The 230,686-nt window shown below is 48.9% G+C and carries 219 protein-coding genes, 4 tRNA genes, 1 other RNA gene, 2 pseudogenes and 1 riboswitch (1 of these 227 running past the window's edge); of the genes and pseudogenes, 109 read left to right on the plus strand and 117 right to left on the minus strand.

Features of this window, described 5'->3' with window-relative positions; translation table 11 throughout:
* Positions 1-295 precede the first annotated feature (295 nt).
* Positions 296-2,926, plus strand: a complete 2,631-nt coding sequence (alaS, locus tag KME12_03090; GenBank protein ID MBW4486758.1) for an alanine--tRNA ligase — start codon at positions 296-298, stop codon at positions 2,924-2,926.
* 117 nt (positions 2,927-3,043) lie between these two features.
* On the opposite strand, the gene KME12_03095 is transcribed toward alaS, so the two are convergent.
* Both KME12_03095 and KME12_03100 read right to left on the minus strand, forming a co-directional pair.
* Complete coding sequence (locus KME12_03095) at positions 3,044-3,751, minus strand: ATP-dependent Zn protease (protein ID MBW4486759.1); 708 nt, start codon at positions 3,749-3,751, stop codon at positions 3,044-3,046.
* A gap of 39 nt (positions 3,752-3,790) precedes the next feature.
* Positions 3,791-4,273 (minus strand): D-alanyl-D-alanine carboxypeptidase family protein, encoded by a 483-nt coding sequence (locus KME12_03100; protein MBW4486760.1) that lies wholly within the window; start codon positions 4,271-4,273, stop codon positions 3,791-3,793.
* Between the two features lie 458 nt (positions 4,274-4,731).
* On the opposite strand from KME12_03100, the gene KME12_03105 reads away from it, so the two are divergent.
* Positions 4,732-5,703 carry an AEC family transporter gene (locus KME12_03105; GenBank protein MBW4486761.1) on the plus strand — a complete coding sequence of 324 codons (972 nt, stop codon included), beginning with the start codon at positions 4,732-4,734 and terminating at the stop codon, positions 5,701-5,703.
* Positions 5,704-5,886: 183 nt separating this feature from the next.
* Here KME12_03105 and KME12_03110 read toward each other — a convergent pair.
* Both KME12_03110 and KME12_03115 read right to left on the minus strand, forming a co-directional pair.
* Positions 5,887-6,090: pseudogene (locus KME12_03110) on the minus strand (hypothetical protein).
* A 134-nt stretch (positions 6,091-6,224) separates the two neighbouring features.
* Entirely contained in the window at positions 6,225-6,770 is a 546-nt protein-coding gene (locus KME12_03115) for a phosphoribosyltransferase (protein MBW4486762.1), read from the minus strand.
* Between the two features lie 155 nt (positions 6,771-6,925).
* Between KME12_03115 and KME12_03120 the strand changes: the two genes are divergently transcribed.
* The 4 genes from KME12_03120 to KME12_03135 all read left to right on the plus strand — a co-directional run bounded on the left by KME12_03120 (position 6,926) and on the right by KME12_03135 (position 10,435).
* On the plus strand, positions 6,926-7,222 hold the full coding sequence (locus tag KME12_03120; protein MBW4486763.1) for a hypothetical protein: 297 nt from the start codon (positions 6,926-6,928) through the stop codon (positions 7,220-7,222).
* Between the two features lie 12 nt (positions 7,223-7,234).
* Positions 7,235-7,489, plus strand: a complete 255-nt coding sequence (locus tag KME12_03125; GenBank protein ID MBW4486764.1) for a DUF4926 domain-containing protein — start codon at positions 7,235-7,237, stop codon at positions 7,487-7,489.
* 42 nt (positions 7,490-7,531) lie between these two features.
* Complete coding sequence (locus KME12_03130) at positions 7,532-8,854, plus strand: hypothetical protein (GenBank protein MBW4486765.1); 1,323 nt, start codon at positions 7,532-7,534, stop codon at positions 8,852-8,854.
* Positions 8,855-8,950: 96 nt separating this feature from the next.
* The gene (locus KME12_03135; protein MBW4486766.1) at positions 8,951-10,435 is read left to right on the plus strand and encodes an MFS transporter; all 1,485 of its coding nucleotides are present in this window, start codon (positions 8,951-8,953) and stop codon (positions 10,433-10,435) included.
* On the opposite strand, the gene KME12_03140 is transcribed toward KME12_03135, so the two are convergent.
* On the minus strand, positions 10,432-13,737 hold the full coding sequence (locus KME12_03140; GenBank protein MBW4486767.1) for a PAS domain S-box protein: 3,306 nt from the start codon (positions 13,735-13,737) through the stop codon (positions 10,432-10,434). The genes KME12_03135 and KME12_03140 overlap by 4 nt on opposite strands.
* Positions 13,738-14,280: 543 nt before the next feature.
* Here KME12_03140 and pstS point away from each other — a divergent pair.
* The 5 genes from pstS to psb27 all read left to right on the plus strand — a co-directional run bounded on the left by pstS (position 14,281) and on the right by psb27 (position 19,098).
* Complete coding sequence (gene pstS / locus KME12_03145) at positions 14,281-15,414, plus strand: phosphate ABC transporter substrate-binding protein PstS (GenBank protein MBW4486768.1); 1,134 nt, start codon at positions 14,281-14,283, stop codon at positions 15,412-15,414.
* A gap of 72 nt (positions 15,415-15,486) precedes the next feature.
* Complete coding sequence (gene pstC, locus KME12_03150) at positions 15,487-16,440, plus strand: phosphate ABC transporter permease subunit PstC (protein MBW4486769.1); 954 nt, start codon at positions 15,487-15,489, stop codon at positions 16,438-16,440.
* 55 nt (positions 16,441-16,495) lie between these two features.
* Positions 16,496-17,386, plus strand: a complete 891-nt coding sequence (gene pstA / locus KME12_03155; GenBank protein ID MBW4486770.1) for a phosphate ABC transporter permease PstA — start codon at positions 16,496-16,498, stop codon at positions 17,384-17,386.
* 282 nt (positions 17,387-17,668) lie between these two features.
* Complete coding sequence (pstB, locus tag KME12_03160; GenBank protein ID MBW4486771.1) at positions 17,669-18,475, plus strand: phosphate ABC transporter ATP-binding protein; 807 nt, start codon at positions 17,669-17,671, stop codon at positions 18,473-18,475.
* 230 nt (positions 18,476-18,705) lie between these two features.
* Positions 18,706-19,098 (plus strand): photosystem II protein Psb27, encoded by a 393-nt coding sequence (gene psb27 / locus KME12_03165; protein MBW4486772.1) that lies wholly within the window; start codon positions 18,706-18,708, stop codon positions 19,096-19,098.
* Positions 19,099-19,310: 212 nt separating this feature from the next.
* Here psb27 and KME12_03170 read toward each other — a convergent pair whose 3' ends face one another.
* Positions 19,311-20,363 carry an adenosine deaminase gene (locus tag KME12_03170; GenBank protein ID MBW4486773.1) on the minus strand — a complete coding sequence of 351 codons (1,053 nt, stop codon included), beginning with the start codon at positions 20,361-20,363 and terminating at the stop codon, positions 19,311-19,313.
* Between the two features lie 290 nt (positions 20,364-20,653).
* Between KME12_03170 and KME12_03175 the strand changes: the two genes are divergently transcribed.
* The 6 genes from KME12_03175 (at position 20,654) to KME12_03200 (ending at position 26,839) form a co-directional block, all read left to right on the plus strand.
* Positions 20,654-21,994 carry an adenylosuccinate synthase gene (locus KME12_03175; protein MBW4486774.1) on the plus strand — a complete coding sequence of 447 codons (1,341 nt, stop codon included), beginning with the start codon at positions 20,654-20,656 and terminating at the stop codon, positions 21,992-21,994.
* Between the two features lie 190 nt (positions 21,995-22,184).
* Positions 22,185-22,802: a 50S ribosomal protein L25/general stress protein Ctc gene (locus KME12_03180; GenBank protein ID MBW4486775.1), complete on the plus strand. Its 618-nt coding sequence runs from the start codon at positions 22,185-22,187 to the stop codon at positions 22,800-22,802.
* A 107-nt stretch (positions 22,803-22,909) separates the two neighbouring features.
* Positions 22,910-24,445 (plus strand): AAA family ATPase, encoded by a 1,536-nt coding sequence (locus tag KME12_03185; GenBank protein MBW4486776.1) that lies wholly within the window; start codon positions 22,910-22,912, stop codon positions 24,443-24,445.
* A gap of 30 nt (positions 24,446-24,475) precedes the next feature.
* Positions 24,476-24,796, plus strand: coding sequence for a hypothetical protein (locus KME12_03190; GenBank protein MBW4486777.1), 321 nt, complete (start codon positions 24,476-24,478; stop codon positions 24,794-24,796).
* 10 nt (positions 24,797-24,806) lie between these two features.
* Complete coding sequence (locus tag KME12_03195) at positions 24,807-25,922, plus strand: AI-2E family transporter (GenBank protein ID MBW4486778.1); 1,116 nt, start codon at positions 24,807-24,809, stop codon at positions 25,920-25,922.
* A 125-nt stretch (positions 25,923-26,047) separates the two neighbouring features.
* Entirely contained in the window at positions 26,048-26,839 is a 792-nt protein-coding gene (locus KME12_03200; GenBank protein ID MBW4486779.1) for a YdcF family protein, read from the plus strand.
* A gap of 18 nt (positions 26,840-26,857) precedes the next feature.
* Here KME12_03200 and KME12_03205 read toward each other — a convergent pair whose 3' ends face one another.
* Entirely contained in the window at positions 26,858-27,880 is a 1,023-nt protein-coding gene (locus KME12_03205; protein MBW4486780.1) for a CHAD domain-containing protein, read from the minus strand.
* Positions 27,881-28,207: 327 nt separating this feature from the next.
* Between KME12_03205 and KME12_03210 the strand changes: the two genes are divergently transcribed.
* Complete coding sequence (locus KME12_03210; GenBank protein MBW4486781.1) at positions 28,208-28,432, plus strand: hypothetical protein; 225 nt, start codon at positions 28,208-28,210, stop codon at positions 28,430-28,432.
* A gap of 223 nt (positions 28,433-28,655) precedes the next feature.
* Here the strand turns inward: KME12_03210 and KME12_03215 are convergent, their stop codons facing one another.
* Both KME12_03215 and KME12_03220 read right to left on the minus strand, forming a co-directional pair.
* Positions 28,656-28,880, minus strand: coding sequence for a ferredoxin-thioredoxin reductase variable chain (locus KME12_03215; GenBank protein ID MBW4486782.1), 225 nt, complete (start codon positions 28,878-28,880; stop codon positions 28,656-28,658).
* Between the two features lie 128 nt (positions 28,881-29,008).
* The gene (locus KME12_03220) at positions 29,009-31,006 is read right to left on the minus strand and encodes a serine/threonine-protein phosphatase (protein ID MBW4486783.1); all 1,998 of its coding nucleotides are present in this window, start codon (positions 31,004-31,006) and stop codon (positions 29,009-29,011) included.
* 316 nt (positions 31,007-31,322) lie between these two features.
* Between KME12_03220 and KME12_03225 the strand changes: the two genes are divergently transcribed.
* Together KME12_03225 and KME12_03230 are read left to right on the plus strand one after the other, a co-directional pair.
* Complete coding sequence (locus KME12_03225; protein MBW4486784.1) at positions 31,323-31,754, plus strand: NfeD family protein; 432 nt, start codon at positions 31,323-31,325, stop codon at positions 31,752-31,754.
* A 122-nt stretch (positions 31,755-31,876) separates the two neighbouring features.
* The gene (locus KME12_03230; GenBank protein ID MBW4486785.1) at positions 31,877-32,878 is read left to right on the plus strand and encodes an SPFH/Band 7/PHB domain protein; all 1,002 of its coding nucleotides are present in this window, start codon (positions 31,877-31,879) and stop codon (positions 32,876-32,878) included.
* A gap of 77 nt (positions 32,879-32,955) precedes the next feature.
* Here KME12_03230 and KME12_03235 read toward each other — a convergent pair whose 3' ends face one another.
* Positions 32,956-33,363 carry a transcriptional repressor gene (locus KME12_03235; GenBank protein ID MBW4486786.1) on the minus strand — a complete coding sequence of 136 codons (408 nt, stop codon included), beginning with the start codon at positions 33,361-33,363 and terminating at the stop codon, positions 32,956-32,958.
* 159 nt (positions 33,364-33,522) lie between these two features.
* On the opposite strand from KME12_03235, the gene purS reads away from it, so the two are divergent.
* From purS to KME12_03255, 4 genes are read left to right on the plus strand one after another with little or no spacing between them, the layout of a single operon-like run.
* Positions 33,523-33,807, plus strand: coding sequence for a phosphoribosylformylglycinamidine synthase subunit PurS (gene purS / locus KME12_03240; protein MBW4486787.1), 285 nt, complete (start codon positions 33,523-33,525; stop codon positions 33,805-33,807).
* Complete coding sequence (gene purQ, locus KME12_03245; GenBank protein ID MBW4486788.1) at positions 33,804-34,502, plus strand: phosphoribosylformylglycinamidine synthase subunit PurQ; 699 nt, start codon at positions 33,804-33,806, stop codon at positions 34,500-34,502. Before purS ends, purQ begins: the two co-directional genes overlap by 4 nt.
* Entirely contained in the window at positions 34,468-34,671 is a 204-nt protein-coding gene (locus tag KME12_03250; GenBank protein ID MBW4486789.1) for a hypothetical protein, read from the plus strand. Before purQ ends, KME12_03250 begins: the two co-directional genes overlap by 35 nt.
* 33 nt (positions 34,672-34,704) lie before the next feature.
* Positions 34,705-35,385, plus strand: coding sequence for a TVP38/TMEM64 family protein (locus KME12_03255; protein ID MBW4486790.1), 681 nt, complete (start codon positions 34,705-34,707; stop codon positions 35,383-35,385).
* Positions 35,386-35,405: 20 nt separating this feature from the next.
* Here KME12_03255 and KME12_03260 read toward each other — a convergent pair whose 3' ends face one another.
* Both KME12_03260 and KME12_03265 read right to left on the minus strand, forming a co-directional pair.
* Complete coding sequence (locus KME12_03260; protein ID MBW4486791.1) at positions 35,406-35,783, minus strand: hypothetical protein; 378 nt, start codon at positions 35,781-35,783, stop codon at positions 35,406-35,408.
* 118 nt (positions 35,784-35,901) lie between these two features.
* On the minus strand, positions 35,902-37,593 hold the full coding sequence (locus tag KME12_03265) for a GH3 auxin-responsive promoter family protein (protein ID MBW4486792.1): 1,692 nt from the start codon (positions 37,591-37,593) through the stop codon (positions 35,902-35,904).
* Between the two features lie 272 nt (positions 37,594-37,865).
* On the opposite strand from KME12_03265, the gene KME12_03270 reads away from it, so the two are divergent.
* From KME12_03270 to KME12_03280, 3 genes are all read left to right on the plus strand, one after another.
* The gene (locus tag KME12_03270; GenBank protein ID MBW4486793.1) at positions 37,866-38,369 is read left to right on the plus strand and encodes a sterol desaturase family protein; all 504 of its coding nucleotides are present in this window, start codon (positions 37,866-37,868) and stop codon (positions 38,367-38,369) included.
* Positions 38,370-38,530: 161 nt separating this feature from the next.
* A complete protein-coding gene (locus KME12_03275; protein ID MBW4486794.1) occupies positions 38,531-38,839 on the plus strand; it encodes a DUF962 domain-containing protein in 309 nt (102 codons plus the stop codon).
* Between the two features lie 127 nt (positions 38,840-38,966).
* A complete protein-coding gene (locus KME12_03280; GenBank protein ID MBW4486795.1) occupies positions 38,967-40,364 on the plus strand; it encodes an amidohydrolase family protein in 1,398 nt (465 codons plus the stop codon).
* Positions 40,365-40,485: 121 nt separating this feature from the next.
* On the opposite strand, the gene KME12_03285 is transcribed toward KME12_03280, so the two are convergent.
* The 3 genes from KME12_03285 to KME12_03295 all read right to left on the minus strand — a co-directional run bounded on the left by KME12_03285 (position 40,486) and on the right by KME12_03295 (position 43,453).
* The gene (locus KME12_03285; GenBank protein ID MBW4486796.1) at positions 40,486-41,436 is read right to left on the minus strand and encodes a GDP-mannose 4,6-dehydratase; all 951 of its coding nucleotides are present in this window, start codon (positions 41,434-41,436) and stop codon (positions 40,486-40,488) included.
* Positions 41,437-41,534: 98 nt separating this feature from the next.
* Entirely contained in the window at positions 41,535-42,440 is a 906-nt protein-coding gene (locus KME12_03290) for a methionine synthase (GenBank protein MBW4486797.1), read from the minus strand.
* Between the two features lie 8 nt (positions 42,441-42,448).
* The gene (locus KME12_03295; protein MBW4486798.1) at positions 42,449-43,453 is read right to left on the minus strand and encodes an alpha-1,3-mannosyltransferase family protein; all 1,005 of its coding nucleotides are present in this window, start codon (positions 43,451-43,453) and stop codon (positions 42,449-42,451) included.
* 377 nt (positions 43,454-43,830) lie between these two features.
* Here KME12_03295 and KME12_03300 point away from each other — a divergent pair, with 377 nt between their 5' ends.
* The 5 genes from KME12_03300 (at position 43,831) to KME12_03320 (ending at position 49,262) form a co-directional block, all read left to right on the plus strand.
* Positions 43,831-44,772, plus strand: a complete 942-nt coding sequence (locus tag KME12_03300) for a hypothetical protein (GenBank protein ID MBW4486799.1) — start codon at positions 43,831-43,833, stop codon at positions 44,770-44,772.
* Positions 44,773-44,849: 77 nt separating this feature from the next.
* Positions 44,850-45,944, plus strand: coding sequence for a glycosyltransferase (locus tag KME12_03305; GenBank protein ID MBW4486800.1), 1,095 nt, complete (start codon positions 44,850-44,852; stop codon positions 45,942-45,944).
* Positions 45,945-46,028: 84 nt separating this feature from the next.
* Positions 46,029-47,087, plus strand: a complete 1,059-nt coding sequence (locus KME12_03310) for a glycosyltransferase (GenBank protein MBW4486801.1) — start codon at positions 46,029-46,031, stop codon at positions 47,085-47,087.
* A gap of 86 nt (positions 47,088-47,173) precedes the next feature.
* On the plus strand, positions 47,174-48,094 hold the full coding sequence (locus KME12_03315) for a beta-1,6-N-acetylglucosaminyltransferase (protein ID MBW4486802.1): 921 nt from the start codon (positions 47,174-47,176) through the stop codon (positions 48,092-48,094).
* Between the two features lie 115 nt (positions 48,095-48,209).
* Positions 48,210-49,262 carry a hypothetical protein gene (locus KME12_03320; protein MBW4486803.1) on the plus strand — a complete coding sequence of 351 codons (1,053 nt, stop codon included), beginning with the start codon at positions 48,210-48,212 and terminating at the stop codon, positions 49,260-49,262.
* Positions 49,263-49,335: 73 nt separating this feature from the next.
* Here KME12_03320 and KME12_03325 read toward each other — a convergent pair whose 3' ends face one another.
* From KME12_03325 to KME12_03340, 4 genes are all read right to left on the minus strand, one after another.
* Positions 49,336-51,354: an ABC transporter ATP-binding protein/permease gene (locus KME12_03325; protein MBW4486804.1), complete on the minus strand. Its 2,019-nt coding sequence runs from the start codon at positions 51,352-51,354 to the stop codon at positions 49,336-49,338.
* 283 nt (positions 51,355-51,637) lie between these two features.
* Positions 51,638-52,384, minus strand: coding sequence for an NUDIX hydrolase (locus KME12_03330; GenBank protein MBW4486805.1), 747 nt, complete (start codon positions 52,382-52,384; stop codon positions 51,638-51,640).
* Positions 52,345-52,974 carry a nicotinate-nucleotide adenylyltransferase gene (locus KME12_03335; protein MBW4486806.1) on the minus strand — a complete coding sequence of 210 codons (630 nt, stop codon included), beginning with the start codon at positions 52,972-52,974 and terminating at the stop codon, positions 52,345-52,347. The genes KME12_03330 and KME12_03335 overlap by 40 nt, the downstream gene beginning before the upstream one ends.
* 56 nt (positions 52,975-53,030) lie before the next feature.
* Positions 53,031-54,374, minus strand: a complete 1,344-nt coding sequence (locus KME12_03340; protein ID MBW4486807.1) for a nicotinate phosphoribosyltransferase — start codon at positions 54,372-54,374, stop codon at positions 53,031-53,033.
* Between the two features lie 478 nt (positions 54,375-54,852).
* On the opposite strand from KME12_03340, the gene KME12_03345 reads away from it, so the two are divergent.
* Entirely contained in the window at positions 54,853-55,002 is a 150-nt protein-coding gene (locus tag KME12_03345) for a hypothetical protein (GenBank protein ID MBW4486808.1), read from the plus strand.
* Positions 55,003-55,283: 281 nt separating this feature from the next.
* Here the strand turns inward: KME12_03345 and KME12_03350 are convergent, their stop codons facing one another.
* A complete protein-coding gene (locus KME12_03350) occupies positions 55,284-55,949 on the minus strand; it encodes a hypothetical protein (GenBank protein MBW4486809.1) in 666 nt (221 codons plus the stop codon).
* Between the two features lie 369 nt (positions 55,950-56,318).
* Positions 56,319-57,023, minus strand: coding sequence for an SEC59/DGK1/VTE5 family protein (locus KME12_03355; GenBank protein ID MBW4486810.1), 705 nt, complete (start codon positions 57,021-57,023; stop codon positions 56,319-56,321).
* Between the two features lie 219 nt (positions 57,024-57,242).
* On the opposite strand from KME12_03355, the gene KME12_03360 reads away from it, so the two are divergent.
* The 5 genes from KME12_03360 to KME12_03380 all read left to right on the plus strand — a co-directional run bounded on the left by KME12_03360 (position 57,243) and on the right by KME12_03380 (position 64,138).
* Entirely contained in the window at positions 57,243-58,169 is a 927-nt protein-coding gene (locus KME12_03360; GenBank protein MBW4486811.1) for a TIGR01777 family oxidoreductase, read from the plus strand.
* Positions 58,170-58,177: 8 nt separating this feature from the next.
* The gene (locus tag KME12_03365; GenBank protein MBW4486812.1) at positions 58,178-58,474 is read left to right on the plus strand and encodes a hypothetical protein; all 297 of its coding nucleotides are present in this window, start codon (positions 58,178-58,180) and stop codon (positions 58,472-58,474) included.
* 220 nt (positions 58,475-58,694) lie between these two features.
* Positions 58,695-61,052 (plus strand): DNA helicase PcrA, encoded by a 2,358-nt coding sequence (gene pcrA, locus KME12_03370; GenBank protein MBW4486813.1) that lies wholly within the window; start codon positions 58,695-58,697, stop codon positions 61,050-61,052.
* A gap of 80 nt (positions 61,053-61,132) precedes the next feature.
* Positions 61,133-63,802 carry a PAS domain-containing protein gene (locus KME12_03375; protein ID MBW4486814.1) on the plus strand — a complete coding sequence of 890 codons (2,670 nt, stop codon included), beginning with the start codon at positions 61,133-61,135 and terminating at the stop codon, positions 63,800-63,802.
* 84 nt (positions 63,803-63,886) lie between these two features.
* A complete protein-coding gene (locus KME12_03380; GenBank protein MBW4486815.1) occupies positions 63,887-64,138 on the plus strand; it encodes a hypothetical protein in 252 nt (83 codons plus the stop codon).
* Positions 64,139-64,250: 112 nt separating this feature from the next.
* Here the strand turns inward: KME12_03380 and KME12_03385 are convergent, their stop codons facing one another.
* Positions 64,251-64,727 carry a hypothetical protein gene (locus KME12_03385; GenBank protein MBW4486816.1) on the minus strand — a complete coding sequence of 159 codons (477 nt, stop codon included), beginning with the start codon at positions 64,725-64,727 and terminating at the stop codon, positions 64,251-64,253.
* 196 nt (positions 64,728-64,923) lie between these two features.
* Positions 64,924-65,526, minus strand: a complete 603-nt coding sequence (locus tag KME12_03390) for a hypothetical protein (GenBank protein MBW4486817.1) — start codon at positions 65,524-65,526, stop codon at positions 64,924-64,926.
* A gap of 350 nt (positions 65,527-65,876) precedes the next feature.
* Here KME12_03390 and KME12_03395 point away from each other — a divergent pair, with 350 nt between their 5' ends.
* The 4 genes from KME12_03395 (at position 65,877) to KME12_03410 (ending at position 69,166) form a co-directional block, all read left to right on the plus strand.
* Complete coding sequence (locus KME12_03395) at positions 65,877-66,512, plus strand: hypothetical protein (GenBank protein ID MBW4486818.1); 636 nt, start codon at positions 65,877-65,879, stop codon at positions 66,510-66,512.
* Between the two features lie 52 nt (positions 66,513-66,564).
* Entirely contained in the window at positions 66,565-67,083 is a 519-nt protein-coding gene (gene folK / locus KME12_03400; GenBank protein MBW4486819.1) for a 2-amino-4-hydroxy-6-hydroxymethyldihydropteridine diphosphokinase, read from the plus strand.
* 12 nt (positions 67,084-67,095) lie between these two features.
* Complete coding sequence (locus KME12_03405; protein MBW4486820.1) at positions 67,096-67,644, plus strand: NUDIX hydrolase; 549 nt, start codon at positions 67,096-67,098, stop codon at positions 67,642-67,644.
* Positions 67,645-67,726: 82 nt separating this feature from the next.
* The gene (locus KME12_03410) at positions 67,727-69,166 is read left to right on the plus strand and encodes a deoxyribodipyrimidine photo-lyase (GenBank protein MBW4486821.1); all 1,440 of its coding nucleotides are present in this window, start codon (positions 67,727-67,729) and stop codon (positions 69,164-69,166) included.
* A 3-nt stretch (positions 69,167-69,169) separates the two neighbouring features.
* On the opposite strand, the gene uvsE is transcribed toward KME12_03410, so the two are convergent.
* Both uvsE and KME12_03420 read right to left on the minus strand, forming a co-directional pair.
* Positions 69,170-70,102: a UV DNA damage repair endonuclease UvsE gene (gene uvsE / locus KME12_03415; GenBank protein ID MBW4486822.1), complete on the minus strand. Its 933-nt coding sequence runs from the start codon at positions 70,100-70,102 to the stop codon at positions 69,170-69,172.
* 51 nt (positions 70,103-70,153) lie between these two features.
* Positions 70,154-70,441, minus strand: coding sequence for a hypothetical protein (locus tag KME12_03420; protein ID MBW4486823.1), 288 nt, complete (start codon positions 70,439-70,441; stop codon positions 70,154-70,156).
* A 263-nt stretch (positions 70,442-70,704) separates the two neighbouring features.
* On the opposite strand from KME12_03420, the gene KME12_03425 reads away from it, so the two are divergent.
* The gene (locus tag KME12_03425) at positions 70,705-71,337 is read left to right on the plus strand and encodes a class I SAM-dependent methyltransferase (protein MBW4486824.1); all 633 of its coding nucleotides are present in this window, start codon (positions 70,705-70,707) and stop codon (positions 71,335-71,337) included.
* Positions 71,338-71,384: 47 nt separating this feature from the next.
* Here KME12_03425 and KME12_03430 read toward each other — a convergent pair whose 3' ends face one another.
* Entirely contained in the window at positions 71,385-71,729 is a 345-nt protein-coding gene (locus tag KME12_03430; protein ID MBW4486825.1) for a hypothetical protein, read from the minus strand.
* A gap of 107 nt (positions 71,730-71,836) precedes the next feature.
* On the opposite strand from KME12_03430, the gene KME12_03435 reads away from it, so the two are divergent.
* Complete coding sequence (locus KME12_03435; GenBank protein ID MBW4486826.1) at positions 71,837-73,099, plus strand: FGGY-family carbohydrate kinase; 1,263 nt, start codon at positions 71,837-71,839, stop codon at positions 73,097-73,099.
* On the opposite strand, the gene KME12_03440 is transcribed toward KME12_03435, so the two are convergent.
* The 14 genes from KME12_03440 to KME12_03505 all read right to left on the minus strand — a co-directional run bounded on the left by KME12_03440 (position 73,087) and on the right by KME12_03505 (position 91,563).
* Complete coding sequence (locus tag KME12_03440) at positions 73,087-73,632, minus strand: GNAT family N-acetyltransferase (protein MBW4486827.1); 546 nt, start codon at positions 73,630-73,632, stop codon at positions 73,087-73,089. The two genes, KME12_03435 and KME12_03440, sit on opposite strands and share 13 nt — an antisense overlap.
* A gap of 240 nt (positions 73,633-73,872) precedes the next feature.
* Positions 73,873-75,963, minus strand: a complete 2,091-nt coding sequence (locus KME12_03445) for an EAL domain-containing protein (protein MBW4486828.1) — start codon at positions 75,961-75,963, stop codon at positions 73,873-73,875.
* Between the two features lie 864 nt (positions 75,964-76,827).
* Positions 76,828-77,244, minus strand: a complete 417-nt coding sequence (locus KME12_03450) for a PIN domain-containing protein (GenBank protein ID MBW4486829.1) — start codon at positions 77,242-77,244, stop codon at positions 76,828-76,830.
* On the minus strand, positions 77,237-77,479 hold the full coding sequence (locus KME12_03455) for a hypothetical protein (GenBank protein MBW4486830.1): 243 nt from the start codon (positions 77,477-77,479) through the stop codon (positions 77,237-77,239). The genes KME12_03450 and KME12_03455 overlap by 8 nt, the downstream gene beginning before the upstream one ends.
* Positions 77,480-77,857: 378 nt before the next feature.
* Positions 77,858-79,225 carry a hypothetical protein gene (locus tag KME12_03460; protein ID MBW4486831.1) on the minus strand — a complete coding sequence of 456 codons (1,368 nt, stop codon included), beginning with the start codon at positions 79,223-79,225 and terminating at the stop codon, positions 77,858-77,860.
* Between the two features lie 233 nt (positions 79,226-79,458).
* Entirely contained in the window at positions 79,459-82,068 is a 2,610-nt protein-coding gene (gene acnB / locus KME12_03465) for a bifunctional aconitate hydratase 2/2-methylisocitrate dehydratase (protein ID MBW4486832.1), read from the minus strand.
* Between the two features lie 438 nt (positions 82,069-82,506).
* Positions 82,507-83,523 (minus strand): tetratricopeptide repeat protein, encoded by a 1,017-nt coding sequence (locus KME12_03470; protein ID MBW4486833.1) that lies wholly within the window; start codon positions 83,521-83,523, stop codon positions 82,507-82,509.
* Positions 83,524-83,714: 191 nt separating this feature from the next.
* Positions 83,715-83,787 (minus strand) — tRNA-Glu (locus KME12_03475).
* Positions 83,788-84,077: 290 nt separating this feature from the next.
* Positions 84,078-84,356 carry an Npun_R1517 family heterocyst differentiation transcriptional regulator gene (locus tag KME12_03480; protein MBW4486834.1) on the minus strand — a complete coding sequence of 93 codons (279 nt, stop codon included), beginning with the start codon at positions 84,354-84,356 and terminating at the stop codon, positions 84,078-84,080.
* Between the two features lie 977 nt (positions 84,357-85,333).
* Entirely contained in the window at positions 85,334-86,509 is a 1,176-nt protein-coding gene (locus KME12_03485; GenBank protein MBW4486835.1) for a histidine kinase, read from the minus strand.
* Positions 86,510-86,625: 116 nt separating this feature from the next.
* Positions 86,626-87,708 (minus strand): universal stress protein, encoded by a 1,083-nt coding sequence (locus KME12_03490; GenBank protein MBW4486836.1) that lies wholly within the window; start codon positions 87,706-87,708, stop codon positions 86,626-86,628.
* A gap of 230 nt (positions 87,709-87,938) precedes the next feature.
* The gene (locus tag KME12_03495) at positions 87,939-88,193 is read right to left on the minus strand and encodes a hypothetical protein (protein MBW4486837.1); all 255 of its coding nucleotides are present in this window, start codon (positions 88,191-88,193) and stop codon (positions 87,939-87,941) included.
* 109 nt (positions 88,194-88,302) lie between these two features.
* Entirely contained in the window at positions 88,303-89,487 is a 1,185-nt protein-coding gene (locus KME12_03500; protein MBW4486838.1) for an amidohydrolase, read from the minus strand.
* Between the two features lie 27 nt (positions 89,488-89,514).
* Complete coding sequence (locus tag KME12_03505; GenBank protein ID MBW4486839.1) at positions 89,515-91,563, minus strand: DUF3352 domain-containing protein; 2,049 nt, start codon at positions 91,561-91,563, stop codon at positions 89,515-89,517.
* 180 nt (positions 91,564-91,743) lie between these two features.
* Between KME12_03505 and KME12_03510 the strand changes: the two genes are divergently transcribed.
* Complete coding sequence (locus KME12_03510) at positions 91,744-92,025, plus strand: hypothetical protein (protein ID MBW4486840.1); 282 nt, start codon at positions 91,744-91,746, stop codon at positions 92,023-92,025.
* A 17-nt stretch (positions 92,026-92,042) separates the two neighbouring features.
* On the opposite strand, the gene KME12_03515 is transcribed toward KME12_03510, so the two are convergent.
* Entirely contained in the window at positions 92,043-92,825 is a 783-nt protein-coding gene (locus KME12_03515) for an RNA polymerase sigma factor SigF (GenBank protein MBW4486841.1), read from the minus strand.
* Between the two features lie 288 nt (positions 92,826-93,113).
* On the opposite strand from KME12_03515, the gene KME12_03520 reads away from it, so the two are divergent.
* Both KME12_03520 and prfB read left to right on the plus strand, forming a co-directional pair.
* On the plus strand, positions 93,114-93,842 hold the full coding sequence (locus KME12_03520) for a Bax inhibitor-1 family protein (GenBank protein MBW4486842.1): 729 nt from the start codon (positions 93,114-93,116) through the stop codon (positions 93,840-93,842).
* A 206-nt stretch (positions 93,843-94,048) separates the two neighbouring features.
* A protein-coding gene (gene prfB, locus KME12_03525) for a peptide chain release factor 2 (GenBank protein MBW4486843.1) occupies positions 94,049-95,171 on the plus strand; the annotation gives its coding sequence in 2 pieces (ribosomal slippage) (positions 94,049-94,120 and positions 94,122-95,171; 1,122 coding nt in all).
* Positions 95,172-95,244: 73 nt separating this feature from the next.
* Here the strand turns inward: prfB and KME12_03530 are convergent.
* The 4 genes from KME12_03530 to KME12_03545 all read right to left on the minus strand — a co-directional run bounded on the left by KME12_03530 (position 95,245) and on the right by KME12_03545 (position 100,320).
* Positions 95,245-95,670, minus strand: a complete 426-nt coding sequence (locus KME12_03530; protein MBW4486844.1) for a hypothetical protein — start codon at positions 95,668-95,670, stop codon at positions 95,245-95,247.
* A 268-nt stretch (positions 95,671-95,938) separates the two neighbouring features.
* Positions 95,939-96,904, minus strand: coding sequence for a glycosyltransferase (locus KME12_03535; GenBank protein ID MBW4486845.1), 966 nt, complete (start codon positions 96,902-96,904; stop codon positions 95,939-95,941).
* A 363-nt stretch (positions 96,905-97,267) separates the two neighbouring features.
* Positions 97,268-98,803, minus strand: coding sequence for a carotenoid oxygenase family protein (locus KME12_03540; protein MBW4486846.1), 1,536 nt, complete (start codon positions 98,801-98,803; stop codon positions 97,268-97,270).
* A gap of 56 nt (positions 98,804-98,859) precedes the next feature.
* Positions 98,860-100,320, minus strand: a complete 1,461-nt coding sequence (locus KME12_03545) for a folate/biopterin family MFS transporter (protein ID MBW4486847.1) — start codon at positions 100,318-100,320, stop codon at positions 98,860-98,862.
* A gap of 158 nt (positions 100,321-100,478) precedes the next feature.
* On the opposite strand from KME12_03545, the gene KME12_03550 reads away from it, so the two are divergent.
* Positions 100,479-101,462 (plus strand): putative 2-dehydropantoate 2-reductase, encoded by a 984-nt coding sequence (locus KME12_03550; protein ID MBW4486848.1) that lies wholly within the window; start codon positions 100,479-100,481, stop codon positions 101,460-101,462.
* On the opposite strand, the gene hisB is transcribed toward KME12_03550, so the two are convergent.
* From hisB to KME12_03565, 3 genes are all read right to left on the minus strand, one after another.
* Positions 101,429-102,106 (minus strand): imidazoleglycerol-phosphate dehydratase HisB, encoded by a 678-nt coding sequence (hisB, locus tag KME12_03555; protein ID MBW4486849.1) that lies wholly within the window; start codon positions 102,104-102,106, stop codon positions 101,429-101,431. The genes KME12_03550 and hisB overlap by 34 nt on opposite strands.
* A 109-nt stretch (positions 102,107-102,215) precedes the next feature.
* Entirely contained in the window at positions 102,216-102,992 is a 777-nt protein-coding gene (gene fabI / locus KME12_03560) for an enoyl-ACP reductase FabI (protein ID MBW4486850.1), read from the minus strand.
* A 56-nt stretch (positions 102,993-103,048) separates the two neighbouring features.
* Positions 103,049-104,272 carry a transposase gene (locus KME12_03565; protein MBW4486851.1) on the minus strand — a complete coding sequence of 408 codons (1,224 nt, stop codon included), beginning with the start codon at positions 104,270-104,272 and terminating at the stop codon, positions 103,049-103,051.
* 39 nt (positions 104,273-104,311) lie between these two features.
* Between KME12_03565 and KME12_03570 the strand changes: the two genes are divergently transcribed.
* The 4 genes from KME12_03570 to KME12_03585 all read left to right on the plus strand — a co-directional run bounded on the left by KME12_03570 (position 104,312) and on the right by KME12_03585 (position 107,985).
* Positions 104,312-104,494 carry a hypothetical protein gene (locus KME12_03570; GenBank protein ID MBW4486852.1) on the plus strand — a complete coding sequence of 61 codons (183 nt, stop codon included), beginning with the start codon at positions 104,312-104,314 and terminating at the stop codon, positions 104,492-104,494.
* 350 nt (positions 104,495-104,844) lie between these two features.
* The gene (gene ntcA / locus KME12_03575; GenBank protein ID MBW4486853.1) at positions 104,845-105,516 is read left to right on the plus strand and encodes a global nitrogen regulator NtcA; all 672 of its coding nucleotides are present in this window, start codon (positions 104,845-104,847) and stop codon (positions 105,514-105,516) included.
* Positions 105,517-105,781: 265 nt separating this feature from the next.
* On the plus strand, positions 105,782-107,461 hold the full coding sequence (locus tag KME12_03580; GenBank protein MBW4486854.1) for a DUF3084 domain-containing protein: 1,680 nt from the start codon (positions 105,782-105,784) through the stop codon (positions 107,459-107,461).
* 80 nt (positions 107,462-107,541) lie between these two features.
* The gene (locus tag KME12_03585; protein ID MBW4486855.1) at positions 107,542-107,985 is read left to right on the plus strand and encodes a pre-16S rRNA-processing nuclease YqgF; all 444 of its coding nucleotides are present in this window, start codon (positions 107,542-107,544) and stop codon (positions 107,983-107,985) included.
* Positions 107,986-107,993: 8 nt separating this feature from the next.
* Here KME12_03585 and KME12_03590 read toward each other — a convergent pair whose 3' ends face one another.
* The 5 genes from KME12_03590 to psbH all read right to left on the minus strand — a co-directional run bounded on the left by KME12_03590 (position 107,994) and on the right by psbH (position 110,135).
* Complete coding sequence (locus KME12_03590) at positions 107,994-108,257, minus strand: DUF3146 family protein (protein ID MBW4486856.1); 264 nt, start codon at positions 108,255-108,257, stop codon at positions 107,994-107,996.
* Positions 108,258-108,266: 9 nt separating this feature from the next.
* A complete protein-coding gene (locus KME12_03595; protein MBW4486857.1) occupies positions 108,267-108,578 on the minus strand; it encodes a hypothetical protein in 312 nt (103 codons plus the stop codon).
* 187 nt (positions 108,579-108,765) lie between these two features.
* Positions 108,766-109,404 (minus strand): aminoacyl-tRNA hydrolase, encoded by a 639-nt coding sequence (gene pth / locus KME12_03600; GenBank protein MBW4486858.1) that lies wholly within the window; start codon positions 109,402-109,404, stop codon positions 108,766-108,768.
* Between the two features lie 52 nt (positions 109,405-109,456).
* Positions 109,457-109,777: a TatA/E family twin arginine-targeting protein translocase gene (locus KME12_03605; protein MBW4486859.1), complete on the minus strand. Its 321-nt coding sequence runs from the start codon at positions 109,775-109,777 to the stop codon at positions 109,457-109,459.
* Between the two features lie 154 nt (positions 109,778-109,931).
* The gene (psbH, locus tag KME12_03610; GenBank protein MBW4486860.1) at positions 109,932-110,135 is read right to left on the minus strand and encodes a photosystem II reaction center protein PsbH; all 204 of its coding nucleotides are present in this window, start codon (positions 110,133-110,135) and stop codon (positions 109,932-109,934) included.
* A 542-nt stretch (positions 110,136-110,677) separates the two neighbouring features.
* Here psbH and KME12_03615 point away from each other — a divergent pair.
* The 4 genes from KME12_03615 (at position 110,678) to KME12_03630 (ending at position 114,231) form a co-directional block, all read left to right on the plus strand.
* Positions 110,678-111,034, plus strand: coding sequence for an AAA family ATPase (locus KME12_03615; GenBank protein ID MBW4486861.1), 357 nt, complete (start codon positions 110,678-110,680; stop codon positions 111,032-111,034).
* A 231-nt stretch (positions 111,035-111,265) separates the two neighbouring features.
* The gene (locus KME12_03620; GenBank protein ID MBW4486862.1) at positions 111,266-112,627 is read left to right on the plus strand and encodes an AAA family ATPase; all 1,362 of its coding nucleotides are present in this window, start codon (positions 111,266-111,268) and stop codon (positions 112,625-112,627) included.
* A 151-nt stretch (positions 112,628-112,778) separates the two neighbouring features.
* Positions 112,779-112,910 (plus strand): photosystem II reaction center protein PsbN, encoded by a 132-nt coding sequence (psbN, locus tag KME12_03625; protein MBW4486863.1) that lies wholly within the window; start codon positions 112,779-112,781, stop codon positions 112,908-112,910.
* A 304-nt stretch (positions 112,911-113,214) separates the two neighbouring features.
* A complete protein-coding gene (locus tag KME12_03630) occupies positions 113,215-114,231 on the plus strand; it encodes a tetratricopeptide repeat protein (GenBank protein ID MBW4486864.1) in 1,017 nt (338 codons plus the stop codon).
* Here KME12_03630 and KME12_03635 read toward each other — a convergent pair.
* From KME12_03635 to KME12_03645, 3 genes are all read right to left on the minus strand, one after another.
* On the minus strand, positions 114,228-115,199 hold the full coding sequence (locus KME12_03635; protein ID MBW4486865.1) for a DUF362 domain-containing protein: 972 nt from the start codon (positions 115,197-115,199) through the stop codon (positions 114,228-114,230). The genes KME12_03630 and KME12_03635 overlap by 4 nt on opposite strands.
* 111 nt (positions 115,200-115,310) lie before the next feature.
* On the minus strand, positions 115,311-115,613 hold the full coding sequence (locus KME12_03640) for a hypothetical protein (GenBank protein MBW4486866.1): 303 nt from the start codon (positions 115,611-115,613) through the stop codon (positions 115,311-115,313).
* 145 nt (positions 115,614-115,758) lie between these two features.
* Entirely contained in the window at positions 115,759-117,165 is a 1,407-nt protein-coding gene (locus tag KME12_03645) for an aspartate ammonia-lyase (GenBank protein MBW4486867.1), read from the minus strand.
* A 222-nt stretch (positions 117,166-117,387) separates the two neighbouring features.
* Here KME12_03645 and KME12_03650 point away from each other — a divergent pair, with 222 nt between their 5' ends.
* From KME12_03650 to KME12_03670, 5 genes are all read left to right on the plus strand, one after another.
* Positions 117,388-118,128 (plus strand): hypothetical protein, encoded by a 741-nt coding sequence (locus tag KME12_03650; protein ID MBW4486868.1) that lies wholly within the window; start codon positions 117,388-117,390, stop codon positions 118,126-118,128.
* A gap of 173 nt (positions 118,129-118,301) precedes the next feature.
* Positions 118,302-119,123 (plus strand): tetratricopeptide repeat protein, encoded by an 822-nt coding sequence (locus KME12_03655; GenBank protein ID MBW4486869.1) that lies wholly within the window; start codon positions 118,302-118,304, stop codon positions 119,121-119,123.
* Between the two features lie 63 nt (positions 119,124-119,186).
* Positions 119,187-119,993 (plus strand): tetratricopeptide repeat protein, encoded by an 807-nt coding sequence (locus tag KME12_03660; GenBank protein ID MBW4486870.1) that lies wholly within the window; start codon positions 119,187-119,189, stop codon positions 119,991-119,993.
* 270 nt (positions 119,994-120,263) lie between these two features.
* Positions 120,264-121,358 carry a tetratricopeptide repeat protein gene (locus KME12_03665; protein MBW4486871.1) on the plus strand — a complete coding sequence of 365 codons (1,095 nt, stop codon included), beginning with the start codon at positions 120,264-120,266 and terminating at the stop codon, positions 121,356-121,358.
* A gap of 628 nt (positions 121,359-121,986) precedes the next feature.
* A complete protein-coding gene (locus KME12_03670) occupies positions 121,987-124,410 on the plus strand; it encodes a sucrose synthase (protein MBW4486872.1) in 2,424 nt (807 codons plus the stop codon).
* Positions 124,411-124,557: 147 nt separating this feature from the next.
* On the opposite strand, the gene KME12_03675 is transcribed toward KME12_03670, so the two are convergent.
* The 3 genes from KME12_03675 to cax all read right to left on the minus strand — a co-directional run bounded on the left by KME12_03675 (position 124,558) and on the right by cax (position 127,249).
* Positions 124,558-125,325, minus strand: coding sequence for a WD40 repeat domain-containing protein (locus tag KME12_03675; GenBank protein ID MBW4486873.1), 768 nt, complete (start codon positions 125,323-125,325; stop codon positions 124,558-124,560).
* Positions 125,258-125,677, minus strand: a complete 420-nt coding sequence (locus KME12_03680) for a hypothetical protein (GenBank protein ID MBW4486874.1) — start codon at positions 125,675-125,677, stop codon at positions 125,258-125,260. The genes KME12_03675 and KME12_03680 overlap by 68 nt, the downstream gene beginning before the upstream one ends.
* A 453-nt stretch (positions 125,678-126,130) precedes the next feature.
* The gene (gene cax, locus KME12_03685) at positions 126,131-127,249 is read right to left on the minus strand and encodes a calcium/proton exchanger (GenBank protein MBW4486875.1); all 1,119 of its coding nucleotides are present in this window, start codon (positions 127,247-127,249) and stop codon (positions 126,131-126,133) included.
* A gap of 598 nt (positions 127,250-127,847) precedes the next feature.
* Between cax and KME12_03690 the strand changes: the two genes are divergently transcribed.
* Positions 127,848-130,580 (plus strand): DUF3536 domain-containing protein, encoded by a 2,733-nt coding sequence (locus tag KME12_03690; GenBank protein ID MBW4486876.1) that lies wholly within the window; start codon positions 127,848-127,850, stop codon positions 130,578-130,580.
* Positions 130,581-130,649: 69 nt separating this feature from the next.
* Here KME12_03690 and KME12_03695 read toward each other — a convergent pair whose 3' ends face one another.
* The 4 genes from KME12_03695 to yidD form a co-directional block, all read right to left on the minus strand.
* A complete protein-coding gene (locus KME12_03695) occupies positions 130,650-131,600 on the minus strand; it encodes an RsmB/NOP family class I SAM-dependent RNA methyltransferase (protein MBW4486877.1) in 951 nt (316 codons plus the stop codon).
* 91 nt (positions 131,601-131,691) lie between these two features.
* A complete protein-coding gene (mnmH, locus tag KME12_03700) occupies positions 131,692-132,750 on the minus strand; it encodes a tRNA 2-selenouridine(34) synthase MnmH (GenBank protein MBW4486878.1) in 1,059 nt (352 codons plus the stop codon).
* Between the two features lie 25 nt (positions 132,751-132,775).
* Positions 132,776-135,079 (minus strand): selenide, water dikinase SelD, encoded by a 2,304-nt coding sequence (selD, locus tag KME12_03705; protein MBW4486879.1) that lies wholly within the window; start codon positions 135,077-135,079, stop codon positions 132,776-132,778.
* Positions 135,063-135,308, minus strand: coding sequence for a membrane protein insertion efficiency factor YidD (gene yidD / locus KME12_03710; protein MBW4486880.1), 246 nt, complete (start codon positions 135,306-135,308; stop codon positions 135,063-135,065). Before yidD ends, selD begins: the two co-directional genes overlap by 17 nt.
* A gap of 164 nt (positions 135,309-135,472) precedes the next feature.
* Here yidD and rpsD point away from each other — a divergent pair, with 164 nt between their 5' ends.
* Positions 135,473-136,081 carry a 30S ribosomal protein S4 gene (gene rpsD / locus KME12_03715; GenBank protein ID MBW4486881.1) on the plus strand — a complete coding sequence of 203 codons (609 nt, stop codon included), beginning with the start codon at positions 135,473-135,475 and terminating at the stop codon, positions 136,079-136,081.
* A 113-nt stretch (positions 136,082-136,194) separates the two neighbouring features.
* Here the strand turns inward: rpsD and moaA are convergent, their stop codons facing one another.
* The 3 genes from moaA to KME12_03730 form a co-directional block, all read right to left on the minus strand.
* Complete coding sequence (gene moaA, locus KME12_03720; protein MBW4486882.1) at positions 136,195-137,184, minus strand: GTP 3',8-cyclase MoaA; 990 nt, start codon at positions 137,182-137,184, stop codon at positions 136,195-136,197.
* Positions 137,185-137,244: 60 nt separating this feature from the next.
* Positions 137,245-138,777 carry an MFS transporter gene (locus KME12_03725; protein ID MBW4486883.1) on the minus strand — a complete coding sequence of 511 codons (1,533 nt, stop codon included), beginning with the start codon at positions 138,775-138,777 and terminating at the stop codon, positions 137,245-137,247.
* 196 nt (positions 138,778-138,973) lie between these two features.
* A complete protein-coding gene (locus KME12_03730) occupies positions 138,974-139,447 on the minus strand; it encodes an STAS domain-containing protein (protein MBW4486884.1) in 474 nt (157 codons plus the stop codon).
* A gap of 261 nt (positions 139,448-139,708) precedes the next feature.
* Between KME12_03730 and cbiD the strand changes: the two genes are divergently transcribed.
* A complete protein-coding gene (cbiD, locus tag KME12_03735; GenBank protein MBW4486885.1) occupies positions 139,709-140,836 on the plus strand; it encodes a cobalt-precorrin-5B (C(1))-methyltransferase CbiD in 1,128 nt (375 codons plus the stop codon).
* A gap of 139 nt (positions 140,837-140,975) precedes the next feature.
* Positions 140,976-142,583, plus strand: a complete 1,608-nt coding sequence (gene guaA, locus KME12_03740; GenBank protein MBW4486886.1) for a glutamine-hydrolyzing GMP synthase — start codon at positions 140,976-140,978, stop codon at positions 142,581-142,583.
* 333 nt (positions 142,584-142,916) lie between these two features.
* On the opposite strand, the gene KME12_03745 is transcribed toward guaA, so the two are convergent.
* On the minus strand, positions 142,917-143,822 hold the full coding sequence (locus KME12_03745; GenBank protein ID MBW4486887.1) for a cation diffusion facilitator family transporter: 906 nt from the start codon (positions 143,820-143,822) through the stop codon (positions 142,917-142,919).
* A 145-nt stretch (positions 143,823-143,967) separates the two neighbouring features.
* On the opposite strand from KME12_03745, the gene KME12_03750 reads away from it, so the two are divergent.
* Complete coding sequence (locus KME12_03750; protein ID MBW4486888.1) at positions 143,968-144,318, plus strand: hypothetical protein; 351 nt, start codon at positions 143,968-143,970, stop codon at positions 144,316-144,318.
* A gap of 58 nt (positions 144,319-144,376) precedes the next feature.
* Entirely contained in the window at positions 144,377-144,784 is a 408-nt protein-coding gene (locus KME12_03755) for a hypothetical protein (protein ID MBW4486889.1), read from the plus strand.
* Positions 144,785-144,895: 111 nt separating this feature from the next.
* Here the strand turns inward: KME12_03755 and KME12_03760 are convergent, their stop codons facing one another.
* Both KME12_03760 and pdxA read right to left on the minus strand, forming a co-directional pair.
* Entirely contained in the window at positions 144,896-145,117 is a 222-nt protein-coding gene (locus KME12_03760; GenBank protein MBW4486890.1) for a DUF4327 family protein, read from the minus strand.
* Positions 145,118-145,572: 455 nt separating this feature from the next.
* Positions 145,573-146,715 (minus strand): 4-hydroxythreonine-4-phosphate dehydrogenase PdxA, encoded by a 1,143-nt coding sequence (gene pdxA / locus KME12_03765; protein ID MBW4486891.1) that lies wholly within the window; start codon positions 146,713-146,715, stop codon positions 145,573-145,575.
* A gap of 102 nt (positions 146,716-146,817) precedes the next feature.
* Here pdxA and KME12_03770 point away from each other — a divergent pair, with 102 nt between their 5' ends.
* Positions 146,818-146,922 (plus strand): PetM family cytochrome b6-f complex subunit 7, encoded by a 105-nt coding sequence (locus tag KME12_03770; GenBank protein ID MBW4486892.1) that lies wholly within the window; start codon positions 146,818-146,820, stop codon positions 146,920-146,922.
* 71 nt (positions 146,923-146,993) lie between these two features.
* On the opposite strand, the gene KME12_03775 is transcribed toward KME12_03770, so the two are convergent.
* Positions 146,994-147,413, minus strand: a complete 420-nt coding sequence (locus KME12_03775; protein MBW4486893.1) for a metalloregulator ArsR/SmtB family transcription factor — start codon at positions 147,411-147,413, stop codon at positions 146,994-146,996.
* Between the two features lie 334 nt (positions 147,414-147,747).
* On the opposite strand from KME12_03775, the gene KME12_03780 reads away from it, so the two are divergent.
* The 5 genes from KME12_03780 (at position 147,748) to KME12_03800 (ending at position 152,278) form a co-directional block, all read left to right on the plus strand.
* Positions 147,748-148,737: an SDR family oxidoreductase gene (locus KME12_03780; protein ID MBW4486894.1), complete on the plus strand. Its 990-nt coding sequence runs from the start codon at positions 147,748-147,750 to the stop codon at positions 148,735-148,737.
* Positions 148,738-149,014: 277 nt separating this feature from the next.
* Positions 149,015-149,932, plus strand: coding sequence for an NAD(+) kinase (locus KME12_03785; GenBank protein MBW4486895.1), 918 nt, complete (start codon positions 149,015-149,017; stop codon positions 149,930-149,932).
* 153 nt (positions 149,933-150,085) lie between these two features.
* Positions 150,086-150,781, plus strand: a complete 696-nt coding sequence (locus KME12_03790; GenBank protein ID MBW4486896.1) for a response regulator transcription factor — start codon at positions 150,086-150,088, stop codon at positions 150,779-150,781.
* Entirely contained in the window at positions 150,762-151,376 is a 615-nt protein-coding gene (locus KME12_03795; GenBank protein MBW4486897.1) for a DUF192 domain-containing protein, read from the plus strand. Before KME12_03790 ends, KME12_03795 begins: the two co-directional genes overlap by 20 nt.
* 710 nt (positions 151,377-152,086) lie before the next feature.
* The gene (locus KME12_03800; protein MBW4486898.1) at positions 152,087-152,278 is read left to right on the plus strand and encodes a DUF2949 domain-containing protein; all 192 of its coding nucleotides are present in this window, start codon (positions 152,087-152,089) and stop codon (positions 152,276-152,278) included.
* Positions 152,279-152,337: 59 nt separating this feature from the next.
* Here the strand turns inward: KME12_03800 and KME12_03805 are convergent, their stop codons facing one another.
* The 4 genes from KME12_03805 to lpdA all read right to left on the minus strand — a co-directional run bounded on the left by KME12_03805 (position 152,338) and on the right by lpdA (position 156,665).
* The gene (locus KME12_03805) at positions 152,338-153,573 is read right to left on the minus strand and encodes a hypothetical protein (GenBank protein MBW4486899.1); all 1,236 of its coding nucleotides are present in this window, start codon (positions 153,571-153,573) and stop codon (positions 152,338-152,340) included.
* 189 nt (positions 153,574-153,762) lie between these two features.
* Complete coding sequence (locus KME12_03810) at positions 153,763-154,014, minus strand: DUF5340 domain-containing protein (GenBank protein MBW4486900.1); 252 nt, start codon at positions 154,012-154,014, stop codon at positions 153,763-153,765.
* Positions 154,015-154,178: 164 nt separating this feature from the next.
* Positions 154,179-155,096, minus strand: coding sequence for an indole-3-glycerol phosphate synthase TrpC (gene trpC, locus KME12_03815; GenBank protein ID MBW4486901.1), 918 nt, complete (start codon positions 155,094-155,096; stop codon positions 154,179-154,181).
* A gap of 135 nt (positions 155,097-155,231) precedes the next feature.
* Positions 155,232-156,665, minus strand: coding sequence for a dihydrolipoyl dehydrogenase (gene lpdA, locus KME12_03820; GenBank protein ID MBW4486902.1), 1,434 nt, complete (start codon positions 156,663-156,665; stop codon positions 155,232-155,234).
* Positions 156,666-157,051: 386 nt separating this feature from the next.
* Between lpdA and KME12_03825 the strand changes: the two genes are divergently transcribed.
* Positions 157,052-157,297, plus strand: coding sequence for a hypothetical protein (locus tag KME12_03825; protein ID MBW4486903.1), 246 nt, complete (start codon positions 157,052-157,054; stop codon positions 157,295-157,297).
* Between the two features lie 30 nt (positions 157,298-157,327).
* Here KME12_03825 and KME12_03830 read toward each other — a convergent pair whose 3' ends face one another.
* Together KME12_03830 and KME12_03835 are read right to left on the minus strand one after the other, a co-directional pair.
* A complete protein-coding gene (locus KME12_03830) occupies positions 157,328-158,131 on the minus strand; it encodes an RNA methyltransferase (protein ID MBW4486904.1) in 804 nt (267 codons plus the stop codon).
* A gap of 229 nt (positions 158,132-158,360) precedes the next feature.
* Positions 158,361-158,444, minus strand: a tRNA-Leu gene (locus KME12_03835).
* 190 nt (positions 158,445-158,634) lie between these two features.
* On the opposite strand from KME12_03835, the gene murA reads away from it, so the two are divergent.
* The 4 genes from murA (at position 158,635) to KME12_03855 (ending at position 161,386) form a co-directional block, all read left to right on the plus strand.
* Positions 158,635-160,029: a UDP-N-acetylglucosamine 1-carboxyvinyltransferase gene (murA, locus tag KME12_03840; protein MBW4486905.1), complete on the plus strand. Its 1,395-nt coding sequence runs from the start codon at positions 158,635-158,637 to the stop codon at positions 160,027-160,029.
* Between the two features lie 185 nt (positions 160,030-160,214).
* Positions 160,215-161,090 (plus strand): M48 family metallopeptidase, encoded by an 876-nt coding sequence (locus KME12_03845; GenBank protein ID MBW4486906.1) that lies wholly within the window; start codon positions 160,215-160,217, stop codon positions 161,088-161,090.
* Positions 161,069-161,150, plus strand: a tRNA-Leu gene (locus KME12_03850). The genes KME12_03845 and KME12_03850 overlap by 22 nt, the downstream gene beginning before the upstream one ends.
* A gap of 23 nt (positions 161,151-161,173) precedes the next feature.
* Entirely contained in the window at positions 161,174-161,386 is a 213-nt protein-coding gene (locus KME12_03855) for a hypothetical protein (GenBank protein MBW4486907.1), read from the plus strand.
* Positions 161,387-161,409: 23 nt separating this feature from the next.
* Here the strand turns inward: KME12_03855 and KME12_03860 are convergent, their stop codons facing one another.
* The 4 genes from KME12_03860 to KME12_03875 form a co-directional block, all read right to left on the minus strand.
* A complete protein-coding gene (locus tag KME12_03860) occupies positions 161,410-162,507 on the minus strand; it encodes a WD40 repeat domain-containing protein (GenBank protein ID MBW4486908.1) in 1,098 nt (365 codons plus the stop codon).
* Positions 162,461-162,931 (minus strand): heavy metal-responsive transcriptional regulator, encoded by a 471-nt coding sequence (locus tag KME12_03865; GenBank protein MBW4486909.1) that lies wholly within the window; start codon positions 162,929-162,931, stop codon positions 162,461-162,463. The genes KME12_03860 and KME12_03865 overlap by 47 nt, the downstream gene beginning before the upstream one ends.
* 57 nt (positions 162,932-162,988) lie before the next feature.
* Entirely contained in the window at positions 162,989-163,282 is a 294-nt protein-coding gene (locus KME12_03870; GenBank protein ID MBW4486910.1) for a hypothetical protein, read from the minus strand.
* A gap of 319 nt (positions 163,283-163,601) precedes the next feature.
* Complete coding sequence (locus KME12_03875; GenBank protein MBW4486911.1) at positions 163,602-163,772, minus strand: hypothetical protein; 171 nt, start codon at positions 163,770-163,772, stop codon at positions 163,602-163,604.
* Between the two features lie 287 nt (positions 163,773-164,059).
* Between KME12_03875 and ald the strand changes: the two genes are divergently transcribed.
* A complete protein-coding gene (ald, locus tag KME12_03880) occupies positions 164,060-165,148 on the plus strand; it encodes an alanine dehydrogenase (GenBank protein ID MBW4486912.1) in 1,089 nt (362 codons plus the stop codon).
* Between the two features lie 78 nt (positions 165,149-165,226).
* Here ald and topA read toward each other — a convergent pair whose 3' ends face one another.
* On the minus strand, positions 165,227-167,992 hold the full coding sequence (topA, locus tag KME12_03885) for a type I DNA topoisomerase (GenBank protein MBW4486913.1): 2,766 nt from the start codon (positions 167,990-167,992) through the stop codon (positions 165,227-165,229).
* A gap of 792 nt (positions 167,993-168,784) precedes the next feature.
* On the opposite strand from topA, the gene KME12_03890 reads away from it, so the two are divergent.
* Both KME12_03890 and cobJ read left to right on the plus strand, forming a co-directional pair.
* The gene (locus tag KME12_03890) at positions 168,785-170,389 is read left to right on the plus strand and encodes an NAD(P)H-quinone oxidoreductase subunit N (GenBank protein MBW4486914.1); all 1,605 of its coding nucleotides are present in this window, start codon (positions 168,785-168,787) and stop codon (positions 170,387-170,389) included.
* A 129-nt stretch (positions 170,390-170,518) separates the two neighbouring features.
* Positions 170,519-172,474 carry a precorrin-3B C(17)-methyltransferase gene (cobJ, locus tag KME12_03895; GenBank protein ID MBW4486915.1) on the plus strand — a complete coding sequence of 652 codons (1,956 nt, stop codon included), beginning with the start codon at positions 170,519-170,521 and terminating at the stop codon, positions 172,472-172,474.
* On the opposite strand, the gene KME12_03900 is transcribed toward cobJ, so the two are convergent.
* Positions 172,458-172,805: a phage holin family protein gene (locus KME12_03900; GenBank protein MBW4486916.1), complete on the minus strand. Its 348-nt coding sequence runs from the start codon at positions 172,803-172,805 to the stop codon at positions 172,458-172,460. The two genes, cobJ and KME12_03900, sit on opposite strands and share 17 nt — an antisense overlap.
* Before the next feature lie 66 nt (positions 172,806-172,871).
* Between KME12_03900 and KME12_03905 the strand changes: the two genes are divergently transcribed.
* Positions 172,872-173,363, plus strand: a complete 492-nt coding sequence (locus KME12_03905) for a pentapeptide repeat-containing protein (protein ID MBW4486917.1) — start codon at positions 172,872-172,874, stop codon at positions 173,361-173,363.
* Positions 173,364-173,370: 7 nt separating this feature from the next.
* Here the strand turns inward: KME12_03905 and KME12_03910 are convergent, their stop codons facing one another.
* Positions 173,371-174,150 (minus strand): FkbM family methyltransferase, encoded by a 780-nt coding sequence (locus KME12_03910; protein MBW4486918.1) that lies wholly within the window; start codon positions 174,148-174,150, stop codon positions 173,371-173,373.
* A 274-nt stretch (positions 174,151-174,424) separates the two neighbouring features.
* Here KME12_03910 and KME12_03915 point away from each other — a divergent pair, with 274 nt between their 5' ends.
* From KME12_03915 to KME12_03930, 4 genes are all read left to right on the plus strand, one after another.
* Complete coding sequence (locus tag KME12_03915) at positions 174,425-175,603, plus strand: 5-(carboxyamino)imidazole ribonucleotide synthase (GenBank protein MBW4486919.1); 1,179 nt, start codon at positions 174,425-174,427, stop codon at positions 175,601-175,603.
* 78 nt (positions 175,604-175,681) lie between these two features.
* Positions 175,682-175,869: non-coding RNA, 6S RNA (gene ssrS / locus KME12_03920), on the plus strand.
* 242 nt (positions 175,870-176,111) lie between these two features.
* Complete coding sequence (locus KME12_03925) at positions 176,112-177,299, plus strand: insulinase family protein (protein ID MBW4486920.1); 1,188 nt, start codon at positions 176,112-176,114, stop codon at positions 177,297-177,299.
* Between the two features lie 220 nt (positions 177,300-177,519).
* A complete protein-coding gene (locus KME12_03930; GenBank protein MBW4486921.1) occupies positions 177,520-178,773 on the plus strand; it encodes an insulinase family protein in 1,254 nt (417 codons plus the stop codon).
* A 54-nt stretch (positions 178,774-178,827) separates the two neighbouring features.
* Here the strand turns inward: KME12_03930 and KME12_03935 are convergent, their stop codons facing one another.
* The 4 genes from KME12_03935 to KME12_03950 form a co-directional block, all read right to left on the minus strand.
* The gene (locus tag KME12_03935; GenBank protein MBW4486922.1) at positions 178,828-179,127 is read right to left on the minus strand and encodes a DUF3148 domain-containing protein; all 300 of its coding nucleotides are present in this window, start codon (positions 179,125-179,127) and stop codon (positions 178,828-178,830) included.
* Positions 179,128-179,165: 38 nt separating this feature from the next.
* On the minus strand, positions 179,166-179,780 hold the full coding sequence (locus KME12_03940) for a hypothetical protein (GenBank protein ID MBW4486923.1): 615 nt from the start codon (positions 179,778-179,780) through the stop codon (positions 179,166-179,168).
* Positions 179,781-181,064 (minus strand): glycoside hydrolase family 10 protein, encoded by a 1,284-nt coding sequence (locus tag KME12_03945; protein MBW4486924.1) that lies wholly within the window; start codon positions 181,062-181,064, stop codon positions 179,781-179,783.
* Between the two features lie 61 nt (positions 181,065-181,125).
* Entirely contained in the window at positions 181,126-182,184 is a 1,059-nt protein-coding gene (locus KME12_03950; GenBank protein MBW4486925.1) for a sirohydrochlorin chelatase, read from the minus strand.
* Between the two features lie 33 nt (positions 182,185-182,217).
* Positions 182,218-182,381: riboswitch (cobalamin riboswitch) on the minus strand.
* Between the two features lie 328 nt (positions 182,382-182,709).
* Here KME12_03950 and KME12_03955 point away from each other — a divergent pair.
* Positions 182,710-183,993 carry a glycosyltransferase family 4 protein gene (locus KME12_03955; protein ID MBW4486926.1) on the plus strand — a complete coding sequence of 428 codons (1,284 nt, stop codon included), beginning with the start codon at positions 182,710-182,712 and terminating at the stop codon, positions 183,991-183,993.
* Here KME12_03955 and KME12_03960 read toward each other — a convergent pair.
* The 5 genes from KME12_03960 to KME12_03980 all read right to left on the minus strand — a co-directional run bounded on the left by KME12_03960 (position 183,954) and on the right by KME12_03980 (position 188,028).
* The gene (locus KME12_03960) at positions 183,954-185,135 is read right to left on the minus strand and encodes a glycosyltransferase family 4 protein (GenBank protein MBW4486927.1); all 1,182 of its coding nucleotides are present in this window, start codon (positions 185,133-185,135) and stop codon (positions 183,954-183,956) included. The genes KME12_03955 and KME12_03960 overlap by 40 nt on opposite strands.
* A 75-nt stretch (positions 185,136-185,210) precedes the next feature.
* The gene (locus KME12_03965) at positions 185,211-185,636 is read right to left on the minus strand and encodes a peptidylprolyl isomerase (GenBank protein ID MBW4486928.1); all 426 of its coding nucleotides are present in this window, start codon (positions 185,634-185,636) and stop codon (positions 185,211-185,213) included.
* Between the two features lie 155 nt (positions 185,637-185,791).
* Entirely contained in the window at positions 185,792-186,265 is a 474-nt protein-coding gene (locus KME12_03970; GenBank protein ID MBW4486929.1) for a TspO/MBR family protein, read from the minus strand.
* Positions 186,266-186,382: 117 nt separating this feature from the next.
* Complete coding sequence (locus KME12_03975) at positions 186,383-186,859, minus strand: tryptophan-rich sensory protein (GenBank protein MBW4486930.1); 477 nt, start codon at positions 186,857-186,859, stop codon at positions 186,383-186,385.
* 179 nt (positions 186,860-187,038) lie between these two features.
* Positions 187,039-188,028, minus strand: coding sequence for a cysteine synthase A (locus tag KME12_03980; protein ID MBW4486931.1), 990 nt, complete (start codon positions 188,026-188,028; stop codon positions 187,039-187,041).
* Positions 188,029-188,174: 146 nt separating this feature from the next.
* Here KME12_03980 and KME12_03985 point away from each other — a divergent pair, with 146 nt between their 5' ends.
* The gene (locus KME12_03985; GenBank protein ID MBW4486932.1) at positions 188,175-188,894 is read left to right on the plus strand and encodes a Uma2 family endonuclease; all 720 of its coding nucleotides are present in this window, start codon (positions 188,175-188,177) and stop codon (positions 188,892-188,894) included.
* 67 nt (positions 188,895-188,961) lie between these two features.
* On the opposite strand, the gene KME12_03990 is transcribed toward KME12_03985, so the two are convergent.
* Both KME12_03990 and KME12_03995 read right to left on the minus strand, forming a co-directional pair.
* Entirely contained in the window at positions 188,962-189,597 is a 636-nt protein-coding gene (locus KME12_03990) for a peroxiredoxin (protein ID MBW4486933.1), read from the minus strand.
* A 102-nt stretch (positions 189,598-189,699) separates the two neighbouring features.
* Positions 189,700-190,653, minus strand: coding sequence for a DMT family transporter (locus KME12_03995; protein MBW4486934.1), 954 nt, complete (start codon positions 190,651-190,653; stop codon positions 189,700-189,702).
* A 208-nt stretch (positions 190,654-190,861) separates the two neighbouring features.
* Between KME12_03995 and KME12_04000 the strand changes: the two genes are divergently transcribed.
* From KME12_04000 to fghA, 5 genes are all read left to right on the plus strand, one after another.
* Positions 190,862-191,185, plus strand: a complete 324-nt coding sequence (locus KME12_04000; protein MBW4486935.1) for a hypothetical protein — start codon at positions 190,862-190,864, stop codon at positions 191,183-191,185.
* A 53-nt stretch (positions 191,186-191,238) separates the two neighbouring features.
* Entirely contained in the window at positions 191,239-191,604 is a 366-nt protein-coding gene (locus KME12_04005) for a cupin domain-containing protein (GenBank protein ID MBW4486936.1), read from the plus strand.
* A gap of 97 nt (positions 191,605-191,701) precedes the next feature.
* A complete protein-coding gene (locus KME12_04010; protein MBW4486937.1) occupies positions 191,702-192,811 on the plus strand; it encodes an S-(hydroxymethyl)glutathione dehydrogenase/class III alcohol dehydrogenase in 1,110 nt (369 codons plus the stop codon).
* 11 nt (positions 192,812-192,822) lie between these two features.
* A complete protein-coding gene (locus tag KME12_04015; GenBank protein MBW4486938.1) occupies positions 192,823-193,359 on the plus strand; it encodes a GrpB family protein in 537 nt (178 codons plus the stop codon).
* Between the two features lie 76 nt (positions 193,360-193,435).
* Positions 193,436-194,272 (plus strand): S-formylglutathione hydrolase, encoded by an 837-nt coding sequence (fghA, locus tag KME12_04020; GenBank protein ID MBW4486939.1) that lies wholly within the window; start codon positions 193,436-193,438, stop codon positions 194,270-194,272.
* A 155-nt stretch (positions 194,273-194,427) separates the two neighbouring features.
* On the opposite strand, the gene KME12_04025 is transcribed toward fghA, so the two are convergent.
* Positions 194,428-194,607, minus strand: a complete 180-nt coding sequence (locus KME12_04025) for a DUF4177 domain-containing protein (GenBank protein MBW4486940.1) — start codon at positions 194,605-194,607, stop codon at positions 194,428-194,430.
* Between the two features lie 159 nt (positions 194,608-194,766).
* Here KME12_04025 and KME12_04030 point away from each other — a divergent pair, with 159 nt between their 5' ends.
* The 6 genes and pseudogenes from KME12_04030 to KME12_04055 all read left to right on the plus strand — a co-directional run bounded on the left by KME12_04030 (position 194,767) and on the right by KME12_04055 (position 198,834).
* Positions 194,767-195,645 (plus strand): ChaN family lipoprotein, encoded by an 879-nt coding sequence (locus tag KME12_04030; protein MBW4486941.1) that lies wholly within the window; start codon positions 194,767-194,769, stop codon positions 195,643-195,645.
* Between the two features lie 239 nt (positions 195,646-195,884).
* Positions 195,885-196,133: a 30S ribosomal protein S16 gene (rpsP, locus tag KME12_04035; GenBank protein ID MBW4486942.1), complete on the plus strand. Its 249-nt coding sequence runs from the start codon at positions 195,885-195,887 to the stop codon at positions 196,131-196,133.
* Entirely contained in the window at positions 196,126-196,536 is a 411-nt protein-coding gene (locus KME12_04040) for a KH domain-containing protein (protein MBW4486943.1), read from the plus strand. The genes rpsP and KME12_04040 overlap by 8 nt, the downstream gene beginning before the upstream one ends.
* A 106-nt stretch (positions 196,537-196,642) precedes the next feature.
* Positions 196,643-196,816 carry a 30S ribosomal protein S21 gene (gene rpsU / locus KME12_04045; protein ID MBW4486944.1) on the plus strand — a complete coding sequence of 58 codons (174 nt, stop codon included), beginning with the start codon at positions 196,643-196,645 and terminating at the stop codon, positions 196,814-196,816.
* 280 nt (positions 196,817-197,096) lie between these two features.
* The gene (locus KME12_04050; GenBank protein MBW4486945.1) at positions 197,097-198,050 is read left to right on the plus strand and encodes a PhoH family protein; all 954 of its coding nucleotides are present in this window, start codon (positions 197,097-197,099) and stop codon (positions 198,048-198,050) included.
* A gap of 52 nt (positions 198,051-198,102) precedes the next feature.
* Positions 198,103-198,834: pseudogene (locus KME12_04055) on the plus strand (hypothetical protein).
* Here KME12_04055 and KME12_04060 read toward each other — a convergent pair.
* On the minus strand, positions 198,822-201,794 hold the full coding sequence (locus KME12_04060; protein ID MBW4486946.1) for a PAS domain S-box protein: 2,973 nt from the start codon (positions 201,792-201,794) through the stop codon (positions 198,822-198,824). The pseudogene KME12_04055 and the gene KME12_04060 sit on opposite strands and share 13 nt — an antisense overlap.
* 293 nt (positions 201,795-202,087) lie before the next feature.
* Positions 202,088-202,528 (minus strand): SRPBCC domain-containing protein, encoded by a 441-nt coding sequence (locus KME12_04065; GenBank protein MBW4486947.1) that lies wholly within the window; start codon positions 202,526-202,528, stop codon positions 202,088-202,090.
* A 140-nt stretch (positions 202,529-202,668) separates the two neighbouring features.
* Between KME12_04065 and KME12_04070 the strand changes: the two genes are divergently transcribed.
* Positions 202,669-204,060, plus strand: coding sequence for an ACT domain-containing protein (locus tag KME12_04070; GenBank protein MBW4486948.1), 1,392 nt, complete (start codon positions 202,669-202,671; stop codon positions 204,058-204,060).
* Positions 204,061-204,073: 13 nt separating this feature from the next.
* Here the strand turns inward: KME12_04070 and KME12_04075 are convergent, their stop codons facing one another.
* Positions 204,074-204,331, minus strand: a complete 258-nt coding sequence (locus KME12_04075) for a type II toxin-antitoxin system ParD family antitoxin (GenBank protein MBW4486949.1) — start codon at positions 204,329-204,331, stop codon at positions 204,074-204,076.
* Between the two features lie 417 nt (positions 204,332-204,748).
* On the opposite strand from KME12_04075, the gene KME12_04080 reads away from it, so the two are divergent.
* Positions 204,749-205,117 carry a cyclic nucleotide-binding domain-containing protein gene (locus KME12_04080; GenBank protein MBW4486950.1) on the plus strand — a complete coding sequence of 123 codons (369 nt, stop codon included), beginning with the start codon at positions 204,749-204,751 and terminating at the stop codon, positions 205,115-205,117.
* A gap of 96 nt (positions 205,118-205,213) precedes the next feature.
* Positions 205,214-205,501 carry a (2Fe-2S) ferredoxin domain-containing protein gene (locus KME12_04085; protein ID MBW4486951.1) on the plus strand — a complete coding sequence of 96 codons (288 nt, stop codon included), beginning with the start codon at positions 205,214-205,216 and terminating at the stop codon, positions 205,499-205,501.
* Between the two features lie 80 nt (positions 205,502-205,581).
* Here KME12_04085 and KME12_04090 read toward each other — a convergent pair whose 3' ends face one another.
* Positions 205,582-206,112 (minus strand): orange carotenoid protein, encoded by a 531-nt coding sequence (locus KME12_04090; GenBank protein ID MBW4486952.1) that lies wholly within the window; start codon positions 206,110-206,112, stop codon positions 205,582-205,584.
* A 222-nt stretch (positions 206,113-206,334) separates the two neighbouring features.
* Here KME12_04090 and KME12_04095 point away from each other — a divergent pair, with 222 nt between their 5' ends.
* A complete protein-coding gene (locus KME12_04095; protein ID MBW4486953.1) occupies positions 206,335-206,703 on the plus strand; it encodes a hypothetical protein in 369 nt (122 codons plus the stop codon).
* Positions 206,704-206,910: 207 nt separating this feature from the next.
* Here KME12_04095 and KME12_04100 read toward each other — a convergent pair whose 3' ends face one another.
* On the minus strand, positions 206,911-207,597 hold the full coding sequence (locus tag KME12_04100; protein ID MBW4486954.1) for an HAD family phosphatase: 687 nt from the start codon (positions 207,595-207,597) through the stop codon (positions 206,911-206,913).
* Between the two features lie 122 nt (positions 207,598-207,719).
* On the opposite strand from KME12_04100, the gene KME12_04105 reads away from it, so the two are divergent.
* On the plus strand, positions 207,720-208,271 hold the full coding sequence (locus KME12_04105) for a GNAT family N-acetyltransferase (protein ID MBW4486955.1): 552 nt from the start codon (positions 207,720-207,722) through the stop codon (positions 208,269-208,271).
* Here the strand turns inward: KME12_04105 and KME12_04110 are convergent.
* The 8 genes from KME12_04110 to KME12_04145 form a co-directional block, all read right to left on the minus strand.
* The gene (locus KME12_04110; GenBank protein MBW4486956.1) at positions 208,268-208,846 is read right to left on the minus strand and encodes a Uma2 family endonuclease; all 579 of its coding nucleotides are present in this window, start codon (positions 208,844-208,846) and stop codon (positions 208,268-208,270) included. The genes KME12_04105 and KME12_04110 overlap by 4 nt on opposite strands.
* Positions 208,847-208,876: 30 nt before the next feature.
* A complete protein-coding gene (locus KME12_04115; protein MBW4486957.1) occupies positions 208,877-209,365 on the minus strand; it encodes an ureidoglycolate lyase in 489 nt (162 codons plus the stop codon).
* Between the two features lie 156 nt (positions 209,366-209,521).
* Entirely contained in the window at positions 209,522-211,303 is a 1,782-nt protein-coding gene (locus KME12_04120; GenBank protein ID MBW4486958.1) for a HAMP domain-containing protein, read from the minus strand.
* Between the two features lie 282 nt (positions 211,304-211,585).
* Complete coding sequence (locus KME12_04125; GenBank protein ID MBW4486959.1) at positions 211,586-212,521, minus strand: ABC transporter ATP-binding protein; 936 nt, start codon at positions 212,519-212,521, stop codon at positions 211,586-211,588.
* A 5-nt stretch (positions 212,522-212,526) separates the two neighbouring features.
* Positions 212,527-213,300: an ABC transporter permease gene (locus KME12_04130; protein ID MBW4486960.1), complete on the minus strand. Its 774-nt coding sequence runs from the start codon at positions 213,298-213,300 to the stop codon at positions 212,527-212,529.
* Positions 213,301-213,962: 662 nt separating this feature from the next.
* Complete coding sequence (locus KME12_04135) at positions 213,963-214,241, minus strand: hypothetical protein (GenBank protein MBW4486961.1); 279 nt, start codon at positions 214,239-214,241, stop codon at positions 213,963-213,965.
* A gap of 159 nt (positions 214,242-214,400) precedes the next feature.
* Positions 214,401-214,631, minus strand: a complete 231-nt coding sequence (locus KME12_04140; GenBank protein MBW4486962.1) for a hypothetical protein — start codon at positions 214,629-214,631, stop codon at positions 214,401-214,403.
* Between the two features lie 415 nt (positions 214,632-215,046).
* A tRNA-Thr gene (locus tag KME12_04145) sits at positions 215,047-215,118 on the minus strand.
* A gap of 127 nt (positions 215,119-215,245) precedes the next feature.
* On the opposite strand from KME12_04145, the gene KME12_04150 reads away from it, so the two are divergent.
* Positions 215,246-215,542 (plus strand): DUF3493 domain-containing protein, encoded by a 297-nt coding sequence (locus KME12_04150; GenBank protein MBW4486963.1) that lies wholly within the window; start codon positions 215,246-215,248, stop codon positions 215,540-215,542.
* Between the two features lie 65 nt (positions 215,543-215,607).
* Here KME12_04150 and KME12_04155 read toward each other — a convergent pair whose 3' ends face one another.
* Positions 215,608-217,305 carry a DUF1565 domain-containing protein gene (locus KME12_04155; protein MBW4486964.1) on the minus strand — a complete coding sequence of 566 codons (1,698 nt, stop codon included), beginning with the start codon at positions 217,303-217,305 and terminating at the stop codon, positions 215,608-215,610.
* 518 nt (positions 217,306-217,823) lie between these two features.
* Here KME12_04155 and KME12_04160 point away from each other — a divergent pair.
* Entirely contained in the window at positions 217,824-218,372 is a 549-nt protein-coding gene (locus KME12_04160) for an alpha/beta hydrolase (GenBank protein ID MBW4486965.1), read from the plus strand.
* Positions 218,373-218,376: 4 nt separating this feature from the next.
* On the opposite strand, the gene KME12_04165 is transcribed toward KME12_04160, so the two are convergent.
* The 8 genes from KME12_04165 to KME12_04200 all read right to left on the minus strand — a co-directional run bounded on the left by KME12_04165 (position 218,377) and on the right by KME12_04200 (position 228,505).
* Positions 218,377-218,610, minus strand: coding sequence for a hypothetical protein (locus tag KME12_04165; protein ID MBW4486966.1), 234 nt, complete (start codon positions 218,608-218,610; stop codon positions 218,377-218,379).
* A 136-nt stretch (positions 218,611-218,746) separates the two neighbouring features.
* Complete coding sequence (locus KME12_04170; GenBank protein ID MBW4486967.1) at positions 218,747-219,460, minus strand: low-complexity tail membrane protein; 714 nt, start codon at positions 219,458-219,460, stop codon at positions 218,747-218,749.
* A 183-nt stretch (positions 219,461-219,643) separates the two neighbouring features.
* Positions 219,644-222,790 carry a translation initiation factor IF-2 gene (gene infB / locus KME12_04175; protein ID MBW4486968.1) on the minus strand — a complete coding sequence of 1,049 codons (3,147 nt, stop codon included), beginning with the start codon at positions 222,788-222,790 and terminating at the stop codon, positions 219,644-219,646.
* 501 nt (positions 222,791-223,291) lie between these two features.
* On the minus strand, positions 223,292-223,582 hold the full coding sequence (locus KME12_04180) for a YlxR family protein (GenBank protein MBW4486969.1): 291 nt from the start codon (positions 223,580-223,582) through the stop codon (positions 223,292-223,294).
* A 57-nt stretch (positions 223,583-223,639) separates the two neighbouring features.
* Positions 223,640-224,968 (minus strand): transcription termination factor NusA, encoded by a 1,329-nt coding sequence (gene nusA / locus KME12_04185; protein ID MBW4486970.1) that lies wholly within the window; start codon positions 224,966-224,968, stop codon positions 223,640-223,642.
* A 108-nt stretch (positions 224,969-225,076) separates the two neighbouring features.
* Positions 225,077-225,538: a ribosome maturation factor RimP gene (rimP, locus tag KME12_04190; protein ID MBW4486971.1), complete on the minus strand. Its 462-nt coding sequence runs from the start codon at positions 225,536-225,538 to the stop codon at positions 225,077-225,079.
* Positions 225,539-225,918: 380 nt separating this feature from the next.
* Positions 225,919-227,388 carry a hypothetical protein gene (locus KME12_04195; GenBank protein ID MBW4486972.1) on the minus strand — a complete coding sequence of 490 codons (1,470 nt, stop codon included), beginning with the start codon at positions 227,386-227,388 and terminating at the stop codon, positions 225,919-225,921.
* Positions 227,389-227,464: 76 nt separating this feature from the next.
* Entirely contained in the window at positions 227,465-228,505 is a 1,041-nt protein-coding gene (locus KME12_04200) for a hypothetical protein (protein MBW4486973.1), read from the minus strand.
* Positions 228,506-228,675: 170 nt separating this feature from the next.
* On the opposite strand from KME12_04200, the gene KME12_04205 reads away from it, so the two are divergent.
* The 3 genes from KME12_04205 to KME12_04215 form a co-directional block, all read left to right on the plus strand.
* Complete coding sequence (locus KME12_04205) at positions 228,676-229,251, plus strand: hypothetical protein (GenBank protein ID MBW4486974.1); 576 nt, start codon at positions 228,676-228,678, stop codon at positions 229,249-229,251.
* Positions 229,252-229,371: 120 nt separating this feature from the next.
* The gene (locus KME12_04210; GenBank protein ID MBW4486975.1) at positions 229,372-230,463 is read left to right on the plus strand and encodes a HAMP domain-containing histidine kinase; all 1,092 of its coding nucleotides are present in this window, start codon (positions 229,372-229,374) and stop codon (positions 230,461-230,463) included.
* Between the two features lie 118 nt (positions 230,464-230,581).
* Positions 230,582-230,686 carry the start of a hypothetical protein gene (locus tag KME12_04215; GenBank protein ID MBW4486976.1) on the plus strand. Its footprint extends 252 nt past the window's final position, so the window shows 105 of its 357 coding nt (coding positions 1-105); it begins with the start codon at positions 230,582-230,584; the stop codon falls past the right edge of the window.

Consider the following 230,686-nt stretch of genomic DNA (forward strand, 5'->3'; position numbering starts at 1 on the left):
CGCCTCTAGGTGTTACTGAGTGTGCTCATGCTGCAACTATTTACACCTAACACTAAGAATGATCCGCAACCAGCAGTTGAATTACTGATTCCCTCAGCTAGGTCGAGGCTTTTTGCTGAAAGGCAACCCGTATATTCCCCAAGGAAAGGGAATGCGCGGGTAGGATTGAGCTTCGACCAGACCCACACTATTTCTCTTCAGAACTTCATGTGGCTAAAGCCCAGAGTTGGTCGAATCATGCGGCATCATAGATGAGAGGTCATTGTTCAGTCTGAATTCGCTTTAAAAAGGTTCCATGGTTACCCCCCTCAGCGGCGCTCAAATTCGGCAAAAGTTTCTTGATTTTTATGCAGCCAGAGGCCATCAGATATTACCGAGTGCCTCCTTGGTTCCCGAAGATCCAACGGTGCTGCTGACGATCGCGGGTATGTTGCCCTTTAAGCCGATTTTTTTGGGACAGCGATCGCCCGAGTTTCCTAGAGCTACGACATCTCAAAAGTGTATCCGCACGAATGATATTGAGAACGTGGGTCGTACCGCCCGACACCACACTTTTTTTGAGATGTTGGGCAACTTTAGCTTTGGAGATTATTTCAAAGAACAAGCGATCGCTTGGGCCTGGGAACTGGCGACTGAGGTATTTGGGCTACCACCAGAGCGCTTAGTGGTAAGTGTTTTTGAAGAAGACGACGAAGCATTTGCCCTGTGGCGGGACAAAATTGGCATTCCGGCGCACCGAATTCAGCGCATGGGCGAGAAGGATAATTTCTGGGTATCTGGCCCCACCGGACCTTGCGGGCCTTGCTCCGAGATTTACTACGACTTCCACCCCGAAAAAGGCGACGACCACATTGACCTCGAAGACGATACTCGGTTTATCGAGTTCTACAACCTGGTGTTCATGCAGTACAACCGGGATGCCGAAGGTAACCTGACGCCGCTGCAAAACAAAAATATTGATACAGGGTTGGGCTTGGAACGGATGGCCCAGATCCTTCAGAAAGTTCCGAATAACTACGAAACGGATTTAATTTTCCCCATCATTCAAACTGCCGCAGACATTGCGGGGATTGATTACAGCCAAGCGGATGAGTCTACCAAAGTTTCGCTGAAGGTGATTGGAGATCACGTCCGGTCAGTGGTGCACATGATTGCCGATGGCATTGCGGCTTCTAATATCGGTCGCGGTTATGTGTTGCGGCGCTTGATTCGTCGGGTCGTACGACATGGCCGATTGATTGGCATCGAAGGTGAATTCACCACACGAGTTGCAGACGCTGCGATCGCCCTGGCTGATTCGGCTTATCCCAACGTGCGGCTGAAGGAAAACAGCATCAAAACCGAGTTGCAGCGCGAAGAAGCCCAATTCCTCAAAACCCTCGATCGCGGTGAAAAGCTGCTGGCAGAAATTTTGGAGCGCGAAACGGTTCAGGTTTCTGGGCCTGATGCCTTTAAGCTCTACGACACCTACGGTTTCCCCGTTGAACTGACTCAAGAGATTGCTGAGGAGAAAAACCTCACGGTTGATCTTGAAGGCTTTGAAGCCGAAATGGAGAAGCAGCGCGATCGCTCTCGTGACGCTCACGAAACTATCGACCTGACTGTCCAAGGCTCTCTAGATACATTGGCGGAGCATGTTCATGCCACTGAGTTTCTTGGGTATGTGGAACGCTCGGCCACAGTTCAAGTTGAAGTGTTACTGGTGAATGGCAAATCGGCTGAAGCGGCTGAAGCGGGCACTGAAGTTCAGATCATCTTAGACAAAACGCCCTTCTACGCTGAGTCTGGTGGTCAGGTGGGCGATCGCGGCTATTTGTCTGGCGATGCAGTGCTGGTGCGTATCCATGACGTGAAAAAAGAATCCGATTTCTTTGTCCACTTTGGGCGAATTGAGCGGGGTACGCTGCAAGTGGGGGCTACTGTCACGGCGCAAATTGACCAAGCTTGTCGGCGACGCGCCCAAGCCAACCACTCCGCCACTCACCTGTTACAAGCCGCGCTGAGGAGATTGGTTGATGACTCGATTTCTCAAGCGGGTTCTCTCGTGGCCTTCGATCGCCTGCGGTTTGACTTCAACTGCCCCCGCCCTCTGACTCCAGAGGAAGTGCAACAGGTAGAGGAGCAAGTCAACCTGTGGGTGGCTGAAGCGCATACGGCGCAAATTGAAGTGCTGCCTATCGCGGAGGCAAAAGCCAAAGGCGCGATCGCGATGTTTGGTGAGAAGTATGGCGATCAAGTTCGGGTACTCGATTTCCCTGGTGTGTCAATGGAGTTGTGTGGCGGCACCCATGTCAGCAACACCGCAGAAATCGGCGTGTTCAAAATTATTTCTGAAACAGGGGTGGCCTCTGGGGTACGGCGGATTGAAGCGGTGGCTGGTCCCTCAGTTCTGGACTACCTGAACGTCCGCGATCGCGTGGTGCGGGATCTGAGCGATCGCTTCAAAGCCAAGCCAGAAGAACTCACTGACCGGATCGCCAATTTGCAAAACGAGCTGAAAAACACCCAAAAGCAATTGGAAACTGCAAAAGCTGAACTAGCTCTAGCCAAATCTGATCAACTATTGGGCCAAGCTGAATCAGTGGGTGACTTCAAGCTCTTGGTAGCGCAACTAGAAGGGGTAGATCCGGAGTCGCTCAAGACTGTGGCAGAGCGCTTAGGCCAGAAATTAGGGGAAGGTGCTGTCGTGCTCGCCTCGGTGCCTGAACCCGACAAAGTGAGTTTGGTGGCTGCTTTCAGTCCTGCTGTGGTTAAATCTGGCTTGCAAGCAGGTAAGTTTATTGGCGCGATCGCTAAGCTCTGTGGCGGTGGTGGCGGTGGCCGACCCAACTTAGCCCAAGCAGGGGGACGAGATGCTAGCAAGCTCCCCGAAGCTCTGGCTGAAGCTCGCAATCAACTGCAATCTAGTTTGGGCAACACGAAATAAAACCTAACCCCCAGCCCCTTCCCCACTTAGCTTGCTTCCCCACAGGGGTGGGAAGGGGAGGCAGCTTCTGCGTACACAGTGGCTAAATGTAGCTGTTAGGGGGCGATCGCTTCATCTTTAAGGATCAATAGCGGTAGGTTCCAAATTTTGGTAATGCTGCTCAATGACTTGGTAGCATTCCGCCACATTCCTTTGTTCTCTCAGCGCCTCTACCAAAGCTGTATAGGCTCCTTGGTGCTCTTGCAGCAGATTGTGGGCTTTGAGGACCGCCCCACGTTCCTTTTCCTGCCCTTCCCGGTTAGGACGACGCAGTTGTGCCCAGATGGTGCGAAACTTTTTCAGGTCATCTGCGCCACCTTCCGCATCGCCGTAGACCCGCGTTTCTGCCACGCCGCCTGCCATCCAAACCGTACAGTAGTGCTCTAGTAGTTGGGCCGAAAGGTTGCCTTGCTGTAACTCTGCTTCCAGTTCCTCACAGTCAAAGGTGACTCCGCCTTGACCTGCTTGGCCTTGGCGGAAAGCCTCCCAAGCACTTAGGGCATAGCCTGTGATCGGAATATTCAGCAGATAAGCTACCAAAAAATGCCCTGCTTCGTGATGAATGACGCGATCGCGATGGGCAGGTGAGCGTCTGGCAAACCAATCGACGACTAGGATGCCTCCTGTGCCTTGCCAAGCCAAGCGATCGACCGTGACCAAACCCATCAAGACGACTACGGCAAGCGCCGGAACCAGCGGTGAGAGATGAATCAGCGGTCCTAAGAGGCTGGTCATCGTCACCGTAAAAATAGAAATAGCAACTAAGTTAAACGTGATTTGACTCATGGGGCTGACCGAATCACCAAGCGAAGGACAACGGAAAAACTACTGGGAGCTATCGGTGCTACTGGGGGCAGCAGGCACTGGATTTCTAGCTTTATAGAAGGTTTCTAAGCTGGTGCGATCGCCCACAAACCGCCAATGCCAAGGTTCATAGCTCACTCCCTGAGAATTGCCTTTGGCAAAAGAAATTTCAAAGTTATAGCGGGCCGCATTATTTTTGAGCCACTGAAAAGCTGTGGTTGATTCAAAGCTAGTACTCAAGTTGGTATCTGGTGCATTGGCATCGCCTATGTCAATGGCATAGCCCGTGTGGTGCTCACTGTATCCGGGTGGAGCGCTAACCTCTGCCCGCTTGGGTGCATCTTGGCCCCGCTCTGCTTTGACATCAAAAAAGACATGCTGCTGATCTGCCAATGAGCGAAACCCTGAAATTGGGACAAGTGTCACGCCATCAGCCGCAGCGGCTGCTACCATCGACTCAAACGCTGCCGCTGCGGCTCTCCTCAGCCTGATATTGCCATCCATCGACAGCGGCTCTAGCTCTGCAACGGGCGCTTCTGGATAAGGTAAGTGTCCCAGCAAGGTCTCGCCATTCGGTCCTACGGTTGGCTCTGCCTGGGGTGGAGCCACTGTACCATTAGAAATTTCTGAGGTGGGTGCAGGACTTTTCTGGGCTTGGGAGAATAACCAAACGCCGCTGAGGAGAGCGATCGCGCTTAGCCCCACTACTCCCAAAAGCCATTGTCGAGGCAGTTTAGGTTGAGGTTGAATCTCTGGGGTTTCCCGCACTGCTTCAGGGATGTCGCCCAGTGAAGCAGGAACTTGCGGTGGTTTTCCAGGCAGATCTGGATTATTCAAATTTCAACTCCTGCCTTGAGGTCGCAGCATAACAACTCAAGCGATCGCAATATTACGATCGCAATATTAAAAATTGTAGACCGGAGCCGATCGATCGACCGTACTCGTCTTCCTTTGATCCCACCATGCCTAGTTTAGGAATTAGCCTCTTAAAACTTTATGTGCCCTTGATTGGCTGGGTACTGCTGGGGCTAATTCTAGGCCAACGCCTTTCCCCTGCGATCGCTGCTATTTTAGGCAAATTTCTCTTTTGGATTGGCGTCCCGATTAGTATCGTGGCATTTTTGCGGCAGGCTAGCTTGAGTGGCCCTATTTGGATTGCTCCCGTTGCCGCCTGGGTTGCAATGCTTTTAGGGGTAGGGCTGGCTTGGTTGTGGTGGCAACAATACCACCCACCACACCCTCCACATCTCAATTGGGCTTCAGGATTAGCAGACAGGGCTTCTAGTGTCAGCCAACCTACCCAAGGCAGCTTTTTATTAGCGGCAATGGTAGGGAATACTGGATATTTAGGCTACCCAGTCATACTGACTTTGGTTGGGTCAAAATATTTTGCTTGGGCACTGTTCTACGATTTACTCGGAACCACCTTAGGCGCTTACGGGCTGGGTGTGCTGATGGGGGCGCACTATGGCATCGGGAGCCAGTCTTCTGGGTGGTTAGCTCAGGCTCTGATCAAAAACCCAGCGCTTTGGAGTTTAGGGCTGGGACTAATGCTACGAACTGTCCCCTTGCCCCTAGCAGCAGAGCAAAGTCTTTATTTAGCTGCTTGGAGTAATGTAGCTTTGTCTTTAATTTTGATTGGAATGCGATTGAGCCAGGTGTCTTCTTGGCGCAGTCTTCGGCTCGCTTCCATTAGTGTTGGCATCAAGATGCTGCTAGTGCCCTTGCTGCTCGGCTTTGGATTGTGGCTGATTGGCATCAAAGGGTCTGCTCAACTGGTGATTGTGCTGCAAATGGCCATGCCACCCGCGTTTGCCACGCTCGTAATTGCCGAGGCTTACGATTTAGATCGAGATTTAGCCGTAACTGCTCTGGCGGTGGGTTCCACAGGTCTTTTGTTTACCTTGCCACTTTGGTTATGGTTTTTCAGCTAGGCTGTTGGCGCTCCAGTTCAGGCGCTGCACTTAGCCTGCCCAACTGACATCCTCACCCGTGCTATTCACGGTGGGCAGAGGCTTAGTAATCGGTACTTCTCGCCGCAGCGAATCTTTTGGTATTTCCGATTGAGACTGCCGCCCTCTAGGAACCTGCTGCTCAGGTTTGCGCTTTTGAACAGCTTGGCGCTCAGGCACAATCACTTTTTGCATCAAATACTCAATGGTTTGCTGCTTAACCCAACCGCGTGTTACCAGAATGTCACCAAAGCGCATTCCCGTTAGCTTTTGGTCATTTAAGGCCACATCAATTTGCCCAGGGGTTAGCAAGCCAGCTTCCATCAAGTATCCACCCAACCGCTTTATATGACTTGCGTGATCTGGCATTGGTTGCCTCTCCGAGCGATCGCTTCTGTTCGGCATTTGTTCGGCCTTGTGATCTCAGTCTATCAAGCTGCTTTGGGTCTACTTCACAGTCCGAAATCCTAATTCCTAAAATTTACGGAACCTACATTTTCAACCTAGATTGACTGAGATTGAGCATTGGTGGGCGGCGCGATCGCCTGAGGTGCTGCTAAATCCGCTGGGTTCATTTGCTCATACTTCTCAAAGGGTTGATGAATCCAAGGATTGTCGGGTAAGTAATCTACGTAATAGTCCGGGGTAATGACAGAACAAGCTTTATACCAAATCGCAGCCGTTCGGACTTCTTCTACGTAAAATCCATATTTGCGATCGAGCCAAGTTAAGGTGCGCTGTAGTGTAATCCCCGAATCTACTAGGTCATCAACCAGCAAAATATGACTGCCTAAGTTAGGTGTAGTCATGGTGAGATCACGGGAAAAAGTAATCGAACCTCTGACTTGATTGTTCAACCCGCCATAAGAGGAAGTAGCCAAAATTGCTAAAGGTTGGTTATAGATGCGTGACAAAATATCACCGACACGCACCCCCCCTTTAGCCAAACAAATAATTTGATTGAACTGCCAATTGGACTGATAAATCTTGGCGGCAAGCGCTTCAATTTTTTGATGGTACTCAGTCCAAGAAACGTGAAGATCCACCATAATCAATTGAGAAGTGAGAATGATGAGAATGATACCTTGCTTGGGGCGATCGCTTTTAACAAAACTTGAACAAGAGATTATCCTTCAAAGTATGAAGCTAATTCTTGAAGAGCCATTTATCAGCTGACTCCTAATCAGAAAATGCAGTTGTTGATATTCGTAAACTGCGTAATTACTGCCTTAATCCAAGACACAATGATGGAAAGCACAAAGCTCGGCTATTTTCCTCGATTCTTGACATGACGGCTGACAATGCTGAAGAATTACGTCAAATTTTGCTTGAAGCCATCAAAACTCATGAGGCTCAATTAGGAAGACAGGATGAGTTTGGACAACGCTACACTCTCGATTTCATAATCGAACGGCAAGCTAGAAGTGCAACTCTACGAAGTGGCTGGATCATTGAAAATGGTTCAGAGGTGCCAAAGTTAACGACCTGCTATCCTCTGTAATTAATGGAGGTAATGAGCACGATGAATAATACAGTCAAGTTGCTAGATGTGGTTGCCCTGACCGTTGACCTTCCCCAGTACAATTTGTGGCGTGGGCAGGTTGGAACAGTTGTTGAAACACTAGCAGATGGTATTGCATTCGAAGTTGAATTTAGCGATCGCAACGGGCGTACCTACGAGTCTTTAGGGTTGCGCCCAGAACAAATGATGGTTCTGCATTTTGAGCCAGTATCACCCGATTCAAAAGCTGAAATGCTTACAGTGTAAACAGTGCACTTTAATTTTTCCCTAGTTCCTCTTCCAGCTTGGATGCAGAAGAAAAAGTTGATTTTGTGGGTTTGCGGGGGCTGTATCGGCTTTGTTAGCTTGCCTGTGCTGTGGATCTTGGGCGGTAATTGGGTCGCTCACCAGCAAGAAAACCAGTCTCAGCAACAATGGCAAGCACTGAACGCTCAGTTTGACCATGCGGGTGCTAACCAGTCAGCCTTACAGCTAGAAGCCTTAAGTGCGGGTTTGGGAATTAACTTGCTGGGCGTCAAAAGCGATCGCCCCCTTCTGTCTCAAGCAGAAACTAAGCAGGCTGAGTCGATTCATCAAGAACTACAAGCATTTTTAGAACGGCAACTAGAAGATAATACTGATGCGATTGAGCCAATCCCTCAGCGCTTGCAGAACTATCTAAAGGTGCATGCAACCCAGCTAGAGGCTATCCGTCAGCAAGGGTTACAAGGTGAAATGCCCCAGTGGGAGTCAGCTACCCCCTATCCTGATGTCACGCAAGTGCGGCCTACCTTTGCTGGCTTCGTCAAACTTCAACGCCTGCTGATTGCGGATGTCTTAGAGAAGCATCGACTGGGGCAAACCGAAGCTGCGATCGCCAGTCTGGAAGCAAGCTGGAAACTGAATCAAGCTTTGCGCGATCGCCCAGAGCTGATGAGCCAAACTGTGGCCCTGATTGTGACCAAAACACAAGCAGGCACCCTCCGCAAAATGGATCGCTTACCCCCCGTCTGGCAGCAGCGCCTGATGGAACACGACTATCGTCAATCTTTTCAGACCGCACTGAACTGGGAAAGCTGGCTCGTGGCTGATGTGATTCGTAAAACTGATTTACAAACTCAGCCAGAATCCCTATCGGGGGTATCAAGATTTTGGTATTCACTCCGCCAACCCTATTTACGCTTGGCAGCTTTGGATGCGGCTAGCAAAATGCGACAAGCTTACCGATCGCTTCCCCAAGAAAACACCTGTCTCTTTGATGCTCCCACTTTCGATATGGACTTAGATACCTCATTAGCTACCTGGAATGGTGAGAGAGGGGTAATCTTGTTTGGGTTTGCTCAACAGTGGCGAACGGCAGGCTTCTTGATGATCGATCTAGAACTAACTCAAAAAGTTCTAAAGACCAAAGCGGCGATCGCCCAGCCCCAGACAGAACCCCAGCCTCAGCTAAAACCTGTCAACTCGACCCACCGACCCTCTGTTGTTTGTCCTCATGCTGGGTGGATCTATCGAAACTTGCCAGACCAAGGGTGGTCTCTCACCTTTAGCCAAACGCTAGAACGACCTGCCCAGGAAGTCAAGGGTCTAGTTCTACCGTTAACTTATCGTGCTAAAGCACAGAAACTCTAAGAGTTTCTGATAGTTTTGATAAACCCTTTGTGAGTGAGCAAAGATCTTGTCTCATTCCATACCAAGGGTTGCTCTTTTTTGCCCTTTCTAACTGCTATGAACGACCCCTTCTCCACTGCGGACGCTGCCAACGTTTCAGAAGACAAGCTGAGTTTAAGTACCAAGCTGGCCTATGGAGCGGGAGATTTGGGGCCTGCAATTACAGCGAATTTGCTGGGCGTATTTTTGTTGTTCTTCTTCACGAGTGTGGCAGGACTAGGGGCAGGGTTAGCCGCCAATATCTTGATGATTGGCAAGGTGTGGGATGCAGTCAACGACCCGGTTGTCGGCACATTGAGCGATCGCACAAAGAGTCGCTGGGGTCGGCGGCATCCTTGGATGATTTTTGGAGCCATACCCTTTGGCATTTTCTTCTTTTTACAATGGCTGGTGCCCCGCTTTAGCGATAACCCTGGAACCAACCAGTGGGGGTTGTTCTGGTATTACGTTGGCATCTCGATTTTGTTCAACACGTTTTACACAGCTGTCAACCTACCGTATACCGCTTTAACGCCAGAACTTACCCAGGACTATAACGAGCGCACCAACCTCAACAGTTTTCGCTTTGCCTTCTCCATTGGTGGCAGCATTCTCTCCTTAGTGTTAGCCCTAGTCGTTTTTAATACAGTCAAGGCTGACTCTGCCCAGCAGTATCTCGTTCTCGCTGGCGTCTGCACCATTTTGTCAGTGCTGCCGATCTATTGGTGTGTTTGGGGCACCAGAAAACGAGTGAGTGTCACCGAACGACAACGCCAAGCGAGTAGTGATGGTACTGACCCTTTACCCTATTTGAAACAGCTACGCATTGTCTTTAGCAATCGCGCGTTTCTTTTTGTAGTTGGTATTTATCTTTGTTCTTGGATCGCTGTGCAAAATACAGTTGCAGTGATTCCTTACTTTGTCGTTAACTGGATGGGTCTATCCCAGAACACCTTCACTCAGGTGGTACTGGTCATTCAAGTGACCGCTTTAATCATGCTGTTTGTCTGGAGCCGAGTGAGTGAGCGGTTGGGTAAAAAAGCGGTTTACTTCATGGGCATGAGCTTGTGGATCATCGCTGAAATTGCTCTATTTTTCCTCCAGCCAGGGCAAGTACTGCTGATGTTTTTTCTGGCCTTTCTAGCGGGATTTGGCGTGTCAACTGCCTATCTGATTCCTTGGTCTATGATGCCCGACGTGATTGAACTAGACGAGCTACAAACTGGACAGCGCCGTGAAGGAATTTTCTATGGCTTTATGGTGCTGCTCCAGAAAGTAGGACTCGCGTTCGGCTTATTTATGGTCGGCAAAGTTTTAGATGGAGCGGGTTTTATTGCGACCACTTCCGGACAGACGCCGCCCCAGCAACCTGAATCTGCTTTATTAGCAATTCGCTACTTAGTGGGGCCGTTACCCATCGTATTTCTGCTTCTGGGGTTAGGCTTGGCATATTTCTATCCCATTACTCGCGAAGTTCATGCTGAAGTTCTTTTAAAGCTTAGAGAGCGCAAAGCGAACCAAGGTAAAAGTCCTCACTCCGATGCTCCTGAGTCAAGCCTTTAGGCATCGATAGAGACGTCAGAGCCGTGCTGAATCGGCAGTGTTAACAAAAAAGTAGTCCATCCCGCCCCACTTTCTACTCGAATATTGCCTTTCAGCCGTTCTGCCAGTCGTTGGACTAGAGCCAAACCCAGACCTGTGCCACCTTGCTTCCAGGGGTCAGCATTCGGCACCCGATAAAATTTTTCAAAGATCCGAGGTAGCTCGGTGGCAGGAATTTCTACTTGATTGCGAAACGCCAAAGTAACGCTGGCTTTGCTTCCGGGCAGTGTGTTTTGGGGTTGGGGTTGGTAGTCAACCTGGAGGATAATCTGGCCTTGGGGTGGGGTGTATTTGCAAGCGTTGTTGAGCAGTTCGGCAATAATTCGGTTTAGGCTAGCTCGATCCGACACTAAGGGTGGAGGCTGTGACAAGAACTCTAAGCGCAAGATTTGTTGGTGCTGTTGCGATCGCGCCCGAAATGGTTCTAAGAGTTCGGGGAGCCAATCCTGCAAATTGAGTGACTCCACCACAAACATGGGATAAGAAGCAGCTTCAAGACGCTGTAAATCCAGAAGATCGTTGATCAGCTCCGCTTCACGGGTACATTCAGTCTGCAAAATCTGTAAGTAGCGCTCTTGTCGCTCTGGACTGGGCGCTATCCGCAGCATGTGAATCGCCATTTTCATGTTGGAGATGGGAGTCCGAAGCTCATGAGACACGGTGCTGAGGAAGTCATCTTTGAGCCGATTCAGCATCTCCAGTTCAGCCACTTGAGTTTGAGCTTTTTGGTAAAGGCGGGCTTGGCGGATGGCGATCGCGCACTGGTTTGCCACTTGTTGCACTAAGCGAATTTCTAGCTCATTAAAGACTGAACGGTTGGAACGAAAAAGCCAGAGATCTCCTAGTACTCCTTGGTCATCCAAGATCGGACAAGCCAGGATGGTAGATGCATGATGGATCTCTCGTACTCTAAAACCTGCATAGATCGAGAATTGTAAATACTGACCTTGTAAAAGCCGCTGGTAAACTTCTGGTCTATCAGCCATCTGAATGGTGTGACCAACCCCGGAAGGGCCAGTGCTGTAATCATGACTGATGGTAGAAGCTGTGTGGTCAAAATTGTAGAGTCCGGTGTCACAGCAGATCGTACCCAAGCCCTGCGCTAACTCCTTGACAGTTGTGCTCAAGATGTAGTCTTCATCTAAACTATCGCGTACCTTATCGGTGATCCGCTTTAGCAGCGCTTCAAAATCTAGGGCTTGCTGTAGTTGCACCGTACGCTCTGCCACTTGCTGCTCTAGATCGGCATTTAAGCGTTGTACTTGCTCGTAAAGTTCCGATTGTTGAATGGCGATCGCCAATTGAGTAACGAGTCTTTGCAATGAATCAATTTCAAACGTTTCCCAATGACGCGGCGCAGAGCATTGGTGAACACACAGCAAGCCCCACAGCTGATCATTAGAAACAATGGGCACTAGCAAATTTGCTCGGATCTGGACTCGCTCTAGCAGTTCCAGATAGCAAGGCAGATAATTTGCTTGGTAAACATCATCAACCGCAGAAATCCGCCCCTGCTGATATTGGCCACTGTACTTTCTATCAAAACAGGGATCTTGGAGTGCGACATTCATCACTGATACACAATCCAATGCCACTGATTCCACGATAAATTGTCCGGATTGCCCAGGAATAATCTGATAAATGGCAGCCCGCTCAACTTGGAGCAGGTTCCGCACCTCAGTCACAGCGGTCTGGAGAATGTCATTCAAGTGCAGCGATCGCCGAATTCGCAAAGCAATATCAGCCAGTAAGCGATCGCGTTCTACCTGTTGCTGGAGCTGTATTTCTGCCCGCTTACGTTCGGTAATATCCTTAAATGTGACAACCGCACCTTTTAAGATCCCTTGCTCACGGATGGGCGTACTTGTGTATTCCACTGGAAACAGCGTGCCATCTTTGCGCCAAAACACATCTTCTAAGCCCTGCCGCACCACCCCATCCGCAAATACAGCGTAGATTGGGCAGTCTGTTTCCAAATGAGGCGTCCCATCTGCCCTGGAGTGATGAATCATGGCATGCATGGGTTTTCCGATCAACGCCTCTGCTTCCCAACCCACCATTCTAGAAGCAGCTGGATTCATGAAAGTCACGTGGCCTTGAATATCTAAGCCGTAAATGCCCTCCCCTGCCGAGTTTAAAATCAACTGGTTTTGATGGCTGAGGCGTTCTAGCAACTCCTGCGATCGCTTTTGCTCGGTAATATCTGCAATCATCGCGATCGTGCCATTGACCTGTCCCTCAACGTTATACAGCGGCCCGACAGAAATGGTCAGATCAATCTGGGTATTATCCTGCCTTTGACGATGCACCTGTAAGCCCGTGAACGTCTTGCCCTGGCGTACATTTTGATAGAGCTGTTCAAATTCGGCTTGTTTACCATCAGGCACAATGGGCAGGGGTTGCCCCACCACAGCTACGTTTTCCCAGCCAAACAAAGCTTCGGCAGCAGCGTTCCATAGCTTCACATTACCCGCCTCATCCAGAGCAACAATGGCCAAGGGAGCAGTTTGGATCAACGCTTGCAAAACCTGATTCGTGTCTTGTAGTACTGCCTCAATGCGTTGATGCTGAGCAATCTCTGTCAAAAGCTGTTGCTCATGATTTTGAATTTCTAAATTTACCTGTTGGCGGTATTGACGAAAAAATCGACTCAGCCTTGGAGCTTCTTGTAGAAGTGGATCTAGATGTTCTTGCGCCCGCTGGTCAAATTCATAGGTGACTTCAGGATGCGTCTCTACCCAAACATGGCACAACTTTATATAAGCGAGAAGTACGCTCATATGGTTATAGTGGTAAGCCCCCAACACTCGACGCATCTCACTTTGGCAAGCTTTGGAAAGATCCAAGTTCAGGAAGACGTAAATTGCCCCGTTGAGAATACTTTCTTCCAGCAATGAGTTGGGTTCAGGCCATGTGATCAAAGGTACAGTTTGAGCCGCCAAACTATCAAGGTAAAATTTGATACTGGTTCCTTTAGGAGGCGGAGACTCTAATAACTTGACCACCTCAGAGGCCGACATTCCTAAGGGTCGCAAGGCGCAACTGTGGCAAATCATGCAGTAAGGAACGGCACAGTAGCGTGACAGATAAGCTGCGAGCTTCTCTTTAAATAAAGGTGGCAAAGGATTGTTAAGATAAGCAAACAAAGTCTGCTGCCAGAGATTCTCTAAAATTTCTGGAGTTGGCTGAGCAGGGGCAAAGAAAGGTGGAAAAAAACCTAGCCGTTCTTCTATTTCTGCTTGGATTTGTTCGCTAGTTCGCATAAGGCTTGCGAGTGGGATGCGGAAGGCAATTTCTGCTTGGTGTCTGTCGTTGATTTAAGCTCAGGCCCATTTCTAAGGTAATGACTTCGAGCTTACCAATCTCTCAACCATGCTCCTCAAGCTGAGTCATGCGACAAAACATTTCTTAAATATTTCTGCCTATTTTGTCGGCACGTAACCTTCATTTGAATTCAATATAGTTGCTTTAAGCCAGGTGCCATTCTTGAGGTTTATTTCAACACACCAGCCTTCAAGTTTAACTGAGAAATTAATTCAGCTTTTGAAGCTACACCACTTCACTAATCAGTTTAATTTGCCCTCGGAAATGAATATTAGCTTTATATTCACCGAAACCCAATAAGCGTCCCAGGCTCCTGAGCTTTGGCTCTGCTAGTCATTCTTAAAAAATAAGATCTGATTTTAGGTTTTGCCCTAAAGTTCTAGGAGTCCTCATGCCCTTGTTAACCTAATCTTTACACTTTAGTTGTATTCTTCTCCTCGTTTGGTAGCAAGCAGTTCAGTAAAATTACTCGGAACCTGACCATGTCGCTTCACTTCAATCTTGCTCGTCGAGCTTTTCTGACCTCCGCGATCGCACTGACGGTCGGTTTGGCTTCTTGCCAACAAACTCCCCCCAGCGGGCCTCAAGGCGGTAGTCCCGCGCCGGGCAATACTGCTGCCAATACCAATGCAGGTGGCGGTCAAACCATTGCTTTAAGCGGTGCCGGCGCTAGCTTCCCTAATCCGTTGTATCTACGCTGGTTCTCTGAGTACAACAAGCAAAACCCCACTGTTGAAATCAGTTACCAATCGGTTGGTAGTGGTGCTGGCGTTAAGCAATTTTTGGCCCAAACCGTAGACTTCGGTGCTTCAGATGCACCTCTACAAGCGGAGGAGCGACAAGGATTCCCCGCTCAGCGCGGCCAAGCTATTCAAATTCCCATGACAGGCGGCTCTGTAGTTTTTGCCTACAATCTAGATGGTGTTGACAACCTCAAGCTATCGCGCGAAACATACTGCGGCATTGTGCAAGGTGAAATCAAAACCTGGAATGACCCCCAGATTACCCAAGCTAATCCCGGAGTGAATCTCCCCAACACCCCCATCACCTTTGTTCACCGCTCTGATGGTAGCGGCACCACCTTTATCTTTACGACTCACCTCAAAGCTGCCTGCCCCAACTGGACCGCAGGTGCTTCTAAAGCGGTAGAATGGCCCGCTGGTTTCGTTGGTGCTAAAGGTAACGAAGGTGTCACCGCTCAAGTGCAGCAAACTCCAGGCGCGATCGGCTATACCGAGTACTCCTACGCCAAAGAGAACAACCTCAAGTCAGCCTCCATCCAAAATAAAGCAGGCGAATTCGTCGCACCTACCCCTGAGTCATCTGCCAGAGCTTTTGCAGGCGTGACGGTTCCGGAAGACTTTGCCCTAGTCATTCCTGATCCAGAAGCCAAAGAGGCTTATCCCATCAATGGTTTGACCTGGTTGTTGGTTTACAGCCAGTACGACGATCCAGCTAAAGCAGATGCGTTGAAAAATATGGTCAAGTGGGCACTCTCTAATGGAGATCAATATGCTCAGGAATTGGGCTATGTGCCATTACCAGATGATTTAGCCAACCGAGTCGTTGCAACTCTTGATACCATTAAGGTTGCCGCAGCGACCCCGGCACAGTAATCGATCTGGGATCTGGTTTTCCGTAGGCGGCTCCCCAGCTCCTACGGAACGTTTTTATTAGTAGAGGAAATCATGACTTTGCTGGCCAGAGATTCTCAAGCACCACTTCGGGCTCGGTCTCCAGTTTCCCGGTACATTGATATTGGCTTTAAGGGGCTTACGGGCTTCTTTGGCATTGCTATCGGTCTAACCCTACTGGCGATCGCTTGGCAGGTAGCGAACCAATCCTGGCCTGCAATTCAGGAATTTGGCTTGAGTTTTTTGACGTCTACTACCTGGAACCCCGTTACTAACCAATACGGAGCCTGGCCAGCTATTTATGGCACTCTGGTCAGCTCTTTTATTGCCCTGCTACTGGCATTACCTGTCGGCGTGGGGGTAGCGCTGTTTCTAAGTGAAGATTTCTTACCCCCCCGTATCCAACAGCCTTTAGTTTTTCTCATTGAGTTACTCGCAGCCATTCCCAGTGTCGTGTACGGATTGTGGGGAATTTTCGTCCTGATTCCCTTTCTCGGCAAGCAGGCACTGTGGCTCCACCAAAATCTCGGTTGGATTCCTTTCTTTAGCACCCCGCCTAGAGGGCCAGGGATGTACATCGCAGGTGTCATTCTGGCGATTATGACTCTGCCAATTATTGCTGCAATTTCTCGCGATGCGTTAGTGTCAGTGCCACCTGAACTCCGGCAAGCTTCCTATGGTTTAGGGGCAACTCGTTGGGAAACGATTTTTAAGGTTATACTGCCGTCTGCTTTTTCCGGAATCGTTGGCGCTACAATGCTAGGCTTGGGACGAGCTTTGGGTGAAACAATGGCTGTCACGATGGTCATCGGCAACGCCAACACTGTCAGCCCATCAATTTTTTCTCCAGCTACTACGATCGCCTCTCTTTTAGCAAATCAGTTTGCCGAGGCATCAGGGTTACAAATTTCTTCGTTGATGTACACGGCCCTAATCTTGTTTGGCTTAACGCTAGTAGTGAATATTCTGGCTGAAGTCTTGGTACGGACGATGCGGCAAAGCTTGTAGTTTTACCGCTCAATTGCAGATTTAGTCGGAATCGGGTCTAGCAAATAGTGCTTATATGGCTAATCTTCCACCTTCCTTATCGTCGGAGCCTTCGTCTCGCAGCTTGATGCGATCACCGACTTCACCCCGGACCTTGTTTTCCACAGCCATGACTGGGTTGGTGTTTTTGGCAGCGGCGATCGCTTTATTACCTTTGATAGCAGTGCTCACCTACGTCATCGTCAACGGTGCGGGTCGCCTGAATCTGGACTTGTTTACCCAATTGCCGCCGCCCCCATTAGTGAAGGGAGGTGGGTTTGGTAATGCCATCGTTGGCACTTTGCTCACCGTCGGCATTGGCGCAGCTATCAGTATTCCAGTCGGGATCTTGGGCGCAATCTTTCTCTCAGAGTTTGCTAGAGATACAACTCTCGCCTCTTGGATTGACTTCTTCAACAATGTGCTCAGCGGCGTGCCTTCGATTGTAGTCGGTGTTTTCGCTTATGGCGTTGTAGTGCTCACTACAGGCACCTTCTCAGCAGTTGCCGGGGGAGTCGCCTTAGCTGTTCTAATGTTGCCTATTATCGTTAGAACCTCAGCAGAGTCACTCGAATCTGTTCCCAATGAAACTCGCCAAGCTGCATTGGGCTTAGGCGCGACCCAATTTCAAACCGTGACCCGTGTCGTTTTACCTGCGGCGATCCCAGCTATCTTGACAGGCGTAATGTTGTCCGTTGCGCGGGCTGCGGGCGAAACCGCTCCTCTCATTTTTACAGCTTTATTTAGCCAGTACTGGGTTCAAGGTGTCATGCAACCGACTCCTACCCTATCCGTACTGATTTTTAATTACGCGATCGCACCTTACAAAAATCAGCAAGAACTTGCTTGGGCTGGATCACTGGTTCTTCTTACCTTAGTGTTAGTGACCAGCATTCTGGCCCGTTGGATCACTCGGCGTAAAAGTTAATTAGGGATTGATTAATTTTACTTAGCCGCGTGAAAAGAAAGATTGAATAGAATGTAAGATAACGGTGCGTACTCATAGATGTTTGATGTTTGCGATCGCCTGCTTTGAGAGTTGGCTGCACCCGGAGATTTGGGTCTCAAGTTTATGACTTAATTGGATAAATATGTTTGATAGCAACGCTTTGCATCTAAAGCAAGGTTGCTGGCTTTAATCTGAACACAAAGCATTCTGAACCATTTCAACAGCTTAAGAGGCGAACTAAATCCATACTTGGGTTGATTTATGCATACTAATACTCCAGTTGCCAGTCAAACTGAAACCGTTTTACACACAGAAAATCTAAATGTGTACTACGGCAATTTCCGGGCCCTCCGCAATATCTCAATGGATATCGCCAAAAACCAAATCACAGCTCTCATTGGTCCCTCTGGCTGCGGTAAAAGTACCTTACTTCGATGCTTCAATCGCCTCAATGACTTGATCAAAGGGTTTAGAGCAGACGGTAGAGTTTATTACCATACTCAAAACCTTTACGCCTCAGAAGTTGACCCCGTAGAAGTAAGACGCCGGATTGGCATGGTGTTTCAAAAGCCCAATCCTTTTCCTAAATCAATCTACGATAACGTCGCCTTTGGTCCTCGCCTCGTGGGTTACAAAGGTGACATGGATGAGCTAGTCGAACAATCGTTGAAGCAAGCAGCCATTTGGGACGAAGTCAAAGACAAACTCAAAGACAGTGGCCTAGCTTTGTCCGGTGGTCAACAACAACGGTTGTGTATTGCCCGCGCGATCGCGGTTCAGCCCGATATCATCTTGATGGATGAACCTGCTTCAGCACTAGACCCCATCTCAACCCTCCGCATTGAAGATTTAATGCAGGAGCTGAAGCAGCAATATACAATCGTGATCGTGACGCACAATATGCAGCAAGCGTCTCGTGCCTCTGACCGGACTGCCTTCTTTAACGTTGAGGAAAACGAAAAAGGCGGACGCAGCGGCTACTTGGTGGAATACGATCGCACTGAAATCATTTTCCAAAGTCCGCAACAGCAGATTACGCAAGAATATGTAAGCGGTCGCTTTGGTTAATCAGAGCTAGCTCCACGCCTGATTGCTGACAAACTTGGGCTGACAAACTTGAATCGTTGCGCTTAATTTCTGCATCCAGCAAAATCTTTTTTGTCTGGATTATTTTTTTGGGAGAATTTCGTATTTGCGCTCGATACTTATCTCTAAGGAAGGTGATCCCCCAGGACCGATACAAGATAGGATTACGTTAATTTTGTTATTCAATCCTGTTCTTTTTCGGTTAACACATTATGAAGCGTTATCTGTCACGTTTGCTAGCTCTAATTTTGGTGGTTACGGTTGGTCTGACAGGATGCAGTGGCGACCAGCTCAGCGGCAACTATCGTCAAGATACCCTTGCTCTCGTTAACAGTTTGAGAGAAACTATTGAGCTGCCCCAAGATGCTCCTAACCGCGTCCCCCTTCAAACAGAAGCTCGGCAAAAAATCAATGACTTTGCCTCCCGGTACCGCCGAGATAGCTCCGTAACCAAGCTCAGCTCTTTCACCACGATGAGAACAGCCTTAAATGCTCTGGCTGGTCACTATAGCTCTTACCCCAACCGTCCCCTACCCCAAAAGCTCAAAGATCGTTTGACGCAGGAGCTGACTCAAGTCGAGACGTCTCTCAACCGAGGCGCTTAATTTCCCAACTTAAAAATATAGCCAGTTGACATCGTAACTTTCGCCGCAGATTAAGATCTCCCCGTTAGTTAACGTCTTACGATCGCATTTTTGGCATTTTTTCATTTCAACAAAATCGCCGTAGACCCGAATCTCTGGATCTACGGCGATCGCTTTATTAAGAGGTTGGTTTAGTTGGTTTAGTTGGTTTAGTTGGTTTATAAGGGGTTGGCTTAATTGGCCACACTACGAACCAACTCGGATGACTTCTCATCTTCCCGCAGCACTTCCGTCAAGATGGAAGCAGGGCGTTGCCTGTGAGGCCAAGCAAACGCATGGTTAAAGGCGGCATCCTGGCAAGCTTGGAGTTCCTTAAAGCCGATGACATCGTAGGTCAATAGGTTCTCGTATTCAAACGGGAGACGGACATTGTGCAACCCTGCATTATCGGTACAGATAGCGATATCTACGCCTGCTTCAAAGCAGCGATCGAACACGACTTTAAGTTGCCGAATGTCTTCTAGAGTGCCAGTTTTGAGGTACGTCGTTGGGCAAACTTCCAGACACTGATTTTGTTGAGCCAGCTCTGGCAAGAGTTCTGGATACCGCAGCGGAATCTGAATGCCGTGACCAATTCGCATCAAGTAAGGCAAGAGTTCTGGATAACTGCCATCTGTGGTTTCGTACACATGCCCAGTCGTATTGAGCCCCAGCGATCGCGCATAGGCGTACAACTCAGTAAACTCATCCAAGCGATCGGCGTAGTAAGCATCACCCCCTGCTAAATCAATGCCGCAAACATAACTAGGCATCTGGGCTGCTAAATCGACAATGGCCCGATTCACCGCATAAGGAAGACGGGAGTGCATGCACAAAATTTGGGTGGTGACGATTGGGTATTCACTCAGCTGACTGGCTTGCCCCACGATCTCCACAATCTGAGCCATCTGGTCAATGCGATCGTTCTGAGATAAGTGATCTGGCGTCCGTAGGTAAGGCGTGTAGCGCAACTCCAGATACGCCAAATTCTCAAAGATATAAGCACCCCGAATCAGGCGATAGATAAAGTAAGGTAATGTTTTCGCGGTCTGGACATTTTCTACCAGCGTATGTAATTCTAGATACTCATCTAGGGTTTTACGAGGCCGAGTGTAGAATTCCTCAAACTCTGGGTACTCTGGAAAGCGTTGAGCTAAATCTGACTGACTGCGATGAAAGTAGCGCCAGAGAACCCGGGGAACAACTGAACCGCCTAAGTGACGGTGTAGCTCAGCATATAAAGCCACGGCAACCTCTTGTTCAATAATTTAAAGTTGACAATCGCCTGCCTGCGTAGGGAGAAAAATAGCAGATTGACCTAGCAAACTATCTGCCATGTTTAGCCCCAGTCAGTGGCTTCTGCTAAATTGTGTGAATCCTTCTTTAACTATAGACAAATCTCTTGGAGACAGGAGGGGTTCACCCGAAGGCCATTAGGCTATTAACAGACTTGATCAACTTCGATTTTGAGGTTGACACTTGTCACGTTGGTTGCCGATAATCGTAATTTGTGTGAAGTCTAGCACTAGAAAAACCCTTGGCTAACGTAGTTGTAATTGGGGCCCAATGGGGCGACGAAGGAAAAGGTAAAATTACCGACCTGCTCAGCAAATCAGCAGATGTTGTTGTACGTTACCAAGGGGGTGTCAATGCTGGGCACACCGTGGTGGTCAAGGACAAAACTTTTAAGCTGCATTTGATCCCTTCTGGCATTCTTTATCCCGACACAGAATGCATTATTGGGTCTGGCACGGTTATTGATCCCAAGATCTTAATTGAAGAATTGAATCAGCTTGAAAAGTTGAATGTTTCAACTAAAAATCTGCTGATCTCGGAAACCGCCCATGTGACCATGCCCTACCATCGCTTGATTGACCAAGCATCGGAAGAGCGGCGCGGCAACCATAAGATTGGCACCACTGGGCGCGGGATTGGTCCCACCTATGCTGATAAATCCGAGCGGACTGGCATTCGGGTGCTCGATTTAATGAATCCGGAGTCTCTACGGAAGCAGCTCAACTGGGCGATCAACTACAAGAATGTCATTCTAGAAAAGCTGTATAACTTAGCACCGCTTGATCCAGAAGCAGTGATTGCCGAGTATCTCGAATACGCTGAGCGGTTGCGGCCTCACGTCGTCGATTGTTCGCTCAAGATTTACGATGCCATTCAGCGCCGTCGTAACATCTTGTTTGAAGGTGCCCAAGGCACACTCTTGGATCTAGATCACGGAACCTACCCTTACGTCACCTCTTCCAATCCGGTTGCGGGTGGAGCTTGTGTGGGTGCTGGTGTTGGCCCCACGATGATCGATCGCGTCATTGGTGTGGCAAAAGCCTATACAACTCGTGTGGGTGAAGGCCCTTTCCCAACGGAACTAGATGGAGAAGTGGGTGAGTTGCTCTGCGATCGCGGGGCTGAATTTGGCACTACCACGGGTCGGAAGCGACGTTGTGGCTGGTTTGATGCCGTGATTGGGCGCTATGCAGTTCGCATCAATGGCCTAGACTGCTTGGCTATTACCAAGCTGGACGTGCTGGATGAATTGGACGAAATTAAAGTTTGCGTCGCTTACGAGATTGAAGGCCAACACTGCCAAGACTTCCCTAGCAGTTCCCGTCGTTTTGCCCACTGCAAACCCATCTACAAAACCCTGCCTGGGTGGAAACAATCTACAGCGGATTGCCGTGCCCTAGATGATTTGCCCAAGCAAGCCTTGGACTATCTGAAGTTCTTAGCTGAGTTGATGGAAGTGCCGATTGCGATCGTGTCTTTGGGAGCTAGCCGCGACCAAACCATCATTGTGGAAGACCCCATCCACGGGCCGAAGCGGGCTTTGCTCTATGCCAACGGTTCACCGATCGCGGCTGAAGTTTAAGCCAACCGCTCTTCGCTACAGCCATTAGAGGCTATTAGAGAGATATGCCTGGGTGGAGAAGGCGATCGCTTCCCACTTGGGCTTCTAAAGCCCAGCGCACCTCAATGTCAAGTATCTCTCTACCCTTAGTGGGGTTTTAATCAATGTGCTCTGTGTTAAACTTAAGGGCCATAGCCGAGCACATTTTTTTATGCTACTGAACCTGGAATGTCAAAAACGGGAACCTGGAACCAAGCCTAGAGCGCTACGACGGGCTGGTAAAGTTCCTGCTGTTTTGTATGGGCATAAAGGGGCAGAGTCAATTTCCTTAACCCTGAGCACCAAAGTAGCAGAAACCTTAGTTGAAAAAGCTACTCTAAACAACACATTGGTGCAACTGAGCATCCCCAGCTTGGGATGGAATGGTAAGACCTTGTTGAGAGAAATCCAGACCCATGCTTGGAAGCCCTCAATTTATCACCTCAGCTTCTTTGCGATCGAGTCTCAGTCCAGCATCCACGTTGAGGTTCCTATCCATCCGATGGGTGATGCACCAGGCGTCAAGCTAGAGCAAGGTTCTCTAGATACGGTTTTGACATCAGTTCAGATTCAATGCCCTCCTGGCAGTATTCCTGACTTTATTGAAGTTGATATTTCCGACCTCCATGTAGGCGATATGGTCCATATCAAAGATCTCAAACTGCCAGAAGGAGCGGCTACTCTAGAAGATCCAGAGCAGGTAGTGATGATCGTCATTGGACCTAGAACTAGCGCCGCTGCATCTGGAGAAGAAGCAGAAGCAACTGCTGGAGATACTTCAGCCACATAAGTTTGAAATGAAATTGCGAACCAAATAGAGCTACAACAGCCAGGTTTAACCCTGGCTTTTTTGTGGGATAGGTTGTTTTGGACTGAATTTACTGGATATTAGAAGGTATGACAGACACTTCTCTTCCTCCCTTTATTCAACAGATGCTGGAGCCAGGATTTTATCCGCATCCTGTCGTAGAGCCGATCCAGCTGATTCAGACTCATGTTTCCTATGTGCTGCTGACGGGTGACTATGCCTATAAAGCCAAAAAACCCGTCAACTTTGGCTTTTTAGACTTCGATACCCTAGAAAAACGCCGCCATTTCTGCGAAGAAGAAATCCGCCTCAATCAACGGGGTGCGGCTGAACTGTATCTAGAGATTCTGCCATTGACCCAAGATGGCGATCGCTACCAACTAGGCGGCTCCGGCGATCCGGTTGAGTACGTGATTAAGATGCGGCAGTTTCCCCAAGAAACGCTATTCACTAATTTGTTCGATCGGGGCGAACTAACGGCTGCGCGTTTGGTGGAGTTAGCCCAAGAACTAGCAAACTTTCACGCTAAGGCAACCAGCAGCGACTATATTCGGAGTTTTGGTGAGGTAGACCAAATCCGAGTGGCGATCGATGAAAACTACGACCAAACCCTGAAGTATGTGGGTGGGCCACAAACTCAGCAGCAACTGGACGAAACCCGAAACTACACCGATCGCTTGTTTGCCGAGCACAAAGCTTTATTCGATCGCCGTATTCGCAACGGTTGGATTCGGGAATGTCACGGTGATGTGCATCTGCGCAATATTTGCTTGTGGCAAGACAAAATTTTGCTGTTTGACTGCATTGAGTTCAACGAGCCGTTCCGCTTTGTTGATGTTATGTTCGATGTGGCTTACATCGTCATGGATCTGGATGCCCGCGATCGCTCAGACTTGAGCAACGTTTTCTTGAACGCCTACGTGGAGCAAACTGGCGATTGGGAAGGACTACAAGTTCTACCTTTCTATCTCAGTCGGCAATCTTATGTCCGCGCTAAAGTAACTTCATTCTTGCTGGACGACCCGACTGTACCTGAAGCTGAGAAGCAAGCTGCCAAAGAGACCGCAGAGCGCTACTACCGCTTGGCGTGGCAATATACCCAACCGCAGCAGGGACAATTGATTTTGATGTCTGGGCTGTCTGGAGCAGGCAAGAGTACTACGGCTCGGCAGTTGGCAGGTGAGATCGGTGGCATTCATATTCGCTCCGATGCGGTGCGGAAACATTTAGGCGGCATTCCACTCCATCAGCGAGGGAGTGCGGATCTTTATACGCCGGAGATGACCCAGAAAACTTATGATCGCCTGCTCAAACTCGGCACGACCTTAGCATCAGCAGGCTTCCCGGTCATTTTGGATGCTAAATACGATCGCCAAGTGTTACGGGCCGAGGCGATCGCTCAGGCTCAAGCCCATCAATTGCCGCTGAAGATTCTCTATTGCACCGCTCCAGAAGATGTATTGCGCGATCGCTTGCAGCAACGCACTAATGACATTGCCGATGCCACAGCGGATTTGCTGGCTCAACAGCAGATGGAGTCATTTACGGCGGATGAGCAAGCTTTTGTGATGACCTTGGACACGACCCAAGATTTGACATCTCAACTTAAACAGACTCTGCAATAACCGTAGAGGCAGGAGAAAAAGGCGGTGGCTATGGCTTCTAGGTTTTCAGGCGGATTTGCAGTCGGGCTGAAGTGGTCTTTATTCTTTCTGCTCTGCTTTTTCATCCTGGGTTACTCCGCTGTCTTTAGTATCCTCCTTGCCTCTATGGGGGGATTTGCAACTAGTTTGATTACAGATTGGTGGAATGCTAAAGGGGAGCCCTCCCCTCCCACCACCTCGGATGCAGTGGAGAATCGAGAGAGTCAGCCTAAGGCGGAACGAATCCTAACCCGCGCTAAAAAATGGCAACGAGTCACGGGCAATCGTCGCAGGCGTCTCCCCAGATTAAAGTGGCCGTTTGGCAAAAGGTAAAATCGACTTTATGACTAACTCCCCCAATAAAGTGCAGCGATGGTTGGCCTTGGGTTTGCCGTTTCCGTTGATTGTGCTCAACGCTTGGGTTGCTCTTCGAGTCTTCGATTATTTTGAGCCACTGGTCACGGTCTTTGGCCTCGCTGTTTTGTTAGCTTTCGTCTTAAACTATCCCGTGCGTTTTTTGCACCAAGGCGGTATGCAGCGCAATCGAGCCGTGGTCTTAACGTTCTTGGTAGCGCTCATCGTTTTGATTGGCGTAGGAGTAACACTCATTCCCATCTTGCTGGAGCAACTCAGCGAAGTGCTCAGAGTTTTGCCCAGTTGGATTGATTCAGGCAGTACGAAACTGGAGCGCTTGAACCAATGGCTAGAAGCTCGCAACTTACCCATCGACTTTAGTCATTTGACGACTCAGTTAACCGATCGCTTCCCCGATGAAGTCCAAGCCCTCGCCGAAGAATTACTCACCTTAGCTTTGGATGCCGTCAACAGTGTTTCTGATGTGCTGCTGACAACTGTGTTGACGTTTTATCTGTTGCTGGACGGCGATCGCCTCTGGAACGGGCTGTTCCGTCGCTTGCCCAGTCGCTTTGGGGTGCCAATTCAGCGATCGCTCCAACAAAACTTTCAAAACTATTTTCTGGGTCAAGTTACTCTCGCAGCCCTTGTCGGTACTGCCATGACCTTGGCTTTTTTAGCCCTGAGGCTGAAGTTTGGCTTGCTGTTTGGCCTCGGCATTGGGGTCATGACCCTGATTCCCTTTGGCGATGTCCTCAGTTTTGTTTTAGTGGGGCTCCTAATTGCATCCCATGATTTTTGGTTAGGCATCAAGACACTTGGGGTCGCTGTAGTGATTGATCAAATCATTGACCAAGCGATCGCGCCCAGACTGTTGGGCAGCTTTACAGGTCTAAGCCCGATCTGGGTCATTGCCGTTTTGGTCATTGGCACGAAAATTGGGGGATTGTTGGGACTCCTGATTGCCGTCCCTATCGCCAGTTCAATCAAAAGTTTGTTGGATCTTAGCCTAAAGTCCGCTCCTGAAGACAACGGTCACGAATTTGAGCCTTCCCAGCTCAATCCCATGCAACTTGCGCCCTCCGAATCTGATCCTTGTCCGTAGAAGTAAAGCGTTTAGTAGGGGAGCTTAAGGCAGTTGCCAGGGTGCTTGAAGGAAAGCTTCGGCCTACGGCTCAACTCAGCACCTATTAGATCTGCTTAGATCTGCAAAACATCTGCGAAATATTCATGTTCATATTTCTATCGAAGCTGCTGCCTTTATTTTTGTATCCGTTAGGACTGACTTGTCTGCTCTTGGTGGTGGCCTTGTTGACATTTTGGAAGCGCCCCCGGATTGCCGCTGGTGCGATCGCCCTTGCCCTCACCATTTTGCTATTGGGAGGGAATGGTTGGGTCGCCAACCAATTGGTGCGATCGCTAGAGTGGCAAAATTTACCCGCAGCAGAGCTACCAACCGCAGATGCGATCGTCGTCTTGGGTGGTGCTACCAAATCTAGCGCCAAGCCTCGACCTGGAGTGGATTTGAGCGAAGCAGGCGATCGCGTCGTTTATGGGGCACAACTGTATCGAGAAGGCAAAGCCCCACTCCTGATTCTCAGTGGCGGGCGGATTAACTGGCGAGGTGGGGGATCTCCAGAATCAGCTGATATGGCGGCTCTGATGCAAAGTTGGGGCGTACCCCAGTCGGCAATTCTGCAAGACCCGCGATCGCTGAACACCTACGAGAATGCCGTTAATGTGAAGCAAATCCTAAAATCCCACCAGCTTAAACGGATTTTGCTCGTCACCTCAGCCATGCATATGCCGCGATCGCGACTGATTTTCCAGCGTCAGGGGATTGAGGCCATCCCAGCTCCAACCGACTTTTTAATCACAGAGCTAGAAATGCAAGAGTTGCAGAGTAGCCCAGAGTCGTTCTTACTCAATCTGCTGCCTGATGCCGATCGGCTACAACAATCTTCTCGCGTCCTGAAGGAGTATTTAGGATTAGTTATTTATCGCCTACGAGGTTGGTTGTAATACACCTGTATCGGTCAACTACGCTCTCCCATTCGCCCCCACAGTCACAACCACTTCTGAAGTGGGGCTGATATGGGATACGACAGGATGCATCACTTGCAGCCGCAGCGTGTTTCGGAAATCAGGATCGAGGTAGCGCCGTTGAATCGGTTGCCAGCTTTGCCACAGTTGCAATTTTCTTTGTTGAATCTGCTCGTTCAAACTGGGTAGCGCTGTAGCCAAGTCTGACTCTAGTTCGGTGCTGAGGAACTCACTCAACACTGAATAATCTTGAATTTGACCCAGCACTTCCTGAATATTTTTGAAGTCTTCGACTTGAGCTGCATAGGCAGGCTCATAAAAGTCAGTAAAGAATTCTGTTTGATAGCGCACTCGCTTAAGTTGCTTGCGCAGATCATGCAGTTGGGCTGCTTGTTTTACCAGTAAAGCTTGAACGGTTTTGGCATCTAACTTGGATGAGTATTGAGTTTGGCCTAGGGTTGCTCCGACTAGCCAACCGGGATGCAGCAGCAGTTGACTAATGAGAGGCAGTAATAAATCGGGGAGAACCTTAAGGATGGGTTCGTTTGCGATCGCCTGATATTGCGGTTGTTTAACCCAATGAGAAAAGGCTTTTTTGAACTTTTGATAATGTCCGCGATGAAGGGTTTTTTCCAGCTCAGAAAAGTGATGCGATCGCTGCTTTTGCAGTTTTTTAAAGATGGCATCTAACTGTTTTTGTTCTGGTTTTTTAAGTGAGGGATAGTAACGATTTTTTAACTCGTCTTGAAGTACATCTAAGTCTCGAACTGCTCCTAGCTTTTTAGCAATTTTACTAATCCGAGGAATATTAGTTGCCTTGGGTAAATCTAAAGCGGGGCCAAACACTTGCAGGGCAGTCCGGAGACGGCGCATGCCAACTCGCATTTGATGTACATTTTCTGGCTCCGAGTCTTGCAGAACGGCTGCTTCAGGCTTTATAGACTTTTTGAAGTGCTGTTGAATTGCCGCATGAGCATATTCTCCTAAGGTTGCCAGTTTTTCTGATGTCTGAATTTGCATAGCTCTTGATCACAACACTAAAGGTATCAGGATGGCAAATCTTGTCGTAGATTTTGTCAAGCTTTTACTACTATTTTGTTGCTTTCAACTGGCTAGTTGTTCATCCCTTAGACAGTTAAGTTTAGGACTGTCTATATAAATTTGCTTAGGTAAAGAGAGCTAGTCAGGACGATCATTTTTCTTCCAAAGCTTATTGTCTGAAGCATAGCTAGTTAAACTATAAAAGCATGGTACTAGCGGTTAGATAAATTTCCACAGTGAAGCCCGCAAAGTTAAAAAAATTATTTATTAAAAGCAAATTGAAACCCTTAGAAATTAGCAGCTGAAATGACTCAACCTCTGCATTGGCTGGTTCCAGCTCCCCCAAAGGCTGCTGAGATTTTCGCGGTTTACCAAGCCACGCATGAATTCTATCGAGAGGCGCAGTATCGAGAAGCATTGGAGGAGTATTACGAATGGTATGAGCAGACTGCTGCTGCTCATCAGCAGGAAGCTGAGAAAATGCGGAAGGATGTGAATATTTTTGGCTGGTTTAGTCGGCGCGATCGCTAACATTACATTCGCTGGGAGAACCAAGAGCTTGGGGGCACCTACCCCCAAACCCCCGCTGAGGGACGGTTACGTCCCCCAAAATCCCTCCAAAAGGTTCGTTAGACAAGGTGGCAAACAAAAACCCCTGATACTTCTAACTAGGAGAAATCAATCAGAGGTGATCAAGCTGATGAATTTTGCACCTGAGGGTGAGTTGAATAGGAGTGGGCTCCTAGGAACAGAATTAAGCTGTCACTTCTACTTCTATTTCTTGCAGGTGAGCACGGAATTTTTTGTCGAATTTGACCTGAATGGGTAAGTTGGCACTGACAGGTCGCCCATGCCACTCTGTTACAACAGCTATCACTTCGCCTTCCTGACCTTTGATATCAAATGCTTGATTGCGATGGTCAGGGTGATGGTACACAATGACGGATTCTTTGACGCGAACGCGATCGCCAACTTTCATAATCCTCGTGTTTCCTCTTCAACAACCCGAACCAATACAGCGCTCAGCCGTAGCTAGCACTTGCAGACAATCTTTTTATCTTCACATAAGAGTGGCATTTATCTGCACACAAGAGTGGGACTTTCCGATCAATTGCTAGGGGAACTGGGGGGTAAAGTTTGATTGAGGGGGTTGGGCAGGCGTTGTCGTAGTTGTTGGAAGCTTTGAGGATTGAGTTGCGACCAAGCAATTAAACCAGCGGTTCCTCCAGCAGCCAACAGGATTAATAAGCTGAGGACGACGAAGCGGTTGCGCTTGCGAGTTACCGTGCCGACTGGAGCACCAGTGACGGGGGCGGGAGTTTCATCTGATTCGCCGTAGAGTAACGCCTTGGAGGCTTCAGACATGTCTGAGGGCCAGCTGCCCGTTACATTGGTCGTTCCTCGTTTGGGATCGAACCAGTTGAGCTGGAAGTCGGAAGAGACTCGACAGTGCATCAACACGACAGAAGTGTTGTCATAGCCGTTGTGTTGGTTGGCTAAATCAACCAAGGCTTGAACTGCGGCAGACAAAGATAATTTACCTTGCAGCACAGGTTCGGCGTAATCAACCCAGGCTCGCTCGATTAAACCGTTGTCACTTAAGCCATCAGAGCAGAGCAAAAGTAACCCATCTTCCTCAACAATGAAACGCTGCACTGTAGGTCGGAGAAAATCGGCATCTCTGGTGCCTAGGGCTTGCGTTAAAGCGCCTGCGTCGGGTCTTTGTAGCGCTTCGCGATAAAGGCTACGGCCTAAGCGCACTTCTCTGGTTGTCACGTCGTCGTCTAGCGTCAAGAGATGGCAGTAGTGGGGGGTGATCCAGTAAGCACGGCTGTCGCCCACATTGGCAATGTATAGTTCATGCGCGTTGTCTGCGGTTGCGCCTGAGGTCAGCCTGATTCGTTGCGGTAATTGCAGGGCCATAACTAAGGTGGTTCCCATACGCTGCCGTGACTCTCGCCCTTGGGTGTCATTTTGGGCTGAAATCAAGTTGTTCACGACGCGAATCGCTGCTTCTAGCTGCTCCATGATTAGCTCTGGGGCCAGCAGTTCTTCTTGCTCTTCTACCTCAGCCAGAAAGGCGCGAATTTGGAGTTTGAGCGATCGCACTGCCAATTGACTAGCCACTTCACCACCTTCATGACCGCCAATGCCATCACAGACGATCGCCAAGTGGGGCACTAATTTTTCTTTAGGGCGGGCTTGTCCTTCCCGCAAGTCAGCCACAGTGGGGAAATAAGCATCTTCATTCAGCGATCGCTGCTTGCCTGTATCCGACTCGCCCAGCAACTTGAGATGTAGAGGCAATTGGGAGGATTGTTCTAGCAATAATTGGTTGAGTTGCGTAGCCACAGTGGTGAGTGAGGCTTCCGCAGTCCGTAATGGGTGTAAAACAGTTTGGAGAGGCTGGGCAACGACCACTTGAGCTTCCGAAGCCCAGGCAAAAAGGAATTCGCCAAATTCCTCTAAAGTGGGAGGCTGCGGCAACTTGCGATTTAGGAGCGATCGCGGCTGACCAGAAGATTCAGGTGCATCGGCATACAACTCTCGTAGTCGCATCCGCCAGCCTTCTACCCGCAGATTTTCTGGAATCATTAAGCTAGAGGCCACTCCTTGCTCGGACAGTGGTTGCCACAGTTGCAGCAATTGCCACAACCAATACACCTGCCGCATGGAAGTTGTTTGCGGCCATACCTCGGCCATGGAGGGGTGTAAGTTGCCTTGGGAGTCGAGCGGGGCGCTGTCTAGTAGCACAATATCCCACTGAGCCATACCTTCTTGGCTAGCAGCAAATCCATACAACTCTGGCACATGCAAACGCTGTGGATAGAGGTGTAGATAGGCGGCTATCTCGTCGGGCCAAACTTGGGGTAAGTGAGGCAGCAGTCCGGGCTGGGTGTCGAGCCAAACTTGCGGCATCACCACATAGTATCGACCTAGGACCAACTCTCCCGGCGATCGCTGAGTTCCACCGCTGCCACTGGCCCAAAGATAACGATAGATGAGCGGCGTTTCACAACTGTCACAGAGCTTCTGGCCTAGCGAATTCTGCGGATTAGCACAGGCTAGGTTGGGGCAAGAAATTTTTAGCTCAGAACTGCTCATGTGTTCGCACACCCTAAAGCTAAGTGGATCAAAGGGCTAGATCTCTAAAGGCTGAGATAGATTGGTTGTGGCGGCACTCAGTTTTCCACCAGCCTACTCCATCCGTTCTAGGAACCTATCCGAAAACCCCATCCAAAGGTTTTTAATCCTCAAATTCTATCGAGTTTTTAGAGAGGCCCTCAGCCTAGGTTGAAGTACAAGACAGCAATCATAGCAGGGTTAGGGACTACCAGGAATTTGCGATCGCAGCAAACCAAGCTGGAATTTAGCTGAGTGTCTGTGAATCTATCTTCATCGCGCGGCGCAGGATATGGTTATGGCTTTCAGTCCTACAGTGCTTTGGTTACTGATAGGAGTTGGGTTTTGTTTAGTAGAGCTATTGCTACCCACTGCCTTTATCTCATCCGTGATGGGCGTGAGTGCGTTGATCGTTGCCCTCATCTCCCTAGTTTTGCCACAACTCAGTTGGCAAATTATTCTCTGGATGATTATTTCTGTGACCCTAGTCGTTTTGGTGCAACGCTGGGTTCCTAAACAGAAGGCATCCGCGCTCATGGATGACGTCGAGGCTGAAACGCTCACCGAAATTTTGCCTGGAAAGATGGGGCGGGTACTCTACGAAGGCAACTCCTGGCAAGGGCGATGTGGCGATGAATCCTTAGCGATCGCACCTCAACAAAAGGTCTATGTGGTCGGTCGTAAAGGCAACACGCTGCTGATCATGCCCGAAAACTTACTGCATCACTAGGCCAGTTGAACGGGCCAGGTCGGACGGGCCAAATTTGTAAGGCCAAATTTGCAAGGTCAAGGTTGGGCGGCAACTCTGCACTCGGTTTATCCGCTGTTTCAAGCTTCAGGAGATTTAAGTCAATGAACCAATTTATATTAATGCTCTTTCTTGCCTTGGGCGGTGTGGGACTTTCCGGGATAAAAACCCTGAGCCAAGGGAATGAAGCGCTAGTTGAAACCCTGGGACGGTACAACGGCAAAAAGCTCAAACCAGGCTTAAACTACGTCGTGCCTGTTTTAGATCGGGTCGTGTTTAAGGAAACGGTTCGCGAAAAAGTTTTAGACATTCCACCCCAGCAGTGCATTACTCGTGACAACGTGTCCATCACCGTAGATGCCGTAGTCTACTGGCGGATTATGGACATGGAAAAGGCTTGGTACAAGGTGGAAAACCTCAGGTCAGCGATGGTGAACATGGTGCTGACCCAGATCCGGGCCGAAATGGGCAAGCTGGAACTCGATGAAACCTTCACGGCGCGATCGCAAATTAGTGAAATTCTGCTCCGAGAGCTAGACATTGCCACCGACCCTTGGGGTGTGAAAGTCACTCGTGTGGAATTGCGCGACATCGTTCCTTCTAAAGCCGTACAAGAATCAATGGAATTGCAAATGTCGGCAGAACGGCGGAAACGGGCCTCTATTCTGACTTCGGAAGGTGAGAGAGAATCAGCCGTCAACTCTGCCAGAGGCAAGGCAGAAGCTCAAGTGTTAGATGCGGAAGCGCGGCAGAAAGCGGTGATTCTTGAAGCTGAAGCGCAACAAAAAAGCACGATCCTCCGCGCCCAAGCAGAGCGGCAGCAGCAAGTCCTCAAAGCGCAAGCCACCGCTGAGGCAATCCAGATCGTCGCCAAAACCCTCAAAACTGACCCAGATGCTCGTGATACTCTGCAATTCCTACTGGCTCAAAACTATCTAGAAATGGGCACGACCATTGGCAGTAGTGGCAGCAGCAAGGTGATGTTTATGGACCCGCGCAGTATTCCTGCCACCTTAGAAGGGATGCGATCGATCGTGGGAGATGGCACTACTCACGCGAACAACCATACCGCCAAGCTCGACTCTAACAATCTAGGACTTTCCTAGCCTTAAACTCGTCTCAAAATTCCTGTGAAGGGCTACCTCTGCGATCGCGCCGCCTATAGCCCTGCCTATACAAGTGGCTAATTAGCAACCTCACTGGTGCTATGAGCCATCTGGCATGGGTCGCAGAGGCCAAAAAACTCTAGGGTATGGTAGTAGATTTTGAACTGATGCGATCGCTGGAGCTGGGTTTCTAGCTCATGAACAGGACATTCATGAATGGGAATTGAGGCTCCACATTGCAGGCAAGTGAGATGGTGCTTATCTTCCTGGAGACAGCTATACAGCGATTCACCACTCGCTAATGTGCGTACTTGTACCACACCCTCTAATTTCAGAGCATCTAAAGAACGATAGACCGTAGCCAGACCCATACTTTGACTGTGGTTCCGCAATTCTACATAGAGATCTTGAGCAGAGACAGCTCGATTAAGGGTTTTCAGTAGGGCTAGAATACGCTCCTGGCTGCGGGTGCGTTGAGCTTTCATATAAAAACGTTCTCAAGCGGGATTTTGGTGAGGACGCAGTGTGTCCTTATCTTCCAACCTAAACGATCCAGACTGCACAAATTGGAAATCGCAGCCTTAGAATTAGGACAGGCTACGGTGTATAAGCCGTCCATTCACTCTTTAAGTTAAGGCGCTGCTGTGACTCGAAAGTATCAGGCTCGAATCTATGTTACCCTCCGCCCCTCCGTATTGGACCCAGCAGGCACCGCAGTGCAGTCAGGGCTGCAACATATGGGCTATGACAATGTGGAGCAAGTGCGAATTGGGAAGTATGTGGAATTGACGCTAACAGCGGCAGATGAAGCAGCGGCTCGACAGCAACTGGATCAAGTTTGCGACCAACTCCTCGCCAATCCTGTGATCGAGAATTATCGGTTTGAACTCACCGAATCAGCCACCCTTAGCTCAGGGGTAAATGCATGAAGTTTGGCATTGTCGTGTTTCCTGGCTCCAATTGCGATCGCGATGTGGCGACTGTGACCGAGGGCTTACTGCAGCAGCCCACTCGCATGGTCTGGCATGAGGAAAGTGATATTTCCGATTTAGATGTCGTGGTCGTTCCTGGCGGTTTCAGCTATGGCGACTACCTGCGCTGTGGAGCGATCGCGCGTTTTTCTCCCGTCATGCAAGCCACCCTTAAGCATGCTGAGCAAGGCAAGCTAGTCCTAGGAATTTGCAATGGTTTTCAGGTATTAACAGAAGCAGGATTACTGCCTGGTGCCTTGGTTCGAAACCGTGACTTGCACTTTATTTGCGATCGCGTCCCGGTCAAGGTGGAGCGCAATGATTTGCCTTGGACCCAGGAGTATCGAGCGGGTGAAGTGATTACCCTGCCAATCGCTCACGGGGAAGGCAGTTATTACGCGGACCCAGACAGCTTGGCGGAGCTAGAAGCCAATGGTCAAGTGCTGTTCCGTTATTGCACGGCGGCGGGAGCCCCTGAGAATGGCAGCAACCCCAATGGCTCACTCAACAACATTGCTGGCATTTGCAATCGTCGGGGCAATGTTTTAGGCATGATGCCTCACCCAGAGCGGGCTGCCGAACCCATTTTGGGCAATATCGACGGCATGAAGCTATTTCATGGCTTGTTGTCTGCGGTTGCTGCGATCGCCTAATTTTCTTAAGCCGCTGGAGCGATCGCTTAGCTTACTCAATCATGTAGCTAGAGCGATCGCTTCTGCTGTATTGGCCATCACCATCAATATTGGCTACGAGCATTGGCAACCACAGCGGGTTCCTATCTGTAGTCAGATGCGATCGCTGCCCAGACTCCCTTACTCTTAGGCTTTTAAAGCACAAAGGTTTCTGGATACGATTATGCGATTGTTGCGGCGTAAAAGATTTTGGCTATTCGTGGCTACGATCGCTGTAATTGCTTTAATTAGTGTGCTCTTTCTCAAGGGCTGGTTTCTCAATCTCAGGAACTGGCTGCGGACCTTAGGACCGTGGGCTATTCCTATGTTTATCACCGTCTATATCCTGATGACCCTAGCTGGGCTACCTAACGCCTTACTCATGCTCGGTTCTGGCACGTTATTTGGCTTTAGCAAAGGAGTGCTCTACGCCTCAATTGCCGACATCCTAGGAGCTACGGCTTGCTATGTCGTGGGCAAAACCATCGCCCGCAAACAAATCAAGAAATGGCTTGCTAAAAATCCCAAGTTTCTCGAACTCGATAAAGCGATCGCCCGTAAGGGATGGAAAATCATCTTACTAACTCGCCTCTCGCCAATTTTGCCTTCCAGCTTGCTGAACTATGGCTTTAGCTGTACCAAGGTCAAATTTAGAGACTACTTCATCTTTACCTGGATTGGGATGCTGCCTGTAGTTTCCTTCTACGTCTATCTTGGCTCTTTCGGCTTCAGGATGTTCGGCAAAAGTGGTACCCCCGAAAACCTGCTGATCCAGTTGGCAGGTTTGCTCGCCACTATAGCGACTGCCCTTTACACCACGCGAGTCGCCAAGCAAGCCCTCAGGCAAGCTGAAGATACTGCCTAGAACGATTGAGAATGGGTTAACTATTCGGGTTGCTGGAGTTCATTGGGCTGTCTCAGCTTGAACCAAGCGAGCAGCATCTCCAGAATGCGGTTAAGGCTACCCGGATGCGCGATCGCCCAGATATTAATCAATAGGCAGGTGCTAGCCAACCAAAACAAAATGTAGGTGGGGGGCATCACAACGCCAATCACCAGCCACGTTAAGACATGCAGCACCATGATGAGGGCGAAGCTACTGGCTAAACTAACAGCTCGCTGAATCTGCACGCTGGGACGACGCAAGAGCACCAGCCCTAGGGTCAGCGAGGTAGACAGTAAGTTAGCTGGCACCAAGAACGCGCAAATGGCGATACAGTGGGTCCGGGAAAATTCAAATAGAGAGTTGAGAGCGTCAAACATGAAGGATGAACCGTTAGAGTCTGGGTGCGATCGATTTGAGCGATCGCTCTAAGGTTATATATAACTAACCATTTCATTCTTTGAGAGTAACCACTCACCTTTTTTAACAACTCAACACTCAACAAACAGCCACATCCTCTGGCAACCTAACTTCTCGCTGAATTTCTAAGCCAGCTAAAAAGCGACGGTCCTCACTAATGTGAGGGAACTTAAGCTGCGAGTCGGGAACTCCTTTTTGCAATTGCCGTTGCCGTACGACCGCAAAACTACCAGGTGCGAGAATGCGCAATCGCGGAGCAGGCACTACATCGGGACGCTTGACTCTGTAAGAGGTATGGATTGCCTGAAGTTTCTCGTCAAATTGTCGTAAAAACTCGACTGGATTCGTCAAGGTTTGCTCTGGCAATAACTCAATATTCACCAGATAGTGAGCTGGAGTTTCAGTTTCAGAAAGTGTGACGCAAAAATCTTCTAGCGGTAAGCCAAATTCTTGCTGCAAAGCCTGCATGACCTGGGTAACATGAAACTCATTAGTTTTTTCACTTGTGGAAGAAAGAAGCCCACCGAGCCGATGCCGAAAGACAATCAGTGGCGTTTGCTCGTAGAAACCAGTGACCTCCACCACGTCGCCAATGTCATACCGATAGAAACCGCTATAGTTAGTCATCAAAATCCGGTAGCGATCGCCCGCTTTCACCTCTGGCCCTAGCAACGTTTTTGGGTGTTCGGCTTCCCATTGGTCTTCGGGAACAAACTCAAAAAAGCCACTCTCGATCGCCAGAATGCTGCCATCCTGGTTGAGTTCGGGGTAGATGCTAAATGTCCCCTCTGCGGAGGCATAAACCGCGCCATAACCAGGGGTGTCACCAAAATATTCGGGGAAGCGCTCAAAATAAAAGTCTGAGGTGCCGCCGCGAGCCGTCGCGACATAAGCAAGATTAGGCCAAACCAGTTGCGGCGTGAGTCGTCCTGCCGATTTGAGCATCTCCCGTAGTTGTGTGGTCCGTTGCGGTTGAGCTGACCACTGGCGTTCTAACTTGACTCGGACGCTGGGTTCTAGTTTTAGCCAAGGTGCGATCGCTCCCGTTTCCAGATCGTGAATCAGATCTTCGGCATACTGTTCTAAATAGTTGCAAATTCGCAGCACCAACATGGGGAAATTTGCCCCGATCCCTCGCAGATCTGGATTATTGAGGGCAAACAACAAGCAAAGATAGTGGCGGGTCGAACTTTCATTGGGCAGCAACGTCTCGTAAGGGTGTGTGAACAACTGCTCATACAAAAACTTGCCCATCCGCAATACACCGACGCTGGCAGGGCCATAGTCAATACCGCTCGGAGTTGTACCGATAAGTTGCACTGAGTTGGTAGCCAGGAGCTTGCCAAATTGCGATCGCCGTTGCCGTAACCCATCGCTCAAGAAACCAATGCTAGTTAAATTGGCCTGCCGCAGAGAATTTTGAAAGCGTTTGGTGACAGGAATCAATTTATGCTTGCCTGTCGAACCGCTGGTGAGGTTGAGATATACCACGGGGTCAGGGGTCAAGACATTTTGCTCACCCTTGGCAATCCGCTCGGTGTAGGATTCGTAGCTGCTGTAAGGCAGAACGGGGATGCGATCGCGAAATTGGTCAATCGTCTTGATGTCTCGCAAACCATAGTCTCGTCCCAACGCTGTGTCTTGATAGGCGAGGAGCAAGTTTCGCAAAAACTGCTCTTGCACCGCCAAAGGGCGACGAGTTTTTTTCACAAAGCTATTTTTAACTTGACGACTCACGGTCGCCAAAATCGGCAACAAAAAACTGGACATTCGTCTCTCCCTCGCACTTCTCAGCACAGGTGCATTGAATTCCGATTAAAGCTGATTTATTCACGGAGTTCAAATCTATACTAGCCAGTTGGCCACACTACCCAGCCAAACCAATCTATGCTGAGGCAACTTGCGATCGCGTCTCCATCTCGTCTCCTCAGCCTTAAGTCATGTTTTAAAGACATCTCTTAAGTAGCCCCAGAGCAGCTAAGAAGGATGCCAAAATAACTTTAAGTTGGTTCTTTGGGGTAATGGGTGAATAAGGAGACTTCATGTTGACATTAGAGCCGATCGCCATCGGGATTGCTTGTTTCGTCATCGCCTTTATTTTGGCTAGCTTGGTTGAATATTGGATGCATCGCTTAATGCACGCTTCCCCGCGAGTCGGAGAACGCCACCGAGATCACCATCGGCGAAACGAAGGACAAGGTGTGGTGTGGGAATTCCGAGACTATGTCAGAGGCACAATTATTGTGCTGGGTTTGATGTTTTTTGTCTCCATTCCTGCCGGAACTGGGTGGCTTTTGGGCGGCTTGGCCTTTGCGGCATTCTCAGCTTATGCCCATCAACTCCAGCACGAAAATCCCACCAAATGCTTCTGGATGAAGATGCCTGTGCATTACGTGCACCATAAATATGGTATGTGGCATCACAACTTTGGCTTAGCTGTAGATTGGTGGGATCACGTCTTTGGCACCTACAAGCCTGTGGAATGGTTAAACGAAGAAGAACTGAACCAACCCGAACGCAACTATCTCCAACTGCGGTGGTGGTAGCGCTAGCTCAGAGACAGCCCAACTGGGTGATTTTTATAGGAAATAGGCGATCGCCCTCGCCGAAGCCAGAACCCTAGTGCTATGTTGCATAAACAATAGTTCACTATTTCTGGCATGAATTTTTAGCGCGTGAGGATGCCACCTTGAGCGAATTTCGACAGTTGTTGCAAGAATCGAAAGCCCACTTTGTCGCCAGTCATCAAAACCCGATTAATCAGGCTTTGCATCATCTGACTAATATCTTGGCGATCGCAGCGGTAATCTTGCTATTTTACGATTGGCGGCTTACTTTAGTTTGCCTCGTGCTGACTCAAGTATTTGCCCTGGGCGGACATGCCGTCTTCGAAAAAAACCACCCTGCTTTCGTTAAGTATCCTGGCATTACCATTCTCAGTTCTATGACTTGGTCGTTTGAGCATTGGTTTGGCCTGCGCCAAATTCTGGCTTACTTACAGCGTAAGACGGCTTAGACGTTACACTTGTCCAAAAACTCGATAACTTCTTTAGCAAAGTTTGTCGGAGACAAAGCTACAACGCTGCTGAGAACTGTTGTCCCTGTTGTCTCCGCTTTATAGGCTATATCACTGAGGAGCGTTCATGTATCAAGGTTTATTGGTGATCGATGCGGATGCCCATAAGCTCGAAAATCCCCTGCTACTGAGGGATTATATAGAGCCACAGTATCGTGATCGCATTGGTTTAGTGATTGATAGCTTGGGTGACCAGCGGGCTAAGTTGATTGACTTTAACCCCGCTACTGGCAAAAACGATTATGTGCGGATGTTTCCTCAGCCTCAAGGCTTGGGCAAAGGTGGCTTCCGCAACCTCCATCCTGAAACAACCCTGGGTGCCATGTTCAACCGGGTTCGGATTGAGCACATGGATCGCGAAGGTGTAGATGTCCAAGTCATCTACGGCACGCTCAACCTAATTTTCTCTAGTATTTTAGATAAAGATTTTGCGATTGCCCTTTGTCGCGCCTACAACACCTACATGGCAGACGACTGCCGTGGCTATGACAACCGCCTCAAGCCTATCGGTGTGCTTCCTCTACAGGATGTGGATGCGGCCATAGTCGAGATGAAGCGCTGCGTCAACGAGCTAGGTATGATCGGTGTGGCTGTGGCCCCCAACATGCCGATTCCGCATCCCAAAGCCCCCGATGCTTTCCCCGAAGTCCGCACTTGCAAGAACATTAGCCATCCCGACTTCCGCCCACTCCTGCAAACCGCAGTAGACCTTGATATTGCCCTCGGCATTCACGGTGGCCCTGGTTCCTACATGGTGGGTGGTATTGCTGACCACATGGAGACTTTTGTGCTCAGCCACATCTTCGTGCAGCGCAATCAGCAGCAGCTAGCAATGGCGCGGATGGTATTTGATGGTGCCTTTGAGCAATTCCCCACACTGCGGGTTGGTTTTCTCGAAGGTGGCTGTGGTTGGATTCCCGACCTCGCCCATGCTTTCCATGAACACTGGGAGAAGCGGATTCGCGATTTCGATCCTAAGAATCCTTACCGTCCTTCGCTAATGGACTTCACCAAGCTGATGATCCAAGAGCGGGGTGTGCAAAACGTTAATCTACTCAATCAGGCAAAAAATCTGTTCGACTTGCTCTGGAGCGCTGAGCACGATCCAGCCAAGATTGATGACGCAAGCTTATATGAGCACTACGACCTGCGTCACCGCGATCCCCTAGACTACTTCAATCGCGGACAAATCTTTGCTTCCTACGAGTCGGATGATCCAGGCCCTTCCTATATGCCTCAAGCGATGGGTGAAGCGGGCAAGCACATTCCCTGCTTCTCTGGCGACTACGGTCACTGGGATGGTGTTCTGAAGGATTGTGTCAAGGATGCAGCGACCGCGACTGAGTACGATCGCGACCACCTCGGTTTGCTGCTGGGTGGCAATGCATTGGCCTTGTATGGCGATCGCCTCCGCAACTCCTTACCCGATTACGTCAAGGCAGACGCAACTGTAGCTGCCCAGTAATCAGTAGTCCGACAACTGGTAATAATTTTGAGTGGTGTAGGCTTTGTCCCACCACTCAAAGTCCTAATCTATATACCACCTACTAATCTAGGATCGTGGATTAAGCGCTAAGCGATATTGCTTAGGCGTATAAAGCCTGAATCCACTGCCATTCTTGGGCTAAACCTTCTGCTAGCGAGACCTTTGGCTCATAGCCGATCAACTTTTGAGCTTTAGAAACATCGGCTGCTGTGTGACGGGCATCTCCCATCGCTGACTCAATATGGTTGCGGCGAATCGGCTGACCCACAATTTTTTCCATTGTTTCCAGCACTTCGGTCAAGACTACACGGCTGCCTCCGCCAATATTGAAGACTTCACCTACAGCCTCAGGGACAGTTGCGGCTGCTAGATTAGCGGCGATCGCATCAGCAACAAAGGTAAAGTCACGAGTTTGCTGACCGTCTCCATAAATCGGAATAGCCTGATCCTCTAAAACTGCCTTAAAAAACTTATGGAACGCCATGTCTGGGCGCTGGCGGGGTCCATAAACCGTGAAGTAACGCAGAGCTGTCACAGGTACCCCAAAATTTTGGTGATATAGCCAGCACAAGCGCTCCGCTGCCAGCTTAGTAATCCCGTAGGGAGAAACGGGCTGCGGACAAATAGACTCATAGGTAGGCAGCGTTTCAGCATTGCCATAAACCGATGAAGTCGAGGCAAACACAAATCGTTTTAACTGCTTGGCCTCCTTCGCCGCCTCCAGCAAAATCTGAGTCGCATTGAGGTTACGTTCGGTATAAGCTAAAAATCCTGAGCCCCAGCTCGCTCTCACCCCAGCTTGAGCCGCTTGATGGTAAATTACATCAGCATTTGCCAGCAACTCTGCCCAATTGGCCGTTTGAATATCACCCTGAATTAATTGAAACTCTGGATGTTCTTTGAAGCCAGCAATATTTCCCCACTTAAGTGCTGGATCGTAGTAATCATTAAATTGATCGATTCCAATCACCCTTTCACCGCGTTTGAGCAGTGTCTCAGCCAGATGAGAACCGATGAACCCTGCAACACCTGTGACAATACTAGTACTCATAAACTTTAACTGTAGGTTTCTAAGAGTTACACGTTACTAATTAATAGCTAGCTAACAGGACTAGCTAACAAATCAATTGATTCTGTTTGGTGCAGGCATCAGAATTGGCTCCGAACTTTGTTGACTAACTTTTGCCAGAATTTCCCCTTGGGTAGGGCTGAGATTGGATCAGCGGGTGCAGGCTCATGCAGATAGCGGTAGTGCTTCCAAGTGTCCCAGTAAGCACCACCTGGCTGAATTCTTACTCCTGCCCAATGCAAATAGCGAAGTGGCAAGTCAACTTTTGCATCGACCAAGATATTTCCTTGCTGCTGAAAGTGTTTGCTTCCAGCCCAGCAGCCAGGTTGCTTCTGCGGGCTTTGAGCTAAATTTAACCGCTGCGGAATATGCTTTAAGACCAGATAATTTAGAACGGTTTGGTCAGAGTTGAGCAAAAAGAAATACTTAGGATGGCTAACACAGGCCCTAAAAGTATCATAAATGTTTTCTTCAGTGAGTAAGCCTTTTTTAGAAGCCCAAAAGCCACTGTTAAATATGTCTTTTAGTTCAGTATCACTAAAGATTTTATCTTCGATGATTTCGGGCATAAAAACTTGCTTGATGCCACCTGTGTATTGGTAGTCATAACAAAGAAAACCATAGTCAGTTAAATACTCTAAAACATGACTGATTTTCTCGAAAACTACAATATCTGTATCAATATAAAGAAATTCCTCAAATGGGCCAAACCAACAAGCAAGTTTACGAAGTAAATTGGGGCGATCGAAGAGTTTATCTCCACAAACTTGCTGCAATTGCTCTGACAAACGTTGCAAGAACGCCATATCGTCATAAACCTGAACCCCATGCGATCGCTGCAATTGCTCGGCTGCAACCTGATATTGATCGTTATAGGGGATCATGACAATGGGTGTATCCGCATCATAGGCTCGAATACTGTTAAGCAAAGCGATCGCCTGATCCAACACGCGATCGTTCGCCAGAATGTAAATTCCACGGCTCATTTAAAACCTCAGCGACTCAATCCCAATTTCTTCAATGCCCGATCCACAAAAGTAGGAGGTTTATCATAAGCTTGGGGCTTATTTGTAAACTGGGGACGTTTCTCAGGCTCGTGCAGATAGCGATAATGCAAGAAAATGTCGCGGTAAGGAAATTCTATATTTTCTCCACTGCACAACCGAGCAAACAGTTTAGAAGACAAACCAATGTAATGCAGATAAGTAAGCTGTGCTTCCTTGTCGTACAAAACCTGATCCCTCAGCTCAAAATGATCAGAAGTAACGGCATTTCCAGTCGCCTGATCTGCTGGCAACTGTAAGGCCAGATTGTGCACGGGTATCTCAGACCGCATCACCATATAGTTCAGCACAGACTGATTAGGAGCAGGCATACAAAGAACCTCAGCTTCACCTGCTTGCAATTGAGTAATCAGCCAGTCGCGTTGTTTTTGGTCTAGCAATCCTCGTTTAGAGGCATACATGCCAGCACAGAAAACTTCTGAGCGAATCCTAGATTCCGGAAAAACTATCTTTAGCTTAGGAGATTGTAAATTGTAGATGTGCCGAGGACTTTTGTATTGGAAATCATAAACAACAAAATTATGAGCATCTAGCGCCCGAAAAATGTTTTGTAAGGAATTCATCACTAGAACATCGGCGTCTAAGTAGATAAATCTTTCAAAAGGAGCGACTGGATCAAACGCCGCATACCGTCGATTCATGCCTAGACGATGAACCCCAGAAATTCCTTGTTCTTGCCAAGTTTTCAGTGCAGTGGGATGAGCTGCCCAAACCTGTTTTGAGAAGTCTTCCCAAGGGGCAAATAAAGTCGGATCTTCTAAAAGCGTGACATTCTCTCTGGCGGCAATTTCTGTACGTACCTTATCTACTCGCTCGTCATAAGCAATGACACAGACGGGTAGTGAGCTACCAACGTTCGCTTCAATGCTGTTGAGGAGAGCTACTAACTGGTCATAGACCACATCATTAGCAAGGGTATAGATACCGTCTACCATTGAACTCTCCATGCGTACAGGCTTGATGGCAACTTAAGGGCACTCATGTATTTTCTTCATGAGTTACAGTCTAAAATCCGTTGATCTTTATAATTGAAGTTTCAACTGCTAACAGGCATGAATCCTCTAAACCCTACTAATAAGGCTCTAAAATTGCAAACCATCTGAGCTGAATAGTTGATATTTTCAAGGTTTCTTCTTAAAAATCTTCATCGACTTTATGTTTTCTTTGCAGGATGTCCTTTAGGCTATTTATTGGGCTTTCAACCCCTAAAACAATGTCAATACCCACTTAAAATCAATGGCAGAAGCAAAGCCTTTGGCAGGCTCTACTACCCCCGGCATATTTGAATTCCACGTAAGTTAAGGAAAGATTAATGGCATCTCTCACTTGCTCATTATCCATACTGGCGGCGCGGACTGATGTTCCCTTCATGATGCACACCATTCCTCATTTAGTGAGGGCTTGCAACTTTCCTTTCACCCAACGTCTTCTAGCCATCGACACTGCTCCGCTCTCCGGTGACAAGATTGGTCGCCCAGGTATTGGCACTCTTGAGGAGGTGCGAAGCAACTGTGACCAGCTCTTGCAGTCAGGTGTGGTTGATAGAGTAGCTGATATCGATTACTCGGAAGCCTACCACAACCGTATCTATGCTAAACACTTCGGTCGCCGGATTCGCCAAACCCACAACTATAAAGGTTATCCCATCTTAGGCACCCTCTTTAAGATCGAGGAAGCCCAGAGTGATTATGTACTTCACTTTGACAGCGATATGTTGCTCCACCAAGCTCCTGGCTATAGCTGGATTGAGGAAGGCATAGCACTGCTGCAAAAACATCCTGAGATCATGGCTGTCCGACCCTTAACTGGACCACCGACGATGGACGGTAGCCTGTATCAACGTGTCCCCTATGATCGTGATCCCGATGGCTTCTATCGCTTCAAATTCTTTAGTAGTCGGGCTTACCTAATCGACGTTAAGCGGTTTGAGCAGCTACTACCATTGCCTATTCTGTGGCGATCGTACAAAAACGAAATTCTCAATCAGTTACCCAACCCTGTTAAAACGACCCTGAACTATCTCACTGGCAAAAACGCTTTAGATTCCTGGGAGATCATGGTTTCCAATCGGATTGAAGATACTGAATACGTACGGGCTGTTATTGACTCTCCGAAAGCTTGGACGGTGCATCCTAAAGACCGTGGCCCCGAGTTTATTGCGGCTCTGCCTAGCCTGATTCAAAAAATTGAGTCAGGTTGGTACCCCCCTGAGCAAGCGGGGCAATATGACCTCCAGTTTCAGGCTTGGCTTTAATAAGTAGTTGCTCAAAAGCACCATCTTTTACCCAGCGCTAGTGATATTCGTACAAATTACCTATTCTGATTACACCCATGACTAGCCAGTTACCCCCGATTTATTTTTATCTTCCTCAAGCCGACTGGCCTGTCGGTAATATGCTCGAGAGTACGAACAGCTATCAAGAGGTTTATAAAAATTGCCGTTCTACGGGAACGTTCAATTGGATCTTACAAACCTACCTTCGCCTTAAAGAGAATGGTTTTCCTTGCGAACTGGTAGGAAGCATGCCTACTGAAGGGATTGTCGTTGCTGGTTTGTCTTCTGTCCCCCCCGATCTACGTCCTAGGCCCAAGCTATTAATTGTGGTGCCGTATGGCGATAAGACTCCCCATCCCTACGCTCAAGTCCATGTAGTTCAGAACCCTCAGGAAATCCTTAAACCTTACCGCTTACTAGGAGACAGGTATCTATTGCCTGGAGAAAAGTATTATATTCCCCACTGGCCACAACCAACTTTAATTCCTCGCAATCCTGATCGAGGCGATCGCTTTGAGACGATTGCTTTCTTTGGCCGGGAAGTCAATATTGTTCCAGAGTTCAAACACCCACAGTGGCACGAGCAGCTAGGTCACTTAGGACTACAATGGCGCCTTATCAGTAACGTAGAGTACTGGAATGATTACAGCGAAGTAGATGCAGTCTTAGCAGTACGTAGTTTTAATAAACAAGGGGATTACTACTGGAAGCCAGCTTCCAAGTTGTATAACGCTTGGCATGCGGGTGTACCAGCGATTCTAGGTTGCGAATCAGCTTACCAAGCAGAGCGGAAGAGCGATTTGGACTATATAGAAGTTGCTTCATTAGATGAGACGCTCTCAGCACTTAAACAACTCAGAGATGATCCAGAATCGCGCCGAGCGATCGTTGCCAATGGAAGAATGCGCGCTGAAGAAACCCAACCTGAAAAGCTGATTGCGCGCTGGCGAACCTTTTTTGCAGATGTAGCAGTTCCAGCTTATGAACGCTGGTGTAATGGCTCAGAATGGAGCCGAGAAACGTTTTTGATGCGACGACAGCTGGCAATTGAGACACAGGATATGCGGAAAAACTTGCAACAAGTTCGTAACTATTTAGGACTGCGTAGCCGTTTCCGCACAGTTATGTCTCGTGTTACTGGTACTCCTTAAGGATTTATGCCAATTTTCAAGCCTTAGTATTATTAGTGTTTATCCATTATTACCTTGCTTGGCCTCCACTTTTTTCCGTACCCTATGCCTGGAAAGCTACCACCAACTTATTTTTATATCCCTGAGGCCGATTGGCCTGCTGAGATGCCTAAGCATGCTAGTACCTATTGGCAATGGCAGTGTTCTCAGGTAGGTAGCCGAGGGATCTATAACTGGACGCTACAAACCTATTTGCAGCTTCGAGATGCAGGCTTTCCGTGTGAACTAGTTGGAACATTGCCCACTGTGGGTATCCTGGTTGCCCACCGAGATTCGCTCCCTGATGAACTGCGACCAGGACCGCAATCGCTAATCGTTTGCATTCAAGGCGATAAAGCTCGCCACCCTTATGCACAGCTACATCTTGCACAAAATTCTCAAGAGGAAATGCTAGTTCGTGGAATCAAACTTTGGCAGAGCTACTACATTCCCTTTTGGCCCCAACCTGGTCTGATTCCTCGTGACTCTAGCGGTGGCGATCGCTTTGAGAATATTGCCTTCTTTGGTCGAGAGCGTGAACTAGCTGCGGAACTAAAAACTTCAATGTGGCAAGAGCAACTGAGTCAATTAGGCTTGCAGTGGCAGATTGTTAGTCGCGATCGCTGGCATGATTACAGCCAGGTTGACGCTATTTTGGCAGTACGAAATTTTGGTAAGCAAAGTGATTACCAATGGAAACCTGCTTCTAAATTAGTCAATGCTTGGCATGCTGGTGTACCTGCTATCTTGAGCCGTGAATCAGCCTACCAAGCCGAGCGCCAAACAGAGTTGGATTACATTGAGGTCAACTCAATGGCCGAAATCTTAGCAGCTCTAAAAAAACTACGGGATCACAAAGAGTTGCGAGCAGCAATGGTCGAGAATGGCAGATTACGGGCAGAAGCGATCAAACCTACTAAACTAGCTGAGAAATGGAGTGATTTCCTCAAGGATGTTGCCGTTCCAGCCTATGAGCGTTGGTGCGGAGACCCTAGTTGGCAACGGCAAACCTTTTTGACTCAGCGCTATTTAGCAGTTGAAACAAAGGATTTGCGGCACCAAGCACGAATTATGCGATCGCGAATCTCAGGCCCAATCAAAACAGTTTTAGGACGCAGCAAATAATATTTTTCTTTAGTACCATTTTTCATACCTAGAGGAAAAGGCGGAGGGTGCTTGAGCCCCTCTAAGAGCATAAACTAAACGACTACATGACAACTTGCTATTTCATCCAAACTCATAAGCATCCAGAACAAATCTATCGGCTTGTTCGAACGATCAAACGGTCTAGTCCAACCGCAAAAATATTAATTGGGCATGACTTCATAAATTGTCAGTTAGATTTTTCACCATTGCGTGACCTACCAAATATTGATCTGCTTAAGATTAATTTTTCCGTAAGGCGGGGTAGATTTTCTCTCCTGCAACCATACCTTAATGCTATCGAATGGCTGCACCAGCATAATCAGGAATTTGATTGGTTGGTCTACCTATCAGGGCAAGACTACCCTACCCAGTCACTACATCAGATGGAACAATTTTTAAGTGACAGTGGCTACGATGGATTTATGCGCTACTGGGACATTAACTCTCCAGAAAGTCCTTGGGGAGCAGAAAAAGGACACAGGCGTTATTGCTATCACTATTATGAGTTACCAGATAAATTAGCTAGATGGTTCTTTGTTCGTAGGTCAAAAATTGAACGACTGTCACCTATCCGATTTTATCCAACCTATGGTTCTCTAATAGGATTACCAGCCCGATCAGTGCCATTTAATGAGAAATTTGTCTGCTATGGTGGCAGACAGTGGCATTCTCTGTCCAGAAAGTGTATTAATTTCCTCAGAAATTTCTTCATACAGGATCGATCTCTCATTAATTACTACCAACGAACGGTTGTTCCCGATGAGTCTTTGATTCAAACAATATTAGTGAATAGTGGTTTATTCCATCTATGTAATGACGATAGACGTTATGTTGATTTCTCAGGCGACCAAGCAGGACATCCTCGAACATTAACTGTTCAGGACTATGAGACGCTTAAAAGCGAAAAGTTCTCCTTTGCTAGAAAGTTTGATCTCAATGAAGATGTAGAAATTTTAGATCTGCTTGATGCCAAAATTTTCGGCTAAGTAAACTCTGATTTTTTATTTAATAGAAGCTACTAAAGTAGAGACCGTTAAAGCCAGAATTAAGATTTATTTAGATGGGTACTTCAACTTAAATTAACAAGTATCAGGCACTCCTATGGTTCAAACATTGCCTCCCATTTACTTCTACATCCCTTGCCAAGATTTCCCACCTGATGGACTTCCAAAAAATATGGCCGAATATTGGCAATGGAAGTTTTCAGTTTCTGAAAAGTACCGAAGTGGCAAATATGATTGGGTTTTGCAGACATTCCTCTACTTACAGGAAGCTGGCTTTCCTTGCCAGCTAATTCAGCACTTACCAGAGGAAGGAATCCTAGTTTCTCATCGGGACTTTTTAGCATTTGATCTACAGCCTCAGCCGAAGGTGCTGATGGTTTGCATCCAGGCAGATCGCCCTAACCATCCCTATGCTCAGCTTCACATCGTTCAAAATTCTCAGGATCCCAAGCAGCAGCAACTCAGCAACTTTTGGGAGAGCTATTACATTCCTTTATGGATACAGCCTTCGTTAAAGCCACGCTGTTCTGAACGCGGCGATCGCATTGAGAATGTGGCTTACTATGGTATCAAATACAACTTGGCAGCGGAACTAAAAGATCCCGCTTGGCAAGAGCAACTACAAGCTCTCGGGCTGAATTGGCAAATAGTCAGACCTGAACAATGGCATGACTATAGCAATGTAGACGTCCTGATTGGCGTACGTAGCTTTGAGTATGACGGACAGTATCTCTGGAAGCCTCCTTCTAAGTTATTGAATGCTTGGCATGCAGGCGTTCCAGCAGTTTTAGGTTGTGAATCTGCATTTAGGGCGCAACGACAAAGTGACCTTGATTATCTCGAAGTTCACTCCCCAAAGGATACGCTTTCAGCACTAAAGCGATTGCAGAATGAGCCAGAACTCCGCCGAGCTATGATCGAGCACGGCAAAACCCGTGCCAAAGATAGCCAACCTGCAAAGATGGTTGAGCGTTGGTGCAACTTCTTGATCAATACGGCAACGCCAGCTTATTACCGCTGGGTGAATGCGAACCCCTGGGGACAGCAAACTTTCCTCAAGCGTCGCTACCTATTGATTAAGACTCAAGGTTTGCAGCGTCGTTTGCGATCGCTCGTCAGCCCTATTTCTGAGAATGGCAACTGGAACTAAGCGTTTTTAAAACCTACAAACTATAAGTTAATTTCGTGAGATTTATGGCTTATAGGCTCCAATATCCAGGAAGTTAAACTGGAGACTTCATCTCGGTTGTATCTTCAAGAGACTCTAAAGTTTGTAGTAGCTTAACTGCCGAGTAGTAGGCTTCTTCCGTAAGTTCGTTGGCTTCTTCTGGGTTTTCCGTCATACCATCAACGATCAGCTTTAAGGAACCAATCATGGAATTCAGCCGACTACGAATTTCATAAGAGGTTTTGGATAAAGCGTCATGCTTGCTGACTTTGAGGGCTTCTTGGGTGTCCTCGGAAAACTGCATTAGACATAGGCGGGCATAATAACCACCTTGTTTTAACAGCTCTTCGTGGGAACCTAGCTCTACAACAGAGCCTTTTTCCATTACCGCGATTTGATGCGCTTTTTGCACCGTGGAGAGTCGGTGAGCAATCACTAAAGTGGTGCGATCGCGGCTCAGTTCGTCTATAGCTTGTTGCACTAAGCGCTCCGACACTGTATCCAAGGCGCTGGTTGCTTCATCCAAGATCAAGATTTCCGGATTACGCAGAAGGGCACGAGCAATGGCAAGGCGCTGACGTTGGCCCCCAGAGAGTAAAACACCGCGATCGCCTAAAGGTGTATCAAAGCCTTGAGGCAACTGGACAATAAACTCGTAAGCATTCGATCGCTTAGCCGCCTCAATTACATCCTCATCGGTGGCATCCTCTTTACCATAGGCAATATTGTTACGGACTGAATCATTGAACAAGAAGGTGTCTTGGCTAACGATCCCCATTGCCCTTCTTAGGGATTGGAGATTAAACTCTCGCAGATCTTGGTTGTCTATAGTGATGCGGCCTTCCGTAGGCTCATAAAACCTAGGCAACAAATCAGCCATCGTTGACTTTCCGGCACCAGAGGCTCCTACCAAAGCCAACGTTGTTCCTCGTGGTACCCAGAGGTCTACATTTTTCAAAACTAAGCTGTTGCGGCTAGGATAAGCGAACGAGACATTTTCAAATCGGATGCCCTGCTCTAGTTTCTTATAGGCCACCGCACCACTTTGCATAAAGGGTTTGTTGTCGCGACGGAGGAAATCAGTGACGCTCTCCACACTAGCCGAGGCATTCGCAAATGCGTTCCGGGCGTTGTTTAACTGACTGATAACGGGAAGGAGCCGAAAGAGGACAAATAAGTAAGTCAGTAATACAGCCGAGACAGCTTCTAGTTGCTGGAAGAAAAAAGTCCGCCCCACAAAGAGGATTGCTAACACTGCCAGCAGTCCAGACATTTCGTTCACGGGTCCGATCGCTGCAGAGTTAGCCTGAGATTGAAACTCAGCCTTCTCTCGGATCAGAATCAAATTCTCAAGTTGCTTATATTCTTTTTCTTCATTGCCAGCAGCCTTAATGAGGCGAATACCAGTTAAGACATCTAGCAAGCGACTAGAGTAAACGCGGGCGATCTCGGTTAAGGTACGACCAAATTCTTTAGAGCGATGAATCCAGTATTGATTAGTTAGATTAACTAGTGAAAGTAAGCCTGTAGCAACCAAGGTCAACTGCCAGGATATTGATAGTAATATGCCAACAAATACCAAGATGGTGGCAACAGTTGAAACGAGTTGAAAGATAATTTGAACTGACCTGGCAGTTCGACTGACTTCATTACCAATTCGATTCGTAATATCACCAATCTTAATTCGAGTGTAAAAGTCTAAATCAACTTCTAGAAGAATTCTCAATCCTTCTTTTCTGAGATCATTGACTAACAGACGAGCTAAATGACCTGCAGACAAGGAGTTAACATATCCAGTTATATTTTTGAGAGCAATGGCAAATAGAATGGCCCCCAGCATTAGCAGTAGTCGATACTGCTCAGGAGCACTATCAAACAGACCCATAATTCTTCGGATGATGGGTGGGCCACTATTCAAAACCACATCTTGACCTAAAAAGCCCAGGACTACAGGCACAATTAGAGTGGTGCTAACACCGTTAAATAAGGCTCCTGAGAAGCCCAATATAATGGTAATGAAATTCCAAAATGGGTATCGGAGAGCGTACTTTATCAGTAACTGGTTGGGAGACATTCAGTGTTTCCTGTTTGTTTCCTGCTAATGGTTTCTAGCTAACAACAAATATTTTTTTATATCTAATATCTGAGATTGTCATTATCTCATTAAAACTTATTTTTGAAGTCGCCATTTCAAGTTCTAGAATTTAAAGCTTCTATTTTCTGTGCCCAACGATGCACTAAATGATGCACTAAATATAGTTGGTTCCGCTATATGTTAGTCAATCTATTTTGGTGATTAGACGCACTCTCAAGGCTGCTTTATGTATTCTTCAAGGCGGTGTAAATATTAAGTGAAGTTAAATGAATACAAGCGGTTTGTCTTTCAACGGAGCAAAGGCATTGGCATCAAAGCGGTAGAGACTTGCGGGGCGTCCTGCTCCTCGCGACACCTTGATACCAGTGTCGTAGAGAAAGCCGAGCTTGAGCAGACGAGAGCGAAAATTGGAATAGTCAGAAAAATTCTCGCCTAGTACAGTTGTATAAAGTTGGTAGAGGTCGTTGAGCGTAAACAGGTCCGGTAGTACCTCGAATGCTATAGGACTATATTCCAGCTTGTTACGAAGTCGTTGATACCCATATTGCAGAATTCGATTGTGGTCAAAGGCTAGTTGGGGTACTTGCTCTAGGGGATACCAGGCAATACCGCTCACACCATTGGCAACCAGTTCTGCTTCTTCGAACCGTACGAGGGCAAAATAGCTAACTGAAAGATAGCGCACGCCATAGCTATCCGGGGCTTCTCTGGGGTCGCGACCCAGTTCACCAAAGGTATAAAGCTGTTCTAGGTAAAGGTTTTTGACACGAATTTTTTCAGCCAAAATCCGATAGGCAGCTTCTTCTAGGGATTCTCCCTGTCGCACCAAGGTTCCGGGCAAACACCACTGACCTAGAAATGGCTCCTCTTGCCGCATGACTAATAAAGCTAGGAGGCGGTTCTGAAGGGTATCGACTGAGAAGATGACGTTGTCTACTCCAACTTTGAAGTCCGCTAATGCTGTTTGGGTTACCGGATCTGCACTCTTTTTGGGGCGGTGTCCTGGCATGCGTACAATTGCTCTTGATGAATATAGGCTTCAACGGTTGGGGATAATGCTTCTGATTGGCCTGCTTCGCGGTAGGCGGTGGAGGAAATGGCAGGGCCAGTTAAGTCAGCGATCGCAACTTTTGCACCCAGCCGCCTTAATTCCGCCAAATCATTATCCTTTAGAGGGTAACCTGGCCGTGGAATAACCAAAAGCTTGACTTGTTGCAGTAAGTCTTCTATTCGATACCAAGTAGGCAATTGAGCCACTAAATCTGCCCCGATCGTGAGGGTGAGATCTGCATCAGGCCATTGCTTACGTGCCTGGTCTACGGTGATCAAGGTCCGAGGGCTGCTAAGTTCTGGCTGCAAACTAATATTGTGCCGTGGCGGTTCAATATCCTGAATCAACAGCCGCAGCATAGCGCTTCGATGCTCTAGAGGCGTTTGATGAGATTTGAAAGGATTATCAGAAGCCCACACCGCGACGTAGTCAAAGTGTTGAGATAACCAGCTTAAGATCGCTTGATGCCCAGCGGTCGGTGGGTCAGCACTAGTGCCAAAGAGAGCAATTTTTAGCATAGGGAGTGACAAGGAAAATGGGTGAGTCATAAAGGAGCATCCAATAGAGGCAGGAGTCTAGAGGTAGGAGTCGCAAATCGTGACTGTTAGGCGTGGCGGGTTTTGTCTGTTAGTTCTAGGAGATGAGCGGAAATTTCCACAGGGGACGGGGATGGGCGATCGAGGCGACGTAGCTCTGCGGGCAAACTAGCCACTGCTGTGGCTGTGCGTTCAGCGATCGCCTCTAAGGATTCGGGTGGCTGTAAGCGCTCCCCTTGCTTAAAGACTGGTTGTAGCAATGGTTGCTCGTGCTGAGAAACTTCTGTAATCAACCCTAAGCGATCGCCCTGGATTTGTCCGTGTTCAAAGCGGCGAAAAATTTGCTTACGCCCTGGATAAGTTAGCTTACCGCTAGCCTCTTTCATGACAGGGAGACCATCCAGTTCGACTAACTTATACACGCCATTGACAGGCTCTCCAGTGACTAATCGGGTGCCTACACCGTAGCCATCGATGCAAGCGCCTGCGGCCCGCAGTTCTGCAATTTTCCACTCGTCTAGATCCCCACTGGCAAAAATGGGCACGCCTGGAAGCCGCGATCGCACTTGCTGAGAGAGCGCCAGCAAATCGCCAGAATCAATTCTTACTCCTTCCAGGGTCATGGTGCCAGCTTTGACTTGCTGAGCGAGTTGATCGGCAGCGGCGATCGTGTTGTAGGTGTCGATTAGCAGAGGAGCCCCCGGGAAGTAGCGGTGAAAGGCGGTAAACGCTTCGATTTCACTTCCTTGGACGGCAGCTAAAGCCATCACTAAAGAGTGAGCCATCGTCCCGGCGGGCTGACGACCGAGCTGGAAAGCTGCCAGCACATTGGAGGTGGCATCTAAGCCAGCAGCTAAAGCGGCTCTTGCGGCCCAGAGTGCGGCCTGGGGGCCAAAAGCGCGACGAGTGCCAAACTCTAGCAACACGGCTTGCTGACCCGCTGCATCTCGGATTCGGGCGGCGCGGGTAGCAATGAGCGTTTGGTAGTTCAGCACATTGAGTAGATAGGTTTCTACAATTTGGGCTTGCCACAAAGGTGCTTCGATTCTTAACAGCGGTTCGTTGGCGAAGACAACAGTCCCTTCTGGAACGGCCCAAACATCTCCGGTAAAGCGAGCCGTTTCTAGCAAGCTCCAGAAGCGATCGGGGGCTTGGCTAAAAATGCCACTGGCTTGTAGAGCTGCAATTTGCGTTGCACTAAATTTGAGTTGTTCTAAGTACTCCAGTGCTTGAGCCAAACCCATCGCCACTAGATAGCCAAAATTCTCTGGTAAGCGTCGCACGGTTAGCTCAAAACTAGCCCGACGCTGCTCAATACCTTCCCCGGTATAGCAGGCGGTCATGGTGAGCTGATAGAGATCGGTCAGCAAACTATAGTCTTCTGGCTGTAGCGTCAGCTCTAAATTGGCCACCCTTCTCTCCTAGACCAGCAAAATTTTCAGGTTTGATTCTTTGCAAGGCAGCAAGTTTGCCCTCAATCCCCTAGGTTGCCTCAACCAAGCAATTCAACCATGTTGCTTCAAATTACCTTTTCACAACTAGCTATCGATTGCCGTGTCAGTTGTTTCAAATTCAAATGGCCTTTTCTGGCAGGTTGGGTTTTGTTGTAACAGGGCCTTTGAATAATTATAGTCAAAATTACCAAAATTAGTGACTTGTCTGAGAGAAAACTAAGAAGTCTTAGGGCGATCGCAAGTCTTAGCTGACTCGGCACATCCTGATTAATTATCAAAGGTAAAGCAGTATCAAGAAGAGTAAATGGTGCTCCAACTAAGCTAAAGAATTATGCGCGTTACGGCTCTTTCTAAAGGAGTTGGCGATAATGAAGATATCAGGTTACATAGCTTGGTTTAGATCGAGTCATTACTCACTAATCTTGAGAGCAACCTTATGAAGTTACGTACAACTTTTAATGATTTAGTTCAGTTTGTTTTTGGCGCGGTTAGCCGGATCTTTAGCCCTACCGACGATGAGTATCCTGCGACTGGTGTCCAGCCTTTTGAAGGAGATGTGAGATCAAGTCGGTCTTATGATCGGTAGCCAATCAGGCGCTTGCCAGGTCTGCCCTGACCCAGAGAACCGAATCTAACCTCAATTATTGCAATCCTAAATTGCATAACTGCTGTTGTAAATTGTCTAAATTAATCTGTGACTTTTACTGGTAAATCTTTCTAGCTCGGTGAAGTACCCTATCTATTCTTCGCCGAGTTTAGTTCTGAGTATTTAGATTTATTAGGTTTAGTTTGTTTTATGAAATTTTGTAGCGATCGCTATGCAAATTAATTAGCTCGCATAAATCACATAAAACCTACATAAAACAATTAATCCGACAAAATTTCTTGAGTACAGTTGCCGCTAGAATCCCACTGCAATTCTGCTAATAGCAGAGCGTTGACCCCGATCACGACTCCAGTCAACAAAAATTGCCAAGCTGCAAAGTAAGGCAGGATGAAAATACCGAGAAAGTGAATGAGCGCTACTAAGATAAAAGCTCGCGATCGCATCCGCCAACCTGTGCCCAAATAACCCACTGCATTTAATCCCAGCCATAGCGGACAAAGCTGAAGCAGCATACTGCCCCAACCCAAAAAAATGCTGAGGTCAGTAATCACTAAACCACCTAGCATCAACCAAGCCCACCAGCGCAGCACCCATTTGAAATGCTCAAATTGGCTCCAAGGTGCTGTTAATCCATGCATGCCCAGGGTGCCTAAAACCGTTACGCCAGACCACAGAACGGCTTGTAAACTCCAGTTAATAGGTAAAAACTGAGCCGTTGCGAAGATAGCGATCGAGATGACTCCCCAGAGAATACAAGCTTGATCGATGCGTGTATAAAAGGTGGAAATAATTGTTTGACCACCTACTTGCCAATGAATTCGCCATAAACCGGGCAAATCCTCGATCGCAAAAGCAGATTCTTTAAAGCGAACTAAAGGAATATCGAAATTAAAAAAATTCAGATTAATTTGACTAACTAAATTCATTGACTTCAATAAGGTGATTGCAAATAAAAACGATGTCGTCCCTTTGATCGGAACGATACAATCATCTCTCCTCATGTATCGCCTTGAATCTATCGGCAGAAGCGGTTTAATGACTCTTAGAGTCTGCCAACAGAAGTACCTGAAGTCGTTAGCTTTTACGTTAGATGAATGACTGTAATCTCTAGACCCAGCTTAATGCTGCGCTAAAGACTAATAGCTTATGTGGGTTGCCAGATTGAAACTGTATCTGTTTTTACGCTCAAATTTGATTGAATCCTGACTTTTCAAAAGCATTAATTTTTTGATACAAATTTAACAAATAATCTAAGGCGTCAATTATTTATAATGAAACCAAATTTAGCTAATTTATTAGCTTGGAAAAAGAATTTTGTGTAATAAGAAACTTAAAGCTCCGCTGGCAATGGGTACGGTTAAGTTATCAATTCCAAACTTAGAGAAAGCTTCTAATCCAGCGGCAACGGTAGCCACTACCAGCGGAATGCACCAAGTTTGCCAAGTATTTCCTTGCACTCCAAACAAAATGGCGCTACTGACCACGTAGCTCACTGCTGCCATCGTCAATGATCCTTCCCAACTCTTTTGCATATCCCAGAGTTTGTAAGGATGGCGACCAAAACGGCGACCAATTAAAGCGGCGAGCCCATCTCCCCAAGTCATTACCAAGATGCCGAGAACTGCGTGCTGAGGCTGCTGGATGGGCCAGAACCAAGCAATCAACACCCCGATGCTGATGGCATAAAAAAAGGTGCCCCAGCTTTTGCGACCCACGCTGTTCATACTGGCCAAGATGGGGACGTAGTAAGAAATAAAGGCGATCGCGCTTGCCAAAATAGAAGCCGTAATTCCCATCCAGGCGGGAATCTGGAGCCACCAAGCCAGCAAAATGACATTGCCCACGCCAATATGGACGACTTTCCGCACGATCTCGGCATCGGTCTGAGTGTAGCGGCCTAGCCACTCTGCTAAGAGCACAACACAACTAAGCCAGACTCCGACAACAGTTAGCTGAACCCAAAAGCTGGGTGGGAAAACAAGGCCGAGTACTTCAGTCAGCAAAGCGAGAACACAGGTAGGGGTTCCTTTTCACTTTATTAGATCTTGGCTCGAATCTCGCTGCCCTAGCTAGGAGTGCGATCGCTAATTGTGCGCTTAACTACAGCTTCAGCTTCAGTTCTGTATACTGAGCTTTAAGTTTCTTTGCTGTTTTTACATCCCAGGTCAGTCTCCTTTAAGCCAGCTTTTTGAAGGCATTTTTAAGTAACGGAAGAGAATATGAAAGTTGCGATTGCAGGTGCCACAGGTTTTGTCGGGAGTCGATTAGTCGAGCGGTTACAGGCGGAAGGCCATCAAGTCGTCATTTTCAGCCGTGGTCGTGAGCGGGCTGAGCGGTTGTTTCCCGGCAGCGTTTTCTCAAATGTAGAGATTGTGCCTTATAACCCCACGACTCCCGGTGCTTGGCAGCAGGCAGTTGCAGGTTGTGATGGGGTGGTGAATTTGGCAGGGGAAGCGATCGCAGACGGCAGATGGATTGAATCTCGTAAGCAAGAGATTTTGAGCAGTCGCCAACTTAGCACCCAAAACATCGTGGCAGCGATCAACCAAGCCAACCCCAAACCTGCTGTGCTAGTCAACGCTTCAGCAGTGGGCTACTACGGCACCAGTGAAACCGCTGCCTTTGACGAAACCAGTGCTGCGGGTCAAGATTTCCTGGCTCAAGTCTGCCAAACCTGGGAAACCGAAGCCCAAAAGGTCAAGGATAGCGGCACCCGCTTGGTAATTGTGCGAATTGGGATTGTTTTAGGTATGGGCGGTGCATTGGCTAAGATGCTGCCTCCGTTCAAGCTGTTTGCAGGCGGGCCGATTGGTAGTGGTCGGCAATGGTTTTCTTGGATCCATCGCGAAGACTTGGTCAGTCTAATTCTGCAAGCGCTGACCCAAAGCGACCTGCAAGGGGTGTATAACGGCACTGCTCCTAACCCAGTCCGCATGGCTGAGTTTTGTCACGTGTTGGGCGAGGTGCTCAATCGTCCTTCCTGGTTGCCAGTCCCTGATTTTGCTTTAGAAGCTTTGCTGGGAGATGGGGCCAAGGTGGTTCTAGAAGGCCAGCAGGTATTGCCAAAGCACGCCCTCGCCGATGGCTTGCAATATCAATACCCTACGGTGAAGCAAGCGCTGTCAGAAATTTTGGCAACTAGCTAAAGCCGCTCATGCCCGCAGAAGATGCTCTTTTGGAGTTTAAGTATCAACTGCTGAGACTCACAGGTTCCGATCGGGCGATCGCGCTCTTACACTCTGTGATTCAGGCAACCATCTCTCAGGCATTAGAGCCAAAATTCACAATAGAGGCAGTTCAAGATATTGCGATCGCCTGTGAACCAATCGATAGTAAAGCGGCAGTAGCTGAGTTGCTGTCAACCTTGGCCCATCCCAATGTAGAGGTGCAAAGCTGGGCAGCTTGGGCTTTAAGTCAAATCGGCGGTGAAACGAGCGAGATGGAAAGTTAGTACAGGCGTTTCAGCAAGCTAAGCCTAGTATGGGGCTTTGGTAGAGGCGGATAGGCGTAATCATAGAGGACGGCGATCGCGCCTTACCAACCCACCCCTATCTTTCAGCAACCTTGTAGTATGTGAGATGGAGCTTGTGTTGGGTTAAAATGCCGCTTGCTCTGAAGCTGCCTAACCCAGTTTAATGAGTGTTCTTGCTCGCGATCGCACCTAGAGTTTTATGACTGCCACCACTGACTTTCTCGGCCATCTCAACCCTTCGCAAAGACAAGCCGTGGAACATTTCTGCGGGCCGCTGTTGGTGGTAGCAGGAGCAGGCTCAGGCAAGACGCGCGCCTTGACTTACCGCATTGCCAATTTGGTACTGACGCACCGAGTCGATCCAGAAAGCATCCTGGCCGTGACGTTTACCAACAAAGCCGCCAAGGAAATGAAGGAGCGGATTGAGCGCTTGTTTGCTGAGCAGCAAGCCCTAGATGAATTTAGCAAGCCCTTTCATTTGCTCGCGCCCTACGAACAAAAGCAACTGCGATCGCGTGTCTACAAAGGCATCACCAAAGAATTATGGATTGGCACCTTCCACGCCCTCTGTTGTCGCATTTTGCGATTTGACATTGATAAGTATCAAGACAGTAATGGACGTCAGTGGACAAAGAATTTTTCGATTTTTGATGAATCGGACGCGCAGAGTTTGGTCAAAGATATTGTCCAAAACAAGTTGAACTTGGATGACAAAAAGTTCGATCCGCGATCGGTGCGCTACGCCATCAGCAACGCCAAAAACGAAGGGCTATCGCCGCAAGAATTAGAGCAACAACAGCCCAACTTTAGAGGCCGCGTCATTGCCAATGTCTATAGCTGCTATCAAGATGCTCTAGCCGCCAACAACGCTCTAGACTTTGATGACTTGATTTTGCTCCCTGTAAAACTGTTTCAGCAGAATGAGCAGGTGTTGGCTTATTGGCACAAGCGGTTTCGTCACATTTTGGTAGATGAGTACCAAGACACCAACCGCACTCAGTACGACTTAGTACGCTTGCTGGTCACTAACGGTGCAGATTCCCGCGACTTTAAGAGCTGGGATTACCGCTCAATTTTTGTCGTGGGCGATGCCGACCAGTCGATCTATTCTTTCCGCAAAGCCGATTTCAAAATTTTGATGGGCTTTCAGGATGATTTTGGCGATCGCCTCCCCGATGACGACACGCGGACAATGGTGAAGCTAGAGGAGAATTACCGCTCCACCGAAAATATTCTCCAAGCTGCGAACGAACTGATTGAGAACAACACGGAGCGGATCGACAAAGTCCTGAAGCCGACTCGCGGTAGTGGCGAAACCATCTTCTGCCACCGCTCTGATGATGAAACCGCTGAAGCCGAGTTTGTGATTCAGCAAATTCGCACCCTAGAACGTCAGAACCCCGAACTTAACTGGGGTTGTTTTGCCATTCTCTACCGCACTAATGCTCAATCTCGCGCCTTTGAGGAATCCTTGGTGCGTTGGGGTGTGCCTTACAAAGTCGTGGGTGGCCTCAAGTTCTACGATCGCAAAGAAATTAAAGATGTGTTGGCCTACCTGAGAGCGATCGCCAATCCCGCAGATACCCTGAGTTTGCTGCGCGTGATCAACACCCCCCGACGGGGAGTAGGCAAAACCACAATCGATTCATTAACCAATGCGGCTCAACAACTTGGGGTCACACTCTGGGACATTTTGAAAGACGAAACTTCAGTCAAAACCCTAGCGGGGCGTTCGGCTAAAGGCGTGCTCAACTTTGCCAACATCATCCAAACCTGGCAAGAAAAAATAGAAACCATCCCCGCCACAGAGATTGTTCAAGGTGTATTAGAAGACTCTAGCTATATTCAGGACTTGCAGAACCAAGGTACAGACGAAGCTTTAGAACGAGTACAGAACGTCCAAGAACTTTACAACGCGGTGCAGCAATTTGAGGAAGACAACGAAGACAAAAGCTTGTCAGGTTTCCTCGCCAGTGCCTCTCTCGCCTCCGACCTTGATGACCTGAAAGAAGACGACGCTCGCGTTTCTCTAATGACGCTGCACTCCTCAAAGGGATTGGAGTTTCCAGTCGTGTTTCTGGTGGGCTTAGAGCAAGGCTTGTTCCCCAACTTCCGATCGCTCGAAGACCCCACGGCTCTAGAAGAAGAACGTCGGCTTTGTTACGTCGGTATTACTCGTGCCCAAGAGCGATTGTTCATTAGCCATGCCCGTGAACGTCGGCTTTATGGTTCGCGGGAACCTGCTAGTCCTTCGTTATTTCTAGCGGAGTTACCCAGAGAGTTACTCACCAGTAACGTTTCTACCGCCATCCCCACCCGGATGACCCAAGGCATTGCGGCGGCTAAACGCCAAGGTGTGGCTGTCGCGTCCTCTCGGCCCGATACTCATGAAAATGACTGGACTGTGGGCGATCGCATTGTCCACAAAGCCTTTGGGGTGGGCCAAGTTACGCATATCTTTGGTAAAGGTGACAAAATTTGTCTCGCCATTAAGTTTCCAGGCTTAGGTCAGAAAATTATTGACCCCAAGGTCACAGCATTGCAGCGGGTAGAATAACCCAATTTTGATGACGCTGCTTCTATCAACTACGGGAAATCTCTATATTAGGAATACCTACGATGTTTTAGAGGATACCCGTGCTTGACCCGTTTCACGCAGACGATGCCGCGAAGACGCGAGAGCAGCTCATTCGTGAATTGATGGAACTGCGTCAACGCTTAGCGGCAATACAAGCACCCCAGAACTTGGCATCCCCTGATCTGCCCTTGCCGCAGGGCTTTTGGGCGCTCACTCCTCACCTTGATGCAGTGTTTTGGGTCAGCCCAGTAGAAAACTTTCAAGTTATCTATGTTAGCCTTGCCTATGAGCAGATTTGGGGGCAAACTTGTGCCAGCTTCTATGACCATCCCTGGTCGATTCTTGATCCAGTCTATGAGAGCGATCGCCCCCTACTGCGTCAGGTCTTAGAGCATGCAGAAAACCACACTTTTGACTTAGAGCATCGCCTGATTCATGCTGATGGTTCCCAGCGGTGGATTCAGCATCAGGGTTTTGCGATCGTGAATGCTTCTGGACAGGTTGTGGCACGAGCAGGTATAGCTCAGGACATCACCGACAAGAAGCACGATCAAGCCTTGCAATTAGCGCAGCGGCAAATTTTAGAACTGATGACGGCGGGAGCGCCGCTCTCAGAGGTGTTAGCAGTTCTGACCCAAAAGGTAGAAGCGCAGTTGCACGAGTCGATTGCTTCTATCTTTCAGTTCGACCCCACCAGCAACCGACTAGGTTCAGTCGTAGCCCCTAGTTTGCCGCCTAGCTACCGCGAAGCCATTCGGGATGGTATTCCAATTGGTTTAGGAATGGGCAGTTGTGGCACCGCAGCCTACGAGCGGCACCCGATCGTTGCGTCAGATATTGCTCAAGATTCCCATTGGGTTTCTTACCGCGATTTTGCCCTCTCTCATGAACTCAGGGCTTGTCTTTCTATGCCCATCTTGGCTAGAGACGGCAGATTGCTAGGAACACTTGGAGTATTTTTTCGCACCTCCCGCACCCCCAGTCCCCAAGAATGGAAGTGGATAGAACTAGCGACACCACTTGCAGGCATTGCGATAGAACGGCAGCAAGCGGAAATCGCTCTCATCGAAAGTGAAGCTCGGCTCAATTTAGCCCTAGATGCGACTCGAATGGGCACCTGGGATTGGCATGCAGCGACTGATCAGGTGAATTGGTCTACCAGATGTGAGCGCTTGTTTGGTCTAGAATCAGGTAGCTTTCCTGGTGCCTACGCTGACTTTGAAGCTTATTTGCATCCTGAGGATCGCGAACTGGTCCGCCAAGCAGTCGAGCGAGCGGTGGCTTTGCGCCAGAATTTTTCTTACCAATACCGCATCTTCTGGCCAGATGGCAGCTTGCATTGGATCGAGGCAAAAGGAGACTTATTGTATGACGCTTCGGGTCAACCAGTCCGCATGATTGGCACTGTGGTAGAAATCACAGAACGAAAGCAGGCGGAAGCGGCCCTACAGCAACTTAATGCTCAACTAGAACTGCAAGTCCAAGAACGCACGGCCACCTTGCAACAAGCTTTGCACTTTGAGGCACTACTCAAGCGAATTACCGATAAAGTCCGCGATAGTTTGGATGAAAGCCAAATTTTGCAGACTGCCGTGCAAGAGCTGGGTCGCGGCTTGGGGACAGATTGTGATACTGGTTTATATAACTCCGACCAGACAATTTCTACGATCGCCTATGAATATGTGATTTCGATTCCCTCAGCTCATGGAGCGATCACAACAATTAGGGATTTTCCAGAACTCTATTCACAACTACTTCGAGGCCAGCATGTCCAGTTTTGCCGCACGGCTTCTCATTGGCCCCGCCCGCTAGAGTATCCTGTGCTGATTCTGGCTTGCCCCATTGTGGATGACCAAGGAGCGATTGGCGATCTATGGTTATTTAAGCCCACCGAGGCACAGTTTGGTGAGCTGGAAATTCGCTTAGTGCAGCAGGTGGCGAATCAGTGTGCGATCGCGATTCGGCAAGCTCGGTTATACCAAACAGCTCAACGCCAAGTTCAAGAGCTGAGAAGATTGGATACGCTCAAAGACGACTTCCTCAGCACAGTTTCTCACGAACTCCGCACCCCTGTCGCTAACATCAGAATGGCGATCGAAATGCTAGAAATTAACCTCGCTCGGGGCGGGGCTGTGGGTATCAGCGCTGATAAAGCAGCTCGATATCTCAAAATTTTGCGGCATGAGTGCGAAAGGGAAGCAGGACTGATTAACAACTTACTAGATTTGCAGCGCCTAACCGCAGAGGCACAGCCTCTCTATCTAGGTGTCATTGAGCTACGGATCTGGCTACCTCAAATCATGCAACCCTTTGAGGAGCGAGCCCAAGCGCAGCAGCAAAGTTTACAGTTAGAGCTGGCTCCTGATTTACCTCCTGTCTTGTCAGATGCTGCTAGTTTGGCGCGAATTTTGTCAGAGTTGCTCAACAACGCTTGCAAGTACACACCTAAGCAAGAGCGAATTAAGGTGAGTGCTACGGCGATCGCTGGAGGAATTGCGATCCAAGTGACCAATACAGGGATCGAAATTCCTGCCAGTGAGTTGCCACGAGTGTTTGACAAATTTTATCGAGTGCCCAGCGCCGATCCTTGGAAACAAGGCGGTACAGGACTAGGGCTAGCTTTGGTGCAAAAATTGGTAGACCATCTAGGCGGCGCGATCGCAGTTGTGAGTGAGGCGGGCCGAACCCAATTTACACTCACCCTTCCTCATCGCCCCCATCTGGTGTAACGAGTGCCAACTCAGTGCGGCAAGGTGCGATCGCCTCGATTACATTGAAAGAAAGATGAATTCAAGCAGAGGCACCTAGATAGGATGGCAAAGCATACACAAGCCCACATGGCCAAGACCTTGGAGAAGAACAGAGCCGAGGCTTGGAAGGATATGACAAAGCGCCAGATGGAATACTATATGGGCGCTAAACTTTTGGAGATTGGGGTGAACCCGAAGTCAGCTATTTACCGCTGGTCTATGGAAGACAAAGGAAGCAGCGAGGAGTGGACCTATAGCGCTTATTGGGGAGACTCGAAGGAGAAGCTGGAGCAGCAGGAAGCTCAGGGTAGTTAAATGGGCTAGGGCTGTGAGTCGAGATAGATCGCGCTATTGCTACTCCACCTCGATTCACAGTTTGTTTGAAAAACTTTGTAGATCCTAAAGCAGCTATTCAATAAAGTTCTTGCTATTTTGCAGCGGATGATGGGCAGTAATATTGCGGCCCTAAAGCATTGATTAATTCTGTACTCACCATATTTGCATCTGTGTAGATAGATGACCGGGAAACAGCTCTAGTCTGTAAGCGACGAATTGTATCTAAAGAAAGCCCTGCTTTGATGCCCTCACAAACACCCTTGGCTTCATTGATCAGAAGCTCAGGTGAACCTGCTGAAAGCTCTAACAAAAGATTACGAATTTTGGCGGGCTTGTTAGTCGTCAGGTTCCTATAGCCTGCAATAAAAGCTGAGTCTAGGTCAGGATTGACAGATATAGCGTCTGGCTTAAAGCCACAAACTGATTCAGATAGATTCACTGCTCTTCCTGCACCGTCCCTCATGAAGCAAAGGTAATCGACTTCTTCAGCAGTGACTTTTGGCAGTACAACTACGAGGACAAGGAAGGCGATCGGTAAACTAGTGATAGCAGAAAGCGTTTTAATCATGGAACTCTCCAGAAACTACTGTCCGAGTTACAAGCTCAATGGCTCTGGTGAATGTCTTATGTAGCTTTTGCAGTGGTCTGAATCATAAACAACTTCGGCTGAGGCAAGTAGGCGAGAAAGTTGCTTCAGCCGAGGTTGAGCGATAAATCAAACTGCGGTTAAATTTCTTAGAAGTCTTGAACTGATCTTAAAAGGCTTAGCGCTTAGTAATTGTCACGCCACCACTGGTGGAGGAATTTAAGCCAGCATAGTCATTCGACAAGTTTGCAATTAGATTGGTGCCATCTAGGTTAATGCTGCCAGAAACTTCAGCATCACGGTAGGCTCCTGTGTAGCGAGAGTTAGATGTGTAGCCAGGAGAATGGTAGTGATAACTACTTCTACCCCGAGCTAGGTCGCCAGTTCCAGTCCATGTCAAGTTTACGTTTAGAGTTTTAGTGGAATCCGTAGAGTAGTCGTACACTGGAATCGTTCCGGTCAGACTCGCTGATTGGAGAGCAGAGCTGCTATTGAAGTTTACGTCAGAGCTAAAGCCAGAGCCTGATGAGTAGCTGTCAGTACAGTAGTTATAGGTGTAATAGGAAACGAAGGCTTGATTTTGCGCCGTAGGCGCTCCTGGCTCAGTACGGCTAACGTTGTTGTACCCCGAAATGGAAACCCCGGTATAACTGCAATTGTCAGATGTGGAAAACGAGGCGGAAGCGCTCTCCCCCTTGACCCGATAGGTATCACTAGCTGCTGCCGCTGGGAGCGCGAGACTAAGTACTGCTACACCTGCTCCGATGATTAATTTCTTCATGATTAAGTAATTTTGGCTTGTAGTTGGGCTTGGGCTGTCTGCTTCATATGCAGGAGAACGATCCTCATGATGAAACAGTAAAGCGAGATACAGATTGACGAAAGCAGATTCCAGATATCCCTCAAAGTTTTTACTGAGAATTGCGCTGAGCGACCTGCCTTAGGAAAGAGGGATGCTCTCCTGGATTTATCTACGCTGTGAGCAGAATGGAGAAAATCAATGAGCTACCTATTAATTATTGTTCTGCTCGCTTGGGGCGCAGTTTACCTGTTTGCTAGGCAGGCGGGTAAGAATGACGCTCCTAAATAACTGAATCGGGTGGTTGATCTAATCGTGGTGTGAGACGAGCAATGCTCAGGAAAGTAGGATTGTGGCTACTTTGGATTGGCTTCATTGCTTATGCTGTCTTCCTTGCTCCTCCGTGGCAACCTGATGTGGGTCGGTTGCAAAACTTGTTAGCAGGGAACTGGACTGACATCAATGCATTGGTGCTAGCAATCTTTAGTCTGATCGGCATGTGGGTAGCGATCTATAGTTGCCTCATGTTTGTTGATGGCCGCATGCAAAGGCTTCCTGCTTGGCCGTTTATTTTAGGTTCGCTAGGGGCAGGTGTGTTGGGCTTGATTCCTTACTTAGCGTCTCGCGAGCCGAACCAACATTTTTCGGGGCCGAAGGATGGCTGGTTGAAGTTTTGGGATTCCCGCCGCACCGCATGGCTGATTAGCCTCAGTACGATCGCCTTTGTGGCTTATGGCATTTTGTTTGGCGATTGGGCGGGCTTTGTGCAGGAGTTTCAAACCAGTCGCTTTATTCATATGATGAGCTTGGCCTGCTGTCTTTTTGGCTTGTTATTTCCGACCTTACTAGGAGATGACATGGCGCGTCGGGGACTGAAGGATGCACGGCTATTCTGGACTGTGGCTTTGATCCCGTTGTTTGGGCCATTAGCTTACCTGTGTTTCCGCCCAGCTCTACCAGAAGCTTGAAAGGATTGGCGATCGCTGTCACTCTAAAGGCATCTGGTTTCGTTGAGTGAAGATGCCACAACCAATCCCTCTTAATCGCTCTCCTGAGGAATCACTTCATTCTGCCGCGATCGCTTTAGGCAGCAATTTAGGAGACTCGCAACAAACTTTAGAGTCGGCATTGGTGGCGCTAGACCAGACACCTGAAATTACTTGGCAAGCGCGATCGCACTGGTACGTCACTGCTCCGGTTGGCCCACCACAACCAGATTTTTTAAATGGCTGTGCCTTGCTCGTTACCACGCTGACACCGCAAGCTTTACTGGCAACTTTATTAGAGATAGAACAGCAGTTTGGCCGAGTCAGGCAGGAACGGTGGGGGCCGCGATCGCTCGATCTCGACTTGTTGTTCTTTGATGATGTAATTTTGGATACCGCTGACCTCACACTGCCCCACCCTCGCATGACTGAACGAGCGTTTGTGTTGGTGCCTCTGGCCGAAATTGCTCCAGATTGGGTGGAGCCAGTTTCTGGGAAAGCGATCGCAGACTTGGTTCAGACGGTAGACTGTTCTGGAGTGTGCCGATTGTGAGTTGGATGTCCTATGGGTTTTGGTTCCGAACCCCCACAACTATTAAAGCAACGCCTCTTTTACCGAGGCCGCAAGTTTAATTTCGAAGTCAACACCTTGCGTCTACCCAACCGGGCGGTGGGAGATTGGGAATGTGTGCGGCATCCCGGTGGAGCGCTGGCTGTCCCTGTCACCCCGGATGGCAAACTCATTTTGTTGCGGCAATATCGCTTTGCTTTAAAGGGTCGGATTCTAGAGTTTCCGGCGGGCACCATTGAGCCTGACGAAGATCCAGCAGAAACCATTCGGCGAGAAATCGAAGAAGAAACTGGTTATCGCGCCCGTAGTTGGCGGAAGCTAGGACAATTTTCTCTAGCTCCGGGCTACTCAGATGAGATTATTTACGCTTTTTTGGCTCAAGATTTAGAAAAGTTAGAAACGCCACCTGCCCAAGATGTCGATGAAGATATTGAACTGGTCTTGATGACTCCTGAGGAGCTGGAGCAAGCCATCTTAGCGGGACAGCCTGTAGATGCGAAGTCGATTTCCAGCTTCTTTTTGGCTCGCCCATTTCTAACCTAAAAATTGTTCAAGCCTGAGCGAAATTTGGCAGAGTTCAGTACAGTAGTACTGAAACAGTTCCTTGCAGTTGTTGTAAGCCCGGATGTCTGATCTAATTTTGTTTTGGCACCGTCGTGATCTGCGAATCACGGACAATATTGGCTTGGCTCAAGCGCGTCAGCAAAGCCCCAAAGTGGTGGGTGTGTTTTGCCTTGACCCTAATATTTTGCAGCGCCATGATGTGGCTCCTGCCAGAGTCACGTATATGATCGGCAGCTTGCAAGCACTGCAACAGAGCTATGCCCAAGCGGGAAGTGAGTTACTGATTGTACAAGCTGATCCTCGTGTGGGCATTCCTGCCTTAGCAACGGCCCTCAATGCCCAGGCAGTGTTTTGGAATTGGGACGTGGAGCCTTACGCCCGCCAACGCGATCGCGCAGTTCTAGAAGCGCTGCACGAAAAAGAGATTAAAGCAGTTAACTTCTGGGATCAACTGCTACATGCGCCGGAAGAGATTCGTTCTGGTTCAGGCAAGCCTTACACGGTCTACACACCTTATTGGAGAAACTGGAATAGTCGCCTCAAAGCCGAACCCGCAGCCACTCTGCAAGGCGTAATGGGTTTAACGTCAGCCGAACAAGCAATAGCGCAACAAGCAGGCGCGATCGCTCTACCTACGGCTAAAGATCTAGGCTTTGTTTGGGAAAACGAACTGGTTTTGTTGCCAGGTGAAAAAGCGGCCCAAGAGCGACTAGACGGATTTTGCGATCGCGCTTTGTCTGGCTATGCTGAGCAGCGCAACTTCCCGGCAGAAGATGGCACCTCTCAACTTAGCGCTGCGTTGAAGTTTGGCGTGCTGGGGGTGCGTCATGTTTGGGCAGCAACGGCAGGAGTGATGGAGCAAGCCCGTAGCGATGAAGCTAGAGATGGGGTACAAACTTGGCGGCAAGAACTAGCATGGCGCGAGTTTTATCAGCATGTCTTGTACTTTTTTCCAGAAGTAGCAGATGGCCCTTACCGTCAACCACTCAAAGATTTTCCTTGGCAAAATAACGACGACTACTTGCAAGCTTGGTGCGAAGGCAGAACAGGCTACCCAATGGTGGATGCAGCCATGCGCCAAATGAACGAAACAGGCTGGATGCACAATCGTTGCCGCATGATTGTGGCTAACTTCTTAGTCAAAGACTTGATCATCAATTGGCAAGAAGGAGAAAAGTACTTCATGCAGAAGCTGTTTGATGGCGACCTTTCCGCTAATAACGGTGGTTGGCAATGGAGCGCCTCTAGTGGCATGGACCCCAAACCGCTCCGAATTTTTAACCCTGCTAGCCAAGCCAAGAAATTTGACCCAGATGCTGCCTACATCCGTCATTGGCTACCAGAACTGAGAAGTATTGATACAGAAGATTTGCTCAGCGGTAAAATTTTGCCACTAGAGCGCGATCGCTGTGGTTATCCTACCCCGATTGTGGATCATAACCAGCAGCAAAAATTATTCAAGCAGCTCTACCAACAACAGCGAGCGGGAGCTGTCGTTTAGCACTTATCGAGATGGACTCCCTACGGGTGCAGGAACCAACCATTCCTCGCGGAGCTTGGCGATCGCTTGCTCTTTTAGTTTGGCTTCCACCTCAATCCAAGGCACCTCACGGTAAGCACTAGGCATGACGGTGATGAAGTCGCTGTGGTGAGGATCGGCAAAAGCATCACAACCATTGGAAATATGCACGAGTTGCCATTCGGGCTTAGGCCATGTGGTACGGGCTGCCAGTACCATCTCCGCAACGCTGGGATGCTCGTAGCTCTCTAATTTTTCGTGGATCACATGATGGTGAGCGTCAAACACCATTGGCACTTCAGCCGCCCGACAGACCGCTAAAATTTCCTCAGCACTGTAAGCGTACTCGTCGTTTTCTAGCGCCAAGCGGCAACGAATTCCATCGGGTAGATTGCGGATCACTTGCACCAACCGCTCTGCCCGATCGCCTTTGCCGCCATGAATTTCCATCATTGCCCAAGGCGATCGCGGCAAACCCAGCAAATCGAAAGTTCGGGCTTGAGTGCGGAGAATTTTAATACTGTTTTCGATCACATCTGGCTTGTCGGAACTGAGTACCACAAACTGATCAGGATGGAGCACCACCCGAATTCCTAGGGCTTGAGCGCGATCGCCCGTCTCCCGCAGCGCCTCCTGAAACTCCAGCAAGATAGCTTCACCAATCGGCTCATCCGCAAAGGGAAACAGAGCTGAGGTGAGCCGATAGAGCCGAATCCCTTGCTCCACACAGAAGTCTAACGCCAAATTAAAGCGGCGTAGATTATCTGCATAGAGTTCTCGCAGCGATCGCTCTTGCTCTGGTAACTCTAGCTGCAACAACCGCTTCCGAGTCATGGCCCGATAGCGCACCTGATTGGACGAGGTAATGCAGACCAATCCCAATTCAGGCAAGGGGACTGTAGTTGGCTGTGGGCTCATCTAGATTTGGCTCTCTATACAGCGTCGAGTCGGGCTTACTCTTCTACATGCTTACTCTTCTACATACATAGGGGGTTCGATCGCGAAGTTGTCGATCCGACCAGACTCATCGATCACGTAACCATCCGTGGTCTTGAGGTCAGTGTTTTCTTCCTGCTTCACCGCAGCGTTTAAATTCTTTACGTTCTGAGCTACATCTACGTTGGAGGGAATTTCTTCATCAGCGGGATTCACAGCAGGGTTTTGGGCCATCTGCACCCCAAACTGATCGCCACCCGCACCTTTGCCAGGTTGAGCGTCTTCAGGATTACCAACGTTATATTCTTGTTCTTGACTCATGGTGACTATTCTCCGTATTTAGCATTGAGGCTAGCTGGGCAGAATTAGGCTCCTATTTCTGAGCCTTCAGTTCTGCTGCCACAAGTCATGCAGCTAGCGCATCCAACGCCTATAAAGCTATCCCAGTTCTCTGGTAGGGTGATTCCTTCGGCGGTAAGGGACTCGGCTTGAGCCTCCTATGCCTTGAGTAAGGTTCCGATCCCCCCACACTTGTAGTCTGCGATCGCGAGAATAAAAGAAACGCTTTGCTCGCTGCTAAACTCATGAATCTTTTTTCCTGGAACCAAAAATCTTGGAATAAAAAGCAACTGTTCGATCACTGGGCTCCCAGTTATGACTGGCTCTTTCCCTCGGTGTTTTACCAAGCCATTCATCAGCGATTGTTGGAATATGTCCAGCTAGGCGATCGCGCTGAAGTCTTAGATTTAGGCTGTGGCACTGGGCGCTTACTGCATCGTTTAACCAAGCAGTTTCCCACCGTGCAAGGCACAGGACTAGATCTGTCGCCAGAAATGCTACGGCAAGCTCAACTGCGACAAGCTCACCACCCTCAGCTCACCTATGTTCAGGGTAATGCCGAACAATTACCTTTCGCTGAGGCACAGTTCAATGCTGTGTTTAATACGCTTAGCTTTTTACACTATCCGCAGCCAGAGCAAGTTTTAGCAGAAGTGAGCCGCGTCTTAAAGCCAGCAGGTTGCTTCTACCTGGTTGATTTGACTTGGCAGCCTTGGTCAGACGCCCAGATTCTCCTGATCTCACCGGGTGACATTCGGCTTTACAGCCGGCAAGCCCGTGAGCACTTGGGACAACAGGCAGGACTAATTTGCCAAGGTCATCACTATTTGCTCGGTCCTGTAATGCTGACGCACTTTACTAAACCCAAAGATGCCTGAATCCCATTCTGTTGTCTGTTAGAAATAGATCGCTACAAATAGTAACGCTAGTCACAGATTAAAGACTCAAACGTGGCTCTCAAAGCCTGGAGATCTGCGATTCTAGCCACAATTAAGTTCTCTTGGCCTGCATCTTCCAATCGATGTTTCCAAAGGTGAATTTTTTCAGAATTATTCATCCAAAAATCGACTACAGTTTGCACCACTTGATCTAAGTCCCAATTACGTTTGGGTGGTACTGTTTCGACGGATTGAATAAAAGAATCCAGGGTACAGCGGTAAGAACCGATGTATTCCACACCAGGTTCTAGTTGCTTCTGAATAATTTCTTGTTGGTGATTGAAGAAATGTAAAATGGGTGAGACACCTAGGACTTCAAATGTGTATGTCATGTGAAACTCCTAAAGAGTTTTTACCGTCCCTTATGAGAAATTAATTGTAATGAGTATAAAACCAAGCGTCTAACGTCAGTGGATAGATTTAATACCTTTTTAACCCAATGAACCTATACCTTGGTCTAGATTTCGGTACCTCAGGAGCACGGGCGATCGCCATTGATGCGGAGGGTACTGTTCAAGCGCAAGTCACTTATGACTATGTGGCAACAGCTTCCAAGGATTGGATCACAAGTTGGCAAACGGCTTTATTTGCCTTAATTGAAAAGATTCCCTTAGACCTACGGCAGGCGATTCGAGCGATCGCGATCGATGGCACCTCTTCCACCGTATTAGTTTGCAATAGCGCCGGACGGCCCATTGGTGAACCTATCCTCTATAACGATGGGCGTGGAGCGGCAGTTCTAGAAATGGTGCAGGCGATCGCTCCTGCCAATCACAGCGTCATCAGTGCTACTTCTAGTCTCGCCAAGCTGTTATGGTGGACTCAGCAACCGCAGTTTACTCAGGTGCGCTATTTTCTGCACCAAGCGGATTGGCTGGGGTTTCTCCTCCACGGCAAACTCGGTATCAGTGACTATCACAACAGCCTGAAGCTCGGTTACGATGCAGAGCAACTATGCTACCCAGCTTGGCTAGAGAGCTTGCCCATGTCACCTCTGCTGCCCCAGGTCGTGGCTCCTGGTACTCCGATTGGCCCCATCAAAGCGGCGATCGCGACTCAGTTTAAGCTGCGATCGGATTGTGTAGTCTGTGCTGGCACTACCGACAGCATTGCCGCTTTTCTCGCCAGCGGAGCCGAAATTCCAGGGGAAGCAGTTACCTCCCTCGGCTCCACGTTAGTCCTCAAGCTTCTCAGCAAAACGCGGGTAGATGACGCCCAGTTTGGGATTTACAGCCATCGTTTAGGCGATTGGTGGTTGGTCGGTGGTGCGTCTAATGCAGGGGGTGTGGTTCTGCAAAAATTCTTTAGTGCTGAAGAACTAGAAACCCTCAGTACAAAAATTTCAGCAGATCAAGAAAGCACGTTACACTACTATCCTTTACAGCAACCTGGAGAACGCTTCCCGATTAACGATCCAGCTCTAGCACCCCAACTAGATCCACGCCCCGAAAATCCTGTGGAATTTCTCCACGGCCTGTTGGAAGGCATGGCCCGAATTGAAGCTCAAGGCTATGACCTCTTGCAGAAGCTAGGTGCTAGCCCCCTCAAGCAGGTTTATACAGCCGGAGGTGGGGCAGCAAATTCAGCTTGGACTCAGATTCGATCGCGCCAATTGGGAATGCCAGTCCTGCGTTCTACTCAAACTGAAGCGGCTTACGGTACTGCTCTTTTAGCCATGCGAGGAGTTAATCAGCCTTTGTAATCGGCCTGTATGAGTGGTAAGTCTAGGGTCATGGTGAAAGAGATGCCACCTGTGCGATTAACTACTTCGCTGCCTGCGATCGCTCGAAATCCCCATCGTTCATATAACCGTAGGGCAGGATTATTGTCTCTAACGCTGAGAGAAATGGCTCGATAAACTGGCTTTGCCGCTTCTAGCAAATGAGCGATTAATTGATTGCCAATGCCTCGATTGCAGTGTTCTGGCAGGACGGCGATCGCTAACTCTGGCACGTCATCAGCAACCCAACCAAATCCTTTTTCTGCCCCTGTCCACAGCCTGATCCAGACAGCTCCGACTTTCTGGCCCACAGTTTGATTGGTAGCGGAAGCGATCGCCACAAATCCTAGATCGCCTTCTCGCCCCCAACCTTCGACATACCGTCTCAACAGAGGATGCTTCTTAGCGGCACCAATGTCCGTTTCACCCTCGTCTCGCAGGTGAGCTGCTTCAAACAACATCTCCCACAAAAACGGCTCATCCGCGATCGTGAGGGGTTGAATCAAGTAGTGCATCTGTGTATCTACGTCATGGATTTCTGCTTGTTTGTCGCAAAATATCGCGTATTTCACGCAAGTAGATTTTGATTTCTCCGAGAGTGCTAACGAACCAAAGCAAAAGGACAAGTTGAGCCAATATCAACAATAGAGGAAACCAGATAATTCCTGCATTCAGCATTAGATATTTACCCGTTCACTTTATTCAAAAGTTGCTCCACAAGGCTGACCAAGCGATCGCCCTACCTACCAGTAAAGCTAATTCTCCATGACTACTGTGGAAATAGCTTCCGTAGGAATAGCTTCTTCGGAGTTGATTTGAAACAGGCAATTGCGGCCTTGGGCCTTAGCGCGATACAGCCCTTGATCAGCAGCCACAATTAACGTCGCGGAAGAAAATTGGTTTTTGGGAATCGTGGTTGCAATGCCAAGACTGAGCGTAATAAACTCAGCGACTTGAGAACTCGCGTGGGGAATTTGTAAAGCTCTGACATTTGCCTGCATCTGCGCTGCAACGATAGCGGCACCCGCAGCATCAGTATTGGCTAGAATCACCGCAAACTCCTCACCCCCGTAACGCGCCACCAAATCAGCGGGACGCTTCACCGCTTGCGCGATCGCCTGAGCCACTTGCCTCAAAGCATCATCGCCTGCCAAGTGCCCGTAGGTGTCGTTGTACAGCTTAAAGCAATCAACATCGCACAAAATCATGGATAAAGGAGATTGCTCTCGCACCAGTCTCTGCCATTCTTGGGCCAAGAACTCATCAAAGCAACGGCGATTAGCCACCTGAGTCAGCCCATCTGAAGAGGCGAGTCGCTGTAGCTCTTGGTTAGCCTGTTGTAGTTGCTGATAAAGCTCTGATTGCTGAATGGCGATCGCAGCTTGGCTCGCTAACTGATTGAACAAATTGATTTCGGCAGGTTGCCAGCTTCTAGGCTCACTACATTGATGAGCAATTAATAATCCCCAGAGCTTCTCCTGCTGCAAGATGGGCACGACTAAATTGGCTCGAATTTGGAGATCTTGCAAGAGCTGCACATGACAAGGAGTGAGTCCCGCCGCATGAATATCTGCGATCGCTTTACTGCGTCCTTTTTGGTAGTCGTAGGCATGATTGGATTGGAAGCAAGTGTCAATGACATGCAGTCCCAGAATGGGCAGCCAGCCCTCTGCCACAGACTCCACTACCACAACTCCACTCCAATCGGAGTCAAACCGATACAGCACCACACGGTCTACTCCAAAGAGTTGCCGAACTTCTGCGGCAGTAGTCTGCAAAATCTCATTTAAGTCCAGCGATTGCCGAATCCGTTGCGTAATAGCGGCTACAATTCGCTCTGATTCCCTTTGTTTGCTATGCAGTTCTGCTTCAGCCAGCTCTGTAGTTGCGCTTTTTAGGACAATGCTGTTAGGGGAGGTCGCGATCGCCCCTAAACTAGGCGTCACAGCCGCAGGCACAGCACTTGGCTTCGCAATCAAATATCCTTGGGCAAAAGTTGCTCCTCGCTCCCGCAGCCAACCCAGTTCCTCTACGCACTCAATGCCCTCAGCCACAGTTTGGATGTTTAACTGCTGCGTAATTTCTAAAATCTTTTCTGTAATTAGAGCTTTGTACGGGTCTTGATGCACATCTCGTACTAAACCCATATCTAACTTGAGAAAGTCCGGGCGCAACTGATGCAACAAATTGAGGCTAGAGTAGCCAGAACCCAAGTCATCCAACGCAATCAAAAATCCTGCATCTCGGTAATACTTTAAAATCGATTTGAGATGGTCTAAATCCTGGGGATGATTAGACTCAATTACTTCAAATACAACCTGCTCATGAGCAATCCCTGCGGCATCAATGGCATGGACGGTGCTGCGTAGGCAAGAAACAGGGTCGTATAAAGCAGTCGGTGAGAAATTAATAAAAATGTGACTAGAAATTTGATGTTGGTTCGCTTGGGCGATCGCGCTTAAACGAGCCAACCGATCCACTTGCGGAAGCAGACCTGCTTCGGTTGCCAGCTCTAAAATGGCCCCTGGCATAATCAAATTATTTTGCTGATCAAACCCGCGTAGCAGCGCTTCGTGAGCATAGATCCGAGAAGTATCTTTGATATGAACAATCGGTTGAAAAAAGCTGGTGAAACGTTTCGCAGCCAGCATCTCTACGAGCCAATCCGACTGAGTAAACTTGATAAAACGCTGGAGCGAGGTAATATCGCTGAAGTCTTGAATTTGGGGTTGAACATTACCCCGAATAAACAACGCTTGAGTTTCTTTCAATTCTATCGGAGTCAGCAAACGACCAATATTTTGAGCTAGCTCTTGGGCTTGCCCTGGCTCGCAAGGAACACTCAAACCTAGAAATAGCCTACCTGCCTCACCAGCCCCACAAGAGACCAAGTTATCAGAACCTTGGGTCTAAAACCCCGTCCTTCTAGGACGGCTTTTGATAGAATTGTGCTAGCTGCCAAGGTGAAACTCCTTTGCCATCGTGAAACGGTTAAGACACACTTTTAGGCATAAAGTAGGGGCACCGAGCGTCGAAAACTCGTTAAACAGGCAGGGAAAGCAACGTCTTCCCACGACAGAGAAAACCAAATACTCAGTTGCCAGGAAACGTAAGGCGGGGCACGCCTTAACGCTAGGCTTTTATCCTAGTACGCTTGGGGAGACAGGCCCCTCTGGAGTAGACCAAGTTAAGCTCGTCAATTCGTGTGCTCACGGTTGGTTGGTTTAAGGATTGCCGCAAGGATGGCTTGCTTTAAGGTTTGTCGAAGATCCAAGAATCCCCGTGCGTTCACGCCGGGGAGTGTCAAAGCAAGCACAGGATTTGGGATTAGAATCGCTTTGGCTCACAACTTGCCTACCGTTAAAACAGCTTTATTAGTAATTCCCATGATGACTTACTAAAGTCCGCAACATGGGGTAATTCCTTTAAAGACTGCTTAACTTAAAGACATCTTTGCGCCTATTTGGTGAGTTACCGCATAGCCGAAACCTAGCCCAGCAGGATGACGAAAGAAGAATAGGGAGGAAGGAGCGATCGCGATCGTCTAGATGTGGCTTATCTCACACCAGAATTAGTAGCCCAATTTGCTGATGTTGCGGTCTTGCCTCAAAGTTTTCCATTCATTACTGCGATCGCCTCACCGGATGACAGCGCTGAAAAGTTGTTTACTAGGATTAGAGTTGAAGAGTGCTTGCTGAGAGGGCGATCGTTCACCCCTTTCGTAGTAGTGCTCGATAACCAGCTTGAACAAAATGAATATCCGCAGTGACAGCATCTACCAAATTCTGCTCTCGCATGACTACAAACGAGATACAGTCGGTGAGACCCCAATCCTTATCTGGACGGCTTTGGTAAAGTTGTAGAGCAGTTGTCAAAAGCTGCGTATTGACAGTTACAACACGCATATTAGTCGTCTTATAGCACTGCTGAATGAATTGAACTGCGGCTGCACGGTTTACAGCACTTAGGGCGTTACCGACTTCAACCAAAATCGCTTCAGTCAACCAAACTTCAGCAGCGGCTCGCATTCTCGGTAGAAACAATTTGGCTTGGTCGTGGTACTGATCCTGCTTATTAAGTAGTGCTTGAATAAATACAGTGTCTAGAAATAAGCGATCGCTACTCATTCTCGTTTTCTATCTTTGCAGTGCCGTATAGATAGTGATCATGCTCTGTAGCCCAATCGCTTGGTGCATCGACAGTCCCAACCAGCGCTTCTAGCGTATCCCAAGCATTATTTTCCGTAGATTCAGAGTTTAAGTTTTGAATTGTAATCAGGTAGCGAGTATTGGGTTGCAAGTTCAAAGGCAACTCTGGTCGTAACACTTGACCATCAAAAACAACTGTTAGGGTTTGCTCCATGAGAAGAACCTTCTAGTGAGTGGGGAGAGCTAATTTCTATTGTAGAAAGCGATCGCCCTCTCAATTAGATATGCGATCGTCTAGATGTGGCTTATCTTACACCCACCTTATTAGCCCAATCTGCTGCTGTTGCGATCTTGTCTTAAGGGTTTCCGCTCATTGCCGCGATCGCTTCACCAGATGACAGCGCTGAGGAGCTGTTTGCCAACGCGGAGAAGGGTTACTATTTCTTGAAACTCAATAGATTTTAGTAATTACGTCAAATCAATGACTTGTATTTAGTTCAGGAGAAATGGTTAGCACTCAACTGTAAGGGTTTACAATTTCAGTCTATGAGCTATTGAGTTGAAGACTAGCTTATGAAGAGAATTAATAGATTCAAAGAACCAAGGGATGGCTCGATCCAACAAGAACTTTTCTAGCTATGAATTTTATCAAATCAATGTCATACTCAAGGTTCTGCGATTCTTTTGAAAAAGGTAAAATTGCTTCGGATTGTTCCCCCGCCTCTGATGATTTTGCATGAACTATTCTACAGCGTATTTCATATATACGTTCAGCAGCTTCATTAATAATATCTACGTTGTCATTATCTATGGAGATTTTCTTAAATGCAGCAGTTTTCTGCTTACTCTGTTTAGAATTAAAAAAATCTAGCCTTTTGGGATCATTCTTAAAGAAGCTTCTCAGTTCATGTTCTGTAAGACAGGCCTCTAAGGTAGCGATTAAAGCTGGACGTTCTGATCCATATCCCTTATTTACAAGAGGCTTGATAGAACTAATTAATCTGCTAATGTTAACATCTTGACTAGAGTAGAACAGTGGATCTTTAAGAGTTCTTTTTATAATTTCATGGGCTGATCGATCAGAAAATATAGGAAAATAAAATTCGAGTACTTGGTAGTAAGCTAAATACTGTAGAAGCGGCATATCTGTTGCCATGCTAGCATACCAGTACAATGCCATGGGATTTGAATCATACTGATATTTTGGAAAAGCTAATGAACAACTTCTTTCAATACTCGGTATTGAGCGTCTCGATTTCCTGCGTCCTCCCTCAATAGCTAGATACATCAGTATATCAACTAAAAGATCAAGCTGAAATAGGAGGGAATTTCCTATTTTCTCTAAAATATTAATGGCTTGTTCATTAGTTTTGATGGTGGCTCCTTCTATTCGAATAGTTATGGGCTTTACAAGACGAATGCCTTCCTTGGAAAGTAAGATGGAAGGGCGTCTCAATGTTTCTAATACGCGAAATGTTTCTGTAGCCCAACCTAAAGAAACTTTGATTCCTGAAAATCTATCTTCATCGGATAGCACTTCAATACGAGAGTCGTCTATATCGGAATCAAAGCTTAGATCTTCGTTAGAAATTTCAGGTTCCTTTTCAAGCTCCTTTTGTAAAGCCACTTGTAACTGTTTGTAAACAGAGCCCCAAGTTAGATATTGAAGATGGTTAAATTCAAGCAATGCCTCAATATATCCATCTTTACATGAACAAAGGGCTTGATACCCACCAACTCCACTAATATCTTCAAATGGGATGGACAGAAATAATTCAGCCATCTGATTATTTCTAATTAAAATTCTTGTCTTTTCTCTGCCAACGGGTAATAGAACTACTAATTCGCTTTTAAAGGTTCTTGCAGCAGTTATAACAACTTTATTCCGCTCTGTTTCAATGTTAGCTGCCTTGCATCGCTTCTCAATCTTTGAAATAGGAGTCTCTAATTCATCTGTCATGAGCAATCTTAGTCCTTCTGCTTAAAATGCAGATCTTCAACTTGTAGAGTGATTTTAACGATAGATATTCGTTAACTGCTACTTAATCAGGGCAACTGAATAATCAGGATTAGCTGGTTGGGAATTAAGCGTTGATTTTTGCAATCGGGTAATAGATTCAAGAACAAGAAGGATGAACAAAACACCGCCAAAACGTAATGATCTGGCGGTTCTATTGTATTCGCTGAAAAAGATTAGCGAGTCGCTGCAGTTGGCATCCCTAAGATGTCTTCGATTCTCGGCATTTCCTCTAGGGGAATCACGCGGCCTTCGTCTTCAAAACCAGCAATTTGGTCGAAGTTGAGGTAGCGGTAGAGATTGTCTGCGAAGGGATTGATTTTGCTCGCCACAATGTCGAGGTATTGCTGCACCGAAGGAATGCGACCGAGGAGAGCACAAACAGCAGCGAGTTCTGCTGAGCCGAGATAGACTTGCGCTCCTTTACCCATGCGGTTGTTGAAGTTACGGGTAGAAGTCGAGAAGACCGTTGTGTTGTCCGCTACACGGGCTTGGTTCCCCATACAGAGCGAGCAACCGGGCACTTCAGTTCTAGCGCCTGCCACGCCGAATGTACTGTAAACGCCTTCTTCTTTTAGTTGGTGCTCATCCATCCGAGTCGGAGGTGCGACCCACAGGCGAGTACTCACCGGAGGCGCACCTTCTAGAACTTTAGCAGCGGCGCGATAGTGACCAATATTGGTCATGCAGGAACCGATGAACACCTCATCAATTTTGTCTCCTGCCACATCCGACAGCAGCTTCACATTGTCGGGGTCGTTGGGTGCCGCAACGATCGGTTCTTTGATTTCGTTGAGGTCAATCTCAATGATGGCAGCGTACTCAGCATCTGCATCCGCTGCCATCAGGGATGGATTGGCCAGCCACTCTTCCATCTTGGCGACCCGCCGCATAATCGTGCGAGCATCTTGGTACCCACGCGCCGCCATGTTCTTCAGCAGTGCTACGTTCGATCGCAAGTACTCAGCCACGGTTTCAGTACTAAGCTTGATCGTGCATCCCGCACAGGAGCGCTCCGCAGTTGCATCCGTGAGTTCAAAGGCTTGCTCCACCTTGAGGTCAGGCAATCCTTCAATTTCCATGATTCGCCCGGAGAAAATGTTCTTCTTGTTCTCCTTGGAAACCGTCAACAATCCTTGTTGAATCGCTACATAAGGAATTGCATTGACCAAGTCACGCAGCGTTACACCTGGTTGCAGTTCACCCTTGAATCGCACCAATATTGACTCAGGCATATCCAGCGGCATCACACCCAAAGCAGCCGCAAACGCCACCAATCCAGAACCAGCGGGGAAGGAAATCCCTAAGGGGAAGCGGGTATGGGAATCGCCACCAGTACCCACGGTGTCAGGCAGCAGCATCCGGTTCAGCCAAGAGTGAATAATGCCATCGCCAGGACGCAACGCTACCCCACCGCGAGAAGAAATAAAGTCGGGTAGGTCGTGGTGAGTTTTGATGTCGGCAGGCTTGGGATAGGCGGCAGTGTGGCAGAAGCTTTGCATTACCAGGTCAGCGCTGAAACCCAAACAAGCCAACTCTTTCAGCTCATCACGAGTCATGGGGCCAGTAGTATCTTGTGAACCAACGCTGGTCATCAAAGGTTCGCAGGACGTACCAGGACGTACCCCAGGTAGACCGCAAGCTTTCCCAACCATCTTTTGGGCCAAGGTATAACCTTTGCCTGTATCGACTGGGGCGTTGGGTCGCACAAAGATAGTGCTAGGTTCGAGTCCTAGTGCCATCCGGGTTTTGTCGGTGAGCGATCGCCCGATAATCAACGGAATGCGGCCCCCTGCCCGGACTTCATCCAAAATTGTGTCGGGTTGCAGCGTGAAGGTAGAAATCACTGCGCCTGCTTCATTGGTGATCTCTCCTTTATAAGGATGGATCGTGATCACCATGCCAGTTTCCATCTGAGTGACATCGCACTGAATCGGCAGGGCTCCAGAGTCTTCAGCCGTATTGAAGAAAATAGGGGCGATCGCACTGCCCAGCACAAATCCACCACTGCGCTTGTTGGGCACAAAGGGAATATCTTGGCCAATGTGCCACAGCACCGAGTTAATGGCAGACTTCCGGGAAGAACCAGTCCCCACTACATCACCGACATAGGCCAGAGGGTAACCTTTTTGCTTCAAGGCCACGATCGCTTCTAGCGATCCAGGCTGCCGCGTTTCTAGCATCGCCAAAGCATGCAATGGGATGTCAGGACGAGTCGCTGCATGAGTTGCCGGAGACAAATCATCCGTGTTGGTTTCTCCGGGCACCTTGAACACCGTCACCTGAATCGCGTCTGGTAGGGTGGGCCGACTGGTGAACCACTCTGCATCCGCCCAAGCTTCCATGACTTGCTTAGCGTAAGCGTTGGTAGCAGCTAATTCTTGGATGTCGTGGAAGGCATCGAAGACGAGCAGGGTCTTGCTTAAAGCGGCTGTAGCTGCCGTTGCCAACTCGGCATTGTCCACCTGCAACAGCTCGATCAAGGAGTGCACATTGTAACCGCCCATCATGGTGCCCAAGAGCTGCACAGCTTCCACAGGCGTAATTACAGGGCTGGTGGCTTCTCCTTTGGCGAGCGCCGTCAAAAACCCCGCTTTGACATAAGCCGCTTGATCCACACCAGGAGGAACGCGGTCGCGCAGCAACTCCAGCAGTATGGCTTCTTCTCCTGCGGGTGGATGCTTGAGTAACTCACACAGCTCTGAAGTTTGTTGTGGGGTCAGAGGTAAAGGCGGAATCCCTAAGGCAGCCCGTTCCGCGACATGTTGGCGATAGGATTCAAGCATTGCAGTAGTCTCCAGGCATCAGCAAGATTTTGAGGATTGGCAAGGTCAAAGAGATTATCGAGAGAGTAACCCAACGCCTAATTCTTAATAGTTGGCAGGGATACGGTCAACAAATCTCAAGTCTCAGTGATAGAGCAGTTGCAACTGACAGCAACCAAACTATTGAGATGGGCAGCATACACTTTCGCTACCGCTTTATCAGCATAGAAGTTTACGCAGCGAAAACAAATGTTGCAATCGATCACAAGCTGCTCTGACTAATACTTGACAGGCGATCGCGGTCATCAGTGCCTAGGGGTTGCAGCAGACTCTACCAACCTCAGATCCAGGTCAAATCCAGGTCAAAGTGCATCGATCAAGCCTTGACCTCTATTCCAACCATAGCAAAGCTTAGTTGCTACTGTAAGGCAACTGAGTTGGGGTTCGCTGACTTATAACTCATAGACCGATATCTAAGCCTTCAATTAAACTCCGCAACCATTCTGTAAGAGTTTGATTACCTAGTTGGTCTGCTAGCCCCCAAGCTTTCGCATAGAACGCCAGAGCGCGGCTTTTTCTGCCTAACTCGACATAGAGAGTGCCAATATTCGCCATCGCATTAATCTCACCCAAGCGATCGCCTTCTTCACGTCGGATCAGCAGTGCTTGATGGTAAAAGCCCAAAGCTTGTTCTAACTTACCAAGTGAGTGATGAACCGCCCCTGTATTTGATAGGGTGACCGCTTGCCCTAAGCGATCGCCCGACTCCTTCTGTAAGAGCAGAATCTGGTTGTAAAAGAGCAAAGCCCGATTGGCTTGGCCCAAGTTGACATAAGTTAGAGCCAAATTATTCATAGTGATGGCAGTGCCAGACGTATCTCCCGCCTGTTGCCTCACCAATAAAACCTGCTGGTAATGCAGCCATGCCTGGGCCAGTTCTCCCAGGTCATTATAAATAGATCCAATATTGTTGAGAGTGGTGGCTTCACCCGTGCGATCGCCCAACTCTCGCTGAATTAAGAGTGCCTGCTGAAAATGTTCTAGAGCCGTTTGTAATTGTCCAAAGGCACTGTAGGCAAAGCCCATATTGTTCAGGGTGGTCGCCTCAGCGGCGCGATCGCCGAGCTGTTGCCGAATCGCTAAAATTTGGTTGTAAAGCAGCAAGGCTCGTTTGGGTTGTCCCAGTTTGGCATAGACCAAAGCAGTATTGCTTAAGGCAGCAGTTTCATTGGCACGATCCTCCAAAACTTGAAAGATCAATCTAGCTTGATTGAAATAGTGCAAAGCTCTTTGGAATTGATTGAGGCGAGAGTAAGCCAAACCCAGATCACTGAGCGAGGCCGCTTCCCTGACCTGATCTTGCAAACCTCTGGCCAATGCTAAGTTGGCTTCAGAAAGGGTTAAAGATTCACGAAACTTGCTGCCCTTATACAGTTCGATCGCCCGGAGTCGGCATTGATCCCATTTCTGTTGCACAAACACAATCCCTCACAATGGCTGTCTTACTTGCGATCGCCTATTACTCTCAGAGTGCCCGATCGCTTGCCAAGAAGAACAGGTTGCGAGGCAGAGTCAGCATAGGATTGGCTATAGCTAACCGCCGTTGAACCATTACTAAAAAGCCGCTCGATACCAAATCTTGGAATCAAACGGCTTTTTAGTTTTTATACCCCCAGGGGAATTCGAATCCCCGTCGCCTCCGTGAAAGGGAGGTGTCCTAGGCCTCTAGACGATGGGGGCCTGTTTTTGTTTGGCCAACCGATTTACCTCGGTTTATCGCCGCGCCTTTATTAACTTAATCAATCTCCCTGAATCTGTCAATCCCTGGTTCGAATTTTTCTTAATTTTTCAACAACTGAGTGGTGAGTCTGCGAGCAGCCAAATACAGTAGCGGGCAGATAGAGCACTCAGCTAGCTGCTTGTAGCAAGCATTTTAGGATGCCTGGAGCAAGGAACTATAAGGGTTATGTATGGATAGAACTAAAGCGGCGACAGATGCAGGGATGCCCAAATTGGAGTGAAATGAGCCACTAGGTCAGCTCGTTAGAGTTGCGTAGACGAATCAGCTGACGACGCAACTCTGGAGAAGCCGCCATTTCGGAAACTTCTTCAGCTTTCACTAACACTTGCAACGGCTCCAGATACTCGTCGGTACCACAGGTGAAGGCATCGATTAGTTGCTCTAGGAGCTGATCGCGATCGCTGAGTGCGCCTTTTTCCTCAATCAAGCGAAACTTGAGGTGAATCTCACATTCGTAAACACTAACCTCAAAAGCAGCAGACTGGCGCTCTAGAGAATCCTGTTTCATTTCAGTAAGCAGCACTTAACCATGCTGTAGGTAAAGGAATGTTTAAAGCTAGACTTTGCAGAGTTTCAGCGATCTTATTGACGATTTTGAGCTTATTAAACTTTCAGCGTATCTTCGACTCAAAACCTAAATCTGCTGTAGTCCTTGCTTACTATCTAAATTTAATATGCCCCTAAAAGCTTAGAATCCGCTAATTAGCTGAACTTAAATCAGCAAACTAATTGGCTTAGAAGATCCTAAAGTTGGCTTCGCGGTTTCTTCATAATGTACTTAATTCTCACCCCCATTAAAGAGAACGAATCCATCCATCACTATCTCCTATTCAACCGGAAGAAGCGACAGCCTATCACGTCTTCACAAGGGATTTGAAGAAGCTTTACCAAAGCTTTATTGCCGCCAAAATGCTACGCATCCTAACGTTTTGGTGGTTACAAAAACAGCTTGAATCTACCCGTATTAATACAATTACGCTTTGTGCGGCTTAGTCCTGACTAGTAGTAAGAAAAAACTCTAGCTACGGAGTTGATTAGCTAGGTTTGATACTTTGCTATACTGAGTCTCAGTAAAAAATCATCGACCAGCTACTACAGTTAAGATCTAAAGCTCGGCCAGCAGTCCTAAGAGAATCAAGCGTTAAGTTCGTCGCGAGTTCATTTCTAACTCTTCGCAAAAAACTAATGCTCAAACCAATTCTTTTCTTAAAGTAAAAATAGTTACAGCCTTTACCCGCTAGCACCGAAATGACTGAACTTTTACTGTACAGATAAGAAAATTCACCTGAAAAAGATTGACAAGTCTTGTTCTGGCCTTTTTAAGAAAGTTAACCTTACCCGCTCAGCTATTTACCTTGATGTCAGGCTTGCCAGTCGTTGAGTTTTAGTTTGCTTATTTAACAATTTGCCACCTCAAAAACACAGATTCAAGGATGGCTTTCTTGTCAATTGCATACACTAATTCAGTAACTTTACTGATGTAATTTAAGGACGATAGACAGGTAGGGTGAAGTGGAAAGAGCTACCTTGGTTCGGCACAGAGTCAACCCAAATCTGGCCATAGTGCGCTCGGACAATGCGCTGGCACAGAGCTAAACCAATGCCGTAGCCTTCTTGAGCTTCATCCCGCTTGAGTCGGAAATGTTCTTCAAAAATTCGTTCTTGGTTTTCCTCTGGAACCCCAGGGCCGTTATCACAAATACTGACTTGCACTTTTTGTGTAGTACGGTGCAAGACTGAAATGGCAATGGTGCCTTGGGCAGGAGCATATTTAATTGCGTTGTCTAAGAGATTGATTAAGACTTGCCTAACTCGCTCCGGGTCTGCATAGACTAGCGGTAGGTCACTGGGAATGTCGTGCGTCATCTGCTGATCTTTGGTCTGAAAGCGATCGCGCAGGTATGCCAAAACTTCTTGGCAAAGCGCCCCTAACTCTAGCTTCTGCGGTTGGATCTGAAAGCCGCCACTGGTACCGCGAGCCGCCTGCAAAATATCCGTGATCATCCGGTCGATCGCGCGTGTTTGCGTTTTAGCGTGCTTGAGTAACTGAGCCGTAACCCCGGGTTTGAGGCGAGTGTTCAACCCTTCTTTGGGACTGTAGCTGAGTTCTAGGGTTTCGATCGCAATTGAGGCGGCTGTTAAAGGATTGCGCAAGTCGTGGGCCAACATCGCAATGATGCGGTCTTTGAACCGTAATTGCTCTTGGAGTTCTTCTTGGTCTTGCTGCAAGCGAAAAATTTCGTCTGTGAGTCGCATCAACTCGGCTGAATAGGCCACCGAATTAATCGTTGCATTGGGACGATCCGGGTTAGAAGTCTCGACTTGCGGCTCTAAAGTTGAAAGGTACTCTTCGACTGAGCGTTGCCAGCGAGGCCACCAGTTCTCTAGTTGAGTAACTAACGTACTGCCTGCAAGCGTTTGCCGTGGCTCTGGATGAATTTTGATCAGAGCGGGGGTTGCTACCAGCTTAAAGTGCTCAGCTAGATAGGGCTGTTCTCCTACATCGACGACTTGCAGATCAAACGAATATTGAGCTTTGAGATTTTTCAGATAACTACGGATATGCCGAATCTGTTCCCCTGAGTTGGGGCGCTTGTCTACAAATAAAAGTAGTTGTAGCGGAGTTTCAGGGTTGATTGGCTTGTCAGGAGATGCTTTCATGCCATCTCTCGTCAGCACCTAGGATAGGCAAAATTAGATTGGGTTTTAGTTCAAACACAGACAATAGAAGCAAGACTAGGTAGAACTGCCACCTTCCCTATATAGACTATCGTGTTCTAGGTCTCCCCGCGCGAAATCTCTGCCGCAGATTCAGAGTTAATCTCAATTTCCGATCGCGCCGTTCGACAAAGCAGAAGGGGACAAGGGGCATGATGCAAGACGTAATCGCCTGTAGCAGTGAGACGAATATTGCGAAAAGCAGGATGGCGATCGCTGCCCAATATAATCACATCTGCCTGCTGCTGTTGAGCAATTTGGCAAATGATTGGCCCTGGCTCTCCGGTCTGAATCAAGCTGGTAATGGTTAAGTTTGCTCCCGCTAGTTTCTCTTGCGCCTTTTGAACAATTTGCTCACTTTGCTCTTTTTGGGCTTGTTGCAGCGATTGGGTCAGTTGCCAGTTGGGGGTGGGTGTGGCGAACGGCCCAAACAAATAGTGGGGGTTTAAGGGAGTTTGGGCACAGAGGATCGTGACTCGTTCAATTCCCGCTGGAATTAACTGGCGCGTGAGGGCGATCGCTTGCTTGGTGGCTTGAGAGCCATTCACGGCTAAGAGGACATGGTGCCACTTTGGTTGTGGTGTTGGTACTTCAGTTAAACCTCGCGCGACTAAGACATGACAAGGCGCATAACGGGCGATCGCCGAAGAAACGCTCCCCAGTAGTAGCTCTCGCGATCCACCCAGGCCACGGTGACCCACAGCAATCAAGCCAGCCTGAATCGTCCGCGCATGGTTCAAGATTTCAGTTGCAGGTCGCCCCTCTCGTGTCTGGTAAGCAATTCTAGGCTCTGGCGGCAATTCGGCTTTGATTTGGGCGAACAAATCATTAGGGTTTAAGTCAGGCCGATGACCATTTTCTAATTCAGGGAGCGGCAAGGGTAAGGCCAGTTCTGTCTCTGCTTCCGGCACTCGGGGTTCAGCCGTTGGTTTTCTAGCTAAGGCAGGCAGTCTTGGGCGCATTCCCGCAGGGCGAGGCTGTACGCTGAGGACTTCTAGCCAGGTTTGCTGCTTTGCCTCAGTCTCGGTATGGGAGAAAAGCTGCATCGCTGGAAGCAAAAGCCGTTGTGCCATGTGGGCACTTGTGGAACCATCCGTAGCTAGTAGTAGTGGCGGCAGCAAAGGAGAAGGAGTAGACGGCATGATTAACGGCTCCAGTCCCAAACAGAACTAACTTGAATTCCCACGTCATGGTTAGCATATCTACACTCTCGAATAAATTGTGTAGACTGTGCATTTTCGAGGCATCGAACCGCTCAATGCCTCAATTCTGCCTCAATCTCAAAATAATATGCAAAAGAGGGCACCCACGGGAGGTACCCCTAAAATTGCGATTAATTTATCTAGAGCGGGCTGTTATAGCCTATCAAGATTTACAAGGATGAGGGGCTGTCAGGGGCGACCTCAGTTCCTGCTAGCTGGATGATTTGCTGTTGATCAGTAATCAGGTCGCTGAGTTCGCGAATGTTGACACCGATGTCTTGGCAAGCTTGGTGTAATTCGCGCTCAAATGTATTTAAGTCATTGCCATATCCACAGAGATGGGCAGCAGTTTCAATTCCTTGCTTAGCATTTGCTTTAGCACAGTCAATCAGATCTGTACCCTTTAAAGGTGTGGATGAAGCCATGAATTTAACTCTTCTGAATTCTGCCTTACTCGCTAATTTACCGGAGCTTTTTCTCTCACTAATCTCTCGCAGGACAGAATATAGAGTTTCGTGTAGCAAGAACTCAGGACTAGCGATGTTCTTTGTGCCAATACTTATAAATTGCATAAGCTAAAGTCACCACTCCTGTCACGATCGCCGATTCATCTACTTCAAACTGAGGATGATGTAACGGGTAGTTGAGTTTGTCGGGATAGCCTACACCCAGGCGGAACATGCTGCCAGGTGCATGTTCTAAATAAAGAGAGAAATCTTCAGAGCCTAGAGAAGGCTCTAGTAAAATCTGTACGCGATCGCTCCCCCAAGCCTCATGAGCAGACGCTTCTAGCAACTGAGTTAGAGCTGGATCGTTCTGGACAGAAGGCACTCCCCGACGATAGTGCAGTTCGTATTTGGCACCGTAGGTTTGGCAAACATTGGCCACAATTTGCTCAATCCATTCAGGTAGATTGGCACGAGTTTCGGGATGGAGCGATCGCACAGTTCCTTGAAGTCTTACTTGGTCAGCGATCACATTAGGAGCCCGTCCACCGTTAATCTGGCCGAAGGTGAGGACGACGGGACGAAGTGGGTTCTGGGTGCGACTAATCGCTTGTTGCAAGTTAGTCACGACTTGAGCCGCAATCCAGACCGCATCGATCGCTTCATGGGGACGGGCACCATGTCCCGACTCGCCCACAATCAGAAGCTCTAAATCATCAGCCGCCGCAGTCAAGGCTCCATAGCGAATGCCGACAGAACCCGCTGGAATGGAAGGAAAGACATGAACAGACAGAATCGCCGTAACCTGGTCCATAACGCCGTCCGCCACCATCCAGCCTGCACCTTGAGCAATTTCTTCTGCTGGCTGAAACAGAAACCGTACTGAGCCTGGTAGAACGCTGGCAAGCTGAGACAGCACCATTGCCGTTCCCAAACCCACGGTGGTATGGACATCGTGACCGCAGGCATGCATGATACCAGGCTGCCGCGAAGCAAATTCCAAACTGGTACGCTCCTGAATGGGCAGAGCATCCATATCTGTCCGAATCGCTAGTAAGCGTGGGTCAACTCCTTGACCTGAGAGTTCACCTACGACCCCGACTTTACCGACTGCCTCTTGTACATGGAGTCCAGAAGAGGAAAGAACTCCAGCAACATAAGCAGCAGTTTGATATTCTTGGCCGCTTAATTCTGGGTGACTGTGCAGATGGCGACGAATTTCGATTAAGCGAGGGGCAAGGGTACGCGCAATATCTTTAATCTGACTAAGCATGACAAAGGGGCATGACAAAGGGCGGTGCTATGGCTTTCTGGTTGGAGCCAGAACGAGAAGACTATCAAACTGCTGTTTTTCTGGTGTAGCAGAGTTGGAAGCACTAATGCTATAAACTGTGCCGAGCCAGCGCTTGACTTCCCTCATTTCTGGGGCATTGCTGTAAGGCTGAAATAGGCCGTAGATAAACGATAGGGAAGCTCCCATGTTCGTATAAAAATAGCCTTGGTTGGGACGGGAAAAAGAGTCAGTCGCGGTTTTGAATGTGCGGTTTTGGTTGAGGGGTAGATAGGGCTCCGGGTTGAGCGCCTTCATAGAGCCAAGGCCAGTCGTTACTACCAACGTATCTTGATCCACCCAACTGTGAGCAAAGAAACTTTGGCGATCGCCTGCTTCTTCCAATTCCCAGCTAGTGACAGGTTGTCCTTCAATGGTACGAGTTGCAATGTTTAAGAAGCCACCGAGTTGCGACTTGACAAACTGGTCAAACTTTTTCAGGGCAGCTTCAGCAGCAGGGCGATCGCTAGTCTGCATCACTAAACCCACACCCAAGTCCAGATTGGGATAAAGACGGCTAAGGGGGCCTTGGTTGCTGGGAAACAGAAATGCTGCATATTCCCCATCCATCCAGGGTAGCCAATCGCGCTCCAAATCTAAACCACTCAGACTCCGGATACTATCCCGAATCACCTTTAAAGCTGGCTCTAGGGTCGGTTCCATTTGAGTAACGTCTACGACCGACTGCCATTGCTGCTTGAGATTACGGCTGCTACTGACTAGAAAAGAAGCTCCAGGCATCCGCGTCAGGATCTGGTCAGCGTTGGGAGTGAGAGCGTCGGCTTTGGTCGGTTGAGGCGTTTTGTAATAAGAACTAATTTGGGTGCGAACTCCCTCTGGCTGTAACCAAACATAGCCATCAACTGTGCTGTAATCTTGGGCCAAACGTTCCAAGCCAACGTTCAACCCTTCCATTGGTACACCTTCCATTGGCACAGGATGGGGTAACTCGGAAGCCGCTTTTAATCTGCTAGGAAGAGAAGTTTGCGGCTGAGGAGAAGCGGGTTCCTCTGTCGGCGGTGTTGCAGGAATGGGGAACTTGGGTTGAGGAAAGCGGGCAATCTCAGCGATGTTGCCATAACCTACCAACAGCGATCGCTGAAACTGCGGATGCTGCATCGTGCGCTGAAACTGCGGATTTCTTGCTAAAGCTGGGCTGTTGCTACTACGGGCATCGATTAATTGTTCGATCGCTGCTGAACTGGTGGCTGTCACCAAGTAACCAGGCAAGACGGCGATCGCTAGACCTGGTCGAGCATTAGGAATAGAAGGAATTGGTAGCGCCCCTCCGGGAACTGGAGGCAGGGGGAGAGTCGGTGTCGGCCCAACCGCTTTGAGTTTAGAAAATGCCTGATGGGTCTTAGATGGAACTTGAGAGCCCGGTTCGCTCGGTTGAACTGGCTCCGCAGGAGGAGCTTCTGGGATGTCTTCTGGTGCCGACTCCGTTTCTGGCTCTGGAATACAAGACGGATCGGCTGCATCGTCACAAAGCGCTGGCTTTTCAGCAGGCCATTCCCACACCGTTATACCTTTATATTGCCGCTCAACCGGGAGTTGACCACGGGACACTTTGAGTTTGTCTAAAAAAGTAGTGAGTCGGCTGGCGTCTTTGATGGGAGCGATCAGGAGGGTACGGTCGGCATTGATAGAGTCTGAATGAGGCCCTGAGCTGTTAGCTGGATTACTCTCTAAGTGAGTGTACGGCATGAGCGCGATCGCCACTCGCTCCCCTAACCAAGGCTGCACATCAGCGGTCAAATCTAGACCTAGGAAAAGCGAAGGCAATCCTGCTAAAAACGGCCCCGCTTCTGCAAACAGCTGAAACTGAGTCAGGGTTGTCCAAGCTTCAGTACTCGTGTTGACGAATAGCACTCCTGCAACATTGGCAGGTAACGTAGCGGTGATAGAGGCAGAAGACTTGGCAAGATCAATATTAGGTGGAGAGCTGGGTTGCGCAATTGCCCGACTGGAACTAATCGCTAGCAGTGCAAGAAAGGATAATGCGACACGCTGTAGCAAAGTTTTCTCCACCTTTTTTGGTTCACAGACTAGTCTATTACAGCTAGATTTAGCAATTCGAATACAACTGGTTCTTCTCAGAGTTTAGGTGGGAATAATGACACCATCAGTCAGGATTTGCAGCCTCAGGATTTGAAGCTAGATACCTGGCACCGACTAATGAGATTGCTGGAGACGATTATGATGTTGAAGAGCGAGCCGAACCGTATGCCTTATCATGGCTGGCTCCTTGAGGTCATCCCCTATGGTGATTCGTTCAAATTCGATGCGTATCACCCCAGTGTGCCGGGTGGTATGAACGAGGGAGAAGCCTACACTAGCTTTGCAGCTGCCTTAGTAGCAGGTCGTCACTTTATCGATCGTGAAGTTGCCATTCAAGCCTTACTAGATGTACTTGGCTGCTTGCTAGAAGATGAAAAAATTAGCTGTGATGAATACTGGAGCTTAACTAGCTTCTACTAATAATCCAGCATTGGCTTTTAAGGATCAGATTGCAGCTCTTGAGGTTGCAAGTAAGCCACCATCTGCTGAATGCCTCTCTGGATGCGTCGGGTCACCGTCATGGGGCTGACCTCAATCCGCTCTGCCACTTCTTTGCGTGACAAGTCACTGAAGTACACTAGCTCGATCGCCGCTCTGGTCTTGTCTTCTAGCTGGCTCAGCGCTCGCTGCAACTGCTGGCGATCTTCTTCGAGCAACTGCAAGGTCTGGTAGTGAGCATCGGGTATCATGTCGCCGAGAGTCACTGTGGAGTCTACTTGTTGCGAAACCGTAGCATCCAAGCTCAGCAAGGAGCGATTCTTCCCTGCGAGTTTGATGTCGCGCCACTCATTGACCGAGACGCCTAGCTCACTGGCGACTTCTGCGTCCTGAGGCTGCCGTCCTAAATCTTTCATCAACGCTTCGCGCACCTTCTGCCCTTCCTTCTGCAAGTCTTGCCAGCGCCGAGGAATCTTTACCGTGTTGCCGCGATCGCGGAGGAAGTGGAGCATCTCACCGCGAATGTAGGGAACGGCGAAAGAGCTGAAGGCACAACCTTGGGAAGGATCGAAGCGCTCAATGGCGCGGATGAGACCGAGATGACCGATTTGTTCCAGGTCTTCGTAAGGTTCTGCACACTGATGGCTGACTTGGTGAGCAATCTTCCGGACCAGTCCTGCGTTGAGGCGGACGAGTTGGTTGCGCCGAGAGACGGAGGGATTCTGGTGGTAGGCGACCAGGAGTTCCATGACTTGAGAGCGGGGAGAAGATTGAGTAGCCATCACACAGAACCTTGCATCAGAGTTGAACTCATTCTCCCTACGGCAGCCAAGCTGAGCTATCGTTGTTTCACGGTACTCCTTTATGGAACCCTTAAAGGTATAGGCGGAAATACGTAAGGGCGACTCAGCAGATTCAAGGAGGTTGCTTTTCTAGTCTGCTGTACAGCCTTTTTATGTCTTTGCAATGCAAATATTTAAGTTTACAAGTTAGTGAAATGCGAGAAAACTAGATCTACGTCACAATGGGCGTAGTTGGACTCTATTGTTGGTGGATAACAAGGAAGTTTTATGAGCAATACTAGTAACTTCCGCAATGCCATTCGTGAGGCCAAGACGCAAGCGTTAATTGGTCCAAATGTCATTGCTAATGCTCTGCCTTACCTAGGGGCGGGGTTGCTCTTGACGGCGTTGGGTACCTACGGGGGCTTACAAGTCTTCAGTGCTAACCCAAGCTTATTCTTCCCCACATTTTGGGGCGCTCTCATCCTGGAGCTTATTCTATTTTTCGTAGCGCGTGGAGTTGCGGAGAAGGGACAAAACGGTGTTGCCTTACCCCTACTAGCAACCTACAGTTTACTATCTGGCTACACCTTGACAGGGCTGGTAGCTGTGGCGTTGGGGACACCTGGCGTAGGTTTACCAGGCATGGGTTTTGCTGCGCTCGGCTGTGGAGTTACCTTCATTGCTGCTCGGCAAATTGGCTCCAACCTGTCTGAACAGGATGGTTTTGCTCTAGCCCAAACGGTTCGTCTTGGCGTTATCGCCTTGCTGGTGGTACTGGTGGGTCAGCTTCTTTGTAGCTTCTTCGGTATCTACACCCCGACTTGGCTCGAAATTGCTATTTCTGGTGTTGGGGTATTGCTGTTTGCTGGGGTGGCGGTTGTAGATTTTTATGTTCTACCCCGTACCTATCGGAATGATCAGTATTTGCCCGCAGCTTTGTCGATGTATCTGACCTACATCAACTTGTTCGTCTTTATCCTGAGACTGCTGATTGCGATCAATAGCCGCGACTGATGCTGCGGCATTTCTGAGTGTGTCAACAAAATTGAACGCTTAATTTTAAGAGCTGGGGTCTTTGGGGCCGCAGCTTTTTATTTAGCAGTTAGAGTGCTGAGGCATCGTAGAGTGAGAAGCAGAGCTAAACGATGAATGCGATCGCCAACTCTCGCTAAGATGAACTATGCAACCTTTTGTGGTTCAGGAGCTAACGGTTACTGTCTATGGATGCACTAGAGATTAAACGCGAAATCGAAACGTTGTCTAAGCGCCTGGGTAAAACCCAGGACTATCTTTGACGTTCCAGCCTTAAATGCCAAGATTCAAGACTTGGAGCAAATTGCGGCCCAACCAGATTTTTGGGATGATCAAACCCAGGCTCAAAAAACTCTGCAAGACTTGAATGATCTCAAGTCTCATATTGAGCAGTTGGAGCAGTGGAAAAATAGCTTAGAAGATACCAGGGCTATCCTGGAGTTGCTAGAGCTAGAAGCAGATGAAGCATTACTGCAAGAGGCCCAGACTAATGTTTCCCAACTGAGCCGCGAACTCGATCAGTGGGAGCTGCAACAGTTGCTCTCTGGCCCCTACGACTCCAAAGGTGCAGTCTTAACGATTAATGCGGGGGCTGGCGGCACCGATGCTCAAGACTGGGCTGAAATGCTGTTAAGGATGTATACCCGTTGGGGTGAAGACCACGGCTATAAAGTCCATTTAGCAGAAATCTCGGAAGGAGATGAAGCTGGAGTTAAGTCAGTCACGCTAGAAGTGGATGGCAAATACGCCTACGGTTACCTCAAAGTCGAGAAGGGCACCCATCGTCTCGTCCGCATTTCTCCCTTTAACGCCAATGACAAGCGGCAAACTAGCTTTGCGGGTGTAGAAGTAATGCCAATGATTGACAGCTCTGTGCATCTAGAGATCCCAGAGAAAGACCTGGAAATTACGACCTCGCGGGCAGGAGGTAAAGGAGGTCAAAACGTCAATAAAGTGGAAACAGCGGTAAGGATTACCCATATTCCGACTGGTATTGCGGTGCGCTGTACACAGGAGCGATCGCAGCTCCAAAACAAAGAAAAAGCGCTGGTGATCTTAAAGGCAAAACTGCTCATCATCGCTCAAGAGCAACGAGCCAAAGAGATTGCAGATATCCGAGGAGATATGGTAGAGGCGGCTTGGGGCAACCAAATTCGCAACTACGTCTTCCACCCCTACCAATTGGTGAAGGATTTACGAACTGGCGTGGAAACTACGGCGATCGCAGATGTGATGAATGGCGAGTTAGACTTCTTCATCCAAGCCTGTCTGCGCCAAGACAACCAAATGGTAGAAAGCCAGACGGCCTAAAAATGTTTAGCCCCTTCTCTCGTAAATAAACGGGAAGGGGCTAGATCTTAATTCTCTTTAACTGACTCCGAGATTAGATGACTCCGGGGCCTCTGCCGCGATCGTCATGCTCCATCGACAGTTGACCTTCCTTGTCTTGATTGGCCTCGGTTAATTCTCCACTACGTTCAGCTTGTAGTTGGGCTTCTTTTTCTCTTAAATCCCCTGGCTCATTCACATACATTTCAGGCTCAACCGCGTAGTTATTAATCAGGCCTTCTTTATCAGTGGTGTAGCCGTCTGTTGTTCTGACACTGCCACCATCAGTTTCATCATCGTTTCTAGCGTGTCTCTGGCTGTCTTCAGTGGGGTGTTGCTTAAATGCGCTGCCTTCTCTTTCTTTACGCGCTGCCGTTTCTGCTGGAATGATACCGCGATCGTAGGTATCTACCTCTGCACGTTCATGGCTATCTGCGGCATTTGTGTTGGCTGTTTTATTAGAGTTAGTTTGATTATTCATGAGTCTATCCTCAATCAAAATAAAAAACGTCAGCTAAACAAGCTCAGCATAGTGTCGTTAGCTACCAAAGAACTATTGATCCAGGGATAGAGAATATATTTTTACTCCATTCGAAAGGTGTAAACCTGTTGATGGATTGCTGATCTTTATCCACCAAATTCCAGAAAACAAGAAGAACTATTCTGCGATCGCTACCTTTGGAAATATTGATCCCACATATCTCCATCTGGGGATAGATTATTCTCCTGTTTCAAGTAGAAAGTGCGAATCAAGAATTGAGTAGAGTCGCTGCTTTGGTGGTTAGTTGAGAATCGAGAACGAGCTTGCGAATGGCTGGGTTTGGCTGGTATCCTTTGCGAGCACTTAGCAGTAGCTGCCAAGCCGCCAGAGAGCTAGTAGCAGGTAGCAACATCTGGAGGGCATTGGTAATTTTTCTTTGTTTAACAGCAACTAACCCCCAATGTAGACGGAGATAGTTGCGAATATCTTGAATGGCTGGAATTGCTGAGCGGTATTTCTCGCTCACTAAGGCATGAATTTTTTCTTTCATAAGGATGTTGGTATTCATGCGAGTTTCCAGAGCAATCTTTTGGTCATAACCACCGGGCCAAACAGTTCGGTAGGTTAAACACTGATTGATAAAAAGGGCATCTCCGTACTGAGCAATTCTGATCCAAGAATCAATGTCATCACAACTGGTTAAGCTGGTATCCCAACCTCCAGACTCTAGAAATGCGTCTCTGCGGAAGGCAACCTGAATCGGAGTACCGAAGGGCACTTGTTCCAGCAGCATGCCGTAATGAATATCTTCTTGCGGGATGTAACAGACTTGTCCGGGTCCCACTTGTCGGGTTCTGCTTAGCTCCGTTCCCTTGTCATCTACTTGGACCGCTTGACAAGAGCAAATAGCAGCTTGTAGACGTAGGGCGATCGCCTTGCTCATTTCTTCAATGCAGTTGGGCGCTAGATAGTCATCGTCATCAACAGGTTTAATCCAAGTCCCTTTAGCAACTTTTACTCCAGTATTCACCGCCCCCGAATGGCCTAAATTGGCGGGATTTCGATGATAAATTACCTGGTTGCCTAAACTCCGCACATACGCTTCAGTGCCATCTGAGGAGCAATTATCTACAACGACAACCTCACAGGGGATCGTTTGGTTCAGGGCTGAGGCGATCGCCCGCTTCAAAAGAGATAGGCGGTTGTAAGTGGTGATCACAATGCTGAATCTCATAGCGGCAACCTGGAGTATTTTAATGAGTTAAGAAGGAACGAATTTGTTACCTAGCGCTAGGTTCGCTGAATCAGCTATGGCCTGTTTCGTTACACCGTCCTAACACAGTTACAACAAAATCCTTGCAGTATTAGCACTGGGGAGGCTGTACTTATAGGGACGCACTTGAGTTAGGGCAAAGTTATGATCAGTGACTATTCATAGCGACTCATAGCGACAAAGGCCTAAGTATCTTCACGGGAGCTTCTGTCCGATCTTCATGCAGTTGCAGAAAAAGAGCTATAGTTAGCGCTAAAATTTCACTGATTCTTTAAATTAGAGCCTAAATTGGGCTTAGGTACTGACAGTACCAACCCGTCCAGCCTAGCGATCGCCCGACCCAAAATATTCAGGGGTGAAGCTACCGTGCAAACCATAGGGTACATGATGCTTTAGCTGTAACCGCGCCACTGGGCCTTGATTGAGGTTGCGGGCATCTAAAATGACAACATCCGAACCCTCTCGCTTCGAGTCATATACCAGGGTCAGTACCCAGCCGTCATCCTCCTCACCTGCCATTTCAGTCTGCGGTAATCCTTGCTCGCTATAACCGGATCGAGGCACAAACACGGGTTCACCCACATAGCCGTGAGGTGCTGCGCTCCACAGTTGGCGATCGCTCGATTCCAAATCTACCTTCAGAATCGCTTGCAAAGGAGCATTGCCCGTGGCTGCATGAGCTGCGCCCAAATAGGCATAGCGGTAAGGACGACCTGCTTTCGATGGATGCACAAACGGAAACTCGCAACAACGACTTTCTAGGAGCTGTCGCTCGACTCGCTTGCCTTCAAGATCTAAATGGAACCGCCACAATTGACCCGGCGCTAAGCTAGCAAAATCGACTTCTCGGAAATCTGAGCCAGGTTTTACCTCTGGGAAGGCTCCGTAGCAAACCGAATCAATATAGATCGAGCCATCTTGCTCAAACGCATTGGCATGGTGAAATACAAATCCCGATTTGGTTTCTAAGATCTGCATCGCCTCTGAAGCACGTCGAGGAATCACCAAAATTCGAGTCGGATGCTCTGGCTGGAACTTGATGCACTCTGCGGCTCCGCGCCACCCCAAGGCAAAGGGTAAGGGATTGAAGTGCACCGGATTTTGAAAGAATATGCAGTAATTTGGTGTAATCGCAAAATCATGAATGAAGGCAAATCCAGGTACTGAGTGAACCGATTGCCGCACCACTTTACCGTCTGGATTCAGTTCGTAGACCGTAATGTTGGTCGATAAGCCTGGTTTAATCGCAAAGTTGACTAAACAGGGATCGCCACCGTCTTGAGCACAGCTGGGGTCAATCCAGGGGTGAGCCGCAAACGCCGACCCCGGAGACAAGACTCCATCTAAGTATTCTTTGCCTAAGGTCTCTAGCGTCTGAGGGTCTAAGCGGTGAGGTTCTGCCGCTTCCCACAAAGCCAGCAACTTGCCGCCCCAATAAATCACCTGTGTGTTGGCAATGTTTTTGAGGTTGAAGTCAAAGGCATTGGCGAGCCAGCCCCCTGGTTTTTGGGTACCAAACACGCCACGGTGCAGGATCTTGCCAGCTTTTTGCTCTTTCTGGAAGCCTTCGGTGCGAACAAAGCGATTGCGGAAATGGGCTTGGCCATCTTTAAAGGCGATCGCGCAAATCATGCCATCGCCATCAAAAGGATGGTGTAATGACTGACCATTGACATCTAGCAACCCTGGGCCATTGCGAAACAAAGTTCCCTGGAGTTCGGGAGGAATTTGGCCCTCCACCTGATCAATGCGATAGTCGTACTCCTTGGGTAAGGAACGATATCCCTTTTGCCAATCTTGGCGAGTGTAACCATCAATCGGGACAGTTGTGGCACGCTCTTGGAGCTGAAAACTCTGCATAGTTCGTAGTCAGCGAAAATTAATTAAACCGAGTTAAAAAGTTGAGAAGCAGAAAATCATCCATCGATGGTTTCTTCAATCGGCTCCCGCATCGCCTGCGGCACCCATTCCGACATCAAATCTGGCAAAAATGGCTGACCTAATTGCCTAGCGATCGCCAAGTCCCGTTCAGTGGCTGGTGCGGCTTGCAAACTTGCGGTGCCTGCTTCTGCCTTCGGATCAGCTCCTGGCAACCAACCTAAAAAGGGGAGTGGCAACAAGGTACTGAGATTAGTGATCAGCACCAGCAACCAGAGAGAACTGAAATTGGTTTCAGTAATCCCCAACCAATGCGTTAACACAGCTCCCAGTTCGTAGGACACTAGCCCTGCTAGATTTGTAATTGACATTAGCAAGGCAAATAAAGTCGCTTCCACCCCCGCAGGACAGAGACGTGCAGCCAAGACCAAGACGGGCATATAGGCAATTTGGCCCATCACCGTCAGAATCAAGCTATCGCCCAAGCTGAACCAATGATCATCAATTCCTAAAGCTCGGTTGGCGTGAGTTACTAGCAGCAGCATACTCATGCCCAACACAGCCGAGAGCAGCGTCGTCCAGCCAAAAAAGGCGCGAAACGGCACTTCTTTAAAAAAGCGCTGGAATAGCCAGATTCCTACCAAAGACGCCAGACTCGTGACCAACCGCACCCGCCCTAAGAACTCTGGCTGAAATCCCAGCTCATTCGTTGTGAAGTAGAAGAAGGCAGAATCAGCGGTTGGTGTGGCCTGCCAAAGGAATAGGAATGCAGTGGGTAGCCAAATTACCTTTTGGGTTACTGCTTGGCGCAGTTGTCCTAGTTGGTGCTTGACCACCGACCAGTTGGGTCTAGCGCTAACTCGGGACTCAGCAATTAGACCAGCTACCGCCGAGACGATCAGGGGAAATGAGGCAGTAATGGCAAAAATGGTGTGGGCATCAAAGCGCTGGAGCAAAGAGCCACTAAAGTAAGCGGTCAAAAGTCCACCTAGCGCTGAAGAGCCCCAACACAACGATTGTAAAGACCCCGCAGTACTCAACGACTCTTCGCGGGCTCGTTCTACCACCAGCGAGTCCACAATCACGTCGCTAACAGCCACGGACAAGGAAGTAAGGGCGATCGCGAGGGTAGCGGCCCAAGCCGTGTGCACCACCGTCGCTAAAGCAATCCAGGAACCAGCTCCTAGCACCCCCGACAAGATTAAGTAGGGGCGACGACGATAGCCAAAAATGGGCAACCCATCAGAAATAAAGCCAAAGACAGGCTTGATCATCCAGGGCAGCGCCGCAATTCCCATCAAAGCTGATACTTGCGCTGGGCCAATCCCTAACTCATCTTTGAGAAAGAAGCTAATGGCTAATCGAGCTAAGCCGACAATCCCTTGCACAAAGTAAACCAACAAAATGGCAATTAACTCTGCACTCGGCTCCTGCCCGAAGAAAACTTTTTCTGTAAAAGATGACTTGATTTTGGACCAACCAGATTCAGAAACAATCATTGATAATTTTTAATAAATATCAATGCCTACCATGATAGCCGTCTGTTCTCTAGCCTGTCTCTAAATCCACCTTGCGACCCATAAAGCTCAAGTCAGCCCTAGGGCCACATCCCCTCACTACAGTATGTTTGAGCAGGAGTAAGCAGGGAGTAGAAGTAATGGGAGCCTCTTTGGGTGCTGCGCCCAACCGTCGCTATGCAATTTTAGGAACAGGAGCGTTAGGGGGCTTTTATGGAGCCCGCCTGCAACAAGTAGGCACAGAAGTCCACTTCTTGCTCAGAAGTGACTATGAACAGATGCAGCAGCAAGGATTAGTCATCGAGTCGCCAGAGGGAAATTTCACGCTCCCTCAGGTCTATGCTTACCGCCGAGTCGAGGAGATGCCTTGTTGTGATGTTGTGGTAGTCGCTCTAAAAAGCACCCACAATCACTTGTTGCCAGCCCTCCTGCCTCCAGTGCTTAAAAAAGATGGCGTTGTCTTAATGCTGCAAAATGGCTTGGGCTTAGAGGCAGAAGTGGCTCAAATTGTGGGGACGGAACGAGTCCTAGGTGGGTTGTGCTTTATTTGTTCTAACAAAGTGGGTCCTGGCCACATTCGCCACTTGGACTACGGGGCCATCACCTTAGGCGAGTATGCAGCGAATTATCAAGCGGGGGGTGTCACAGATCGCATGTCCCAGATTGCTCAGGACTTTACCCAGGCTGGTATCCCGATTCACCTAGCTGAAGATCTACTATTAGCTCGTTGGCGCAAACTGGTTTGGAATATTCCCTTCAACGGCTTATCAGTGGTACTCAACGCCACAACTGATGCCCTGATGGCCGATCGCTACACCTATGCTTTGGTAGAGCAACTGATGCGAGAAGTTGCCCTGGGAGCAAAGGTTCAGAATCGCGCGATCGCCGATGATTTTATTCAAAAAATGCTGGACGACACGGTGAAGATGAAACCTTATCGCACCAGCATGAAAATTGACTACGACGAAGGCAGACCCTTAGAAGTTGAGGCAATTTTTGGCAACCCGCTCCGAGCTGCCCAAGCCGCAGGAGTTCAGCTACCGCAAATTGCCATGCTCTACCAGCAGTTGAAATTTTTGAGCGATCGCAACTACAAAACGCCTTTGGAACTAGGAATAGTGTGAGCCCGACGCGGATCGGTTTCTGTGGCGATCCGCAAAGCCCGGGCAAACGCCTTGAACGTCGCTTCAATAATGTGGTGGGAGTTTATGCCGTCTAGCTGGCGAATGTGTAGCGTCATCTGGCTGTGATTCACCACTGCCACAAAGAACTCTCGCACCAATTGCGTATCATAGGTGCCGACTCGCTCGGTAGGAATTTGTAAGCCATAGCTAATGTGAGGCCGACCGGATAAATCTAGAGCGACTTGGATTAAAGCTTCGTCTAAGGGAGCGAGGAAATTACCAAATCGAACAATCCCTTTGCGATCGCCCAATGCTTTAGCCAAAGCTTGACCGAGGGTAATGCCCACATCTTCGTTGGTGTGGTGGTCATCAATTTCTAAGTCACCCGTCGCTCGCACCTCTAAGTCAATCAGCCCATGCGAAGCAATCTGATGCAGCATGTGGTCAAGAAAAGGAAGACCTGTAGCTGCTACACAGCGACCCTGCCCATCCAAATTAATGGTGACATGCACATCCGTCTCACCCGTTTTGCGGCTGACAGAGGCGACTCGTCCTAACAATGGTGGTTCTAAAGACGCTCCGTTGGCCTGATCAAAGGCTTCGCGATTCTCCTGGGAAGACGTTTCATGAATGCTAGTCTGCATGGGCCTACTCAATACTGGGAAATAAAAACTGGGAAGTAGAAACTGGGAACTGAGGAACTATGAGCCTGCACAAGCAGGCCAAACGGTCGTAGTTACTCAATCACAACCACTACATCCCCATGATCTCATAGCCAGAATCAACATACAGAATTTGCCCTGTCATGCCACTGGACAAATCGCTACACAGGAACGCCGCCGTATTGCCAACTTCCAGTTGAGTCACGGTGCGACGCAGGGGCGCAACTTCTTCGACGTGGTGAATCATATCCAGAATTCCTCCGACCGCAGAAGAAGCTAAAGTTCTAATTGGACCAGCGGAAATGCCATTAACTCGAATATTGTGGGGTCCGAGTTCTGCGGCGAGGTACTTAACGCTCATTTCTAGGCCCGCTTTAGCAATGCCCATAATGTTGTAGTTGGGCACCACCCGCACACCACCCAAGTAAGTCAAAGTAACAATGCTGCCACCTTCTGTCATCAAGGGTTTAGCCGCACCACTAAGCTGAATGAGCGAATAGGTGCTGATATCTAGCGCTGTCTTGAATCCTTGCCGCGAGGTATTGCTGAAGCCGCCGGACAAATCATCTTTATTGGCAAAGGCTAGACAGTGAACCAAGATATCGAGCTTGCCCCACTTCTCTTTCACAGTCTCAAACGTGGACTGAATCTGGGCATCATCTTGCACATTGCAAGGCACAAATAAGCTGGGTTGTAGTGGCTCAACCAGTTCTGCTACTTTTTTTTCCATCTTGCCCCGCTCATCGGGCAAATAGGTAATCCCTAAATTGGCACCCGCTTTATGGAGTTGTTGGGCAATTCCCCAAGCAATGGAGCGATTGTTAGCAATGCCTGTTACTAAGGCATTTTTTCCGGTCAGATTCAGCATGGCAATCTTTTTTCAAGGGCAATTACGAGAATAGTGACATACTCCCGACGCTGATGCTACGCATACAGAGCGGGCTTCTCAGTGACCCCTGGTATCCCATCGGGCGTTTCCTGAGCTTTAAGAACGGAATGACCTACCGCTCTGTGCTTGATATTAATTGCCGCGTTGTGGTCACGGTCTAGCGAACATCCGCAGTTAAGGCAGGAATGCCATCTATCTTGAATAGCTTTGGGAACCTTTTGACCACAACTTGAGCAGTCTTGAGTTGTGCCGTTGGGATTCACAGCAATCGTCATCAGTCCAGCATTTGCAGCTTTGAGTGAGAGAATTTGCAGGAACGTCCCCCATCCGGCATCATAGGTAGACTTAGCCATGCGAGTTCTGGCAATGCCCTTGATATTGAGTGCTTCATACCCAATATGCTTTCCTATGTTGAGCAGCTTTTTCGCTGTCTTGTAGTGAAAGTCTTTACGCTGATTGGCGACTTTTAAGTGAGCCTTAGAGACTCGCTTGATTGCTTTCTTGCAACGATTAGAACTCTTCTTTTTCCTAGATAGACCACGTTGTAACCGCTTCAAACGCTTCTCTGACCTGCGATAGGGTTGGGGAATAACAACCTCTTCTCCCTCGTCTGTGACCAGGAAAGACTTCAGCCCCATATCAATGCCGATGGTGTTATCCAGGGTTGGCAATTCGGGGTTGAGTTCTGGGACAGAGGCATCTTGCAATGACAGCGTTAGGTAGTAGCCATCAGCCTTTTTGGTGATTGCGGCAGTTTTGACTTTGAACCCCGCTGGAATGGGGCGATGCAAAATCACTTTCAACTCGCCAATCTTGGGTAGTTGAATTAAGTTTCCGTTGATATGCTCTGCTTTAACAGGATCAGGAAAGGCGAGGGAGCGGTATCTCCCAACCCCCTTGAAGCGTGGTCTACCACTACGTTTGCCATTACTGTCACCACTCAACCATCGGTCAAACGCCTTCTTGACTCGTGCAATTACGTCTTGCAAGGTATGAGAGGGAAGTTCTTGGTATTGGGGAAACAGCTTTTTGGAGTTCACAAGATCCCGTTTCTGCGAATAGAAATCGGGACGGTCTTTCAACTCTGGTAAGTGACAGATGAGCGGGCAAGCATTAATATCACAGCGATTTTGCTCGTACCAGTTGAACCGCTCTGCTAGGCGATAGTTGTATTGACGGCGGCAAAGTTCAAGCCAGTGATCAATCGTGGCTTGCTGGGCGGCGGTCAATCTTAATCGGTACTGATAGGCGGTTCGCATATTACTATTGTAATGCAGATACAACTAAGGCTGCAATACATGAAAAGCATTTCTGTACGGATTTCTGATATTGAAAAGCAGCATTTAGATGAATATTGTCGTCTTACGGAGCGAACCCAAAGCGATGTTTTAAGGCAGTACATCAGGAGTTTGTCTGTCTCCGGGGTGTTGAACCCTATCGACAGACCCGCAATTCTTCCCGATGCCCACCCTAACGGATAGAGCGCGGGGCTGCTTGCGGATTTATCTCAGCTTCGAGAGGGCTGCATAGTGCTGCATAGTCTTGAGGGCGATTCCGAGCACTCTATCTTTGGGAGGAGTAAGATAAGGTCTAATATAGTACGCTTACAGCCACTATCCGTTCACCCATATTCTCCAAAGCAGAGTCTAAATTCTTAGAACATTGGCGATCGCTCTTAGATTGTGTATCAAATAGAACAAAAAATGAGTCTGGAGTAAGTTTAAGTGTTCTAAAGTCATCAATTGCTTACAGTTGGCTCACCTTCGTAAGGTTCATCTCCAGACGAGCGGCCCATGAAGGTTGGAGAAGGGCATCGCAAAGGTAAAAGGATATGGTAATGACGCAGGATCGGCCATTAGCATCTGTGTTTCGTCAGTTGGGAGGGGGAGCATTTCCTCCCGTAATCGAAACATTTGATCGAGGCAAGACGATTTTCTTCCCTGGTGATCCAGCGGAGCGGGTCTACTTTTTGGTCAAAGGTGCAGTTAAGCTGTCTCGCGTTTATGAAGCGGGCGAAGAAATCACTGTGGCCTTGCTACGGGAAAATAGCGTTTTTGGAGTTCTCTCTCTGATTACGGGCAACCGCTCCGATCGCTTTTATCACGCAGTTGCCTTCACCCCGGCGGAGTTACTCTCGGTGCCTATTGAGCAGGTGGAGAAAGCCCTCAAGGATAACCCAGAGCTATCCATGCTGATGTTGCAAGGGTTGTCCTCGCGCATCTTGCAAACGGAGATGATGATTGAAACGCTGGCCCATCGGGATATGGGATCACGCCTCGTCAGCTTCTTACTCATTCTCTGTCGTGATTTTGGAGTTCCTGGCGCTGAGGGGATCACGATTGATTTGAAGTTGTCACATCAGGCGATCGCTGAGGCCATTGGCTCTACCCGCGTCACGGTCACTCGCCTCCTCGGAGATCTGCGGCAGGAGCAGATGATTTCTATCCATAAGAAAAAAATTACTGTCCATAATCCTGTCGCCCTTAGTCAACAGTTCAGTTGATCTGCTATGGTTAACCTCTGGTGACAACAAGTGCTTACAACGACTTGAATACAGCGTTTTGAGCCATGAATCAGCGCGAAGCAGTAGCAGTGGTTCTAGCGAAAAACTAGGCAGTCGAATTTCCCGCAGTAGGGAGATCACTGTAACTTCTGTGCACTCGGCGCTCTTGTCATGGCCCTGACGTGTGATTGGCACACAAAACTGCCAAGGCATGAGATAGGCTGTATCTGAGTTGGGTGTGGGCTGAATGGCTTCCTGAGGGTAGATGACCAGCGGGTACATCTTAATTGTGGCAATTTTGGTATTAGGAGGTGTGATTGCAACGGTTGGCGATCGCATCGGTACTCGTGTCGGTAAAGCGCGGCTCAGCCTCTTCAATCTGCGGCCCCGGAAGACAGCGGTTCTAGTCACAATTGCGACGGGTGGCATTATTTCTGCCTCGACTCTCGCGATCTTATTTACTGTCAGTGAGCAACTGCGAACCGGGGTTTTTGAGCTAGGCAAGATCCAATCAAGCTTGTCAGAAGCGCGAGGAGATTTAGAACAAACAAGAAACCAAAAAAAACAAGTCGAGCAAGAACTCACCAAAGCTCGCGCAGAGCAAGTTTCGGCTCAGCAACGGCTCGATCGGATCAATTTATTTCTGAAAGCCGCGATCGCTAGACAATCTACCACAGAAGCACAGCTCAACCGTACTCAAACCCAGCTCAGCCGAGTGGAGGTGGAGAGAGCGCGCACAGAAGCACAGCTCGATCAAACCCAGAGCCAGCTTAGTCGAGCTGAAGATGAAAAGTCGCGCATCGAAGCTGTAAAAAACCGTACCGAAGCAGAATTGAGCCGTACGCAAAACCAGCTCAGCTCAGTTTCTCGGCAAGCCACTGGTCTGCGTTCAGAAATTACCAGACTTGATAATGAACGCAAAAAATTAATTGAAGAAACCCGAGACCTAGAAATCCAGCAAGCTGATTTAGAGAAAGCAGTCCAAACTTTACAGCAGTATTACCAGTACTACCAAGCACGCTACGAATCCTTGAGGCAAGGAAATGTGGCGCTCTTCCGGGGGCAAGTGTTATCAGCAGGTGTAGTGCGAATTGTGGGCAGCACAGGAGCCCAGCAAGCGGTAGACCGACTATTGCGAGAAGCTAACCGCAACGCCAGTAAACTAACGCGCCCCGGGATCAACCAAGACAGCGAACAAATCATTCAAATTACTCGCTCGGAAGTGGAGCAACTCGCAGACCAGATTGAAGACGGTCGAGATTACGTCGTCCGCATTTTATCGGCTGGCAACTATGTGCTAGGAGAAAAAAACGTTCAGGTAGTTGCTAGTGTCACCCCAAACCAAGTTGTGTTTCTATCTGGGGATGTCATTGCTGCTGCTTCCGTTGATCCTTCTACGATGAGTGAAGCTGATATTCAAAGGCGGATTGAACTGCTGCTAGCTGCAACAGAATTTCGGGCGCGAGGGGCAGGGGTCTTGGCTGAAGGAGTCCAGGTTGCGGCAGTGGGTACTAGTGTCACCGCCATTCTTAACTTTGCTGAACAGCTAAAACAGTATCGGCAACCGTTAGATTTGAGGGTAGTCACTACCGATGTCACCTATACCGCAGGGCCGCTTCGAGTAGAGTTGTTGGCGATTCAGAATGGTCAAGTTGTGCTGAGCACTAGCCGGGAGATTCCGCAGTCACCCCGTCCCACTCCCAACAATAGTTCACCATCGGCACCTAGCCCTCCAACTCCTGCACCTAGCCCTCCAACTCCTGCACCTAGCCCTCTGGTGCCTGCACCTAGCCCTCCCACTCCTACGTCAGAAAATGGCTTAACTGAAGAGGAAGATGATGCTGATGCCGACACTCAAAATTCAGCCCCAACTCCTACAGGCAATCCTGCTCCTCAACCATCGGATTCTCCTGATCTTCCCTTCTTCGGTCCTGACGATTTTTAAGGATGGCTCGTTAGAATAAAGCAGGTACTGCTGAGATGTCTGACTATTCGCTCATCCTGCTGGAAGATTATTAAAATTTCATGGTCTTGAATCCTGCCCTCAATGCTGATCAGCCAATTATTTTAGGCTTTGATCCGGGCCGTCAGAAATGTGGCTTAGCTGCTATGGGGGTAGACCGCACCTTGCGTTACCACCAGGTGATTGCAGCGGATGAAGTGGTAGCAACCATTGAACAGCTCCAGAAACAATTGCCCATCTCGATTGTGGTCATGGGCGACCAGACAACTGCCAAAGATTGGAAGCAAAAGCTGAGCAGTGATTTGTCGGACCCTTTGAGAGTTGTTTTGGTAGATGAGCGCTACAGCAGCCTAGAAGCCCGCGATCGCTACTGGAAGATGTACCCGCCTAAAGGCCTGTATCGCTTAATTCCTCAAGGAATGCGAACTCCACCGCGATCGCTGGATGATATTGTGGCAATTTTGCTAATTGAGCGTTATTTAGAGCGCTTAGTGGCCTCTGCTTAGACTTGAGTTTAGAGCTGGGCGCGAATCGTGAATGAGTAGTCACCACCCGGTTCTAATTGATAGTCACATTTCTCTAAGAAGCGCCCTAAGGGTTCCTGAATCAAAGCCCGTCCCAAAGAAGGCTGCACTGACAAGTTGCCTTGCCGAAAGCACCATTGAAATTGCCATTCAAATTGATTGGCTTTGACTTCTCCCTCAATCTTGCCCTGTTGCCACGACTGATGCGTGATCCGGACATGAGCAGTGGTTTCAGGTAGACGGTTAGAACTCACAGTCTCTAATTATCTCACTACAGGCTTACTAGCTACCTGGGCCTCCGCTTCCAGCACCCACAATACCAAACCTTTCGCAACCTGGGTAAAGACAACTATATTTCCCTTAGTAACCAAGCGCGTCGCTGCTCTTTGAGCCGCCTCCAGCGAAGCAAAAAACCGGACGTAACTATAAAAGTACCCTTGATAATAAATGGCACTCATTGGCTTGGGCATGTTGGGCAGTTGAATATGGCACCGTTTCACCAACCGTTGATCTAGGATCGCAGGCGATGTAGCAGCGCTCTCAGCCAGAAAAAAGGGATCGGAACTATCCAGCATGAAGGCTTCTCCTGAAATGGTGGCAAACCCCTAGGCCAAATTTGATCTGTCCTGGGTACGAATTACAGTAGCCTCAAGCAATGGCTATTTCCGTTTATTTGTGCCGTCCAGTAAATGCCAATGTACCTGAGTTTGCTTAACTCAGCCAACCGTTAAAGCACAGATTTAGGCTCTCAGGAGACTTGTCTCAAACTTTGGTACTCACCACAGAGCGCCCATTGTAGAGACTCATGGCTTTTTCAAAGCCTTGCTTGAGACTCAGCTCTACAGCGTCTACCGTCATCTCTAGAACCTGAGTGATCACTTGAGCTTCAGTGGGGGCAAATCGGCCTAAGACGTGAGACACAGCATCCTGAGTGGCTATGTTTTCATCCTTAGGACTACCAATGCCAATTCGCAAACGAGGGAAATTTTGGGTGCCTAGGTGAGCGATCGCTGACTTCATGCCGTTCTGCCCACCCGCCGATCCAGACAGGCGCAACCGGATTTTACCTACAGGCAAATCCATATCGTCGTAGATCACCAGCACCGACTCTGGGGGCAACTTATACCAATCCACTACAGCTCGAATCGACTGGCCCGAAAGATTCATGTAAGTCAGAGGTTTGAGCAAGCGAGTTTTATTACCTCGCACCCCTGGCCCCTCACCAAAGACACCTTGGAACTTGCGATTTTCCGACAGTGAAATGTGCCAGGCGCGGGCGAGAGCGTCAATGGCCGCAAAACCAATATTATGGCGGGTTTGCTCGTATTTAGCGCCCGGATTTCCGAGTCCCACAATTAATTGCGGCACCACCAGTTTGGGTGTCGAAGTAGCCTCTGTCATTTGCTTTCAATCACTAATCTTTCGGCACTCAATCTTTCGGCTAGTGGTTCAGCTAGCTAGTCACTTCGTCTGAAGCGGCAGCTGTTACTGCCTCATTTGCTTCTGCCTGGGTCGCTGTCTCGGAAGCGGCTGGCGAGAGCGCAGGCTGAGTTGGAGGTTCTAGTTTGGCCTCCATTGGCTCAGTCACAATCTGCTCTAACCGTTCAGCTTCCCGCTTAAATTCATTCTCGAACTCTTTAGAGGCGTCTTGAAAGCCCCGAATCGCCTTTCCTAAGCTCCGACCGATCTCTGGCAACTTCTTTGGCCCAAAAATCAGCAAAGCCAAAGCCATAATCAGCGCCATCTCCGGTAGGCCGATGCCAAAAATATTCACGCCAGTTCCTCCTAGTCAAATCCCGGACGGCTCAGTTCTTCTCTGGAGCATTGCCCAGAAATTTGGCCTTCCTTTAGTATAAAGCCAACAAAAAACCCGGTCGAAACCGGGAACATCTAGATACTGAACTCTAAGCCCTAGGCACGCAATGGCACTAGCCGCCTAAGCTTCTCCAGTCTACATCGACGTTTTCAATCAACAACGAGGAATTGTAAACCTGCAAGATGATCAGTAAGAAGACAAAAAATAGCAGCATAAAAACGCCCATTAGCGGCGTGGTACCCCAACCGGGCGCGACCTTACCGTATTCAGAATTCAAAGGCTTGAGAACATCTCCCAACCAAGTGCGTTGAGCCATGGGTCACCTGTATGTGGATCTCGACAGAACTTTTTAATGCTTAGTAATTAAGACTTTAGCAGAATCTGGAAGCATAAAAAAACTCGACTATCGTACCAACTCCGAAAACAGAGCTTTAACTAACTTCACATTCTGAAGTGAGAGAATTTTATCGTAGCTCGAAGCCAACGTTTGAGTCGGTTGCAAGCGGCACAGCGATTGGGAGAGGGGAGCCGAGCGGAGTCCAACAGATCTGGGCAAAACAGCAGCGTGTTTGTAATTGCAGGAGAGAATGTCCCCTTCTACTCGCAAGCGATCGCTGATTCGTGCTCTAAAAGGGGTGCACTATCTGAGAAAGCTCAGAACTGGGGGGCGATTGCTTGCGGGAGTATGTCACCTTTGCGAGCGAGTATTTGTACTTGTAGCTTGAAATGCTCTACTTACAAGCATTCAGCTACCTCGTTGCACTAACACTCAAGTTATGCACCTTCCAAAGTGACATGCACCCATCGCTTGCTCTATAGATATTTAACTAACGCAAGTTTCCTAACCAACACAAATCAATGTTCATCAAGAGTTTTAGGCTACTCAACTACAAGTCCTATATAGATTCTGAATTATTAGAATTTGGCCCTGGCCTTAATATAATAATTGGACAAAATAACTCAGGGAAAACAGCGCTTCTAGAAGCTTTAACACTTAGGCTTACAAGTACTCCAAATCGCAGTATAAAAAAACTGCCAAATCGTTTCTCGAAACTTGAGCAACCATCTAATGCTGATATCACTTTAGCTCTGGATAAAAATGAACTACGTGAATTTTTAGAACAAGTACAATCTCCACTGTGCCTGCCTGAACCCGGAGGTGAAAGTTGGAACGCAAACCTAGAGACAGTTAGTAGCTTGATAGGCTCTTTTTAAAAGTGGCTAAATGAGCCAAATTCAATAAGATGGGAATTAACCCTCTCTAGCGACCTTAGAGGCGAAATAGAAGCAGGGAAAATCACACAGAATCTTCTGTTCAATTTTTATTCTCACGCTGACTTACCAAATGTCGATGAAAATGAAAATTACTCGTATATTGAGTTCTTCAATGATAACTATGCTGGACTCTATGTAGGTCCTGTATATATACATCAAACTTCTTGGGAGGTGCCCGACTATAGTGAGTGGGTTGACTATCATATTCTTAAGGGAAGTTATAAATTAGCTATATCATATCAAGTGTTTGAGCTGTTTAGAAATAGAATCTATCGTTTTTACGCTGAGCGATTGAATGTCGGAATTTGCGGTTATACAGGTAGTGCTGATCTCAAGCCAGATGCGTCTAATCTTGCAGAAGTCATTCATTTACTGCCGAATAAAAATCCCTCAAAGTTTTCATTGCTAAATAGATTCCTCTCAGATGTATTCCCACATATAGAATACGTTTCTTCGATTGAGAAAGAAGATTCTAAAGTTGAAATTAGGTTGTGGACGATAGAAGCAGCACGTGAAGGTAGGGAAGATCTAACATTCCCGCTTTCAGATTGTGGAACTGGAATTAGTCAAGTTTTGGCAATTCTCTACGTTGTTATAACATCACAACTGCCAAGAACAATTATTATTGATGAGCCTCAATCCTTTCTACATCCTGGAGCCGCCAAAAAGCTGATCGAGATTCTAAAAGAATTTCCACAGCATCAGTATTTCATTGCCACTCATTCACCAATGCTGATTACAGCCGCTAATCCAGCTCGGATCATCAAGCTTTCTTATGATGGCTGTGAAACAAAAGCATCTATTATCTATCCTGATGAAACCACTGAGCAGCGTTCTATCTTAGCTGAAGTTGGAGTTAGATTATCTGATGTCTTCGGAGCAGATAACATTTTGTGGGTAGAGGGGCCGACTGAGGAGCAGTGTTTTCCCCTGATCCTAGAAAAAGTTGCAAAAAGAATACTTAGAGGAACTGTAATTTTATCTGTTAAAAATACAGGCGACTTAGAAGGGAAAAATTCTCGTCTGATCTTTGATATCTATGACAAGCTGAGCGGCGGCAGCAGTTTATTTCCACCTGCCATCGGCTTTATTCTCGATCGTGAAGGCAAGACTAAGCAGCAAATGGAGGATCTTAAGCGACGAAGCTCTAACGCAATTGAATTCTTGCCCAGACGGATGTATGAGAACTACTTACTTATTTCTAAGGCCATTACTGATGTAATCAATAAAAACGATCCATTACGGGAAAGTTTGCTGGTTGAGCAAGAGGTGCAGGAATGGATTGATCAAAAAAGGCAAGCTGGAGACTATATAAAAAGTGCAAACCCAGAGAACCTATCCGAATCTGAATGGTTTGAGAGAGTAGATGCATCTAAGCTCCTCAAGGATCTCTTCATCACTCTATCTGAAGCAAGGGTTCAATTTTCAAAACCTAAGCACTCTTATGAACTCACGTCTTGGATAGTTAACCACCAACCTGAGCGTTTCTTAGATCTAGCGAAATTCCTTGAAGGAAGGCTGGATAGCGCTTAGCCAGTAGGTTGTTCACCACGTGCTGCGATCGCGAAACAACAACCTTACCCGACTAAAATGATGGGTCATCGCCTGGGCATGTAATGAATTGTTTCTAAATATGTTACGGAATATTATCATAGAGAAACAGTCCTCATAATCGAGCGAACTCATGGAACCCGCAGCCGTTCTTAGCATTTCTGTTTGTGCCGTCGTCATTGCCATTACTGGCCTTTCAATCTATACCTCCTTTGGCCCTCCCTCTAAAGAATTGAGCGATCCCTTTGAAGACCACGAAGATTAGAGTTTGCTAGAGGAGTCAGACGGTGCTGAGTTCTCGATTGCACAAACAATTACCCGAAGCTGGCCTGCTCTTGCAGGCTCATTTTTTTAATTCTCTAAAGTTCGTTTCCTTGGAGTTGCCTCTAGGAACTCCCAAAAATGCGATCGCCCACTCCTGTCCTAGATCTGCCTCATTCAGTAGAAATACCAGTACCTTGATGAGAAGTTAACGATTAAGCCTGAGGATGGTACGGAGTTCTCTTTTTAACTCAAAGCGTTACGCTCTGGTATAAATAGTGCACCGCTAGCCAATGAGCTAGACGCTAATGGGTGATTTTGTGAATGAGCAAGGAACTCTTTCTGCAACAACCAATTGGAGTCAGAGTTCCGAACTAGCTGTAGAGAGTCCTCAACAACTACTCGCAGAAAATTTACTCAGGCAAGGAGTGGAGCAACTCCAGGCCAATCATCTGGAGGCTGCATTACCACTGTGCTACGAAGCTCTCAACTTGTATCAGAGTCTGCAAGACGTTAGAGGGATCGCTCAGGCATTGGGCAGCCTCAGCAGCGTTCACTATGCTCTGGGCGAATATGGCAAAACGATTGAATTTGCTCAGCAACGACTGGCGATCGCACGGCAACTAGACGATCAGCGGGGTGAAGGACAAGCACTCGGGCATTTAGGAAATGCCTATCGCCACGTTAAGGATCACACCAAAGCCATTGAGTACTCGCATCAAAGCTTACTAGTGGCTCAAGAAATTCAAGACCGTCGAGCTGAAGTTGCAGCTCTGAACAATTTAGGATTGGCCTACAAGACCTTAGGGGATTGTATGAAAGCCATTGAGTACCAGCAGCAAAGCTTACAAGTTTCGCGAGAACTTCAAGACGAAAAAATTGAAGGGCAAGTTCTGCGAAATCTAGGTAATGCTTACTACGCTCTGGGCAACTACACCGAAGCAATTGAATACTACGAACAGCGCTTAGCAATTGCCCAGGCCGCTCAAGACCACAAAACCGAGGGTCAGGTTTTAAGAAATTTGGGTAGTGCTTATGCCGCCCTGGAGAATTACGCTAAAGCCGTTGAGTATTTGCAACGACGACTCGCGATCGCTCAGGCAGTCCAAGACTACCGAGGGATTGAGCAATCTCTGGGTAGTTTGGGAGTGGCGTACGAAGCCTTAGGTAACTATGCCAAAGCGGTGGAACATTACGAGCAACGCTTAGCGATCGCGCGGCAACTACACGACCCTCAAGCAGAGCGTCAAGCCCTGGGTAGCCTCAAAATGGCTTGTTATGCCTTGGGGGACTACGCTAAAGCTGTGGAATATTCTATGGTCTAGCGCCCAGCGTAAGCGTTGATGGGTTCCTTAATAAAGCGAATGTAGAGATGCCTAAACGTAGACTTGAGCACGCGGGGCATCGCGAAATCGATCGCCATCATGCGAGTAGGTAGCTGCCAATCTAGGATCTTGAGGTCTTCGGGCCGCAAATGCGGAAACTGCATATCTGCTGGCTCTACGTTTAGCCCTAACCGTTGAGCTGCCGCTGTGATAGGCACTGTGGTGGGGTCAACATTGAGGATTTCGAGCAAGGCGCGATCGAGCGCAAAGACATTGGTGGAGGCTCCAATCACGCCTAGATGCCGAGGCTCACCCCCACTAGGGCCATTACCTTCGTGGCCAATAATGCCATCGACAATGGTGAGATCAGGGGCGATCGCCCGGGCTGTCTCGACTAACATTTCACCAAAGCGCTGGCTGTCTTTGCCCGCTTCCATGTGCCACCAAGCTTTCATTTTGCCAGGGACACAGCCGAATAGATTCTTGACCGCTAAGGTCAAAGTCAGTTGGACGTGGGATTTCACCTTGGGCAGGTTAATCACCACATCCGCATCCATCACTTCTTTAGACAGCAATAAATGATTGAAGTTGGCGCTGACGGTTTCATACCGTTTGCCGCTAAATTCCACAATCGGTAAGTTGAGTTCTTCAATCAAAGGCAAATAGCCATTGGCTACGGCAACGCCTCTAGCGCTACCAAAGGCGGGGCTATCTCCTAGAAATGGCTGTCCCCCTGCGGCCTGAACCATTTCCGCGACACAGTAAACTAGTTCGGCGCGAGTAATACATTCTTTACCAGGACGCGCCCCTGTCAGCAAATTGGGTTTCAACAAGACGCGATCGCCTGGTTTGACGAAGGCACTGATGCCACCTAAAGGTTCTAGTAATCGCTCCACGCTGGCTCGGAGTTCTTGCAGGTCGTAGGAGTCAGCTCGCAATAAACTGACAGAAGGCTGTAATGGCGTCATGGTCAAGCAGAAGGATGGGTAAAGATGATGGGTGAAACAGAGAGAACGGGCTGTTAGATAGCATAGAGGCCAATCTAGATTTCACCCCTAATCGATCGCGATAGTCAATCCCTATCGAGGTCGATTTAGCGCAGTCACCCACTGGGCTTCTGAGAGTACCCCTTCCCCTTCGAGCGAGGTGATCGGTGGCTTCATCTCAATTTTCACCACTTGGCTGGCATTGATGAAGAGAGTTTCGTCTGGCAGTTTGACAACCCACCACCCTTCACTCAGAAACCGCCGAATTTCTTGCCGAATGTCTTGTCGGGTCACTCCCGGCTCAGTCAAATGATGAATATTGAAAGAGTCTGACTGGCCGTTCAAGTAGTGAAAGGTAATGTAAGTCGGAGTTGGCTCGGAGTCCTGGCTATACATAGGCCCTCTTACTAATGTTTGCAATTCAGAAATGATTCATCTTAGGTTGAACCGTTCGGAGATGGGTATTTTCGTACCTTTTCTTTGAGAATTATGGGCATTCTCGGTCACGATTCTCTCAGCAGCTCAACGAAGGCGATCGCCCTTAAGTGGCAGTTTTGGACTTGGGCATCGCGCTCATTTGCTCTAGATCTAGAACTTTAGCCAATTCTTCAGGGTTCATTAAACCTTGCTCCAGCACAATCTGACGCAGGGATTTGCCTGTTTCCAAAGACTCTTTGGCGATCGCGGCGGCGTTGAGATAACCAATGTGAGGATTCAAAGCGGTTACCAAGGCTAAGCTACCTTCAGCGTAGTCAGCACAGCGATCGCGATTGGCTGTAATGCCGTTGATGCACCGCTCGCTCAAGGCTGCTAACGTGTTGCCTAGAATTTCGATGCTTTGAATCAGGTTATAAGCAATCAGCGGCATCATCACATTCAGTTCTAGTTGTCCCGCCTGAGCGGCCAGAGCGATCGCGGTGTCGTAGCCCATGACTTGGAAGCAAACCATTGAGGTCATCTCAGCCATCACTGGGTTGTACTTTCCAGGCATGATCGAAGAACCCGGTTGTACAGGCGGCAGTTGAATTTCCTTGAGGCCAGTTTTGGGGCCAGAGTCCATCAAGCGCAAGTCGTGAGAAATTTTGACGCAATCTTGGGCTAAATTCCGCAACGCCCCCGACACATTCACAAACGGAGCCATGCTCTGCATTGCGGCCATCAAGTGAGGGGCAGGACGTAGAGGTTGGTTGAGTAACTGGGACAAAATTTGAGCGACGCGATCGCAATACTGAGGATGGGTGTTTAGCCCAGTGCCCGCAGCGCTACCGCCCAAACCCAACAGCATCAGATCTTGCGAGGCAGTTTCTAAGCGAGTCAAATGGTCGGTCAAAATTTGCGCCCAAGCTCGAAAGTTTTCCCCCAAGCGCACAGGTACAGCATCTTGTAAGTGAGTCCGACCAGAGCGCACAATATCTTGGAACTCCTCAGCTTTCGTGTCCAGTGCCGCGATCGCCCCAGACAAAGCAGGGTAAAGCGTATGTTCTAGCGCCAGTAGCCCGCCAATCCGAATGGCAGTGGGGATGACATCATTCGTTGATTGACCATAGTTGACATGGTCGTTGGGATTGACCCGCTTGTAATTGCCTTTCTCGTCACCCAAAAGCTCTAAAGCGCGGTTCGCCAAGACTTCATTTATATTCATGTGGTGCGAGGTGCCCGCTCCTGCTTGATACACATCCACCACAAACTGGTCACGCAACTTCCCAGTCAACACTTCATCGGTTGCCTGCACGATCGCTTGAGCAATCTCCTGGGGAATACAGCCTAGCTCACCATTGGCGATCGCTGTTGCTTTTTTAATCAGTACGCAGGCATCCACATAAGTCGGCAAAGGCTTGAGACCACTGATGGGAAAGTTCTCGATCGCCCGTAGCGTTTGAATTCCGTAATAAGTTTCGGCTGGAATTTGTCGTTCTCCCATTGAGTCCCGCTCAATTCGGAAAGACATATTTCCTAGTGCATTCATCATGACTTGCCCATCCTGGTGTAACAGCGACCAAAGCTCAAAATCCGTACAATGCCTGAAACAGTTAAGACATTTGTCTGATTAGTTTATCTGTCTCAGCCTGCACTATAGAAGTACCAAGCTGTATCTAAAACTTCAGGCTCAATAGAGTCTGAGCTGCTGTTGAGTAGGTTGAGTAAAGCACTGCGGAGCCTGAGCACTCAGATGACCAGAACAGCAGGTCCAGTTAACCCTTCCCCCAGTGAACCCGAACTTGCCATGCTTCATCTGACTCAAGTGGCAGCAAGACAGACCGCAGAACTTGCTCAAACACGCAATGCAGTCGAGCAAATGACCCAATCTATCCGAGCAGTAGCCGTAAACGCTCAGCAGACCACTGGGATGGCTGCCTCGACTGAGCTAGAGGAACTAGCAATAGACAAAACGGTACAGCGACTCCTCAGGCTACAAGAAACAGTCGCTCATACAGCCAGAAAAGTGCAGCGACTCGATGAATCTTCCCAACAAATTTCGCAAGTTGTTTCGTCGATTCATCAAATTGCCTTACAAATTCCTTTATTGAAAATGAATGCTACTTTGGCGACCGCACCTCCTCAGGACACGAGCCAAGACCTTGCCCCCATTGCGGCAGAAAAGGGCGATTTGGCAGTTGGATCTGTGCTTCAAGATGTCAAGCTTCAGGATGCCCAGCTTCAGGATGCCCACCGCAGCATCAAACAGATTGTGGAGGCATCTCACCAGGTTGAGCAATTAATTCGAGCCATTGCTAGAGCAACTGTCTCTCAGGCCCAAACTTCTCAGGCTGTTGCCCAGTTAATCCAAGCGATCGCCTCAGCTTCCGAACCTACCTCTGAGGTAGCCCACAGTGCTGCGGCTTTTCTAGCTCAGGCTTCTAGGCAAACTCAATCGCTTCTAGACCCAGTCCATACATCGGATCAGTCCTAAAGCTCTAAGCGGGCTATGGTTTTTGGTGACTACTAGAATGGCCTGGGTAACTTAAGCTTGTAAGCCCCATAACTAAACTTAGCCAAACCCTAGCTAAATCTGACGTTTGGCTTTCGGCTACTAGCACACATTTTTATGATTAAGGCAGGTTCTACCTCATGCTTAGGTGCTACATGAGTCCAGATCAAGACTCTCGTGCCTGGTATAACCACGGGAATACACTTTATGGTTTAGGCCGCTATGAAGGAGCCATCGCCAGATATGACCGGGTGCTAGGGCAACAACCGGATGATTTTGAGACTTGGAGTTATCGCGGGTATGCTTTGTCTAACCTAGGTCGCTACACAGACGCGATCGCCAGTTTCGACCAAGCCATTGCTCTGTACCCCAATTTTGTCCTGGCTTGGCATGGTAAAGGTATTGCTCAAGCTCAGAGCCATCAATATGAAGGCGCGATCGTCAGTTTTGCCAAAGCTTTAGAGCTAGAACCCGAAGACCCCAAAGCTTGGTATAACCACGGCAATGCTTTAGGACGTTTGCGCCGCCATGCAGAAGCTATTCTTAGCTTTGATCGCAGCCTGTATTTCAAGCCTGACTACTACAGGGCTTGGTATCACCGAGGTACGGCCTTAGCAGAACTAACGTTGTATGAAGAAGCAATTGGCAGTTTCGACACCGCCCTCATGATTAAAGCGGATTGTCACTATGCCTGGAATTACCGGGGCATTGCGCTCTCAAAATTAAAACGGTATGACGAAGCGATCGCGAGCTTCGACCAATCACTCGCTGCAAAATCCCATAATCCAGGCGCTTGGTACAGTCTGGCTCGCTGTTATATAGCCCAGCAAAATTGCAATCAAGCTCTGAAATGTTTACACAAGGCAATTGAGCAAAGTCCAAACGTATACCGGACGATGGCTAAGCTAGACGCTTGTTTTAAGCCAATTCGCCAAGTCGCAGACTTTAAAGTTTTAGTGTTGGGAAGAAATAATTAATCCGGAATGGATAATGTTATACAGGAATTGACTCAGTAATGTTTCAATTCCAGTCTCGGTGATATGAGCCAGAGTCAAGGGTCTCAGACTTGGTATAGTCAAGGTCATGTTTTGAGCGAACTCGGACGTTATGAAGGGGCACTCGATCGCTACGATCGCGTGTTAGAACTAAACCCAGACAGCCATCAAGCTTGGTGCGATCGCGGCTATGCTTTGGAGCATTTAGAGCGCTATGAAGAAGCGATCGTCAGCTTTGAAAAAGCAATTTCTCTATCTCCCAAATTCACTCCAGCTTGGCATGGCAAAGGGATTGCCTTAGGCCGACTCAACCGTTATGAAGAAGCGGTGGTTTGCTTTGACCGCATCATCAAGTGGAGTCGCGATGACTACCGAGCTTGGTACAACAAAGGCAACGCCCTCAGCCATCTTTGCCAATATAAAGAAGCGATCGCTGCTTTTGACAAAGTTTTAGAATTTAAGCCTGATAAGTATCAAGCTTGGTACAAACGGGGTGTCGCATTAGCCTATCTAGGTCGCTACTCTGATGCGCTTACCAGTCTCGACAATGCTGTAACAATCAAGCCAAGTTGTCATTACGCTTGGAACTACCGAGGCATTGTTCTGATTAAGCTAGAACGCTGTCCGGAAGCCCTAGTTAGCTTTGAGCGCTCGTTAAATAGCGAGTCTTCCAACCCCAATGCTTGGTACGGCAAAGCTTGTTGCTACGCTTTATTAGACGATGTTGAGTTGACAGTTAACAATCTCTATCGAGCGTTTGATCTGAGTCCTAACTTGCATCGACTGATGGCGAAAACGGAGCCAATTTTTCATGAGATGCAGCACTATGCCGAATTTCAAGCTCTCTTTTAAGCTTCAGCCCTGATCCTCAACACGTTCGATAGCCAGCGCCAACATCTTCAGGAAATTTACTGAACTATTGGCAAAATTATATATTTGTGACAGTTGCAGCATTGACCTAAGGGCAGAGCCACTAACCTCCCTGTTTGCGTATACTGATAAGGATATGAGGCATCATACAAATTTATTTCTGTCAAGATTAATTGTTTTGGCAGAGATTTATTCCATCTGAGCCTAAAGGCTTTGTAGTTTCAAGCTCAGGTCTACAGAACGAGCCCAACTATGCTTGACACAGGTCAACTTCCTCTCAGTGGTGATCCGCTACTTTGGTTTCGCAAGGGTCTGCTCTTGGCTGAAACTAAAGAGTATGAGCAAGCAGTTGTTAGTTTTGATTGCGTTCTTAAGGTTCGGCCAGATTACTTTGAGGTCTGGTATGAGCGTGGTTTAGCCTTAGAAAACCTAGGTGCATATCACGAGGCGATCGCCAGTTACGATAGAGCGTTACAACTGCGACCCCATAAGGATGTAGCTTGTGAAATCTGGCAAAATCGAGGCGATGCCCAGCAATACGGCCTGGGAGACTATGCCGATGCCATTGCCAGCTATGAGAAGGCTTTACAGGTCAAACCAGGACATTACAAAGCTTGGCAAAACCGGGGTAACGCGCTCTTGTATGGGTTCAACCAATACAATGAAGCGATCGCTAGCTATGACAAAGCTTTACATCTAAAACCAGATTATTACTTAGCTTGGCGCAACCGAGGCAACGCTTTAGTAGAACTGGCTCGATACAATGAAGCGATCGCCAGTTACGACAGAGCGCTAGAAATTGAGCCGGCTGATCAAGCTGCTAGTTATGGCCGTAGTTGTGCGGTAGAGCGCTCAGGCTTAGCTTACAAGCAACCTACCACCAATCCAGTTTGGTACGGTCGGGGTTACTCAGAATCAAACCCCTTAGAAGAAAGCGCCATCGAAGCCAACGAGACAGCAGTTTTTACGAACTATCCTGCCGCAACTCGCCCCCAACCACAACCTGTTTTTGTGCTCGAAGATGAGCAGGGAACTAGGGAAATTACCCTAGAGAAGTCTTGCTACTCAATCGGCAGAGACCCCAAAAGTGATATTTGTCTGCATTCCCAGTTCGTTTCTCGCCACCATGCAACCCTGCTAAAAATCCTTCGAGATGACGGCACATACATGTACCAACTGGTGGATGGTGTCCTGGGAGGAAAACGTAGCACTAACGGCATCTTGGTTAATGGTCGCAAGCATCGGGTGTGGGAGCTAGCTCCCGACGATGTAGTCGTCTTTGGCCCTCAAGTGCGAGCTACTTATCTCGCTGCATCCCCTTCTTCAGCGGATGTTGACCTCGACTAACCCATCAAATTTTCAGCTCATTCTCCTGATCTAATCTCTTTACTAGAAATTTATCCGCTTAGTTGGTAGCTTTACGGATCTAGTAGCTAATCCGTGAGATGTTAGATGCAGGCAACTAGAGCCCGAACTTGCCTCACTCATGCCTCTACATATTGGCAGGTCGCCTTTCGCTTCAGAGTAGCTGCCGTACTTGGCGTAGTTACTCAACTACTCCTCAATCGTTCCTCAAATTCGAACTTTAGAGGGAAGATAGTTTATTGGCTCTCAAGCTACAAATCGAGGCGTACTGCCTTGTTTTGAGCCTAGATTCAGGGTTTATCTCTCCAAGCAAAGGCATCCTCCGCCCTAGAAACTCTTAGTTCTAGAGCCTCTTCTAGGTAGCTTCTGGAAAACGCTGCATGTAGTGTTTTATTGCAGATACAAGACTTGAACCTTGATCGGGACTTGGTTTAGTCACACCGTCAGCCTAGTCCTTTAACTGATGGGGCTAGGGTTTGTGGTTGTGAGATCCGCAACCATAAATATTTCTTTGACGACCTCTAGCAACGAAAAAAGCTAGGGCCAGGAAACGTCGCTGAATTTAAATCGATACTAATTGACACTAATCGAGTGAGTAAAGGGAGTTGACATGTCTGAACTGATTCAGGCCGTTATAGACAACAATGAGAAGACTGATTTGCGGCAATTTCTCAGAGACTTACGCCAGCAGGAGCAACGCTACCTATTACGCAATGAGATCTTGAACGCATTTTCGGCTTACTGTAGTAATCACCAAAAACCTGAACAGTTTTGTCATGCTTCCCATTTAGGCAAGCTGATCGATTACACCCAGGAAATTATTCTGGACGAGGAAAGCTTTTGTTTTATTGTTCGTCCTAAGATTGCTAGCCAAGAAATTTTTCGCCTCTCTGAAGATAACCTTACCGTTGATGTGATGACGGTGCAGGAGTTGCTGGATCTGCGGGATCTATTGGTGAATCGCTTTCATCCCAATGAAGGAGATGTCTTAGAGCTAGACTTTCAACCCTTTTACGACTATTCACCCACCATCCGCGACCCTAAAAATATTGGTAAAGGAGTGCAATTCCTGAACCGATATCTATCCAGTAAGTTGTTCCAAGACCCACAGGAATGGTTAGAAGCGCTATTTAAGTTTTTAAGTTTGCACCGCCATAACGGCACACAATTGCTGATTAATGAGCGCATTAGGAGCCAAGGCGAGCTTTCAGACCAGCTGAAGAAAGCCCTGCAATTTGTGAGTGGTCGTCCAACCGATGCAGCTTATGAAACCTTTCGCTTTGACCTTCAAGCAATGGGTTTTGAGCCGGGATGGGGAAACACGGCAGGTCGCGTCAACGAAACCTTAGAACTTTTAGACGAACTGATCGACTCTCCCGATCACCAAACCTTAGAAGCCTTCATCTCGCGAATTCCAATGGTTTTCCGGGTGGTACTGGTGTCTCCTCACGGTTGGTTTGGCCAAGAGGGAGTCTTGGGGCGACCCGATACAGGTGGCCAAGTGGTTTATGTACTTGACCAAGCCAAGAGTATAGAGAAGCAACTGCAAGAAGATTTGTGTCTGGCTGGGTTAGATGTCACAAAGGTGCAGCCCAAGGTTGTCATTCTCAGTCGCTTGATCCCCAATAGTGATGGCACTCGCTGTAATCAGCGCTTAGAAAAAGTGCATGGCACTGATAATGCCTGGATTTTGCGGGTACCTTTCCGGGAATTTAATCCCAAATTGACTCAAAACTGGATTTCTCGCTTTGAGATCTGGCCTTACTTAGAAACTTATGCGATCGATTCTGAGCGAGAACTTTTAGCAGAGTTTCAGGGCCGACCTGACTTGATTGTGGGTAACTATTCAGATGGTAATTTAGTTGCTTTTCTGCTGGCTCGTCGTCTTAAGGTGACTCAATGTAACGTTGCCCACGCTTTAGAGAAATCAAAGTACCTGTTCAGCAATCTTTACTGGCAGGATTCTGAGGAGCAGTATCATTTCTCGCTCCAGTTCACGGCAGACTTGATTGCTATGAACGCGGCGAATTTCGTCATTAGTAGCACTTATCAAGAAATTGTCGGTACGCCTGACAGTATTGGTCAGTATGAGTCTTACAAGTGCTTTACCATGCCAGAGTTGTACCACGTGGTCAATGGTGTAGAGCTATTTAGCCCTAAGTTCAATGTGGTGCCACCAGGCGTCAATGAGGCGGTTTACTTCCCCTATACCCGCACTGATGATCGCTTACCCGACGATCGCGATCGCTTAGAAGATTTACTTTTCACCTTAGAAGACCCAGAACAAGCCTACGGCAAGCTTGATGATCCGAGCAAACAGCCTTTATTTTCAATGGCAAGGCTCGATCGCATCAAGAACTTAACGGGTTTAGCCGAGTGCTTTGGTCGTAGCCCAGAATTGCAGGAGCGCTGCAATCTGATTTTGGTGGCGGGCAAATTGCGGGTAGAGGATACGGCGGATCGCGAAGAAGCGAGTGAAATGGAAAAGCTCTATCGCATCATTGACGAGCACAATCTTCACGGCAAAATTCGTTGGTTAGGCGTACGTTTGCCCAAGACCGACTCCGGTGAGATTTATCGCGTCATTGCAGATCATCAAGGTATCTTTGTACAACCAGCCTTGTTTGAAGCTTTTGGCTTGACGATTCTAGAGGCGATGATTTCTGGTATACCCACGTTTGCCACTCAGTTTGGTGGCCCCTTGGAAATTATTCAGGATCGAGTCAATGGCTTCTACATCAACCCCACGAATTTAGAAGAAATGGCTGGGAAGATTCTGGAGTTTGTTTCTAAGTGCGAGCAAAATCCCAACTACTGGCAGGAGATTTCTAACCGGGGAATTGAGCGGGTTTATAGCACATACACCTGGAGAATCCATACCACGCGCTTATTGTCGCTGGCTAAGATCTATGGCTTCTGGAATTACACTTCTCAGGAAGACCGAGAAGATATGCTCCGCTATTTGGAATCTCTGTTCTATCTACTCTTTAAACCCAGAGCCAAGCAGTTGATGGAACAGCACATGCATCATTAGATAACTAGGGATAACCAGAGATCACTAAATAACTCGCGCTCAGTTTAGATTACTGTCTAACTGAACCTGGGAGCGATCGCCCATCACCTACTTCATGGGGGCGATCGCTTTTTGCTGAGTTTCTGAACTGGGGCTTTAACGGGTTCTTTAGCGATCGCAGCACCACAGCTTCACAGTTCCATCCATATGGCCACTCGCTAAAGAGGCTCCATCAGGACTGAAGCTAACGGTACTCACTGACTTTGAGTGACTGGGTAGCCACTGGCTCCAACCAGATCCTAGAGTGCGGATGAGCTGACCTGTCACTGGGCACCAAAGTCTGACCTTACAATCCGTACCACCGCTAGCTAGGGTTTGACCATCGGGGCTAAAAGCAATCGCTAAAACACCACCGACATGACCAGAGAGAGTAAGGAATGCCTCCCCTTTCGCCAGATTCCACAACCGAATAGTGGCATCCTCACTAGTGCTGGCTAGTACGGCATCGTCTGGGCTTAAAGCCAGAGAAGTGACCTGCTTGGTATGACCCACCAACGTCCGAATCACCTCTCCCGTTTGGATGGCCCAAAGCTTGATGGTTTGGTCGTAACTGCTGCTCGCTAAAACCTGAGCTTGGGGATCAAAGGCGACTCCACTGACGGTATCCGTATGACCCAAAAAGGTTTGCTGCAAAGTTCCGGTTGAGAGATTCCAAAGCTTAACGCTATTGTCATAGCTGCCACTGGCGAGGAGTTGCCTGTGAGCTGCGATCGCGACAGTTTTAACTCCAGCAGCATGACCTTTCAGGGTATGAAACAGAGCCTTAGTTTCGAGATTCCAAACCTTAAGGGCACCGTCCTCAGCACTACTATTCACTAAGACTGGGAAGGTTTCTGTTACTCCTGCGTTTTGCCCATTCTGAGCGGTGGATCGCACCTATCGCAATGGAACTCGTAGACCCAACATGACTGAAACAGCCGAGGAGTTCTTGGGTTTGGAGGTGCCACATTTTGATGGAGTTTGGTTGTCTACCCCAAGCGGAATAACCACAACCTAACGTCTGCCCATCTGGACTAAAAGCAACCGATGATACTAAGGCTGGGTAAACCGAGAAGGTAGACCGTAGTTGAGCTTGCCGCCAAGATGGAACTGAGTGATCGCCAACGAATAGAATTTTGCTTCTGATGGCCTCCAGAACCGCTTGAGGCATTCCTGGCCTCAATTCTGCACCAATCCAAACCTGAGAATCTACTAGACCTGTCTTCTGAGAAATTTGCTTACCAGTCATTCGGGCATGTTACTCCGATGAGTCAAGGGGAGGGGAGACAAAGTTTCAAAAAACTCTCCTGAATAACTCAGTGCTCAGAAGTGGATGGCGTGCTTTACAGAAGGTGATATTTTTAACTCAGCGATCGCCTTTGAGAGCTTTGTCTAGGCTAAGATTCTCACGTTGCAGCCCCTACTATCTAGAGCGCTACTGAATTTTTGCCAGAAAAACATTTTCAGAATGCTTACGTGTATTTCTTGCAAAGAAGAAGTAGTATTTGATACTTTTATTTCCCATCGTAGACAGTTAAAAATACCAAGCCGCTAAGCTACTAGATCGCTATATACCTAGGCCCAGGAGTTTATTTGTGTTAGTCATTGTTCCCCAAAAATCCCAAAAAACAAGAGGCAAAGACATCAGACTGTGTCTTTACCTCCAGAGTTAAAGGGGAAATATCAGTCGTTTTGACTTGAGCTAGACCAAACCCTCTACTACGGGGTGGAAGTAAAAAGCGAAGCCTAGGACTAAGTAAGCAGCTAAAAGCAAAGTCCCCTCTAGCCAATTAGATCGACCATCCGAACTAATCGAGTTGGCAATTAAAACGGCAACGGCAACAGCAACTAGCTCGAAGGGATTAAAGTCTAGATCCATTGGCTGACCCATCAACCATCCCGCTAAGACCAAGATTGGGGCGACAAACAAAGCGATTTGTAGGCTAGAACCGACCGCTACTGAGACTGAAAGATCCATTTTATTTTTCATGGCTACAGTCACAGCAGTGGCATGTTCTGCGGCATTTCCCACAATTGGCAACAAAATGACTCCTGTAAAGAGAGGGGTCAGGCCAAGACGGGCGGTCGCAACTTCTAAGGTATCTACTAATAACTCTGATTCCACGGCAACTAGAAGGGTGGCGGCTAACAGGACCCCAATCCACAAAGGCAGATTTACTTTGTGCTCTGAGACGTCTGGGGCTAAATTGACCTCTGCCAGTTCAGTGGGTTCTAGTTCTGCCAATCCCACATCATAGAGATAAGTGTGGGTTCGCATGGAAAATAAAAGGGTCAGGCCATAAACCACAATTAAAACCACGGCCACAGCAATCGATAACTTCTGAATTGTGATGGGGCTGATCCCGGTTGAGGTCACGTTCACTGCTGTTGGTAACAGGAGTGCAATTACTGCCAGGTTCATGGAGGAGGCATTCACACGAGCTACAATCGGTTGAAATTCCTGCTCTTTATAGCGCAAACCTCCTAGCAGCATAGAGAGCCCCATCACGAGAAGTAAGTTGCCAATGATTGATCCCGTGATGCTGGCTTTAACCACGTCAATCAATCCTGCCCGCAAAGCGACTAAGGCAATAATCAGTTCAGTGGCATTGCCAAAGGTGGCATTGAGTAGCCCGCCCAAGGAAGGCCCCGCCACAACAGCAATTTCCTCGGTCGCAGTTCCCATCCAAGCGGCTAAAGGTAGAATCGCCAAACCAGCAGTAATAAACACTACTAGCGATCCCCACTCTAAAAAATGAGCAGCGATCGAGATGGGAATGAAGATTAGTAGCCCAGTAAAAATTGCGTCTTTGATTGTCATTCAGGTTCAGTTGTATACCCTAGTAAGCCCGGATTAGGGCCGATGAATAAATTCCGAGTTTAGAATACCCCATGCTCTACCGCTTCTTAGGTTCCGACTGTCGTAATTAGGGAAAGGCTTAATTAGGGAGAATGAAGTAACAAAACATTTCTTTTGTTGTTCTAGACGAAACTCTTGTTGCAAATCCTTAACTGAGTCTTAAGTTTGCCTAGCCTTTACGGTTCAATCGAGTTATGTTGCAAGCAAGGCTTCCCTATCTTTTGGCCGTTGTCAGGCTGTTTGACCTCTGATCCCCAAAAACCTAGTTCTTAAGGCTTAGTTTTGCAGCCCTTAGACTGTACTTTTAGTCGGATTGTTTACTCGTTTAATCTTAGATAGAGTGCTATCTAAATCTTTAGTCGGACTTGATGCGATCGCAGCTTACCTATCGTTTTCTCTGCGTCACTTTTCCCAGAAAGCGCTGGCTGAGCCGATTTGACACACATTGCTTACCTTCAACCTTTTCCAGAATTTGTTCCTATCGCTAACTCCTGCCATAACACTGTGATTTGGTGAGTTGTTTCTGTTTCGCTATTTTCTTTATTTGGATATACCTAAGATGACTTCTCATTCCGATGTCTTCACCTCAGAGCATGAGGAAGTTGGGAGCATAGCTCAAGCTGAGTTCTCTACTGGGGCGGAAGCTAACTATTCTGCCTCGCTAACGGCTCAAGCATCTCCTAGTACTGATCCCCTGCAAACTGCATTGGGAGTGTATGTGACCGTTCATGGGCACTTCTATCAGCCACCCAGAGAGAATCCTTACCTAGATGCGATCGAGCGACAACCCAGTGCGGGGCCTTTTCACGACTGGAATGAGCGGATTCATCATGAGTGCTACCGTCCCAATGCCTTTGCCAGAGTGCTGAATGACCAAGGTGAAGTGACGGGGATCGTCAATAACTATGAGTATTTGAGCTTTAATATTGGCCCCACGTTGATGAACTGGATCGAACGCCATGACGTGGAGGTGTATCAACGGATTGTGGAAGCAGACCGTAAGAGTTGCGATCGCCTGAATGGTCACGGTAATGCGATCGCTCAGGTCTATAACCACATCATCATGCCCTTGGCGAATGAGCGAGACAAATACACACAAATTCGGTGGGGCAAAGCAGATTTTCGTTCTCACTTTGGTCGTGATCCCGAAGGCATGTGGCTGGCAGAGGCGGCGGTCGATTACCCCACCCTAGAAGCCTTGATTGCCGAAGGCATTCGCTTTATTGTGCTGGCTCCCTCCCAAGCGCAGCGTTGCCGACCCTTCCCTCGTGAGCATCAACCCCACCCGCAATGGCATGAAGTGGGAGGAGGGCAGATTGATCCCACCCGTCCCTATCGGTGTTTCTTGCCGGGGGGCAATCCCAATTACGATTACATCGACATTTTCTTTTACGATGGCCCGATCTCGCGGGATATGGGCTTTAGCGACGTACTCTACAACTCTAGCCATTTTGTCGGGCGGATTGGTCAAGCGGTGCGTGGGGATCAGCGGCCCGCCCAAATGCTCTCGGTTGCGACCGATGGTGAAACCTTTGGTCACCACAAAGGCGGCACAGAGAAAACTCTCGCTTATGCGTTCTTGAAAGAATTCGCCAATCGGGGTTGGACTGTTACTAACTTTGCCCACTACCTCAGCATCCATCCCCCAACCTGGGAAGTAGAACTCAAGCCTGTGACTGCTTGGAGTTGTGCCCACGGCGTCGATCGCTGGCAGGAAGACTGTGGCTGTGGCGGTGAAGGTGGGTTTTGGCACCAAAAATGGCGACGACCTTTGCGCGATGCCTTGGATTGGCTGCGGGATCAGTTGATTAAAGTCTACGAGGACAGCGGCAAAAAGTTTTTCCGTGATCCCTGGCAAGCCAGAGATGAATACATTCAAGTGATGCGCGATCGCAGTGCCAGCAATATTGAGCGCTTCATGATCCGCCATCGTAGCCGTAAACTAACCGCGACGGATCAAGTGGATGCTCTGCGGTTACTGGAGATGCAGCGTCATGCTCTCTTGATGTACACCAGTTGCGGCTGGTTTTTTGAAGAGTTGTCCCGACCCGAAGGAGTGCAAATTCTCCGCTACGCAGCGCGGGCGTTGGAGTTGGCAGGTGATGTTGCGGGTGTGCAGCTAGAGAAGGGATTTATCAAGCGCTTAGGCACAGCACCCAGCAATATTGAGTATTTCCGGCATGGGTCTGGGGTGTATCGCCATTTGGTGACAACTGCCCAAATTACCTTAGAGCAGGTGGCTGCCCACTATGCCATTAGTTCTCTATTCACCACTTATCCGCCAGAGCACCGAGTTTATTGCTACACCGCTCATCAACTCGACTACCAATTGCAGCGCATGGGATCGCTGACTTTGGCTGTTGGGCAGGTGCAGCTAGTTTCTGAAATCACCTGGGAAAGCACTCACCTGACCTTTGCGGTGCTGCATCTAGGCGGATGGGACTTCCACTGCTGCATTCAGAACTTCTCAGGGCGGCGGGAGTACAGTCGGCAAAAAGATAGCTTGTTTGCGGCGCTGAAACAGGCTAGCGCTGCCCAGACTATTTTGGCGATGAATCGCATTTTTGGGGATCAGTCCTACAACTTACAGAACCTGTTTGCGGAAGAACGCCACCGGATTATGCAGTTGCTGACCCAAGAAACCCTGCTGCGCCTGGATCAGCTTTACACGCAGGTTTACCGAGATAACTACGGCGTGTTGATGGCTTTCCATCGAGATGAGTTGCAGGTGCCGCAAGAATTGCAAGTGGCGGCAGAAATTGCCTTGACGAACCGAGCGATCGCGTCGTTGCAAGCTCTAGAACAGGAAATGAGCGATCCCACCACTGCACCGCCTCCTTGCCTCAGTCACATTGCTGAGTTAGAAGCGATCGCGACTGAAGCGAACCATTTGCACTGCCACTTGAACCTGACCGCAGGCAAAGAAATTCTGGAGCGCTTAATCTTGCGATCGCTTTGGAACCTATTGCACAACTTCACGCCAGAAGCGATCGCAGATGAGGTGAAGCAACTACAACGCCTGCTAAAAACTGGGAAGCAGCTGAAGCTGACGCTCTCAATCGACCGGGCTCAAGAGCTTTATTTCTCATTTTTGCAAAGTCACATTCTGCCTGTCTGTGTCGATTTACTACAGCGACAGGCTCAGGGGCAGAGCGGAGACAAACCCCAGTTCCATCTCAAGGATTCTGCAACCCCTATTAACTTAAATGGCCTACAGCAACTACTCCAACTCGGCCCCGTTCTACTGGTGGATACCAGCAATTGGCTAGCTCAGTTAGCTGCCCTGAGTTAGCTATTACTGGTTAGCAAGCTGAGGGGAAAACTAGGGGGGCAGTCCTTTGGGATTGCCCTCAACGAGTAGTTAAAGATAAAGAAAGTCAGGGCGTTCTAAAAATTCGGTAGGAAGCTCGCTCATTGAGCCTTCTTCCATGTTCTTGAACAGAATTGTAAAGGCTCCTGCCCCTAAGCCTGAATGCGGCCACATGCGATAGCAGGGAATGTCTGTTAAGTGGGATTGAGCCGCAACCAAATGGGGTACGACCAAAGCTTGAAACTGAGGAAATTTAGTTAAAAACCACTCGCTCACCTGCTCATTTTCTTCCGGTGAGTAGGCACAAGTCATATAAGCTAAATAGCCTTGAGGAGCAACCAATTTCGCTGAGTTTGCCAGAATTCGTTTTTGCCGATTGGCATTTTTATTAATCAAAATTGGATGGAAGCAACCTGGAGCTTTACTTCCTTTGGCTAGCAAAGATTGACCTGTACAAGGAGCATCTACCAATACTACTTGAGCAGTATTAGGAATCAGCTCAGCCAGCACTTGTGAGTCTAAGCCAAGGGCGATCGCAGGGCTAATATGACAGCGTTTTAGGTTAGAAAGTAAAGCTCCCTTGCGCTTACCAATCACCTCATTACTAATCAGTAGCCGAGGGCGTAGGGCAGTCCAAGCAAAGACACTTTTGCCTCCCGGTGAGGCACACATATCCAAAATCAGATCAACAGGTTTCTCGATGGTCAATAAAGTAGAGGCAGCAAAAATTGAAGAAAAATCTAGACAATAGAAATTCCCGGCATCATGAAGAGGATGCTTGCCTGGTTTTTCATCTAAGACCAATCGTTCAATAAACTTTGGTTGCCAAAGCGTCGGTGACGCTAATTTAAATGGTGATCTCTCAGGCTGTGCTTGACACCACAAAATTGCTGGATTGAAGGGTTTGGGATTCACCAAAGCGTCGATAAACTTTTCTTGATAAACTTCATCTTTGAATAAGCGTTGGCTAAATTTAACCAACAGATTAGAAGGCTTTTCCATAACACCCTATATAGCCAAATCACTATAGCTAAATCAGTAAGAGATAAGTGCAACTTCGGAGGTAGATTGTAGACTGTAACGTCTGACGTTATTAAGTGGCAGTAATAGTGACAGGCATCGTTTGAGAAGTTATCAACCAATCCTGAGTTTTTGCCATTAACAACGTAGCGCTAGCGGCTGGGGAAGCATCGGCAATGTCTATTGAGTGAATCGGGCCACCTCGCCGTTGCAAATCATGGGTATAGGTTTTGTCGTAATAGTCCAAAACTAAATCAATCGCAGTAGTTAAATCACCTTGATAAATCGCTTCGACGGCTTGTTGAGTCCGCAAGCCACCTAGCTTTTTTCGTAAACGTTCCGTGGCTTCTATGAGTTGGTCTGGTTTGACCGAACCATAGACTTGGCGCAAAATCTCAATTCGTTTAGGTCGCGATCGCAGAATTTGCAATACGGGAGCTTGGAGCATTTGCTGAAAGATTTCGTCTGGAATCCGACAGAGTCCGATCCGCCGACTTTCCGCCTCAATCCACACAGGCTGTTGGTGATTAAATTGGCTCCAAACCAAAGCAATATGGTTTTCAAATTGCTCGGTCGTGGGTTGCGCGGGTAGACCCAAACTGCCGTAGCTACTGCCCCGGTGGTTCGCTAAGTTTTCTAAGTCCAGAACTTGCTCTCCCTGTTCTGCCAGGGCCGCTAAGATTTCTGTCTTGCCAGTGCCTGTCATCCCTCCCAAAATTGCCAAGGTTTTTGGAGTCGCTAAGGTGGAGCGCACCCAATGACGAAAAGCTTTATAGCCACCACGCAGCAGGGTGACCTGAAAACCTGCCGTTTCGAGGAGCCAAGCCATACTGTTGCTCCGCATCCCGCCTCGCCAACAGTGCAACCGCACCTGACGATCAGGGGCTAGGGCTTTGGCTTGAGTCACAAAACCAGCGAGTTTGGGGCCGACGATCGCCAGTCCTAACTCAATCGCTGCTTCTTGCCCCTGCCGTTTGTAGCACGTACCCACCTCGGCCCGTTCGTCATTACTAAACAGCGGGAAACTCTGCGCACCCGGAATGTGCCCCTGAAAAAATTCCCCTGGACTGCGAACATCTAGAATCAGGCCAGGACAATGCAAAAACTCAGCAACATCAACGATTTGGGGCATGAATCAAACCAAACAGCAAGCAACCCTACAGTTCGATCGTAATCGGCTCAGGGGATGAAGGGGAGGGGAGAACGCCGCCAATCGCCCGACTTCGCTGATAACCCAATGACTGGAGAGCGCTAATACAATCGCTAGCTTGTTCTGCTGGCACGGTGGCAAGCAGTCCACCTGAAGTTTGGGGATCAAATAACAAAGCGGCTTCTGGGCGATCGCTAACTTTAGACCAATTTTGTACTTTTAACGCGGCCCGTAAGTTTTGGGGTTGCAGAGAACTGACAATGCCTTGTTCTACAACCGTTCTGGCTCCTGTCAACAACGGGATCGCTTCCAGCTTTAGTTCCACCGCGACTTGGGAGGCTTGAGTCATCTCAGCTAAGTGCCCTAATAGCCCAAACCCTGTGATGTCTGTGCAAGCGCTGGCTTGGTGCTGGATCAGACACTCAGCCGCTGCTTGATTTGACTGCAACATTGACTCGACAGCGGCATCAATCCAACGACCTTTAGCTTGGCGCTGCATGTCTGCTGCAAACAAGGCTCCCGTCCCTAATGCTTTCGTCAGAATCAGAACTTGTCCGGGCTGCATTCCCGTTTTTCGCAAAAGGCGATCGCGCTCAGCCAAACCGTTGCATGATAGGCCAAAAGCCAGTTCTGCCCCTTCTGTGGTGTGGCCGCCAATTAGAGCTGCGCCTGCCTGATGCAAAGCCTTGAGCGCTCCAGATAGCAATTGGTAGAGTGTTTCCTCCACCTTGGCCTCAAAGGCGTAGGGAACTGTCGCGATCGCTAAAGCACTTTGCGGATTGGCTCCCATCGCAAAAATATCGCTGAGGCAATGATTGGCGCTGATTTGACCAAACACAAACGGGTCGTTGATTAAGGAACGGAAATAGTCGATGGTTTGTACCAAAACGCGATCGGCAGGTATTTGCAAGACGGCAGCATCATCTGGAGCATCTAAGCCAATGAGAATATCGGAGCGATCGCTGGGCTGGGGATATTCCTGTTGCACCCGCTGAAGGACTCGCTCTAAAACGCTGCTACCCACTTTGGCCCCACAGCCACCACATCGCATGAGATTCTGGATTTTACTATTAGGTTCTGGCTGTAACTGATCGGCGGCACGAGCTAATACTGGTTGCTGCGTCATCTCTGGCAACCGACTGAAGCGCTCCATAAACCGCCGATCAATTCCATCTTTGAGCTGCCAAAGTATAGAAGACTGCCAACCGAACGATCCCCAGGAGGCGATCGCTGCATTGTGCAGATTCGAGTCAGAATCCTCACTGGTGCCAATCAAGCTGAGATAACGCTTCTGGGGAATGTAGAGCTTGGGCTGCTGGCCTGATAAGGTTCGGCGCAAATTCTCAAACAGGGGCTTGCCTTGACGCACTGCAAACACCCCTGCTTTGGGTCGAGGATGGTTTTTGATGGTGGCGATGTCACCTGCCGCAAATACAAAGGGATGAGAGAGCGATCGCAGATTTTCATCCACTCCAATAAAGCCTTGAGCATCGGTGGCTAAGCCAGATGCTTTTACCCAGTTTGGTGCCGCAGCCTGCGTAACCCAAAAAGTATGGTCACAAGCCACTGTTAACCCCGATTCGCACTTGACTTGATGCGCCTGTACTTCAGTGACCATTTCTCCTAGGTGGAGGTGAATGCCTCGCTGAGTCAGGATTTTGTGGAAGCGATCGCCCACCCAACGGCTATATCCTGGCATCAAGACGGTTCCACGCTGAAATAGATGGAGGGTTAGATTTTCTGTAGCTTGTTGCGATCGCCTCAAAACTTTGTGCAAATGCCGTTGGACTGCTAGCGACAGTTCCACGCCACCCGCACCACCTCCAATAATTCCTATGCAGATTGGCTGGTCGGGCTTTTGAACCACCTGTTCAATCAGCTGATCCCAATGTTCTAGAAAGCGGCGAATCGGTTTGACGGGGATACTCGACTCTACAGCGCTGGCAATGTCTGGAACCGTTGGGGTGCTGCCGATATCAATAGAAACGACATCAAAAGCCACAGGCGGACGATGGGCACAAATCACTCGCTTGTTTGGTAAGTCCAAGCCCACCACGCGATCGAGATACAGTTGCGCTTGGGCAAATTGGGCCAGAGGTCGCAGGTCAATATGGCATTCATCGTGGCTATAAAAACCCGCCACATGTCCAGGGAGCATCCCGGAGTAAGGGGTGTCTGAGGCTTCGGTCAGGAGCGTAATTCGCACTCCAGAGAGGGGTTTCATGCCAAACATGCGCAAGGCGATCGCATGGCTATGCCCACCCCCTACCAGCACCAAGTCTTTGACGATCGGCTCAAAGGCTGGATTCATCATCAGTCTCAGGCTTTACGGGAGGGACAGGATCATAACCACCGGGATGGAAAGGGTGACAGCGAGCAATTCGGCGCAGCGCCAGCCAACTTCCCCGCCTAGGACCAAACCGCTCTACTGCTTCTAAGGCATATTGGGAGCAAGTCGGGTGAAAACGGCAAGCAGGTAGCAACAGCGGCGAAACTAAAATCTGATAACCTCGAATCGATCCAATCACTAAGCGCTTCATATCTTCCATTTTAGGCCGCTTGTCCCTGCCCGTATTCGTTCCCTTCTCGCCCTAGATGGTTGAACAGAGAACAGCTTCAGATTAATTTGCTTTAGCCTCTTTTAAGTTTTTGACACAAGGTTTATACTGTTATCTTTGGGTAAGTTTTAGTTTGAGGAAGCTACATGTCGCGATATAGAGGCGCTCGCCTCAGAGTTGTGCGTCGTTTGGGTGACCTACCTGGCTTGACTCGGAAGTCTCCCAGAAAGGCATATCCACCTGGACAGCACGGTCAAGAACGCAAGAAGAAATCTGAATACGGTGTCCGTCTAGAAGAGAAGCAAAAGCTGCGCTTCAACTACGGTATCACCGAGAGACAGCTGCTTCGCTACGTGCGGAAAGCTCGTCGGGCTGCGGGTTCTACTGGACAAACCCTGTTGCAGTTGCTAGAAATGCGCTTGGACAATACCGTTTTTCGTCTCGGTATGGCTCCTACGATTCCTGCTGCACGTCAGTTGGTCAACCACGGTCACATCACTGTGAATGGTCGTCCCGTAGATATCGCTAGCTACCAGTGCCGTCCCGGCGAAGTCATTGGTGTTAGAGACCGCGATCGCTCTCGTCAGTTGATTGAACAAAATCTACAGTATCCTGGCCTCGCTCACCTGCCTAGCCACTTGGAGTTCGATAAAGGCAAACTCACTGGCAAGGTGAATGGTGTGATTGAGCGGGAATGGATCGCACTCCAAGTCAACGAACTGCTTGTGGTTGAGTACTACTCTCGCCAAGCTTAATCGTTCAGAACTCTTTTCAGCATTCTTGTGTTACCGCGGCATTGAAATATTTGATCAGTAGCTCCCGAACCGTCATTTGGGAGCTTTTGATTTTTTAAGCCTTAGTTTTTGGATTAACCGCCAATTTGAGACATCGTGCGACTATAAGCACCCGACTGAGTTCCAGAGTCACGTTGCTTAAAGTTAACTTCAGGTTTGAGCTGCAAGAGTTTCCTGACTTGGGCGCGTAACTGAGCGGTAGGGACGCCAGAGCGCAAAGCAGTTTTTAAGTCAACTTGCTCATCTTCGTTTAGCAGGCAGGGGCGGAGCCAACCGTCGGCAGAGAGTCGCATGCGATTGCAGCGATCGCAAAAACACTCGGACATTTGGCTAATAAAGCCTAGAGTTCCTTTCGCACCCGGAATACGGAATACATCAGCAGGGCCATTGCCTCGCACTTCGCCTTCTGTCAGACCCCAGCGATCACGAATCTGCTGTCTTAGTTCCTCTGAGGAAATCCACCCGCGATCGCCAAACAGAGAAGCATTACCGATCGGCATAAATTCAATAAACCGGATGTGCCACTCGCGATCGAGACTCAAAGCCGCCAAGTCTAAAATTTCTTGGTCATTCACGCCTGGAATCACCACAACATTCAGCTTCAGCGGATTAAACCCAACTCGATGAGCCGTTTGGATACCGTCCCAAACTTGCTGCCAGCGCGATCGCCCCCGATGACCAATAATCTTGTCGAAGGTTTCTGGCTCTAGAGAATCCAAACTAATATTGATTCGTCGCAAACCCGCATCGTAAAGCTCCTGCGCTAGGTCTGCCAACAAGAAACCATTGGTGGTCATGGACAGATCTTGCGTTTCCGGTAAAGCTGCGATCGCCCTGACAATATCCACCACCCCTGGACGAATCAAAGGTTCGCCTCCGGTCAAGCGAAACCGAGTAAACCCGACTGGCACAAACACTTCATTGATTAAAGTGAGCAACTCAGCATGAGTGAGCAAGTTCTGCTGAAGGGCGTACTCTAGGTCTGTTCCCTCCGGCATGCAGTATAGGCACCGGAAGTTGCAGCGATCGATCAAGCTGATGCGAAGATAATCTACCTGATTCATCTACAACTGTTATCCCCAGACAACCTATTCTGTTGAGTCAGGAACAGGTAATGGATGTCTTTATTGTGCCTGATCTGGGAAGTTCGTGGCTTCTACTGCTAAGGCTTGTGGCTTGAGGAGCAAGGGCGATCGCTTTGGTATTCTCAAGGCGTTACTCAAACTCTGCGCCAGAGCTTGCACCGCTTGGCGAACTGAGCGTGGACGTTGCTCCCGGACAAACAGCAAAGGCAAAATTGCCACTAAGCGAATGACGCTAGAGAGGGCAAACAGTCCCAAGATGCCACCAGAGTTGGTGAACTCAATCAGAAATCCTCCTGCCGTTGTTCCCAAAGCTCCGCTGACTCCTGCTACAGCTCCGGCGATCGCAAAGTAAGTAGCCTGATGCTGGACAGGTGCAACTCCTAGCTGAATATTATTGATGCAAAGGTCGATCGCGGCCCAAGTACCCCCCGCCAAAATATGCAGCAGTGGAAACCAAACAAGGAGTGAAGTTAAATCCGCCCCTGTCCCCAGCCACAGCAAGGGAGTAACCGCGACCAAAATGCCCACTAAAACAAGAATGGGGCGATTCCCAATGCGATCGGCTAACTTACCCCATAGCACCAACATGAGCAAGTTAGCTCCCGCTCCCAGGCTCGTATAAGTAGTCACCCAATTAACATCTAAGGACAGAGTATCCAACAGATAGATGTTAAAAAACGGAGCGCTTAAGTTGACTGAGAAACCCCACAAGGCAAAGTAGAGCAAGAACATCAAGAAGTTTCTGTCTTGCCAAAAGCTTCTACTCTTAGAAGGCTCTGCTGCAACTGCATCCAAATCAGCAGATTTTTCGAGCGATGACTCAGTGTGCTCCTGCTGCTGCGCTTGAGGATTGACATCCACCATCCAGTACTGAAACCCGATGCTAACCAGCCCGACAATCACGCCCAAAAATAGCAACACTCCATATCCTTGGATGCTACCTCCTGGCCAAGCCGTCACCGCCAGTCCCACCAAAGGAACGCTGAGTAAGTTGGTCAAGCTAATGGCACTGTTGCGAATGCCAAAATAGCGACCGCGTAATTGCCGAGGCACTAGAGATGCCACCCAACTGAACCACGAGGCTCCCCCTAAAGCTCCTAAGAAATGGGTCAGCACGACGATCGCCAAAGCCCATTGCACTAAAAGATGCGGGTGAGTTGGCTGAAAGCTCGCAACTCCAATTCCCAGAACCAGAATTAGCCAGAGCAACCTAGCTGGAGCATAAATCCACAAACCATACCGGTGGCGACTTGTGGTGCGGTTAGCTAGATAAGCTCCCAAAGGTTGTAGTAGGTTGGCCAGCAGCGGAATTGAAGCTAGCATCCCTAGTTCTACAGGGCTGGCATTCAGCTCTACTAAGAAGTTACTGAGTAAAACGCCACCCGCCACATTAGAGAAGATGGTCGCAAACACACCATCTAGGGTAGAGGCTCTAAGGCTGTTCCGAATTGCTTGCTTAGAGGGTTTACGGGGGGCCGATATAGGTGCGGGGTCAGCAACCGGATCTACAATCCCAGACACAGGGATAGCTGCCACCTCAACAGTTGTCAAATCGACTGCTTGTCTCAGCATGCGGGAGCTAGAAATCTTAATTGTTAAATATTTTTACTAAGTTAGTGACCTGCACACCATCAGCCTGAGGGTGAGGCTACATAATTCTTCTGAGCATATCTTGAGGACTCAATCCTAGACACCACCCAACCGAAAGATATATTCCTCAACCTATTGCAACCCATTGCAACAATCGTCTGCTGTAATAATCGTCTGCTTAAGCAGTCTGCTGAGTTCGCATTTCAATGTCTGTATTGCCAGCGGCGTAGCTCACGGGTCTAGAGGGCACTACGTGGGTCGCATGTTGAGTCAAATGCTGGGCCGACGTTTGAGCTGCTGCCTGCTTGCGAGCCCAGCTGTGGGTTCGCAAAAATGTTTCAAACTCTTGCTTGCAGAGGTCACTCCAAGACCCTAAAGTCACAGCTCGCTGACGTCCCCTCTCTGTTTCCAAGGCTAGCCGAGTCTTCATACTCATTGAACAAATCGAGAGTGATTTGTTCAAGCTAGTGGCTAGCTTAATTCCTGCTAGCAGGGCGCTCACTCCTTCCTGCTCTACCGCCTCAACATGCAATAAATCCACAATCACTGCGTTCGCTGTCACTTCTAGGGCTTGTTCTAGCTCCTGTTGAAATTTAGAACTCGTAACAGCGTTTAGGCAGCCATTGGGTTGCAGCACAATAGTATGAGGCATTGCCTCCTCTTCTACGCTGATCCCATCGAAGTTAAGAGCATTTGTAGTTGAGTTTATGACGGTTTTCATTGGGGTCTCCAGGAAACGCCACAAGGAAGGCAGCATTGAGGCTGGACGTTGAAACCCCAACTGCGAGAGGCCATACTCCTCCATCTCCAATCTGAACCTAAAATTCTTATAAAGAAACTGTGATCGATCACTCACTTTTCGTGATTTTTGTCACAAAAGTAAATTCACGGAGTTGAACTGAGGATTTTTTACTTGCTAGAACTACGGGCTGGATACACGCTTCCTGTCTTTGCCGCCGCTGCTGCGATCGCTGCTTTACGATGGCTACACCAAGGCCCACAAAGCATTCCTTCCGTTGACTTAGACTTAGTTGAGCCTGCTGAAACAGTCACGATTCCTATTGCTCAGGTGGCAGGACTCACGGCTAGCTCTGCTCTAGCGATCGCCCACAGTGACCCCGGCGATAACCTAGACCTGACTCGCGATACCCCTATTTGGGCTTTAGTGGAGTGGGGCGCTGTAGATCAGCCAGAAGCAGTGGTGATTCAAGGTGGGGAAGGTGTGGGGCGACAGATTAAGGCTGAAAACCAAGAGAATCAGGCGGCGATCTATGCCTATGCTCAGCGGCTTTTGCATACTAACTTGGAGCGGCAGTTAACTCTAGGCGAAAAAATTCGAGTCACCATTATTCTGCCAGAGGGACGAGCTTTAGCAGAGCGCACTTCTAACGCAGCCTTTGGGGTCGTAGAAGGATTATCTCTCCTCGGCACTACAGGTATTTCCCAGCCATTGAGCGCCCCTGGACAACTCGAAGCATTTCGGGAAGCGCTACACACCAAGCAATCTTACTTCGATGGCCTGGTCTTCTGCGTCGGAGAGAACGGCCTAGACTTAGCCACCCAGATGGGTATTGACCCGAATCGCTTGGTTAAAACTGCGAACTGGATCGGTCCCCTGTTGGTCGAAGCAGGTTTAGCAGGAGTACAGGCGGTTCTGTTATTTGGCTACCACGGCAAATTAATCAAGTTGGCGGGCGGCATCTTTCACACTCATCACCATGTTGCCGATGGGCGACTAGAAATCTTGACGGCTCACTGTGCCAACCTAGGGCTACCGAGCCAAACCCTACCCACCGTCTTTGCCAGTTCTACGGCTGAAGCTGCTTTAAACTACTTGAGATCGCTCGATTCCACCTCAGGCACTACTTGGGTGCAACAGGTTTATGGCGCGATCGCCCAACAAATTGATCAACGTTGTCAAGCCTACATCTACACCCACAGCCAGCGTCCAGTCGAAGTTGGCTCTATTTTGTTCGATCGCGATCGCCAGATTTTAGTCCAAAGCGAAATCGGGCAGAAATTATTGTCGCAAGTCTGTTAATCTAGCTTAAATGCGCGTACACTTGATTTACAAAGTAAAGAAATTTTTAGAATCCGTTTTTGGCATCGCTTTCGTGCTTTAGAAAGGCCATAGCAAGGGTTTATCTCCACATCTACCCCACCCGCATCAGGATACGTCCGTGACTCTACAGACTGAACCAGTGATTCAAGCTGAGGACTTAAAGCAGCTGGATCGGCAAATTATTGTCATTTTAGACTTTGGCTCTCAGTACTCAGAGCTGATTGCTCGTCGGATTCGCGAAACTCAGGTTTACTCTGAGGTGATTTCTTATCGCACCACAGCAGAACAGCTACGACAGCTCAACCCCAAAGGCATTATTCTCTCTGGTGGTCCCAGTTCTGTCTATGACCAGGGTGCTCCTCAGTGTGACCCAGAGATTTGGCAGTTAGGCATCCCAGTTTTAGGGGTCTGCTATGGCATGCAGTTGATGGTGCAACAGCTCGGTGGCGAAGTAGAGCGGGCCGATCGTGGTGAATATGGCAAAGCTGCCCTCGTGATTGATGATCCCACCGACTTGCTGACCAATGTGGACGATGGCACAACGATGTGGATGAGTCATGGCGACTCAGTAGCCAAGTTGCCAGATGGCTTTGAGTTGCTGGCACACACAGACAATACGCCCTGTGCCGCGATCGCCCACCATGAAAAGCAGCTATATGGAGTGCAGTTTCACCCAGAAGTGGTGCATTCTCTTGGCGGCATGGCGTTGATTCGCAACTTTGTTTATCACATCTGCCAAGCAGAACCGACTTGGACCACCGCTGCGTTCGTCGAACAGTCGATTCGAGAAATTCGGGCCAAGGTGGGAGATAAACGAGTACTGCTGGCCCTCTCTGGGGGGGTAGATTCCTCGACCTTGGCTTTCTTGATGCACCGAGCTATCGGCGATCAGCTCACCTGTATGTTTATCGACCAAGGTTTCATGCGCAAGTATGAGCCAGAACGATTGGTGAAGCTGTTTGAGGAGCAATTTCACATTAATGTTGCTTACGTCAATGCCCGCGATCGCTTCTTAGCCACCGTGCAGGGAGTGACCGATCCAGAAGAAAAACGCAAGCGGATTGGTCATGAATTTATCAGTGTGTTTGAGGAAGAATCCAAACGCCTAGGCCCCTTCGATTATTTAGCTCAAGGCACTCTCTATCCAGATGTGATTGAGTCAGCGGATACCAATGTTGATCCGAAGACAGGTGAGCGGGTTGCAGTCAAAATCAAGAGCCATCATAACGTGGGTGGCTTGCCCAAGGATCTGCGCTTCAAGCTAGTAGAACCTCTCCGCAAGCTGTTTAAAGATGAAGTTCGCAAGCTAGGCCGCTCAATTGGTTTGCCCGAAGAAATTGTCCAGCGGCATCCCTTTCCTGGCCCTGGCTTAGCGATCCGCATCGTGGGAGAAATCACTGAGGAGCGCTTAGAAATTCTCCGCGACGCCGACTTGATTGTGCGCCAAGAAATTAATCGGCGCGGTGTTTACCATGATTTTTGGCAAGCATTCGCAGTATTATTGCCAGTTCGCAGCGTGGGTGTCATGGGCGACCAAAGAACCTATGCTTACCCTATTGTTCTGCGATTAGTTTCCAGCGAAGATGGCATGACCGCAGATTGGTCTCGTGCTCCTTATGATCTGCTCGAAACAATTTCTAACCGGATTGTGAACGAGGTACCTGGCGTCAATCGGGTAGTTTATGACATCACCTCTAAGCCTCCTGGCACCATCGAGTGGGAATAAAACTGCCCTAGATTTTATGACTTCCCTGATCTCGACATCGAGGTGAATAGATAGCTGATTTTTCTCATTCAGCTTTGTTTTACTTTGTCGATCAATCTTGCTGATCAAGACCAATAAGTAGAGTGCTGCTATTAGAGAAATAAATGGCAGCACTGTAACTCTTATGAATTTTTTGTGGAAAACACGGCTAAATCTGTGGAAAAACCCCTTGATCTGTGGAAAACTATAGTCTTTGTTAACTATTTATTAAAAATTAATTAAAATCTTTTACGAGGATTTTAATCCTGCTACCTCTGCGGTCGTATTTTGTCGCTGATCGCTAAAATGGGTCGCTTAAGACAGATCACTCTCATAGCTAATTTGGTGGGACACATAAGCAGGTGGTTCCACATGAATATTGATTTGGGCAGGGCCGTATCGTTCTTCTAGCCGTGTTTCTACTGCTTCGGTAATTTGGTGGGCAGTTTCAACGTCATCAGCCCCCACAATCAAGTGCATTTCGATGAAAACCTGCCGACCTAATATCCCCCTGGAGGCAATACTGTGGCAGTTGATGACCCCAGGGACTTGCGCTGCGATCGCATGAATAGCTTCAGGAGCGATCGCCATTTCATCCACTAACCAAGGCAAGTTAGACCGTAGAACTGACCAACCACTGGTAAACACCAAAAGCGCGACCGGAAACGACAAAAATAAGTCGAGCAACTGGATATTCCAGATCCAAATGCCAACTAACCCCGCCAGCACACTAATCGTGACCCAAACATCACTCATCGTATGCTGAGCATCTGCAATCAAGATGGGGCTGTTGACTCGTTGACCTACAGCCCGCTCATAAAAGGTGACAAAAATGTTGACCCCTAGCACCAGCAGCAAGATCCACAACTCAGAAGCCGAGATTTTTACAGGTTCGCTGCCCTGAAATAAACGCTCCACTGCTCCTTGAAGAATCTCAAAACAGGCAATGCCCAAAAAAGCCGCAATGCCTAAAGCTCCAACGGCTTCAAATTTTTGATGCCCATAGGGGTGATCGCGATCGGGTTCGGGAGAGGAAAAACGACTGGCTACCAGCCCTAAAATATTGTTAGCGCTATCTGTAACACTGTGCAAAGCATCTGCTAGTAGGCTCAGCGACCCGGTTGACCATCCCACAAACGCTTTTAAGAGCATTACAAATATATTAAGTAGCAGGGTGATAATCAACACCTTACGAACTTGAGAACGATTGTCAAATACCATGATTGAACTCTCCTGATCCTGCATCAGAGTTCTATGGCATCCAGTCTAGAAGAGATATCCGTTCAGATCACTAGTACTGTGTAGACCGCTTCCCCGGTACGATAAACACTCAGATGCTCACATCAGATGCTCCAACGGACTGCTTATGGCTGCGACTCAACTCATCCTTAATTTGATTGAAGGCTCTGTTTCTTTTAGCTTTACAGCTCAAGCAGCTCAGGAGCTAAAAGCTGCGCTCACTGGGCTTTTGGAGAGCTTAAAAGTTGTTGCGGCGGCTACTACTCCCGGTGGTAGACTCAATCCGCAAAAATCAGTAGAGTACCGCTACACAGGGGACGTGTTTCTAGAAGTTTTCTGTAACCCCAACATCTGGCCCACTCCATTTGCTGCCAAAGTGTTGCTTACGGTACGCGACGATCGCATCCGTTTGACTACAGAAGCTGAACTCACTCGCCTGATCGAAGACGTAAATCAGTACCTAGAGCAGGTTGCCTAACTGTGACTTGTAGATAAAATCGAAGCAGCCAATCACCATTAGCATTTAGCCCCTACCGATGGATTCTAATAATTTGACTCAGTTATTGCAAAAAGGACTACGTGTCACCTTGGGGGCCACTGCTTCCTTAATTGAGGTGTTGCAAGATCCTGAGAAGCGCGACCAAAATCTATCTCGCCTGAGATCCGACTTGGGCCAGCTGGCAGAGGAATGGGACACAAAAGGAGCCATGACGGAGCAAGAAGCTCGCAACTTTGTGGATACGCTGTTGGAACAACGCAATCGTCAACAAGCTCAACCACCTTACGACCCGACAACTTCAGCGAGTCCTACGGCAGCGAATACCAACCCAGCTAGTCCGACAGCTCCTCCAGATGTGCAACTTGAGTTGCAGGAATTAACGGCTCAAATTGCAGCAATTCGGACTGAGTTAGAAAAACTACGGAACCCAGATTTGCCTGAATAGTCGTGTGGTAGCGATCGCGTTCTGACGCTAGCTAAATCATCTATTGGAGAGCTATGGCGATCGAGGCGGCTTCAACTAAGGCAGCCCAGCTTGTCATAGACCCGAATCTATCTAATCGTTTTCCCAATTTTCGCAGCTGATTAGATCCCCAATGCGGTCTCTGAGCAAGAAATTGCTGCGCTCCAGTTCACATTCCACCAAGGCCCACTCACGAGCAGGAATGTACTTGCAAAGTGCGTAAATCGGTTGCTGACGACTGACAACGCCTTGCTGCACGAGGTGTCGTGCTTCGTCCTGAATCAAGCTAATAGAATATTGAATGGACTGAATCATATTCACCCTTACTAATTGCAACTACGAAGCTACAAAAAATCTCAAACAAATAATATCGTCAGGAAGTTTGTAGCTCAGATGACTTTGTAATCAGCTATACTGAATGTTTTTTATTTTCAGGCTACTTTCCCTTCGATTATATTAATAAACATTGCAAAAGTCATTAAAAGCTAACTCTTTCTGCATGTTTATTTTCCCAATTAAACTACCTCAGGATAGATTTGCCTTGATGTCAGGCAGTTTTCAGGTTTCGTTTGGCTCAGCTTAGAGTGACCCAATGTTGGCAAAACTTAGCGTAGGCTTAACAGATCTATACTGTTCGCAACTTTCCTCAAGACTTTGAGTGGCGATCGCTGCACTTCTTCCACCGAGGTCTTGCTTAGTTCATTATTAGTTTGGTTATTTAGTCTATTCGTGGGTTTAGTGGGTTAGTTGGTTGCAACCCATAGACTGCTTCAAGTTTGGCTGACGGCTGCCATTCTACGAGTCGCTAATTCGGCTGCTAGTTGTACGGCTGCTTTCATGCTGTTAGGGTTGGCAACTCCTCGACCTGCAATATCAAAAGCGGTGCCGTGATCGGGCGAGGTACGAATAAAGGGCAGGCCAATGGAAGTATTAATGGCTCGATCAAAGGCTAACAGCTTGACGGGGATTAAGCCCTGGTCGTGATACAGCGCCAAATAAGCATCATGAGCCGAGCCTTCTGCACTAGCAGTACCATACCAAGCTTGACCAGGTTTCACCCAAAGCGTATCTGGAGGCACTGGCCCTTCGAGCTGCAACTGTGGCCACCGTTGACGCGCTTGCTCTAGCCACGGAATCAGCCAATCCTGCTCCTCGCTGCCTAACTGCCCTTGCTCACCACTATGAGGATTGAGACCTGCGATCGCAATTCGGGGTGTGGTGAGGCCAAAGTCTTGCTGTAAGCACTCTGCTAATAACTCTAACTTGGTTGTCATCAGCTCTGGCGTTAACACATCAGGCACTTGACGGAGTGGAATATGAGTGGTGGCAAGCAGTGTTCGTAACGTCCAGTTACTATGGGGCGATCGCGCGACAAAGAGCATACCAAAGCGCTGCACTCCCGCTCGCTCGGCCAACAACTCTGTTTGGCCCGGATACTCATGCCCTGCGGCTTTCCAGGCTGACTTAGCAATGGGGCCCGTCACGATGCCATCAAATTCTCCTGCCAACGTCCGAGCGATCGCTGTTTCTAGATAAGCGAAACTTGCCGCACCACTCGCTGCACTTTCTGTGCCCACCGCAATTTTTGACTCAGTGGCTTGATCCAGCGGGACATCCCAGATCGACAGCGCATCGGGATTTGCCAATGGTTCAGCTTCCGCTCCATTGACTCCACTTGCATTTACTCCACTTAAGCGTTGCTGTTGCTCACTCAGTTGTTGATAGACTCGATTTAACGCTGTTTGACTGCCTACGACTGTAATCTCGCAGTTGTGCGTCACGGCTGGGTCGGCTAAAGCTTTCAAAACCACTTCGGGGCCAATTCCTGCGGGATCTCCTAACGTCACAGCTAAGCGAGGACGTGGTTGGGAGGCAAGCAAAGCTGAGGCACTTCGAGTGGATTGAATTCTCATAGAACTGAGTTGCTTGCCAATCTCAGGGCAAGGATTAAGGGGCAAACTGTTCTAAAATACTGACTGCGGGTTTAACCGGGTTTAACAAGGAGCGTTAAAGCAATGAATGGTGAAATTCTCAATGCAGCGGTTCTGTCCTTTACCCTGATCTTGGTCGGGTTGGGCATGGGTTTTCTGCTGCTAAAAATTCAAGGCGGCGAAGAGTAAGGTTAGCCCTCTAAGATAGCTCACTGCTCGTTATCAGACGGGGATGGTCAACAGGGATGGGGAAGCTGCATTTAGTCTTCCGGTTCATCCAAGTGATCAGCCACCTCTCGATATAAGTTCAGCACGTGGCTATCTTTGAGGTAATAGAAAACATTGCGGCCTTGCTTGCGATAGCCCACCAAACGCATGCTACGCAAAGCTCGCAACTGATGAGACACAGCCGACTCGCTCATTTTGACAGCGGCAGCCAGATCACAAACGCACAGTTCTTGCACCGCCAGCGCTGAGACAATTCTCAGGCGGTTCGTATCTCCTAACAAACTAAAAAATTCTGCCATTCGCTGAGCCTTGTCCACACTGAGAATGTCTCGATGTAGTTGCCGCACATTGCTCAGACTGACTGGGTGCTGCTCTTTACAATTGAGATCCTCTGCCACAACAGCGGTGTCCACTGGGGTAGGGCAGGTAGACAGAGACTCAAGATTAGACATAACGGGTAACAAACTCAGTTGTAAGTGGGTCGTTAATACAAAAAGGTTAGACTTCTCGATAGTCTGAAAGTGCAGCCTGCTTGGTGCTTGAGTTTTTGCTTTGCAGCTAGCAGAGCAGTCTTGTTGTCCAGTTTAACGTTAGTGAGTGGTTCCCTTGAGGCGATCGCTTCCTGTCTCTCTCATTTTTGATTGCTACCAATTTACGTCACCCTACACTGCTTAACAGCGCTAAATTAGACCCTGCTGTCGAGATAGCAAGTTGAAATCGCTGTCAAGAAACATACAATTTCTGATAATATCTTATAAAAAGTTAACAAACTATCACTAATCCTTCATGCAGTTATTAGTTGTCGGTGCCACTGGCACTTTGGGAAGGCAAGTAGCTCGTCGTGCCCTCGACGAGGGGCATCAGGTTCGGTGCTTAGTCCGCAGTCTCAGGAAGGCAGCTTTCTTGAAGGAGTGGGGAGCTGAACTTGTACAGGGAGACTTGTGTGAACCGGACAGTCTCATTCCAGCTCTCAAGGATGTTAACGCTGTAATTGACGCTGCTACTAGTCGGCCTACGGATTCTCTCAGCATGAGACAAGTAGATTGGGAAGGCAAAGTGGCTTTAATCCAAGCGGCTAAAGTGTCTGGAGTCGATCGCTTTATCTTCTTCTCAATTTTGAATGCTGATCAGTATCCCGATGTGCCCCTGATGGAAATCAAGCGGTGCACCGAGCTATTTTTAGCTGAATCTGGCTTGAACTACACAATTTTGCAACCGTGTGGTTTCCTGCAAGGCTTAATTGGGCAATACGCCATTCCGATTTTAGAAAAACAAGCGGTTTGGGTCACCGGAGAAGCAACACCCATTGCCTACATGGACACCCAAGATATTGCTAAGTTTGCAATCCGTGCCCTCTCTGTTCCCAAAACTGAAAACAAAACTTTTCCGGTCGTAGGTTCACGGGCTTGGGGCAGTTACGAGATTATTCGGCTTTGTGAGCGCCTTTCGAGTAAGGAAGCCAAAGTGACCCGGATGCCAATGGGCTTATTGCGGTCTTCGCGTCGAATTGCGCGATTCTTTCAGTGGGGCTGGAACTTAGCCGATCGCTTGGCTTTTACTGAAGTCTTAGCCACGGGAAAACCGCTGCAAGCTCCAATGGATGAGATCTACAGCACTTTTGGGCTTGATCCACAAGAAACCACAACGCTAGAAGTTTATTTACAAGACTACTTCGGTCGCATCTTGAAGAAACTCAAGGAATTAGATTACGAGCAAACTCAATCTGCCAAGCAAACTAACAAGAAGACCGCTTTCAAGTCTGGTTTCTTTAAATAAGTTGAATTAGAGGAGTCGTTTGATTGCCTGCGATCGCTGATCTTAGCTACAAAATACTGTACAAACACCTCAGCATAAGCACCTTAGCCCCCTCCTTGCTATAGCTTATAGCTATGACTGTAGGCTAAGTATAGATTGACCGACTGAGGTGACCTATTTCCTAAGATGTCCAACCTGGTACCATTAGAGCTATTGGAAAACTCCAAGGCTAGCACCTTCGTTTCAAAAGCGAAGTTTTTGTTTTGCCTTTAATCGATTTATAAGCTGGATTTTAAGCGTGCCCAAAGTCGGCATTATCTACAACGACATTAAACCGACCGCTTGTCGCATAGCTGAGGAGCTAGAAGACAAGCTCATCGCTAGTGGTTGGCAGGTTTACTCAACTACAGGGATCGGGGGAATTCTTGGCTGCTCCGGACCAGAGGGACCGATCTGTCACACGCCCATTGAGCATCTAATTCCCCCTGGGTTTGATGAAACAATGACTTTTGCGATTGTTTTAGGGGGCGACGGTACGGTGCTCTCTGCTTTTCGCCAAGTGGCTCCTTGCAATATTCCCTTACTGACCGTCAACACAGGTCACATGGGGTTTTTAACGGAAGCCTACTTAAACCAATTGCCGCAAGCGTTAGATTTGGTTCTAGCGGGTCAGTATGAGGTAGAAGAGCGGGCCATGCTCTCGGTCCAGGTCTTGCGAGAAGATAACCTGTTGTGGGAAGCTCTCTGCCTCAACGAGATGGTTATGCATCGAGAGCCGCTGACCAGCATGTGCCATTTTGAGATTGAGATTGGTCGGCACGCTCCTGTCGATATTGCTGCTGATGGCATCATTGTTTCCACGCCCACAGGTTCTACCGCCTATTCTTTGTCAGCGGGTGGTCCTGTGATTACTCCAGGCGTCCCAGTTTTGCAGCTAGTCCCCATTTGTCCGCATTCCCTGGCTTCACGGGCTCTGGTGTTTGCGGACAGTGAACCCGTGACTATTTTTTCTGCTAATCCTAATCGGTTAGTGATGGTGGTAGATGGCAATGCGGGCTGCTATATCTTGCCAGAAGATCGGGTTCGGATGGTGCGATCGCAATACTCTGCTCGTTTCATTCGGCTGCAACCGCCAGAGTTTTTCCACTTGCTTAGAGAAAAGCTGGGCTGGGGACTGCCTCACATTGCCAAGCCCACCTCTGTAGAGTTGCCTTAATAGCAGGTTCTCGAAACTTAGTTTAGAGTTGATACTTTACAGACGTGCTAAAACAAGGAAAGCGCTGGTGAAGTATTAATACTCATTTGGAGCTAGATTGGCACAAAGGCTGAAGCTCTCTGCTGAACTCTATATGCTTTCTCACCAGGTATCATGAGTACCGTTAATTCTGACCGCAGTCCCTGCATTCTGCTAATTGAGCCAGATGAAGCTTTAGCGCAACATGTCATGCTCGACCTTAAGGAGTTTGGCTATGAAGCGGTGGTGGCACATGATGCGAGTAGTGGCTTGCACCAAGCCCATGCTCTACAACCTGCCTTAATTGTGGTCGATCGCCTGTTATCGGGAGAGTCGGGCTTAAAACTGTGCAATTACCTCCGGAGTACAGGTGCCCGTGTCCCTGTGCTCATGTTGATGGCTCGTGATTCTGTAGACGATCGCGTGGCTTGTTTGGAAGCAGGAGCCGATGATTATTTCCTCAAGCCTTACCGTACAGAAGAATTTCTGAAACTAGTACGGCTCTATTTACAGCCCGAAACCCACAGTACCGAACAACTGCGCTTTGGCGAATTAGTTTTAGATTTGGCGACCCGCAGAGCGCTTCGTAATGGGCGGGCGATTGAGCTGACGATGAAGGAATTTGAACTGCTCAAGTATTTAATGGAGCATCCCCGTGAAGTTCTGACCCGTGAACAAATCTTGGAAAATGTCTGGGGCTACGACTTTTTAGGTGAATCCAACGTCATTGAAGTATACATCCGCTATCTTCGGCTCAAGATTGAAGACGAGGGTGAGAAACGCTTGATTCAAACTGTACGAGGCGTCGGCTATGTTCTCCGCGAAGCATAAGACAAACTGGCTAACGTATTCTGTAAAGCCTTGGCCCAAATTGCTGTGCGTTGGCCTCAGTGGGTTTTTGTTAGCCTGTACCTCACCATCCTCTTCGATCGCGCCCTCTAGTCAAGCTCAACGCCCCTTGGATACTCAACCCAGTTCTCCCTCGGTTAAGCCAGTCAAACAAAGCTTGGGTCAGCAATTGCCAATCAGTGCCCAGGTTAAAGTCAAGGGTCAAGTGATCCAGTTAGAGGTGGCTCAGACTCCACAGCAGCAGGCCACAGGTTTGATGTATCGGACGATGCTAGCTGCAAATCGAGGCATGTTATTTGCCTTTAACTCACCGCGTTCGATCGGTTTTTGGATGAAAAACACCTTGATTCCGTTGGATATGGTTTTTTTGCGGAACGGTGAGGTAAAAGCCATCCAGCCTCAGGTACCTCCTTGCAAAGCCGATCCCTGTCCTTCCTATGGTCCTGGCCCAAATACCCTGATCGACCAAGTGATTGAGCTACGGGGAGGTAGAGCGGCTGAGTTAGGGCTAAAAGCAGGCGATCGCATCACCATTCAATTTTTGTCTAAACAGACTCGCTCGAACTCCCAATCTTAGGTTGTAGTTGTTACAAAACTTTGTTTCGCTCAACCTTCGTTTAACTTTCATTAAGTAAAGAGAAATACAGTGTACAAACCCTAACAAATTTGTTATTTTGTCTTTCCTAGCCTGATTAAGGAAGAAAAATACTTGCCTCAAAATTTATCGGTTCTATACGAGTTCTTTACTCTTTACTGAACCCCAATCAAGTATTTTTGAGGTACTCTCCCAGAGGATAGAACCTATTTCCTCAGGTCTGTACCCCCTTCAATCTCGTTTTTAGCGCTCAGCCTTGGTGCTGAAGGTTAAGCAACAGAGATAGAGGAGTTCCTAAGCTTCAGGCTATAGGGTTTAGGTGTGAGAAGAAGCAAGTAAGAGCTGCTAAGGGTCGGTAGCATTCACTGACGCGCTTAGAAGCAAAGGCAACTTCCGTGAATTAGGATTACTTGGGATTTCAGTAATCTGATTTCATCAAGCTGTTGATCAGCTTAGTTAGCTATTCATCACAACTGGGGATAGTTAAATCAGCCTTCCCCGTCGAACTTGGTTTCGAGTAAGCAATTACTTGGAGCTAATTTGTTCATTATTCATGACGTTCATGAAAGTAGGTCTGGCCTCACATTCAACGTAAGAGACAGATAATGGACAGATCAAAGAGTGGCCACCCATTTTCAAAAAATTTGTTTCTGACAATACAAAATCAGATTTAATTCATCAGGCTAGTTAGTATGGCACCCGCAACCTATTCTCGATTTATTCGGTTTTTACAAGAGGATTTATCCATTTCTGCTGCTTCGATCGCGATCGCCCTGCGCCATCGGGAGCAAGACCCAGGACCATTACCTATGATCCTCTGGCAGTATGGCTTAGTTACCTTAGAGCAGCTTAATTGCATTTTCGATTGGTTGGAGACTGTTTAGCCATTGGCATGAGGCACTAGCACTATTACCCGTGGAAGACGGGTGAGCCAAAAAGCTTTTCAGCTCTGCCGTCGAGCCAAGAAAGCAGGCAAGTCTACTTTCAAACTACGGCCAAATTGAGAGGAAGTCGTTGGCTTCGAAATCCTAGGCTCTGACGTTTCAGCTACTTCCGGCTCTTGTGCTGCCCCAATCAACTCTGATAAATCTTCCGCAGAATCTGCTGAGAGCTGTTCTAGCCGTTCTTTTAGGTGTAGCGCCTGACGTTGGCTCTCGGAACACCGATCTTTCCAATGCTGTACCGCAGTCTCGTATTCATTGGCCTGCCGAGCCTGCTTGAGAATTTGTTCTTGCATTTCGGCGGCTTGCTGCTCTAGTTCAAAAACACGGGTTTGATAGCGATCGCGCTCTGTTTCTAGCTCTTGGCCCGCTTGTTGCAGCTTAGCTTGCAGCATGACTTGTTTAGCGACCTGAGTTTCTAGTTCTTCGATCTTGCCGTGAGCTGTAACTAAATCTTGCTGCAATGTAGCGATGGTTGTGTGCTGCTCGGCCAAGAGGGCTTGAGACTGCTGCATTTGGTGCATCAATATTTGATACTCTTCCAAAGCCAAATACGCTTGCTCTAACTGCGTCTCCAATTCGGAAAAAGCGGTCTGACGCTGACTTAAGTTGGCATATAAACTTTCAATTTGCTGTTGCGCTTCAGCTAGTTTTATCTCTAGACTCGCTGCTAAGGTGCGGGCTGCTAGGGCCTGAGTTTCCGTTTCTAAAACATGCTGTTGTTGTTCTGCCAAGGTCTCTTGCAAATCACTGAGCTGCTTCTCTAAACATTTTTGCTGAATCTGCACCTCAGAGCGATCTTTCACGATTTGGGTTCGCAACCGCTCTAGTTCTGCTTGCTGAGTTTCGGCGATCGCCTCAGTCGCTGATAAGAGTTCCTGAAAGCTTTGGTTCTGCTCTTGAGCCTCGGCAATCCGGGTTTCCAGGATTTGCTCTTGCTGCGTCAACTGTAGCTTCAGCTTGGTAATTGCCTGCTGCTGTACGTGAGAAAAATCTTCTGTAGTCGCTAACTGGTCCTCTAAGACTTGTTGATCCCTCATTTGCAACTTGAGGTCGTTCAAAGACGTTAGCGCTTGGTCGAGCGCTTGTTCTAGCAGCGAAATTCGCTCTAAGCGGTTGTGTTCCAGCGATCGCAGTTGCTCCAGCTCAGCCAGTAGGGTTTGACGCTCTTGCTCCCACTGGGGTTGAAGTTCTTCAGGAGTTGACTCATGACCAGCGGCTAAGTCCGGTTCCGACACTCAGGACCTCCCCAGCGTTAATAACTGACTCACAGACTCAGCAAGACAAACTAGCCAATAGAATAACCTTTACAGCAGCAAGGCACCATAGGTCTCTAGAAACAAAGCAGGATTAGTTTTGAGAAACCCTGTTTCACGTCAGCAATAGATTATATTCCCTTTGCGATCGCTGCAGGCTATTCAGGAAGGCTATTCAGATGGAGCTGTTTTTTCGGCTTCCGAATTGTTGAGAGACCAACGGTACTCAATGGGCTGGTTAGCGCGTTGACAGTTTTCCTCTAATCGCTTTTGCTGAGCCAATGCCTTACGTAGAGTGCTGATGAGTTCGTGTACTTGCTCACTTTGAAGTGACCTTTGCTTGACAGCAAACATCGTCTGCCGTTCTAGCAGTTGTAGTAGCAACTCATAGTGAACGTGAGAGGGAAGAGGAATCGGCTCCATTTAGGCTGATCTACCTTAAAGTAATGGGTTTACCCTACCGACCTGATAAGGCAAGTAGGGCTGGAGAATACTGTGAGAACACTCTTCTTGGATTCAGCCCCTAAATCAGAAGCTTTTGTCATCGATTCCAGACCGAAATGATTACTCCTGATTTAGCTGAGGGTTTATAAAGCTGCCTTTGGGGTCGCTGCGGTTGCAGAGGTCGCTAATATCTGTCGCAAAGCCTGCGCTGGATCACTTTGCTTGACTAAAGATTCGCCAATCAGAACTGCCTTTGCCCCCGCTTCAGCAACCAAGCTTAAATCAGCAGGCTGATGCAGTCCTGACTCACTCACCACTAGAATACCTCGCTCCTGAAGTTGCTGGTTGCGAGCTGCGAGGAGGTGACAGGTGGTTTGCAAGTCAACGGAGAAGTTTTCTAAGTTGCGGTTGTTAATGCCAACTAGGGCGACACCTGTTAACGCCAGAACTCGGTCCAGCTCTTCCAAGGTATGCACCTCAATTAAAGCGGTCATGTTCAAGGCATTTGTAATTTTGACAAAGTACTGTAAGTCTTTGTCCGAAAGAATCGAGGCAATGAGTAGCACTGCATCTGCACCGTGGCACCGAGCCAAGTAGATTTGGTACGGGTAGATAATAAAGTCTTTGCAGAGTAGAGGCAGGTCAATTGCAGCCCGGACCTTGGAAAGATTGGCAAAACCGCCTTGAAAAAATTTTTGATCCGTTAAAACTGAGACGCAGGTCGCTCCACCCTCTTTGTAGGCTTGGGCGATCGCCACAGGATCGAAGTCTTCTCGCAATAGCCCTTTACTGGGAGATGCTTTCTTGACCTCCGCAATTACAGCGGGCTGGGTTTGGCTTTGTCGTAGGGCTTCCACAAAGTTGCGAGGAGGCGCGACCGTCCGAACCTGCTTTTGCAGCTCCAGTAAAGGCTGCTTCTCCCGCATTTGATCTACTTCAACTTCTTTATGCCAAACAATTTCTTCCAAAATGTGGCGGGGCGCAGCGTCTGGCACAACAACCTGATAGCGCAATTCTTGGACAGCAATTGCAGGATTCGGTGAACGACGACGAATTTGCATAAGAAATTAATTTAAGAACAACCCAATACGAGAAATATGGAACTGACCTCTCCCCAACCCCTCTCCCACAGGAAAGGGGCTTTGAATCTAGCTCCCCTTCCCTAGCAGGGAAGGGGCTGGGGGTTAGGTCACCGTTTAGTGAGCTGCGACTGCCCGCTTGAAGGCTTCATCCAACACTTCGGAAAGGGTGGGATGAGTATGCACCATGTAAGCGAGATCCTTCACAGAATGACGCTGAGCGATCGCGTTGGCTGCTTCTTGGATGAGGTCAGAAGCATGCAGACCAAAGATATGCACACCTAAGACTTCACCTGTGTCCTCGCGATAAATCACTTTAGCGACACCTTCTGTTTCACCTTCTGCCAGGGCTTTCGAGTTGCCTTTAAAGTAGGTCTTAGAAGTCGCCACTTTAAATCCTTCTGCTTCTCCCAAGGCTTTTGCTGCGGGTTCAGTCATGCCGACAAAGCTAATTTCTGGATGGGTAAAGGCAGCAGCAGGAATACTGCGGTAGTCCACTTGGCGATCGCGACCACAAATATTCTCAACAGCCACAACTCCCTGAGCAGAGGCGGCGTGAGCGAGTTGCATCTTGCCTGTAGCATCGCCAATTGCCCATAAGTGAGCCGCAGGTTGGCCATCCACCAGCACCGCCATCCGATCGTTGACGGGGATGAAGCCACGGCGATCGATTTCTACGCCAACTGCTTCTAGACCTAAATTCTGCGTTGCGGGGATGCGTCCAGTCGCCACTAAGCAAGCATCGACTTCCAGCACTTCTACCACTTCCTTGGTTTTGGCATCCGCCAGCTCGATTACGACTGGCGAACCAGGAATCACTCGTTTCGCCAGCATGCCAACTTTGGTTTCAATGTCGCGGGGAGCAATCAGCACCCGTTGCGCCAACTTGGCGATATCTGGATCAAACCCAGGCATCAGTTGATCCAACGCCTCAATTAGAGTGATTTCCGCGCCCAGAGCTGAGTAAACGTCAGAAAACTCCAAGCCAATGTAGCCGCTGCCAATAATGGCGACCCAAGGCGGCAGAGATTCTAGTCTGACCGCGTCATCGCTGGTAAACACGGTCTTGCCATCCACTTCTACCCCAGGCGGCACCCAAGGCACGGAGCCAGGAGCCAACATTACGTCTTGAGCGGTGACCACTCTTTCGCCCGTGGGAGTTTCAATTGAAACTTTTTGTGGGCCTGCAACTTTGCCCCAACCTTGAATCACATCCACACCCAAGCGCTTCAGGCTGTTGGTGAGGTCGCCTCGAATTTTGCTAACCAAATTGTTAGCGTGGTCGGCGATCGCTTGCCGATCAAAGTCAACTTGGCTGACTTGAATCCCCATTGCCTTGAGGTGATGAGCATTCCGTAGTTCCCGCACCCGCCCCGAAGCTGCCAGAAGAGCTTTAGAGGGGATACAACCACGATTGACACAGGTGCCGCCCATATCAGCCGCTTCGACGATGGCAGTTTTCAAACCACAGCTCACTGCATGCAGTGCCGCTCCATGTCCCCCGACCCCTGCGCCGAGAATAACTAAATCGTAATCAAATCCCTGACTCACTTTGCGCTCCTGGAAAGGCAAACCTTTCTAACATACCTCAATGCCAAAAGCCCAAAAAGCTAAGTGCTTAGTTTTAACTTTTTGTTCTTTCTCAATTGTCTCAATTGTCAACCGGATTTGGTTGATTAGACAACACCTACTCGTAGCAGGACAGCCGCCTCAGCCATAAAGATCGAAATGCTGCGATCGCAACAAAATTGGGCACCCTGATAAGCAGTTAACCCCTAGGAGTCTCGGTCGATTGACCTCCGTCAGACTACAAATGGGACGCTGGATCAGCCATATTGATGTCTTTTCTACGTCTTTCAACGCTTGACCCATGCCGCTTTAAAAGCCAGGATGGCAAGCAGTCTGAGTCCTAGATTCTAAATTTTGGAGTCCAGCTAATGGAGCAGCATCAGAACGATCTTCGTCGCGCCGCCGCCCAAGCTTTTGCTGAATCACTTGATCAGTTGCAAAAAACCTTGCAAGTCGATGGCAGGCCACCTACAACTGCTCAAACTCAGCCAGAAAAGGTGGCTCCTGTACCTAATAGCAACCCTAACTCGACTCCAGTTCGGCCCGCTCTGGCTGATTGGGAAGCCGCAGTTGCTGATATTGAACAATTTATTGAGGCTCGGCAATCGGGCTGAAGCGGCTCGCTGAGATTCGCGCCCACTCGCTTAACTGGAAGGAGCCTCAGGATTGAACCCTCGTTGTCGCTGGGCTTCGTACAGTATTAAGGCAGCGGCGATCGCCACGTTCAAGGATTCAACCCCGGACCTAAGGGGAATCTTGACTTGTTGATCCGCCAAAGTTGCTACTTCCTCAGAGAGTCCTGCGCCTTCATTACCGAGCAAAATTAATGTAGGTTGCCGCAAATCAGCTTCCCAGTAAGTTAGGGCCGCATCTGGCAGAGTGGCCACGACTTGCATGCCCTGAGCTTGGTAATCAGCCACGACCGTTTTCAAATCTGCACTGACAGCCATCGGCAGCCGGAACCATTGCCCCGCAGAGGCCCGCAATACTTTGGGATGGTCAAGATCCACGCTGTCAGCACTGAGCCACAACCCTTCTGCCCCGGCGGCTGCGGCGGCCCGAATCATGGTGCCCAAATTTCCTGGATCTTGAATGGTTTCTAGCACCAGACCCAGGCTGGTAATTTCGCTTAGTTGAATCTGCTCTGGCTGACGCTGGGCTGTCGCAATTACGCCGTCAGGTTCTACAGTAGTTGCGATCGCCTTCAACACTTCAGGGCTCACCAGTTCTAGTCGTTGCGCGGTTTGACTCACTTGCTGCCATAACTGCTCATGATTGGCTTGCCACTCTGGAGTGCAACAGAGGGTTGCCAACGGATAATTCACGGCACAAGCTTCTTCTAGTAAGTGAGTGCCTTCCAGCAAAAACAATTGCTGCTCCCGGCGATCTCTAGCCCGGTGTAACTTACGAAGTTGCTTAACGAGAGAATTTTGCAGACTGGTCAACATAGCCACAGGGTAGAATCTGGGTCCTGAATATCGAGAATATCGAGCCAAATATTTAAATATTCTTACAATTAGCTAGGCAATCATAAGTAGATCTGACCAAAACTCCAGTTACCTGAAGAACTTTTAGGGAAAAATAAAAAAGCAAACCGCTGAATTTCTCATACGGTTTGCTCTTAAACATCATGTAGACTGAGGGAGCCCTTCAGGGCTTGACTCAACTGGCTTTAGATGCGGAACCCGGGACTTGAACCCGGAAGTCTTTGCAGACACTAGAACCTGAATCTAGCGCGTCTACCAATTCCGCCAGTTCCGCTTGTTGTGCAGTTTTAGACTGCGATTTATCAATGTAGTAAAATCCGGAAGGTTTGTCAACTCTTACGGTTGAAGATTTCATAGCCTACAGCCCTTCTTTGAGTTCACTATATTTAGTGCTTGAGAGCAGAGTTCTGGACATCTGAAATCTTTCCGGTAGAATCAAAACCAAATTTGTAAGTTCTAGAAGCATAAATGACTCGGAGGATAAGCCCATAACTCCCTCTTACGGACTGCCAGATACCCATTCTTCACCTGAAGAAGATAAGTCAGTACTTCAGATTTGGGGTAAATCTTCGCTCAAAGGACATGTCACTATTAGCGGTGCCAAGAACTCCGCCCTCGTTGTGATGGCGGGTGCCCTGCTCTGTCCCCAAGACTGCCGTCTTCGTAACGTTCCCTCTCTGGCAGATGTCTCTCGGATGGGGGAGATTTTGGCATCCTTGGGTGTCAAACTGACACGGCAGGGCGATGTTCTCGATATCAATGCGAGCTACATTGGCCAATCAACCGCTCCTTATGAGCTGGTTAGCCAACTGAGAGCTAGCTTCTTTGTCATTGGCCCTGTGTTAGCTCGCTTAGGCGTGGCCCGCGTTCCTTTGCCCGGTGGTTGCGCGATCGGCGCTCGTCCAGTAGACCTCCATGTCCGAGGTCTGCAAGCGATGGGAGCTGATGTCCACATTGAGCACGGCACAGTCAATGCTTACGTCAGAGGCCCTAGCCGCCGCCTCAAGGGAGCCAAAATTTATCTGGATTATCCCAGCGTTGGTGCGACCGAAACGCTGATGATGGCTGCGACCCTAGCGGATGGCGAAACCATCCTAGAGAATGCGGCTCAAGAACCTGAAGTGATCGACTTGGCTAACTTCTGCCGAGCCATGGGAGCCCAGATCCGAGGCGCAGGCACGAAAACCATCGTGATCTCAGGGGTGCCAAGTTTGCACTCAGCCGACTACACCATTATTCCAGATCGCGTTGAGGCGGCTACTTTTCTAGTAGCAGGAGCTATCACACAATCTGAAATTAGCCTCTCTCCGGTTATTCCTGACCATTTGACGGCTGCCATCGCTAAGTTGCGGGCGATCGGTGCTTTGATCGCCCCAGAGTCACCTAACTGTTTGCGGATCAGTCCGGGGCATGGCCTGACCGCTACTGATATTGAGACCTTACCCTATCCAGGTTTTCCTACGGATATGCAAGCTCAATTTATGGCTTTGCTGACCGTCAGTGAGGGCGACAGCATCGTCACAGAAACGGTGTTTGAAAACCGCCTGCGCCATGTGGCTGAGCTAAATCGGATGGGAGCTGATATTCGGGTGAAGGGCAATCACGCCGTGATTCGGGGAGTCCCGACGCTCTCTGGGGCTCCTGTAGTCGCAACCGATTTAAGAGCATCAGCTGCTTTGGTTCTGGCTGCTTTGGCCGCAGAAGGTAAAACCACGATTCAAGAATTGCACCACTTGGATCGGGGCTATGAAAACCTCGACACGAAGCTCCAAAAACTGGGGGTGAAGTTGCAGCGTCTTCAAGGAGACTCGACTACAGAGGCTGAGGTAGCTCCACTGACACCGATCGCGCCCAATTAACTCCTAGCCACAGTTGCAGTGAGTGAGGTTTGATCCATTGCTCTTGGCTTGTCTCCCGCAGGCCAGGGGCAATCTCGCTATACTAGCTATGTGTAAGTGGTTAAGCGATCGCAATGCAACTCGTTGTTTGCTGTGCGATTGGCTTAGACACTTGTCTTGACCTCACGTTTCATGGCTGTCCCAGCATGGCTCTTGCAAAGACTCCTTTAATTGGCTTGAAGGCGGATCAATTTCGTCATCCCCTCGATTTAGAAGCAACCCAATCCCTCAAGCAGTTGCCTGGGCTGGACTTGATGATTCGGAGTTTGCTAGGGCCACTAGCCGAACAAGTTTTTTACCTCGACAATATTGCCTCCAGCATTTTGGTCAGCGAGCAACAACTGCCGCACCTGCATCAACTGCTGATTGAAGCTTGCAAAATTCTTGACTTGGAGTTGCCTCAGCTCTACATTCGGCAACATCCTGTCCCCAATGCTTACACGTTTGCGATTCGAGGTCGGCAGCCCTTTATCGTAGTTCATACCTCTTTGTTAGAACTACTAAACCCCGAAGAAATTCAAGCGGTGATCGCTCACGAGTTAGGGCACTTGAAATGCGACCACGGGGTTTACTTAACCCTAGCCAACATCATGGTGCTGGCGGCAGGACAACTGCCCACTTTGGGGGGAATGATTGCCCAAACCTTGCAGTCCCAAATCTTAGAATGGGTTCGCTGTGCTGAATTCACTTGCGATCGCGCTGCCCTCTTAGTTACGCAAGATCCGAAGGTGGTGGCTTCCCTGCTGATGAAGCTGACTGGGGGATCGCCAACCTTGGCATCTAAGCTGAACCTAGACGCTTTCTTGGCTCAGGCGCGTTCTTACGATGATATCAGTAACAGCGATCTGGGTGAGTTGCTCAAGCAGGCTCAAGTCGCACCCCTCACGCACCCAGTCCCTGTGATTCGAGCGAGAGAAATCGATCGCTGGGCTGGAAGTAAAACTTACCAAACCCTGTTGCAAAACGGAAAAAATGAGTATAATAGTGAAGCTTCATCCAAGGGCGGATGGCGGAATTGGTAGACGCACCACACTCAAAATGTGGCGGCTTCGGTCGTGAGAGTTCGAGTCTCTCCCCGCCCATATCATTTAACTAAGTACCAAATATGGCTCAACGTCTGAAACGATGGGAGTCGCCGCGCCGTGAAGGTCGGAACTCCAAAGGTAAAGGTGGTTCGGCTCGTCAGAGACAACGTAAGAAACAAATGCAGGTTCTGCGGCAAAAGCTCAAAGAGCAAAGTGATACCAAAGACCAAAGCAACCAAAAAAAACGAGGAAGAGAGTTCAATGTCTCTTCCTCGTTTTTTTTATGTGCTTAATCGCGTGAAACGGCTGAGCCCAACTATTTAGCGGGAGCTAAGACTCCATCTCGCCACACTTGAATCAACCGATCAGAACCACCGCTGGCCAGAGTTTGGCCGTCAGGGCTGAAGGCAACCGACTGTACCCAATCTGTATGCCCAGTCAGGGTAGTAATCATTTCTCCTGTCTCCAGATTCCACAGTCTAACCGCGTCTCGACCCGCACTGGCTAAGATTCTGCCGTTAGGGTTCACCTCAACATCAGTGACCCAATTGTTATGTCCCGCTAGAGTTTGTCGCAATTCGCCCGTTTCTGGATTCCAGACTTTAATGGTTGTATCTCGACTAGCGCTGATTAAGGATGAACTGTCGGGTGTAAAGGCTAGAGAGTTAACCACCCCTGTGTGGCCTGGGAGGGTTTGTAGTAGCTGCCCACTGGCCAAATCCCACAGCTTCACCACGCCATTGTCTTCTCCGCTAGCTAGGTATTGCCCAGAAGGACTAATGGCTAGGGAATATACTTCATGGCGCTCATCCTCAAGCGTGTACAAAGGGCGTTGTCTTTGTAAATCCCAGAGTTTAATTCCGTCTAAACCGCCGCTGACTAAGGTTTGACCGTCAGGACTAATAGCGAGTGCCAAAATGTGGCTGGAGTGGTCTAAGAAAATACGAGTCGATTGTTTTGTCTTCAGATTCCAAAGGTTCAAAATATAGTCGGTACCACCGCTAGCTAAGGTTTGACCATCCGGAGTCAGGGCTAGCGATGCCACCATTGTCTGATGGACTCGCAACGTCATTGCCTCTCTGCCGCGCTGGAGATTCCAAACCTTAATTCTGGCGTCGTTGTAGCTACCGCCACTAAATAGCGTCTGACCATCTGGACTAAATAAAAGCACATCAACTGCTCCTTTATGTCCTTCAAGGGTCTGAACTAACTGGGGTTGTCTCCAATCGCCACTAGTGGGGGCATTCGTGACGGTGTTAGCGGCTACTTCACTCGCTACAGGAGGTGCGGGTAGAGCTTGACTGATGCTAACGCCTTGTATAGGGCAGACTACCCCGATGCAAACTGCTCCCCAAAATGCCAACCGCTTATGAAGAAATACACGCAGAGGAAAGCTGGGAGACGGGTGTTTCATAGTTCGATTGAATATTGGGGCAGATTGTTTGATGAATCCGATGGACTGGGGGCTGTTCTTCCCAACCCGAAAGAATTCCTTGTAGTTCATCTTCTAGAGTTTTGAGCGCTTCGATTTGCTGAGCGATCGCAGCCAACTTAGTCTGCAAGCGTTGCTTGACTTCACCACAAGGCAGTTGTCCCTGGTCGTGCACACCCAAAACCTCATGAATTTCACTTAAGCTCAACCCTAAAGCTTGAGCCCGCTTAATAAAAGCCAAGCGATTCAGCACTGAACGGTCAAACAGACGATACCCTACCTCAGAACGTTCCACAGTTGGCGTCAGTAAGCCAATTTCTTCGTAGTAACGAATCGTTTTGACAGGTAACCCACTCTGAGTGGCAACCTCACCGATCTTAAGGAGTTGCTTGATAGTCGGAGCCATGACGGTACAGAGCTTTAGCCCTAAAAAAGACCTATCTAAGAAAAATAAGAAGTAAATTTAGTGGGGTGGGTTTTTCTTGGAAACCGATAACATGGGGAGTTGCGGTCGGGAGGAGCGGGATGGCAAGTAATATTGGGGCACTTGATCGGGTTGTTCTTCCTCTTGGCGGTGCATCAACCACCAACGCAGGGCGATCGCGAGGCCCACGGTTCCCAGACCAAAGCTAAAGAGAGACCAGCGACTATCAAGCCCGCCAATCGCAGCATCTACAGCACCCACCGTAATAATAAAACTTGAGATGGGCTCCTTACGGTAAGCTGCCCTAAAAAACCGAGGCCATACAGCATTCATCACAGTATTTCTCTGGCTCAACGTATCAAGAAGTTTAGAGTTTTAAATGAAGTAAAACAGTTAGAAGTTACGTGATTCAGTTTAGTGGGAGTTCTTATTTCTAATTTAGACGCATCCCACAACTTATGCAGAATTATAGAAAAAACTGTCTAGGTCGATAAGTATTTATACTACCCTTTATCATCTCTTTATCTTAGTCTTCCCAAGCCTTTCCAGCCCTTCCCCATTTGAACTAGCCTCTTTTAATTGCTGCTGAGGTGCCGATTCAGTCAGCATCAGCCGAGGCCAAGGTAAGAGGAAGAACTGGCAAGTCGAGATATTAGCGCAGTCCTAGCCAAGTCAAAACGCCTTGCCCAGTTACATATTCGATGGCAACGGCGATCGCAAAACCAAGCATAGCGGCTCGACCATTTAAGCGTTCTGCATATTCTGTAAAGCCGACTTTAGGTTCAGCCAATTTGGGAGTTGTAGTGGGTTGTAGTTGAGTCATTGCTTCAAAAAAATTGACGACAGTTCTGCTAATTCAGTCCAAGTGTAAAGCAGCGATTGAGAAATCTTACTCAGGAGGTAAGCCTTAAGGTAGAACTTTTGGCTGCTTTTGACACTATTTACAATTCTTTACCTCTTTTATCTATTTTAAGGGGGGCTGTCTTGGCGTCAACTCATCCTTTTGGATCAAGACCGAGTGGCGATCGCTCAAGCTCAGTCCCTACTTTGATTCCCAGCTACTTTTGTGGCCAGATTAAGCTAGAAGCATAGGGCATTCAGAGGTTTCATATGGAAATCGGCGTTCCCAAGGAAACAAAAGACCAAGAGTTTCGAGTGGGGTTGAGTCCAAGTAGTGTTCGCGTCCTGGCAGACAATGGGCATACCCTTTTTGTCGAAACCCAGGCTGGGATGGGAGCAGGCTTTACCGATGCTGACTATGTCCAAGTAGGAGCAAGAATTGTTCCCAGCGCCGAAGCCGCCTGGAATCGGGAGTTGGTGATTAAGGTCAAAGAACCGCTATCGCCGGAATATCAGTTTTTGCAAAAAGGCCAACTACTTTTTACCTACTTGCATTTAGCCGCCGATCGCGAACTGACTGAGCATTTGATCAGCTCTGGTGTGACTGCGATCGCCTATGAAACGGTAGAGACCCCAGATCGGAAATTGCCTTTGCTAACCCCCATGAGCATTATTGCTGGGCGGCTATCTGTACAGTTTGGAGCGCGATTTCTGGAGCGGCAACAAGGCGGACGCGGCGTTTTACTAGGAGGAGTGCCAGGTGTGCGTCCGGGGCAGGTAGTAATCTTGGGTGGAGGGGTGGTAGGAACTGAAGCCGCCCGTATTGCTGTGGGTTTAGGCGCTCAGGTGCAAATTTTAGATGTGAGTGTAGACCGTTTAGCTTATTTAGAAACTTTATTTGGTTCCCGTGTGGAACTGCTCTACAGCAACTCCTTACAAATTGAGACCGTTGTACCAGAAGCCGATTTGTTGATTGGGGCTGTGTTGGTGCCCGGTCGGCGTGCGCCCATTCTCGTGGCTCAGTCTTTGGTTGCCAAAATGCGGCCTGGTTCAGTGATCGTGGATGTGGCAGTGGATCAAGGCGGTTGCATCGAAACCATGCGGCCAACTTCCCATAGCTATCCCACCTACGTCGAGGCAGGAGTGGTTCATTATGGCGTACCGAATATGCCTGGAGCTGTGCCCTGGACCGCCACGCAAGCCCTCAACAACAGCACCTTACCCTACGTGCTGAAGCTGGCCAATTATGGCTTAGCCGCATTGGATTTAGACCCAGTTTTAGCTAAGGGTCTCAACGTGCAAAACCAGCGGCTAGTTCATCCTGCTGTGCAGGAAATGTTTTCTGATTTGGTGCATTGAGAGGGATTGAACTACAGGTGACTGAATCATAGGAGGGCGATCGCGGCACCCCCGTTCCCCTCCTATGATTCAGAAACTTTAACTCTCCAGGGTTGAAGTTTTCTTCTTAGAGCTACTAGTGCCTGATTTTTTCGTGGTAGCCTTGCGAGTTTTGGTTTGGCTGGTGCCCGTTTCGCTTTTAGTTGTCTCGCTCTTAGTTGTCTCTTTCTTAGCTGCTGCCGACTTACTTGCCGACTTGCTTGCCGACTTTTTCGTGCCACTGGCAGCCTTGGTGGACTTGCGCCCCGACTTACTGGTTGACTCCTTGGTACCTAATAGCTCCAGAGCCGCTTCTAACGTGATCGACTCTACCGCTTGGTCTTCGGGCACCGAGACATTGGTCTTGCCGTGCTTGATGTAAGGGCCATAGGGGCCATCGTAAATATTGATCGGCTCCTCATCGGCAGGATGAGCACCGAGCGATCGCAGCGATTCTTTAGATTTGCTACGAGCACCCCGGCGACCTGCTTTTGGCTCAGCCAGCAATTCCAAAGCGCGGTCTAGAGGAATCGTCAGTACATCATCTTCCGCTTTTAAGGAGCGATACTCTTTGCCTTCCTTCCCTTGGTCATGCACTACATAAGGGCCAAATCGTCCCAGCCCAGCTTGAATTCTGCCGCTTGTCTCTGGGTGAGTGCCTAAGGTGCGGGGGAGAGACAACAAGCCCACCGCCATCTCTAGGGTGACATCCTCCATGCCCACCCCTTTAGGTAGTGAAGCCCGCTTCGGCTCCGCATTGGTTTCCCCCAAATCTCCCAACTGGACATAGGGACCAAAGGGACCAATGCGTAGATAAATCGGCTCTCCCGTGTCAGGTTGCAGCCCTAGCTTATCGGGTCCCTCGGTTTTTTGGCGCAGTAGCACCTCAACTTGAGCAGGGTCTAGGTCAGCAGGCGTTAAATCTTGAGGAATTGTAGCTTTAACGATCGCATCATCTTTCTCGGTTTCCAGGTAAGCACCGTAACGACCAATGCGGATTTTAGCCGCCAGATCTTCTAGCTCAATGGTGCGGGCTTCTGTGGGATCAATTTGACTTTCCTGTTCTTTAACTTGCGTTTCTAAACCCGCTTTTCCGAGATAGAACTCCTTGAGGTAAGGCAACCACTTCACCTCACCTGTGGAAATTTCATCCAGGGTTTGCTCCATCCGAGCGGTGAAGCTGGTATCAACCAGATCAGGGAAGTGCTTTTCTAATAACGTGGTGACGGCAAAGGCAGTAAACGTGGGCACTAGGGCATTGCTGACCATCTGAGCATAACCCCGGTCAATAATGGTGCCGATAATGCTGGCGTAGGTGCTAGGCCGACCAATCCCTTCACTTTCCAAGGTTTTCACCAAAGAAGCTTCGGTGTAACGAGCGGGAGGTTGGGTTTCGTGACCGATCGCCTCTAAAGCTTTGCAAGCGGGCTTGTCACCCACCTTGAGCGTGGGCAGAATCACTTCGCGATCCTCGATCGCCGCGTCGGGATCATCCGAACCTTCAACATAAGCCCGGAAGAAACCAGGGAAGTCGATGCGCTTACCACTAGCTCGGAACCCCGCCTCTTCCACCTGAATTTGCACTGTGATGTGCGTCTGACGCGCTTCTGCCATTTGGGTGGCGACGGTGCGCTTCCAAATCAAGTCATACAGTTGAAATTCCGCCCCTTTCAGTCCGGTTTCTTGGGGAGTGCGGAAACTACTTCCGGCGGGACGAATCGCTTCGTGGGCTTCTTGCGCCCCTTTGCTTTTGGTGGAGTATTTTCGGAGTTCGGGGCTGAGATAAGCCTCACCATACATACTTTCTACACAAGCTCGAGCTGCCGCGATCGCCTGCTGCGACAAATTCACTGAGTCCGTCCGCATGTAGGTGATAAAGCCTTGCTCATAGAGGCTTTGGGCCACCCGCATTGTATCCCTGGCCGAGAGGCGGAGTTTGCGGTTCGATTCCTGTTGCAGAGTAGAAGTGGTAAAGGGGGGTGCAGGCTTGCGAGTAACAGGCCGTTCTTCGATATTAGAAACGGTCCAAGGCTTGTTAGTGATTTGCTCTTGCAGTGCTCTGGCTTCAGCTTCATTCAGCAAGAGGACGTTGCGACCCGCCGCAATTTGCCCTGTCGCTTCGTCAAAGTCGCTGCCTGTCGCCAAGCGCTGACCTCGCAGCGTCACCAGTCGGGCTTCAAACGCACTTTTATCTTTTTCTAGGCTGGCTTTGAGATCCCAGTAAGTTCCTTGACGGAAGGCCCGACGCTGCCGCTCCCGTCTCACCAGAAGCCGCACTGCTACAGATTGCACCCGTCCAGCCGACAAACCCCAAGCAATTTTTTTCCACAGCAACGGCGAGAGGGTATAGCCCACCAACCGATCTAAGATCCGCCGCGTTTCCTGCGCCCGAACTAGCTTCTCGTCTACAGTGCGACAATTTTTCAGCGCTTCCTTGATCGCTTCTTGGGTGATCTCATGGAACACCATGCGCTTGATCGGCACCTTGGGCTGCAAGAGCTGAAGTAAATGCCAGCTAATGCTTTCTCCCTCGCGGTCTTCGTCCGTTGCCAGTATCAACTCATCGGCTTCTTTGAGCGCGTCTTTGAGAGCCTTGACTATTTTTTTCTTGTCTTTGGGCACCACATAGAGCGGCTCGAATTCCGATTCGATATTCACTCCCAGCTTTGCCCATTTTTCTTCCTTGACGTTAGCGGGGATTTCGCTCGCCGATTGCGGCAGATCGCGCACATGTCCCATTGACGCTTCCACTCGGTAGCCTGCGGGCAAGTAGTTGCGAATGGTGCGTGCTTTGGTAGGAGATTCGACAATGACCAGGGTTGACATGGGATCGTTTAACTTCAGGCAAAGTGGTAGCGAAGCTAAGTAGTCTTGGACATGCAGGATTTCATCTGGGATGCCAAGCCTAAGTAGCAAGGACTGATGGCGAAAACGGGGAGACTAGCGAAAAGTTAGCTTAACTAGATAGCGATCGCTTCATCCTAAAAGAGGACTCCCTGAAAGCAGCCTCCCTGACAAAGGAGGACTTCAGGAGAGCTGTAAGTGGAGGCGACATTCAACATGTCTTGACTCTACTTATAACCAATATGGGTGGAATCCTCAGTTTTGACAAAAGTTTTTGTGTTTATCTCCCTGAGACGCGAATCGTTGCAGCGGAGCGGGGAAGTTAGCTAAGCCAGGACGCAGATAAGCTAGAAAGCCAAGCTAGTCTTAGATTCGCTCTTCATCCATGAGTTCGACGGAGGGCAAAAATTCCAACTTTCTCGTGAATTGTGAACAAATATTAACAGTTTGACTGCGATCGCTCTAAGCTGATATCGGTTGCTCTAAGAATAAATACTGATTCAAAATAAGAGTAAGCGTTAAGATAGCGCGATAAGATTCTGGTTAAAGATCCTAATTGTTGCGGCCTTGCAGGACACAAGGGGATAAAAAATTGCATCTTCTCCGGTGGGGCAGCACGGGGAAGTAAAACAACGCTCGTGGAGTCCGACGCAATAGCGGGACTAGGAAGCGAGAAGCCTAGAAAGTATCCAGAAGCTCACGCCTGCTCATGGAGCCGCAATGGGTTGGATATAGACTGGGATCTGTCACTGCTGTTTAGTCTGTCGAACCCCTATGGATTTTGCTACTCTTGCAGCCCAGCTTAATGCGGGGACGATCGTACCGGAAAGTATCGTCATTGTGACGCTGCTCTTGGTGCTGATCAGCGACTTGATTGCCGGACGTGCTGCTTCCCGTTGGACTCCTTATTTAGCGATCGCGGGGCTGCTCGGTGCTACAGGTGCTCTTTATTTTCAATGGGAAACCACCAATCCAATTGCTTTCCTGGGTGGTTTTAATGGTGATGCTCTGAGCGTGGTCTTCCGGGGGATCATTGCGCTGTCCGCAGCCGTGACCATCCTGATGTCGATCCGCTACGTCGAGCAATCTGGCACCTCGCTAGCAGAATTTATGACCATTCTGCTCACGGCGACGGTGGGGGGAATGTTCCTCTCCGGTGCAGATGAACTGGTAATGGTTTTTGTTTCTTTGGAAACGCTGAGTATCGCTTCCTATCTGCTCACCGGATACATGAAGCGCGATCCCCGCTCCAATGAGGCGGCCCTGAAATATTTACTGATTGGGGCTTCTAGTTCAGCGATTTTCCTCTATGGCGTGTCGCTGCTCTATGGGCTGTCGGGGGGGGAAACTCGCCTGAGCGCGATCGCAGCTAACGTCGTCACCGATGCCAGCGGACAATCCATTGGTCTGGTGATTGCTCTAGTGTTTGCGATCGCGGGGATCGCCTTCAAAATTGCTGCTGTGCCTTTTCACCAGTGGACTCCCGACGTTTACGAAGGCTCGCCAACTCCAGTGGTGGCCTTTTTGTCAGTCGGCTCTAAGGCCGCTGGTTTTGCCCTGGCGATTCGGCTCTTGGTGACGGCTTTCCCAATGCTGACCCACGAGTGGAGGTTTGTCTTCACCGCCCTCGCCATCCTTAGTATGGTCTTGGGTAACGTTGTGGCGTTGGCGCAAACCAGCATGAAGCGGATGCTCGCCTACTCCTCAATTGGGCAAGCAGGCTTCGTGATGATCGGCTTGGTTTCCGGTACTGAGGCGGGCTACGCCAGTATGGTGTTCTACCTACTGGTTTACCTGTTTATGAACTTGGGAGCCTTCACCTGCGTGATTCTGTTCTCCCTCCGCACTGGAACCGATCAGATCAGCGAATACTCCGGTTTGTACCAGAAAGATCCGCTGCTCACCTTAGGCTTGAGCATTTGTCTGCTGTCCTTGGGAGGCATTCCACCGCTGGCTGGCTTCTTTGGTAAGCTCTACCTATTTTGGGCGGGTTGGCGTTCTGGCGCTTATGGCTTAGTTCTTGTGGGCTTAGTGACGACCGTGATCTCGATTTACTACTACATTCGCGTGGTGCGGATGATGGTGGTGAAAGAACCTCAGGAAATGTCGGATGTCGTCAAGAACTACCCCGCCATTACCTGGAATTTGCCTGGAATGCGGCCTTTACAAGTAGGTTTGGTGTTGTCTCTGGTCGCAACTTCTCTAGCTGGGATTTTGTCCAATCCCCTGTTCACCCTGGCCAATGACTCAGTCACCCATTCTCAAATTTTGCAATCGGCCATTACTAATACTCCTGGCAGCACCCAAGGTGTGACTGGCTACATAAAACCTGTCTTGTCAAGTCAGGTGCCCGTCACAAAAACCAACGCTGGTCTTTAACCTGGCGGAGCGGCGTTAGAGAGCGCTTTGGTTTGTTTCAATCACCGCCTGACTTTGTTGTTGGGCGGTTTTTATTCCCCCTAAATTTTTGCCATTCCCTTCTTGATTTTGACTACGACTAACAACATTTTGAGTTCTTCACTGTTTCAAGACTGTCAACCGTTGGCAGCGATCGCCACAACTCCCGCTGGCCTCAAAAAACTAGCCCCTCTCTGCCAAACCAACAGCATTGCTCTTTGGATTCCAGACTCTTTAGCCGAACTCGCTCAAGCTCAAAACTTGGGCTCTCTCCAGATTTATTCCGGTTCGCTTAAAGAGCAGATTGCTCAGTTGTGGCCGCAGTACCAAGGGTTTGTCTTTTGTCTAGCCACGGGCGCTGTGGTGCGGTTGATTGCGCCTTTGTTGCAGCACAAGTCTACCGATCCAGCGGTGGTGGTGGTGGATGAGTCAGGGCAATTTGTCATCAGTTTATGCAGTGGGCATCAAGGAGGAGCCGATCGCCTGACCCAAGCGATCGCCCTACAACTTAATGCCACCCCAGTCCTAACTGGCGCTGCAAACCGTTTGCAACTACCCGGAATTGATGTTTTAGGTGTGCCTTTTGGTTGGCAAAAAGGAACCGGAGATTGGACGGGTGTAAGTGCCGCGATCGCTCGCCAAGACCCCGTACAAGTGATTCAATCAGCAGGAACAACGCTCTGGCAACAGCACCTACCCTCGGAGCATTCATTTCAATTTCATGAGTCGGAAGAAACTGCTACGGCTCCAGTTCAACCAGCTACTCCGAAAGCTAGGGTTTGGATTAGTCCGTCAGAGCGGCAATTCGTTTCAGAGTCCGACATTCCAGAAGTTCAATGGCATCCCAAAGTTCTGTGGGTCGGGATTGGCTGTGAACGAGGCACCTCTCGCCAACTGATTGAAAGTGCCATTCAGCAAGTTTGCCAAACTCATCACTTAGCGGAAGCCGCGATCGCTGGATTGGCAACCCTAGACCTCAAAGCCGATGAAGTGGGTTTGGTCGAGCTGTGTCGCGATCGCCAGTGGCCGCTGCGTTGCTTTTCCGCCGAGCAACTCAAATCAGTACCAGTCCCGACTCCCTCAGAAGTGGTTGCCGCCGAAGTGGGCACCCCTAGCGTAGCCGAAGCCGCCGCCTTGGTAGGAGCGGGTCTTGTGCTTGCCTTGGCGGAAGAAACTGGGCACCTGCAAGAGATGCCCCTACAGGTGAAAAAACAAATTTTTCGGTCAGAAGGTCAACCGGGAGCGGTGACGATCGCGATCGCCCAAGCTGAGCAAGAATACACAGGCCGCAACGGAAAATTGTGGCTAGTTGGTACTGGACCCGGACAACTGGAACAAATTACTCCTGCGGCCCAAACTGCGATCGCTCAAGCGGATGTAGTGATTGGTTATTCGCTGTACGTGGATCTCGTCCAGCCATTACTACGTCCAGGGCAGATTGTAGAAGCGCTGCCGATCACTCAGGAACGCCAACGGGCACATCGGGCGATCGATTTGGCCAACTGGGGCTTAACCGTCACCGTGATTTCGTCAGGAGATTCTGGCATTTATGGCATGGCAGGCTTAGTGCTAGAGGAGCTACGAGCCCAAGATTGGGACGGTAAAACGCCAGCGGTGCGAGTGTTTCCCGGCATTACTGCTCTCCAAGCCGCTGCCTCGCGGGTGGGTACTCCCTTGATGCATGATTTCTGCGCCATCAGCCTCAGCGATTTGTTAACGCCTTGGCCCGTAATTGAAAAGCGCTTAAATGCTGCGGCCCAAGCAGATTTTGTCACTGCTCTCTATAACCCACGCTCTAAAACCCGCACTGAGCAGATTGCGATCGCCCAACAAATTTTCTTGCAGCACCGTGGTCCCAGCACACCAGTTGCTTTAGTACGCTCAGCCTACCGCCAAGATGAGCAAATTACACTCACAACTCTAGACGAATTGTTGGCAGTCCCGATTGACATGCTGACCACAGTTTTGATTGGCAATACCAGCACTCGCACCTATGCTGACTGGATGATTACGCCCCGTGGCTACCTAGGCTTTACGCCTGAAGCAGAGCCTAATCAATTGCCCTAGCGAACCAGCCCAATACTGTCGTGGCGATCGTCAAGACAATGGAGCCTAACAAGGCGGGGATAAAGCCAGTGATATCAAAACCGGGGGTCAGAGCGGCCACAATCCAAATAGAGAGGGCGTTGACCACAAACAAAAACAACCCCAACGTCAAAATCGTCAACGGCAAGGTGAAGAACAGCAAAATCGGTCGCACGATCGCATTGACCAAGCCTAAAACCACAGCCGCGATCGCCGCCGCCACAAACCCTGACAGCACAAAACCGGGCACAAAATAAGCCGTGACCAGCAGTGCTAAGGCTGTCACTAACCAAGTTAAGAGAAATTGGGGCATAAACTTGCCTGAACGCGACTACTCTACTAACTATAGGTTTGACATCGATTTGACATCGAATTTTTTATGATCTTTCGCTACCTCACTACATTTCTACTAGCGTTTCTGATTTGGAGTTGGCATTTGCCCGCGATCGCCCTGAGCCAATATGCCCCACCTCCGTCGTACAGCAATGCTGAGTTGCGCGGACGAGACTTTTCTGGTCAAAATCTGCAAGTGGCCGAATTTTCCAACACTAATCTCACGACTGCTAACTTTGCTAATGCCAATTTGCAGGGTGCCGTGTTTAGCGCCTCGGTGATGACTGAAACTAATTTACAAAACGCCAATTTGAGCAGCGCCATGATGGATCAAGTCACGTTCAAGCGGGCAAGCCTCAAGGATGCGGTTTTAGCAAATGCAATTTTGTTTCGCTCCACCTTTACGGAAACTGATATTACCGGAGCCGATTTTAGTGATGCCCTGCTGGATCGGGCTCAAGTCAACAAACTGTGTGAACAAGCCAGCGGTATCAACCCAACCACAGGCACCGCCACCCGCGATTCCTTGGGATGCTAGTAATCTACTAAAATTTAAACTTTTTGGAGCGTTTTAACCTCTCGATTTGAGTGGGATGAATAGCCACGGAGTTCGCGGGATAAGGCCCCTCTAAAGAGATCGGGGCATAAGGTTTTCTAGGGCGAACAATCACATAGCCCAGGTTCGACAGAAACTCATAGAGTGTGCGAATACTATAAGGTTTATCTGTAAAGAATCCAGGTAGAGTTTCGAAGTAAATGGTTGGGTAGTAAGTCGTCAAAACTGTTTTACTACCCAGAAGTACGTCGTACTCCATGCCTTCAACATCGAGCTTGATCACATCAATTTTTTGAGGCTGCTCCAGAGTTACCCATTCATCCAGCGGCAAAACTTCCACGGTTGTCCCTTGGTCGTTATGAAATAACCCTCCATTGCCACGATAGGTTTGGTCTTCAAAGTACGAGAGTTGGCATCGTTGTTGCCCCAAACCCAACGGCACAACCTGCACCATATCCTTGAGAGTTGGATTTAAATCTAAATTTGCTTGGAGGCGCGATCGAATGATGGGGCCTGGTTCAAAAGCATAAACTTTGCCTGTTTCAATACAGCTAGCAGCAACTAATGTAATCGCGCCACAGTTAGCACCAATATCGAGAAAAACATCATCTTCTCGTAATACTTGTTGCAAGAACCGAGTGGTGGTGAGATCGTAAACCCCTGCCAACCAAACCGATGCCTCGATCGGATAAGTAGTGTCTACTTGCAACTGAAAATTTCCAGCGTAGTTCTTGACTAAATGGTGCTGGGCTTTTGGTAAGAACCGCACGAATTTTCCGCCACCTCTACCCGTCAATCTGACAAACAACTTAACTAATATTTGGAGTAATTGACTATAGAGAAGTATGAGGATTTGTGGCATTAGAAATCGTTGCGTTGTAGAACCGAGGAAGCCTGTTTGACTGCCCTCAATGGAGTGACGGTCGTTAGACTCTAAGAGTGGCTGGTTTTGGCGTAATATAGCGGATTGCTACCTTAAATTTGGCACGCTCATGGTTTCACCGCCCGCCCCTGAACCTTTATCTTCCAACGTTTTAGAAACAATGTCTGCTTATCAGTCAGGATCTCAGCCAGTGCAGCGAGTCGGGGTTATTGGCGGGGGCCAACTAGCTTGGATGATGGCAGGAGCCGCCAAGAAATTAGGTGTGCAGTTGGTGATTCAAACCCCTCATGCCACTGACCCTGCTGTGGCAATCGCGGCGGATACGGTTCTGGCTGCTGTTGCTGATGCGGCGGCCACCAAGGAGTTAGCGACTCGTTGTGATGTGATTACCTTCGAGAATGAATTCGTTGATTTAGAAGCGTTAGCTCAACTAGAAGCTCAAGGCACTCGTTTTCGACCTCGACTCACAACTTTAGTACCGCTGTTAGATAAGTATCATCAGCGCTCTTACCTCCGTGATTTGGGCTTGCCAACTCCTGAGTTCGTAGCTTTAGAACACCAACTCAACCCCACCGCTTTAGAACAGTTGGGGTTTCCGCTAGTTCTGAAAGCCCGCCGCCACGGGTACGACGGTCAAGGAACGTTTATTATTCAGAATCAAGCAGAGCTAGAAGATATTTGGCAAAAGTTAGACCACTCCCCCGCCCTATTGGAAGCTTTTGTACCTTTCGAGCGCGAACTGGCGGTAATTGCTGCCCGCAGTACCAGTGGTGATGTGGCCGTTTACCCGGTGGTAGAAACTCAGCAAGAGAACCAAGTCTGTCGGCGCGTCCTAGCTCCCGCTGATATTCCTGAGAGCGTGCAAGCAGAGGCAGAGGCGATCGCCCAGACCCTACTCAACAGTTTGCAAGCGGTCGGAGTTTTTGGCATCGAGCTGTTTCTCACCACTGACGGCAAAGTCCTGGTGAATGAAATTGCCCCCCGCACTCATAACTCTGGGCATTTCAGCCTAGATGCCTGCGCTACTTCGCAGTTTGAGCAACATCTGCGAGCGGTCTGTGGTCTTCCTCTTGGTAACCCTGCCTTAAGTAGTGCTGGAGCAGTAATGGTGAACTTGTTGGGGTACGAGCAATCCCACAGTGATTATTTAGAGAAACGTCAGCAAATCGAGAAAATTCCCCAAGCTCGCGTGCATTGGTATGGCAAAACTGAGTCTCGCCCAGGCCGTAAGTTAGGTCATGTGACTGTTTTGTTATCAGCCCAAACCGCCCCCAGAGAGCAGGCTCTGGCGATCGCCCAAGAAGTTGAAGCCATTTGGTATAACCGTCAGAGCTTCTAGGCATCTTTGAATCCTTTGTTCAGCCATTTTTGTTAAAACTTGGTCGTTCTTGTCTAAGACCGCTAAAATAGGGGACAGGTTCTACTGCGGCGTTGGTGACTGCCAATAATGTTTTATGATCTATGCTTCGCTAATACGGGAACTGATTTAAGCGTCTAGTGGCAGTAGACCGGGCATGTACCCGGAAACTTAAAACTAGAGCTAAGGTACCCACCTGGATTTATTCCAGGTCAAAAACTGAGGTAAGACGGCGTTGCGGGGAACCCAACTAAAATATTTGCAAAAATTCCTTTGTCTCCACAGGCAGGGGAATTTTTATTGGTCGGGATAGCGGCAAATTTGTATCAAGCTTTTCGAAACTGGGGGGCATGAAGCGCTACGATAGTCTAATTCGAATTCACTTCGAGTTTGTTTTAGTTAAGCAAGGTTGTCACAGCTTTTGGTCGGTTCAAACTTTCCCGCCAATGTTTTTCAGCTGGACAATGGGTTGACGGTGATTCATCAAGAAATTGCTGCCACGCCTGTTGCCGTCGTAGATGTCTGGGTCCAAGCAGGGGCGATCGCAGAGCCAGAGCCTTGGTCTGGGATGGCGCACTTTCTAGAGCACATGATTTTTAAGGGCACCGATCGCCTTGCTCCCGGTCACTTTGACCACGCAATTGAAAGTCGAGGTGGGGTGAGTAATGCCGCTACGAGCCATGATTATGCTCACTACTTCATTACCACTGCTGCCGAACATTTACCCGATACGCTGCCCCACCTAGCGGAATTGGTGCTGCACGCCGCGATTCCCGATGAGGAGTTTGTTCGCGAACGCGATGTGGTGCTAGAAGAGATTCGCCAAGCGTACGACGACCCCGACTGGATTGGCTTCCAAGCGCTGATGGAAAGCGTATATCAACGCCATCCCTACGGTCGGTCGGTTTTGGGAACTGAAGCACACCTGCTGCAACAGTCGCCAGAAGAGATGCGTCGCTTTCACCGCAACCACTACCAACCCGAAAAAATGACCGTGGCGATCGTGGGGGGTGTAGATACCGCTGCCGCCATAGAACTCGTGAACGAGGCGTTTGGTGAATTTAGCGATCGCACCGAATGCCCAATTGGCGAAATTGAAGCGGAACCACCAATTGTGGGGATACGTCGCCAAGAATTAGGCTTACCTCGCCTAGAGCAAAGCCGCCTGATGATGGCTTGGATTGGCCCCGGCGTAGACCAACTGCAACATGCCTATGGCTTAGATTTATTGTCGGTTTTGTTGGCGGATGGTCGTTCTTCGCGCTTGGTGCGGGAGTTAAGAGAAGAACGCAATTTGGTGCAAGCCATTCAAAGTGGATTTTCGCTGCAACGGGAGTCCAGCTTATTCACGATTAACGTCTGGTTAGAGGAAGAAAATTTAGAGCGAGTAGAAGCGATTATTTGCGATCGCCTCTCCGAACTTTTAACCAAACCTGTTCGTGATCAAGAACTGTCTCGCTGTAAGCGTTTGCTCTGCAACGACTATGCCTTTTCTACCGAAACGCCAGGACAGTTAGCGGGACTCTATGGCTACTACAACACGATCGCCCAAGCTCAGGTTGCCGTTACCTATCCTGGAAGAATTCAAGCCTTTCAGCCAGAGGAACTGCAACATCTCGCCAGCCAATATCTCTCTCCTTACCACTATGCAGCCACCATCCTGCGACCGTTAGACTAGCAGAAGTCATCCGTAACGTTTTGTTGAGATACTAGCTTTTGTCAGGTTAAGCTTTGTCAGCTTATTGGAGATAACGCAGTCAAATTAAACTTGCCAAAGTCCAGTTAAAACCCAGTCAAGTCAGCCCAGTCAGCATAGAAGGATAATTTCGCCCGTGGATCAAAGTGTGACGCCCTTCCTCCAAAATCGCCAAGTTCATCGGGCAGTACTAAAGAACGGCATGGTGGTGTTAGCCGTAGAAAATCCCGCCGCCGACATTATTGCTGCTCGGATCTTTATTCGAGCCGGAAGTATTTGGGAGCGTCCTGAGCAAGCAGGGCTATCTCATCTAGTCGCTTCGGTCTTGACCAAGGGCACCGATCAACTATCTTCCTTAGAAATTGCCGAACGGGTGGAATCGGTCGGTGCGGGCCTAAGTGCCGATGCTGCCAGTGACTACTTCTTGATGAGCTTGAAGACAGTCTCTAGTGACTTCGTGGAAATGTTGGAGTTGGCAGGGCAATTGTTGCGATCGCCCACCTTCCCCGAACCTGAAGTCGAGCTAGAGCGTCGCCTGACGTTGCAAAGCATTCGCTCTCAGCAAGAACAACCTTTTGCCGTGGCGATGGAACAACTGCGGCAGGCGATGTACCAAGACCACCCCTACGCCTTGCCCGCGATTGGCACGACTGCTAGCGTTTCGCAACTCCACCGCAGCGACTTACAGCAGTACCACCAAACCCACTTCCGTCCTGACAACATCGTGATTAGCTTGGTAGGACGCATTCCACCAGAAGCCGCGATCGCTTGTGTCGAAAAAGTTTTCGGAGATTGGCAAGCGCCAGCCGAGCCTATTCCTGCTCTCACTTTACCCCTAGTGCCTGTGGAGCCGCAGCGGTTAGTCACGGCCCAGGAAACGCAGCAATCAATTATCATGTTGGGCTATTTGGCTCCTGCGGCCAAGAGTCAAGCCAGTACGGAGGAAGACGCTCAGGACTATATTGCCTTGAAGCTGCTCAGCACTTATTTAGGCAATGGCCTTTCTAGCCGCCTCTTTGTGGAATTGCGAGAAAAGCGCGGCTTAGCTTACGAAGTTTCGGCCTTTTACCCCACTCGCTTAGGCCAATCGCAGTTTGTCACTTACATGGGGACTGCTCCTGACAATACGGCCACGGCTTTAGAAGGATTGCAGTACGAAGTCCAGCGGCTTTGCGACGCTCCACTCAGCGAACCAGAGTTGCAGACTGCTAAAAATAAATTGTTGGGTCAGTACGCGCTGGGGAAGCAGACCAACTCACAAATTGCTCAGGTTTTAGGGTGGTACGAGACTTTAGGACTGGGCATTGAGTTTGATGCCCAATTCCAACAAGCGATCGCTGCTGTCACTCCAGAGTCAGCGCAGCAAGCTGCTTGCCGTCACTTTGCCCAGCCTTACGTTTCTTTGGTGGGGCCAGCCGCCTCAGTCAATGCGATCGCGGTTCCGGTGCCACTTTAAAACCTAACCCTCAGCCTCTTCCCTAATAAGGGGAGAACGAGTCGAAGGTTGGCCTTATTCTGCGGTGGGGGGTAGAGTTTCCGTGTGCGATCGCTCAAGCACCTCAGTTTCTGGCGCTTCATTGTTAGAAGCAGTTGCATCAGCAGCCTCAATGTACTGACTGTCTAGCAAAAAATTACCGCCTGTAAAGTGGATGCCCCAGTAACCTCCGGGTCGGCGATCCAAGATAGTTCCTTCTTCGCCCAGCTGAATCACACTAGGGGGGCGCAGCATCGGCATGGGATCGGCTGTCTTGACATAGGGTGGCATCAACACCACGCGAACGCGATCGCCGACGGTAAATTCTTTAGACATAACTTATTCCAGTCTTGGTGATTCTCCGATGGGTTAGATTACTCGATCGCCCCGTCCTGAAGCAACTTAGCCAAAGCGACTCCCGTCATCAGCGCCATCAGTAGCCACACTAAGGCTAACCCAACTACTTCGCCTAAAAACAAACCTGTGAAGGCACGCAGCCAGCCTCCGATGACCCAACCGAGTCCTAGCGCGATCGACCAAGCCAAGATGCTGACCAAGATCCAAGCCCGGACAGGCGCAAAACATTGCCGCAACACCAGCCATTGCCCTGCTCCCAGCAATACCCCCATCTTCATGCCATCTACTAGGCCGTAGAACAATCTCAGCAGCGCCGAGTCTGTTTGGGGCACCACCCAGCCCAACGCCCCCAAACGACTGACTCCTAAAAGGCTCCAACAGAGCGTACTGGCTAATATCCACCAGCCTGCTTGAGAACACCAGCGACGCAACACCAACCACTGCACTAACCCCATTACCGTGCCTCCGATCGCGCCTTCTAAACCCCCCAGGGCGGCTCTTTCACCTACTTCAATCCAGTAAAGGCTGAGCAAAAATCCTAAGACATTGCCCCCCATCCATTGCAGCCAAAAGCGATAGGAAAAGCTTTGCAAAGCCTGGGTCAGCGACATGGCAGGCGGTGAGGGCGGCATCTAGTTCGTTACCCTTGGCGGTTGAGCAGGCGCAACAAATAAGGTTTTGAATCCCTGTCTGCGGGTTTGCGGCGATTCTGGCGCAATATAGCTCCACAAACTTTCCCAGTAAAAAAAGGAAACGCCATCGAACCCTTGATCGCGTGTGGCCTGCACTTGCTCCTGAATCTGCTGCATGTTCACGGGTCGCCCCCAAGAGCCTGTCAGAATTCCCACAGCCACTGGAATCCGTTGACGTGCTAACTGCACCGCAGGTTGTTGTAGTTCGGCGACAAAAGTCGGCAAGCTCTGGCGATAGACTTGCAAAACCAGTTCTTCAATCCATCCCCGTTGCACCCAGGTTTGCCAATCTTGCAGATAGGTTTTGTAGGAAAATCCTTGAGGGTTGGGGGATAAGGTGATCAAGCAGTAGGGCCGCACCAACTTCACCGCTCGAAAAATTTGCTCCATCAAAGCGGTGATTTTATCTGCTCGCCAGCGCATCCATTCCGGATCTAAAGGGTTGCTGGGAGGCGGTGTGCCACGATGTTCTTGCTGGTAAAGCTTGACTGTAAAAGCGTCGTAACCAAAATCTACTGGCAGCCCAAAGTGATCGTCGAGTTGGATGCCAGCAACATCATAGTGAGTCGCCACTTCCACAATCAGATCGAGGATGAGTGCTTGCACTTCTGGATGCAGTGGGTTTAGCCAGACTCGACGGATACTAAACTGCTGCCATATTTTCTGCTGAGCCAAGTCTAGCCAAGATGGTGATTGGGTTTGAGTAGTATTGGGTAAAGCTAATTGCTCCCAATCTGAGCGAATGGCTGTGGTGCCATCTTGGCGGCTGGTGAGCCAATTAGGATGTTGCTGCACCAGAGCCGAGCTAGCGGGAGCCATAAAGCCGTATTCGAACCAAGGAATTATTCTCAGACCTTGCTGGTTTCCCTGCTGAACCATCTCCGCTAAAAGGTCTTTGCCTAAACGCAGACTGGTTAGCATGGGGTCTTGCGATCGCCCAATGCTCCGCCTCAGTACAAAGCTGGGATAGAGGGTATGCCCCCGATTCCAGACGACGGGGTAGACCGTATTGAAGTGGAGCTGAGATAGCTGCTTGAAGGCTTGCTGGACTCCCCCAGGCCGAAACAGAACAGCACTTGCGACGTTGGTCAGCCAGACTCCGCGTAGTTCGGTTAATGCTGGGGCCGCTGGTGGTGTGGGTCGCTGCGCTGGCAATACTAAAAGCACAACCACCAACATTAAAGAGAGTAAGCAGACCAGCCCAGTCTGAAACTTCTTGTCCATCCCCTTGCATTAACCAACTTTCTAGAGTCTAGCTGGCGATCGCTCTAGCGGCTCTAGGTCTTTAGGGAACTTGCCAAATTCTCTCGTGATATTGAGCTGGCTCCGCGTAGGGGTCAACGGCAGGATGATCGTGGCCATGCCCATGCCCGTGAGCTTGATCGTGGCTGTGTCCGTGATCATGCCCATGATCGTGATGATGGTGGCCGTGATCGTGGCTATGACCGCCACCATTGCCAACAGCCGCCAGACGAAACTTACACATTTCGCAGTTCATTTGCACTTGGCCCAGTTGGGTTTCAATTTCCCGTTCTCGCAGAATCAAGAAGAGTTGGGGATGTAAGCCCATTTCTGGCAGACAGGTCATAGAGATGTCGGGATACTGGTCTTGTTGCTGGGCGGTGATGTCAAAAATTTTCTTCATCAACAACCCTGTGAACAGGAAGTAAGGCAGGACGATGATGCGTTTGGGGTCGTAGAGACGGGCGCGCCGGAAGCCTTCTTCTAGACGGGGATGGGTGATGCCAATAAAGCAGGTTTCTACGGTGCTATAGCCGCTGCCTTCCCAGAGGATGCGAGCCATTTTGTAAACGTCACCGTTAGCATCGGGATCGCTGGCTCCGCGACCGACAAACAGCAGGACGGTATCTTTGCGTTCGATGCCTTGGGGGTTCCATTGGGGTTGGTCGAGTTCGGCTAGACGCGATCGCCACAAGTCTAAAATTCCAGGAGTGATGCCAAAGTGCCGACCATAGTGGAACTTGACTTGGGGATGACGCTGACGGGCGCGATCGAGTTCATTGGTGACATCGAATTTGTTATGTCGTGCGGCAAAGAGCAAAATTGGCAGGACGGAAAATTCGGTATAGCCTTGCTCGACGCACTGGTCAACGCCTTCTTGAATGGAAGGGGCGGTGAGTTCGAGGAAGCAAGGAACTGCGGGGCGGGAGGTATCTAGGGCTTGGTAGGCTGCGGCAAATTCGAGAAAGCTCCGCCGTCCGTCTTCATCCCGACTGCCATGCCCGATGAGTAACAGGGGGCGCTGCATGGGTAGAGGTGGTAATGGCGCTGTAGGGGCAGCAGCATCGATCGCATTCAACAGGGTTGAATTGGTGGTTAGCATGAGTCAAATCCTCTTTCCCGTGTGACGCAGGAAGTGAGTGAAGTGGTAACAGATAGGCGTTCTGGCTGAGGAGAGCTGATACTCGATCAGGTCCGAAATTTCAGCTCCATTGACAGCTGCGGCACAGCACCGGACTCGCACCGGATTTTCCCTATCTTGCTACTGTTCACGTGTGCTTCGTTATCTTATCCCATCTGTTCTTGGGGCTGTATGCGGGGGAGGGGGTTGGGGGCGATCGCTCTACTATCTTTTGGTAAGGTGTAGTGCGCTCTCACCTTATCAATACGGCAAACCAAAGCCTTGGGGGCGCTTGCCCCCAAACCCCCGCTGAGGGACGGTTGCGTCCCCCAGACCCCCTCCAGACGAAGTTGAGTGTGGGTATTTCGAGTCTTTGGTCGTGTTAGAGATTGGCTATTGGTTCGTAGCTCTTCACCCCTGTCTCCTCTCCCCTCACTTCCTGACTCCTCCTCCTTCATCCTTCCTCCTTCATCCCTCCTCCTTCATCCTTCCTCCTTCATCCTTCCCATGCTGCGATCGCGACTTGCCTACATTTCATTCGATACGGTGCCTGCGCCGAAGGGGGCGGCGGTGCATATTGCGGCTTTTACTCAGGCGTTGGGTGGGGCTTTTGGAGGGGTGGAGTTGGTGACGGTGGCTCCAACTTTGGAGGCTGTGGTGGGGCGGGAGTTATGGCCTCAGGTGCGGCAGTTGGCGTTGCCTGCGGTGGGGGATACTTTAATTCGTCGGGTGCTGGATTTTCGGCTGCGATTGGGGCAATGGTGGCAGGGGCGGCGGTTTGAGGTGGTGCAGGTGCGATCGCCTTTTGAGGGGTTTCCGATCGCGCTGAACAAGGACAAGTTGGGCGATCGCTTAATTTTTGAGGTGAATGGGTTGCCGTCAATTGAGCTGAAGTATCGCTATCCAGCGGTGGCTGAGGATACGGAGCTGATGCAGAAGTTGGTGGCACAGGAGCAAGTTTGCTTGGATGCCGCAGATTTGGTGGTGACGCCGAGTGTGGTGACGCAAGCTTATTTGGTCAGTAGGGGAGTCGCTGCGAGCAAAATTCGCGTGATTCCCAATGGAGTAGATTTGGAGATTTTCCGGTATCAAGCACCTTGCTCAGAGTGCCTTTTAGAGGCCCCCCTAGCCCCCCAAATTTGGGGGGAAATAGATTCAAAGTCCCCCAAATTTGGGGGATTTAGGGGGCAAAGGTTTCAACCCCACCCTTTTCATTTGCTCTACTTCGGGACGCTATCAGCTTGGCAGGGGGTGGGGCTGACGATTGAGGCGTTGGCTTTGTACTGTCGAGATTTTTCGGGTCGGCTGACAATTGTGGGGCAGGGGCGGGGTGATCAGGCGATCGCGCTGCAAAAGTTGGCGGCGAAGTTGGGGGTCGCCGATCGCATGCAAATCATTGCGCCTGTTTCTCAAGGTGAACTTGTGAATTTGATGCACCAAGCGGATGCGATCGCGGCTCCTTTAACGGCAAACGATCGCAATTTGGTTCAGGGCTGTTGTCCCCTGAAGGTGTTGGAAGGGATGGCTTCTGGAACGCCTGTGATCGCCAGCGATCTACCTGTGGTGCGGGAATTTGGGACTGCTGATGAGCATTTTTTGTTAGTTCAGCCGGGTTCAGCGAAAGCTTTTAAGGATGCGATGGTGCGGTTAAAGACAGAGGCAGAATTGGGGGCTAGGTTAGCGATCGCGGCTCGTCAGCGCATTGAAACTCACTACACTTGGCACCAAGCGGGCGCTGCTCTGGTGACTGCCTATGAGGAACTGGGGATTAAGCGATCGCAGATGGTTTGAAGCTTAGTTTTTTCTTGGTCTAAGGAGTAATGGGTGAGGATGAGATCGCGGGCTGCTTGGCCAATGGTTTGTCGCACGATAGGTTCCTGGTCTAACAACTCCAGGGCGATCGCGCCGAGTTGATGTAACTGAAACCGAGGTAGCAAAAAGCCGTTTTTGCCATGTTCAATCACTTCGGTATTGCCGCCTGCGTCACTGGCGATACAGCACAGCCCACAGGCCATGGCTTCGAGCAGTGCGTTGGGCATGCCTTCCCAGAGTGAAGGTTGTAGGTAGAGGTCACAGAGTTGTAAATGCCGAGCGACTGCTTCTGGAGATGGCAAATGGCCTGTGGTGATAATTCGCTGCACGTCTTCTGGGTGCTGCATGGCATAGGTCTGCAACACGGCTTGCTCGGTCGGACGCACTTCACCAATAATTAGTAAGCAAGCAGGACGTTGGCTGCGTACGGTGGTGAGGGCATCGAGGAGAAACTGTTGGCCTTTCTTTTCTCGCAGTTCACCGGAAAACCCTAAAACTATCTCGTCTGGGGCAATTCCTAGGGAAGTTTTGAGGGCAGCGATCGCCTCTTTTGCCAAAATGGCGGGGCGAAATTGTTGCGTGTCTACAACGTTGGGCAGGAGTAGCGTGTCCTCTCGCCTAGACAAGCGCTGAATTTTCTGGTTTAAGTCTTGGCTAACGGCTGTAATTAAGCTGGTTCGCTCTAAAGTCCACTGCAAGCGAGCAAAGTCACCGGGTGGAAATAGGATGCGATCGATGTCATTTCCCCTGGCACTAACCAGGCTGGGTAGTTGCTGACCTTCCGCCCACCATACGGCAAGAAATCCAGACGGGAACAAATAGTGTCCCCAAACCGCATTGTACGGATAAATTTGGTGCAGCCAATCCAACACATTCAGGGTATGCGGCATCGTCATATCCCAAGCGCGGTACAGGCCAATGCGATGCACGCGCAATTTCCCGGCGTCGGTTTCAATCACCTCCGGTAGCAGCACCTCTCCCGGCGGCAAATAGCGGCTCCAGGTCACGACATCGACATCCACACCCAATTGGCAAAGGGTAGAGGTAATGCGACCCGCACTGGTAGCGACTCCCCCTAAGTCAGGCGGAAATCGCTCGGTAATGAAGAGAAGATGCTGCAACGGTAAACGGTCAGTCAGCGGTATTTGAGGATTGAATGAGGCGATCGCGACAATAAATCTAGCTGGGGAATCTAACTAGGGCTCAATTCTGACAGATAGAATTTTGTCGTCTTTACGAATCGCATTCACGACATCTATATCCTCAGTTTTGCCAAACACGGTGTGCTTGCCATCAAGGTGAGCTTGAGGCGAATGGCAAATAAAGAATTGACTGCCGCCTGTATCTTTACCAGCATGAGCCATCGATAGGCTACCCGCCAAGTGCTTGTTGGGGTTGCCAGCCGTTTCACATTTGATTTTGTAACCTGGGCCTCCGGTGCCTGTGCCTTGAGGACAGCCGCCCTGAATCATGAAGTCAGAAATCACGCGGTGGAAGGTTAGACCGTCGTAAAACCCTTTATTGGCAAGATCAGTAAAATTCTTCACCGTGTTAGGCGCATCCTGGTCAAATAGCTCCAGGTTAATCGTGCCCCTGTCAGTTTTCATAATGGCGCGGGTCATGGTCTCTCCTTAATAAGCTGAGATGGCTGATTCTGCCAGCCAATTCATCTCATCCAGCTTAGAACAAAAGTCGCGATCGCTACATTTTGCTTTAGCAACGGTGACTCAAACTCACGCATCTAAAAGCCCCTATGAAACCAAGCTTAGGCTCAAGCTTAGGCAGATTCTGGATTCAGCTTTGCCAGCACCCAGGTCGCATAAGTACCAATCGGACTCCAGATTAAATAAGGGATCAGGAGTGCCGCAGCCGTAACAGAAACGGGCGCAACCACCGCTGCTAGAATCCAACCTAGAACTGCCCCAGTACCGCCAATAAAGGTGCCAATCGTGAGGTTACGCAGCCACAGAGTTAGGGGTTGATAAACAATCGTCACGATCTCTAGCAGGAGATAGAACCCCATTAAAAACCAAGTTTTCGAGCTGCCAGGGTCTCGCTCCCAAACGTTGTAGGCAGACCAAGCGCCACAGACAAAAACCACAGCCCAAATCACCGGAATTGCGGGTTCAAAGGTAAGCCAGCTCGGACGACGTAAGCGCCGAAACCACTTGACATCACGGGGCCGAATCACACTGCCGCCGATCGCTACCAAAAATGTAACGGCTGCAATCACCATCCAAGACTTGATCATGCCTTTACCTTCCCCTGGGCCACACGCTGCGCTTTGCCGAAATGAGTTTTAAGCAAAGATGAGTATGCAGCGATTGTGTCAGGCGATCGCATCCGTTGGAATCGACCAGCGGAAAGATTAGTGCGCTGCCTCAGGGTTGAGCCGCATCATTTCTAAAGTCGCGTACGTACCAATGGGACTCCAAATCAGGTACGGCAAGAGCAACAGCACTGCCCGACCAGAAATCGGCCAGATGGAGCTAGCCAGGAAAACTCCTAAGACAACCCCAATGCCACCTAAGATTACGCCTACTTTGATGTTTCGCAGTCTGAGGGTCAGGGGGATGTATGCCACCGTAATCACTTCCAATAGCAAGTAAAGGCCCATCAAAAGCCACATTTGTAGACTGCCTGGGTTTTGCTCCCAAACAAAATAGGCAGAGGCGGCTCCACAGCTAAAAATGACAGTCCAAATGACAGGAATTAACGGCTCGAAGAACAACCACAATGGCCGCTGCAATTCTGCTGCCCATTTTGTATCGCGGGGTCTGATCCAAGCAGCGCCCAAAGCGACGAGAAAAGTGATGCCACCAATGACCATCCAGGATTGAATCATAATTCTTACTCTCCTAATCCTGAACCGCTTGCTTCACGGATTGAGGCGGCTCAGCTTATGTTCATGGTGGCAAGCGCGTCAAAGACCTAAATCAGTCGTGGGTGAGAACCTGCTCAAAACCAATTTAAGGCAGGAGTTTAGACAGTGGTAGTTAAACAGTGGCAGTTAGATGGTGGCGGTTAGACGGTGGCGATCGCTTCTGGCAGTAGTCCCTTCTCAGCTAACCATTGCTGATTAAACAATCGGGACTGATACCGCGAACCGCTATCACACAGAATGGTCGTAATGATGTGTCCAGGCCCCATTTGTTTCGCCAGAGCCACAGCAGCAGCCACATTAATCCCGCTAGAACCACCCACAAATAAACCTTCTTCTCGCAGCAAGCGATAGACAACCTCTACGCACTCCTGATCATGAATGCGAATGGCATCATCCGCAGGTGCGCCTTCCATGTTGGCCGTGATGCGGCTGTTGCCAATCCCTTCGGTAATGGAACTCCCTTCTGAGCTCGTTTCGCCTGTTTTCACATAACTGTAGAGACCGCTGCCCATTGGATCAGCCAATACTACTCTGATATTGGGGTTCTTTTCTTTGAGAAACATTCCGACCCCAGCGTAAGTACCACCCGTGCCAGTCGAAGTGATCCAAGCATCTACTTTGCCTTCAGTTTGTGCCCAAATCTCTGGCCCAGTGGTTTCGTAGTGCGCCAACCGATTGGCTAAGTTATCAAACTGGTTCGCCCAGATCGCATTCTCCATCTCTTCTGCGATACGACCAGAGAGCCTAACGTAGTTGTTGGGGTCTTTATAGGGCACAGCAGGCACCGGACGTACTTCTGCCCCTAAAGTCCGTAAGGTGTCAATTTTTTCTTGAGATTGAGTATCTGGAATGATGATCAGGCACTTGTAACCCTTGGCGTTGCAGATATGGGCTAAACCAATGCCTGTGTTGCCTGCGGTGCCTTCTACCACGGTGCCACCAGGCTTCAGCAACCCTTTCTTTTCGGCATCTTCAATCATGTAGAGCGCGGCTCGGTCTTTCACAGAGCCACCGGGGTTGAGAAACTCGGCCTTGCCTAGAATTTCGCACCCCGTCTCTTCGCTGAAGCTGTGCAACCGAATTAAGGGGGTGTTGCCGACGCTGCCGACAAATCCATTTTTAATATCCATGCTGAGTTACCTATTGCTTCCCTTTAAAAATTTTGACTTATAGACGTGACAGGATGGTGGTTTTAGTCAAAGGCGATCGCCTAATTTCCAGTCTTCTAATCCCTAGCTATTAAAATAAAATCACCCTGCGATCGCTGCCTCTGTCTATGGCATCTCGTTCTTCTACTGTTCCGTCTACTGAAATTTTTTATCCCAGTTCTGACGGTGAACGCATAGCAGAAGGTCACATTCATCTTGAGGCTCTGTGGGCGACGCTGGAAGTTCTCAAGCAGTACCTTGAGGGTCGTCAAGCAACGGTTTTAGCCAACCAATTCCTCTATTTTGCGCCAGGTCTACTTAGGCTGCGAGTCGCACCCGATGTCATGGTGATTTTTGATGTTGCTCCTGGAGGCAGAGACAACTACAAGATTTGGGAGGAGAGCCAAGTTCCGGCGGTAATTTTTGAAGTCACTTCTCCAGGCACCAAAGAGCAGGATCAAGGATTTAAGAAAACCCTTTACGAACAGTTAGATGTGCAAGAATACTGGCTGTTTGACCCCAGAGGAGAATGGATCGAGGAGCAGTTAAAAGGATTTCGGCTGCATCGAGGGCAGTACGAACCCATTACAGATGGTCGCAGTGAACCCCTAAAATTGCGCCTACAAGTTGAAGAACAACTGATTGCCTTCTACCGAGAAGACACCGGGGAGAAATTGCTGATTCCTGGCGAATTGAGACAAGCGCTTCAGGTCGAACAACAAGCACGCCAACAGGCAGAAGCGCAAGCCGAACAAGAACGCCAACGGGCAGAACAAGCAGAGCTACAGGTGCGGCAGTTGCAGGAGAGATTGCGATCGCTCGGTATCGACCCAGAAACCTTAGAATAACGCCACAGACCAAAAAAATAAGGTGGGCAATGCCCACCCTACAGTCATTCGTTGAACCGCAACCCGCTTATTTGTCAGGTTGGGGAGTCATGCGGAGGTAAGGTCTGATTTCGGTCACGCCTTTAGGAAACTTCTGCTTCGCTTCTTCGGTGGGGATAGAAGGGACAACGACCACATCATCGCCATCTTTCCAGTTCACAGGCGTGGCAACGCTGTAGTTGTCGGTCAGTTGCAGAGAATCAATCACTCGCAGAATTTCTTGGAAGTTGCGGCCTGTGCTGGGGGGATAGGTGATCGTCAAACGGAGCTTTCTTTGAGGATCGATTACGAACACGGTGCGAACGGTGAGCTTGGCATTGGCATTGGGGTGGATCATGCCGTACAGATCAGACACCTTCTTGTCGTCGTCGGCCAAGATGGGGTAGTTAACCGTGGTGTTCTGAATTTCGTTGATGTCGCAGATCCAGCCTTTGTGGGACTCGGCATCATCAACACTCAGTGCGATCACTTTAGCGTTGCGCTTGTCGAATTCGGGCTTGAGTCTAGAAACTTCGCCGAGTTCGGTGGTGCAAACTGGCGTGTAGTCAGCAGGGTGAGAGAAGAGAACAACCCAGCTATCGCCAGCCCAATCGTAAAAGTTGATTTCGCCTTCGCTGGATTGCTGCGTAAAGTTGGGAACTGCGTCACCAAGTTGGAGAACCATAACCGAGATTTCCTGTGGTCTAAGTATGCGAGTCAGATCAAATATTCTAACCCGTGATCATGACACAAAACTCCGGTTTTCCGCTCGGAGTTTAGATCTATTTTATGATTTTACTGCGGATGGGTCCGTCTTGGGTTGTCGGCCTAAGGCGATCGCAAAAGACCCAGACACTACTAAAATCGCCCCTACCATTCCTAAAACAGTTAGCTGCTCTGGGGCAATCAGAGTCGGCCAAAAGACAGCAACTCCTAACATGGTGCCAATGGTAACAACGGGCGTGAGCGCTAGCACAGCACTAACTCTAGAGGCTTCCCAATGATCCAACGCCTCAGCAAAGGCACCATAAGCAATCAAAGTATTTAAAGCGCAAAAGAGCAAGGCGATCCAGTGAAATGTATCCAAACTTAGAAGTTTCTGGGGGGCAGCAGTTGGGGTAAAGAGCAGCGTCGCCCCGCCATAAATCGCCATCATAATTGTGGCGGAGGGCAAAGTTTGTAGCAGTTGCTTCTGGGCTAAAGCGTAGACCGCCCAAGCGATCGCGGCCAACACCAGCAAACCACTCCCACCCAGATATTGAGCCGAGCTGGTCATGAGTGCTTGCAGTTGCTCATGAAAAAACAGAGAAAATCCCAGAGTCAGCAAAACTAAACCTGCCCACTGACGCAAGGTATAGCGCTCCTTAAACACCCACAAAGCCCCTAATCCCATCGAAACGGGCGCTAGCTGAATCAGCACTTGGGCATTAGCAGGTGAAGTTTGAGCCAGTCCTTGCAGAAAAAGTAAGTAGTTGATCGCCAGAAACACAGTGGCGATCGCCAACAGCTTCCACAATCCGGGCGATCGCAGCTTTTCTAAATTGGGTAATTGTTTGCGGCTCGCTAAATACAGCGCCAGCAACCCAAAAGAAACGAGAAAGCGAAACCAAGTAACGGTGTATACATCCAGCACTTGCAACGTCACCATTAACGCCACTGGTAGCACTCCCCAAAGCAATACGGTTAGCAGGGACAACGCTAAACCCAAGCGCCAGCGCCCCGAACTATGGTGCAGTGGCATAAACCCTCAGATAAAAATTAGATAGAAAACAGATGCTTCCAACGGCACAGGACTTCTAGTTTAGCGATTGCTAACTTGAGAATTAGCTAGACAGCCCAATCAACCGATGCGGCAAGAATGGGTCATGTCGCCAAAGCTCTTGAAAAACCACTTGCATTTCATGCGATCGATTAGTAATTAAAACTAATTGGTGGCATCAGTACCTCTTATGTTTGATACTTTCCTAATTAGCGTATTGCGACTTCTGTATTTCCTGATCCAGCTGATTCAGCCGATCCTAGTACCCATCTGTTTTATTACGGCTTGGGGTCTAATTGTCTTAGTGAGTTGGAACACTTGGTCAGCTGTGCGAGATGGGGTCAACAACGCCAAGAAGATGCACCGAATTCCTTGTGCTAACTGCGAATTCTTCACCGGAGACTATCACCTCAAATGCACTGTGCATCCAGACACAGCCCTCTCTGAGGATGCAATCTACTGTCGTGACTACGAACCCACTTCTCAGCCCCTCCCGGTTTCTCATCGGTACTAATTGTTCTCTCTGATACTCTAAGATCGTTGCTGGCGATCGCGTGAGAATTAGGGATGTTAGTACGAAAACTCTACGACTGCGAAGAATTTGTGGCAGGCGACAGTACCCTGCTACGGGAACTCCTACATCCTGACAAACAAGCGATCGATTTACGCTACAGTCTCGCCCACGCGATCGTCCCGGTTGGGGAAACCTCTACGCCTCATGCTCTCACCACCTCGGAGGTCTACTACATGCTCAGCGGTCAAGGTGAGATGCACATTGGCGACGAAACCCAAATAGTGGCACCGGGAGATGCCGTTTATATTCCACCCAACGCTAAGCAATTTATTCGTAACACTGGCAGCGAACAGCTAGTATTCATTTGCATTGTTGATCCTGCGTGGCGCAAGGAAGATGAAACAGTCTATGAGGCGTAAGGATTACAGCACTTAAAGCTCCTACAAACTGCACTAGAAGGTCAAATCAGGGATACTCAGTATTCTGGATCTATGCAGAGAAACTAGGAGCCGTGAGATGGACGTTAAAGCCGCCGTTGCTTTTGAAGCTGGAAAGCCGTTGAGTATTGAAACGGTGCAGCTCGAAGGCCCTCAAGCAGGGGAAGTGCTGGTCGAAATTAAAGCGACAGGTGTCTGTCACACCGATGCCTTTACGCTATCTGGAGCTGACCCAGAAGGCTTATTTCCGGCGATTTTGGGGCACGAAGGAGCGGGTGTGGTCGTAGAAGTGGGGCCAGGAGTGACTTCGGTGAAACCTGGCGATCATGTGATTCCCCTCTACACCGCAGAATGCCGCAATTGCGAGTATTGCCTTAGCTTCAAAACCAACCTCTGCCAAGCGATTCGCGGTACCCAAGGCCGAGGACTAATGCCTAATGGTACTAGCCGTTTCTCGATGGGCGGCAAGATGATCCATCACTACATGGGCACCTCCACCTTCGCCAACTACACGGTTCTACCCGAAATTGCCGTCGCCAAAATTCGGGAAGATGCCCCCTTCGACAAGGTTTGCTATATCGGCTGTGGCGTGACCACCGGAATTGGTGCAGTACTCTACACTGCCAAAGTCGAGCCAGGAGCAAATGTCGTGGTATTTGGCTTGGGTGGTATTGGCCTCAACGTCATCCAGGGTGCCCGCATGGTGGGAGCCAACATGATTGTGGGGGTAGACATCAACCCCACAAAACGCGCCTTAGCTGAAAAACTCGGCATGACCCACTTCGTCAACCCGAAAGAAGTGGAGGGTGACTTGGTAGCGCACTTAGTAGAACTAACCAAAGGGGGCGCGGACTATAGCTTTGAGTGCATTGGCAACGTCAACGTGATGCGGCAAGCCTTGGAGTGTTGCCATAAAGGTTGGGGCGTTAGCGTCATCATTGGCGTAGCAGGTGCAGGCCAGGAAATCAGCACTCGACCCTTTCAACTGGTGACTGGTCGTGTCTGGAAAGGCTCAGCGTTTGGGGGAGCCAGAGGCCGCACCGATGTCCCCAAGATTGTGGATTGGTACATGGACGGCAAAATCAACATTGATGATTTGATTACCAATGTGATGCCAGTGGAGCAAATCAATGAAGCCTTTGACCTGATGCATAAAGGGGACGCAATTCGGACAGTAGTGACGTTTTAGCGGAAAAGCCGATGGATGAGATCGTTATTGTTGAATATGATCCATGTTGGCCAAGCTTATTTGAAGCGGAAAAAGCCAAGCTCCAAAAAGTTTTAGATACTGAGCTAGTTGTTTCAATAGAGCATATTGGAAGTACAGCAGTGCTAGGGCTAGCCGCCAAGCCCATCATCGATCTGATGGTGGTCATTCGTTCTTTAAATGTAGCGAAACAGGCTGTGCCTTTACTTGAGAAACTAGACTACGTTTACTGGCACGATAATCCTGACTCTAATCGCTTGTTTTTTGTAAAAGGGCTACCTCCCTACGATCTACAGCGTACTCATCACATTCATATGGTTGAAGCTGAGAGTAAGTTTTGCGAGCGATCGCTGTTTCGGGACTATCTACGAATCCATTTGGATGAAGCAAAGAGGTATGAGGCTCTGAAGCGCGACTTGGCAGTGCGCTTTCGCAGCGATCGCGAAGGCTACACCAATGGTAAGAGCGAGTACATTCAGACTGTCATGGCTCAGGCACGTCAATGGCAATCTTATGAATGGTCGCAATAGGCCACTCTGAGTTGATTGTCTTTGTCCTAGCGAAGATCCTATTCGCAGTTCCTTAATCAGGCTCATGGTTAGTGAATTGAAACTTATAACTCAATACGTCTGCTTTGACGGCACCGTTGGCTTTTACAGTCACTCGTCTTCCGCTTGCAATAGTGAGATGAAGTTTTCGGTGTATCAGCCGCCGCAAGCCCAGACAGAACCCGTGCCTGTGTTGTACTTCCTTTCTGGGTTAACCTGCACCGAGGAAAACTTCATTACCAAGGCAGGAGCACAACAGTTCGCCGCGAAGTATGGGGTGATACTCGTGGCACCGGATACGAGTCCCCGCAACACAAGCATTCCTGGCGAAGACGACGATTGGGATTTTGGCACTGGAGCAGGGTTCTATGTGGATGCCACAGAGGAGCCGTGGAGCCAGCACTACCGCATGTATAGCTACGTCACCGAAGAACTCCCAGCACTGATCACCGAGCATTTCCCGGTAAAGTCCGATCGCCAAAGCATTTTTGGTCATTCGATGGGCGGTCATGGAGCGCTAGTTTGTGCACTGAGGAATCGCGATCGCTACCTTTCTGTTTCTGCCTTTGCCCCGATTGTGGCTCCGATGCGTTGTGCCTGGGGAGAAAAAGCCTTTAGTAATTATTTGGGTGCCGACCAGGAGCAGTGGCGAGCTTACGATGCCAGTGAACTAGTCCTGACAGCGAAGTGGCAGCGCCCCATTCTAATCGACCAAGGCACCGCAGATAACTTCTTAGAAAATCAACTGAAGCCACAGTTATTTGAGCAAGCCTGTGCCCAAGTGGGACAACCTCTAACATTGCGAATGCAGTCAGGATACGACCACAGCTACTACTTCATCGCCACATTTATGGAAGACCACATTCGCCATCATGCCGAGGCTTTGTGGGCATAAAAAAAATCCCCAGCACAAGGCCAGGGATTAAATTCAGGGTGCATCTACCATTCCTTTCTTCTAGGAGGTGGGGGGTAGCTCCGGAAAAAGTCGAGCAACTTTAGTGAAAATGAAATGTGGAAGTTGCGATCGCTCTACCACTTCACGCCCAGCGGTCAACTATCCTGTTGGGGTCGCTTGAAGAAGGCAACCATATCCTTAGCAGTGTCACTCACCACTGAAACTAACTCCCAGCCTTGCTCACCTAATTCTTTTATGTTTCTCCAGCTACCATTCGCTGCCTGGTAAGACCCGGACGCATTGACATAAACCGTAAGGTATTCAAAACGCTGCATAGTGTTTGGCTCAATCGCAAAGTTTCTAGCTGATTCGGAGACGGCCTCAATGCAGCGGCTCACTTGGAATCTGCTGCAAATGCTATAGCATGCCCTTTCCCCAAGCATTATTCGTTATCGTGAAAAAAGTTCGGTGCGGCGATAGGGAGCTTGGGAAGCATGAGCAACGGTCAACTAATCAAACTCTGGGCCTGGTCACTCGGCATTTTTCTGTGTTTCGCCTCACCTGCTTCGGCGCAAACCGTTTTTAGTCCGATTCAGCAGCGCTTAAGCCCCCAAATTGTCCTCCGACAACTAGCAGCCGCCGATGTGGTTTACCTAGGCGAAACCCACGATAGCCCAGCCGACCATCGAGCGCAACTCAAAATTATTCAAGCGCTGCACCAAAAACAGCCCCAACTGGCGATCGCGCTAGAAATGTTTCAACGCCCCTATCAACTAGCAATTGATCGCTATCTAGCAGGCAAAATCACCGAAGCAGAACTGCGTCAACAAAGCCAATTCGACCAACGCTGGGGTTACGACTGGGAATATTACGCCCCCATTTTGCGCTTCGCCAAAGCCAACCGCTTGCCAGTTCTCGCCCTCAACACCCCCACAGAAGTTACCCGAAAAGTGGCGCGCCAAGGCTTAAACAGTTTGACTGCCAGCGATCGCCAATTCGCCCCACCCGCCTCAGAGATCCGCACTGATAACGCCGCCTATCGCCAACGCATCCAGAAAATTTACGAAGAAATACACCAAGGCCATAGTTCCAGCAACAACTTTGAGCAATTCTTTCAAGCCCAAGTGCTCTGGGACGAAACAATGGCCGATCGCATCGCCCAATTTGCCACCACTCATCCCAACCACCAAATCGTCGTCCTAGCTGGCCAAGGCCACATCATTTACGGAGACGGCATCCCCAGTCGAGTCGCCCGCCGCCTCAAAAACATCCCTAACTTCGTGCAGCGCTTAGTCCTACTCAACCCAGCGCCAGAAGAGTTGAAAAAAGGAAGTAGGGCGATCGCAGACTACATTTGGAAGGATGAGGGATGAGGGAGGGAGGAAGGATGAGGGATGAGGGATGAAGGATGCAAGGGAAGATGAGGATGTATTTTAGGTGAGGGAATATTGAGGCGATCGTATTGCTTGAGTGCAGTAGCGGGTATACCCAGGCGAATGGTATGATGATCAATTCAGTAGTGTCTATTAATGTAGAGTCTAATAGCCGATCGCCCAAAGCCGACAGCTATTAGCTTTAAACTTGTAATTCCCTAGGAGCAAACCCTTCAAGCATGATCAAACTGCGATTGAAGCGATACGGCAAAAAGCGTGAAGTTAGTTACCGGATTGTAGCGATGAACAGCAGCACGCGCCGGGATGGCCGTCCCCTGCAAGAACTGGGTTTTTATAATCCCAGAACTGATGAAGTACGTCTAGAAATTGACGCGATCGTTAAATGGCTCAAAGAAGGAGCCCAGCCTACCGAAACGGTACGCAGCATTCTGAGAAAAGCCAATGTCTTCGAACAGGTCAATGCCTGAGGCATCCGGTCGAGAGGGGTTGGGTCACTCAACTCCGCCTCGTTCTGCTCACCCTAACTATGCTGGGTTGGTGCGCTTTCTAGTTCAACCTTTTCTGGAGTCACCAGAATCCCTCAAAGTAGATTGTGAGATATCCCCTAGCCGACCCAGAATTTGGATTCGGCTAGCTTTTGATAGCTCGGATAAAGGGCGTGTATTTGGTCGCGGTGGGCGCAACATCCAAGCAATCCGAACTGTTTTAGAAGCTTCTGCTCAATCTTCTGGCCAAGCGATCTACTTAGACATTTTTGGGGGTGACTTGGTTGGTAGTCGAAATGAAGAATCAGACTCTGAGTCCAGTTCGAACTCTCCACCACCTCGTTCTACACCACCCAAAGCTGCTCCTAAACGCCGGACTCAGTAAAGTATAAATTAGAAGCATGTGTAGGGCTGCCGCTTTATGCAAAGTGCGGTTGCTCTTAGAACATAGCCCCACTCTGAGATACACAGTAAGGAGGTGAGCACAGCAAGTGGCAGAAGTCCGTCTAGGTGAGAATGAATCTATTGAATCAGCGTTAAGACGCTTCAAGAAAAAGATTCAAAAAGCAGGAATTTTATCCGAAGTTAAACGTCGCGAACGCTACGAGAAGCCGAGTCTTCGTCGTAAGCACAAGGCCGAAGCTTCCCGTAAGCGTCGCCCCTAAGTGCATGAAATGTAACTTAAACCCTGATGTAGATAGCAGATGTACGCTTTTACATAGCTTCTACGTAATTGGTTGGGGTAGCACAATATTGAAGTGAGTAGACGCCTGTTAACCCAGATTGGATTCGGTTCAGGCGTCTTTTTGTTATCCTAAAATGCTTTTTTCCCAGCGCTTTAGGCGTTTAACAAAACAATGAAATGGATTTGATGCAAATCAAAAAAGTTAGTTCACGATTAAGAAAGTTAGTTAAAAAAACTCTGTTGGGAGCACTGTTATTCGCATGGTAGAGGCTGCATCCATTCAGTTACCCACGGCTGAGAGTGCGATCGCCCTGGCTGGCTTACAGGAAGAAAATCTCAAAACTTTGTCTCGGCAAACCGGAGCCACAATTGTTCTACGAGGTCAGGAGTTGTTGATCTCTGGAACTGCCACTCAAGTGGATCTGAGTTGCCAGGTGGTGCGATCGCTAGAAGACCTTTGGAGCAAAGGTAAAGCTATTTCTAGAGCCGATATTCTCACCGCGCGTCAAGCCTTGGACACCGATCGCCAAGATGAGTTCAACGAGATGCAGCATGACGTTCTAGCGCGAACTCGTCGAGGGGAAGATGTTCGAGCTAAAACATTTCGGCAGCGGCAGTATGTTCAGGCAGTCCGCACCCACGACCTCACCTTCTGTATTGGCCCAGCGGGAACGGGTAAAACGTTTTTAGCGGCGGTGTTAGCGGTACAAGCGCTACTTTCTAATCAGTGCGAACGTTTGATTTTGACTCGTCCGGCGGTTGAGGCGGGTGAAAAGTTGGGGTTTTTGCCGGGAGACTTGCAGCAGAAGGTTAACCCTTATTTGCGCCCCCTTTACGATGCTTTGTATGAGTTCATTGACCCGGAAAAGATTCCGAATCTCATGGAGCGGGGTGTGATTGAAGTCGCTCCGATCGCCTATATGCGGGGTCGCACCTTGAGCAATGCCTTTGTGATCCTGGATGAAGCCCAAAACACCACACCTGCTCAAATGAAAATGATTTTGACTCGTCTTGGGTTTAAATCGCGCATGGTAGTGACGGGCGACCTAACCCAGACAGACTTGCCCACCCACCAGACTTCTGGTTTAGCAGTGGCCCAAAAAATCCTGCAACATGTGGAAGGAATTGCCTTCTGCCACTTCTCTCAAGCGGATGTAGTGCGCCACCCTCTAGTTCAGCGAATTGTTGCGGCCTATGAGCAATACGAACAATAGGAATTTTTGCGATCGCACTCTTCTATGGAGTTGCTGTCTCAGCCTCCTGATCATGCTGTGGCAACCGATCGCCCAAGCAGGCCCACTCGCCGATCGCATCGCCGCTTTTCCGCAGTGGCAAGCGCAGCCTCCCGTACAAGTCGCTAAAGGAGATCTAGTCTATCCTGATTGGTTGGCAGGGACTTGGGATATCACCAGCACCTTAGTGGATTTAGCGGCTCCTTTAGCTCCAGAAGTTGTGACTCCAGGCTTTGAAAGTAATCGTCAGTATTTGCAGCAGCCGATTGATTTTCAGGTAAAGTTCAGGCCAGCCTTATCCCAACCAGCGAATTCTATGCTGCCCATACCGCAATCTAAAAAGTCTGCTGAGGTGGTGGCCGATCGCGCCTTTAATGGATTGAATATTGCCAAAGCTTATTTGGGCGATCGCGCAGTGTTGGCAGTCAAAATGGACCCCAATTCTCCCAATCGCCAAATCACTTTGTTACGAGGCGATCGTCAGTTAGTGTCTGTTGTGACGGGTCGAGCCATAGAAGCTCCTGATCCAGATCAATTCATTACTACTGAGGTGTTTCAGCAGCAATTTCGGGGTGCGTCGCAGCTTTACTTCAACCAAGTGGAAACTACCACTGCCTATCGACGATCTACCTCTGCTGACTCCCCCGCGATCGTCGCTGACCAGATCACAGCTGTTTATTTTTCTCCCCAAGATCCGGATTACTTTAAGGCAGGGGGTTTAAGGAACACTCGTCCAGTCGCGCTCTATCGTTATCAATTAGAATTCTTTGCGGCTAGCTCAGTTGCTAAGGTGATGGGCACCTCAACGGTAAAGACAGTGCGACGGTTAGCGCTCTCAACATAGAGATTGCCCTGCAAATGCTTTGCCAACTTCTGCACCAATGCTAAGCCTAAGCCAGTGCCACCTTGCTTCCAGGGGTCAGCGCTAGGAATCCGATAGAACTTGTCGAAAATACGCGGCAGTTCGTGGGCTGGAATTTCGGCTCCCGTGTTGACGACTTGGAATTGCATTTGATCGGCTTTGACTTGCACTCGGAGACAAATGCGATCGCCGGGTGGTGTGTATTTGCAAGCATTATTCAATAGCTCGCCCAGAATCCGTTCTAGACCTAGCATGTCAGAAACGAGAGGTGGTAATTCTGGCTCTATCTCTACTTGCAGAACTTGCTGCCTAGCTCGCGATCGCTCTTCAAACGGCTTGACCAGTTGAGCCACCCAGGAATCAAGATAGATCATGCTCAAGGTCAGAGACTGCGCCCCAATTTCCAAGCGTTGCAAGTCTAGCAAGTCATTGATTAAACTAATTTCTCGTTCACATTCATCCTGCAAAATTTTCAGATAGCGCTCGGACTTGGGGGGCTTGTCACTGGTTGGCACTTCTTGATGCAGCGCCAGCTCCAACATGCGGATGGACATCTTCATGTTCGCAACAGGTGTGCGTAATTCGTGAGAGACGGTACTCAGGAAATCATCTTTGAGTTGGTTTAGTCTCTCTAGGGCTTCGACTTGAGCTTGAGCGGCTTGAAAAAGTCGGGCTTGGCGAATCGCGATCGCACACTGATTGGCAATTTGCTCCACTAAGCGAATCTCTTGCTCGGTAAAAATATACTCTTGCCGATGCCGCAACCAGAGATCGCCGAGCACTCCCTGATCATCCAAGAGCGGGCAAGCTAGCATTGCCGCTTGGTCTTGCCGAGAAGACGCCATCATTGAGCAGAATTGGACACATCTCCCTTGTAACAAAGGCTGATAAATTTCTGGGAAAGATTCTAACCGCAAGCGTCGTCCTTGAAAGGCAAATGTTGAGGTTGTGTACTCATAACAAACGTCTGCAGTCTCTCGCTCTAGGTCATAGAGAGCGGCATTACAGCTATCTGCTTGTAAAACCAATGCCAGTTCTTGAACAGCTGTTTGCAAAATCTGCGCTTCATCCAAGCTATCTCGGACTTTATCAGTAATTCGTTTCAGTACTGCCTCAAAGTTGAGGGCTTGCTGCAACTGTTGCATCCGCTCTTGAACTTGATGTTCCAGATTGGAGTTCAGTTGCTGAACCTGTTGATATAACTGCGACTGCTGAATCGCGATCGCTAACTGAGCCGCTAACTGTTTTAGTAAATCAATTTCTAGAGATTGCCATTCATGGGCTGAAGCACAGTGATGAACCACCAATAAGCCCCAGAGGGTTTCACCTTGCAAAATGGGAATGACTAAATCCGCCCGGATCTGAAACTGCTCCAGTGTTTCAATGCAGTGCGGCTCCAGTGGGGCAGTATAAACATCGGCAATAGAAGATCCTTGACCCGCTTGGTACATTTGCACCAATTCATCTTTTGGCGGGGGTATCACTGCACCTAGGATAGAAACCCACTCAGCCGCTACCGATTCGACCACCACAAGGCCACTGCGATCAGGTTGAAATTGGTAAATCACCACTCGATCGGTTTGGAGCAGCTCTCTCACCTCAGCCACAGTGGTATTGAGGATCTCTTCTAAGTTGAGAGACTGCCGCATGCGTTGAGCGATCGCGCCAATTAATCGCTCTCGCTCCGTTTGCTGCTGCAAAACCAATTCGGTCTGCTTCCGCTCAGTCACATCCATGTTGGTGCCCAGCATCCGGATGACTTTGCCCTCAGCGTCAAAGATTAGCTTGCCAGTTCCAGCAATCCAGTGAATGGAACCATCTGCCCAGACAACCCGAAACTCGTGGGCATAATCTTGTTGCATCTCCAGCGCTTCCTCGGTGGCACCAGCAACCTGCTCGCGATCGCCCGGATGAACCAATTCTAGAAACGATTCGTAGCTTTGGCTAAAGGTGCCTGGAGCTACCCCTAGTAACTGTTCAGTTTTCCTAGACCAGGTCACAACTCCGGTTTGCAGATCCCAATCCCAAATCCCTGCACCCGATGCATCTAGGGCCAAACGCAATTGCTCCTCACTTTGCTGTAGAGCCGCTTCTGCTCGTTGACGCTCGGCTTCGTCGCGCTTTGCTTCGCTGATATCGCGTTCTATTTTCGAGAAGCCCCGCAGTTTTCCCGCTTCATTCCATAAAGGGGTGATCAAAACATGCGCCCAAAATTGCGAACCATCTTTGCGGACTCGCCACCCTTTTTCTTCAAAACGACCTTGGGCGATCGCTGTTTCCAAAACTCGTTTTGGCTTCCCTTGAGCAACATCTTGGGGCAGATAAAAACGGGAGAAGTGCTGACCGAGCATCTCCTCAGCTGCATAACCTTTAATGCGTTCGGCTCCCGGATTCCAGGTCACCACATAGCCTTGAGCATCCAGAAGATAAATGGCGTAGTCTTTGACTCCATCCACTAAAAGCCGATACTGCTCCTCGCTAGAGCGCAAGGCCCGTACACTTTCTTCACTGCGTCTACGCGATCGGTGCAGCACTTCATTGACCCAACTCAAGCCAATTCCAGCCACTAGAAACAGTGCTAATAGAATGAGGTTTCTCAGCTCCAGTCCCTCTATACCCTTAGAGCGTAGCCAGAAGTAATGAATGATTCCGGCGCTCAAGCCAGTCGATAGCAAACCGGGCCGCAGACCACCATACCAGGCGCTGAATAGTACAGCTAAAATAAATGGCAAGAACGGTGACGCATTACTCAGGAGCGGATTGAGCAGTAATCGCACTACGGTCGCAGCGACAACCACTAATATGGCAACGCCATATCGTAACCATCGGAAGTGCCTCACAGCCCATCCGTTTTTATAGTTCATAGTTGGGATGAACCAGATAATCAGAACTGGATAGCTGGCTTAGAGGCCAGAACAAATCAAGGAGGCTCACTAAAATCACAATATAAACGTATGCTTAACGGAGAAAAGACCAACCATAACTGGGTTCAGGAGGAATTTGGCTTTTCCGGCCCAGCCGACCCACTTTATGGGCAAGTCTAGGCCAAAAATTTCTCTGGTGTCTGTTTAATACTGGTAACCCATTTGTTATGAATTCAGTATGCCCACCTAGAGAGAGTAGATGTTGAATGTTGCCAGTATTTTAATGAACCGTCTTATTGTCTTCGGTATTCTACATATTGTTTTAGTTCGCGGGCCATTCGCTTCAAGCCCTGCTGCTCGTCAACCCGGATAAACGGCCAAAATACACGAGCCAACCACCCCGCAAAGGTTTCTCGATGAATATACTTAGTGCGACCCTGATCAATCTCCTGAAGTTCGAACACATGCTCGTTTTGCAGGCCAGGGATAGCCGAGAACCAAGTTAAGCAGACCTCTGGCTGCATCAAAGTGATTAGAGGCTCAAATTCGGTTTCTTCTTCACCAGAAATCCGTCGTAGAGAAAGTAAAACTTCTTGGCCCTGCTTGAAAGGGCGTGACGCATCACAGTCGTACAAAAAAGTATTCCAGTACATCCACTGTTCTTTTTGCACGAGTGCTTGCCACACTTTCTGTTTGGGGGCATCAATTTCGATTTCAGTATAGAGGCTCGGCATAGCTGCAATTCAGACCTGTCAGTGCAACTCGGTACAATTGTGGGTTTGGAATTTCTCTAAGCTGAGACAAACCACAACTATTTTGCCCCTCCTACTCCATCTAACTACGTTTTTGAGCTAGCAGAGGAAACGACAGCATCATGGTGAACTTAACTCCTAATCCTAGTTTTAGCCTAACGATTCGTTTTCAACTGCCTAATCGGGCTGGCATGTTGGCCAGTGTCACTCAGGCGATCGCCTTAGCGGGTGGTAATCTGGGCCACATTGATTTGATTGAACAAACCCGTCAATTTTCTGTGCGCGATATTAGCGTTGATGCGGCCAGCACCGAACATGCCGAAACCATTGTGCAAGTGGTTAAAGACCTACCAGAGATCAAGGTGGTTAACGTTTACGATCGCACCTTCAACCTGCATCGAGGCGGCAAAATCCGGGTGGAGAGCAAAATTTCGCTCAAAAACCAGGGAGACTTGGCGATGGCCTACACCCCCGGCGTCGGTCGGATTTGTCATGCGATCGCCCAAGACCCTGAGCAAGCTTATAACTTGACCATCAAGCAAAACACGATTGCTGTGGTGACGGATGGTAGTGCGGTTTTAGGGTTGGGAAATCTTGGCCCTGCTGCTGCCCTGCCTGTAATGGAAGGCAAGGCGATGCTGTTTAAGGAATTTGCTGGTATTGACGCTTTCCCTATCTGCTTAGCGACTCAAGATACCGATGCGATCGTGGAAACCGTGAAAAATATTGCCCCGGTGTTTGGGGGCATCAATTTAGAAGATATTTCTGCCCCACGCTGCTTTGAAATTGAAGATCGTCTGCGGCGCGAACTGGATATTCCGGTGTTTCATGATGATCAGCATGGCACTGCGATTGTGACTTTGGCGGCCCTCACCAATGCCCTGAAGCTAGTTCATAAACCTCTAGATCAAATAAGGATTGTAATCAACGGCGCAGGGGCAGCAGGTGTGGCGATCGCGCGTCTCTTAGAGAAAGCAGGAGCGACCACGATTCATATGTGTGACTCTAAAGGGTTGTTGTGCCGCGATCGCCTTGACTTAACTGAAGAAAAGCGAGAATTTGCGATTGCTCAGAGTGGTACCTTAGCCGATGCTTTAGTGGGAGCCGATGTCTTTTTAGGGGTGAGTGCGCCAGGTGTGCTGACTCCCGAAATGGTGCGATCGATGGCAAGTGATCCGATTGTGTTTGCGATGGCAAATCCCATTCCAGAAATTCAACCTGAATTAGTAGTTAATGATGTGGCGGTGATGGCAACAGGTCGTAGCGATTATCCCAACCAAATCAATAATGTTTTGGCCTTTCCCGGTATCTTCCGAGGAGCGCTAGATTGTCGAGCCGCCGCCTTAACGACCAGCATGTACCTAGAAGCTGCCGCCGCGATCGCTTCGCTGATCAAACCCTCTGACTTAGACCGAGAACATATTATTCCATCTGTATTTGATGAACGAGTTGCAACCGCAGTCGCAGCAGCGGTGCAAAGGGCGGCACGTCAAGATGGGGTCGCTCAAAGTTAGAGCTAAAGCTTGCCTACCTCTCTTCAAAGCGGAATTTTTGGAGAATTTGGGCGCGCTTTTCTTGCCACCATTCATCAGTCATATGGGCGAGTTCATCACTCTCCAGGGTTTCAGATAACAGAGTTTCCAATTGTTTTTGGTTAACTCGTTGTTGATCTTGTTGGATTAAGTGCTGAATGTACTCGCTACTGGTGTTGTAGCCCCCAAAAGTAACTTGTTCTTGGACAAATTGACGAATTGATTCCGAAAGCAAGATGTTAAGTGTAGCCATCAGCCATTACCTCCATGTGCTTCGCCATCAGAGTTGTGGCAAGAGTTGTTAAAGGATTTACCAATGTTGCTCTATTTTTCCTGATACCTCCTTATCCTTCCTCTCTCTTGAGGTTGTACTTCCTCTACCTTTAGAGGTGTCACGTTACAGCTCAACTTTACTGAAGGTTGTTGCAAATCCCTAGTGCCATTGAACTATAGGAAAATACTGCTGAGTTTGGTGTATGCCTTTTGGCTAAGGCGCGATCGCACGGCAATCAGGAAATATTGTTGAGAATCTCACTTCACTGGCTCCAAGGCAGTAAAATTCTGGCGTTTATTGCTAGCTTCATCTTGCTTGTCTGAACTTAGCCTTCAAAACCCAGTCCTCAAAGCAATTTTTTAGCCACGATTTCTGCCCTATAGGAACTACCGAGTCATGCTAGATCCAGTCGCAACCCTCAGCATCTTTCAAAGACAGCCCCAACCTCAGCACTTCTCAACCGATCAGGTAATTTTTGAAATTGGGCAACCCGCCGAACTCATGTACGGCATTCTTTCAGGGACAGTTGGCTTACTCATCAATAACCGAGTGGTAGAAACTCTAGAACGAGGTGAGGTTTTTGGTGTGGGTGCATTGATCGGGGCCACAACCAGAACCTACACCGCAGTAGCTGAAACCGATTGTGAACTCGCCTTTCTAGATCAAAAAAGGTTTCTCTTCGCGGTTCAAGAAACGCCTATCTTTGCGTTGGAGGTGATGAAAAGCTATTCGGAAAGATTAAGCCGTTTGGTCAAGCTACTTTAGAAATGATTAATGGAACTGGCCTAAACCCATCGGATTGAACAAGCGGACATTTTAGCTAGAAGTCTAGGATGGAAAGGCTGCTTTGAGCGTAGATAATTGTCAAGTTGTCGGCGTGTGCTGGTCTGCCAAAACAAAAGCTGTCGGAAGCAAGGTGCGACCAAAGTTCTAGCTGCATTGCAAACTCAAGCTATTTCTGAGGTGCAAGTGGAGAGTAGTAGTTGCCTGGGTCAATGTGGCAATGGCCCGATGTTGCTCGTCTTGCCAGAGGAAGTTTGGTATTGCCGAGTTCGCCCAGAGGAAGTGGGAGCGATCGCTGAGCGTCACCTCCGACAAGGACAACCTGTTAAAGGGATGCTCTACCGCAAATTTCACCCTTCTACCTAAATGCCAAAATTCTAGCGACAAAATAATAGAGACGTGGCGATCGCACGTCTCTACAAGTTATTACCACATCAGCTTAAGCTCTAGAAACTGGAAGTTTTACCTGTTTCAGATTGAGTAGGAATGGGCTGAACATCGGTGTAACCCATATTCGCGGCAACTTCTCGGAACATCGAAATTTGATGCTCAAAACCCAGGTGTTCGGTTTGAGCGAGTAGGTTGTTGATGCCTTCAGCCGCGTTGTAGTCGCCTGGTAAATCAACCACGGTTTCGCCCATTGCCTGCGCCCAAGCAAACCAAACCATGAGCTGGTTATTTTCTTTCAAAGAGCCATAAGCCCGTGAATATTCTGTGTCTTCACGATTCACAATCTGACGCATAATTGCCAGTTGTTCATCATCAGATAATTCGTAGAAGTCACCCATTAATTTGGGGGCTAAATTTGGCTCAGTAGCAGCTGGAGCAGCGGGGGTAATGGACTCACCCATCTTCTCGTAAACGTAGTAGAAATAAGCTAATTTTTCATCCGTTCCAAGCTTGTCAAATGCTTCAACTGCTTTTCTAGTATCTTCATTTAGAAGTTGGGATCTACCGCTTTCATGATCAGAAGTCATAAACTTTTCTCCTAGAGAATATTAAGTTGCTCCAGGTTAGAGTTATCACAATTTTTGCAATGCGATCGCCCCTCAGGAGGGAGAGTTTCGATCACTCAACTTGATCCGGGGGATCTCTCCACAGGGGGAGGTTGAGAATCTATCCTGGGGGGTTGAGGAAACCAGACTCGGCTTTGTTAAAGTCAGGGCATGAAGTTAAAAAACGAAAGTTAGGAGTTCAGTATGGCTGACGCAACTACCGATTTAACCCCAGGTGAAGGTCAAAATTTTGATGCCATGCAAGCGACAGAAGAGATTGCTGGTGGTGAACAAAAAGCTCCTAAAGTAAACGTAGATGCCGACTACGAAGCGTCTAAAGAGTACAGCGTCAGCGATGTTGATCGCGGTAGCCAGGGCGCAGAAGCCGCCGCCGCCGCCACCGCACCAGAACATGAACTGCATCAGCCAGAAGAAACCAAAGTGGAAGCAGAACCCACTGGCGATCCCGCTGACTTCCGAGCAATGGCTCAAGATTTACGCCCTGACGCAGCCAATGCTGGTGACAGCCACGATTTGATCCAAAAAGCGATCGAAAAAGGCCAGCCTGGTTAATAAGTCAGGCGAGACAAAAGGCTTCTTTTGCAAGAAGGTTATACTTACCCCTTATCTAACTCTAAGCTAACTCTCTATAACTAAACCAAACCCAATATTTGTAGGCTGGAATTTATAAGTGCAATTCCAGCTTTTTTGTGTTTAAAAATAGTAGCTTTTGGCTAAATGAGCCGTTGTTGATTGAGTTAAGCGATCGCTAATAAATCGCTAATTAACTGCTAGTTTTGGTCCATCAACTTTGCCAGGAGATTTTAGTAAGTCCCAGAGTTGTTCATCAGTAAAATCGGGAATGACTAGCATCGCACCTAAATCGTAAAGCACTTGCGGGTTGTGGGTGGACGCAATGCCAACGGTAGGAATTCCTGCTGCTACTGCTGAGCGAATGCCTGACGGGGAATCTTCAAAGGCGATCGCGGTTTCAGGAGCCACACCTAAGCGCCCTAAGGCAATGTTGTAGGGAGCAGGGTCTGGTTTGCCCACACCAATTTCATCCGAGATCACGATTGTCTGGAAGTGAGCGTTTAATTTCAGAGTTTCCAACATAAAGTAGGCATTTTCGGGCGGTGCATTCGTTACGACTGCTAAAGGTAATTGCTGCTGCTGCGCCCAATCGAGAACTTGTGTCAGCCCATCTAAGACAGTAATTTCTTGTGTGGCTAATTCCCGAAACCTTGCTTCTTTTGCATCAGCCAGTTCTTGTCCTGCTGCCTCAGATAAGTGAGGTAAGATTTCTTCGATGATTACGGGGTTGGTCTTGCCGCTAATTCGAGTTTTGTAGAAGGTTTCGTCAATTGTTAACCCGTGCTGGTTAAGATGCTCTTGCCACGCTCGAAAGTGAATGGGGTCTGTGTTAGTAAGGGTGCCATCTAAGTCAAATAAAATTGCTGACAACATAATGCCTTGAGGAGGGTAAGGGACATCGAGCCAAGTAAATCAACCTGCTTACCCTGTAGGATACCGAAACAAAGCTTTACAAGTTCCACTTCTGAAAAAGATCAGCAAAAGCTCAATGACCCATGACAGGACATGAAATTGAAACGGAGCGCTTACATCTGCGCCTACTGACGATCGCCGACTTGGAAGTCCACCATCGGCAAATTACCGCCAACCCTTACGTGATGAAAACACTGCCCTCGTCTCGGCCCCTAACTTGGGAGCGCGGTCAAGCGGTTTTGACCACCTTTATCGAACATTGGCAACATCACGGCTTTGGGCTGTGGGCAATGGTGGAGAAGCAGCAAGGGGAACTGATAGGTCATTGCGGATTGCAGTTTTTGCAGAACACGCCCGAAGTGGAATTGGCTTACGCGATCGCCCACAACTACTGGAACCAAGGACTCACCACCGAAGCCGCTAGAGCCAGCGTACGGTTCGGGTTTGAAACGCTGCAACTCCAACGCATTGTCGCGATCGCCCTAGCCACAAATCTAGCCTCCCAGCGAGTAATGCAGAAAGCAGGACTGAAGTACGAGAAACAAGCCCACTATTACAATCTTGAAGTGGCTTATTACTCCCTCAACCGAGAAGATTACCAACCTGATAATTCGTTCTATCGATTAACTCATTAGTCAAAAATTGGTTTCAGAGTGAGGAGAAAACCTGGTAGCACGTCTTCACCAGAGAGCGTTTCGGGATTGTCCAAGGTTTCTACAGGTTGACCTAAGCGGTAAATTTCTACTTGTTGTCGTTGCGGGTCGAGTAGCCAACCTAAACGTGCGCCGTTGTCTTGATATTCCCGCATCTTGGCTTGCAGCGTTGCCAGGGAATCGGTTTTAGAGCGGAGTTCCACCACAAAATCCGGGCACAGCGGCACAAACCCTTCCTGATCCTCTTCACTCAGAGCTTCCCATCGGTCTGTAAGAACCCAAGCCGCATCAGGAGAGCGATCGCCACCTTTAGGTAACCGAAATCCAGTCGAGGAATCAAAGGCAACGCCCAGCTCATTTTGGTAATTCCACGCTCCTAGTTGGTAGGAAAAATTGAGATTGCGGCGGCCTGTTTTCCCTCCAGCAGGGGGCATGATGATCAGTTCTCCCGTGGCGGTGCGCTCCAACCGCAAATCCCGATTTGCCTGACAAAGCTGAGCAAATTGCTCGTCAGTTAACTCTAGAATCGGGCTGAGGTTTAGCTTTAGCGCACTCATACCTCCAATATACTGCTCAACTTAGGCTGGCTAAGCGATCGCGTACTCCATACCATAAGTCTCTAGCAAGTTACAGGTTTCGTGATCATTAATGTTGGTGTCGCTCAGTTCTAAGTTGTAGAAATCTACAAAATCAGCGTCAAAATAGGGGCCAGCATGCCAGGTGCCCAAGTGGAGTTTGACAAAGCAGTTGCCTGGAATCCGGAAAGCGACAAGTTGATCTAAGTTAGGGTGAGGCATGGACGAAGGTGGCGCTACAGCTAGCAACCATTCCTTCCCTTCGAGTGAACCTAAGCATTGCGTACATTGCACATGCCGAGTGATTGTACGAAACTTTCGGCCCTTGCTATGCAAGCGCATAATGTAGAAGCGAGGAATACCGCGATCGATTACTAGTTGAGCGTCTTCCGAGTCAAACAGCTTCCCATCTTGGCTAGCGGCAATCACCTGGCCGTAGGATTGAAAGTTTTCTGACGTAATCGGCTGTGCGGGTAATGGCTTGGAGATAAATGTTTGCATGGCCGAACCTCGATATCTTTCTGAACTGCGGTGCGATCGCGCGGATTGCTAGGGTTGAGCAACTAGTAATGGTTTTGCAGCACCCTGCTGAGCTTGGAGTTAATTAATCAGTTTTAGACTACCTGGATTTTTGCGGCTAGAAGCTAATTTTAAGTTTTAACTTATGACTGCTGGGTGCGGGCGATCGCTACTAGCGATCGCCTCAGGCGACAAATTGCTGAGCTTGATCGGAAGTGTGATTTCAAAGGTTGTTCCCTGCCCTATTGCCGAGTGACAAGCCAACTGACCGTGATGTTTTTCTTCCACAATTTGGCGGCTGATCGAGAGTCCCAGTCCCGTGCCGACACCACGGGGTTTGGTTGTAAAGAACGCCTCAAAAATTTTGTGCTGGGTTTCAGTGTCGATGCCAGGGCCGTTATCCTGAAAGCGGATGATGACCACATTAGAGTCGGTTTGCTCGGTTGTAATGATTAACTGTTTGGGGCTATTGGCGTCAGCTTGATCTTCCAACGCATCGATCGCATTACTCAGCAGATTCATAAAGACTTGGTAGAGGAGGCCGCTATACCCCTCAATGTTCGGTACATCTCCGTAGTTGCGTGTGACAGTAATTCCCTTCTTGATGCGGCTCCCCAAAATCAACAGCGTACTGTCGAGGCAAGCGTGTAAATCAACCGTATGCGCTTCGGCCTCATCCAAGCGAGAAAAGTTCTTCAGGCTTAAGACAATTTGCCGCACTCGATCCGCTCCCATCTTGATTGATTGCAGCAGCTTAGGCAGATCTTCTTGCAAAAACTCTAGGTCTATCTCCTCAGCCTGAGCTTGCACGGCTGGAGATGGTTGAGGCACCTCACGCTCGTAGGTATCGATCAGAGCTAACAAATCATTGACATAGGTGTTGGCGTGCTCCAGGTTGCCGTAGATAAAGTTAACCGGGTTATTAATTTCGTGGGCCACTCCCGCCACCATGCGGCCCAAACTCGACATTTTTTCGCTTTGGATCAGTTGGGCTGCTTGCATTTGTTGCTGTTGCAAGGCTGCTACCTGCTGTTCCTCTAACAGCATTTTCACTTTTTGCGTGAGCTGATTGAAGGAAGCGGCGAGAATGCCAACTTCATCATCAGTAGTGACGGGCGCTTGAAGGTCGAAATTAGAGGTTTCGACAGTCCGCTGTGCTACCGCTGTCACCCATTTAATGGGTTTAGTAATGGCACGGCTGGTATAGAAGGCCAGCAAACTACCAATCAAACTGGAGAGAAGAATGCTGGCAGCAATAATTTGGATGCGGATGCTTTCCCAAGCAATCAAAGAGGCTTTTGCCTGCCCTGCTTCTTCGTAGGCGTGGTTGATGATGTCAACTAGGTCGTCAGAGATACCATCAAACTCTAAGGCGATCGCACTATTGGTAAAGCTCAAAAGCTCTTTCTGCAAAGCTTGGAGCTGTTCTGGCGAAACATTAGCCCCGGTTGTTGGTCGTACTAATTGACTGGCTCGCTGAAAATACGTTTCTGGTATCCCTTCATAAGTCTTTAATAGTTGTGGAATGCCTTCTTGATGCCCATCCTGTTGATAGTAAGGACTGCTGGCATGCTCTTGAACTCGCTGCCAGAGACGTTCGGTTTCAGCTTCATGAATCAAAAAGTGCTCGTATTCATCTTGTAGTGAAGGTAGATCTTGGGTTAAGGGAATAAGTTGTTGTTGGTGGGTCCGAGCTTGAAGGATACTGGCTTGCAAGCGGTGGAGCAGCCGAACTTCTTCTTCAGCCTGATTGTGGCGCTCTAAAGCTGCATGCTGGAAGCGATCGCCAACCACAAAGCCTATCGTAGTACCGAGTGCAGCGACACCCAATGCGATCGCATAGCCATAGCCAATTTTTTGGCCAATGCCCAGACGAGTGATGACTCTTCTCAACCATCCCTGCTTTGCTGTGGGTAGCATTTGAGGCTGCACTGCCAGTTGTGGCGGTTTAGGTTCAAGCTCAGAGTTCATAGGTCGGGCTCTTGGTCAGAGGTCTGACAAGGATGGGTTTCTGAAACTGAGCTGATAACCGCTGGAGGGTGTGGACTTGGCAAGTTAAAGTTGGGGCTAGCTTAGCTCCTCCCAATTCTACATAGCTTGTTTTTGAGCGTGTTTGATAATTACACGGAAATTTTCTCAACTATTGCCGCAATTTCTAGCTGATTTCTAGGGCTTAAGTGCGATCGCCAAGTTTATAAATCGTTAAGCTTGCATCAGCAAATTGGGCTGTGGCACTTCAGGCAATCTTTGGTTTTGCGTCACTTCTACATAGATATGCTCTAAACGCACGGGCTGACGGGCAATTGAGTCGAGGGGAATGCCATCAAAGTGGGCAAGGATTTCTTTCAGTTCCAAAGCTTGCGGCAACCAGAAAGCGAGATCTCTGCCGTAACGACGCTTGGTAAAACCAAGTTGCTCTGCTCGCGCGATCGCTAACTCCTCTTCTGGCGTTTGTACCAACACAATTTCTTGCGCTGGAATCAATTGCCTTAGCTCGCTTAAGCTGCCTTCAGCCAACAAGCGCCCTTGCTTCAGAATGCCAATGCGCTGACAAAGCCGCTCCGCCTCATCTAGTAGATGCGTGGTCAGTAGTACCGTGATGCCTTGCGCCTGTAACTGCCGAATCAAGTCCCAAATTTCGTAGCGGGCTTCAATATCCAATCCGGTGGTGGGTTCGTCTAGTACCACTAATTTGGGTTGGTGAACTAAGGCGATCGCCATACTTAAGCGCCGCTGCATCCCACCGCTCAAGGTTTCTGCGGGGCTTTTAGCGCGATCGGCCAGCCCCACTGCTGCTAAACAATGCTGCACTCGCTGCGATCGCATTTTGCCTGACAAGCCATAAATCTGAGCGAAAAACCTGAGATTTTCCTCGCAAGTCAAGCTCTTGTACAGCAAACTTTCTTGGGGAGCCACCCCTAACAATGGCTTCGTCGCTTCCGAAACTAGCTGACCACTAATGCGAATCGTGCCGCTGTCGGCTCGGAGCAAGTTGCAGAGAATATTGATCGTTGTGGTCTTGCCAGCACCGTTAGGACCAAGCAAGCCATAGATTTCTCCGGGTCGAATATGCAGGCTAAAGCCTTGTAGCACCTGCCGCTGACCGTATTGTTTGGTGAGCTTGTCGATTTGCAACACTGGCGTTAGAGTCTCCTTTCCATCTGCAACATGCGTTGGTAGGAGAGCCATCCCGCCACCACCATGACTCCCGCACAAATCACCAGCACGCGAAAGTGAGGCGCGATCGCCTCTAAGCCTTTGCCATCCGCTGCTACCCCAAACAACGCCTCATTCATGTGGTAAATCGGATTAAATTGGGCGACATCTAACAATACTTGCGGGAAAAAGCTGATGGGGATAAAGGCACCGCCCAGAATTAGTAGAGGCACCCCAAAGGCAGACACCAAGGCATTTACATCTTCTGTGCGGCGGGCAAACTGAGTTCCAAGGCAGAACCCACCACCAACATAAGTCATGATACTCAGCAGAATAATTAGCCCACCCAACCACAGCGAACCTTGAAACTGCGCTCCCGCAAAAGCTGCCACTAGGTAGACCAACAGAGTTTGCCCCAGGCCGATTAAGCTGTAAGCCAAAAAAATGCCCAAGAAATAAGAGGTGCCACTGAGGGGAGAAATAGCCAAACGCTTGAGGGTTTGTTGTTCTCGTTCGGCAACAACGGTGGCAATGCTTCCGCCTAAACAGCTAAAAAACAAAGCAGCACCGACCAGTGTGAGAGGAGCAGCCGCTTCAAAAGCCTGAGCGTTGGAGAGTTGAGTGCGTTCCGCTAAGATTAAGCCGTTGATCAACAAAATCGAAACTGGAAAGATACTCCAGCAGATTAAGCTACGTTGTCGCCGTACCAGTTCCAGCACAATTCGCTGTGCAATTGCCAGTGTCTCTCGCCAATACTTCATGAATAATTAATTTCCAAGAAATTTCTAGGCTGCTCTCTTCAGTCCAACAGCCTTTGTTCAGTCTGTCGTTTGAAGCCCTGAAGTGAGCCGAAGTTTAGGGACAGAATGCTCCTCACAAGAAGTCAATTAATTCAGAATTTCAACCTAGGCAGAAGTGAATCAGCGATCGCTAGCTCTGTCGCGAGCTCCGTCTCTAGATATATGACTCGACTGTGATGAAAAACACGGAGTCTCTATACAAAAGTTTATATATAGGTAGGGCTGATACGCAATCTATTTAATGGATTCCTACAGATATTCTGACAGACGCAAATTGCCCCATATTGTTCACCCCATAGTGTTCATTAGTGGGGCGGAAGCGAGGGTTATGGCGGCTGCAAGTTTTTTAGCAGGACGAAGCCGCCTAAGCGTCTCCTTGCACCAGAGTTCTCACCAGAGTCCAGATTATCGAACCCACGGCAGAAACAAAGACGAACAGCATTAACAAAGCTAAAACTGAAAATGGAGAAAACAGGGCCACCAGTAACAAGCCCAACACCAAAACCGTCACTATCGAGTTTCTTCGCATGGTCATTACGCCGACTAAGCTACTTTCTTAGCGTAAGCAGCTAGAGCGATCGCAACCTCTAACGTTGGTCACACCTTCTTGTACCGCGACCCACTTAAGCAGCTAATTGGATTGCAACTTCTGGAAGCTGAGGCATTTTGCTTCTCAAGCCCACCCATACGCAGTATTCAGCCCGCATACAAGTGACACAAACGTGGCTTCCCTGCTCTGCCAACTTAACGGCCAAACCAAATGCTCTTTGTCTGTCACTGGTACCGAGCTTTTCGACTAGGCGGTACAGCTCTTTCCCCGAACACATACCGTCCTGAAGTTCGTTGTCGTACCAGAACTTGAAGGGATGTACTAGCTCATGAGAAAGCACTAGAGGAAGCATGATTTACCCCCGAAAACATTAATTTTATTCTTATTTAATATTTACAATTTTGCTGTGCTCCAAGACACAAAAATCGTCAAGTGTGTATTAGTTTTACTTATTTTTACCGATCTCTACACTTATGGCTTGATCCAGCATTCATCAGCTGTAGCAAGGAATTCAAGCTAACTTTGGCACACTGGCTTCCGTAAGTAAGGTTCCAGAACAGGCAATATTTATCACTGGTTCCTCAAGGGCGATCGCGGGAGCTGCCTGCCGTCTAGATGTTCTGTACAGTTCGATAACAACCCTGCGCTGAGCGATCGTTAGCCCTGTCAGCTCCTTACCCCAAAAGCTCTCTAGCTCCGATCTACTAATACCTTCGCTGGAATCATCAGCATCTAGCAACATAATGATCGCTCAACACCCAATTACACACTCACACTAACAAACTTGTCCCTATTGCGAGGCTTTAAGTTTAAGCCTGTAAAAAAAGATCTAGTTCGTAAAAATGTACACTAGACGATGCATCTGTTGAAACTACTACTGCAAGTTTTTTTGCGACATCTCTACACGTACTTAGTCCTACGTTAGTATTCCTCCGCAGGTATCGATCACTACGCCCTCTCTATGACTCTATGCTGAGTTATGGCGATCGCCGCACGAATAAGCTTCCAAATAGCTTAGAGGCGTTGTCCCTAGAGAAACCTTTCATAGTCAATCCATAGTCACAGCTTAGAAAGACCTGCTCCGAGACAGTCAGATGAGTCTCAAAGTAGTTTTGTTTTTACAGTCTTTAGATCTGTATTGTATATAAGGCTTAATAAGCCGATGGCGGGATTTGAACCCGCGACCGCTCGATTACGAATCGAGTGCTCTACCACTGAGCCACATCGGCGCGAACAATTTATCAGTATAGCAGGCTCCGTGCTGACTTGCATACTTCGCTTTCAAGCAGATTAACATGATTTTAATTGTGCCAAGATCAGTTGGTTTAAGCCAGAACCAAAGCCAAAGTTAGAAGAATGAGAGAGCCTACTCCTAAGACACCTACCACTCCAACTAAGAATCCTCAGAAACTGAGTCCAGAGAAATATGCGCGATTAAGAGCTGAACTCAAAACTCCTTATAAGGGGGTCAGGCAGTTTATCTACATCACCTTTGGAGCTTCTGGCGCGATCGGAGCCTTTCTCTTCCTAATGCAACTTCTAGCGGGACGAGAAGTAGAGGCAGCCCTACCCAACTTAGCGGTTCAACTAGTTGTTGTGGCCCTTATGGTTTGGTTGTTCCGCCTAGAGCAACGAACTAGGCGAAAACCTTAAGCGCTCACCCTGAAGGGATTGATTAGAATTGGCGCTTTATACTTGCACTCTCGTTTTGTAATAATTTACGGTTGAGAACCAATAACCACGTAGGGCGAAGTAATAGGCTGCACTCTTCCAGAATTGACTAATGCCTGATAGACAAAAGCTGCCACTTCGGCGCGAGTTGCTTCCCGATTGGGGCTAAGTTGATTGAGAGTCGGGTAGTTGATGACAATATTACGCTGAGTTGCGGCTGTAACAGGGGCGATCGCATAGTTAGGGATTTGGGCTGCATCCGTGTAGTAACGAGTCAGAGCAGTGGTATTCGTGGCACTGTATCCCAGACCATTCGCTAAAGAGACCAAAACTTGCACTCTCGGAATTTGTTGATCTGGTAAAAATACACCACCTGGATACCCTGCCAGAAACCCACCCCGGTAAGCAGTTTGTATCGCTTGGTAGCCCCAGAAACTTTGACCGACATCCACAAAGTTAATCGCAGCACGCTGGGCGGTAGGGTTAAACGCTTTGTTGATAATGGCCGCGAACTGAGCCCGTGTCACGGGAGCTGAAGGACGATAGGTGCCATCAGGGAAGCCACTAATAATATTCTGAGAAGCTAAAGCTCCAATAAAGGCTTGTGCCCAGTGACCTTGCACATCAGGAAACTGCGAAGCCGTAGGACCGCCCCCTGTCACATCAGCTGCGACAAAATCTACAGGCCCAGAAATACGCTGTGGGTTAATTTGATTGCCGACAGCCACAATGGTATTGCTACGGGTGGCGTTATACAGATCGTAGCGACCATTATTCTGAATGGTGTTATTACCAGGATTCTCTGCTGTCCCTAGATCCGGTTGGGCATTGGTAATTGCCACTACACCATCTCTCGTGTTGCTCTCAATCACGTTTTTACGCAGCACCGGACGAGCAGAGTCAGAGACTATGATGCCATCGGTGTTCTGAATCACTTGGTTGCCCTCTACAGTTGGCGCAGAGGTGCCGCCAATGGCAATCCCAAAGCCTGTGCTTTGAAACAAGTTGTCTCGAATCTCACCTTGAGCAGCACGAGCCAGAGAAATACCATTCCCTTTATTTTGAGTAAAAACGTTATCGGCAATGGTAGGAGCCCCAGTGCCTGTGACAAAAATCCCATCTCGTAAGCTGTTAGAGAAGGTGTTATTTCTAATTTCAGGGTTGGTAGACTCTACCCAAAGCGCTGTACCGCGAGAGCTGGGATTGGTAACTGTCAGGCCCCGAACTTCACTGCTTCTGTCCGCTCGAATCGTGACGTTCTGGGAAGCAAAGGTAGGACTGACGTAAGGACCACTGCCAATTACCAAGACTGTTTGCCCTTTATTGGCTTCATCTCCTCGTAAGATGACACCTGGCTTAACGACGAGGGGAAAAACTTCCCCCGTATCTTTGGTATAGCTACCCGGTGCCAGTTGAACTACAGTGCTGGACTTCGCTTGTTGTAAGGCGTAAGTGATACTGCGATACGGGGCTCCTTCACTACTGCCAGCACCACTGCTATCCGTTCCTAAAGCAGGGTTGACGTAGAGAACTGTAGCTCCGGCAGGAATCTGGGCAACTTGCTGCGCTGTTGTAGAAATATGGTTGGAAGGTTGAGCGTTGGCTCCGGCGGGTAAAATCGCTGTACCTCCAACCCAAAGCAATAAAGCAGTGAAGCCAATCTGGAGGGAGGCGATCGCTTTGGGGGTGGTATCCATTTTATGAGTAGTGGGTTGCTGAATCCGAGAACCCTGATATGTCATCATTGTCGCTCTCAAACAATATCGATATGGGGTGAGGCAAGGAGCACGATTCAATTCAACTCTATTAATCAGTTCACACTAGTAAATAGAGTTTCAAGAGACAATAATGCGTTCTGGAACTTGCCAGTTGCCTCTAACTCCTATCAAAAGATACCTATAAGTTGAGGAGTTTCCCCAAAATTTTAGGATTAAAATCGGTCTATTGCCCTAAACGACAAGTTAGTTACCGCTGGGGTTCCCTACTTTTCTAATGCTTTTGGTGGTGCATTAATATTAATAGCTCGCAGAGAATTTTTACTGATTAGGTTGCTTCATTGCTTAGAAACGCTTAGAAACAACTCCTATAAAAATGAACATGAGAGTTTCCAGCCAGTATGAGTTTTATTGTTGAGTTGATTAAATCAACAGACTTGTATGACAAAATTCTAGAATTTTTGTCATAACTGCAACAACTGAGCCTCTACTTCGTCATTTTGTGTAGAAGCATTTACATACACGCATTTACAGAACCAGGATTTCTCATGAACTTACTCACTTCAAAATTGCGACATGCGCTGGCAGTAACTATCACCGCTGGCATATTGCTCAGTAGCTCTAGCGCGATCGCAGCAGAGCAAGTAGTACTGAAATATAAGATTTTAAGAGAAAAAATTTCTGTCCAAGAATTAACCAGGCTAACGGAAACAGGAGTTCCCTCCCCTGCTTTAGCGTCTTACTTGAAGTCAGCCGGAAAAAATCCAGAGGATATTCGTCAGCCTTTAACTGAAGATGTCAGAGTCAAACCCCTACTACTAGATCGGGCTTTAAACAGTTGGGCAGGCAATGTTGTGCTCGATCAGATGAGCCAAGCAATTCACACGCCCTCTAATCAAGCGAACCGCCAAGCTCTCCGAGCAGCAATTATTCTCTCTGCCACTCCGGACGGCAAGTTAACACTGCTGGAAGTGCTCCAAAATTATCCGACTCAAGAAGTTGAAGTCGAGGGCGATCGCCTAGTGACAGCCTACCGTCAATTGAGTAATTTGAGCGGTCGCCTCGAAAACTTGCTAAATCGAGGCCGCTTTTTCTAAGCATTTAGTAAGCTAATGTTTCCAGGGTTTCACGCAGATAACGCTGAACTCGATGATCTAAGCTTAGAGTGTCTAGATTTTCATCTGTTTTGCCTTCTAGTTGCCAACGCTGGAAGCCAGAGCTAGTCGCGATCGCCTGCTTCAGATTCGTCCAAATCTCTAGATCTGGAGAAAGACTACTAGAAGCGGCTGAAGATGAACGACGTGGGTCACCAAAGGAGAATGCAGAATTAGCCATAAGTACCTCAAAAAAAGCAATAAACACAGCAGGACTTGGACGCGCAAAAATTTGAGAGTTGCCCTTTTTCTAGGATAGCGAAGTCATCTCGTAGCGGTGTGCTGCAAACAACACTATTCCTCCGGGATTGAGGGTGTTAAATATCATTTACTTCTGTAGCACTAGCGTCGGAAGTAGTAGGCTCCGGGGAAGCCTCTGTCAAAGACATAGCAGTGGTTACTCTGCCTGCCGCGATCGCCTGACCTGGAGACTGAGTTTCTGGAAAGACAGGTGGCAAGATCTGGTTTACCTGAATGCCAGGAGCGGTGAAGTCTCGTCGAATTTTGTCAGCTGGGTAAGGCTCGGTTGCCGCAAATTCAGCTTCACTCAGTAATAAAATCCGAGCCACACTGACTGGCACTTGCAAAAACAAGTTACAACCCAAAAAGGCGATCGCGGCTAGCACTAAACCCGCAACTCGCCAGGTCGCTGGGAATGGAGCGACGCTGGCAGCTACAGGCGCGACTCGATAGAGTTGCCACAAGACCCCTACTAAGAATACTGGTGTGACAGCAGCCAGTACGCGACCTTCCTGCATCTTAAATAAGCTGAGAATGCGGCGCTGATCTACAGTTAATTTTTCTGGTTTCAGCGCAAACACCATAAGACTGAAAATGTTGAACGGACGGAACAGTTGCATCCACAGCAGAGGAGCAATGCCAATTGCCGCAACTAAGCCAACTTCTACCCCAGCAGGCAGGATGGGATCTCCGACGGCAAATCCCAGTAGGCAAAGTTCCAGAAAGATAGGCAAGACTGCCGCTCCAGCAGCATGAACCCACAAATAAGGCTCTGACCAAAAAGAGCGCATAGCAGTTAGCTGAAATAGTGATAATCCAGCCTCAGTATAAGGGAGAGATTCCCCAATCTCGATAAACCATAAAAAATGAGAGGAAAGCGTCTATATCTTTCCTCTCATTCAGTTAAACTTGCGATTCAGTTAGATAGAGTTGTGATTTCCTTAATAGAATCTACAACTCTGCCCATTCAAGTTTTAGTTAGCCGACAAGGTCCGGCGCTTCGTCGCCATCCGGAAGGTTTCAATGATGTCCCCTTCGACCCAGTTGTGGAAACTACTCATGCCAACACCGCATTCGTAGCCAGCATTGACTTCCTTGGCATCTTCCTTCATCCGCTTGAGCGAGTCTAGGATGCCCTCGTGAATGACGTTGTTGCCTCGGCGAACCCGCGCATTACAGTTACGAATTGCCTTGCCAGAGAGGACATAGCAACCTGCAACTGCACCTCTGCCAACGGGGAAGACAGCCCGAACTTCCACCTGCCCCAGCGGTTCTTCGACCATTTCTGGTTCTAGGAGACCTTCCATCGCCCCTTGGATATCATCCAAGAGCTTATAGATGATGTTGTACTCGCGAATATCAACACCTGCTGCGTCAGCAGCTTGTCTCGCACCGCTCGCCAGAGTGGTATTAAACCCAATAATCACGGCAGCACTCGCTGAAGCCAAGTCAACGTCAGTCTCTGTAACCTCTCCCGGTGCCGATAACAGCACCCGAACCTGTACTTCGTTTTGAGGCAGTTGTTGCAGCGATCCAAGAATTGCTTCTACTGACCCTTGCACATCCGCCTTCAGAATCAGGTTGAGCTCCTTCAGTTCGCCTTCTTGAGCCTTAGCGGACAAGGAGTTGAGAGTAATCCGACGAGCACCGAGGGCTTGCTGCTGTAAACGAGATTGACGTTGCTGATCGGTCTTAGCCGAAGCTACCGCTCTTGCTTCTTTCTCATCTTGGAAGACTTCAAAGTCATCACCCGCAGCAGGAACGTCTCCTAGACCTAGAATTTCTACAGCAAAGGATGGACCTGCTGCCTCGACTCGCTGCCCGCGATCGTCTACCATTGCCCGGACTTTGCCTAGGGCTGAACCTGCAACAATGGTGTCTCCCACCCGGAGGGTACCATTCTGAATCAGCATGGAAGCAACCGGACCACGAGCTTTATCGAGGTGGGCTTCGATGACTGTTCCTTTAGCCGAGCGATCTGGGTTGGCATAGAGATCTTCTACCTCTGACACCAGCAGAATCATTTCTAGCAAGGTATCTAAGTTTTCCCCCTTAATCGCGCTGACCGGAACCATGATGGTGTCACCACCATACTCTTCTGGTACGAGGTCGTAGTTCATCAACTCATTCTTGACGCGATCGAGCTGAGCGCCCTCTTTGTCAATCTTGTTGATGGCTACAATAATTGGGACTTCTGCCGCTTTAGCGTGGCTGATGGCTTCAATAGTCTGAGGACGAACGCCGTCATCCGCAGCTACGACCAGAATGGCAATGTCAGTGACTCTAGCACCACGAGCTCGCATCGCCGTAAAGGCTTCGTGACCCGGTGTATCTAGGAACACTACTTGTTGCATCTTACCTTCATGGGTAACGTCAACATGGTAGGCACCAATATGTTGGGTAATGCCGCCTGCTTCTCCCTGAGCCACTTTGGTTTTGCGGATGGAGTCGAGCAAGGTAGTTTTCCCGTGGTCTACGTGACCCATGATCGTGACTACTGGAGGACGCCGCTGCAACAGTTCTAAATCTGATGCATCCAGCATCTCGGTAACTTTCCGAGCTTCTGCCTCCTTCTCTGCCATCTCGACTTCGATTTCCATTTCTTGAGCAATCATGCTCGCAGTCGGAACATCGAGGGTTTGGTTGATGTTGGCAGCAATGCCTTTAAAGAACAGGGCTCTGATGATTTCTGTTTCTGGCACTGCCAAAAGCGAGGCTAACTCTTGTACCGTTAGTCCGGTTGTCAGAGTAATCTTGGTGGGACGCTCAACTTTGGCTTCTTGCTCGCGGCGATCGCGGCGATCGCGATGGCTTGACTTTCTGCTCTTCGGTGCGGTTGGAGCAGCAGCAATAGGTCTAGCTTGGCCTGGACGAGATTTAGGCTTAGCGGGACGCGCCAGAGAGAGACTCACTTGAACAGGAGCATCCTCATCCTCATCCAATTCTTCTTCGCCATCAATGTCGAGGTCTTCAATTTCAATATCCTCGTCATCAAGCACAGGTTGCGACCGACGCTTAGCTTTAGGGCCAGCTTTAGCCTTCGCGTTTTCTGCGTTTTCCTCTTCTTCCTCTTCCCAACTCTTACCTTTCTTCAAGTTGCGAGGTAAGGTGGGACGGCGAAGCTCATCGATGGGGCCTCCGCCAGCAGGTGCTTGTGAGCGTTCTACCTGTAGACCCGCTCCAGAGCGATCGCCAGATCCACCTGGCTGACCTTCACGGGGCTGAGTCGGACGAACAGGTCTAGCAGGGCTGGCAGGACGCCTCAGCTCAGTCACAGGCTGAGGACGACGCTCATCATTGTCTCCGCCCCCTACAGCTGGACGCTCCCGCCGTTCTGGAGCATCGGCACGTCTTTCTGGACTTTGCCCAACTCTAGATTCGGTAGGGCGACCCGACGACGGAGTCTCACCCTCAGGACGCTCAGGGCGATCGCGCTTTAAGACAATCCGATTGGCAGGATTACTTGGACCCCGATTTGTCGTCGGAGGTGCTGGTCTAGAGGGTGGTGCCACCAATTGTGGCTGAATGCTAGGTTGATGGCTCGCCCTTGATCTAGGAGCCGTTTCTTCCGTAGGACTAGGGGAACGTTTAACTTGAGGCTTATCAGTCTCACCAACAGACGGGGCAGATGGGGTCAGTTCAGCCACAGGCTCGGAACTGGGAATAGAAACAGGAGCAGCACTTTCAGGTGCAGAACGAGTGGGGCGACTGGGTGCCGCTGGTTTAACAGGAGTTTGCAAGGGTTGATTGGTGGGAGGTTGAGGAGTAGGTTTTGTCGCTTGAGGAATTGCTTCATTCCCGTTGTCAGCGAGCGGTTGATTGGGACTAATCGCTTTGGGTCTGCGAATTTCTAAAATCTGCGGCTTCCGACCAGCCACTTGGGCCGTCTCCCTAGCCTGGGCACTCGCAATGTGGCTAGCTGAAGCTGGCTTTGGAGGAGAGGAGTGGCTGGCTGTATATTTTTCAGCGGCAGCACGGATGCGCTCAGCCTCATCTTCTGTGATCGTGCTGCTATGGCTCTTAACTGAAATATTTAGCTGTTCGCAAACGGCTAGTATATCCCTGTTATCCAAATTTAGTTCCTTTGATAGCTCGTAAATTCTAACTTTGCTGTTATTCATCCACTCTTCCCTCTTAAATGTGTTACATAGTGGCCTACTGTTTTGCAAACTAACTACAAGTGGTTGATCTGCTGACGTATATTGAAATATTAAACGTCGTTTCCTCTTTAACTTTAAACGAGAAAAGCTGCACTCTGCTGCGGGAGTGTTTTTCCGAAGACAAACGGCTATTTATAGCCTGTAAACAGCTTGCTAGTTTAAAATCTTGCATGAATCTTGTAGGTTTGCAGGCAATTGAGGTTGGCACTTTAGTGGCGCTTTTCTGGGCAACCTCATCAACCTGTGAGTACTGGTTTTGACTAATCCTCGCCTGGTGTTAACTTTCCCAAACCAAACTCAACAGGTAGATTACAACCTGCGTTTGGTGATCACCTAGCTGCTGACAAGGATTTTTTACCCTTGCATCTTGATTGTCAATTCCAGAATATACCGTCATTAATGCTCCTACAAGCTCAACGTTACATGTAAATCCCATTCGGAGAGTGAGGATTTGCCACTTCCTCATTCTAGAGCGCGATTTAGTTTTAGTCCATTGACTTCATCAGCTTTTGCCAAACGCTGCTCTAAGGTTTGGTATAACTCAGCTGATACAAAGGCTTTCAGCGATCGCCCCAGTCGATTTTTTTTCTGGGCCGCTTGCAAGCACTGAACCTCAGGACACAGGTAAGCAGAACGCCCCATGCCCTGATCCAATTGTACTGTTTGTGATGGATGCACCCGTACAATACGCCAGAAATCTTCTTTAGGAGCAACTTTACGACAACTAGTGCATCGACGATAGTTAGGCTTCATCGGGTTACTGATCAGTCATTGCTTCAGCAGGGAAATCATTTCTGGCTTGCAAGACGCTTACTCGCTGACAGAATCAATTGCATCTGCGGCAGGAGTCTCTAAACTTTCTTCCTCGTCAGCAGTGGCTTCTACGGGATCTTCCTCGTAGTCCTCGTCTAGATACTCTTCATCTTCATAGTCTTCCTCATACTCGGTCGCCTTATACTGTCGCCGAGCTTCTTCTAGAGCTTCAATCTTGCGATTTTCGGCTTCGTAGTCATACTTAGCAATGTCTTTGATGTCAATTTTCCAGCCTGTCAGACGAGCGGCTAAACGCACGTTTTGCCCTTCCTTACCAATCGCGAGGCTGAGTTGATCTTCAGCAACTAGAATGTGGGCTTGGCGTTCTTCGGGATCAACGAGGCGCACCTCATCAACTCGGGCAGGGCTCAAAGCATTGGCAATGTATGTGGCGGGATCAGGTGACCAGCGGATGACATCAATCTTTTCACCGCGTAGCTCATTCACGACCACTTGAATGCGGGAACCTCTAGCTCCAATGCAAGCTCCTACCGGATCAACATCGCGCTCTAAGGTGTCTACCGCAATCTTGGTACGAGGGCCTACATAGCGAGAAGGTGGATTGGCTTCTCTAGCCACTGCCACAATGCGTACCACTTCATCTTCGATTTCTGGGACTTCGTTGGCAAACAGATATACCACCAAACCCGCATCGGCTCTGGAAACTAGCAGTTGTGGTCCCCGATGCGAACCTTCAGAGACTCGCTTTAGATAAACCTTGAATGTGGCGTTGGCTCGGTAGTTGTCGTTTGGTAGTTGCTCTCGTTTGGGCAGTTCGGCTTCTACCTCTGGTTGGCCAAAGCTGCTGCTGACCGACATGATGACAGATTGGCGCTCGAAGCGTAGGACTCTGGCTTGCAGTACGGTGCTCTCTAAGTCTTGGAACTCTTCTTGTACAAGCTTGCGCTGTTGGTCCCGCAGTTTTTGGGCCAATACTTGTTTGGTTTGAATGGCAGCCATCCGACCAAATTCTCCTTGGTCAGGGGTGACATCCAAAATCACGGTGTCGCCCAGTTGAGCTTCTGCAGCCACTTCTTGGACTTCTTCTAGAGCAATCTGGTGGTCTGAGTTGCTGACTTCCTCCACAATCGCTTTGGTAGAAAGAACTCGGAAGCCTTCTTCTTCAGTGTCAAGTTCCACCTCAAAGTTGTCGAAGTATTCCTCATCAAAATTGACGTGGTCGAGGCGCTGAGTCCGTCGATAGCGCTCATAGCCTTTTAAGAGAGCTTCGCGCAAGGCAGCCTGTACAGCATGCTTGGGCAAGTTGCGCTCCTGGCTAATACTGTCGATCATGACTTTGAGTCCAGGCAGAGGAACCATTGACATATGAGTAACACCTCCAGAGTTGTGAATTAAATGCAGCAGTAGGCCATGAGTTGATTAGCGCTATTTTGCTAGTTCGGCTTGCGTTAACGCCATCATGAGTCGTTAGTACTAGCGACGCTCATCGAGTTGCACTCTCGTAATCAAAGCTTGAGGAATGGCGATCGATCGCCCTTTTTGGTTGATGTAGACAGCCGTGTCATCGCGCCGCACCAGCAGTCCTTGCCACTCTTTTTTTCCTTCGTAAGGTTCTGAAGTACTAACAATCACTGCAAACCCTTTAAATGAAATGAATTCGCGATCGCTGGTGAGGGAGCGAGAAATGCCAGGGCTAGACACTTCCAAAACATAGGCATCAGGAATCACATTCGCTTGATCTAGAGCCGCTTCTAAAGCCCGACTCATCCGTTCACAGTCTTCCAGCCCGGTGTCTTCTTGAAGATTGCGGATGTCTACGCGCAAAACAGGAGGGCTTTGGTTTGTGTGAAATACAGCCGCAACCACGTCTAATCCCAAAGTTTCGCCAACGGGTGTTGCAATCTCGATAATTTGTGGGATCAAAGGGTGAGCCATTGTCTTACCTCCTCTGCCGACGTCCAATGATTATTCCGGTTGGCCCTACATCCAGATTTGTAGAGTTTGACTATGAGTGATGTCTGAGTGGAGCTACAAGGTTGTCTGCTTTGATGAAATCTCAAATTTATCGAGACTCGTCATAGGCCCTAACCATAAACAAAGCGGCCCTAGCAATAAAAAAAGTGGGTAACGACCCACTCCGCCTGAAATAGCTACTTCTGTGAAATCACCGTATGGACTGGGAAAGCCCCAAGCCCACATGATTATAGTTTAGCGCACCCCATTTGGAATAGGCACGGGGGTGCAGATCGCCCGACAAAGGTAATTACTGAGGCTGGTTTGTCGAATCAATCACCCCATAGCTAGCACTTTTGATATTATTTTTTCACGATTTGGTGGAGCTGATGGGTTTGGTCTAGGACACCCTCTATGTCCTCTGCCGAGAGCTGCTGAATGTAGTTCACCTTGACTTCTTCTAAGAGGTCAAAGAGTAACTTCTGGATTTTTTGCTGAGTCTGGTGGTTTTGCACTTCTGACCCTAAGGCTTCGGCAAAATGTTGTACGAGTTGACTAGAGAGTTGGGCTCCTACAGGATCTTCTAAGGCACCAACCAAAGCTTGATAGGCAGTCTGAGTCACATTGGCAACGACTTGGTCTGCGAGTTGAGTTGGCAGATCCCGCACCCCTGGCACTTGTTGTAAACCTTGATAGATGGGTAGTTGCCGTAATCCACTTTCGATACTGTGCCGCAGAATTGCCTCTAGGTCAGGTTGGATTTTGGGCAGCACATCATACACAACCAGTTTGACGAGTAGGGTAGCGATCGCTTCTACTTCGTTGACATTGTTGAGGTCAATGTAGCCACGGGCACTGGGAGACTGAAAGAGCCACCGTGTCACCTCCCCCCGCTGAATTGACCCTTGCACTTGATTGATCACGCGGACCACGACAACTTCGGTTAAGTCTTCGGCGAAGTTGGCTACAAAACCCCGGTTGATTTGAGTGATGACAAAGTCTAAGTCAACCAGTTTGGCTTGATGCAGCCGAATGGTCACTGGAATCATCCGCAGCAATCGCCAAGATGGGAACCAAAAGCCAAAAGGCAACCACAGAAACACGTCATACCAGCGCCATAACATAGCATCAAGCCAACTCACGCCTCTGTGGCGACGACTGATATAAAAGGTTCGAGCTAAAAACTCTACCCCGAAAATAATTCCAAAAGGCAAGTCAATGCGCCAAAAATAACTAACAAACCCCCCAGTCTCTCCTAAAGGCCGAAAATAGTTAGTTGCAATTAAGGGGCGAATTCCTTGATTGAAGAAATCAATTTCGCTGCGCCATCCCGCTTGTAGTAGATGGTCTTGGCTCCAAAACCGATTGAAAGACTCGCGAGAAGAAACTTGTCGGCGTTGACCATAGATATGCTCCCGCATCCGATTTTTGATTCTCTCCAGAGTGCCGCTTTTGCCAGCGATCTGGAAGGGATCGCCATCGATCATCTCGGTGCTAAGACTCCGCAACTGCGCTAGATAAGGCTCTACTTCAGGTGAGCTGATTCCCGTCTTCTCCACTTGCGCTTCTAAATCAGCCACAGCTTGCAGGTAGTTTTGGGTGTCTCGGTGGGCTTCAATCCCCTTTACAGGGTCGTATAGCTGGGTTAAGTTTCCCGCTGGAGGAATCAGACGCGGCAAACGCAGGAGGTAGAAATCTCGCAGCGATACATAACTCACGTCAAATAGCACCAGCAGCAAATTTGCTGACGCTAAGATTGCCATCACTCGTTCAAACCAGAGGTTGCGACGAGCGGTTGAGCGCCGTCTGGCTATTTTCTGTAGCGATGACATGGCAGCAGAACTTGGATTAACTTCCCCCTGAGTATGAAAGCCAGTACAAAATTTCGCAATCGATGTTTAAGTCCCGTTACGGAATGGGTTGATCGGCGGGAGGGTCGGCCCAGATGGGTAGTTGATTGACCACCTGTAGCGTTAAATCAACATACTTAGTCTGCCCTGTCCTTTGGGCTTGAGCTGGCTGGGCGATCGCCTCTCCAAAGTAACCTTTAGGACCATCATGGTCATGAGGCCCTGTGTCATGGACACTGTAACGGCCTTGCCATTGAGCTTGGTGAAACGGAGAACCGACTGTCCAAGGCCAACGCGAGGGAAACACAACTTGGCCGATGTCCTCAACCCAGTCTCGCTCACCTTGCAGGTGATACACTCGCTCCGCTGCCTCGAAGCCATCAGTTCCTGAAAAAACGCCACCGACCGAGACCACTAAAATTTTCGTGTCTAACCATTGATTCAGATACTCAGCCGCTCCTAGGGAAACCTGGGTGCCACCACTGGTACTAATCAAAATTATTTTTAAGGGTCGCTGAGTTCCTGGGGTAATAGGATAGGCAGCATTCATGCGATCAATGATGGCAGTGGCAATACCTTGGTTATATAAAGGGCCATAGCGATCGTCAGCCGAAATCGCAAAGCGCCACAGGTTGCGGATTTTAATTAAGACATCGGCTCCACCTAACCAACCATCGGCATTGTCGGCAAAACGCCACAAAGGGGCCAAGGGCCGTCGTCCCCCCAAGCCTTCGTTGGCCGCAGAGTAAGGAAACACATCTCGTACGGTGACGCAATCTGGATGATCTTGCTCTAGTTGACCGAGAAAATACTCTTCTCCAGGCGTCAATTGATTGGCAGAAAAATCTCCCACTCCGGTTAAGAAGACGATGTAGCAGTGAATAGGTTGGCTGGGAGCCGCTTGATCGCGATCGCCCGGAAGCGATCGCTTCGTTGATCTCCTAAAACCTAAGCTCTCAGCGCCTTCATTCAACCACCAGACCAAAGTACCTACAGGTGAAACGGTACCCCAGACCAGCAAGATAATACCCGCCAAGGTCAGCAGTTTTAGACTGCCACCTCTTAGCCAGAGAAGAATACGGCCCACGAAGTTGAACATGACCTGATTTTGTAGCGTATTTTACTTAAAGCTGTCATCCATCGTCAGCCATAGGCATCTGTTGGAATTGCCAAAGCCTAAGTGGCTAGGAGTGACAAAATTGTGAAGGAACAAGTGAGTAGCGACCCGTGAGTAGCGACAAAAGTGAGCAGCAACCTGTGCAGCAACCTGTGAGTAGCAAAGACTCCAAAGCAACGTTAATTCAAACTCTCTGGAATGCGATCGCTTTGAATGCTGAGTTTTACGAAAATGCGCTCAACACTTCTAGAAATCGCGGTATTGCTCGTGCGATCGTGATTTTGGCCGCCTTGTCTCACATGCTAGGAAGTGCAGTCATTCTGATCACCAACCGAGCCTCAGTGCCCATCCTGGCTTTAGCTCTGGTGATTGACGGTCTAGCTGTAGGAACAGGATACTACTTTTGGACCGCGACAATCTGGAAAATTGGGCAGTGGTTACGCTCTAGCGAACCCACTTACCGCGAATTGCTGATTCCAATCGGATTTGCCTACGCACCGCAAGCTCTAAACTTTCTGACCCTAATTCCATTGTTAGGATCGCCCATCGAATTTGCTTTAGCACTCTGGAGCTTACTCACGGTTATCTTGGCAGTGCGTCAAGGTCTAGACATTGGCTTACGCTGGGCAGGGCTAATTTGTTTAGTCGGCTGGCCACTGGTTCAAGTCGCCATTCGGGCCGTCCAAACCTTCGAGCTATTTCTAGTGAATTTGACTACTCAGACTTAATCTATATTTACGGTGCTACAAGGGCAGTGCAGCCTTCATTCCGAAAGCTACAAAAACACCGCTCACCTCCACGTTTTAGATATTCGTCTTCACTTCCACTCCTGCTGAGCTTCAAAAACGATGTCTAACCAAGCTTCTGACCAGCTTAAGCAAAATGCTCCAAGAATCATGCAGATATGGGAGAAGCGGGCGCGTGATGAAGTCAATGCCACCATGCATCAGAACTCTTTGGTCTTACAAGATTCGTTACCCCTGTACTTAGACCAACTGAGTGATGAACTTTCAACCACAATCCATAGAACCCCTAGCCGCATTGCATCCGACGAAGTAGAAAGCACTCGGATCGGCAAGCTGCATGGACATGAACGGGCAGGCTACGCAGACTACTCCATGAGTCAGCTAATTTTTGAGTATCACATCCTCCGTCAAGTCATCTTTCAAGTTTTAGAGGAAGAAGCGCCTTTAGATGTGCGGGAACGAGACATCATTATTGGCTCTATTGAGCAAGCAGTTAATGACGCTGCGACTCAGTTTTCCCAGACGCTACGAGATATTCAAGAGCTGTTTATGGTGACGCTAACCCACGACCTCAAAAATCCTATTAATGTCGTAAAAATGGGCACCCAACTAATTCTTCGCCGCCTTGAACGGGGAGACGCTCACATTGATGTGGCAGCGAGGATGATTACTGCGATCGATCGCCTTGATGCCATGATTCAAAATCTGCTTGATGCCAGTCGGTTGCGGGCAGGGCAGAGCTTGAAGTTTATATCTGAGGAATGCGATTTAGAGATTCTAGTCCAGGACGTAGTGGAGGATTTGAACTTCACCTACGGCGGTCGGTTTGTTGTAGTCTCGGACTCTGGTGTCAGAACCCAATGTAGCCCGAAAGAAATACGGCGAGTGATCGAAAACTTAGTAATTAACGCAGTGAAGTATGGGGCTCCTAGCACACCGATTACACTCACGCTCCACCAAAGTGAAACGCTGATCACCCTCACCGTGCACAATGAGGGCAATCCGATCGCCCCAGATGCTCAATCCATCCTCTTTCAACAATTTCGTCGTACCATCTCCGCAGAAGATCAAACAGGATGGGGGCTAGGATTATTTCTGGCCAAGAGTATTGTTGAAGCCCATCAAGGGACGATTGTGGTCGAAAGTACTGAGGGCCAGGGAACCAGCTTTATCGTCAAGCTACCAAAAATTTAGTTTTTCTTCACTGGGTTAGCTATTTTTCAAGGTGCACTCTGGAATTTAGACTTCAAAAAGTGGCTTTAATAAATGCGTTAGCATCTCTCTAATGTCAGTCAGATCACAGTTAAGACTCATGGAGCAACCCGCTTTATCGACTGAGGTGATTCTTACGCACCCACGCAAAACCATTGGCAATGTCCAGCTTGACTGGTCTCCTCAGCCTGGCTGCTACTTAGAT

Origin of the sequence: Trichocoleus desertorum ATA4-8-CV12, assembly GCA_019358975.1 — a bacterium.
In the GTDB taxonomy this organism is placed as follows: Bacteria; Cyanobacteriota; Cyanobacteriia; order FACHB-46; family FACHB-46; genus Trichocoleus; species Trichocoleus desertorum_A.

What these genes read in the sequence shown, in the direction of transcription:
- alaS (MBW4486758.1), top strand. Translation starts at nt 296, where the DNA reads ATGGTTACCCCCCTCAGCGGCGCTCAAATTCGGCAAAAGTTTCTTGAT.
- KME12_03095 (MBW4486759.1), bottom strand. Translation starts at nt 3,751, where the DNA reads ATGAGTCAAATCACGTTTAACTTAGTTGCTATTTCTATTTTTACGGTG.
- KME12_03100 (MBW4486760.1), bottom strand. Translation starts at nt 4,273, where the DNA reads ATGGATGGCAATATCAGGCTGAGGAGAGCCGCAGCGGCAGCGTTTGAG.
- KME12_03105 (MBW4486761.1), top strand. Translation starts at nt 4,732, where the DNA reads ATGCCTAGTTTAGGAATTAGCCTCTTAAAACTTTATGTGCCCTTGATT.
- KME12_03115 (MBW4486762.1), bottom strand. Translation starts at nt 6,770, where the DNA reads ATGGTGGATCTTCACGTTTCTTGGACTGAGTACCATCAAAAAATTGAA.
- KME12_03125 (MBW4486764.1), top strand. Translation starts at nt 7,235, where the DNA reads ATGAGCACGATGAATAATACAGTCAAGTTGCTAGATGTGGTTGCCCTG.
- KME12_03130 (MBW4486765.1), top strand. Translation starts at nt 7,532, where the DNA reads ATGCAGAAGAAAAAGTTGATTTTGTGGGTTTGCGGGGGCTGTATCGGC.
- KME12_03135 (MBW4486766.1), top strand. Translation starts at nt 8,951, where the DNA reads ATGAACGACCCCTTCTCCACTGCGGACGCTGCCAACGTTTCAGAAGAC.
- KME12_03140 (MBW4486767.1), bottom strand. Translation starts at nt 13,737, where the DNA reads ATGCGAACTAGCGAACAAATCCAAGCAGAAATAGAAGAACGGCTAGGT.
- pstS (MBW4486768.1), top strand. Translation starts at nt 14,281, where the DNA reads ATGTCGCTTCACTTCAATCTTGCTCGTCGAGCTTTTCTGACCTCCGCG.
- pstC (MBW4486769.1), top strand. Translation starts at nt 15,487, where the DNA reads ATGACTTTGCTGGCCAGAGATTCTCAAGCACCACTTCGGGCTCGGTCT.
- pstA (MBW4486770.1), top strand. Translation starts at nt 16,496, where the DNA reads ATGGCTAATCTTCCACCTTCCTTATCGTCGGAGCCTTCGTCTCGCAGC.
- pstB (MBW4486771.1), top strand. Translation starts at nt 17,669, where the DNA reads ATGCATACTAATACTCCAGTTGCCAGTCAAACTGAAACCGTTTTACAC.
- psb27 (MBW4486772.1), top strand. Translation starts at nt 18,706, where the DNA reads ATGAAGCGTTATCTGTCACGTTTGCTAGCTCTAATTTTGGTGGTTACG.
- KME12_03180 (MBW4486775.1), top strand. Translation starts at nt 22,185, where the DNA reads ATGCTACTGAACCTGGAATGTCAAAAACGGGAACCTGGAACCAAGCCT.
- KME12_03185 (MBW4486776.1), top strand. Translation starts at nt 22,910, where the DNA reads ATGACAGACACTTCTCTTCCTCCCTTTATTCAACAGATGCTGGAGCCA.
- KME12_03190 (MBW4486777.1), top strand. Translation starts at nt 24,476, where the DNA reads ATGGCTTCTAGGTTTTCAGGCGGATTTGCAGTCGGGCTGAAGTGGTCT.
- KME12_03195 (MBW4486778.1), top strand. Translation starts at nt 24,807, where the DNA reads ATGACTAACTCCCCCAATAAAGTGCAGCGATGGTTGGCCTTGGGTTTG.
- KME12_03200 (MBW4486779.1), top strand. Translation starts at nt 26,048, where the DNA reads ATGTTCATATTTCTATCGAAGCTGCTGCCTTTATTTTTGTATCCGTTA.
- KME12_03205 (MBW4486780.1), bottom strand. Translation starts at nt 27,880, where the DNA reads ATGCAAATTCAGACATCAGAAAAACTGGCAACCTTAGGAGAATATGCT.
- KME12_03210 (MBW4486781.1), top strand. Translation starts at nt 28,208, where the DNA reads ATGACTCAACCTCTGCATTGGCTGGTTCCAGCTCCCCCAAAGGCTGCT.
- KME12_03215 (MBW4486782.1), bottom strand. Translation starts at nt 28,880, where the DNA reads ATGAAAGTTGGCGATCGCGTTCGCGTCAAAGAATCCGTCATTGTGTAC.
- KME12_03220 (MBW4486783.1), bottom strand. Translation starts at nt 31,006, where the DNA reads ATGAGCAGTTCTGAGCTAAAAATTTCTTGCCCCAACCTAGCCTGTGCT.
- KME12_03225 (MBW4486784.1), top strand. Translation starts at nt 31,323, where the DNA reads ATGGCTTTCAGTCCTACAGTGCTTTGGTTACTGATAGGAGTTGGGTTT.
- KME12_03230 (MBW4486785.1), top strand. Translation starts at nt 31,877, where the DNA reads ATGAACCAATTTATATTAATGCTCTTTCTTGCCTTGGGCGGTGTGGGA.
- KME12_03235 (MBW4486786.1), bottom strand. Translation starts at nt 33,363, where the DNA reads ATGAAAGCTCAACGCACCCGCAGCCAGGAGCGTATTCTAGCCCTACTG.
- purQ (MBW4486788.1), top strand. Translation starts at nt 33,804, where the DNA reads ATGAAGTTTGGCATTGTCGTGTTTCCTGGCTCCAATTGCGATCGCGAT.
- KME12_03250 (MBW4486789.1), top strand. Translation starts at nt 34,468, where the DNA reads ATGGCTTGTTGTCTGCGGTTGCTGCGATCGCCTAATTTTCTTAAGCCG.
- KME12_03255 (MBW4486790.1), top strand. Translation starts at nt 34,705, where the DNA reads ATGCGATTGTTGCGGCGTAAAAGATTTTGGCTATTCGTGGCTACGATC.
- KME12_03260 (MBW4486791.1), bottom strand. Translation starts at nt 35,783, where the DNA reads ATGTTTGACGCTCTCAACTCTCTATTTGAATTTTCCCGGACCCACTGT.
- KME12_03265 (MBW4486792.1), bottom strand. Translation starts at nt 37,593, where the DNA reads ATGTCCAGTTTTTTGTTGCCGATTTTGGCGACCGTGAGTCGTCAAGTT.
- KME12_03270 (MBW4486793.1), top strand. Translation starts at nt 37,866, where the DNA reads ATGTTGACATTAGAGCCGATCGCCATCGGGATTGCTTGTTTCGTCATC.
- KME12_03280 (MBW4486795.1), top strand. Translation starts at nt 38,967, where the DNA reads ATGTATCAAGGTTTATTGGTGATCGATGCGGATGCCCATAAGCTCGAA.
- KME12_03285 (MBW4486796.1), bottom strand. Translation starts at nt 41,436, where the DNA reads ATGAGTACTAGTATTGTCACAGGTGTTGCAGGGTTCATCGGTTCTCAT.
- KME12_03290 (MBW4486797.1), bottom strand. Translation starts at nt 42,440, where the DNA reads ATGAGCCGTGGAATTTACATTCTGGCGAACGATCGCGTGTTGGATCAG.
- KME12_03295 (MBW4486798.1), bottom strand. Translation starts at nt 43,453, where the DNA reads ATGGTAGACGGTATCTATACCCTTGCTAATGATGTGGTCTATGACCAG.
- KME12_03300 (MBW4486799.1), top strand. Translation starts at nt 43,831, where the DNA reads ATGGCATCTCTCACTTGCTCATTATCCATACTGGCGGCGCGGACTGAT.
- KME12_03305 (MBW4486800.1), top strand. Translation starts at nt 44,850, where the DNA reads ATGACTAGCCAGTTACCCCCGATTTATTTTTATCTTCCTCAAGCCGAC.
- KME12_03310 (MBW4486801.1), top strand. Translation starts at nt 46,029, where the DNA reads ATGCCTGGAAAGCTACCACCAACTTATTTTTATATCCCTGAGGCCGAT.
- KME12_03315 (MBW4486802.1), top strand. Translation starts at nt 47,174, where the DNA reads ATGACAACTTGCTATTTCATCCAAACTCATAAGCATCCAGAACAAATC.
- KME12_03320 (MBW4486803.1), top strand. Translation starts at nt 48,210, where the DNA reads ATGGTTCAAACATTGCCTCCCATTTACTTCTACATCCCTTGCCAAGAT.
- KME12_03325 (MBW4486804.1), bottom strand. Translation starts at nt 51,354, where the DNA reads ATGTCTCCCAACCAGTTACTGATAAAGTACGCTCTCCGATACCCATTT.
- KME12_03330 (MBW4486805.1), bottom strand. Translation starts at nt 52,384, where the DNA reads ATGCCAGGACACCGCCCCAAAAAGAGTGCAGATCCGGTAACCCAAACA.
- KME12_03335 (MBW4486806.1), bottom strand. Translation starts at nt 52,974, where the DNA reads ATGACTCACCCATTTTCCTTGTCACTCCCTATGCTAAAAATTGCTCTC.
- KME12_03345 (MBW4486808.1), top strand. Translation starts at nt 54,853, where the DNA reads ATGAAGTTACGTACAACTTTTAATGATTTAGTTCAGTTTGTTTTTGGC.
- KME12_03350 (MBW4486809.1), bottom strand. Translation starts at nt 55,949, where the DNA reads ATGAATTTAGTTAGTCAAATTAATCTGAATTTTTTTAATTTCGATATT.
- KME12_03360 (MBW4486811.1), top strand. Translation starts at nt 57,243, where the DNA reads ATGAAAGTTGCGATTGCAGGTGCCACAGGTTTTGTCGGGAGTCGATTA.
- KME12_03365 (MBW4486812.1), top strand. Translation starts at nt 58,178, where the DNA reads ATGCCCGCAGAAGATGCTCTTTTGGAGTTTAAGTATCAACTGCTGAGA.
- pcrA (MBW4486813.1), top strand. Translation starts at nt 58,695, where the DNA reads ATGACTGCCACCACTGACTTTCTCGGCCATCTCAACCCTTCGCAAAGA.
- KME12_03380 (MBW4486815.1), top strand. Translation starts at nt 63,887, where the DNA reads ATGGCAAAGCATACACAAGCCCACATGGCCAAGACCTTGGAGAAGAAC.
- KME12_03385 (MBW4486816.1), bottom strand. Translation starts at nt 64,727, where the DNA reads ATGATTAAAACGCTTTCTGCTATCACTAGTTTACCGATCGCCTTCCTT.
- KME12_03390 (MBW4486817.1), bottom strand. Translation starts at nt 65,526, where the DNA reads ATGAAGAAATTAATCATCGGAGCAGGTGTAGCAGTACTTAGTCTCGCG.
- KME12_03395 (MBW4486818.1), top strand. Translation starts at nt 65,877, where the DNA reads ATGCTCAGGAAAGTAGGATTGTGGCTACTTTGGATTGGCTTCATTGCT.
- folK (MBW4486819.1), top strand. Translation starts at nt 66,565, where the DNA reads ATGCCACAACCAATCCCTCTTAATCGCTCTCCTGAGGAATCACTTCAT.
- KME12_03405 (MBW4486820.1), top strand. Translation starts at nt 67,096, where the DNA reads ATGGGTTTTGGTTCCGAACCCCCACAACTATTAAAGCAACGCCTCTTT.
- KME12_03410 (MBW4486821.1), top strand. Translation starts at nt 67,727, where the DNA reads ATGTCTGATCTAATTTTGTTTTGGCACCGTCGTGATCTGCGAATCACG.
- uvsE (MBW4486822.1), bottom strand. Translation starts at nt 70,102, where the DNA reads ATGAGCCCACAGCCAACTACAGTCCCCTTGCCTGAATTGGGATTGGTC.
- KME12_03420 (MBW4486823.1), bottom strand. Translation starts at nt 70,441, where the DNA reads ATGAGTCAAGAACAAGAATATAACGTTGGTAATCCTGAAGACGCTCAA.
- KME12_03425 (MBW4486824.1), top strand. Translation starts at nt 70,705, where the DNA reads ATGAATCTTTTTTCCTGGAACCAAAAATCTTGGAATAAAAAGCAACTG.
- KME12_03430 (MBW4486825.1), bottom strand. Translation starts at nt 71,729, where the DNA reads ATGACATACACATTTGAAGTCCTAGGTGTCTCACCCATTTTACATTTC.
- KME12_03435 (MBW4486826.1), top strand. Translation starts at nt 71,837, where the DNA reads ATGAACCTATACCTTGGTCTAGATTTCGGTACCTCAGGAGCACGGGCG.
- KME12_03440 (MBW4486827.1), bottom strand. Translation starts at nt 73,632, where the DNA reads ATGCACTACTTGATTCAACCCCTCACGATCGCGGATGAGCCGTTTTTG.
- KME12_03450 (MBW4486829.1), bottom strand. Translation starts at nt 77,244, where the DNA reads ATGAGTAGCGATCGCTTATTTCTAGACACTGTATTTATTCAAGCACTA.
- KME12_03455 (MBW4486830.1), bottom strand. Translation starts at nt 77,479, where the DNA reads ATGGAGCAAACCCTAACAGTTGTTTTTGATGGTCAAGTGTTACGACCA.
- KME12_03460 (MBW4486831.1), bottom strand. Translation starts at nt 79,225, where the DNA reads ATGACAGATGAATTAGAGACTCCTATTTCAAAGATTGAGAAGCGATGC.
- acnB (MBW4486832.1), bottom strand. Translation starts at nt 82,068, where the DNA reads ATGCTTGAATCCTATCGCCAACATGTCGCGGAACGGGCTGCCTTAGGG.
- KME12_03480 (MBW4486834.1), bottom strand. Translation starts at nt 84,356, where the DNA reads ATGAAACAGGATTCTCTAGAGCGCCAGTCTGCTGCTTTTGAGGTTAGT.
- KME12_03485 (MBW4486835.1), bottom strand. Translation starts at nt 86,509, where the DNA reads ATGAAAGCATCTCCTGACAAGCCAATCAACCCTGAAACTCCGCTACAA.
- KME12_03490 (MBW4486836.1), bottom strand. Translation starts at nt 87,708, where the DNA reads ATGCCGTCTACTCCTTCTCCTTTGCTGCCGCCACTACTACTAGCTACG.
- KME12_03495 (MBW4486837.1), bottom strand. Translation starts at nt 88,193, where the DNA reads ATGGCTTCATCCACACCTTTAAAGGGTACAGATCTGATTGACTGTGCT.
- KME12_03500 (MBW4486838.1), bottom strand. Translation starts at nt 89,487, where the DNA reads ATGCTTAGTCAGATTAAAGATATTGCGCGTACCCTTGCCCCTCGCTTA.
- KME12_03510 (MBW4486840.1), top strand. Translation starts at nt 91,744, where the DNA reads ATGATGTTGAAGAGCGAGCCGAACCGTATGCCTTATCATGGCTGGCTC.
- KME12_03515 (MBW4486841.1), bottom strand. Translation starts at nt 92,825, where the DNA reads ATGGCTACTCAATCTTCTCCCCGCTCTCAAGTCATGGAACTCCTGGTC.
- KME12_03520 (MBW4486842.1), top strand. Translation starts at nt 93,114, where the DNA reads ATGAGCAATACTAGTAACTTCCGCAATGCCATTCGTGAGGCCAAGACG.
- KME12_03530 (MBW4486844.1), bottom strand. Translation starts at nt 95,670, where the DNA reads ATGAATAATCAAACTAACTCTAATAAAACAGCCAACACAAATGCCGCA.
- KME12_03535 (MBW4486845.1), bottom strand. Translation starts at nt 96,904, where the DNA reads ATGAGATTCAGCATTGTGATCACCACTTACAACCGCCTATCTCTTTTG.
- KME12_03540 (MBW4486846.1), bottom strand. Translation starts at nt 98,803, where the DNA reads ATGCAGAGTTTTCAGCTCCAAGAGCGTGCCACAACTGTCCCGATTGAT.
- KME12_03545 (MBW4486847.1), bottom strand. Translation starts at nt 100,320, where the DNA reads ATGATTGTTTCTGAATCTGGTTGGTCCAAAATCAAGTCATCTTTTACA.
- KME12_03550 (MBW4486848.1), top strand. Translation starts at nt 100,479, where the DNA reads ATGGGAGCCTCTTTGGGTGCTGCGCCCAACCGTCGCTATGCAATTTTA.
- hisB (MBW4486849.1), bottom strand. Translation starts at nt 102,106, where the DNA reads ATGCAGACTAGCATTCATGAAACGTCTTCCCAGGAGAATCGCGAAGCC.
- fabI (MBW4486850.1), bottom strand. Translation starts at nt 102,992, where the DNA reads ATGCTGAATCTGACCGGAAAAAATGCCTTAGTAACAGGCATTGCTAAC.
- KME12_03565 (MBW4486851.1), bottom strand. Translation starts at nt 104,272, where the DNA reads ATGCGAACCGCCTATCAGTACCGATTAAGATTGACCGCCGCCCAGCAA.
- KME12_03570 (MBW4486852.1), top strand. Translation starts at nt 104,312, where the DNA reads ATGAAAAGCATTTCTGTACGGATTTCTGATATTGAAAAGCAGCATTTA.
- ntcA (MBW4486853.1), top strand. Translation starts at nt 104,845, where the DNA reads ATGGTAATGACGCAGGATCGGCCATTAGCATCTGTGTTTCGTCAGTTG.
- KME12_03580 (MBW4486854.1), top strand. Translation starts at nt 105,782, where the DNA reads ATGACCAGCGGGTACATCTTAATTGTGGCAATTTTGGTATTAGGAGGT.
- KME12_03585 (MBW4486855.1), top strand. Translation starts at nt 107,542, where the DNA reads ATGGTCTTGAATCCTGCCCTCAATGCTGATCAGCCAATTATTTTAGGC.
- KME12_03595 (MBW4486857.1), bottom strand. Translation starts at nt 108,578, where the DNA reads ATGCTGGATAGTTCCGATCCCTTTTTTCTGGCTGAGAGCGCTGCTACA.
- pth (MBW4486858.1), bottom strand. Translation starts at nt 109,404, where the DNA reads ATGACAGAGGCTACTTCGACACCCAAACTGGTGGTGCCGCAATTAATT.
- psbH (MBW4486860.1), bottom strand. Translation starts at nt 110,135, where the DNA reads ATGGCTCAACGCACTTGGTTGGGAGATGTTCTCAAGCCTTTGAATTCT.
- KME12_03615 (MBW4486861.1), top strand. Translation starts at nt 110,678, where the DNA reads ATGTTCATCAAGAGTTTTAGGCTACTCAACTACAAGTCCTATATAGAT.
- psbN (MBW4486863.1), top strand. Translation starts at nt 112,779, where the DNA reads ATGGAACCCGCAGCCGTTCTTAGCATTTCTGTTTGTGCCGTCGTCATT.
- KME12_03630 (MBW4486864.1), top strand. Translation starts at nt 113,215, where the DNA reads ATGGGTGATTTTGTGAATGAGCAAGGAACTCTTTCTGCAACAACCAAT.
- KME12_03635 (MBW4486865.1), bottom strand. Translation starts at nt 115,199, where the DNA reads ATGACGCCATTACAGCCTTCTGTCAGTTTATTGCGAGCTGACTCCTAC.
- KME12_03640 (MBW4486866.1), bottom strand. Translation starts at nt 115,613, where the DNA reads ATGTATAGCCAGGACTCCGAGCCAACTCCGACTTACATTACCTTTCAC.
- KME12_03645 (MBW4486867.1), bottom strand. Translation starts at nt 117,165, where the DNA reads ATGTCTTTCCGAATTGAGCGGGACTCAATGGGAGAACGACAAATTCCA.
- KME12_03650 (MBW4486868.1), top strand. Translation starts at nt 117,388, where the DNA reads ATGACCAGAACAGCAGGTCCAGTTAACCCTTCCCCCAGTGAACCCGAA.
- KME12_03655 (MBW4486869.1), top strand. Translation starts at nt 118,302, where the DNA reads ATGAGTCCAGATCAAGACTCTCGTGCCTGGTATAACCACGGGAATACA.
- KME12_03660 (MBW4486870.1), top strand. Translation starts at nt 119,187, where the DNA reads ATGAGCCAGAGTCAAGGGTCTCAGACTTGGTATAGTCAAGGTCATGTT.
- KME12_03665 (MBW4486871.1), top strand. Translation starts at nt 120,264, where the DNA reads ATGCTTGACACAGGTCAACTTCCTCTCAGTGGTGATCCGCTACTTTGG.
- KME12_03670 (MBW4486872.1), top strand. Translation starts at nt 121,987, where the DNA reads ATGTCTGAACTGATTCAGGCCGTTATAGACAACAATGAGAAGACTGAT.
- KME12_03680 (MBW4486874.1), bottom strand. Translation starts at nt 125,677, where the DNA reads ATGACTGGTAAGCAAATTTCTCAGAAGACAGGTCTAGTAGATTCTCAG.
- cax (MBW4486875.1), bottom strand. Translation starts at nt 127,249, where the DNA reads ATGACAATCAAAGACGCAATTTTTACTGGGCTACTAATCTTCATTCCC.
- KME12_03690 (MBW4486876.1), top strand. Translation starts at nt 127,848, where the DNA reads ATGACTTCTCATTCCGATGTCTTCACCTCAGAGCATGAGGAAGTTGGG.
- KME12_03695 (MBW4486877.1), bottom strand. Translation starts at nt 131,600, where the DNA reads ATGGAAAAGCCTTCTAATCTGTTGGTTAAATTTAGCCAACGCTTATTC.
- mnmH (MBW4486878.1), bottom strand. Translation starts at nt 132,750, where the DNA reads ATGCCCCAAATCGTTGATGTTGCTGAGTTTTTGCATTGTCCTGGCCTG.
- selD (MBW4486879.1), bottom strand. Translation starts at nt 135,079, where the DNA reads ATGAATCCAGCCTTTGAGCCGATCGTCAAAGACTTGGTGCTGGTAGGG.
- yidD (MBW4486880.1), bottom strand. Translation starts at nt 135,308, where the DNA reads ATGAAGCGCTTAGTGATTGGATCGATTCGAGGTTATCAGATTTTAGTT.
- rpsD (MBW4486881.1), top strand. Translation starts at nt 135,473, where the DNA reads ATGTCGCGATATAGAGGCGCTCGCCTCAGAGTTGTGCGTCGTTTGGGT.
- moaA (MBW4486882.1), bottom strand. Translation starts at nt 137,184, where the DNA reads ATGAATCAGGTAGATTATCTTCGCATCAGCTTGATCGATCGCTGCAAC.
- KME12_03725 (MBW4486883.1), bottom strand. Translation starts at nt 138,777, where the DNA reads ATGCTGAGACAAGCAGTCGATTTGACAACTGTTGAGGTGGCAGCTATC.
- KME12_03730 (MBW4486884.1), bottom strand. Translation starts at nt 139,447, where the DNA reads ATGCCTCATACTATTGTGCTGCAACCCAATGGCTGCCTAAACGCTGTT.
- KME12_03745 (MBW4486887.1), bottom strand. Translation starts at nt 143,822, where the DNA reads ATGGTATTTGACAATCGTTCTCAAGTTCGTAAGGTGTTGATTATCACC.
- KME12_03750 (MBW4486888.1), top strand. Translation starts at nt 143,968, where the DNA reads ATGGCTGCGACTCAACTCATCCTTAATTTGATTGAAGGCTCTGTTTCT.
- KME12_03755 (MBW4486889.1), top strand. Translation starts at nt 144,377, where the DNA reads ATGGATTCTAATAATTTGACTCAGTTATTGCAAAAAGGACTACGTGTC.
- KME12_03760 (MBW4486890.1), bottom strand. Translation starts at nt 145,117, where the DNA reads ATGATTCAGTCCATTCAATATTCTATTAGCTTGATTCAGGACGAAGCA.
- pdxA (MBW4486891.1), bottom strand. Translation starts at nt 146,715, where the DNA reads ATGAGAATTCAATCCACTCGAAGTGCCTCAGCTTTGCTTGCCTCCCAA.
- KME12_03770 (MBW4486892.1), top strand. Translation starts at nt 146,818, where the DNA reads ATGAATGGTGAAATTCTCAATGCAGCGGTTCTGTCCTTTACCCTGATC.
- KME12_03775 (MBW4486893.1), bottom strand. Translation starts at nt 147,413, where the DNA reads ATGTCTAATCTTGAGTCTCTGTCTACCTGCCCTACCCCAGTGGACACC.
- KME12_03780 (MBW4486894.1), top strand. Translation starts at nt 147,748, where the DNA reads ATGCAGTTATTAGTTGTCGGTGCCACTGGCACTTTGGGAAGGCAAGTA.
- KME12_03790 (MBW4486896.1), top strand. Translation starts at nt 150,086, where the DNA reads ATGAGTACCGTTAATTCTGACCGCAGTCCCTGCATTCTGCTAATTGAG.
- KME12_03795 (MBW4486897.1), top strand. Translation starts at nt 150,762, where the DNA reads ATGTTCTCCGCGAAGCATAAGACAAACTGGCTAACGTATTCTGTAAAG.
- KME12_03800 (MBW4486898.1), top strand. Translation starts at nt 152,087, where the DNA reads ATGGCACCCGCAACCTATTCTCGATTTATTCGGTTTTTACAAGAGGAT.
- KME12_03810 (MBW4486900.1), bottom strand. Translation starts at nt 154,014, where the DNA reads ATGGAGCCGATTCCTCTTCCCTCTCACGTTCACTATGAGTTGCTACTA.
- trpC (MBW4486901.1), bottom strand. Translation starts at nt 155,096, where the DNA reads ATGCAAATTCGTCGTCGTTCACCGAATCCTGCAATTGCTGTCCAAGAA.
- KME12_03825 (MBW4486903.1), top strand. Translation starts at nt 157,052, where the DNA reads ATGGAGCAGCATCAGAACGATCTTCGTCGCGCCGCCGCCCAAGCTTTT.
- KME12_03830 (MBW4486904.1), bottom strand. Translation starts at nt 158,131, where the DNA reads ATGTTGACCAGTCTGCAAAATTCTCTCGTTAAGCAACTTCGTAAGTTA.
- KME12_03845 (MBW4486906.1), top strand. Translation starts at nt 160,215, where the DNA reads ATGGCTCTTGCAAAGACTCCTTTAATTGGCTTGAAGGCGGATCAATTT.
- KME12_03855 (MBW4486907.1), top strand. Translation starts at nt 161,174, where the DNA reads ATGGCTCAACGTCTGAAACGATGGGAGTCGCCGCGCCGTGAAGGTCGG.
- KME12_03860 (MBW4486908.1), bottom strand. Translation starts at nt 162,507, where the DNA reads ATGAAACACCCGTCTCCCAGCTTTCCTCTGCGTGTATTTCTTCATAAG.
- KME12_03865 (MBW4486909.1), bottom strand. Translation starts at nt 162,931, where the DNA reads ATGGCTCCGACTATCAAGCAACTCCTTAAGATCGGTGAGGTTGCCACT.
- KME12_03870 (MBW4486910.1), bottom strand. Translation starts at nt 163,282, where the DNA reads ATGAATGCTGTATGGCCTCGGTTTTTTAGGGCAGCTTACCGTAAGGAG.
- KME12_03875 (MBW4486911.1), bottom strand. Translation starts at nt 163,772, where the DNA reads ATGACTCAACTACAACCCACTACAACTCCCAAATTGGCTGAACCTAAA.
- ald (MBW4486912.1), top strand. Translation starts at nt 164,060, where the DNA reads ATGGAAATCGGCGTTCCCAAGGAAACAAAAGACCAAGAGTTTCGAGTG.
- topA (MBW4486913.1), bottom strand. Translation starts at nt 167,992, where the DNA reads ATGTCAACCCTGGTCATTGTCGAATCTCCTACCAAAGCACGCACCATT.
- KME12_03890 (MBW4486914.1), top strand. Translation starts at nt 168,785, where the DNA reads ATGGATTTTGCTACTCTTGCAGCCCAGCTTAATGCGGGGACGATCGTA.
- KME12_03900 (MBW4486916.1), bottom strand. Translation starts at nt 172,805, where the DNA reads ATGCCCCAATTTCTCTTAACTTGGTTAGTGACAGCCTTAGCACTGCTG.
- KME12_03905 (MBW4486917.1), top strand. Translation starts at nt 172,872, where the DNA reads ATGATCTTTCGCTACCTCACTACATTTCTACTAGCGTTTCTGATTTGG.
- KME12_03915 (MBW4486919.1), top strand. Translation starts at nt 174,425, where the DNA reads ATGTCTGCTTATCAGTCAGGATCTCAGCCAGTGCAGCGAGTCGGGGTT.
- KME12_03930 (MBW4486921.1), top strand. Translation starts at nt 177,520, where the DNA reads ATGGTGGTGTTAGCCGTAGAAAATCCCGCCGCCGACATTATTGCTGCT.
- KME12_03935 (MBW4486922.1), bottom strand. Translation starts at nt 179,127, where the DNA reads ATGTCTAAAGAATTTACCGTCGGCGATCGCGTTCGCGTGGTGTTGATG.
- KME12_03940 (MBW4486923.1), bottom strand. Translation starts at nt 179,780, where the DNA reads ATGCCGCCCTCACCGCCTGCCATGTCGCTGACCCAGGCTTTGCAAAGC.
- KME12_03945 (MBW4486924.1), bottom strand. Translation starts at nt 181,064, where the DNA reads ATGGACAAGAAGTTTCAGACTGGGCTGGTCTGCTTACTCTCTTTAATG.
- KME12_03950 (MBW4486925.1), bottom strand. Translation starts at nt 182,184, where the DNA reads ATGCTAACCACCAATTCAACCCTGTTGAATGCGATCGATGCTGCTGCC.
- KME12_03955 (MBW4486926.1), top strand. Translation starts at nt 182,710, where the DNA reads ATGCTGCGATCGCGACTTGCCTACATTTCATTCGATACGGTGCCTGCG.
- KME12_03965 (MBW4486928.1), bottom strand. Translation starts at nt 185,636, where the DNA reads ATGACCCGCGCCATTATGAAAACTGACAGGGGCACGATTAACCTGGAG.
- KME12_03970 (MBW4486929.1), bottom strand. Translation starts at nt 186,265, where the DNA reads ATGATCAAGTCTTGGATGGTGATTGCAGCCGTTACATTTTTGGTAGCG.
- KME12_03975 (MBW4486930.1), bottom strand. Translation starts at nt 186,859, where the DNA reads ATGATTCAATCCTGGATGGTCATTGGTGGCATCACTTTTCTCGTCGCT.
- KME12_03980 (MBW4486931.1), bottom strand. Translation starts at nt 188,028, where the DNA reads ATGGATATTAAAAATGGATTTGTCGGCAGCGTCGGCAACACCCCCTTA.
- KME12_03985 (MBW4486932.1), top strand. Translation starts at nt 188,175, where the DNA reads ATGGCATCTCGTTCTTCTACTGTTCCGTCTACTGAAATTTTTTATCCC.
- KME12_03990 (MBW4486933.1), bottom strand. Translation starts at nt 189,597, where the DNA reads ATGGTTCTCCAACTTGGTGACGCAGTTCCCAACTTTACGCAGCAATCC.
- KME12_03995 (MBW4486934.1), bottom strand. Translation starts at nt 190,653, where the DNA reads ATGCCACTGCACCATAGTTCGGGGCGCTGGCGCTTGGGTTTAGCGTTG.
- KME12_04000 (MBW4486935.1), top strand. Translation starts at nt 190,862, where the DNA reads ATGTTTGATACTTTCCTAATTAGCGTATTGCGACTTCTGTATTTCCTG.
- KME12_04005 (MBW4486936.1), top strand. Translation starts at nt 191,239, where the DNA reads ATGTTAGTACGAAAACTCTACGACTGCGAAGAATTTGTGGCAGGCGAC.
- KME12_04010 (MBW4486937.1), top strand. Translation starts at nt 191,702, where the DNA reads ATGGACGTTAAAGCCGCCGTTGCTTTTGAAGCTGGAAAGCCGTTGAGT.
- KME12_04015 (MBW4486938.1), top strand. Translation starts at nt 192,823, where the DNA reads ATGGATGAGATCGTTATTGTTGAATATGATCCATGTTGGCCAAGCTTA.
- KME12_04025 (MBW4486940.1), bottom strand. Translation starts at nt 194,607, where the DNA reads ATGCAGCGTTTTGAATACCTTACGGTTTATGTCAATGCGTCCGGGTCT.
- KME12_04030 (MBW4486941.1), top strand. Translation starts at nt 194,767, where the DNA reads ATGAGCAACGGTCAACTAATCAAACTCTGGGCCTGGTCACTCGGCATT.
- rpsP (MBW4486942.1), top strand. Translation starts at nt 195,885, where the DNA reads ATGATCAAACTGCGATTGAAGCGATACGGCAAAAAGCGTGAAGTTAGT.
- KME12_04040 (MBW4486943.1), top strand. Translation starts at nt 196,126, where the DNA reads ATGCCTGAGGCATCCGGTCGAGAGGGGTTGGGTCACTCAACTCCGCCT.
- KME12_04050 (MBW4486945.1), top strand. Translation starts at nt 197,097, where the DNA reads ATGGTAGAGGCTGCATCCATTCAGTTACCCACGGCTGAGAGTGCGATC.
- KME12_04060 (MBW4486946.1), bottom strand. Translation starts at nt 201,794, where the DNA reads ATGAACTATAAAAACGGATGGGCTGTGAGGCACTTCCGATGGTTACGA.
- KME12_04065 (MBW4486947.1), bottom strand. Translation starts at nt 202,528, where the DNA reads ATGCCGAGCCTCTATACTGAAATCGAAATTGATGCCCCCAAACAGAAA.
- KME12_04070 (MBW4486948.1), top strand. Translation starts at nt 202,669, where the DNA reads ATGGTGAACTTAACTCCTAATCCTAGTTTTAGCCTAACGATTCGTTTT.
- KME12_04075 (MBW4486949.1), bottom strand. Translation starts at nt 204,331, where the DNA reads ATGGCTACACTTAACATCTTGCTTTCGGAATCAATTCGTCAATTTGTC.
- KME12_04080 (MBW4486950.1), top strand. Translation starts at nt 204,749, where the DNA reads ATGCTAGATCCAGTCGCAACCCTCAGCATCTTTCAAAGACAGCCCCAA.
- KME12_04090 (MBW4486952.1), bottom strand. Translation starts at nt 206,112, where the DNA reads ATGACTTCTGATCATGAAAGCGGTAGATCCCAACTTCTAAATGAAGAT.
- KME12_04095 (MBW4486953.1), top strand. Translation starts at nt 206,335, where the DNA reads ATGGCTGACGCAACTACCGATTTAACCCCAGGTGAAGGTCAAAATTTT.
- KME12_04100 (MBW4486954.1), bottom strand. Translation starts at nt 207,597, where the DNA reads ATGTTGTCAGCAATTTTATTTGACTTAGATGGCACCCTTACTAACACA.
- KME12_04105 (MBW4486955.1), top strand. Translation starts at nt 207,720, where the DNA reads ATGACAGGACATGAAATTGAAACGGAGCGCTTACATCTGCGCCTACTG.
- KME12_04110 (MBW4486956.1), bottom strand. Translation starts at nt 208,846, where the DNA reads ATGAGTGCGCTAAAGCTAAACCTCAGCCCGATTCTAGAGTTAACTGAC.
- KME12_04115 (MBW4486957.1), bottom strand. Translation starts at nt 209,365, where the DNA reads ATGCAAACATTTATCTCCAAGCCATTACCCGCACAGCCGATTACGTCA.
- KME12_04120 (MBW4486958.1), bottom strand. Translation starts at nt 211,303, where the DNA reads ATGCTACCCACAGCAAAGCAGGGATGGTTGAGAAGAGTCATCACTCGT.
- KME12_04130 (MBW4486960.1), bottom strand. Translation starts at nt 213,300, where the DNA reads ATGAAGTATTGGCGAGAGACACTGGCAATTGCACAGCGAATTGTGCTG.
- KME12_04135 (MBW4486961.1), bottom strand. Translation starts at nt 214,241, where the DNA reads ATGCTTCCTCTAGTGCTTTCTCATGAGCTAGTACATCCCTTCAAGTTC.
- KME12_04140 (MBW4486962.1), bottom strand. Translation starts at nt 214,631, where the DNA reads ATGTTGCTAGATGCTGATGATTCCAGCGAAGGTATTAGTAGATCGGAG.
- KME12_04150 (MBW4486963.1), top strand. Translation starts at nt 215,246, where the DNA reads ATGAGAGAGCCTACTCCTAAGACACCTACCACTCCAACTAAGAATCCT.
- KME12_04155 (MBW4486964.1), bottom strand. Translation starts at nt 217,305, where the DNA reads ATGATGACATATCAGGGTTCTCGGATTCAGCAACCCACTACTCATAAA.
- KME12_04160 (MBW4486965.1), top strand. Translation starts at nt 217,824, where the DNA reads ATGAACTTACTCACTTCAAAATTGCGACATGCGCTGGCAGTAACTATC.
- KME12_04165 (MBW4486966.1), bottom strand. Translation starts at nt 218,610, where the DNA reads ATGGCTAATTCTGCATTCTCCTTTGGTGACCCACGTCGTTCATCTTCA.
- KME12_04170 (MBW4486967.1), bottom strand. Translation starts at nt 219,460, where the DNA reads ATGCGCTCTTTTTGGTCAGAGCCTTATTTGTGGGTTCATGCTGCTGGA.
- infB (MBW4486968.1), bottom strand. Translation starts at nt 222,790, where the DNA reads ATGAATAACAGCAAAGTTAGAATTTACGAGCTATCAAAGGAACTAAAT.
- KME12_04180 (MBW4486969.1), bottom strand. Translation starts at nt 223,582, where the DNA reads ATGAAGCCTAACTATCGTCGATGCACTAGTTGTCGTAAAGTTGCTCCT.
- nusA (MBW4486970.1), bottom strand. Translation starts at nt 224,968, where the DNA reads ATGTCAATGGTTCCTCTGCCTGGACTCAAAGTCATGATCGACAGTATT.
- rimP (MBW4486971.1), bottom strand. Translation starts at nt 225,538, where the DNA reads ATGGCTCACCCTTTGATCCCACAAATTATCGAGATTGCAACACCCGTT.
- KME12_04195 (MBW4486972.1), bottom strand. Translation starts at nt 227,388, where the DNA reads ATGTCATCGCTACAGAAAATAGCCAGACGGCGCTCAACCGCTCGTCGC.
- KME12_04200 (MBW4486973.1), bottom strand. Translation starts at nt 228,505, where the DNA reads ATGTTCAACTTCGTGGGCCGTATTCTTCTCTGGCTAAGAGGTGGCAGT.
- KME12_04210 (MBW4486975.1), top strand. Translation starts at nt 229,372, where the DNA reads ATGTCTAACCAAGCTTCTGACCAGCTTAAGCAAAATGCTCCAAGAATC.